Origin of the sequence: Paenarthrobacter sp. YJN-5, assembly GCF_015040095.1 — a bacterium.
In the GTDB taxonomy this organism is placed as follows: Bacteria; Actinomycetota; Actinomycetes; order Actinomycetales; family Micrococcaceae; genus Arthrobacter; species Arthrobacter ureafaciens.
In genome coordinates this window covers 4,284,647-4,509,674 of the sequence record NZ_CP053544.1, presented here as the reverse complement: position 1 = coordinate 4,509,674, position 225,028 = coordinate 4,284,647, and the positions used below count along the sequence as shown (strand labels likewise).

218 protein-coding genes, 2 tRNA genes, 6 rRNA genes and 1 pseudogene (2 of these 227 cut by a window edge) are annotated in these 225,028 nt (G+C 63.5%); 126 read left to right on the top strand and 101 right to left on the bottom strand.

The features are described from left to right. On the top strand, positions 1-572 hold the 3' portion of the coding sequence (locus HMI59_RS20950; RefSeq protein ID WP_031216759.1) for a rhomboid family intramembrane serine protease. 283 nt of this gene lie to the left of the window's left edge; only the last 572 of its 855 coding nucleotides appear in the window; its start codon lies beyond the left edge, outside the window; the stop codon is at positions 570-572. 81 nt (positions 573-653) lie between these two features. Here HMI59_RS20950 and HMI59_RS20945 read toward each other — a convergent pair whose 3' ends face one another. From HMI59_RS20945 to HMI59_RS20915, 7 genes are all read right to left on the bottom strand, one after another. Beyond that, positions 654-1,286: a GyrI-like domain-containing protein gene (locus HMI59_RS20945; protein WP_021473180.1), complete on the bottom strand. Its 633-nt coding sequence runs from the start codon at positions 1,284-1,286 to the stop codon at positions 654-656. 742 nt (positions 1,287-2,028) lie between these two features. Then, positions 2,029-2,631 (bottom strand): DNA-3-methyladenine glycosylase I, encoded by a 603-nt coding sequence (locus HMI59_RS20940; protein ID WP_021473181.1) that lies wholly within the window; start codon positions 2,629-2,631, stop codon positions 2,029-2,031. Between the two features lie 72 nt (positions 2,632-2,703). Next, entirely contained in the window at positions 2,704-3,420 is a 717-nt protein-coding gene (locus HMI59_RS20935; protein ID WP_021473182.1) for an alpha-ketoglutarate-dependent dioxygenase AlkB, read from the bottom strand. Continuing rightward, positions 3,417-4,043: a methylated-DNA--[protein]-cysteine S-methyltransferase gene (locus HMI59_RS20930; protein WP_193592412.1), complete on the bottom strand. Its 627-nt coding sequence runs from the start codon at positions 4,041-4,043 to the stop codon at positions 3,417-3,419. Before HMI59_RS20930 ends, HMI59_RS20935 begins: the two co-directional genes overlap by 4 nt. Then, a complete protein-coding gene (locus HMI59_RS20925) occupies positions 4,040-4,579 on the bottom strand; it encodes an RNA polymerase sigma factor (RefSeq protein ID WP_021473184.1) in 540 nt (179 codons plus the stop codon). The genes HMI59_RS20930 and HMI59_RS20925 overlap by 4 nt, the downstream gene beginning before the upstream one ends. Beyond that, entirely contained in the window at positions 4,579-5,088 is a 510-nt protein-coding gene (locus HMI59_RS20920) for a methylated-DNA--[protein]-cysteine S-methyltransferase (RefSeq protein WP_193592411.1), read from the bottom strand. Before HMI59_RS20920 ends, HMI59_RS20925 begins: the two co-directional genes overlap by 1 nt. A gap of 54 nt (positions 5,089-5,142) precedes the next feature. Further along, on the bottom strand, positions 5,143-5,397 hold the full coding sequence (locus HMI59_RS20915; RefSeq protein WP_021473186.1) for a cell division protein CrgA: 255 nt from the start codon (positions 5,395-5,397) through the stop codon (positions 5,143-5,145). Between the two features lie 263 nt (positions 5,398-5,660). On the opposite strand from HMI59_RS20915, the gene HMI59_RS20910 reads away from it, so the two are divergent. From HMI59_RS20910 to HMI59_RS20900, 3 genes are read left to right on the top strand one after another with little or no spacing between them, the layout of a single operon-like run. Next, positions 5,661-6,380 (top strand): class E sortase, encoded by a 720-nt coding sequence (locus HMI59_RS20910; protein WP_193593852.1) that lies wholly within the window; start codon positions 5,661-5,663, stop codon positions 6,378-6,380. Between the two features lie 3 nt (positions 6,381-6,383). Further along, positions 6,384-6,554: a hypothetical protein gene (locus tag HMI59_RS20905; protein ID WP_021473188.1), complete on the top strand. Its 171-nt coding sequence runs from the start codon at positions 6,384-6,386 to the stop codon at positions 6,552-6,554. Beyond that, a complete protein-coding gene (locus HMI59_RS20900) occupies positions 6,551-7,192 on the top strand; it encodes an aminodeoxychorismate/anthranilate synthase component II (RefSeq protein ID WP_021473189.1) in 642 nt (213 codons plus the stop codon). Before HMI59_RS20905 ends, HMI59_RS20900 begins: the two co-directional genes overlap by 4 nt. 102 nt (positions 7,193-7,294) lie before the next feature. Here HMI59_RS20900 and pknB read toward each other — a convergent pair whose 3' ends face one another. Genes pknB through HMI59_RS20865 form a run of 7 tightly spaced genes read right to left on the bottom strand, consistent with a single transcriptional unit; the run spans position 7,295 to position 16,912 of the window. Continuing rightward, on the bottom strand, positions 7,295-9,226 hold the full coding sequence (pknB, locus tag HMI59_RS20895) for a Stk1 family PASTA domain-containing Ser/Thr kinase (protein ID WP_193592410.1): 1,932 nt from the start codon (positions 9,224-9,226) through the stop codon (positions 7,295-7,297). A 10-nt stretch (positions 9,227-9,236) separates the two neighbouring features. Next, a complete protein-coding gene (locus HMI59_RS20890; RefSeq protein WP_193592409.1) occupies positions 9,237-11,084 on the bottom strand; it encodes a protein kinase in 1,848 nt (615 codons plus the stop codon). After that, positions 11,081-12,538: a penicillin-binding transpeptidase domain-containing protein gene (locus HMI59_RS20885; RefSeq protein WP_193592408.1), complete on the bottom strand. Its 1,458-nt coding sequence runs from the start codon at positions 12,536-12,538 to the stop codon at positions 11,081-11,083. The genes HMI59_RS20890 and HMI59_RS20885 overlap by 4 nt, the downstream gene beginning before the upstream one ends. Next, positions 12,535-13,965 (bottom strand): FtsW/RodA/SpoVE family cell cycle protein, encoded by a 1,431-nt coding sequence (locus HMI59_RS20880; RefSeq protein WP_193592407.1) that lies wholly within the window; start codon positions 13,963-13,965, stop codon positions 12,535-12,537. Before HMI59_RS20880 ends, HMI59_RS20885 begins: the two co-directional genes overlap by 4 nt. After that, on the bottom strand, positions 13,962-15,686 hold the full coding sequence (locus HMI59_RS20875) for a PP2C family serine/threonine-protein phosphatase (RefSeq protein WP_193592406.1): 1,725 nt from the start codon (positions 15,684-15,686) through the stop codon (positions 13,962-13,964). The genes HMI59_RS20880 and HMI59_RS20875 overlap by 4 nt, the downstream gene beginning before the upstream one ends. A gap of 3 nt (positions 15,687-15,689) precedes the next feature. Continuing rightward, positions 15,690-16,169: an FHA domain-containing protein gene (locus HMI59_RS20870; RefSeq protein WP_193593851.1), complete on the bottom strand. Its 480-nt coding sequence runs from the start codon at positions 16,167-16,169 to the stop codon at positions 15,690-15,692. Between the two features lie 5 nt (positions 16,170-16,174). Continuing rightward, positions 16,175-16,912, bottom strand: a complete 738-nt coding sequence (locus tag HMI59_RS20865; RefSeq protein WP_193592405.1) for a DUF3662 and FHA domain-containing protein — start codon at positions 16,910-16,912, stop codon at positions 16,175-16,177. Positions 16,913-17,296: 384 nt separating this feature from the next. Here HMI59_RS20865 and HMI59_RS20860 point away from each other — a divergent pair. Beyond that, positions 17,297-17,379: transfer RNA gene (locus tag HMI59_RS20860), tRNA-Leu, on the top strand. A gap of 154 nt (positions 17,380-17,533) precedes the next feature. Here HMI59_RS20860 and HMI59_RS20855 read toward each other — a convergent pair. From HMI59_RS20855 to HMI59_RS20830, 6 genes are all read right to left on the bottom strand, one after another. Further along, complete coding sequence (locus HMI59_RS20855; RefSeq protein WP_193592404.1) at positions 17,534-18,232, bottom strand: FadR/GntR family transcriptional regulator; 699 nt, start codon at positions 18,230-18,232, stop codon at positions 17,534-17,536. Positions 18,233-18,242: 10 nt separating this feature from the next. Continuing rightward, positions 18,243-19,370 carry a mandelate racemase/muconate lactonizing enzyme family protein gene (locus tag HMI59_RS20850; protein WP_193592403.1) on the bottom strand — a complete coding sequence of 376 codons (1,128 nt, stop codon included), beginning with the start codon at positions 19,368-19,370 and terminating at the stop codon, positions 18,243-18,245. Between the two features lie 23 nt (positions 19,371-19,393). After that, complete coding sequence (locus tag HMI59_RS20845; RefSeq protein ID WP_193592402.1) at positions 19,394-20,323, bottom strand: class C sortase; 930 nt, start codon at positions 20,321-20,323, stop codon at positions 19,394-19,396. A 98-nt stretch (positions 20,324-20,421) separates the two neighbouring features. Further along, positions 20,422-21,903 carry a SpaH/EbpB family LPXTG-anchored major pilin gene (locus HMI59_RS20840; RefSeq protein ID WP_193592401.1) on the bottom strand — a complete coding sequence of 494 codons (1,482 nt, stop codon included), beginning with the start codon at positions 21,901-21,903 and terminating at the stop codon, positions 20,422-20,424. Positions 21,904-21,995: 92 nt separating this feature from the next. After that, the gene (locus tag HMI59_RS20835; protein ID WP_227471476.1) at positions 21,996-24,425 is read right to left on the bottom strand and encodes a GEVED domain-containing protein; all 2,430 of its coding nucleotides are present in this window, start codon (positions 24,423-24,425) and stop codon (positions 21,996-21,998) included. 449 nt (positions 24,426-24,874) lie between these two features. Then, positions 24,875-25,606 (bottom strand): TetR/AcrR family transcriptional regulator, encoded by a 732-nt coding sequence (locus tag HMI59_RS20830; RefSeq protein ID WP_193592400.1) that lies wholly within the window; start codon positions 25,604-25,606, stop codon positions 24,875-24,877. A 109-nt stretch (positions 25,607-25,715) separates the two neighbouring features. On the opposite strand from HMI59_RS20830, the gene HMI59_RS20825 reads away from it, so the two are divergent. Continuing rightward, positions 25,716-27,089, top strand: a complete 1,374-nt coding sequence (locus tag HMI59_RS20825) for an NAD(P)/FAD-dependent oxidoreductase (RefSeq protein WP_193592399.1) — start codon at positions 25,716-25,718, stop codon at positions 27,087-27,089. On the opposite strand, the gene HMI59_RS20820 is transcribed toward HMI59_RS20825, so the two are convergent. Further along, on the bottom strand, positions 27,086-27,646 hold the full coding sequence (locus HMI59_RS20820; RefSeq protein ID WP_193592398.1) for a hypothetical protein: 561 nt from the start codon (positions 27,644-27,646) through the stop codon (positions 27,086-27,088). The two genes, HMI59_RS20825 and HMI59_RS20820, sit on opposite strands and share 4 nt — an antisense overlap. Before the next feature lie 137 nt (positions 27,647-27,783). On the opposite strand from HMI59_RS20820, the gene HMI59_RS20815 reads away from it, so the two are divergent. Further along, the gene (locus tag HMI59_RS20815) at positions 27,784-28,164 is read left to right on the top strand and encodes a VOC family protein (RefSeq protein WP_031216767.1); all 381 of its coding nucleotides are present in this window, start codon (positions 27,784-27,786) and stop codon (positions 28,162-28,164) included. A gap of 47 nt (positions 28,165-28,211) precedes the next feature. Here HMI59_RS20815 and HMI59_RS20810 read toward each other — a convergent pair whose 3' ends face one another. Continuing rightward, positions 28,212-28,658 carry a DUF5997 family protein gene (locus HMI59_RS20810; RefSeq protein ID WP_062094416.1) on the bottom strand — a complete coding sequence of 149 codons (447 nt, stop codon included), beginning with the start codon at positions 28,656-28,658 and terminating at the stop codon, positions 28,212-28,214. Positions 28,659-28,691: 33 nt separating this feature from the next. On the opposite strand from HMI59_RS20810, the gene HMI59_RS20805 reads away from it, so the two are divergent. Next, positions 28,692-29,411, top strand: coding sequence for a LysR family transcriptional regulator substrate-binding protein (locus HMI59_RS20805; RefSeq protein WP_370583553.1), 720 nt, complete (start codon positions 28,692-28,694; stop codon positions 29,409-29,411). A gap of 1 nt (position 29,412) precedes the next feature. Here the strand turns inward: HMI59_RS20805 and HMI59_RS20800 are convergent, their stop codons facing one another. Further along, entirely contained in the window at positions 29,413-30,111 is a 699-nt protein-coding gene (locus HMI59_RS20800; protein WP_193592397.1) for a GntR family transcriptional regulator, read from the bottom strand. A gap of 108 nt (positions 30,112-30,219) precedes the next feature. On the opposite strand from HMI59_RS20800, the gene HMI59_RS20795 reads away from it, so the two are divergent. Genes HMI59_RS20795 through HMI59_RS20780 form a run of 4 tightly spaced genes read left to right on the top strand, consistent with a single transcriptional unit; the run spans position 30,220 to position 35,785 of the window. After that, a complete protein-coding gene (locus HMI59_RS20795; RefSeq protein WP_082694602.1) occupies positions 30,220-30,978 on the top strand; it encodes a LamB/YcsF family protein in 759 nt (252 codons plus the stop codon). 36 nt (positions 30,979-31,014) lie between these two features. After that, complete coding sequence (locus HMI59_RS20790) at positions 31,015-32,352, top strand: MFS transporter (protein ID WP_193592396.1); 1,338 nt, start codon at positions 31,015-31,017, stop codon at positions 32,350-32,352. Positions 32,353-32,370: 18 nt separating this feature from the next. After that, positions 32,371-34,020 carry a 5-oxoprolinase/urea amidolyase family protein gene (locus tag HMI59_RS20785; RefSeq protein WP_193593848.1) on the top strand — a complete coding sequence of 550 codons (1,650 nt, stop codon included), beginning with the start codon at positions 32,371-32,373 and terminating at the stop codon, positions 34,018-34,020. Between the two features lie 7 nt (positions 34,021-34,027). Continuing rightward, complete coding sequence (locus HMI59_RS20780; protein ID WP_193592395.1) at positions 34,028-35,785, top strand: biotin carboxylase N-terminal domain-containing protein; 1,758 nt, start codon at positions 34,028-34,030, stop codon at positions 35,783-35,785. Between the two features lie 18 nt (positions 35,786-35,803). Here HMI59_RS20780 and HMI59_RS20775 read toward each other — a convergent pair whose 3' ends face one another. The 3 genes from HMI59_RS20775 to HMI59_RS20765 form a co-directional block, all read right to left on the bottom strand. Continuing rightward, a complete protein-coding gene (locus HMI59_RS20775; RefSeq protein WP_193592394.1) occupies positions 35,804-37,057 on the bottom strand; it encodes a D-arabinono-1,4-lactone oxidase in 1,254 nt (417 codons plus the stop codon). 173 nt (positions 37,058-37,230) lie between these two features. Further along, a complete protein-coding gene (locus HMI59_RS20770; RefSeq protein ID WP_193592393.1) occupies positions 37,231-38,727 on the bottom strand; it encodes a SulP family inorganic anion transporter in 1,497 nt (498 codons plus the stop codon). A gap of 6 nt (positions 38,728-38,733) precedes the next feature. After that, positions 38,734-39,840 carry a GTP pyrophosphokinase family protein gene (locus HMI59_RS20765; protein ID WP_193592392.1) on the bottom strand — a complete coding sequence of 369 codons (1,107 nt, stop codon included), beginning with the start codon at positions 39,838-39,840 and terminating at the stop codon, positions 38,734-38,736. A 111-nt stretch (positions 39,841-39,951) separates the two neighbouring features. Here HMI59_RS20765 and HMI59_RS20760 point away from each other — a divergent pair, with 111 nt between their 5' ends. Further along, positions 39,952-40,773, top strand: coding sequence for an alpha/beta hydrolase (locus HMI59_RS20760; RefSeq protein WP_179013056.1), 822 nt, complete (start codon positions 39,952-39,954; stop codon positions 40,771-40,773). A 39-nt stretch (positions 40,774-40,812) separates the two neighbouring features. Next, complete coding sequence (locus HMI59_RS20755; RefSeq protein WP_193592391.1) at positions 40,813-41,742, top strand: carbohydrate kinase; 930 nt, start codon at positions 40,813-40,815, stop codon at positions 41,740-41,742. A 3-nt stretch (positions 41,743-41,745) separates the two neighbouring features. Here HMI59_RS20755 and HMI59_RS20750 read toward each other — a convergent pair whose 3' ends face one another. After that, entirely contained in the window at positions 41,746-42,801 is a 1,056-nt protein-coding gene (locus HMI59_RS20750) for a glutathione S-transferase family protein (RefSeq protein ID WP_193592390.1), read from the bottom strand. Positions 42,802-42,879: 78 nt separating this feature from the next. Between HMI59_RS20750 and HMI59_RS20745 the strand changes: the two genes are divergently transcribed. Next, complete coding sequence (locus HMI59_RS20745; RefSeq protein WP_166184980.1) at positions 42,880-43,689, top strand: HAD family hydrolase; 810 nt, start codon at positions 42,880-42,882, stop codon at positions 43,687-43,689. A 4-nt stretch (positions 43,690-43,693) separates the two neighbouring features. Here the strand turns inward: HMI59_RS20745 and HMI59_RS20740 are convergent, their stop codons facing one another. Further along, on the bottom strand, positions 43,694-44,545 hold the full coding sequence (locus HMI59_RS20740) for an SDR family oxidoreductase (RefSeq protein WP_193592389.1): 852 nt from the start codon (positions 44,543-44,545) through the stop codon (positions 43,694-43,696). Between the two features lie 58 nt (positions 44,546-44,603). On the opposite strand from HMI59_RS20740, the gene HMI59_RS20735 reads away from it, so the two are divergent. Next, the gene (locus tag HMI59_RS20735; RefSeq protein WP_193592388.1) at positions 44,604-45,383 is read left to right on the top strand and encodes a glycerophosphodiester phosphodiesterase family protein; all 780 of its coding nucleotides are present in this window, start codon (positions 44,604-44,606) and stop codon (positions 45,381-45,383) included. Between the two features lie 25 nt (positions 45,384-45,408). Here the strand turns inward: HMI59_RS20735 and HMI59_RS20730 are convergent, their stop codons facing one another. Then, a complete protein-coding gene (locus HMI59_RS20730; RefSeq protein ID WP_193592387.1) occupies positions 45,409-47,247 on the bottom strand; it encodes a glycoside hydrolase family 2 protein in 1,839 nt (612 codons plus the stop codon). 151 nt (positions 47,248-47,398) lie between these two features. On the opposite strand from HMI59_RS20730, the gene HMI59_RS20725 reads away from it, so the two are divergent. Further along, positions 47,399-48,361, top strand: coding sequence for a D-2-hydroxyacid dehydrogenase family protein (locus HMI59_RS20725; RefSeq protein WP_227471475.1), 963 nt, complete (start codon positions 47,399-47,401; stop codon positions 48,359-48,361). Positions 48,362-48,580: 219 nt separating this feature from the next. Next, positions 48,581-49,723, top strand: coding sequence for a glycerate kinase (locus HMI59_RS20720; protein ID WP_193592385.1), 1,143 nt, complete (start codon positions 48,581-48,583; stop codon positions 49,721-49,723). Positions 49,724-49,726: 3 nt separating this feature from the next. On the opposite strand, the gene HMI59_RS20715 is transcribed toward HMI59_RS20720, so the two are convergent. Both HMI59_RS20715 and HMI59_RS20710 read right to left on the bottom strand, forming a co-directional pair. Further along, positions 49,727-49,963, bottom strand: a complete 237-nt coding sequence (locus tag HMI59_RS20715; RefSeq protein ID WP_069696621.1) for a DUF2630 family protein — start codon at positions 49,961-49,963, stop codon at positions 49,727-49,729. A 39-nt stretch (positions 49,964-50,002) separates the two neighbouring features. Continuing rightward, a complete protein-coding gene (locus HMI59_RS20710; RefSeq protein WP_193592384.1) occupies positions 50,003-50,746 on the bottom strand; it encodes an MBL fold metallo-hydrolase in 744 nt (247 codons plus the stop codon). Between the two features lie 214 nt (positions 50,747-50,960). Between HMI59_RS20710 and HMI59_RS26000 the strand changes: the two genes are divergently transcribed. Both HMI59_RS26000 and HMI59_RS20705 read left to right on the top strand, forming a co-directional pair. Next, positions 50,961-51,095 carry a hypothetical protein gene (locus HMI59_RS26000; RefSeq protein ID WP_021473227.1) on the top strand — a complete coding sequence of 45 codons (135 nt, stop codon included), beginning with the start codon at positions 50,961-50,963 and terminating at the stop codon, positions 51,093-51,095. Positions 51,096-51,508: 413 nt separating this feature from the next. After that, positions 51,509-51,808: a hypothetical protein gene (locus HMI59_RS20705; RefSeq protein ID WP_193592383.1), complete on the top strand. Its 300-nt coding sequence runs from the start codon at positions 51,509-51,511 to the stop codon at positions 51,806-51,808. 106 nt (positions 51,809-51,914) lie between these two features. On the opposite strand, the gene HMI59_RS20700 is transcribed toward HMI59_RS20705, so the two are convergent. Beyond that, positions 51,915-52,466 (bottom strand): dihydrofolate reductase family protein, encoded by a 552-nt coding sequence (locus tag HMI59_RS20700; protein ID WP_193593847.1) that lies wholly within the window; start codon positions 52,464-52,466, stop codon positions 51,915-51,917. 114 nt (positions 52,467-52,580) lie between these two features. Here HMI59_RS20700 and HMI59_RS20695 point away from each other — a divergent pair, with 114 nt between their 5' ends. Further along, positions 52,581-52,769: an antitoxin MazE family protein gene (locus tag HMI59_RS20695; protein ID WP_255527631.1), complete on the top strand. Its 189-nt coding sequence runs from the start codon at positions 52,581-52,583 to the stop codon at positions 52,767-52,769. After that, a complete protein-coding gene (locus tag HMI59_RS20690) occupies positions 52,766-53,086 on the top strand; it encodes a type II toxin-antitoxin system PemK/MazF family toxin (RefSeq protein ID WP_193592381.1) in 321 nt (106 codons plus the stop codon). The genes HMI59_RS20695 and HMI59_RS20690 overlap by 4 nt, the downstream gene beginning before the upstream one ends. Positions 53,087-53,128: 42 nt before the next feature. Here the strand turns inward: HMI59_RS20690 and HMI59_RS20685 are convergent, their stop codons facing one another. Then, complete coding sequence (locus HMI59_RS20685; protein WP_193592380.1) at positions 53,129-53,455, bottom strand: hypothetical protein; 327 nt, start codon at positions 53,453-53,455, stop codon at positions 53,129-53,131. A gap of 194 nt (positions 53,456-53,649) precedes the next feature. Continuing rightward, on the bottom strand, positions 53,650-54,216 hold the full coding sequence (locus HMI59_RS20680; protein ID WP_021473230.1) for a type 1 glutamine amidotransferase domain-containing protein: 567 nt from the start codon (positions 54,214-54,216) through the stop codon (positions 53,650-53,652). Between the two features lie 225 nt (positions 54,217-54,441). Here HMI59_RS20680 and HMI59_RS20675 point away from each other — a divergent pair, with 225 nt between their 5' ends. Continuing rightward, the gene (locus tag HMI59_RS20675; RefSeq protein WP_193592379.1) at positions 54,442-54,933 is read left to right on the top strand and encodes a DUF2975 domain-containing protein; all 492 of its coding nucleotides are present in this window, start codon (positions 54,442-54,444) and stop codon (positions 54,931-54,933) included. After that, positions 54,933-55,154 (top strand): helix-turn-helix transcriptional regulator, encoded by a 222-nt coding sequence (locus HMI59_RS20670; RefSeq protein ID WP_021473232.1) that lies wholly within the window; start codon positions 54,933-54,935, stop codon positions 55,152-55,154. Before HMI59_RS20675 ends, HMI59_RS20670 begins: the two co-directional genes overlap by 1 nt. A gap of 51 nt (positions 55,155-55,205) precedes the next feature. On the opposite strand, the gene HMI59_RS20665 is transcribed toward HMI59_RS20670, so the two are convergent. After that, a complete protein-coding gene (locus HMI59_RS20665; protein WP_193592378.1) occupies positions 55,206-56,561 on the bottom strand; it encodes a uracil-xanthine permease family protein in 1,356 nt (451 codons plus the stop codon). Between the two features lie 257 nt (positions 56,562-56,818). On the opposite strand from HMI59_RS20665, the gene HMI59_RS20660 reads away from it, so the two are divergent. Next, positions 56,819-57,424, top strand: coding sequence for a malonic semialdehyde reductase (locus HMI59_RS20660; protein WP_193592377.1), 606 nt, complete (start codon positions 56,819-56,821; stop codon positions 57,422-57,424). Positions 57,425-57,615: 191 nt separating this feature from the next. Here HMI59_RS20660 and pgm read toward each other — a convergent pair whose 3' ends face one another. After that, a complete protein-coding gene (gene pgm, locus HMI59_RS20655; protein ID WP_193592376.1) occupies positions 57,616-59,277 on the bottom strand; it encodes a phosphoglucomutase (alpha-D-glucose-1,6-bisphosphate-dependent) in 1,662 nt (553 codons plus the stop codon). A gap of 166 nt (positions 59,278-59,443) precedes the next feature. Between pgm and HMI59_RS20650 the strand changes: the two genes are divergently transcribed. After that, the gene (locus HMI59_RS20650) at positions 59,444-60,070 is read left to right on the top strand and encodes a DUF4190 domain-containing protein (protein ID WP_193592375.1); all 627 of its coding nucleotides are present in this window, start codon (positions 59,444-59,446) and stop codon (positions 60,068-60,070) included. Between the two features lie 80 nt (positions 60,071-60,150). Here the strand turns inward: HMI59_RS20650 and HMI59_RS20645 are convergent, their stop codons facing one another. The 3 genes from HMI59_RS20645 to HMI59_RS20635 are packed head-to-tail and all read right to left on the bottom strand — an operon-like array spanning position 60,151 to position 63,874. Beyond that, on the bottom strand, positions 60,151-61,650 hold the full coding sequence (locus HMI59_RS20645; RefSeq protein ID WP_021474197.1) for a peptide MFS transporter: 1,500 nt from the start codon (positions 61,648-61,650) through the stop codon (positions 60,151-60,153). A gap of 54 nt (positions 61,651-61,704) precedes the next feature. Continuing rightward, complete coding sequence (locus HMI59_RS20640) at positions 61,705-63,138, bottom strand: amidase (protein ID WP_193592374.1); 1,434 nt, start codon at positions 63,136-63,138, stop codon at positions 61,705-61,707. Next, positions 63,131-63,874, bottom strand: coding sequence for a peptidase E (locus HMI59_RS20635; RefSeq protein WP_193592373.1), 744 nt, complete (start codon positions 63,872-63,874; stop codon positions 63,131-63,133). Before HMI59_RS20635 ends, HMI59_RS20640 begins: the two co-directional genes overlap by 8 nt. A 194-nt stretch (positions 63,875-64,068) precedes the next feature. On the opposite strand from HMI59_RS20635, the gene HMI59_RS20630 reads away from it, so the two are divergent. The 3 genes from HMI59_RS20630 to HMI59_RS20620 all read left to right on the top strand — a co-directional run bounded on the left by HMI59_RS20630 (position 64,069) and on the right by HMI59_RS20620 (position 65,717). After that, positions 64,069-64,395: a rhodanese-like domain-containing protein gene (locus HMI59_RS20630; protein WP_062094484.1), complete on the top strand. Its 327-nt coding sequence runs from the start codon at positions 64,069-64,071 to the stop codon at positions 64,393-64,395. Between the two features lie 26 nt (positions 64,396-64,421). After that, positions 64,422-65,354: a prephenate dehydratase gene (gene pheA, locus HMI59_RS20625; protein ID WP_021474201.1), complete on the top strand. Its 933-nt coding sequence runs from the start codon at positions 64,422-64,424 to the stop codon at positions 65,352-65,354. Positions 65,355-65,486: 132 nt separating this feature from the next. Next, positions 65,487-65,717: a hypothetical protein gene (locus tag HMI59_RS20620; RefSeq protein WP_062094487.1), complete on the top strand. Its 231-nt coding sequence runs from the start codon at positions 65,487-65,489 to the stop codon at positions 65,715-65,717. Here the strand turns inward: HMI59_RS20620 and HMI59_RS20615 are convergent. Continuing rightward, entirely contained in the window at positions 65,714-66,772 is a 1,059-nt protein-coding gene (locus HMI59_RS20615; RefSeq protein ID WP_193592372.1) for a diacylglycerol kinase family protein, read from the bottom strand. The genes HMI59_RS20620 and HMI59_RS20615 overlap by 4 nt on opposite strands. Before the next feature lie 55 nt (positions 66,773-66,827). On the opposite strand from HMI59_RS20615, the gene serS reads away from it, so the two are divergent. From serS to HMI59_RS20595, 4 genes are all read left to right on the top strand, one after another. Beyond that, entirely contained in the window at positions 66,828-68,108 is a 1,281-nt protein-coding gene (serS, locus tag HMI59_RS20610; protein ID WP_021474204.1) for a serine--tRNA ligase, read from the top strand. A 99-nt stretch (positions 68,109-68,207) separates the two neighbouring features. Continuing rightward, entirely contained in the window at positions 68,208-69,053 is an 846-nt protein-coding gene (locus tag HMI59_RS20605) for an HAD family hydrolase (RefSeq protein ID WP_166184678.1), read from the top strand. Positions 69,054-69,102: 49 nt separating this feature from the next. Then, on the top strand, positions 69,103-69,942 hold the full coding sequence (locus HMI59_RS20600; RefSeq protein WP_193592371.1) for an AraC family transcriptional regulator: 840 nt from the start codon (positions 69,103-69,105) through the stop codon (positions 69,940-69,942). Positions 69,943-70,052: 110 nt separating this feature from the next. Further along, positions 70,053-70,448, top strand: a complete 396-nt coding sequence (locus HMI59_RS20595) for a DUF1761 domain-containing protein (RefSeq protein ID WP_166184684.1) — start codon at positions 70,053-70,055, stop codon at positions 70,446-70,448. Positions 70,449-70,469: 21 nt separating this feature from the next. On the opposite strand, the gene HMI59_RS20590 is transcribed toward HMI59_RS20595, so the two are convergent. Then, entirely contained in the window at positions 70,470-71,210 is a 741-nt protein-coding gene (locus tag HMI59_RS20590) for a GAF and ANTAR domain-containing protein (protein WP_069696634.1), read from the bottom strand. Positions 71,211-71,375: 165 nt separating this feature from the next. Between HMI59_RS20590 and HMI59_RS20585 the strand changes: the two genes are divergently transcribed. Continuing rightward, a complete protein-coding gene (locus HMI59_RS20585) occupies positions 71,376-72,146 on the top strand; it encodes a sigma-70 family RNA polymerase sigma factor (protein WP_062094501.1) in 771 nt (256 codons plus the stop codon). Between the two features lie 107 nt (positions 72,147-72,253). Here HMI59_RS20585 and HMI59_RS20580 read toward each other — a convergent pair whose 3' ends face one another. Beyond that, positions 72,254-73,204, bottom strand: a complete 951-nt coding sequence (locus HMI59_RS20580) for a glycosyltransferase family 9 protein (protein ID WP_193592370.1) — start codon at positions 73,202-73,204, stop codon at positions 72,254-72,256. A gap of 87 nt (positions 73,205-73,291) precedes the next feature. Here HMI59_RS20580 and HMI59_RS20575 point away from each other — a divergent pair, with 87 nt between their 5' ends. The 7 genes from HMI59_RS20575 (at position 73,292) to HMI59_RS20545 (ending at position 80,177) form a co-directional block, all read left to right on the top strand. Then, on the top strand, positions 73,292-73,891 hold the full coding sequence (locus HMI59_RS20575) for an HAD-IIIA family hydrolase (RefSeq protein WP_069696637.1): 600 nt from the start codon (positions 73,292-73,294) through the stop codon (positions 73,889-73,891). Beyond that, positions 73,888-74,973, top strand: a complete 1,086-nt coding sequence (locus tag HMI59_RS20570; protein WP_193592369.1) for a glycosyltransferase family 9 protein — start codon at positions 73,888-73,890, stop codon at positions 74,971-74,973. Before HMI59_RS20575 ends, HMI59_RS20570 begins: the two co-directional genes overlap by 4 nt. Continuing rightward, positions 74,970-76,034, top strand: a complete 1,065-nt coding sequence (locus HMI59_RS20565) for a glycosyltransferase (protein WP_193592368.1) — start codon at positions 74,970-74,972, stop codon at positions 76,032-76,034. The genes HMI59_RS20570 and HMI59_RS20565 overlap by 4 nt, the downstream gene beginning before the upstream one ends. Then, positions 76,031-77,299 (top strand): glycosyltransferase, encoded by a 1,269-nt coding sequence (locus HMI59_RS20560; RefSeq protein ID WP_193592367.1) that lies wholly within the window; start codon positions 76,031-76,033, stop codon positions 77,297-77,299. The genes HMI59_RS20565 and HMI59_RS20560 overlap by 4 nt, the downstream gene beginning before the upstream one ends. A gap of 68 nt (positions 77,300-77,367) precedes the next feature. Continuing rightward, positions 77,368-77,994, top strand: a complete 627-nt coding sequence (locus HMI59_RS20555; RefSeq protein ID WP_193593846.1) for an SIS domain-containing protein — start codon at positions 77,368-77,370, stop codon at positions 77,992-77,994. Further along, positions 77,991-79,448 carry a D-glycero-beta-D-manno-heptose 1-phosphate adenylyltransferase gene (gene rfaE2 / locus HMI59_RS20550; protein WP_193592366.1) on the top strand — a complete coding sequence of 486 codons (1,458 nt, stop codon included), beginning with the start codon at positions 77,991-77,993 and terminating at the stop codon, positions 79,446-79,448. Before HMI59_RS20555 ends, rfaE2 (HMI59_RS20550) begins: the two co-directional genes overlap by 4 nt. 33 nt (positions 79,449-79,481) lie before the next feature. Continuing rightward, positions 79,482-80,177 (top strand): SDR family oxidoreductase, encoded by a 696-nt coding sequence (locus HMI59_RS20545; RefSeq protein WP_166184706.1) that lies wholly within the window; start codon positions 79,482-79,484, stop codon positions 80,175-80,177. Here the strand turns inward: HMI59_RS20545 and HMI59_RS20540 are convergent. Next, complete coding sequence (locus HMI59_RS20540) at positions 80,146-81,297, bottom strand: glycosyltransferase family 9 protein (RefSeq protein WP_227471474.1); 1,152 nt, start codon at positions 81,295-81,297, stop codon at positions 80,146-80,148. The genes HMI59_RS20545 and HMI59_RS20540 overlap by 32 nt on opposite strands. A gap of 167 nt (positions 81,298-81,464) precedes the next feature. On the opposite strand from HMI59_RS20540, the gene rfaE2 (HMI59_RS20535) reads away from it, so the two are divergent. Continuing rightward, entirely contained in the window at positions 81,465-83,003 is a 1,539-nt protein-coding gene (gene rfaE2 / locus HMI59_RS20535; RefSeq protein ID WP_193592365.1) for a D-glycero-beta-D-manno-heptose 1-phosphate adenylyltransferase, read from the top strand. Between the two features lie 14 nt (positions 83,004-83,017). Next, a complete protein-coding gene (locus HMI59_RS20530; RefSeq protein WP_021474220.1) occupies positions 83,018-84,052 on the top strand; it encodes an NAD-dependent epimerase/dehydratase family protein in 1,035 nt (344 codons plus the stop codon). A gap of 74 nt (positions 84,053-84,126) precedes the next feature. On the opposite strand, the gene HMI59_RS20525 is transcribed toward HMI59_RS20530, so the two are convergent. Beyond that, positions 84,127-85,206, bottom strand: coding sequence for an aromatic acid exporter family protein (locus tag HMI59_RS20525; protein ID WP_227471473.1), 1,080 nt, complete (start codon positions 85,204-85,206; stop codon positions 84,127-84,129). A gap of 176 nt (positions 85,207-85,382) precedes the next feature. Here HMI59_RS20525 and HMI59_RS20520 point away from each other — a divergent pair, with 176 nt between their 5' ends. Genes HMI59_RS20520 through HMI59_RS20510 form a run of 3 tightly spaced genes read left to right on the top strand, consistent with a single transcriptional unit; the run spans position 85,383 to position 87,465 of the window. After that, complete coding sequence (locus HMI59_RS20520) at positions 85,383-86,465, top strand: hypothetical protein (protein WP_227471472.1); 1,083 nt, start codon at positions 85,383-85,385, stop codon at positions 86,463-86,465. Beyond that, positions 86,462-86,893: a phage holin family protein gene (locus tag HMI59_RS20515; protein WP_021474223.1), complete on the top strand. Its 432-nt coding sequence runs from the start codon at positions 86,462-86,464 to the stop codon at positions 86,891-86,893. The genes HMI59_RS20520 and HMI59_RS20515 overlap by 4 nt, the downstream gene beginning before the upstream one ends. Continuing rightward, positions 86,890-87,465 (top strand): DUF3618 domain-containing protein, encoded by a 576-nt coding sequence (locus HMI59_RS20510; protein WP_062094523.1) that lies wholly within the window; start codon positions 86,890-86,892, stop codon positions 87,463-87,465. Before HMI59_RS20515 ends, HMI59_RS20510 begins: the two co-directional genes overlap by 4 nt. A gap of 87 nt (positions 87,466-87,552) precedes the next feature. Here HMI59_RS20510 and HMI59_RS20505 read toward each other — a convergent pair whose 3' ends face one another. The 5 genes from HMI59_RS20505 to HMI59_RS20485 all read right to left on the bottom strand — a co-directional run bounded on the left by HMI59_RS20505 (position 87,553) and on the right by HMI59_RS20485 (position 91,323). Then, complete coding sequence (locus HMI59_RS20505) at positions 87,553-88,152, bottom strand: MarR family transcriptional regulator (RefSeq protein ID WP_021474225.1); 600 nt, start codon at positions 88,150-88,152, stop codon at positions 87,553-87,555. Positions 88,153-88,261: 109 nt separating this feature from the next. After that, the gene (locus tag HMI59_RS20500; RefSeq protein WP_021474226.1) at positions 88,262-88,843 is read right to left on the bottom strand and encodes an RDD family protein; all 582 of its coding nucleotides are present in this window, start codon (positions 88,841-88,843) and stop codon (positions 88,262-88,264) included. Further along, positions 88,840-89,610, bottom strand: a complete 771-nt coding sequence (locus HMI59_RS20495; protein ID WP_021474227.1) for a hypothetical protein — start codon at positions 89,608-89,610, stop codon at positions 88,840-88,842. The genes HMI59_RS20500 and HMI59_RS20495 overlap by 4 nt, the downstream gene beginning before the upstream one ends. Beyond that, a complete protein-coding gene (locus tag HMI59_RS20490) occupies positions 89,607-90,587 on the bottom strand; it encodes a hypothetical protein (protein WP_021474228.1) in 981 nt (326 codons plus the stop codon). Before HMI59_RS20490 ends, HMI59_RS20495 begins: the two co-directional genes overlap by 4 nt. A 247-nt stretch (positions 90,588-90,834) precedes the next feature. Continuing rightward, complete coding sequence (locus tag HMI59_RS20485; protein WP_021474229.1) at positions 90,835-91,323, bottom strand: inorganic diphosphatase; 489 nt, start codon at positions 91,321-91,323, stop codon at positions 90,835-90,837. Positions 91,324-91,535: 212 nt separating this feature from the next. On the opposite strand from HMI59_RS20485, the gene dacB reads away from it, so the two are divergent. From dacB to hpt, 4 genes are all read left to right on the top strand, one after another. Beyond that, complete coding sequence (dacB, locus tag HMI59_RS20480; protein WP_193592364.1) at positions 91,536-92,981, top strand: D-alanyl-D-alanine carboxypeptidase/D-alanyl-D-alanine-endopeptidase; 1,446 nt, start codon at positions 91,536-91,538, stop codon at positions 92,979-92,981. A gap of 96 nt (positions 92,982-93,077) precedes the next feature. Beyond that, on the top strand, positions 93,078-94,199 hold the full coding sequence (locus HMI59_RS20475) for a zinc-dependent metalloprotease (RefSeq protein WP_193592363.1): 1,122 nt from the start codon (positions 93,078-93,080) through the stop codon (positions 94,197-94,199). An 80-nt stretch (positions 94,200-94,279) separates the two neighbouring features. Beyond that, complete coding sequence (gene tilS / locus HMI59_RS20470; protein ID WP_031217123.1) at positions 94,280-95,338, top strand: tRNA lysidine(34) synthetase TilS; 1,059 nt, start codon at positions 94,280-94,282, stop codon at positions 95,336-95,338. A 29-nt stretch (positions 95,339-95,367) separates the two neighbouring features. After that, positions 95,368-95,919 carry a hypoxanthine phosphoribosyltransferase gene (gene hpt, locus HMI59_RS20465; RefSeq protein WP_021474233.1) on the top strand — a complete coding sequence of 184 codons (552 nt, stop codon included), beginning with the start codon at positions 95,368-95,370 and terminating at the stop codon, positions 95,917-95,919. Positions 95,920-96,104: 185 nt separating this feature from the next. Here the strand turns inward: hpt and HMI59_RS25810 are convergent, their stop codons facing one another. Beyond that, complete coding sequence (locus HMI59_RS25810) at positions 96,105-96,245, bottom strand: hypothetical protein (protein WP_227471471.1); 141 nt, start codon at positions 96,243-96,245, stop codon at positions 96,105-96,107. 1,305 nt (positions 96,246-97,550) lie between these two features. On the opposite strand from HMI59_RS25810, the gene ftsH reads away from it, so the two are divergent. From ftsH to rrf (HMI59_RS20390), 14 genes are all read left to right on the top strand, one after another. Further along, on the top strand, positions 97,551-99,620 hold the full coding sequence (ftsH, locus tag HMI59_RS20455; protein ID WP_021474235.1) for an ATP-dependent zinc metalloprotease FtsH: 2,070 nt from the start codon (positions 97,551-97,553) through the stop codon (positions 99,618-99,620). A 10-nt stretch (positions 99,621-99,630) separates the two neighbouring features. Further along, positions 99,631-100,263: a GTP cyclohydrolase I FolE gene (gene folE / locus HMI59_RS20450; protein WP_031217124.1), complete on the top strand. Its 633-nt coding sequence runs from the start codon at positions 99,631-99,633 to the stop codon at positions 100,261-100,263. Between the two features lie 7 nt (positions 100,264-100,270). Beyond that, positions 100,271-101,176: a dihydropteroate synthase gene (gene folP, locus HMI59_RS20445; protein ID WP_021474237.1), complete on the top strand. Its 906-nt coding sequence runs from the start codon at positions 100,271-100,273 to the stop codon at positions 101,174-101,176. Between the two features lie 11 nt (positions 101,177-101,187). Then, complete coding sequence (gene folB / locus HMI59_RS20440) at positions 101,188-101,547, top strand: dihydroneopterin aldolase (RefSeq protein WP_166184729.1); 360 nt, start codon at positions 101,188-101,190, stop codon at positions 101,545-101,547. After that, a complete protein-coding gene (folK, locus tag HMI59_RS20435) occupies positions 101,544-102,083 on the top strand; it encodes a 2-amino-4-hydroxy-6-hydroxymethyldihydropteridine diphosphokinase (protein ID WP_166184732.1) in 540 nt (179 codons plus the stop codon). The genes folB and folK overlap by 4 nt, the downstream gene beginning before the upstream one ends. A gap of 3 nt (positions 102,084-102,086) precedes the next feature. Further along, the gene (locus HMI59_RS20430) at positions 102,087-102,611 is read left to right on the top strand and encodes a DUF3180 domain-containing protein (protein ID WP_193592362.1); all 525 of its coding nucleotides are present in this window, start codon (positions 102,087-102,089) and stop codon (positions 102,609-102,611) included. After that, complete coding sequence (locus HMI59_RS20425; protein ID WP_021474241.1) at positions 102,592-103,104, top strand: PH domain-containing protein; 513 nt, start codon at positions 102,592-102,594, stop codon at positions 103,102-103,104. Before HMI59_RS20430 ends, HMI59_RS20425 begins: the two co-directional genes overlap by 20 nt. After that, complete coding sequence (locus tag HMI59_RS20420; protein WP_227471470.1) at positions 103,101-104,642, top strand: PH domain-containing protein; 1,542 nt, start codon at positions 103,101-103,103, stop codon at positions 104,640-104,642. The genes HMI59_RS20425 and HMI59_RS20420 overlap by 4 nt, the downstream gene beginning before the upstream one ends. After that, positions 104,635-105,561 carry a Rossmann-like and DUF2520 domain-containing protein gene (locus tag HMI59_RS20415; RefSeq protein ID WP_193592361.1) on the top strand — a complete coding sequence of 309 codons (927 nt, stop codon included), beginning with the start codon at positions 104,635-104,637 and terminating at the stop codon, positions 105,559-105,561. The genes HMI59_RS20420 and HMI59_RS20415 overlap by 8 nt, the downstream gene beginning before the upstream one ends. A 5-nt stretch (positions 105,562-105,566) precedes the next feature. Beyond that, the gene (panC, locus tag HMI59_RS20410) at positions 105,567-106,469 is read left to right on the top strand and encodes a pantoate--beta-alanine ligase (protein WP_166184741.1); all 903 of its coding nucleotides are present in this window, start codon (positions 105,567-105,569) and stop codon (positions 106,467-106,469) included. Positions 106,470-106,571: 102 nt separating this feature from the next. Further along, positions 106,572-108,050, top strand: coding sequence for a DHA2 family efflux MFS transporter permease subunit (locus tag HMI59_RS20405; RefSeq protein ID WP_166184744.1), 1,479 nt, complete (start codon positions 106,572-106,574; stop codon positions 108,048-108,050). An 818-nt stretch (positions 108,051-108,868) separates the two neighbouring features. Further along, positions 108,869-110,397: ribosomal RNA gene (locus tag HMI59_RS20400) — 16S ribosomal RNA — on the top strand. Between the two features lie 555 nt (positions 110,398-110,952). Then, positions 110,953-114,114 (top strand): 23S ribosomal RNA (locus tag HMI59_RS20395). A 148-nt stretch (positions 114,115-114,262) separates the two neighbouring features. Next, positions 114,263-114,379 (top strand): 5S ribosomal RNA (rrf, locus tag HMI59_RS20390). Together the 16S, 23S and 5S rRNA genes form the textbook arrangement of a ribosomal RNA operon. Before the next feature lie 129 nt (positions 114,380-114,508). On the opposite strand, the gene HMI59_RS20385 is transcribed toward rrf (HMI59_RS20390), so the two are convergent. The 3 genes from HMI59_RS20385 to HMI59_RS20375 form a co-directional block, all read right to left on the bottom strand. Continuing rightward, entirely contained in the window at positions 114,509-114,742 is a 234-nt protein-coding gene (locus HMI59_RS20385) for a carboxymuconolactone decarboxylase family protein (protein WP_227471652.1), read from the bottom strand. Between the two features lie 27 nt (positions 114,743-114,769). Then, positions 114,770-115,627, bottom strand: coding sequence for an aldo/keto reductase (locus HMI59_RS20380; RefSeq protein ID WP_193592360.1), 858 nt, complete (start codon positions 115,625-115,627; stop codon positions 114,770-114,772). A 187-nt stretch (positions 115,628-115,814) separates the two neighbouring features. Further along, positions 115,815-116,096, bottom strand: a complete 282-nt coding sequence (locus HMI59_RS20375) for a hypothetical protein (RefSeq protein ID WP_193592359.1) — start codon at positions 116,094-116,096, stop codon at positions 115,815-115,817. 131 nt (positions 116,097-116,227) lie between these two features. Here HMI59_RS20375 and HMI59_RS26120 point away from each other — a divergent pair, with 131 nt between their 5' ends. The 5 genes from HMI59_RS26120 to rrf (HMI59_RS20355) all read left to right on the top strand — a co-directional run bounded on the left by HMI59_RS26120 (position 116,228) and on the right by rrf (HMI59_RS20355) (position 123,035). After that, positions 116,228-116,692 carry a helix-turn-helix domain-containing protein gene (locus tag HMI59_RS26120; RefSeq protein WP_370583550.1) on the top strand — a complete coding sequence of 155 codons (465 nt, stop codon included), beginning with the start codon at positions 116,228-116,230 and terminating at the stop codon, positions 116,690-116,692. Continuing rightward, a complete protein-coding gene (locus HMI59_RS26115) occupies positions 116,689-117,120 on the top strand; it encodes a hypothetical protein (RefSeq protein ID WP_370583549.1) in 432 nt (143 codons plus the stop codon). Before HMI59_RS26120 ends, HMI59_RS26115 begins: the two co-directional genes overlap by 4 nt. A 404-nt stretch (positions 117,121-117,524) precedes the next feature. Continuing rightward, positions 117,525-119,053: ribosomal RNA gene (locus tag HMI59_RS20365) — 16S ribosomal RNA — on the top strand. 555 nt (positions 119,054-119,608) lie between these two features. Beyond that, a 23S ribosomal RNA gene (locus HMI59_RS20360) occupies positions 119,609-122,770 on the top strand. 148 nt (positions 122,771-122,918) lie between these two features. Next, a 5S ribosomal RNA gene (rrf, locus tag HMI59_RS20355) occupies positions 122,919-123,035 on the top strand. A gap of 120 nt (positions 123,036-123,155) precedes the next feature. Here rrf (HMI59_RS20355) and HMI59_RS20350 read toward each other — a convergent pair. Genes HMI59_RS20350 through HMI59_RS20340 form a run of 3 tightly spaced genes read right to left on the bottom strand, consistent with a single transcriptional unit; the run spans position 123,156 to position 125,803 of the window. Beyond that, complete coding sequence (locus HMI59_RS20350) at positions 123,156-123,989, bottom strand: alpha/beta fold hydrolase (RefSeq protein WP_021471364.1); 834 nt, start codon at positions 123,987-123,989, stop codon at positions 123,156-123,158. Between the two features lie 58 nt (positions 123,990-124,047). Beyond that, on the bottom strand, positions 124,048-124,902 hold the full coding sequence (locus HMI59_RS20345) for an alpha/beta fold hydrolase (RefSeq protein ID WP_021471363.1): 855 nt from the start codon (positions 124,900-124,902) through the stop codon (positions 124,048-124,050). Between the two features lie 10 nt (positions 124,903-124,912). Further along, positions 124,913-125,803, bottom strand: a complete 891-nt coding sequence (locus HMI59_RS20340) for an alpha/beta fold hydrolase (RefSeq protein ID WP_021471362.1) — start codon at positions 125,801-125,803, stop codon at positions 124,913-124,915. 56 nt (positions 125,804-125,859) lie between these two features. Between HMI59_RS20340 and lysS the strand changes: the two genes are divergently transcribed. The 15 genes from lysS (at position 125,860) to HMI59_RS20265 (ending at position 140,132) form a co-directional block, all read left to right on the top strand. Further along, on the top strand, positions 125,860-127,389 hold the full coding sequence (lysS, locus tag HMI59_RS20335) for a lysine--tRNA ligase (protein WP_193592358.1): 1,530 nt from the start codon (positions 125,860-125,862) through the stop codon (positions 127,387-127,389). A gap of 2 nt (positions 127,390-127,391) precedes the next feature. After that, positions 127,392-127,565, top strand: a complete 174-nt coding sequence (locus HMI59_RS20330) for a hypothetical protein (RefSeq protein WP_021471360.1) — start codon at positions 127,392-127,394, stop codon at positions 127,563-127,565. 127 nt (positions 127,566-127,692) lie between these two features. Then, entirely contained in the window at positions 127,693-128,019 is a 327-nt protein-coding gene (locus HMI59_RS20325; protein ID WP_021471359.1) for an Lsr2 family protein, read from the top strand. Between the two features lie 175 nt (positions 128,020-128,194). Continuing rightward, entirely contained in the window at positions 128,195-130,687 is a 2,493-nt protein-coding gene (locus HMI59_RS20320; RefSeq protein WP_021471358.1) for an ATP-dependent Clp protease ATP-binding subunit, read from the top strand. A gap of 116 nt (positions 130,688-130,803) precedes the next feature. Then, on the top strand, positions 130,804-132,018 hold the full coding sequence (locus HMI59_RS20315; RefSeq protein ID WP_193592357.1) for a glycosyltransferase: 1,215 nt from the start codon (positions 130,804-130,806) through the stop codon (positions 132,016-132,018). A 65-nt stretch (positions 132,019-132,083) separates the two neighbouring features. Beyond that, positions 132,084-134,186, top strand: coding sequence for an alpha/beta fold hydrolase (locus tag HMI59_RS20310; protein WP_193592356.1), 2,103 nt, complete (start codon positions 132,084-132,086; stop codon positions 134,184-134,186). 252 nt (positions 134,187-134,438) lie between these two features. Then, on the top strand, positions 134,439-134,948 hold the full coding sequence (locus HMI59_RS20305) for an amino-acid N-acetyltransferase (protein ID WP_021471355.1): 510 nt from the start codon (positions 134,439-134,441) through the stop codon (positions 134,946-134,948). 206 nt (positions 134,949-135,154) lie between these two features. Further along, positions 135,155-136,543, top strand: a complete 1,389-nt coding sequence (locus HMI59_RS20300; RefSeq protein ID WP_227471469.1) for an FAD-binding oxidoreductase — start codon at positions 135,155-135,157, stop codon at positions 136,541-136,543. 9 nt (positions 136,544-136,552) lie between these two features. Continuing rightward, a complete protein-coding gene (locus tag HMI59_RS20295) occupies positions 136,553-136,738 on the top strand; it encodes a hypothetical protein (RefSeq protein ID WP_021471353.1) in 186 nt (61 codons plus the stop codon). A gap of 86 nt (positions 136,739-136,824) precedes the next feature. Next, a complete protein-coding gene (dhaK, locus tag HMI59_RS20290; protein WP_021471352.1) occupies positions 136,825-137,826 on the top strand; it encodes a dihydroxyacetone kinase subunit DhaK in 1,002 nt (333 codons plus the stop codon). A 3-nt stretch (positions 137,827-137,829) separates the two neighbouring features. Beyond that, positions 137,830-138,483, top strand: a complete 654-nt coding sequence (gene dhaL / locus HMI59_RS20285) for a dihydroxyacetone kinase subunit DhaL (RefSeq protein ID WP_166184758.1) — start codon at positions 137,830-137,832, stop codon at positions 138,481-138,483. Beyond that, positions 138,480-139,154: a dihydroxyacetone kinase phosphoryl donor subunit DhaM gene (gene dhaM, locus HMI59_RS20280; RefSeq protein ID WP_166184761.1), complete on the top strand. Its 675-nt coding sequence runs from the start codon at positions 138,480-138,482 to the stop codon at positions 139,152-139,154. Before dhaL ends, dhaM begins: the two co-directional genes overlap by 4 nt. A gap of 89 nt (positions 139,155-139,243) precedes the next feature. Continuing rightward, positions 139,244-139,420: a CsbD family protein gene (locus tag HMI59_RS20275; RefSeq protein ID WP_021471349.1), complete on the top strand. Its 177-nt coding sequence runs from the start codon at positions 139,244-139,246 to the stop codon at positions 139,418-139,420. An 84-nt stretch (positions 139,421-139,504) separates the two neighbouring features. Next, positions 139,505-139,765 (top strand): DUF4235 domain-containing protein, encoded by a 261-nt coding sequence (locus tag HMI59_RS20270; RefSeq protein ID WP_166184763.1) that lies wholly within the window; start codon positions 139,505-139,507, stop codon positions 139,763-139,765. Between the two features lie 4 nt (positions 139,766-139,769). Then, a complete protein-coding gene (locus tag HMI59_RS20265) occupies positions 139,770-140,132 on the top strand; it encodes a VOC family protein (RefSeq protein WP_193593842.1) in 363 nt (120 codons plus the stop codon). 6 nt (positions 140,133-140,138) lie between these two features. On the opposite strand, the gene HMI59_RS20260 is transcribed toward HMI59_RS20265, so the two are convergent. Next, positions 140,139-140,936: an SDR family oxidoreductase gene (locus HMI59_RS20260; RefSeq protein ID WP_193592355.1), complete on the bottom strand. Its 798-nt coding sequence runs from the start codon at positions 140,934-140,936 to the stop codon at positions 140,139-140,141. 87 nt (positions 140,937-141,023) lie between these two features. Then, positions 141,024-142,832 carry an amino acid transporter gene (locus tag HMI59_RS20255; RefSeq protein ID WP_227471651.1) on the bottom strand — a complete coding sequence of 603 codons (1,809 nt, stop codon included), beginning with the start codon at positions 142,830-142,832 and terminating at the stop codon, positions 141,024-141,026. A gap of 268 nt (positions 142,833-143,100) precedes the next feature. On the opposite strand from HMI59_RS20255, the gene HMI59_RS20250 reads away from it, so the two are divergent. Beyond that, positions 143,101-144,351 (top strand): IS256 family transposase, encoded by a 1,251-nt coding sequence (locus HMI59_RS20250; RefSeq protein ID WP_193591830.1) that lies wholly within the window; start codon positions 143,101-143,103, stop codon positions 144,349-144,351. Between the two features lie 299 nt (positions 144,352-144,650). Here the strand turns inward: HMI59_RS20250 and HMI59_RS20245 are convergent, their stop codons facing one another. The 5 genes from HMI59_RS20245 to HMI59_RS20225 form a co-directional block, all read right to left on the bottom strand. Continuing rightward, positions 144,651-145,331 carry a response regulator gene (locus HMI59_RS20245; RefSeq protein WP_021471344.1) on the bottom strand — a complete coding sequence of 227 codons (681 nt, stop codon included), beginning with the start codon at positions 145,329-145,331 and terminating at the stop codon, positions 144,651-144,653. After that, the gene (locus HMI59_RS20240) at positions 145,328-147,916 is read right to left on the bottom strand and encodes a DUF4118 domain-containing protein (protein WP_193592353.1); all 2,589 of its coding nucleotides are present in this window, start codon (positions 147,914-147,916) and stop codon (positions 145,328-145,330) included. Before HMI59_RS20240 ends, HMI59_RS20245 begins: the two co-directional genes overlap by 4 nt. 86 nt (positions 147,917-148,002) lie before the next feature. Further along, positions 148,003-148,494, bottom strand: coding sequence for a hypothetical protein (locus tag HMI59_RS20235; protein WP_166184777.1), 492 nt, complete (start codon positions 148,492-148,494; stop codon positions 148,003-148,005). Positions 148,495-148,589: 95 nt separating this feature from the next. Then, the gene (locus tag HMI59_RS20230) at positions 148,590-149,072 is read right to left on the bottom strand and encodes a hypothetical protein (RefSeq protein ID WP_166184780.1); all 483 of its coding nucleotides are present in this window, start codon (positions 149,070-149,072) and stop codon (positions 148,590-148,592) included. Positions 149,073-149,104: 32 nt separating this feature from the next. Beyond that, a complete protein-coding gene (locus tag HMI59_RS20225) occupies positions 149,105-150,055 on the bottom strand; it encodes an A/G-specific adenine glycosylase (RefSeq protein ID WP_193592352.1) in 951 nt (316 codons plus the stop codon). A gap of 127 nt (positions 150,056-150,182) precedes the next feature. Between HMI59_RS20225 and HMI59_RS20220 the strand changes: the two genes are divergently transcribed. Beyond that, positions 150,183-150,851, top strand: a complete 669-nt coding sequence (locus tag HMI59_RS20220) for a hypothetical protein (protein WP_193592351.1) — start codon at positions 150,183-150,185, stop codon at positions 150,849-150,851. Positions 150,852-150,867: 16 nt separating this feature from the next. Here HMI59_RS20220 and disA read toward each other — a convergent pair whose 3' ends face one another. Then, positions 150,868-151,944 carry a DNA integrity scanning diadenylate cyclase DisA gene (gene disA, locus HMI59_RS20215; protein WP_021471338.1) on the bottom strand — a complete coding sequence of 359 codons (1,077 nt, stop codon included), beginning with the start codon at positions 151,942-151,944 and terminating at the stop codon, positions 150,868-150,870. A gap of 247 nt (positions 151,945-152,191) precedes the next feature. Further along, positions 152,192-153,613: a TrkH family potassium uptake protein gene (locus HMI59_RS20210; protein WP_193592350.1), complete on the bottom strand. Its 1,422-nt coding sequence runs from the start codon at positions 153,611-153,613 to the stop codon at positions 152,192-152,194. Positions 153,614-153,957: 344 nt separating this feature from the next. Here HMI59_RS20210 and nhaA point away from each other — a divergent pair, with 344 nt between their 5' ends. From nhaA to HMI59_RS20195, 3 genes are all read left to right on the top strand, one after another. After that, positions 153,958-155,334 carry a Na+/H+ antiporter NhaA gene (gene nhaA, locus HMI59_RS20205; RefSeq protein WP_166184788.1) on the top strand — a complete coding sequence of 459 codons (1,377 nt, stop codon included), beginning with the start codon at positions 153,958-153,960 and terminating at the stop codon, positions 155,332-155,334. A 163-nt stretch (positions 155,335-155,497) separates the two neighbouring features. After that, positions 155,498-156,421 carry an ABC transporter ATP-binding protein gene (locus tag HMI59_RS20200; protein WP_166184791.1) on the top strand — a complete coding sequence of 308 codons (924 nt, stop codon included), beginning with the start codon at positions 155,498-155,500 and terminating at the stop codon, positions 156,419-156,421. Beyond that, positions 156,421-158,043: an ABC transporter permease gene (locus HMI59_RS20195; protein ID WP_166184794.1), complete on the top strand. Its 1,623-nt coding sequence runs from the start codon at positions 156,421-156,423 to the stop codon at positions 158,041-158,043. The genes HMI59_RS20200 and HMI59_RS20195 overlap by 1 nt, the downstream gene beginning before the upstream one ends. An 89-nt stretch (positions 158,044-158,132) precedes the next feature. On the opposite strand, the gene radA is transcribed toward HMI59_RS20195, so the two are convergent. The 7 genes from radA to HMI59_RS20160 all read right to left on the bottom strand — a co-directional run bounded on the left by radA (position 158,133) and on the right by HMI59_RS20160 (position 163,410). Continuing rightward, entirely contained in the window at positions 158,133-159,506 is a 1,374-nt protein-coding gene (gene radA, locus HMI59_RS20190) for a DNA repair protein RadA (protein WP_193592349.1), read from the bottom strand. Between the two features lie 94 nt (positions 159,507-159,600). Then, the gene (locus HMI59_RS20185; RefSeq protein WP_193592348.1) at positions 159,601-159,882 is read right to left on the bottom strand and encodes a hypothetical protein; all 282 of its coding nucleotides are present in this window, start codon (positions 159,880-159,882) and stop codon (positions 159,601-159,603) included. 29 nt (positions 159,883-159,911) lie between these two features. Beyond that, positions 159,912-161,210: a Y-family DNA polymerase gene (locus tag HMI59_RS20180; RefSeq protein ID WP_193592347.1), complete on the bottom strand. Its 1,299-nt coding sequence runs from the start codon at positions 161,208-161,210 to the stop codon at positions 159,912-159,914. Continuing rightward, positions 161,203-161,634, bottom strand: coding sequence for a LexA family transcriptional regulator (locus HMI59_RS20175; protein ID WP_031216180.1), 432 nt, complete (start codon positions 161,632-161,634; stop codon positions 161,203-161,205). Before HMI59_RS20175 ends, HMI59_RS20180 begins: the two co-directional genes overlap by 8 nt. Positions 161,635-161,762: 128 nt before the next feature. Next, complete coding sequence (locus HMI59_RS20170) at positions 161,763-162,248, bottom strand: GNAT family N-acetyltransferase (RefSeq protein WP_193593841.1); 486 nt, start codon at positions 162,246-162,248, stop codon at positions 161,763-161,765. A 23-nt stretch (positions 162,249-162,271) separates the two neighbouring features. After that, positions 162,272-162,625: a helix-turn-helix transcriptional regulator gene (locus HMI59_RS20165; RefSeq protein WP_193592346.1), complete on the bottom strand. Its 354-nt coding sequence runs from the start codon at positions 162,623-162,625 to the stop codon at positions 162,272-162,274. Between the two features lie 47 nt (positions 162,626-162,672). Beyond that, positions 162,673-163,410, bottom strand: a complete 738-nt coding sequence (locus HMI59_RS20160) for an MIP/aquaporin family protein (RefSeq protein ID WP_193592345.1) — start codon at positions 163,408-163,410, stop codon at positions 162,673-162,675. A gap of 45 nt (positions 163,411-163,455) precedes the next feature. Between HMI59_RS20160 and HMI59_RS20155 the strand changes: the two genes are divergently transcribed. The 4 genes from HMI59_RS20155 (at position 163,456) to HMI59_RS20140 (ending at position 167,237) form a co-directional block, all read left to right on the top strand. Then, positions 163,456-164,130: an ArsR family transcriptional regulator gene (locus HMI59_RS20155; RefSeq protein WP_193592344.1), complete on the top strand. Its 675-nt coding sequence runs from the start codon at positions 163,456-163,458 to the stop codon at positions 164,128-164,130. Positions 164,131-164,311: 181 nt separating this feature from the next. After that, on the top strand, positions 164,312-164,734 hold the full coding sequence (locus HMI59_RS20150; protein WP_193592343.1) for an arsenate reductase ArsC: 423 nt from the start codon (positions 164,312-164,314) through the stop codon (positions 164,732-164,734). Between the two features lie 36 nt (positions 164,735-164,770). After that, a complete protein-coding gene (gene trxB, locus HMI59_RS20145) occupies positions 164,771-165,748 on the top strand; it encodes a thioredoxin-disulfide reductase (protein WP_193592342.1) in 978 nt (325 codons plus the stop codon). A 97-nt stretch (positions 165,749-165,845) separates the two neighbouring features. Further along, the gene (locus tag HMI59_RS20140; protein WP_193592341.1) at positions 165,846-167,237 is read left to right on the top strand and encodes an NAD(P)-binding domain-containing protein; all 1,392 of its coding nucleotides are present in this window, start codon (positions 165,846-165,848) and stop codon (positions 167,235-167,237) included. 306 nt (positions 167,238-167,543) lie between these two features. Here the strand turns inward: HMI59_RS20140 and HMI59_RS20135 are convergent, their stop codons facing one another. Continuing rightward, a complete protein-coding gene (locus tag HMI59_RS20135) occupies positions 167,544-168,251 on the bottom strand; it encodes a phosphatase PAP2 family protein (protein ID WP_193592340.1) in 708 nt (235 codons plus the stop codon). A 60-nt stretch (positions 168,252-168,311) separates the two neighbouring features. Then, positions 168,312-169,439, bottom strand: a complete 1,128-nt coding sequence (locus HMI59_RS20130; RefSeq protein ID WP_193592339.1) for an aromatic acid exporter family protein — start codon at positions 169,437-169,439, stop codon at positions 168,312-168,314. 217 nt (positions 169,440-169,656) lie between these two features. Between HMI59_RS20130 and pstS the strand changes: the two genes are divergently transcribed. The 4 genes from pstS to pstB all read left to right on the top strand — a co-directional run bounded on the left by pstS (position 169,657) and on the right by pstB (position 173,792). Then, positions 169,657-170,778 (top strand): phosphate ABC transporter substrate-binding protein PstS, encoded by a 1,122-nt coding sequence (gene pstS, locus HMI59_RS20125; RefSeq protein ID WP_193592338.1) that lies wholly within the window; start codon positions 169,657-169,659, stop codon positions 170,776-170,778. Between the two features lie 137 nt (positions 170,779-170,915). Further along, positions 170,916-171,848: a phosphate ABC transporter permease subunit PstC gene (gene pstC / locus HMI59_RS20120; protein ID WP_166184849.1), complete on the top strand. Its 933-nt coding sequence runs from the start codon at positions 170,916-170,918 to the stop codon at positions 171,846-171,848. Then, a complete protein-coding gene (gene pstA, locus HMI59_RS20115) occupies positions 171,849-172,952 on the top strand; it encodes a phosphate ABC transporter permease PstA (RefSeq protein WP_166184852.1) in 1,104 nt (367 codons plus the stop codon). A gap of 60 nt (positions 172,953-173,012) precedes the next feature. Continuing rightward, a complete protein-coding gene (pstB, locus tag HMI59_RS20110; RefSeq protein WP_021471317.1) occupies positions 173,013-173,792 on the top strand; it encodes a phosphate ABC transporter ATP-binding protein PstB in 780 nt (259 codons plus the stop codon). Positions 173,793-173,922: 130 nt separating this feature from the next. Here pstB and HMI59_RS20105 read toward each other — a convergent pair whose 3' ends face one another. The 3 genes from HMI59_RS20105 to HMI59_RS20095 form a co-directional block, all read right to left on the bottom strand. Then, positions 173,923-175,161, bottom strand: coding sequence for an IS110 family transposase (locus tag HMI59_RS20105; RefSeq protein ID WP_193593840.1), 1,239 nt, complete (start codon positions 175,159-175,161; stop codon positions 173,923-173,925). Positions 175,162-175,511: 350 nt separating this feature from the next. Next, the gene (locus HMI59_RS20100) at positions 175,512-176,534 is read right to left on the bottom strand and encodes an inorganic phosphate transporter (protein ID WP_193592337.1); all 1,023 of its coding nucleotides are present in this window, start codon (positions 176,532-176,534) and stop codon (positions 175,512-175,514) included. A 1-nt stretch (position 176,535) separates the two neighbouring features. After that, entirely contained in the window at positions 176,536-177,153 is a 618-nt protein-coding gene (locus HMI59_RS20095) for a DUF47 domain-containing protein (RefSeq protein WP_193592336.1), read from the bottom strand. A 196-nt stretch (positions 177,154-177,349) separates the two neighbouring features. On the opposite strand from HMI59_RS20095, the gene HMI59_RS20090 reads away from it, so the two are divergent. Further along, complete coding sequence (locus HMI59_RS20090; RefSeq protein WP_193592335.1) at positions 177,350-178,081, top strand: hypothetical protein; 732 nt, start codon at positions 177,350-177,352, stop codon at positions 178,079-178,081. A gap of 202 nt (positions 178,082-178,283) precedes the next feature. On the opposite strand, the gene HMI59_RS20085 is transcribed toward HMI59_RS20090, so the two are convergent. Next, positions 178,284-178,943 carry a hypothetical protein gene (locus HMI59_RS20085; RefSeq protein WP_021471313.1) on the bottom strand — a complete coding sequence of 220 codons (660 nt, stop codon included), beginning with the start codon at positions 178,941-178,943 and terminating at the stop codon, positions 178,284-178,286. A gap of 237 nt (positions 178,944-179,180) precedes the next feature. Between HMI59_RS20085 and HMI59_RS20080 the strand changes: the two genes are divergently transcribed. After that, positions 179,181-179,253: transfer RNA gene (locus HMI59_RS20080), tRNA-Lys, on the top strand. A 64-nt stretch (positions 179,254-179,317) separates the two neighbouring features. Here HMI59_RS20080 and HMI59_RS20075 read toward each other — a convergent pair. The 4 genes from HMI59_RS20075 to HMI59_RS20060 all read right to left on the bottom strand — a co-directional run bounded on the left by HMI59_RS20075 (position 179,318) and on the right by HMI59_RS20060 (position 182,420). Beyond that, positions 179,318-179,686 (bottom strand): hypothetical protein, encoded by a 369-nt coding sequence (locus HMI59_RS20075; RefSeq protein WP_193592334.1) that lies wholly within the window; start codon positions 179,684-179,686, stop codon positions 179,318-179,320. Between the two features lie 101 nt (positions 179,687-179,787). Beyond that, on the bottom strand, positions 179,788-180,126 hold the full coding sequence (locus HMI59_RS20070; RefSeq protein ID WP_227471468.1) for a hypothetical protein: 339 nt from the start codon (positions 180,124-180,126) through the stop codon (positions 179,788-179,790). A gap of 135 nt (positions 180,127-180,261) precedes the next feature. Beyond that, positions 180,262-181,224: a D-glycerate dehydrogenase gene (locus tag HMI59_RS20065; protein WP_021471310.1), complete on the bottom strand. Its 963-nt coding sequence runs from the start codon at positions 181,222-181,224 to the stop codon at positions 180,262-180,264. Then, the gene (locus HMI59_RS20060; RefSeq protein WP_193592333.1) at positions 181,221-182,420 is read right to left on the bottom strand and encodes a pyridoxal phosphate-dependent aminotransferase; all 1,200 of its coding nucleotides are present in this window, start codon (positions 182,418-182,420) and stop codon (positions 181,221-181,223) included. Before HMI59_RS20060 ends, HMI59_RS20065 begins: the two co-directional genes overlap by 4 nt. Positions 182,421-182,660: 240 nt before the next feature. Between HMI59_RS20060 and HMI59_RS20055 the strand changes: the two genes are divergently transcribed. From HMI59_RS20055 to HMI59_RS19995, 13 genes are all read left to right on the top strand, one after another. Then, the gene (locus HMI59_RS20055) at positions 182,661-182,963 is read left to right on the top strand and encodes an urease subunit gamma (protein WP_193592332.1); all 303 of its coding nucleotides are present in this window, start codon (positions 182,661-182,663) and stop codon (positions 182,961-182,963) included. Positions 182,964-182,972: 9 nt separating this feature from the next. After that, positions 182,973-183,326, top strand: coding sequence for an urease subunit beta (locus tag HMI59_RS20050; protein ID WP_193592331.1), 354 nt, complete (start codon positions 182,973-182,975; stop codon positions 183,324-183,326). Continuing rightward, entirely contained in the window at positions 183,323-185,053 is a 1,731-nt protein-coding gene (ureC, locus tag HMI59_RS20045) for an urease subunit alpha (RefSeq protein WP_166184868.1), read from the top strand. The genes HMI59_RS20050 and ureC overlap by 4 nt, the downstream gene beginning before the upstream one ends. Before the next feature lie 7 nt (positions 185,054-185,060). After that, positions 185,061-185,537 carry an urease accessory protein UreE gene (ureE, locus tag HMI59_RS20040; protein WP_193592330.1) on the top strand — a complete coding sequence of 159 codons (477 nt, stop codon included), beginning with the start codon at positions 185,061-185,063 and terminating at the stop codon, positions 185,535-185,537. Beyond that, entirely contained in the window at positions 185,518-186,198 is a 681-nt protein-coding gene (locus tag HMI59_RS20035; protein ID WP_193592329.1) for an urease accessory protein UreF, read from the top strand. The genes ureE and HMI59_RS20035 overlap by 20 nt, the downstream gene beginning before the upstream one ends. Before the next feature lie 14 nt (positions 186,199-186,212). After that, positions 186,213-186,830, top strand: a complete 618-nt coding sequence (gene ureG, locus HMI59_RS20030; RefSeq protein ID WP_193592328.1) for an urease accessory protein UreG — start codon at positions 186,213-186,215, stop codon at positions 186,828-186,830. After that, the gene (locus tag HMI59_RS20025) at positions 186,827-187,705 is read left to right on the top strand and encodes an urease accessory protein UreD (RefSeq protein ID WP_370583546.1); all 879 of its coding nucleotides are present in this window, start codon (positions 186,827-186,829) and stop codon (positions 187,703-187,705) included. Before ureG ends, HMI59_RS20025 begins: the two co-directional genes overlap by 4 nt. Next, positions 187,705-188,757, top strand: a complete 1,053-nt coding sequence (locus HMI59_RS20020) for a HoxN/HupN/NixA family nickel/cobalt transporter (RefSeq protein ID WP_193592327.1) — start codon at positions 187,705-187,707, stop codon at positions 188,755-188,757. Before HMI59_RS20025 ends, HMI59_RS20020 begins: the two co-directional genes overlap by 1 nt. A gap of 118 nt (positions 188,758-188,875) precedes the next feature. After that, complete coding sequence (locus HMI59_RS20015) at positions 188,876-189,847, top strand: hypothetical protein (RefSeq protein WP_193592326.1); 972 nt, start codon at positions 188,876-188,878, stop codon at positions 189,845-189,847. Positions 189,848-190,000: 153 nt separating this feature from the next. Further along, the gene (locus HMI59_RS20010) at positions 190,001-190,504 is read left to right on the top strand and encodes an RNA polymerase sigma factor (protein ID WP_193592325.1); all 504 of its coding nucleotides are present in this window, start codon (positions 190,001-190,003) and stop codon (positions 190,502-190,504) included. Positions 190,505-190,506: 2 nt separating this feature from the next. Next, positions 190,507-191,352, top strand: coding sequence for a hypothetical protein (locus HMI59_RS20005; RefSeq protein ID WP_193592324.1), 846 nt, complete (start codon positions 190,507-190,509; stop codon positions 191,350-191,352). A 151-nt stretch (positions 191,353-191,503) separates the two neighbouring features. Continuing rightward, the gene (locus HMI59_RS20000) at positions 191,504-191,692 is read left to right on the top strand and encodes a hypothetical protein (protein ID WP_082694541.1); all 189 of its coding nucleotides are present in this window, start codon (positions 191,504-191,506) and stop codon (positions 191,690-191,692) included. Continuing rightward, complete coding sequence (locus HMI59_RS19995; protein ID WP_193592323.1) at positions 191,689-191,919, top strand: hypothetical protein; 231 nt, start codon at positions 191,689-191,691, stop codon at positions 191,917-191,919. Before HMI59_RS20000 ends, HMI59_RS19995 begins: the two co-directional genes overlap by 4 nt. Before the next feature lie 72 nt (positions 191,920-191,991). Here the strand turns inward: HMI59_RS19995 and HMI59_RS19990 are convergent, their stop codons facing one another. The 5 genes from HMI59_RS19990 to HMI59_RS19970 are packed head-to-tail and all read right to left on the bottom strand — an operon-like array spanning position 191,992 to position 196,804. After that, complete coding sequence (locus HMI59_RS19990) at positions 191,992-193,017, bottom strand: beta-propeller fold lactonase family protein (RefSeq protein WP_193593838.1); 1,026 nt, start codon at positions 193,015-193,017, stop codon at positions 191,992-191,994. A gap of 23 nt (positions 193,018-193,040) precedes the next feature. Next, positions 193,041-193,871 carry an aldo/keto reductase gene (locus tag HMI59_RS19985; protein ID WP_193592322.1) on the bottom strand — a complete coding sequence of 277 codons (831 nt, stop codon included), beginning with the start codon at positions 193,869-193,871 and terminating at the stop codon, positions 193,041-193,043. A gap of 49 nt (positions 193,872-193,920) precedes the next feature. Beyond that, positions 193,921-194,991, bottom strand: coding sequence for an SDR family oxidoreductase (locus tag HMI59_RS19980; RefSeq protein WP_370583592.1), 1,071 nt, complete (start codon positions 194,989-194,991; stop codon positions 193,921-193,923). After that, on the bottom strand, positions 194,985-195,956 hold the full coding sequence (locus tag HMI59_RS19975) for an aldo/keto reductase (protein ID WP_021471294.1): 972 nt from the start codon (positions 195,954-195,956) through the stop codon (positions 194,985-194,987). The genes HMI59_RS19980 and HMI59_RS19975 overlap by 7 nt, the downstream gene beginning before the upstream one ends. Before the next feature lie 26 nt (positions 195,957-195,982). Continuing rightward, positions 195,983-196,804 (bottom strand): aldo/keto reductase, encoded by an 822-nt coding sequence (locus HMI59_RS19970; RefSeq protein ID WP_179015183.1) that lies wholly within the window; start codon positions 196,802-196,804, stop codon positions 195,983-195,985. Positions 196,805-196,989: 185 nt separating this feature from the next. On the opposite strand from HMI59_RS19970, the gene HMI59_RS19965 reads away from it, so the two are divergent. After that, positions 196,990-197,871 carry a helix-turn-helix transcriptional regulator gene (locus HMI59_RS19965; RefSeq protein WP_193592321.1) on the top strand — a complete coding sequence of 294 codons (882 nt, stop codon included), beginning with the start codon at positions 196,990-196,992 and terminating at the stop codon, positions 197,869-197,871. A 67-nt stretch (positions 197,872-197,938) separates the two neighbouring features. Here HMI59_RS19965 and HMI59_RS19960 read toward each other — a convergent pair whose 3' ends face one another. Beyond that, a complete protein-coding gene (locus tag HMI59_RS19960; RefSeq protein ID WP_031216171.1) occupies positions 197,939-198,148 on the bottom strand; it encodes a dodecin in 210 nt (69 codons plus the stop codon). Between the two features lie 94 nt (positions 198,149-198,242). Further along, entirely contained in the window at positions 198,243-199,049 is an 807-nt protein-coding gene (locus HMI59_RS19955; RefSeq protein ID WP_193592320.1) for an SDR family oxidoreductase, read from the bottom strand. A gap of 154 nt (positions 199,050-199,203) precedes the next feature. On the opposite strand from HMI59_RS19955, the gene HMI59_RS19950 reads away from it, so the two are divergent. Continuing rightward, on the top strand, positions 199,204-199,635 hold the full coding sequence (locus HMI59_RS19950; RefSeq protein WP_166184897.1) for a universal stress protein: 432 nt from the start codon (positions 199,204-199,206) through the stop codon (positions 199,633-199,635). A gap of 68 nt (positions 199,636-199,703) precedes the next feature. On the opposite strand, the gene HMI59_RS19945 is transcribed toward HMI59_RS19950, so the two are convergent. The 8 genes and pseudogenes from HMI59_RS19945 to HMI59_RS19920 all read right to left on the bottom strand — a co-directional run bounded on the left by HMI59_RS19945 (position 199,704) and on the right by HMI59_RS19920 (position 206,278). Further along, positions 199,704-200,495: a cyclase family protein gene (locus tag HMI59_RS19945; protein ID WP_193592319.1), complete on the bottom strand. Its 792-nt coding sequence runs from the start codon at positions 200,493-200,495 to the stop codon at positions 199,704-199,706. Positions 200,496-200,502: 7 nt separating this feature from the next. Continuing rightward, positions 200,503-200,991 carry an NAD(P)/FAD-dependent oxidoreductase gene (locus tag HMI59_RS25805; RefSeq protein WP_227471467.1) on the bottom strand — a complete coding sequence of 163 codons (489 nt, stop codon included), beginning with the start codon at positions 200,989-200,991 and terminating at the stop codon, positions 200,503-200,505. Continuing rightward, on the bottom strand, positions 200,895-202,106 hold the full coding sequence (locus tag HMI59_RS19940) for an NAD(P)/FAD-dependent oxidoreductase (protein ID WP_227471466.1): 1,212 nt from the start codon (positions 202,104-202,106) through the stop codon (positions 200,895-200,897). Before HMI59_RS19940 ends, HMI59_RS25805 begins: the two co-directional genes overlap by 97 nt. A 13-nt stretch (positions 202,107-202,119) precedes the next feature. Then, complete coding sequence (locus tag HMI59_RS25995) at positions 202,120-202,224, bottom strand: hypothetical protein (RefSeq protein ID WP_255527629.1); 105 nt, start codon at positions 202,222-202,224, stop codon at positions 202,120-202,122. Positions 202,225-202,339: 115 nt separating this feature from the next. Then, a pseudogene (locus tag HMI59_RS19935) lies at positions 202,340-203,671 on the bottom strand (styrene monooxygenase/indole monooxygenase family protein); the annotation flags it as partial. 219 nt (positions 203,672-203,890) lie between these two features. Beyond that, a complete protein-coding gene (locus HMI59_RS19930) occupies positions 203,891-205,129 on the bottom strand; it encodes a styrene monooxygenase/indole monooxygenase family protein (protein WP_193592318.1) in 1,239 nt (412 codons plus the stop codon). A gap of 59 nt (positions 205,130-205,188) precedes the next feature. Next, positions 205,189-205,977 carry an SDR family oxidoreductase gene (locus HMI59_RS19925; protein WP_193592317.1) on the bottom strand — a complete coding sequence of 263 codons (789 nt, stop codon included), beginning with the start codon at positions 205,975-205,977 and terminating at the stop codon, positions 205,189-205,191. A gap of 145 nt (positions 205,978-206,122) precedes the next feature. After that, entirely contained in the window at positions 206,123-206,278 is a 156-nt protein-coding gene (locus HMI59_RS19920; protein ID WP_166184913.1) for a hypothetical protein, read from the bottom strand. Between the two features lie 161 nt (positions 206,279-206,439). Between HMI59_RS19920 and HMI59_RS19915 the strand changes: the two genes are divergently transcribed. Then, positions 206,440-207,411, top strand: coding sequence for an AraC family transcriptional regulator (locus HMI59_RS19915; RefSeq protein WP_227471465.1), 972 nt, complete (start codon positions 206,440-206,442; stop codon positions 207,409-207,411). 73 nt (positions 207,412-207,484) lie between these two features. Here HMI59_RS19915 and HMI59_RS19910 read toward each other — a convergent pair whose 3' ends face one another. After that, positions 207,485-208,186, bottom strand: coding sequence for a FadR/GntR family transcriptional regulator (locus tag HMI59_RS19910; RefSeq protein WP_166184919.1), 702 nt, complete (start codon positions 208,184-208,186; stop codon positions 207,485-207,487). A gap of 70 nt (positions 208,187-208,256) precedes the next feature. Further along, complete coding sequence (locus tag HMI59_RS19905) at positions 208,257-209,060, bottom strand: alpha/beta fold hydrolase (protein WP_193592315.1); 804 nt, start codon at positions 209,058-209,060, stop codon at positions 208,257-208,259. Positions 209,061-209,180: 120 nt separating this feature from the next. Between HMI59_RS19905 and HMI59_RS19900 the strand changes: the two genes are divergently transcribed. The 6 genes from HMI59_RS19900 (at position 209,181) to HMI59_RS19875 (ending at position 216,273) form a co-directional block, all read left to right on the top strand. Next, positions 209,181-210,695, top strand: coding sequence for a four-carbon acid sugar kinase family protein (locus HMI59_RS19900; protein WP_254455351.1), 1,515 nt, complete (start codon positions 209,181-209,183; stop codon positions 210,693-210,695). 23 nt (positions 210,696-210,718) lie between these two features. Further along, positions 210,719-211,618, top strand: a complete 900-nt coding sequence (locus tag HMI59_RS19895) for an NAD(P)-dependent oxidoreductase (protein WP_021471278.1) — start codon at positions 210,719-210,721, stop codon at positions 211,616-211,618. A gap of 141 nt (positions 211,619-211,759) precedes the next feature. After that, complete coding sequence (locus HMI59_RS19890; protein WP_193592313.1) at positions 211,760-213,229, top strand: GntP family transporter; 1,470 nt, start codon at positions 211,760-211,762, stop codon at positions 213,227-213,229. Beyond that, entirely contained in the window at positions 213,229-214,104 is an 876-nt protein-coding gene (locus tag HMI59_RS19885; protein WP_193592312.1) for a class II fructose-bisphosphate aldolase, read from the top strand. Before HMI59_RS19890 ends, HMI59_RS19885 begins: the two co-directional genes overlap by 1 nt. Before the next feature lie 165 nt (positions 214,105-214,269). Further along, complete coding sequence (locus HMI59_RS19880; RefSeq protein WP_193592311.1) at positions 214,270-215,700, top strand: IS1380 family transposase; 1,431 nt, start codon at positions 214,270-214,272, stop codon at positions 215,698-215,700. Between the two features lie 180 nt (positions 215,701-215,880). After that, positions 215,881-216,273, top strand: a complete 393-nt coding sequence (locus HMI59_RS19875) for a DUF1304 domain-containing protein (RefSeq protein WP_193592310.1) — start codon at positions 215,881-215,883, stop codon at positions 216,271-216,273. 15 nt (positions 216,274-216,288) lie between these two features. Here HMI59_RS19875 and HMI59_RS19870 read toward each other — a convergent pair whose 3' ends face one another. Further along, positions 216,289-216,708 carry a VOC family protein gene (locus HMI59_RS19870; protein WP_031216166.1) on the bottom strand — a complete coding sequence of 140 codons (420 nt, stop codon included), beginning with the start codon at positions 216,706-216,708 and terminating at the stop codon, positions 216,289-216,291. Positions 216,709-216,871: 163 nt separating this feature from the next. Between HMI59_RS19870 and HMI59_RS19865 the strand changes: the two genes are divergently transcribed. Together HMI59_RS19865 and HMI59_RS19860 are read left to right on the top strand one after the other, a co-directional pair. Further along, the gene (locus tag HMI59_RS19865) at positions 216,872-218,212 is read left to right on the top strand and encodes an acyltransferase (protein ID WP_193592309.1); all 1,341 of its coding nucleotides are present in this window, start codon (positions 216,872-216,874) and stop codon (positions 218,210-218,212) included. Further along, positions 218,209-218,565, top strand: a complete 357-nt coding sequence (locus tag HMI59_RS19860) for a GNAT family N-acetyltransferase (protein WP_021471272.1) — start codon at positions 218,209-218,211, stop codon at positions 218,563-218,565. Before HMI59_RS19865 ends, HMI59_RS19860 begins: the two co-directional genes overlap by 4 nt. Positions 218,566-218,568: 3 nt before the next feature. Here the strand turns inward: HMI59_RS19860 and HMI59_RS19855 are convergent, their stop codons facing one another. Then, a complete protein-coding gene (locus HMI59_RS19855; RefSeq protein WP_193592308.1) occupies positions 218,569-219,171 on the bottom strand; it encodes a hypothetical protein in 603 nt (200 codons plus the stop codon). A gap of 139 nt (positions 219,172-219,310) precedes the next feature. Here HMI59_RS19855 and HMI59_RS19850 point away from each other — a divergent pair, with 139 nt between their 5' ends. The 3 genes from HMI59_RS19850 to HMI59_RS19840 form a co-directional block, all read left to right on the top strand. Further along, positions 219,311-220,924 (top strand): sigma-70 family RNA polymerase sigma factor, encoded by a 1,614-nt coding sequence (locus HMI59_RS19850; RefSeq protein WP_227471464.1) that lies wholly within the window; start codon positions 219,311-219,313, stop codon positions 220,922-220,924. A 307-nt stretch (positions 220,925-221,231) separates the two neighbouring features. Continuing rightward, a complete protein-coding gene (locus tag HMI59_RS19845; RefSeq protein ID WP_227471463.1) occupies positions 221,232-224,846 on the top strand; it encodes a DUF11 domain-containing protein in 3,615 nt (1,204 codons plus the stop codon). Then, positions 224,843-225,028 carry the 5' end (the start) of a hypothetical protein gene (locus tag HMI59_RS19840; protein WP_193592305.1) on the top strand. The gene runs 234 nt beyond the window's last position, so 186 of the gene's 420 nt are visible here — the first part of the coding sequence; its start codon is at positions 224,843-224,845; the stop codon falls past the right edge of the window. Before HMI59_RS19845 ends, HMI59_RS19840 begins: the two co-directional genes overlap by 4 nt.

The following is a 225,028-nucleotide window of genomic DNA, read 5'->3' as shown; positions in this document are numbered from 1 at the left end:
GGCTGCTGCCCGGCGAGGCTGTCTACCAGCAGTTCGCTTTTGCCAACGTTTTTGCAGACCGTGAGCCATGGAGGATGCTGACGGCTGCGTTCCTCCACTCCCAAAGTTTCCTTCTCCACATCGTCTTGAACATGTACACCTTGTGGATCTTCGGACAAGCCCTTGAGCCGCTGCTCGGGCGGGTCCGGTTCCTGGCCGTTTATTTGCTGTCCGCCGTGGGCGGTTCCATTGGATTCCTGCTCCTCACCCCGGACCGCCCCGTCATAGGCGTGGTGGGTGCCTCGGGGGCGATCTTCGGTCTCTTCGGGGCAATGTTGGTGGTCCAAAGGCACCGCGGTGGGGAAACCCGCCAGCTGTGGGTCTTGATAGCCATCAATGGAGCAATCGGTTTCTTCGTCCAGGGCATTGCCTGGCAGGCGCACCTCGGCGGATTGATCACGGGCGGCCTTGCGGCCGCTGCCATCGCATATGCCCCCCGCGGCAAGAACCAAGGGCTGCTCCAAGCGGGAGGCTTGGTCCTGGTGGGGGCACTGCTGGCAATCGTCACCTGGTTCCGCGTTTCTTCAGGCTAGCTGCTGTGCCGCCCAATTAGGTCGCATTTGTGCACGTTTTGAGGGGGCAAAACGCGCACAAATGCGACCCAGTTGGGAGGGTTAGTTCCGGGCTACGGGCTGCCGCAGGATTGTCTTGAGCTTCTCCGGAGCAGTCCGCCGCGCGTCGGACAAATAAATCTCGTGATGTTTCCCTGTGGGCCGAAGACGGTGCGAAGGGATGAAGTCCTTGTGCATCTCTTCCAGAACCGGGCCCTCTGCGTCGTATGGGCCTGTGTGCAGGGTCTGGACGCATAGTCCCTCATTCAACGAGGCCAGCCGCAGCGACTCCAATGCCGGCGCTCCACCCTTGCTCCGTACGGCCTCCACTGCAGCGTCTACGTGCCCCGGGGTGATCCAGTCAGGCGTCATGATCATCATGGTCCAGTCCCAACGGGACTTATCCCGTTCCGTGGTGAAGCTGGCCATGTCCTCAGACCACCACAGACCTTCCAGCGGCATCACGCCGTAGTCCCGGCCGAGTTCCTGCTTGCTGAAGAACTTCAGCTTGTACGCGACCGGATACAGCGTTTCCAAGGCATCCCTGTAAGCCTGGGCGGTGTTGGGATCGCCGTGGCCGTCGATCATGAGGAATTGCAGCTCCGGTACCTTGACCAGTGCGAACGTTCCTGCCGTGGCCTTGTAGCTTGTGATCTCCTTCTTGAAGTCGACCTTGGTGTTGGACTGTGCGCCCACCGCTCCTCCTCGATGCAGGTCATCCCCCGCTCCGGCATTATCCACAGATGTTATCCACACTGTGAGTAACTTACATACGTGTAGTTAGCACCGCGAAGGCCAGCCGGCGGGTGAAATAGGGCAGATATCCCCCGTTTGGCATGTGTTGATCCACATCTGTGGATAACTTTGTCCCCTGCGGGAGGCTATTTGTGGACAAGAGAAGCCCTGAGGGCAGAGGTGTGGAAAAAGCTGTTAATCCGCCTGTTAATAAGCGCCTATCAACAGAGTTATCAACACTGTTAATAACTTACAGTCGTGTAGTTTCGGAGCTCCTGCGGGCTCTGAGGCCTGCCATGACAAGGGTTTCCGCCGCTATACCCACAACTTTTCCCCATCTGTGGATAACTTGTGAGCGGCTCGTTGTTGTTAAGTGGGTAACTCTGTTAGGACGTCTTCCAGGGGATTGTTCGAACGTCGGCGAACACGCACAAGCTCGGGTGGATGAACTTTGCCCGAATGAACCTGCAATATCCACAGCCTCGTACACAGTGGGTAAAACCCGGTTGCTACTGCCGGGTAGCCCGGAGAACGCACCAGTCCGGGGCTTTTTGCGCCAGTTCCGTGGATGTCCACAGAAGTTATCCACGGCTGTGGATAAAGTTACGCACTTCTGTGGAAGGTAAGGACGCTGCCGGGCACCCGCTGGGCCTTGGCGTAGTTCGTCAAAGCCCGCGGAGCTAGTTCGAAGCCTGCGGAGCGCTCAGTTCCAGACGCCCGAGGAGCCGCGTCGATGGCTGTCCACCAAGTGGGTGTCGATGATTCCCACAGCTTCCATGAGGGCGTACATGGTGGTGGGGCCAACGAAAGCGAAGCCCTTCTTCCGGAGCGCTTTGGACAGCGCTATGGACTCGGGCGACGTCGTGGGAATGTCCGCGAGGGTTTTGGGAGCGGGCGTCTTGTCGGGCTGAAATGACCAGACAAAGTCAACCAGCCCACCTTCCTCACGGAGGGCAATGGTGGCTTTGGCGTTGGTGATCGTTGCACGTATCTTGAGGCGGTTCCGCACGATGCCCGCATTCAGCATCAACCGCTCCACATCAGCCTCGGTAAAGGTGGCCACGCTCTCCGGATGGAAATCAAGGAAGGCTTCCCTGAACGCTTCCCTCTTCCGAAGGATGGTGGCCCAGGACAGCCCGGCTTGGAAACCTTCCAGACTGATGCGTTCATATAGCCCCTGCTCGTCCCGGACAGGCATTCCCCATTCATGGTCGTAGTAAGCCTGCATCAGGGGATCCGAAGCCGCCCACGCAGGCCGTGCCAGGCCGTCCCCGCCAATGACCGTGCCGTTCTCCGCGGGATTCATTCGTAGCTCCTTTTGGCTAAGTGTGGAAAACCCGGCATCGGATTTCCCCGTTGGGGATATTGTGCCCGCGGGCTACGACATCCCGGTGACGCGCATGGTGATGTTGATGCGGCCGTGGGAAAGACCGCAATCCGAGGGTGCCGTGCCGGGGTGGACCTTGGGGATGCCGTGGTAGGCAAATCGCGATGGCCCGCCGAACACAAACAGGTCGCCCGACCGCAACTGCACGTCCTCGTAGGGTTTGGTACGGGTCCGGGTGTTTCCGAACCGAAATACGCAGGAGTCGCCAATGCTGATGGACACCACAGGCTCACTGGACCGTTCGTCCTTGTCCTGATGCATCCCCATGGCCGCGCCATCGCCGTAGAAGTTCACCAGTGCAGCGTCCGGTGCGTAGCCCTCGGCCAGGCCGCACAGGGAGGCGTCCTGGACCAACTCCGGCGCATATGCCTCTGAGACTGCCTTCTTGCCCAACCGAACCATCCAGTCGGGGAAATCGAGGACAGGGCGGCCATTGACGTCGGTTGCTTCCCGCGTGTACTTGTACGGCTGCCAGTGCCAGCCCAGGCATACGGTCTTGACGGACATCTGGTGGCCGCCCGGCAACGTGGCCGCACGCAGTGGCACCGGACCCTGTGTCCACTCCCCAAACCGGGCCACGATCCAGCGCTGTTGCTCATCGGTGAGCCAACCGGGAACGTGCACTGCGCCGGGTGCGACCAGACGCGGGCCGGAGTGGTTCCCCTGCGGCTGGACGAGCTCGACCGGGAACAGGGCGTCCTCGGTCATGCCGCGGCCTCCAAGGTCAGGAGAGTTCGTTTCGCTTCCGTGCCGCCGAGATACCCTCCGTAGGTTCCATCGGTCCGGACCACCCGGTGACATGGCACGATAACCGGCAGAGGATTGGTGGCGCAGGCTGTGCCCACCGCCCGGACTGCGTTGGGACTGCCCGCTGCCCTGGCCACCTGCGAGTAGCTCTCCGTGGTTCCATAGGCAATGTGCGGTAGATGATGGAGGACGTCCAGGCGGAAGCCGCGCGAGAGGCTGAAATCCAACGGGAGGTTGAACGTCCGGCGCTGGCCGCTGAAGTATTCATCGAGTTGGCGGGCGGCCTCGTCCAGCAAGCCGGGAGCCTCAAGGATGCGTGGGCTGACGGTGTTGGAAAGCTGTTGAAGTACCAACGCGTGGTCTTCGAGTTGGAAAGCTACCCGGAGCATGCCCCGTGCGGTAGCGGCCAAGAGGAGCCTTCCGACCGGTGACTCCACCACCCGGTAGACGATATCCAGGGAGTGGTCTTCCCACGCCGCACGGGCCAAGCGGGCACGAAGGGCCACCAGTGAAGCTTCCAGCCCGGAGTCCAAGGGCTTCAACATGGTGCCCACATCGCCGGGTTCCTGTGCCACGGAGGTCATCCGGGTACTCCTCTCAAAGCAGTCGGCAATAGAACGGTGGGTGAAGGCCGGCCGAGGGCAGTCCGAAGAGCTTTGATGCCGTCCGCTGCGGCCCGGCGGGCAGCGTCCGGAGTTACGCCCACAAGGGACGCAACGTCCTTGTAAGGAAGCCCGACAAGATAGTGGTAAGCGATCGCCTGACGTTGCTTTGGCGGCAGTTGACCGACGGCGTCCAGTAGTTCCGCCTGCCCCTCACCCGGCACACCCAGGATCGAGGGCACCTCGGGCGTTTGCTGTACCGGCACCGGCCTCCGAATCGACGCACGCAGGATGTCGATGCATTTCCGGTGGGCAATGGTCACAAGCCAGGCCTCGGTGTTAGCATCTGCCGGAAGGTCTCCATAGGCCTTCAGCGCAGACAGGAAAGTCTCGGACCAAGCATCCTCGCCGTCGTGAATGCCAACTATGGCCCGGCACACTCGCAGGACCGTGGCGCCGTGTTCCTGGACCACGGTTTCGAACGGTTTCTTTGGGGATGCCGGGGGAATTGGCCCCATCAGAAGAGCTTGCTCTCTTTGACAGCCGCAGGTTCTTCCAATTCCAAAAGGAATCTCTTATTGTCCAAGCCGCCCGCGTAACCAGTGAGACGGCCCGTGCTTCCCACCACGCGGTGGCACGGAACAATGATGCTGAGCGGATTGCGTCCCACTGCGGAGCCCACCGCCTGGGCAAGGTGGGGATCGCCGAGTTCGGTTGCCAGTTGCCCGTAGGTGACCGTGTCCCCGTAGGGGATCAACTGCAGGCGATGCCAGACTTTTTCCTGGAGCTGGTTTCCCCGCACTTTGAAGGGCACCTCGAAGTGTGTTCGGTTCCCGTCCAAGTACTCGGCCAATTCGGCTTCCGCCCGTGAGAAAACGGGATCCCCGCCAGCGGCCAATGAGCCGAAGTAATCCGCAGGCGGCAGGTGCCAATGGCCCTCGTAGAAAATGCCCGTGAGGAACTGCCCGCTGGCAGTCAGCGTCAACTGCCCCAGCGGGGAATCCATGGTGGTGTGCCTGGTGCTCATACCCTGTAGACGTTCACGGGCAGGAAAACGTGAGGTGGGACTTTCCCGGCGGCGTCAGGACCGCCAGCGCGTGGTCATCAGGAAGCCCACGATTGCGATGCCGAAACCGGCCACGATGTTCCACGAAGCCCAGTCCCGTACCGGGAACTGACCTTCGGTGATGTAGAACGTGATGATCCACAGCAGGCCGAGGATCATCAGGCCGAACATCACCGGCTTGAACCACACGGGGTTCGGCTTGTACTGCTGCGCTGCGGAAGTCTGCTGCTCCTGACGGGCAGGCCGCTTGCGGGGCTTGGACTCGGGCACGGATCCTCCTTGGCTGATGCAACTAAACCCGTAACGGCATGCCTTGGTATCCTGCAGGAAGGAAAATTCCAGCGGTCAACGGCCACGCGGCATTCCGGGGTGGTACTAGCTGTCAAGTCTAGCCGCAACCAAGGGGCCGCCCGCGCCGCCCGCGCCCCCTGAAACGAGGAGATCCCGTGGCGCACCAGCAGTCGTCAACCACTGCTGTAGCGCCCCCTGCCCAGGACCTGCGAAAGAGACCACCGCGCCGGAAGACCGGACCGATGGACGTTATCCGCAAGATCATCCAAATTCTGGGCGAGCTCCTGATCACCGCAGGAATCGTACTGCTTCTCTTCGTTGCCTGGGAGCTGTGGTGGACCAACGTCGAGGCAGACGCCAAGCAGTCGGAGGCGGTAAAGAGCTTCGCGCAGGAACTCTCCGGTCCTGTGGAGCCGGCGCCCGCCCCTGCTGACTACGGCCCTCCGGTGGTTTCAGCAGCCCCGGGGTACGGTCAAACAATCGGCATCATGTACATCCCGCGCTTCGGTCCGGGTTACACGCGCCCCATCATCGAGGGAACCGGTTCCGATGTGTTGGACACGCTGGGCCTGGGCCACTACGGAAGCACCAGCATGCCCGGCGCTGTGGGGAACTTTGCGGTGGCAGGCCACCGCCAGACTCACGGAGCCGTCCTGGACAGCATCCACACCCTGGTGCCCGGGGACAAGGTCTACGTCCAGACCAAGGACGGCTACTACACCTACGTGTTCCGCAATAACCAGATCGTCCTCCCGAGCCAAACCGACGTGCTGCTGCCCGTGCCCACCCAGCCGGAGGCCACTCCCACGGAAAGCTTCCTGACCATGACCAGCTGCAATCCTCGCTTCGGGTCTCAGGAACGGATCATTGCCTACTCCATCCTGGACAGTTGGCAGCCTTCCTCAGCCGGCCCGCCGTCGGAAATCGCCGCCCAAGTAGCCCAGGCCCAAGGAAAGGGGTAACCGGTGTACGCATGGATATTCCGCAATCTTCCGGGCCCCTTGTGGGTCCGGATCCTGACATCAGTGGTACTCGTGGCGGTAGCCGTGATCCTGATGATCGAGTTCCTGTTCCCCTGGGTTTCCCAGTTCACCACCTTGACCGACTCAACGATTGGTTCAGTGCAGCAGCCATGAGCACAGCAAAAATCCTGGTCGTGGATAACTACGACAGCTTCGTTTACACCCTTGTTGGATACCTTCAGGAGCTCGGGGCCGAGACAACGGTCGTCCGGAATGACGACGTAACCCTTGCCGAAGCGAAGGAGCTCGCCGCAGCGCGCGACGGCGTCCTGATCTCACCGGGCCCGGGCACGCCGGCGGAAGCCGGCGTCTGCATCGACCTCATCAAGTGGTGCGGCGAGAATGGCAAGCCCATGTTCGGCGTGTGCCTCGGCCATCAGGCACTTGCGGAAGCATACGGCGGAGTCGTCACGCACGCCCCGGAGCTCATGCACGGCAAGACGTCACCGGTCCGGCACGACGGCAAGAGCGTCTTCGCGGGCCTGCCCTCCCCCGTCACCGCAACGCGCTACCATTCGCTTGCCGCGGTGCGTGACTCCATTCCCGACGTCCTGGAGATCACTGCCGAGACCACCAACGGTGTAGTGATGGGCCTGCAGCACAAGACGGCACCTTTGTGCGGAGTCCAGTTCCACCCGGAATCCGTGCTCACCGAGGGCGGCTACCAGATGCTCGGCAACTGGCTCGAGTCCCTGGGAATGCACGGCGCAGCTGAACGCGCGGCCAAACTGAGCCCGCTGATCCAGCACTAGGAAAGCCGGCACTGACTGTCGCGGGCCGGCAGCCGGAAGCGTGCGTCAAAGCGACGAAGGAGCAGCACGCGGAGGCTGGCGGGCGCGGCCGTCAGGGCGCCCCTAGTCCTTCTTGGTGGGCGTCGGCTTCGGCTTGTCCGTTTCCGTGGGTTTGGGGGTTGGTCTCGGCTCCGGGGCGGGCGCCTTGGCCAGCGTTACCGTGATGGTCTTCCCCTGCTCCACTTCGGTGTTGGCGGCATCGCTCTGGGCCGTTACCTTGCCCGGTTCAACCTGTGTATTCTCCTGTTCGACGACGGCCATCAGCAGGCCGTTTTCCTTCAGGAGAGCCTCCGCCTCGGCTTGGGTGAGGCCTGCGAGCTGGGGCATCAGGACGCGTCCGGAAGACACCTGCAGCTCAACGTTGGAGCCCGCTGCAATGGGTGCGCCCGGGGCCGGTCCCGTGGTGATCACCAGGCCGAAGGGCACCGTGGGGCTGTGCGTCCGGACGGTGGAAATGGCGCCGGTAATGCCCAGGCGCTTCAGGTAGTCGCGGGCATCGGATTCCGTCCGCCCGGCTATGTCCTTGGGGATGGTGACCGAGCTGGGACCGCTGGAGATGTTGAGCACCACTTCGGCGTTCTGTTCCAGCATTGCTCCCGCATCCGGGGACGTGCCTATGGCCATGTCTTTCGCCACGGTGTCGCTCGCTACCCGCGTGGTCTTGGGAACCAGCTTGGCACCATAGAGCTCTTGGAGAGCCTGTGATTCGGACATATTGGCCACCGCAGGTACGGCAACTTTGGCGGGTGCCGGCGGCGCCGCGTTCACCACGCTGTAGATCCAGAACCCGGCCCCGGCGAGGACCAGGATGGTGAAGATTGCCAGGGTTGCCGCCCAAGCACGACGGCGGGACTTCTGCCGCGCTGTACGCTCGCGTTCCGGCGGGAGGCCGAGCGGAAGGTCGTCATCCGCCTGCCTGAGGGCATAGCCCTGTGGCTCCGCGTAGTCGGCGTGCTCGGGATCGTCATTGATCTGGTCGACGTTGAGGAATCCGACGGCGGTGGCGCTGAGCAGCTGTGTGGAGGGATTGTCGTCGTCCACGAGGTCGTTGGGGTCCGTGGGCGCCTCGCTGGCCGGAACGGCAGGTACAGGGACGCCGTTGCTGGCCGCCCTCAACGCACGGCGGAACGCAGCGGCGTCCTGGAACCGGTCGTCGCGGTTTTTCTGCAGGGCCTTGGCCAGGACGGAGTCCAATGCCTCGGACACCTCGGGGTTGTGGATGCTGGCCTTGTCCGGGGTTTCCCGAACATGCTGGTACGCGACGGAGACGGGACTGTCACCAACGAACGGCGGCCTGCCGGTCAACAATTCGTAGAGCAGGCAGCCGGCCGAGTAGAGGTCGCTCCGCGCATCGACTGTTTCGCCGCGGGCCTGCTCCGGGGAAAGGTACTGGGCGGTGCCCACAACGGCCTGGGTTTGGGTCATGGTCGCGGAAGAATCAGCCATTGCCCTGGCGATGCCGAAGTCCATGACCTTGACCTCGCCCGTATCGGCGCAGACCATCACGTTGGCAGGCTTGATGTCGCGGTGGACGATCCCCGCCCTGTGGCTGTATTCCAAGGCCGACAGGACTCCCAAGGTGTAGCCGATGGAGCCCTCGACTGTCAGTTCCTTGGCCTTGATCATGTCCCGCAGGGTGCGTCCTGCCACGAATTCCATGACGATGTAGGGAACACGCACGTCCTCGCCGGGCCCGCCCGGGATGGAGTATTCGCCTGTATCGAAGATGGCCACAATGGAGGCGTGGTTCAGGGCAGCTACTGCCTGGGCTTCGCGCTTGAACCGGGCCTGGAACTGGGGGTCCCGGGCGAGGTCGGCGCGCAGTACCTTCACCGCTATGGTCCGTCCCAGCAGGGTGTCCGTCCCGCGGTAGACATCAGCCATCCCGCCACGACCGATCAGCTCACCCAGCTCATAGCGGCCGTTGAGGATGCGTTGCTCAGACACAGGTGTGCCCTCCTCCCGGTGTGCAGGACCCTGCCGTGACGATGTCATAACTGACTACTTAGTTGCTCGGGCGGCCGCTGGGGCTGCCGCTGGAGGTTGACGGACTGGTGGGCACAACGGACCGGGAGAGGAAGTACGTGACGGTGGAGCCTTCCTCAACTTCGGTTCCGACGGCAGGTGATGACCTGACGAAGGTGTTCGGTGCCTGGCCGACGGCACCGTTGACGGGATCTCCCGGAATCCAGCGGAGGCCGGCGCCTTCGAGGGTGGCCCGCACCTGCGCCTCACTGGCACCCGGAGCGATGTTCGGAACCTGGACGGTGGCGGGCTTCTCGGGTCCCTTGGAGTACTTGACGGTGATGGTGGTGCCGGGGTCGACAGGACCGCTCGGGTTCACCTCAACAACAATCCCGACGGCGGCGGTGTCGTCGAAGACCTCCTGGCCGTTGACGCCAAGGCCGAGGCCCCGAAGAGCCGCGCTGGCCGTTTCAAACGGCTGGCCCAGGTACTCTTCCGGAATGACATTGACCTTCTGGGGTGTGGTCTGGGTCGGCGAGGGCGCCTGGGAGGTTTGCGTGGGTGTGGGCGTCGCCGAAGTTGACGACGGCGTCGACGTCCGGCTGGGGCTGGACGATGTGGATTCACTCGGCGAAGGGCTCGGTGAGAAGAACCCGGACTGCGAAATCAGGAATCCAACCAAGGCGAAGAGAACCAGCAGGATCAAAGCCACCAGGGGCCAGGTCCAAGGACTGCGCTTCTTGCGGTCGGGCTCAGCGTCGTCGTAATTGTCGTCGTCGCTGTAGACCACTTCTTCGTCGTTGAGCTGACGCTCGGCCTCCAACGCGTTGGCGCGGGCCAACGGGTTGTCCGATGAAGCCGCGGAAGCAGCCGCGGCGCCTGCAGCGGCCCCGGCGGCAGCTGCGCCGACCACCGGAAGTGCGGAAGTCGCCGTCGTCGATTGCTCTTTTCCGAAAGGTGAGGCAACGACGCCGGTGGGTGCCGTGGCGGTGTTGACCGGTGCGGTGATGGGACCGGTTGAGTCCTCGAAGAGGAGCATGCCGGGCACCGCGGCGTGGGCGGTGGCGATGTCTCCGTTACGGATCGCTTCCGCGGCCTCGGCCAGTTTGATGGCGTTGGCGGGACGGTTCTTGGGGTCCTTGGCCAGCATGGACATCAAGAGTGCGCGCACAGGCGTCGGCAGCGTCTCCGGAAGCGGCGGTGGAGCGTCGTTGACCTGTGCAAGGGCGATCGCAATCTGGGATTCGCCGGAGAACGGACGGTGCCCGGTGAGGCACTCGTAACCGATGACGCCCAGGGAGTAAATATCCGAGGAACCCGTGGCGGTCTGCCCGGTGGCCTGCTCCGGAGCCAGATACTGGGCGGTGCCCATGACCTGTCCGGTCTGCGTCAGCGGCACTTGGTCGGCCAAGCGTGCGATGCCGAAGTCCGTGACCTTGACCCGGTTGTCCGGGGTGATCAGGAGGTTGCCCGGCTTGATGTCGCGGTGCACCAGGCCTTGTGCGTGTGCCACCGCCAGGGCGCGTGCCGTCTGGGAAATGATGGAGAGCGTCATGTCCGGAGACAGCACCTGCTCGCGCTCCAGGATGGCGCTCAGCGGGTGGCCGGGGACGAGTTCCATGACCAGGTAGGCCGAACCGGCCTCCTCGCCGTAATCGAAGACGTTGGCGATACCGATGTGGTTGAGGAGTGCGGTGTGCCGTGCTTCAGCGCGGAAGCGCTGGAGGAACCCGGGGTCGCCCGTGTATTCCTCCTTGAGCACCTTAATGGCAACGATCCGGCCCAGAATCTGGTCCTTGGCCTTCCAGACCTCGCCCATGCCGCCAATCGCAATGCGACTGGTCAGCTGGAACCTGCCGCCGAGTGTGATTCCCGAAGTAGGCCTCACTTATTCAACACCGCCTCAAAAATCTTCTTTGCGTTCGGACTGGTTAGCTTTGAGCCGCTGAGCACATCCACACCTTCCATGACGATGGTGACGGCCACTTGCGGGTCGTTCGCCGGGGCAAACCCGGTGAACCATGAATTGTTCAGGCCTGAATCACCGAGTTCGGCGGTGCCGGTCTTGCCGGCCACCTTGACTCCCGGGACGGACGCGCCGTTGGCGATGCCGTTGTCCACGGCGCTGGTCATCCATTCGGTGATCTGGCTGGCGATGGGTTCAGTGGTGCTCTTGCGGAGGGTTTCGGGCTTGGTTTCACTGATGACGCGAAGGTCCGGCGCCCTGACGGTCTTCACCAGGCTGGGCTTCATCTGCGTTCCGCCGTTGGCGATGGCGGCAGTCATGAGGTTGATCTGCAACGGCGTAGCCTTCACGTCGCGCTGTCCCACCGAGGACTGGGCAAGCTGTGCCTGGTCGAGGTCCTTGGGGAAGACGCTCTGGGCCATCTGGAGCTTGAGCTGATCGCCGAAGTTGTCACCAAATCCGAACTTCTCAGCCTGCTCCCTGATGGCGTCCTGGCCGAGGTCCAGGGCGATGCTGGCAAAAGGCGTGTTGCAGGACTGCTCAAGGGCGAAAGAGAACGACGCCGTCTCCCGGACGTTGCAGTTACCGCCGGCATAGTTGGGGAGGCTTGCGCTGGACCCCGGGAGCGGAAGGCTGGCCGGATTCGGCAGTTCGCTGTCCTTGTTGTACTTGCCCGAGTTCAGCGCTGCTGCGGTGTCGACGAGCTTGAAGACCGATCCCGGCGACAGCAGGTTGCCCGTGGGGCCGCTGACGTTCTGGTTCAGGTTGATGCCGGGAATCTGGTTCAGCTCGGTGTAGTTGGCCTGGGCCGCCTTGGTGTCATGGGTGGCGATCAGGTTGGGATCGTAGGACGGCTTGGACACCATGGCCAGGATCGCTCCGGTCCTGGGGTTCGTCACCACAATGGAACCGCGCTGGCCGTCAGGAATCAGGTCATAGGCGAGCTTTTGGATTTCCGGATCAAGGGTCAACTCAACGGACGCGCCCTTGGGCTCGTTGCCAAGGAACATTTGGCTGACGCGGTCCAGGAAGAGCTGGTCCGAGTTGCCGGCCAGGGTGTCGCCCATCGACTGTTCCAGGCCGGTGGAGCCAAATCCCTTGGAGAAGTAACCGGTGATACCGGCATAGAGTTCCGGCTCCGTGTACTTCCGCTGGAAGGCACAGGATTCCGTCCCTGTCACCGACTCGGCAATGGGCTTCCCGTCCACGATGATGGCGCCGCGGTCGTTGCAGAAGGACGCCAGGATGGCCCGCTGGTTCCAAGGGTTGGCGTTGAGCTCGTCAGCGCCGATGACCTGCACGTAGCTGATGGCACCGAAGATCAGCGCGAACATGGCGACGGCAGCCATCCATGAACTCCTAATAGCCTGGTTCATTGCTGCTTCACCGCCTCTGTTGGTGCGCTGGGTGTCTGTCCGGTGGCCGGCCTGCGTGCGGCCGGAGTGCTGCTGGTTGCTGGAGGTTTAGTGACCATAGGGGTGGTATCCACAGGGCCACGTGCCGTGTTGGAGATCATCAGCAGCAGGCCGACAATGATCCAGTTCGCCAGCAGCGATGAGCCGCCGGCGGCAAGGAACGGCGTGGTGAGACCCGTGAGCGGAATGAGTCGGGTAACGCCGCCGATCACCACGAAGCACTGCAGGGCGATGGCGAACGACAGCCCGCAGGCCAGCAGTTTTCCAAAGGCATCCCTGGTGCCGAGGGCAGCGCGGAAACCGCGCGTGAACAGCAGGAGATAAAGCATCACCACGGCAAACAGGCCGATGAGTCCCAGTTCTTCGCCAATCAGCGCAACGATCATGTCGCTGTTGGCAAAAGGAACCAGGTCCGGCCTGCCTTGGCCGAGGCCGGTGCCCACCAGGCCGCCGTCGGCCATGCCGAACAGGCCCTGCACGATCTGCCCGCTGCCGCCTGGAGAACGTCCGAAGACTTCCGGGGTGAAGGCATTGATCCAGCTGTCGATGCGGAAAGCTACGTGGGAGAAGATCCGCGAGGCGATGAAACCGCCGCCGAGTATGAGGGTGACACCAATGACCACCCATGAGATCCGGCTCGTGGCCACGTAGATCATCACGATGAACAAGCCGAAGAAGAGGATGGAGGAGCCAAGGTCGCGCTGGAAGACCAGGACGCCGATGCTGACCAGCCACGCGGTGATCATGGGGCCAAGATCCTTGAAACGCGGGAACTGCATGGGGCCGATCTTCCGGCCGGCCAACAGGATGAGGTCGCGGTTGGAGGATAGATACCCTGCAAAGAATATGGCGAGCGTGATCTTTGCGATTTCGCCCGGCTGGAAGGTCATGGGCCCTACCCGGATCCACACCCTTGCACCAAGGATTTCTCCGGCGGAGATGCCGGGAATCAGGGGAAGGAGCAGCAGGAACGCGCTCACTGCCAATGAAATGTAGGTGAAGCGACGCAGGATCCGGTGGTCTTTGAGGAACCAGATCACCGCGATAGCAACCGCCATGGCGATCAGGGTCCACCGGAGTTGGTTGTTTCCCGTGTCGTCGCCGGGGGCATCCATGCGGTGGATGAGGGCCAGGCCCAACCCGTTGAGTGCAACGACAATCGGAAGTATTACTGGGTCGGCATATTTAGCCCGGAGCCTCAGGACCACGTGGAAGGCGAAGGCAGCTACAGCCAGGAGACTCGACTGGAACCAGAAGTCGTTGTCCAGGCCCGACTCGGAGTTGATGCTGACCAGGGCGCTGGCGCCGATACCCACCGCCAAAGCCAGGACGATGAGAACCAGCTCAACGTTCCGGCGAGGCTTGGGGGTGATGTCTGTTTGGCTCATTTTGCCGCCTCACATGGAGTCGGGACGGGCGAGGGCGTTGGGGTGGCAATCGCTGCCGTGCTGGGGACAGGGACGCTTGCAGTTGGCGAAGGCGTGGCCGTGGCAGAAGGAGAAGGACTGGGGCAGTTGGCGGAGGCGCTGCCGAAGTTCTTCAGGTTCTCCACGATGCGCTGGGCATCGTCCAGATCGCCCGCAGGTACGGTTTGGCGCACGCTCTGCTGGCCGTACTCGGGCAGCGAGTCAACGCGCAGGTCCGTGACGGATTCAAGGCGGGAGAGCTGGATGGGTCCCAAACGTTGGGAAATGCCATTGAAGATGGCTACGCGCTGATCGAACTCGCCCACGTAGTAACGGGTCTGGGTCCAGGCGTATCCCAGCCAGAGACCCACCACAACGCCCAGGACCACCACCGCAGCGACGGCCGGCATGAGCCAGCGGAAGCGGCGACGGGGCGGTTCCGGCAGTTCCAGACGGTCCTGCTCCGCTTTGTGGGTCAGGACAGTTGCTGCCCGGCGGGCTACCGTACGGCCCGCGACAGTTGGAATGGAGCCGGTCTCGGCCGCAGTAGCAGCGGCGCCCACGAGCAGGTGCGGGCGGCTGGCCAGTTCCTCCCGAAGGACCTCGGCCGAGAGGTGCTCGCCGAGATTGGGGTCGGTGGTGGCAGGAGGTTCCTTGGAGTCTTCCGTGGCTTCCGCGGTTTCCGCAGCATCGGGCTTTGTTGACGGGCTGGTCCGGTCAGGCTGCTCTTCTGCCGACCCCGGAGTCCCCGAACTGAAGGAGGACCCGGCACCGGCGGCCTTCGCGACGGAAAGCTCTTTCTCCTGCTTCTTGGAAGCCGCGGACTCCTCGGCGTCCTCCGCCGATTTGCTGGCGGTAACGGCGTCCGGTTCGTCCCGCGGGGTGGCCCCGGCGGCCGGAACGATGTCCACGGCGGCCGTTGCGACGTCGTCGTCCGTTTCTTCCGCGATCTCGAGCATCACCACGGTGACGTTGTCCGGTGCGCCGGCCTCGAGAGTGAGGTCAACAAGGGTTTCCACGCATTCGCGGAGGTCCTTGATCTCCCGGACCATCCGCTCAACGACGTGGCCGGCCACGTAGTTCAGGCCGTCGGAGCAGAGCAGCCAGCGCTCACCGGGCTCGACGTCGAGGACATCAAGATCCAGTTCGGGGCTGGCATCGACGTCACCGAGAACGCGCATGAGCACGTTCTTGTGCGGGTGGGTTTCCGCTTCTTCCGGCCGCAGCCTGCCTTCGTCAATGAGGCGCTGAACGAACGTGTGGTCGATGCTGATTTGCTCGAACTTCTTGTTGCGGAGCCGGTAGGCGCGGGAGTCGCCGATGTGCGCAAAGTGCAGCTTGCGTCCCTCGAGGAGGAGCGCAGTGACCGTCGTGCCCATGCCTGACAGTTTGGGATTCTGGTGCACCAGCTCGGACAACAGCGAGTTGGCGGTCTGGATCTCGTCCGCGAGGACGGTATCGGCGCCGTCCGGGTAATCGTCGTGGTCCAGGTGGATCATGTCCAGCACCGTGGACGCAGAGGCGACGTCGCCTCCCGCGTGACCGCCCATGCCATCGGCAACCACGGCAAGATGACGCCCCACGTAGGCGGAGTCGTCATTCTTGGAGCGGATCCGTCCGACGTCGGAACGTGCGGCGTAACGCATGATGAGGGGGCGCTCCGCCGGTGTTTCGTTGCCTTCGGTGGTCTCGGTAGAGGCCATGGACTACGGCCTCAATTCAATGACCGTCTTGCCGATTCGCACGGGGACGCCAAGCTCCACCGGCAATGCGCGGGTGAGCTGCTGATCGGCCAGGTATGTGCCATTGGTGGAGCCGAGGTCCTCAATGAACCAGCGGCTGCCCTGCGGGAACAAGCGCGCGTGGCGGCCTGAGGCGTAATCGTCTTCGAGGACCAGGGTGGCTTCCTGGGCGCGGCCAAGCAGGATGGGGCTGGCAGCGAGCGGGACTGTGGTGCCCTTCAACGGGCCCTCGGTGACTACGAGGTTGCGGGCGTGCTGGATCGCCGGCGGCGGTGAAGCTGCCAGTTCGGGGTGCTTACGGACCTCGCGGGCTGTAGGAGCGCCGGTCACGGCTTTGCGGCCGATCTGGAAGTCCCGCCGCATGGTGGACACAATGCTGAAGATCAGGATCCAGAGCAGCAGGAGGAAACCGAAGCGAAGAGCCGTGATTGTCAGTTCGCTGATGTCGTTCACGCGTTGCCACCCGGGTTCTGGGGGAGAAGGCGGAAAATAATCTTGGTACGTCCCATCGTGATGGTTGAGCCGTCAGTGAGTTCCACGCTGCCGTCCACTTTGTGCCCGTTGACATAGCTGCCGTTGGTGGACCCAAGGTCGACGGCCCAAGTGGTGCCGTTCTGGGTGCGGACCTCAAGGTGCTTCCGGGAAACACCGGTGTCGTCCACCAGGATGTCCGCTTCAGAAGAGCGGCCCAGTACTACGGACTGGGCGTTGAGGGAATAACGCTGGCCACCGATGTCCAGCACAGGCTGGAGGCGGGTTGGCTGACGCACGGGAGCGGCGGGGACATTCGGCCGGGGAGCCTGCTGGGCACCTCCGGATTTTTCTGTCCTTGAGGCGATTTCAAAATGGCCGGAACGTTCTTCTTCATTGCGGCGGAAGGAGATCCTTACCGGCCCCTGAAGCGTGTAGCCCTGGCTGCGAACGTGTTGGATGACTACATCGCACAGCTCTTCGGCAAGGGGAGTGCCCCACTCCTGCGCCCGGGCGAAGTCGTCATTGCTGAGGAGGACATCGAAGACGTTGGGGGCGAGTGTCCTGCCGGCGGCAATGGTGATGGACTGGTTGTCCAGCTCCCGCCGCAATTTGCTGGCAATTTCCACCGGCTCAACACGCGCCCGCGATCCCGTGGAGAAGACGTTGCGGACAGCCTTTTCAATGCCCCGCTCGACTTTGTCCAGCAAGCCCATGGTCCTTCTCCTTTCCTGATCGCGGCACCCGTTGTGCCTGGTTTGCAGACTGTAGACGCACACAGCAAAGTGAGCGCCAAACGGCCCTTCTCTTTCCCGATACTACTTGGAGTGACTGGGAATGGCCTTAATCCACAACGCCGTGCGGCCCGGAAAAGTTCACTCCTTGCCTGTGCTGGCGGCGGAGGAAGGGATCTGATTTTCCTCTCTGTAAAAGCCGCTGAAGCCCGTGTTCGGTGGCTGAACGCGGGGTGCTGATCATCCTTCCGGGCTGCCCGCGATGGCCGATTGGTGTTTTTCCCACGGTGTCCGTTATGCTTGATCTCGCTGCTTTTGAAGGAAGCGAAGCCGGAATGCCGGTGAGCTTGTGGAAAAAGAAGTTGCGCGCGAGTGGCGGAACGGCAGACGCGCTGGCTTCAGGTGCCAGTATCCGAAAGGGTGTGGGGGTTCAAATCCCCCCTCGCGCACGCAATCAGAAAGAGCCCCGGTCTTTGGACCGGGGCTCTTTTGTTGTGCGCCCACCTTCGTTGTCCACGCACCCAACTGGGTAGCAGTTAAGCGCGTTTAGGGCGGTCTAAACGCGCTTAACTGCGACCCAGTTGGGTGGGGTGGGGCGGGAGGTTAGCCGCGCGCCGAAGTCCTGAGCCGGCGTCGTGAGTTGCTCAGGTGCATGCGCATGGCTGCCGCGGCAGCGGCCGGGTCCGACTCTGCGATGGCTGCGTAGATGGAGGCGTGCTCGTGCACCACGTGGGCGAAGTGTTCGGGGGAGTCAGGTTCGTCGCTTGAGACCAGGCGGGGGCGCGGCATGGTGATCATGGTCTGCCCCAGCGCGTCGATGCAGTCCATGTAAAAGGGATTGCCGGACGCCGCCGCGACCGCACGGTGGAACTCGTAGTCGGCCTTCATGGCGTGGGCCGGATGGCCGGAACCGGCAGTGAACTGCTCGAGGGCCCCGTGTACGGCCTTGAGTTGGCGGTCCGTGCGGTGTTGCGCAGCGAGGGCGGCGGCTTCAGTTTCGACGCCGATGCGGAAGTCGAGCATCTGGAGGCGGTCTTCGAGGCTGGACACGGCACGGGCGCCCGGGGCTTGGGCAGGTCCGTCGGAAGGCGGGGTCAGCGCGAAGCTGCCCCGCCCCCGTTCGGTTTCCACAAGTCCCTCGGCCTGCAATCGCGTCAAGGCCGAGCGGACGACGGTCCTGCTCACCCCGAATTCGCTGATGAGCGTATTTTCGCTGGGAAGCTTCTCACCTGGCTGGATGACGCCGTCGACGATGCGGTTGCGAAGGTCGGCGGCGAGGTCCGCGGTCAGGTTCCGGCTCATGGCTTCAAGATTACGCGCCGAACTCCACGGACTCGGTGGTCCAGGCACGCGCCTGCCCGCTGAGTGTCACGCCCAGGCCGGGGCGATCCGGGACGATCATGCGGCCGTCCTTCGTCTCCAGCCGTTCCTCGAAGAGCGGATCGAGCCAGTCGAAGTGCTCCACCCACGGCTCGGTGGGATAGGCGGCTGCGAGGTGGAGGTGGATTTCCATTGCGAAGTGCGGCGCCAGGCCCAGGCCGCGCTCATCCGCGAGGGTTGCCAGGCGCAGGAACTGCGTGATGCCGCCGACGCGCGGTGCGTCCGGTTGGATGATGTCGCAGCCGTTGGCGTTGATGAGGCCCTTGTGTTCGGCCACCGAGGCAAGCATTTCGCCGGTGGCGATGGGCGTGTCCAGGACCTGCGCAAGGTGGGCGTGGCCCTCGAAGTCGTACGCGTCCAGGGGTTCTTCGATCCAGATGAGGTTGAATTCCTCCAGTTGGCGGCCCATGCGCAGGGCGGTGGCCCTGTCCCACTGTTGGTTGGCATCCACCATGAGTGGAACGTCCCAGCCGACGTGTTCGCGGACGCCGGCCACCCTGCGGAGGTCTTCCTTGGAGTTGGGCAGGCCGACCTTGATCTTGATGCCGCCGATGCCTTCCTCGATGGACTGGGTGGCACGAGCTTTGACCTCCTCCAACGTGGCGTTCAGGAAGCCGCCTGATGTGTTGTAGGTCCTGACGGAATCGCGGTAGGAGCCGAGGAGCTTGGCCAAGGGGAGCCCGGCACGTTTGGCTTTGAGGTCGTACAGTGCAATGTCGACGGCGGCAAGCGCTTGGGTGGCGACGCCGGAACGGCCCACCGATGCGCCGGCCCAGAGGAGCTTGGCGTAGATTTTGCCGATGTCGTTCGGGTCCTCGCCGATCAGGCCCTGGGCAACTTCCTTGGCATGGGCGTACTGCGCGGGGCCGCCGGCCCGCTTCGAATAGCTGAAGCCAAGGCCACTATGGCCCTGTTCCGTGGTGATTTCGGCGAAGAGGAAGACCACCTCGGTCATGGGCTTTTGCCGGCCTGTGAAGACCTTGGCGTCACTGATGGGCACCGCGAGGGGTAGCCGTGCAGTGGATAGTTTGACGTGGCGGACAAGGTCGACGGGGCTCATGGGGTCTCCTAAGTGACAAGTTGCTACTTAGGATACAAGTCGCCTACTTGTGTTACAAGAGTGCGACGACGTTTGGCTGCTTCCCGGGGTTTGGTCGCCACCACAGCGCCAACGGACGTCAGAACCAACAACACCGCCCACCAAGGGAAACCAGGATCGATCGACTGGCTTGGCAGGGCTGTTCCGCCTGCAGCTGACGGTCCGTCGACGCGCTCACCACGCACTAGGAGCCTGTGGCTGTTGACTCCCGTGGGAGTGCAGGTCACCAAAGTCACGTAGTCCTTGCCATCGACCTTTCGGAGGTCGTCGGTCTTCTCCGGCAACACTGTGAGGATTTGGTCCACTTTGTAATACAAGGTTTCGCCCAGGACGCTGAGGGTGAAGGTATCGCCCACGGCCACCCTATCCAGGTCATCGAAGAGCTTGGCGCTGACAAAACCTGAATGCGCCGTGATCACGCTGTGGCTGCCGGTACCCCCTACAGGCAGGCTGGAACCTACAAGGTGGCCTGCTCCCTTGGCAAGGGTGGCTTCGTCCGTGTCATGGAAGATGGGGAGGTCAGTGTGGATGGACGGAATGCTGATACGCGCCATCATGCCGCCCGGACCCACGTCGAGCAGCTTGCGGTACGTCTCCGAATCTGCGCTCACGGGCGACCGTCCGCCGTCTTCGTTCAAGGTGTAGGGGTCACGCAGCGGGCCCGAGGGAAGCTCCGCATTGAACTTGCGTGCTTCCTTCAACAGACTCTCCTGGGCGCCGGGTGAAAGGCTCTCGACCGTCTCCACATAACCACTGATTTCCGTTGCGTGGATACGGTCTGAAAACCACGCTGCCGCGGTGGGGTACAGGAGCACGCCGACGCCGATGATGGCGAACAACACCACCAGGACCCGCTGCCAGCTCCAGCGTTGGCGGCCGTGTTGGTGCGGGGGAGACGATTCGGGCTGGGTCATGTTTCTCCTGGGATGTACTGATGACAGCAAAGTGGGGAAGGACGGCGCTGGCCGTTCTTCCCCACTTTGTTCTGGATGGAGACGGGCTCCTGGGACTGCTAGTTGTTGCTTGCCTTGCGGGAGCGGGCGAACAACAGGACAGCACCGCCAAGGATCAGGGCGCCGGCAATGTAGAGGACGCTCGTTCCGGGGCCACCGGTGAACGGCAACTCAAAGCCCGAGTTGGACGGGACGTTCTTGACCTGCAGGTCAATTCCCACGGGCGTCGTGGTGGCATTGATCAGGAAGGAGATCGGTTCTGCGAGCAACTCGTACCCGGCAGGTGCCTGGGTTTCAACCAGGTAGTAGGTACGGAAGTCGGCATCGCCCGGTGCAACGGCAACGCCATTGGCCCAATCGGAGTAACGCAGACCGGATACGGTCAGCGTTCCATCGGCAGCAACGGTGAACTCGGTCTCGCCGTTCAGGCTGATCGGGTTGGTGCCGGCCTCGGCGTCCGCCTGGTTGGTGTAGATGGAGAAGGAGGCTCCAGCCAGGGCTGCGCCGTTCTGATCAACCTTCTCAAGGGTGATGTCACCCCACTTGGTGACAACCGGAGGCGTGACGATCGGGCCGCCGGGCTGGCCCGGGGCGATGGTGAAGCTGGCAGCGTTCGGGTAAACCAAAGCCTCGTTCTCGATCTCACCAATGGTGTTGACCGTGGTGCCAACAACCATCTTCACGCGGCTGTCCGTGTGGGCCTCCAGCACGGCCAGACCGGCCGGGGTGAATTCAACGGAGACGGTGTTGGACGCGGCATCGAAGGTCACCGTGTAGTCGACACCTTCGGTGAGGACCGTGCCGTCAACCAGGCTGAGCGTGGTGCTGACGTACGTCAGCTTGTCGTCGAGCTGGTCAACGATCTTGTAACCGTCGATGACTTCCTCATTGGGGATGTCGCCGGTGATGGTGAAGTCGATCTGGTCGCCCAGTTTGACGTCGGAGGCATCGGTGACGGTCTTTTCTGCCCCGCTGACCGAGTTCTTCGGGTAAACGTGGACGTCATAGAGCCAGTTGTCCTGGTTGTCCGGGTCCGTCAACGGAATGGACACCAGGAACGGTGCCGACGGCGTCACACCGGCGGGGTAGTTGGTCTCAGTGACGAGGTACAGGCCCACGGGCAGGTTTGCGAAAGCCGCAGTACCCTGGCCGTCGGTGGTCTGTACCTGACCCGCGCCGAGGCTGTAGCCGGCACCGGTGATGGACCCTTCGGGATCCGAGGGGGAGAACACGCTGCTCAGGTTATGTGCGGCGTCCCATCCGGCGTTGGAGGCGAGGTCGAGGGTGTTGACCTGCTGGACCGTGAATTCAATGCCGCTCAGCGGCGTCAGGCCCGTGGTATCCACGGAGGTGCCGTTGTTCGGCAGGCCCGTGGGAGTGGTGGGGCGTTCAAACTTGTGGACAGTGATGGAACCGGTCTGGTCAGGGTCTACCACTGGGGCGGCGGTGGCCGGCGCGACGGAGAAGGTCATTGCCAGCACCGCCCCGGTAAGCGTTGCGGCGGCGGTCTTCAATAACCGCCGGGAGCTTGGGTTACTCACTCTTTTTCCTCTTTCTGTTTATTGATGGTGCAGATGCTCGGAAGTGAACATTCAGGGCCGGGCGACCCAAGGGAACGGACCGCCCGGTGGTCTTAGGTGATGGGTTGCTGCTTGCGCTTGCCCCGGAGGCCCGGGGATGCCAGGACGACGGCAAACAGGAGGAGCGCTGAACCGGCCACGGTGAAGGGCCACCAGCCGATTCCGCCCGATTCCGGGAGCTTCAGCGCGGGAACGTCCTTGACCGTGAGCAGGAAGATGCCGTCTCCATTGGCATCGCTGGCCGCGACAACGCCACCACCGCTGCCTTGGCCAAGAGTCACGGAGCCGCCGGCGGCAATGGTGAATTGCACGGGTTCCGCGAGCAGGTTGAAGCCGACCGGGGCTGCGGTTTCTTCCAGCCAGTACACGCCCGGCTGGATGCCTTCGAGCTGGAATTGTCCGGTCTGGCCTGCGATTGCCGCGACCGTGTAGGACGTGTTGACCGCTCCGGGAGCTCCGCTGGCATCGTCGTGGATGGCCCAGCTGGACCCATCCATGGGAACCCAGGTGGACGCGGATGATTCGCCGATCTTCTCGATCAGGATCTTGGCCGGCGTCCGGTGGGTCGTGGTGCAGTCGGCTGTGGGCGTTCCCGATCCGGTGGCGCACTGCTGGGGCGGTATCGCACCGCTGCCGGTGACCGTGTTGACCAGCGTGGAGTTCCACGCATCCTCGTTGACCGTGACGCTGTATTGCAGGGTGGCGGTCTGCCCGGCGGGAAGCGTGAAGGGTGCAGTGGTGAGCGTGGTGGACGGTGAGGCCGGGTCAGCCACAGGAGTCGGAGCGCCAGGCCCAATGGTCAGGAGCGCCGAGCCGTTCACGAAGGTGGCCTTATTGAGGACTCCGGAGAGGTTGTCCGTGAGCACAATTCCGCTGATTTGACCCACCACGCTCGTTGCGGTGACGGTGTAGGTGATGGTGTCGCCCGGGTTCACGAACTGCCCGACGGCGGTCCCGCTGCCGTTGACGGTGGCCGTCTTCTTGATGGTCCAAGCGGGATCGGCGGGGACTTCGGCATCATCGTTGTCCGTCACCGGATTGCCGAGGGGCGGGTTGCCGGTCACCGTGGCGGTGTTCGTCAGCAGGCCGCTGGTGACATCCATGGCACTGATGACGTACGTGGCCGTGGCGGTCACGGTTTGGCCCGGGAGCAATATGCCAGGGAGACCTGGCCAGGTGTAGGAGAGGGCGCTCATGTTGCCGGTGCCTGAGAACTGGGTCTCGTTGATGACCACTCCGGTCAGCGTGACGTTTCCCGTGTTCTGGGCGGTGAAGGAGTAGGTGGCTGTTTCGCCTGCAACCATGGTGGTCTTGTCGACTGACTTCACCAGCGAAATGGATGGGGCGGGCACGATTGCCGGGGAGATGGTGAAGGTATAGTCCTCAACTTCGCCGGAATCGGAAGCCCCGATGGGGACCTGCGTTTGGGTGCTGTTGTACCCCACACGGAAGCGCGCGTAAGTATCTCCGGCCGTTACGCCTGAGAGCCCCGTCCAGTTGAGCGTTGCCTGCGTTGCCCCCGCTGCGAAGGTTGCGCAGGCCCGCTCGGCAGGGGTGTCAAAGCGGCCGTTTTTGTTGAAGTCGATCCATCCGCAGACCGTGCCTGCTTTGCTGGCGCCGCTGATGGCAACCGTGGTGGAGTAAGTGCTTGTTCCGGCCGCGAACGGTGCAAGGGTCACGCCGTCGTCGTTTTGGTCCAGGGCCGCCGAAGCGCTGGCGTTGGGTGAGGACGTGCCGTTGGCCACCATTGCGTTGTCCTCGGTGACGTTCGGTCCCAGTGCGACGTCGGAAAGGATGGCGCGCGCTGCGTTGTTTTGGTCGTAGGAGGCCGGTGCGTCGCCGAAGTCCTGCGGCACTGTCATGGCAACGACGTAGTTGTCGCGGTTGTGCAGCGGCTTCGAGATGTCGTTCTCGGTGTAGCCCGGCAGGGTTGCGCTCACAGGAACGAAGACACCGGTGACGTTGAAAGTCACGCTGGTCACGATGCCGTTGATGCGGACGGAACCACATCCCGCCGTAGCCTGCGCAGCCACCGGAGTCGGCGTGCCGCCCTGTACGCCGGAAGTACAGGAGACTCCCGAGTTGTGGTTGATGTTGGTGATCGAGTTTCCCGAGACGGCGAGGTTGCCGCCGGAAAGCTTGGTGAGGCTCAGGCCGGGAGTAGCAAGGTTGAGGATCGCGTGATACTGCGACTGCGCGTCAATAGTGTTGTTGCCGTTTTCATCCCAAAAGACATTGCCGCCCAGCCCGGCGATATTGAGCACGGGGTTCCGCACGGGCTGGTTGAAGGACATGGTGAGAGATCCCAGACCGCTGCAGGTTCCGGACGCCGGGCAGTTGTTGGTGAGCTCGGTGACGATTTCCACACCGGGCGTATTGTTCGCCATCCCCTGTTGGTAGTCGGAGGCAACGTAGCCGCGGCTGTCCATACTGGCCCCACCGACCACCCCGGTCAGCCCGCCAATGGTATAGGTGGTGGTCAAATTGGATCCGGGCATGGTCAAAACAGCCTGCCCGGGAGAAACGGCGGCGCTGTTTTGGGCTACTTGATAAGCCTGGGCAGGGGTCACGGCGCCTGGGATCGCACTGGCAAGCATCCCCAAGAGGACCACCAATGTGGCGATAAAGGCTCTCGCCTTCTTTGATGTTGACTTAAACAACGTCTTCCCTTCAGCGTCTTTCCGGAATTGGCGCGGCCGCTCGATGTGGACGCAGGCCAGGGGCCATGAGGCTGTCCGATGCGATCGGACCGGATATCGCTGTTAAAGGCGGCTGAGAGGGCGAATTGTGTTGTCGAAACGAATGTGACCTTAGTCACGAGTATTCACAGACAGCAGGGGCGCAGCCCGAGCCTGCGGGGAGGCCATGCATTCAGGCTCCGGGGCGCGACAATATGGCCGCGCTCATGAGGGCGGCTTTTGAAGGGGTCCGGCTATTGCCGCAGGGCTCCAAGTCCGGCTATGAGTGCCTCCAGCCCGAGGCTGAAGGCGACGTTCGTGGGCATTGCGTGGCCCTCGGCGGCAAGCCGGTCCACTGCGGCGGTGAAGTTGGGTACCCGATCCGCCAGGCTGCCCGCGTCGAAGATGTCCTCCGGCGCATTGACGTCGTAGGCCGCCCCGAATACAAAGGCCTCCAAGGCGACGATCGCAGAGATGATCCGCTCCTCGGGGAACCCGGCATCGCGGAATCCTGCCGTGACGGCCTCATACATGGCCAGCGTTTTGGGGGCGTTGGCAACGGGCAGGACGGCGATGACCGGGATGAGGGGCGTGTGCTTGGAAAAGACGTCCCGGTACGACCATGCCCATTTGCGGACGGCGACGTCCCAGGGTTCGGTGCCAAACGCCGATACATCCACCATGGCAGCCAGGTGATCCTCGAGAAGCAGCAGTACGTCGTCCTTGGAGGAAACGTGGTTATAGAGGGCGGACGGCGCTACGCCCAGCGATTTGGCGAGGGCCGCCATGGTGAGTCCGTCGTAGCCCTTGGCGCTGATCAACTCGAGTGCCGCCGTCGTGATGCCGTTCTGGTCCAAAACCCGCGCTACGGGGCGGCCGGCGCGTCGCCGGGATTTACCGGCGGGAGCGGCGCCGACAGTTGAAGGCGCGGCGTCGGGGGTGGGTGCGGGCATCGGAAGCCTTTCTGCTGCCATTGTCCCCAGCATTATTCCATTGCAGCTCTTCCCAGCAGATGAAGCCGGCGCTACTATGGGTATAAATGAATGACATTCATTTATTGGCCAGCCACCACCCGGCGGCCACGGAAAGGACATCATGCAGAATCTTGATCGCGACGTTGTGATCGTCGGTGCCGGTCCGTCAGGGTTGACGGCCGCGCGTGAACTGAAGAAGGCAGGACTTAGCGTTGCGGTACTCGAAGCCCGCGACCGCGTAGGTGGCCGCACATGGACCGATACGGTCGACGGAGCCATGCTGGAAATCGGCGGCCAGTGGGTTTCCCCGGACCAGACCGCACTCATGGCACTGCTCGAAGAGCTCGGTCTGGAGATGTACCCGCGCTACCGTGACGGAGAATCCGTCTACATCGGAGCGGACGGCAAGCGCGTCCAGTACACCGGCGACACCTTCCCGGTCAGCGAGACCACCAAAGCCGAGATGGACAAGCTGGTGGGGATTCTGGACGAACTCGCCGCGGAAATCGGTCCGACCGAACCCTGGGCCCATCCGAAGGCCCGTGAGCTGGACACCATCTCCTTCCACCACTGGCTCCGCCGGAACTCCCACGATGAGGAAGCCTGCAACAACATCGGCCTCTTCATTGCCGGCGGCATGCTCACCAAGCCCGCACATGCTTTCTCCGCCCTGCAGGCGGTGCTCATGGCCGCATCCGCCGGATCCTTCACCCACCTGACGGATGAGGACTTCATCCTGGACAAGCGGGTAGTCGGCGGCATGCAGCAGGTTTCCCTGTTGCAGGCGGCGGAACTGGGCGCCGACGTCGTTCTTAACAGCCCGGTGCGCACCATCAATTGGGAAGAAAACCGCGTGACGGTCGAATCGGATCGGGCAACCGTCAACGCGCGCTACGTGATCATGGCCGTACCGCCGAACCTGTACTCCCGGGTTTCGTTCAACCCGCCGCTGCCGCGCCGCCAGCACCAGATGCACCAGCACCAGTCGCTGGGCCTGGTCATTAAGGTGCACGCTGTGTACAAGACGCCGTTCTGGCGCGAAGACGGATTGTCGGGGACCTGCTTCAGCGCCGGTGCCCTGGTCCAGGAGGTTTACGACAACACCAACCACGGCGACACCCGCGGCACCTTGGTGGGCTTTGTCTCCGACGAAAAGGCCGACGCAGTCTTCGAACTCAGCGCTGAAGACCGGAAGAAAGCCATCCTGGAGTCGATCGCCGGGTTCCTGGGAGAGAAGGCCCTGGCCCCCGAGGTCTACTACGAGTCCGACTGGGGGTCGGAAGAATGGACCCGTGGGGCGTACGCCTCCAGCTACGATCTGGGCGGCCTGCACCGCTACGGCAAGGACCAGCACGCCAACGTGGGCCCGATCTACTGGTCTTCATCCGACCTCGCGGCCGAGGGCTACCAGCACGTGGACGGCGCCGTGCGCATGGGCCAGGCAACCGCCGCGCGCATCGTGGAAGCGGACAAACTGGCGTCTGTTCTGACCTAACCGGCGCTGGGGGTGCCCGCCGTGCCGGCGGGTACCCCTGCCGCGCGTTCAGCGGCGGCAAGGGCCTGGGCAAGGCGTTCGACGGCGGCACGGTAGTCGGTTCCGGCCGTCACCTTGCAGTGCTCGGCCTCCCGCATGGCTTGAGTAAGCGCGGCGGTTTCGGGCACCCGAACGTCGGACATTGCCGGGAAGTCAATGGCGAAAGCAGGGTCCAACTCGTAGGTGCGCCACTTGGTGAGGAGGGCCTGGTGCCAGGTGGCATCATCTGCGAAACCCGTACGACGGCGGGGCTCGGCAGCGCGGATACGCTCGACTTTGCGGATGGCCGCCAACGTGGCCGCCACCGTCGCGGCCGTGAGGGCAAGCATCACCAATCCGGCCGGTGCCCACTGCACGGCCGGAACCACAATCGCCGGCACCACCACAACGAGCCCGGCGAAGGCATCCCAAAAGATGGTGTCCGGCTCCGGCCCGCGGCCACGGGTCAGTTTTCGTTGCAGGACAATTGTGGTCGCCACGGTTGCAAGGACCAAAGCCAAGCCCCACATGACCATCATCGGAGCACCTCCCGGACGCAAAAGGCTGTGTTTTCAGTATGCGGTGCGTCGCGGAATTTGGGTACGGGTGCGGGGGCAATGACCCGAGTCCCGGGGCCGCCGTTCCTAGTGTCAGACCTGGCGCGTAGCCTTGGCCCATGAGACTGAAAATGTGCAGCATCCACGTCAAAGATCCCGCCACCGCCCACGCGTTCTACACCGGGACACTCGGTTTCGACACCCTCATGGCGATGCCCGAATACAACCTGTTCATCATCAAGAACCCCGGCGCTGATGACACCGCAACGGGCCTCCTGCTGGAACCCAGCGACAACCCGATCGGTGCCAACTACATGAATGCCGTGTACGACGCCGGGATGCCGGCTGTGGTGCTGGGCGTGCCCGACGTCCGGGCCGAGTACGAGCGTCTGTTGGCCGCCGGCGTGGTGTTCAAGGGCGAGCCCGCCGAGGATCCATCCGGTATCAGTGCAGTGTTCGACGACGGCTGCGGGAACTTCGTGCAGCTGCACCAGGACTAGTTGCACAGCAATGGCCGGGACGCTGGAGTCCCGGCCATTGCTTGGTGCTACGAGTTGCGCTTGGTTCCCTTGGGAGCTTCGCGTTTGGCGGCGGCATTCTCCCGGGCTTCCTTGGTGGCCGCTTTCTTTCGCTTCTCTTCCTTGACGCGCAGCGTTTCGGCGCGCACGGCGGCGTGCGTTGCACGCTCGACTACCAGCCACTGAGGCGGGGACTGGAGCAGCTCGGCGATTTCCGCCGTCGTCAGCGGTTCGGTGATGCCGCCGCGGGTGAGGCCGCTAATGGAGACGTTGAGTTTCTGCGCAACAACCGGCCGCGGGTGCGGTCCGTTGCGGCGCAGTTCGGCAAGCCACTCGGGCGGGTTGGCCTGGAGTTCGGCGTAAGCCTCGCGGGTGACGGGCGAGTCCTGGAACTCCTGGGGTGCAGCGGGCAGGTAGATGCCGAGTTTCTTGGCAGCTGTTGCCGGCTTCATGGTCTGGGAGTTCTTGGGAGTCATGCTTCAAGGGTATCTGGCCGGTACTGTGAGTGTGTGCCAGCCCCTGAAGAAGAGTCCCCCGAAACCAAAGAGCTCCGCTTCGCCTATGTGGCGGGAGTGACACCGGGCAAGTGGATCCGGCGGTGGGAAGAGCGGATGCCGCACGTCCCGCTGCACTCGTTCATGTCCGACGACGAAACCCAGCTTTCGGTGCTGCGTGACGGTTCAGCGGATCTGAGTTTTGTTCGCCTGCCCGTGGATCGGGAAGGCCTGAACCTCATTCCCCTGTATGAGGAGCAGCAAGCGGTAGTGGCGCCGAAAGGCCACGAGATCTCGGTGTTCGAGGAGGTCGCGCTGGAGGACCTTTCAGAGGAGAACCTCCTCGACGTCGCTGAAATGGGCGGGCCGGAGATGGCCCTCCAGGTGGTGGCGTCGGGGGCCGGTTTGGTGATCCTTCCCATGCCCGTGGCCAGGCACCTGAACAACAAGCAAACGGTGAGTCGCCGGCTCTCCGGAGCTCCGGGGACGCAGATCGGTCTCGCCTGGCTTGCGGGTACTGACAGTGAAGAGGTCGAGGAGTTCATTGGCATCGTGAGGGGCCGGACGGCGCAAAGCTCGCGGCAGCCGTCGGCGCAGAAGGAAAAGCCCAAGAAAGCTCCCAAGCCCGATCGACGCGGGTCTTCGGCCGGGAAGAAACCGGGCGTTGCGCAGCGCTACGCACCCAATCCGGATAAGGGCCGGGGCAGGGGTTCACGCAAGAAGGGGAAGCGCTGATCTACTGGCCGTGGACGGATGCCTGCTGCTGTTCCGAGCGGTTGAGGTAGGCAAGCAGGAGATCGCCGGCTTTTTCCAGCTCGCCGTGCTCCAGGGCTGAACAGATTTTCTCGTTTTCCTCGAGCCAGTCGCTGTAGAAATTCGCGTCGACTGTTGCCTTGTGGAAGTACAGCCGCATCTCAGCGAGCACCTGCTTCATGATCGCGTTCAGGCGGGCGCTTTCGGCCAGGGCCACGATCGCTCCGTGGAAATGCTGGTTGGCGCTCCCCAGGCCGTCGTTGTCATTCGCAGCTGCCGCGCGCTTTCCCTCTTCGACGGCCGCCCTGACGGCAGCTATGCGCTCGGGTGAACCGCCCGCGCGGATCGAGCTGACTTCGATCGCGCGGCGGACTGTGTAAACGTCATGGATGTCGCCGGGCTCCAGCGTCGCCACATAAACGCCACGGTTGGGCTGCCGGATGAGCAGGCGTTCACTGGCCAGTTCGGCGAAGGCCTCCCGGACCGTGTTGCGGGAGACGCCGAGGTCTTCGGCAACGGTTGCCTCGGTCAGTTTCGCTCCCGGAACCAGGAAGCCCTCGGCCAATTGGTAGCGGAGTTCCTCGGCCACGCGCTCCGCGACGGACGGTACCCGCATCCGGACCCGTGCGCGGGCACTGTCCAGGCCGGGGTGCTCATTCGTTTGCTGCTCTGCTCCGGCCATAGACCAAAATTACATGATTGCCGAAAATTAGGATCGCTGGATTGTTGAACAATCCGGCGATCTGGTGCATTCTTGATGTAACGCACATCACGAGGCAGGGATCACAGCATGGCAATCATTGACCTGAACAGCGACGTCGGAGAAGCCTTCGGACGCTGGACGCTTGGTGACGATGAAGCCATCTTCCGGTCCGTCTCCAGTGCCAACGTTGCGTGTGGATTCCACGCCGGTGACCCCGGCGTCATTCGCGCCACGTGCGAGAAGGCGGTGGAGGCCGGCGTCGTCATCGGCGCCCACGTGGGCTACCGCGACCTTGCAGGTTTCGGCCGCCGTTTCCTGGACATCGACCCCAAGGAACTCGCGGACGACGTCGTGTACCAGATTGGTGCGCTGCAGGCGCTGGCCGCTGTCTCAGGCGGTCGCGTTGAATACGTGAAGCCGCACGGCGGGCTTTACAACACGATCGTGAAGCACACAGCGCAGGCCCGCGCCGTAGTGGAGGCCGTCAAGTCGGTGGACCCCAACCTGCCGATACTCGGCCTGCCGGGATCAGAGGTCCTGCGCCTGGCCGAGGAAGCCGGACTGCGCGCCGTCTCTGAAGCTTTCGCCGACCGCGCTTACAACCCGGACGGCACGCTGGTTTCCCGCTCGCAACCCGGCGCCGTGCTGCATGATCCCGTAGAGGTGGCCGAACACGTCCTGCGTATGGCCACCGAACAATCCGTACGGACCATTGATGGTTCCGTCCTCACCATCCGCGCAGAGAGCATCTGCGTCCATGGAGACTCACCGGGGGCCGTTGCCATGGCCACTGAAGTGAAGTCCGCACTGATCGACGCCGGTGTCAGCATCGGCTCGTTCCTCTAGCCATCAGGCCCCCCTTCATCCCCTCCGGAGGAAACCATGACCAGCACCAACAAGGCAGCCAAGGCCGTGACAAGGAAGCCACCGGCCGGCGCCCTTAAGGCGTACGTCGCCAGCCTCACCGGCACGTCGCTCGAGTACTACGACTTTGCGATCTACTCGGTAGCGTCGGCACTCGTGTTCCCCAAGATCTTCTTCCCGGCAGGGGATGAGTTCGTTGCACTGCTCCTGTCCTTCTCGGCCTTTGCAGTGGGCTACCTGGCACGCCCCATCGGCGGCGTCGTCTTCGGGCGCCTGGGGGACAAGATCGGGCGTAAATACGTCCTGGTCTTCACCCTGGTGCTGATCGGCATCGCGACTGTCCTGATCGGCGCACTGCCGGATTACTCCGTGATCGGCGTGGCCGCACCGACTATTCTGGTGCTCCTCCGCCTGGCCCAAGGCATCGGCGTCGGTGGTGAGTGGGGCGGCGCCGTGCTGCTTTCCAGCGAGTTCGGTGACCCGAACAAGCGCGGATTCTGGTCCTCCGCCGCCCAGATCGGTCCGCCGGCCGGTAACCTCCTGGCCAACGGCGTGCTTGCCGTCCTGGCCGCAACGTTGAGCAACGAGGCATTCCTGTCCTGGGGCTGGCGCGTAGCCTTCCTGGCGTCGGCGCTTCTGGTGGCCTTCGGCCTGATTATCCGCCTCAAGCTGGAAGAAACCCCGGTCTTCAAGGCAATCCAGGCCCACGGTGAGCGTCCCAAGGCTCCCATCAAGGAAGTCTTCACCACCGAGCCCAAGGCCTTGGTCTCCGCAGCGCTTTCCCGCGTATGCCCGGACGTTCTGTATGCGCTCTTCACCGTCTTCGTGGCTGTTTACGCAACCAAAGAGCTGGGCATGACCACCGGCAACGTCCTCGCCGCCATTCTCATCGGTTCTGCGTTCCAGTTGTTCCTCATCCCGCTTGCCGGGGCAGTGACCGACCGCATCAACCGTCGATTGGTCTACGGCGTGACGGCCGCAGCTACCGCCGTTTTCATTCCGCTTTTCTTCCTGATGATCCAAGGCAAGTCGGTAGTGATGCTGACCATCGGCGTCGTGATCGGCCTGGCACTCCACGCCTTCATGTACGGTCCGCAGGCCGCCTTCATCACCGAACAGTTCCCCGCCCGCCTGCGCTATGCCGGCAGCTCCCTGGCCTACACGCTGGCCGGGGTCGTCGGTGGAGCCGTCGCACCTCTCATTTTCACGGCACTGTACGGAGCAGCGTCCGGCGGCTGGTGGCTGATTGCCGGTTACCTCCTGCTGACAGCCATCGTCACGATCGTCGGCATGCTCCTGGGCCGTGATCCCAAGCCTGAAGAGGAAGCCCGCCTCCTGGAGGGTTCGCACGCCTAATCGGCTGCGAAGCACATGATGGATACCGTGATGGAAACCGTAACCAGCAAGAAGGTCCGCTCCGTGAGGCCGGTAGGCACGCGCGCAGTGCTCGCGGAGTTGGACGGCCTTGCCGAGGTACTGGCCTTGCAGGACCTGCTCAACAGGAAGCCGCTTCCCGGCCAAGTGGACGTGCTGGCAGCTGCGGAAACGGTCATGGTGGTTGGCGAGTCAGCCTCCGCGACACGGGCCATCGGCGCCCGGCTCCTGCAGCTTGAACTGACAGCTCCGGACGTCACCGACTCCGGTTTGGTGGTGATCGAGACGGTGTACGACGGCGAGGACCTGGCTGACGTCGCGGAACTCACCGGCCTGAGCGTGGACGGTGTGGTGGCTGCGCACACGGGCCAGACCTGGACGGTCGCCTTCGCCGGGTTCGCCCCTGGATTCGGCTACATGGTGGGCGAGAACAATGCCCTGACGGTTCCCCGACGGGCCACCCCCCGGACGGCTGTTCCGGCCGGATCAGTGGCCCTCGGCGGGGAGTACTCCGCCGTCTACCCCCGCCGTTCCCCGGGCGGGTGGCAACTGATCGGCCGCACGGGAGCCCGCATGTGGGATCTGGAACGGCCCAAGCCCGCCTTGGTGCGCCCGGGCGACCGTGTGCAGTACCGGGCTGTCCGGGAAGTTGTCACTGCCTCGGCCCATGAGCCGGAATCCGATTCGGAGCACCACACTGAATCCGGTCTGCGCATTGTCAGCCCGGGAGTCCAAAGCCTCATCGAGGACCTGGGGCGCAGAGGCCATGGCCCTTTGGGAGTTTCGGCTGCGGGAGCCCTGGACCGCGCTTCCATCCGTCGCGCCAATCGCCTGGTAGGCAACGCGTCGACGGCAGCCGCCATTGAGTCAGTGGGCGGTGGACTTTCCATCGAGGCCATCGGCGATCAGGTGATTGCCGTGACCGGTGCGCCGACGGCGCTCACCGTCCAGTCGCCGTCGTGGGTTGACTCAGTGAATCACGACGGCGGTCCACAGCCAGGCGCGACGCGGACCGTCGGCATGGCCGCACCGTTCGCACTGCTCGATGGTGAAGTCCTCAGCCTTGGAGTGCCCGAATCCGGATTCCGGAACTACGTGGCGATCCGTGGCGGCATAGATGTTCCGGCGGTCCTGGGCAGCCGCTCTGCTGACACGATGTCCGGAATCGGGCCGGCGCCGTTGACGGTCGGCAAGGAACTGCGGGCCGGCAGTGACACTGTTTCCACCGCGGTGGGCAGTCCCGAGCTCCAGCCTGACTTTCCAGGTGCGGAGACCGTGACCGTGCTGGATGTGGTGCCTGGACCCCGCGCGGATTGGTTCGACCAGTCGGCCCTGGACTCGCTGGCAAGCCAGGATTGGGTGGTCACGCCGCAGTCCAACCGTGTGGGAATGCGCTTGGACGGGCAGCCCCTGGTGCGAACCCGCGACGGCGAACTCCCCAGCGAAGGGACCATGGCCGGAGCGCTCCAAATACCTCCCGCAGGCCTGCCAGTGCTGTTCCTCGCGGATCATCCCATTACGGGCGGCTACCCGGTGATCGGCGTAGTGCGCGACGAGCACCTTGACCGCGCCGCCCAAGTCCCGGTCGGCGGGAAAATCCGTTTCCGGCTGGTCCCGGATTCACCAGACTTCCAAACCCCGGAGAAGTGAGTTTTTAATGCGTAAGGTCCTGATTGCCAACCGCGGCGAAATCGCCGTCCGCGTGGCCCGAGCCTGTGACGATGCAGGCATCTCTTCCGTCGCCGTCTATGCGGACATTGACGCCGACGCGATGCACGTCGCCCTTGCTGATGAGGCATACAGCTTGGGTGGGAACAGCCCGGCCGACACATACCTCAACATCGGCAAACTGCTGGATGTGGCCGCAAAGTCGGGAGCGGACGCCGTCCATCCCGGCTACGGCTTCCTGTCCGAGAATGCCGACTTCGCGCAGGCGGTCATCGATGCGGGACTTGAATGGGTGGGACCCTCGCCGGAGTCCATCCGCCAGCTTGGCAACAAGATCACGGCCCGGGAGATCGCCGTCCGGGCCGGTGCGCCCTTGGTTGCGGGAAGCGACGGCCCGGTGGCTTCAGCTGCCGAGGCCCGTGCCTTTGCCGAAGCACATGGCCTGCCTATAGCCATCAAGGCTGCTTTTGGTGGTGGCGGTCGCGGACTCAAGGTGGTCCGTGAGCTGGCCGAGGTCGAGGAAGCGTTCGACTCTGCCGTCCGTGAAGCCGTGGTGGCGTTCGGTCGCGGCGAATGCTTTGTGGAGCAGTATCTCGACCGGCCGCGGCACGTGGAGGCGCAGATCATCGCCGACAAGCACGGGAACGTGGTTGTGGCGGGAACCCGGGATTGTTCGTTGCAGCGCCGGCACCAGAAGCTGGTTGAAGAGGCACCCGCTCCATTCCTGAGCGGAGAACAGCGGCACCAGATCTACGAGGCCTCAAAGGCGATCGTCCGTGAGGCCGGGTATTACGGCGCCGGAACCGTGGAGTTCCTGGTGTCCGCAGGAGGCGCTGTGGCCTTCCTCGAAGTAAACACCCGGCTGCAAGTGGAGCACCCTGTCACCGAGGAGACCGCCGGTGTGGACCTTGTCCAGGAACAGTTCCGTATTGCCTCAGGCTTGCCGCTAAGCATCACTGAGGACCCTTCCGCCCGCAGCCATTCCTTCGAGTTCCGCATCAACGCCGAAGACGTGGGCCGGGGATTCCTCCCGTCGCCGGGTACCGTCGCGTCCCTTGAAGTACCGGCCGGGCCGGGGATCCGGTGGGACTCGGGGGTGCGCGCAGGGTCAGTTGTGGCTCCGCAGTTCGATTCCCTCCTCGCCAAGTTGATCGTCACGGGTGCTGACCGCCAGCAAGCCCTTCGCCGGGCTCGCAGTGCCCTCGCCGAACTGAAGATCGTGGGTCTCCCTACCGTTGTGCCGTTCCACCGGGCAGTCCTTGAAGCCGAAGACTTTGTGGCAGCGGATGCCCTGCGCGTCCACACCCGTTGGATTGAGACCGACTTCGCGGACCGGATTCCCAACGATCCGGATTACTCCGTGGCTGCCTTCAACGGTGAGCGTCGGACCATCACCGTGGATGTTGACGGAAAGCGACTCGCTGTGGGCCTCCCGGCAGACCTTCTTGACGGTTGGGCCCGTTCCGGACAGGGTCTGCCTCCGGTATCGGGACTGGCCGATACGCCGGGTTCTGCCACCGGGGAAGCACCCGCCGGGTCTGCACTGGTAGCTGCGATGTCCGGCACAGTGGTCAAGTGGCTCGCCGAACCCGGTGACGAAGTAGCTGAGGGCGATCCCCTGGTGGTGCTGGAAGCCATGAAGATGGAGACCCAGGTCCCCGCACACCGGGGAGGGACACTCACCGAAGTCCTCTCGGCTCCGGGTGGAGTAGTCGCCACGGGTGCGGTCCTGGCTCACATCGAGTAGCTTGTTCCCGCGGTTGTGCTACTTGCCTGCGGGAGCGGCCACGCCCAGCACGCTGTCCAAGAGGCCATTCCGGAACTTGCCCTGAGGGTCATTGGCCTCCACCAGGGCACGGAAGTCCTCGAACCTCGGGTACAGCGCAGCGAAGTCGTAAAGCGACGGCGTGAAGAGCTTGCCCCAGTGCGGGCGGGAACCGAACGGCTGCAAGCTGCGTTCGAGCTCGGGAAGGAAAGCTTCAACTTCGGTCTGGAGCGGCTTCCACGTGAAGTGCAGGGCAACGCTTTGCTGTTGGTAGAAGGGGCTGAGCCAGAACTCGTCGGCAGCAATGGTACGGATTTCGGAAACAAAGAGGAGCGGAGCAAGCTTGTCCGCCAGGGCACGAACGGCCTGGAGGGCCGCAGGGGCATCCGTCAACGGGAGGATGAACTCGCTTTGCAGTTCTTCACCGTTGCTTGGCGTGAACTCGTGGCGGAAGTGGGGCAAGCGGTCCAGCCATTTGCCGGGCTCGTCCAGCTGGATAGTGCAGTTCTCCGCGGACATTCCCGGCAGCGGATGAAGCGCGGCCGGGGCAGCTGTGGTGCCAAAAAGATCAGGCAGCGCAGCTTCGGTGCCCAGCGCCTTCAGCCAAACCTGCGGGATCGAGTCTCCGGTGTAGTCGGTGAAGAAGCTGACGCTGTAGGCGCTTGATGCGATGGTTTCGAAATCCGTCAGCGCCCGGTCCCAAGGCAGCCCCGTGAGCACGCGCTGCCGCATCCCGAAGCTCGGGCGGACTGCCAACTCAAGGCCCGTGACAATTCCCATCGCCCCCAGCCCGACTACTGTTGCAGCGAATTCAGGGTCATCCCGGGTGAGCGTCACCAGTTCGCCGGAAGCTCGGACCACGTCCAAACTCACCACCGCTTCAGCCAAGGACGGGTTTTGGACGCCGCTGCCGTGCGTGCCGGTCTGGATAGCTCCGGCTACTGAGATGTGGGGCAGGGAGGCAAGGTTGTGGATGGCATAGCCCTGCTCTTCAATCGTCCGGCACAGGGCGCCGTAGCTGATGCCGCCGCTCACCTTGACCGTCTTCCGGTCCTCGGAAAGCGTGATCTCCTGGGGGAGTGCGTCCAGCAGAATGTGCGTGCCACTGGTATCGGCCACCGTGTTGAACGAATGCCGGGAACCAAGTGCCTTGACGCGCGAGGCATTGGCCACGAGCTCTTGGACCTCGCTAACCGAAGAGGGGCGGTGCACGGCTGCGGACGAGTACTGGAGGTTTCCGGCCCAGTTCTTCATGGTTTGATCTTCCTCTGCTTTGGCGAACTCACTCCGTCGATTGTTTGCGCTCACAAAGACGCCGTCAAGGGGAGTCCATTCCGGTGGGACGGCCCCTTGCCTCCCAAGTGGGTCGCATTTGTGCGCGTTTACAGGGGTCAGAACGCGCACAGCTGCGACTTAGTTGGGCGGGATTAGCCGTTGAGCTTCCCGGCCAGACGCTCGCGCATCCGGATGCTCGCTTCGTTGAGGCCGATGAACTCCACCTCGCGACCATGGTTCCGGTATTTTTCGGTGACGGAATCCAGCACGGCAATGGTGGACGCGTCCCACAAATGCGAGTTACGCAGATCGATCACCACGCGATCTATGCCTTCTGCGGAATCTTTTGCGTAATCGAACTGGGTGTACAGGTCACTGGATGAGGCGAAGAAGAGTTCACCGTCCACTGTGTAGGTCGCAACAGTCTGGCCGTTGAGCTCCAGTTCCGTCCGCTCCACCGTGGCGAAGTGGGCCACCCGCCGGGCGAACAGCACCATGGCGGTCAAAACGCCGACGCCGACACCCACTGCCAGGTTATGGGTGGCCACAACGGCAGCAACAGTGAGGAGCATGACGGCGGTCTCAGACTTGGGCAGGCGCCTCAAGGTGGATGGGCGGATGGAGTGCCAGTCGAAGGTGATGAGCGAAACGAAGATCATCACTGCCACGAGCGCCGCCATGGGAATCATCCCCACGACGTCGCCAAGGACCACCACCAGGACCAGCAGGAAGACGCCGGCCAGGAACGTGGACAGCCGTGTCCTGGCGCCGGATCCCTTCACGTTGATCATGGTCTGCCCAATGACGGCACAACCACCCAGGCCGCCCAGGAAGCCCGTTACGATGTTCGCTGCTCCCTGCCCCCAGGAGACCCGGGTCTTGTTGGACCGCGTATCAGTGATGTCATCAACCAACTTGGCCGTCATGAGCGACTCAAGCAGGCCGACCAGCGCCATGGACAAGGAGAACGGCGCGATGATTTGGAAGGTCTCCATGGTCAAGGGCACGTTGGGCAGGAAGAACCCAGGCAGGCTGTCCGGCAACTCTCCCTTGTCGCTGACGGTGGGAACATCGATGTGCCCGAGGGCCGTAACCAGCGTGATGAGGACGATTGCCACCAAGGGCGCGGGCACTGCTGTTGTCAGGCGTGGCAGGCCGAACACGATCACCAACCCGACGGCAACGATCGGATAGACCATCCACGGCACCCCGAAGAGTTCGGGCATCTGGGACATGAATACCAGGATGGCCAAGGCATTGACGAAGCCGATCATCACGGACCGCGGGATGAACCGCATGAGCCGCGTGACGCCCAAGGCAGCGAGGATGATCTGGAAGACTCCCGCCAGGATGATGGTGGCAATCAGGTAGTCGAGGCCGTGTTCCTTCATGACCGGTGCAATGACCAGCGCAACGGCGCCGGTTGCCGCCGAGATCATGGCCGGGCGTCCGCCGACGATTGCCGTGACCACACCCATGGTGAAGGACGCGAACAAGCCTATTCGGGGGTCCACCCCGGCGATCACCGAGAACGCAATTGCCTCCGGAATGAGCGCCAATGCCACGACCAAGCCGGCCAAGGATTCGGTCAGGAGGCGGCGGGGCGAGCGGAAAGTCGCCCGCAGGGACATGAGTTGCTCCGGAGTCATGGGTCCTTAAAGTGCAGTCTGGCGGTAGCGCTCAATCTGCTTAAGACGCCGCAGGAGGCTGTCGCGCCGCGGGTGCGGAACGACGTCGGGCGCCTCAGCGGTGAGATCAATGTGTTCGGTCCCGTACTGCCACAGCAGAAGGTCGTCCAAGAGGCGGTCCGGGCCGGGGGAGTAACGGTGGTCCAAGGCCTTGCGGACCTCGGTAATCCGGTTGGCGCTGAGCAGCCCGGCGAGTTCCACGGTCTTGGTGAGTCCGTGGGCTGCAAGGAGTTCGGCGGCCCATCCCCAGTCGTCATCTACTTTACGGTCTACGTGCGGCAGCAGGGTACGCCAGACGTCACGTACACGGTTGGGAGTGAGCGGTGAGGCACCCTCGCCTTCGAGGTCCCAGTAGCCACGAACTTCCTCATACCGCTCGTGGAGATCGGCGAACGCGGTCTCCACGGTTTCCAGCATGGCGGCCGTGGCGGTGAATTGACGGTCGAAGTGCGGGGTCCAGGCCCGGGGGTCCTCCGCCTTGAAGCGGATGTCGTGTTCGATCTCGCTCCACGCGTGGGCGAACACCGTGCGGATCTGGCATTCGAAGAAGTAGCTGCCGTTGGCGGGCAGATCCGGATTGAAGACCTGCTGGTACTCCTTCACGGTCTCGTTCTGGATGGTCCGCAAAATGAGGTGCCTGCTGGAATAGCCGTACGTTCCGGACTCGATGGAGCCGATGTCCTTTTCCCGGTCCCCACGGCAATCGAAGAGCTGGCGCTGGCGCTTGATGATGTTGGCTACCGCGGCGTTCTCTGCGGGCAGTTTTGTGATGACCCGGATGCCGACCATGTCATTCAGCGTCCGGAACGGGTCCGGGAACTTGAGCACGCGAGGGCCACCCGGCTCCAGGGGTTCCTCCGTCCGGGAGATCTTCTCGCGGAACGAATCGACGGTCTTGGTGCGGCCGGTAACGAACAACGGCGTCACCTCGGCGTCGTTGAGCAAGTCCCGAAGGGTCAGCAAAACGTCACGGGTAACACGCTTAAGTGCAGGGCGCACCCGCTCGTAAAGTTGGACGTTGGCCTCCACCGCTTTGCGCTGATCGAGGTCCAAGCTGTCCCAGTTGCTTGCCATGGTTCCAGCTTACGGTGCGGCCCTGACAGCGAAACCGGACGCCCCGCCGTCGAACTGCTGCTAGCCAAACCGGCGGCCGCTCGCGATAGGCTCGATACAAAGGAGGGCGCAATGTTGCGGCACAAGTACAGCTACGGCGAACACCCCAGTCAGTGGGGCGAACTCTTCATACCTGAACCACACAACGGAAACCACCGGGGCCCGGCGGCCGTGGCGGGAGGTGTCGCCGTCGTGATCCACGGCGGCTATTGGCGCTCCCAGTACGGCGCAGAGCTGGGTGAACCCCTTGCCCGCGACCTCGCGGCCCATGGCATTACCGCCTGGAACCTTGAATACCGGAGGGCTGGAAACGGCGGCGGCTGGCCGCATACCTTCGAAGACATCCTTGCCGGCATCGACTATCTGGCACAGATCGCCGGCAACCATGACCTCCAGCTCGGCAAGGTGGTGGCACTGGGCCACTCCGCCGGCGGGCACCTTGCGGTATGGGCCGCCGGCCGTGGCCGGTTGTCCTCCATCGGAACGCCCGACGCCGATCGGCAGCTGGAGCGCGGACCGGAAGAAGAAGCCGTGCACCTGACCGGCGTCGTGAGCCAGTCCGGTCTCCTGAACCTTGCAGCGGCCGAACGCCTGAACCTCAGCAACGGCGCGGTCTGCAACCTGATGGGCGGAGATTCGGCAAGATACCCCAAACGGCATAAATACGCCGACCCCATGACGTCCCTCCCGATCGACGTTCCTGTGTATGCCGTTCACGCCATGAATGATGAGGATGTTCCGGCGAGCCAGTCCGAGGCCTACGTCGCAGCAAGCAACGCATCCGGCGGCTCGGCACAACTCCTGAGGGTTCCGGGGGACCACTTCGACCTCATCGACCCGAAGGCCGTGGCCTACAAGAAGTGCCGCGAACTGGTTCAGCGCCTGCTCTCCTGACCGCTGGTTCAGCCCAACGTCCTCTGGCAGAGTTGTCCCATGCTGACTGTTATTGGCGAGGCCCTTGTTGACGTCGTCCAGCGTTCCAGCGGGATAGAAGCCCACGTTGGCGGCAGCCCGCTCAACGTTGCCGTGGGCCTGGCGCGGCTGGACCATCCCGTCCAATTCCTGGGCCGGTACGGAAAGGACGCTTACGGGGATTCCGTGGGCGCCCACCTGCGGTCCAGTTCAGTCATGGTTCCGCTTCCGCCCGACGACAAGCCCACCAGCGTGGCCACCGCCCTGGTGGACGACGACGGCGCCGCCACCTACACGTTCGATCTCGCCTGGGACGTCCCCGGACTCATCGGGCGGCTGCCCCTCATGCTGCAAGGTGCCACTCTGCTGCACACGGGGTCCATCGCCGCTTTCCTGGAACCCGGGGCCGCGGAAGTGCTCGCCGCCGTCGAGTTCGCCCACCCACGATGCACCGTCAGCTTCGACCCCAATTGCCGCCCCAGCATCATCACTGACAGGGAATATGCCCGCAAGCAGGCCGAACGCTTCGTGAGCCTCGCGGACGTGGTCAAGGCATCGGACGAAGACCTTGAATGGCTCTACCCGGGCGAAGATGTCCTGGACTCGGCCCGTCGCTGGATGGCATTGGGCGGCCATGAGGGGCCCGCCATGGTGGTGGTGACGCGCGGAGCACGGGGCCCTTGGGGGATCACGCGTGCAGGCGAAACCCAGGTTCCGGCACCGCTGGTAGATGTGGTGGACACGGTGGGTGCCGGTGACTCGTTCATGGCCGGTCTCTTGTCAGCCATCGTGGACCGCGGGCTGGACGGCGCCCAGAACCGCGATGAACTCCGCGCCATGCCGGCCGAAGCCCTCGCCGCCATCATGGACCACGCAGCGAGGGCTGCGGCCGTCACCGTTTCACGCGCCGGAGCCAATCCGCCGTCGAGGGCTGAACTGAACCACGCCTAGAACTCAGGCGGCGCCGTGTCCTTCAGCGACTTCTTCTCCCGCCTTGACCGGTCCCGGGGGTGTGCCGTCACCGAAGGGACGCCCGCCGAGGGACTCCCGGCCGTGCGGAGTCAACCATCCGGACAAGTCCGGCCCCGCCGGGACGATCTGCGTCGGGTTGATGTCCTCGTGGACGATGTAATAGTGCTGCTTGATCTGCACGAAGTCGATGGTGTCCCCGAACCCGGGCGTCTGGAACAGGTCCCGTGCGTAGGCCCACAATGCCGGCATCTCGGTGAGCTTGTTCCGGTTGCACTTGAAGTGGCCGTGGTAGACAGCGTCGAACCTTGCCAGGGTGGTGAAGAGGCGGACGTCGGCCTCCGTGATGGTGTCTCCCACAAGGAAGCGCTGTTGGGAAAGGCGTTGTTCCAACCAGTCCATCGCCGTCCATAGCCGCTGGTAGGCGGCTTCATATGCTTCCTGGGACCCCGCGAAACCACAGCGGTAGACGCCGTTGTTGATTTCGGTAAAGACCCGCTTGTTGACCTCGTCGATTTCCTGCCGCAAGTGCTCGGGGTACAGCTTGGGAGCTCCGGGGCGGTGGAATTCCGTCCACTCGGTGGAGAAGTCCAGGGTGATCTGCGGAAAGTTGTTGGTGACTACGGCGCCGCTGGGAATGTCCACAAGCGCGGGGACCGTGATGCCCCGCGGGTAGTCCGGGAAACGACGGAAGAAAGCTTCCTGCAAACGTTCGATTCCCAGCACCGGGTCCTTGCCGTCGGGGTCGAGATCAAACGTCCAGGAACGGGCGTCATGAGTCGGGCCGGGCTGGCCGAGGCTGATGGCATCCTCAAGGCCCAGGAGCCTGCGCACTATGACTGTGCGGTTGGCCCACGGGCACGCCCTGGCAGCGATGAGGCGGTACCGGCCGGCTTCCACGGGCCAGCCGGGTTCGCCGTTTGGTCCCTGCGTGCCGTCCCGGGTGATGCGGTCCTCAATGTAGTTGGTGTCCCGGTTGAACTCGCCGCCGGTGACGTATGCGCCTTTTGTGCTGTACTCCTGGGTCGTTTTCTCACTCATGGACCCACACTATGTTGTGCTTCTCTCCGCAGGCGAGGGCCGGGGGAAACGCCGGGGCTACCCACGTAGACTGGCATGATGCGGCTCGTAGCAAGTGATATTGACGGCACCATCCTCGGTCACGACGGAAAAATCAGCGCCAGGACCATCAGGGCCTTCCAGGCCTGCCGCGACGCCGGGGTGGAACTCGTCTTTGTTACCGGCCGCCCGCCGCGCTGGCTGTACCCGCTCGAGGAGCAGCTCGGCCACAGCGGAATCGTCATTTGTTCCAACGGTGCCGTTGTCTGGGACCCTGCTGCAGGGAAGCCCATCTCGTCGACGGCGCTGGACATCACGGCTGTCTTTGAAGCGCGGCGAATCATCAAGTCGATCAGGCCTGACGCTTTGTTCGGGGCGGAGACCCTCCACGGCTTCCACCTTGAACCCGGCTTTATCGAAAACGAAACCAGCGAGCTGCTCGGGGAATTCACTCCCGCCCCCTTGGACCGGACACTGACGGCCGCTGACGCAGTGGTGAAGTTCCTGGCCATCACCCGGGACGGCACCCCGGACGAGTTCCTCGCGGAAGTGGGACCCGCCGTCGCGCACCTGGTGGCTACTACGCACTCTGCGCCCCGGACCGCTTTGCTGGAGATGTCCGTGCCAGGCATCAACAAAGCCGTGACGCTCGCAAAGTATGCCGAATCGCTGGGCATTGAAGCGGCTGACGTCGTGGCCTTCGGTGATATGCCCAACGACATCGAGATGCTGCGTTGGGCCGGCCACGGCTATGCCATGGCCAGCGGACACCCGGAGGCGATCCTCGCTGCCGGCCGGCAGGCTCCGCATTTCGACGACGACGGTGTGGCCCAGATCCTCGAAGCGAAGCTGGCCGGGGAGAAGGTCTAAGCCCTCAAGGGTGCCGCACGCCCTCACCGGCGAGGATTGCCCGGTAGCCCTCCTTGTAGCTCGGGTAGGTGAAGGTAAAGCCGGTGGACCGGAGCCGCTGGTTCGAACAGCGTTTGTCTCCTGGGCCGCCGTCGGACGCAGGCCCTGCCGGAGGTTCCGGAAGCTGCAATTCGTTGGCGAGGAAGCGCAAAACGTCGCCCAGTTCAGACGATTCGTTGTCCACGCCCACGTAGACCGCATCCGGTTCCTGTTCCATGGTGGCCAAATGGACGATCATGGCAGCGGCGTCGTCGCGGTGGATGCGGTTGGTGTGCTTGGGCTGGGACGGGATGACGGCCTTGCCGGAGCGGACCTGGTCAATGAGCCGGGTCCTTCCAGGTCCATAGATCCCTCCAAGCCGCAGGACCACAGCTTGGGATTCGCCGGCGCGGGCAAAGAGCAACTCCTCCGCCTCCAGGAGAATCTTTCCGCTGAAACGGGTGGGTTCGGTGGGGGTCGATTCGTCCACCACGGCTCCACCTGCGTCCGGGTAGACGGCCGTCGAGGAGATGAACAAGATGCGCCGGGGCGGAACAGCCTGGCGGTCCACGGCATCCAGGACGTGTGCCAGCCCGTCCACGTATGCGGCCCGGTAGGCCTCCTCGGTGGAAGCGTCAGCGGCCAGCGCGATCACTACGGTGCCGGCATCTTCCGGAAGTGCCGGAACCTCTTGCGACAAGTCGGCGCGGACGCCACGTATTTCCCGGGGTAGCTTCTCCGGGGAACGCCGAAGACCGATCACTTCATGTCCCGCCGCCGCGAATCGCAGGCCCGCTTCAGTTCCGAGGTCGCCGCAACCGGCAATCAACACAGTCATCCCAATAGTCTGCCAGCCGCCACCGCGGGCGGCCCGATTCCTCAGTTACGCTACCCGTGTGACGCTGCCCTACTTTCTTCGCAAGGACGGTTCTTTTGGTCCTCTGGCATTGGCCCATCGAGGGTTCTCCCTGGATGGGTTGGAGAACTCGATGGCAGCCTTCCACGCAGCTGTTGAGCTGGGGACCGTCCACGTTGAGACCGATGTCCACACGACCGCGGACCGGCTTTTGGTGGTTTTCCATGACGCCTCTTTGGACCGGGTGACGAATGCTGCAGGGCGGATCGCCGAGCTGACCGGTGACGAGGTTACCCAAGCCTGCATCGGCGGCGTCGAACCTGTACCGACTTTCGACCAGCTCGTCACAGCCCTTCCCGGCGCGAAACTGAATCTGGACGTCAAGGACTGGAACTCGGTGGGTCCCATGGCGGAAGCCATCGAACGGCACGGCATCCACAGCCAGGTCCTCGTCACCAGCTTCTCGGACCGCCGCAGACGGGCCGTCCTGAAGCGCTTGGACAAACGGGTTGCGTCCTCGGCGGGCTCTACCCTCACCGCCCTTTTTGTCTTCCTGGGCCCAATACTTCCGGCCGCGTTGGCGCGTAAGCTGCTTGCCGACGTCGACGTCTTCCAAGTGCCCGTCCGTTACGGCCGCTTTCGCGTAGTAAGCGAAGGCTTCATTCGCCGCGCACATCGCATCGACCGCCTCGTCCACGTATGGACCATCAACGAGCGGGCGGAGATGGAGCGGCTGTTGGACCTGGGTGTGGACGGAATTGTGTCCGACCGGCTGGACCTGCTCAAACAAGTGCTGATTGAGCGGGACGACTGGGTATGAGGACCTTGGCCACCCGTTAGTCGAGTCAGAGATCCTGTTCGCTCTCGATGGCCGCAGGGCGCAGCTGTGCTGCCCGGATGCGCTCAAGGTCGAACTTGGGGCCGCGATCGAACGTGAAGATACCGTTCTTCTCCTGGAAGACGTCCGTCAACTGCGTGTAGCAGTACCCGAACATATCCGCGTTCTCCAGGAGGACGCGGCACAGGCCTTCGAACCGTTCATAGAATTCCTCTTCGCTGGCCACGCGCTGACCGTAACCCCAGGAACTTGCCACATCATTGCCGGCTTCAGCGGCCTGCCTGGCCTCTTCCTCGTTCCACCAGATACCCCCGAACTCGGAGACGAAGTAGGGCTGTCCGGAGTAGGGGACCGAGTAATCCCCTCCGTCGGGGGTGCGGTTGAGGAAAGGCTTGCCGGTGGCGAGGCCCTCCTGCTGGAGGCGGAACTTGTCCGGATCCTGCTCGTAGGAGTGGGAATCGTAGATGTCCGTCTCCCGGATCCGGTGGGAGTAGCCCGAGGCATCGATTACCGGGCGCGTGGGATCGGCCAGCTTGGTGGCTAGGAACATGGCCTGCGTGACGTCGTCCAGCACGGTGATGCGGTCATGGAGGAGTTGGTGTGTTTCATTGAGCGGGCACCAGCCGATGATGGACGGATGGTTGAAGTCGCGCTGCAACACCTCCAACCACTGGGCAACGAAGCTCGCTGTGGGCTTCTGGTTGTGGCCGACCGTTCCTCCGCCGGACACGCCCCAGTCCCCGAACTCGCCCCAGACGAGGTAGCCCAAGCGATCCGCGTGGTAGAGGAAACGCTCCTCGAAGACCTTCTGGTGGAGCCGGGCACCGTTGAAACCTGCGGCCATGGAGAGTTCGATGTCCTTGACCAGCGCTGCATCGTCCGGCGACGTCATGAGTGAGTCGGGCCAGTAGCCCTGGTCCAGAACAAGCCGCTGGAATACGGGCTTGCCGTTGATGCGTACCACTTTGCCGTCCAGCGCCACGGACCTGACAGCGGCGTAGCTGGCCACGTGGTCCACCGGCGAACCAGTGGCGTCCTCGATGGCCACCTCAAGGTCATATAGGAAGGGATCCTCGGGTGACCACGGCCGAAGTTCATCCTGCGGTATGCCGAGCCGGAGCGATGGCGATAGGTCCAGGTCCGCCCGCACCGAGGCTTCCGCTACGGTGGTGCCGGCGTTCCTGAGGATGGCCTTGATGGTGTGGCCTGCGCGGTTCTGCGAGAGGGGAACCTCTAGAGCCAGACTGGAATCGGCAAGGTTGGGAGTAATCCGGAGGTGCTTGATGTGGACCTCGGGAACCGCTTCAAGCCACACCGTCTGCCAGATCCCCGTGGTGCGCGTGTACTGGCAGTGGGTGTTGTTGTACCAGGTGGCTTGCTTGCCGCGTGCCTGCATCTCATGCCGGGAGTCCCTGGCCCGCACCACCAGCACTGCGTCCTCGCCGGGTTCGGCCAATCCGCTGAGATCTGCCGTGAAGGGGGTGAAGCCGCCGCGATGCCGGGCCACCTCCACTCCGTTGACCCATACCGTGGCATCGTGATCCACGGCGCCGAAATGGAGCAGGACCTTCTTCCCGGCCCATTCCCCGGGAACGGTGATGGTGCGCCGGTACCAGACGGCCTCCATGAAGTCCACGTGCTCTACGCCGGACAGGGCCGACTCGGGAGCGAAGGGAACCAGGATCTCCCCGGTGAGCTCCCGTGTGGTGAGGCCGCGCTCCCATCCTGAGTCGCCGGCGTCGATCTCGAATCCCCACGTGCCGTTGAGGTTCAACCAGGTGTCCCGGACCAGTTGCGGCCGCGGGTGCTCAGGTTTGGGAAGGGCGTGGTTGCTGGCGACTGTCAAGGCAGCTCCTTAGAAGGCAGGCTCGTTTTTACAACGTTAGAATCTTTCGCGTCCGGATGCGAGGCTTTGGGCGGCTATGTGGATTATCCGCGAGGAAAGTCGTGGCATGAGAGTCTGGTTAATACAGTCCAGCCGCCGCAAGGAGATTGACGTGACCCAGTACCGCTTGGCCATCCTTGACGACTACCAGCAGGTCTCCAGCGATTACGCGCCGTGGGATTCACTGCTCGACGACGGCGTGAAGGTCACGGTCTTCAGCGCACCTTTCGTGTCGGAGGAGCAGGCGGTGGCGGCATTGGCGCCGTTCGACATCATCGTTGCCATGCGCGAACGCACCCGATTCCCGCGTCATGTCCTCGAAGAGCTGGGCAACCTGCAACTCCTGGTCACCACGGGGATGGCCAACGCGGCGATCGACATGGATGCCGCATCTGAGCGTGGCATCGTGGTGTGCGGTACGGCCGGGTCCCCGGCAGCAGCTCCGGAGATGACCTGGTCCCTCTTGTTGGCATTCGCCCGCAACCTCGTGGCGGAGGAGAACTCGCTCCGGGCAGGCGGGTGGCAGTCCGCCGTCGGGTTTGAACTCGAAGGAAAGACGCTCGGAATTGTTGGCCTCGGCAAGATCGGCTCCCGGATCGCGCGGTACGCGCAGGCGTTCGGCATGGACGTCCTGGCCTGGAGCCAGAACCTCACGTCTGAAGCCGCGAAGGCTGCCGGTGCCCGAAAGGTCACTAAGGAGGAGCTGTTCCGCGAGTCCGACGTCGTCACGCTCCACCTGCGGCTATCGGAGCGTACCAGGGGGATTGTGGGAGCCAACGAGTTGCGCCTCCTTGGTCCCGAAGGTTTGCTGGTCAACACCGCCCGCGGACCTTTGGTGGACGAGGCTGCGCTGATCCGGGCGCTGGAGGAGGGGTGGATCCGCGGGGCTGCGTTGGATGTTTTCGACGATGAGCCGCTCCCCGCAGGGCACGCGCTGCTGCATTCCCCACGGACGGTCCTCTCGCCACACATCGGCTATGTGACGCACGAAAGCTACCGCCAGTTCTACGGCGGAGCGTTCGAGGACGTCAAGGGCTGGCTGGCGGACACCCCTGTCAGGGTGTTGAACGGCTGAGCCCGGGCGCTGTGGCGCACCCGTTAGCGCTGATCGCACCCGTTACGACGCGACGGCGCACCCCTTCGCGCTGACCGCGCCCGTTGCTACGGTAGCGGTTGGCGGAAAAGGATGCGACCCCCTCGCCGCCAACTAACCCGGCGCCGAAACACGTCTCATTATGCGACTCATTACGCGATCGGCAAGCGCTTTCCCGCAAAGGACTGGCAAGATAGACCCATGCGTATCCTCATCGCCCCTGACAAGTTCAAGGGATCACTGACCGCCGCCGAAGCCGCGTCAGCCATGGCAGAAGGTGCCCTCCGCGTCTACCCGGACGCCGTCACTACCCAATTCCCCGTAGCCGATGGCGGCGAAGGCACCCTCGACGCCGCCATTGCCGCTGGTTACGAAGAGCGGAACAACGCCGTTGTTGGCCCGATCCTCAAGCCCGTCGGCGCCTCGTGGGCCATTCAGAAGAACTCCTTCGGTGGAGCGACAGCGGTCATCGAGACTGCCCAGGCCTCCGGCCTCGCACACATGGAACCCACCCCGGAGAACTCCCTGCGCGCCCATAGCTACGGTTGCGGCCAGCTCATCGCCGCCGCCCTCGACGCCGGTGCCACCGAGATAGTGCTGGGCTTGGGCGGCTCGGCAATGTCCGACGGCGGCAGCGGAGCCTTGCGTGCCTTGGGGCTCAAGCCCGTGGACTCGGCAGGTAACGTAGTGCCGCTTGGCGGAGGTTCCTTGGCCGACGTCGTCGCCTTGGACGTATCCGGGCTCGACCCGAGGCTGTCCAGCGTCAAGTTCCGGATCGCCGTCGACGTCCAAAACCCGCTGTACGGCACCGAAGGCGCCGCCCATGTTTTCGGCCCCCAGAAGGGTGCCGACGAAGAGGCTGTCGAAAAGCTCGACGCCGGACTCCGCAACTGGGCATCGCTCCTGCGGGAATCCACGGGCCGCGACGTGAACGTTCCGGGTGCCGGGGCGGCAGGTGGCTTCCCGGCGTCGTTCCTTGCCTTCACCGATTCCGCGCTGGAAGGCGGATTCGCCCTCGTGGCGGGCCTGACGGGCTTGGCGAAGCACTTGGCTGAGGCCGATCTGGTGATCACCGGCGAAGGGTCCATGGACGAGCAATCGCTCACGGGTAAGGCCCCGATTGCGCTGGCCGACGCTGCCAGCGTGCACGGCATCCCGGTGGTGGCTGTTGCCGGCCGCATCACGGTCACGCCCGAGGACTTGGCAAAACACGGAATCGTGGCTGCCGCCCAGCTGCTGGACGTAGCCCAGCGCAAGGACGGACTTCCCGATGTTGCGGATGCGGTGGCCAACGCCGGAAAGTACGTTGCGTGGGCCACGAGCCAGGTGCTTGAGGGCGCTTAGGAGCTACTGGCGGTAGCCCTCCACTTCGCTGATGGGGCGGGCTTCGGCTTCGTCCGGGTCCTCACCGGCATCCCGCTTCGCGCGGCGCTGGCGCAGGAGGTCCCAGCATTGGTCCAGCTGGGCCTCTACCTGGGCAAGCCGTGCCCGGTTGTCATCGCCGTCGTCCACTGCTTCGTCGCGAAGTCGGTGTTCTTCTTCCACCAGCGACTGAATGCGTTCCAGAATGTCTTGGTTCTCCATGACTGTCTCCTCTGTTGCTTGCTTTTCTTCGGTTAGCGCTCAGGCGGGGCCGTTGGCGCGGGCTATGGACACTGCTGCTTCCACTCCGCCAGTCCACGGTTCGCCATGGCCCGGTAGTACGAGCTCGGCCTTGGTGGCGGCCAGCTGTTTGAGTGACGCCAGGTTCAACGCGCTGTCCGCGGTCGCCGCTCCTGCCACAATGCGGGGTCCCTTGTTTTGGGTATAAGGGTCCAGGGTGACCAGCGCATCTCCGCTGAATAGGATGCCGCGCTCCCTCAGGAACAGGGCGCAGTGTCCGCTGGTGTGCCCGGGTGAGAACACGATCTCCGGGCTGCCAGGAACCGGAAGTGCGCCAGTACCCGGAAAATGCCGAACATCATCGATGCCCGGAACCTTCAAGGCGCCGGCCCTGGCCATGCTTGCCATTACCGGCAGGCCCCTCGGGTGCGTCAGTGAAAAGACAAAGCGTGAGCGTTCGTGGCGGTAGCGGTAGGGGTGTTTGGCGATGAAGGCGTCCTCTGCGTGCACCCAAACGGGAATCTTGAGTTCCAGATGCAGCCGTTTGGCAAGGCCAAGGTGGTCGAAGTGCGCGTGAGTCAATACCAGCGCGCGGATATCTTGGAGCGAGAAGCCCTGCCCTTGCAGCGCACGTTCCAACGGCGTCCACATTGCCGGCAGGCCGGAATCCACCAGGGTGAGTCCTTCCCAGCCCTCAACAACGTAGAAGTTGACGTAGGCATCCGAGAAGCGGTGCACGCCGTCGGCGACCTCGGTCATGGTCATGATGGTCCTCCTGGGGGCTCCGCACGAACGGCGGGTCATCCCACCATAAGCATCCTTAGTATTTGGGGGCAAGGGTGTGCCTGGGGGTAGGCGCTTGGATGGTGGGCGCGGCGATTTTTTGTGCGCAGGAATTTCCTGCGAAAAAAGCGGGCTGGATAAAAAAATAAAAGTAGGTATGGTGAAGTTACTGCGAGTTTGAAAGGAGTAATTATCCATGGCCAGAAAAACGCCTGGCGGCGGTGCTGCCAAGAAGGCTGGAAAGACCATCCTGGAAAAGCGCGCCGAAAAAAGGGCAAAGGCTGAGAGCAGCGGCAACATCTTCACCAAGCCGCGCAAGAACCAGCGCTAGCAAGAGCTGGCCCCGTCCGGACTCCTAGCCGCGACGGGGCCCTCCTTGCGGCTCACTGCAAATGCAGAATTTCTAATGTGGTTAGTAGAAGCTGCTTGCATATTTCAGGCGAGCGGCTTAAAGCGCCGCACTAAAAACTTCGAGGATCCGTCCTCTTGAAGTGCGCGCCGGCGTATTTTGAGTTCCAGTGAATTTCTTGGTCCCTTTCGGCGCCGATCCTCGATATCCGACGACGGCGGGCCCTGGGTAGTCTGCTTCCAGTCGTGCGGCGCATTGGCTTACGAGCCCACCGCCCCCGCGGGTGTGTAAAGCGGCCGGCTCTTAACACCGGGGGTTTCATGCGCTAGGTTTATCCAACCTGCGTCGGGCTGGCTGGGGAGCGCACGCCACGTCTAACGAAGCGAGGTAATGCAATGCGAATCAGAATTCTCTCTGCTGCACTGTGCGTCGGTGCGCTGACGGCGCTGTCGGCCACACCGGCTTTTGCCGCCGGGAAAGTGGAACAGGGTCCGCAGAACTCGAACTCCATTTGTTCGTTTTCGGGACTGAATGATGACCCGGATGCGGCATACCCGGAGGGTGGTCGGGTCCAGTCATATGGTCAAGGCGTCAGGCAGGGGCTCAAGGATGAGCTGGCGGCAATGGGCGAGTCACCCGCGCTGCTATGTAACGCCAAGAACCTTCCTTGGCAGACGGTGACCGGTAGCCACTAGACAATCGAAACGGCGCGTCCTGGCCGCGTTCCGGCAGGGCGCGCTGCTTTCTGTGGTCGCGCGCGCCGGTGAGCCAAGGCGCAGTGCGGGGGCCGGCGTCGGGCTTTTAGTCCTTGCGCAGACTGTAAGTGGTGATGACGTTGCCCTTTGAGGTGGCGTACTGGTCCTTGAGTAGCAGCCGATTGAGGGGGTCGCCCTCCTCGAAGAGGCGGCGGCCGCTCCCGGCAATCACGGGGTGGGTCATGAGGGTCAATTCGTCCAGGACGCCGGCGAAGAATAGCTGCCGGACCAGGGAGATGCTCCCGCAGACTGCGATTTCCCCGCCGTCACGGGACTTGAGTTCCGTGACGAAATCCTCGACGTCGCCGTCGATCAGGCGCGAGTTCTGCCATTCCAGCGGCTCGGTTAACGTCCGCGATGCGACGTACTTCTCGACGGGGTTGATGAAGTTCGCGAAGTCGTCATCCTGTGACGCGTTGGGCCAGTACTGGGCCCATTCCTGGTAGCTCACCCGCCCCAACACCACGGTGTCTACTGTGGTGATCATCTTGCCAAGACCCTGACCGAGCTCCGCATCGAAGCTGTCGAACTGAAACTTGAAAGGGTCCTGAACCACGCCGTCCACGGAGTGGAAGAGCCCGGCGGTGACTTTGCGCATGAATGCCTCCAGATCGAACGTCAGGCCCACTGTAGTTATTGTCGGTCAGCGAAGGAAGTCTATTGCCTATTCGCTGTTACATGTAACGTTAACCGCATGAGTGTAAGAGAGCGAGTGAGTGAGCATCGCCGGCGCATGCGTGAGGCGGGCTTCCGGTCCATACAGGTCTGGGTTCCCGATACGCGTGCCAAGAACTTCGCTGCGGAGGCACATCGGCAGTCGGCTATGGCGGCGGACGCTGCCACGCACTCCGACGACCAAGAGTGGATCGAGGCCGTGTCCGTTTCCTGGGATGACGAGTGAGGGGTGACATCTGGACTGTTGCGGGAGGTGTTTTTGCCTCGAAGCCACGTCCCGCCCTGGTTATTCAGGATGATCGCTTCGACGCCAACGACTCTCTGACTGTCCTGCCGTTGACGTCGACACTTGTGGACATTCCATTATTGAGAATCCCTGTCCAGCCCTCTGAACTTTCAGGCCTTGTGCGCGAGAGTCACATTATGATCGACAAGCTGACCACCGTCCGCCGCGCCAGCGTGCAGACGCGCGTTGGGCGTCTTGCGCCAGTTCAGATGGTGGAGGTTGAAAGGGCGCTGCTGGTCTTCCTTGGCATTGCTTAGCAAGGGCTGAGTGGAAGGTGTCTGGCAATCCGCGCCTTCCCGCTAGGCGGCGGCAGTCGTCAGTCGCGGTGTGCGGGAGGGGAGTGCTGTTACGTTGCTCTTCTCCGGGCTGAGCAAAACGGGAATCTCGCAAAGGCCCGCGTAAAGCTGTAGTTCGTCCAGTGCATCGGCATCAACTGTGGCTTCCGAAAGATCCATCCGAACGTCCAGGCCGCTGCCCAGGCTCTTGGTGCGCTGAACCACGGGGTAGAGGCCCTGAAGGCTGGTGAGGGTAACGCGACCGGTCGCTGCGATCTGGATCTGTTCGCCGTCAACGTCGACGCGAACAACTACGGAGAGCTTCTCGCTGGTCAATGTGTTGCCTTTCATTGGGTAGCTGCCACGCTGCAGCCTCCCCAGCCTAAGCATCGGATGTGATCTACGCAACATTACGACGAGAAGCTGGTCCTGCATTTGCTGTTTGATGCGGTGGTGCGGTGCGTGGGGGAGGCAAGTGCCGCCGTCGTAAGTCTTGTGAACTACGACGGCGGCACTTGCCGTGTGTGGGTCGTGCGCGGGTAGCGCTACGCTGTCTGGCCAGCGTGCTGGCCCTCGGAGATTTCCTCGACGAGCTTGCTGTTGAAGGCCGGGAGGTCGTCAGGGTTGCGGCTGGTGACCAGGCCCTGATCGACGACGACTTCCTCGTCGCTCCAGTTGGCGCCGGCGTTGCGGAGATCCGTCTGGAGCGTGTGGTACGACGTGACGTTGCGTCCCTTGATGACGCCGGCTTCAATGAGGATCCACGGGCCGTGGCAAATTGATGCCACCGGCTTGTGCTGCTCGAAGAAAGCGCGGGTGAAGTTCTGCGCGTCCTTGTCGACGCGGAGGTGGTCGGCGTTCACCACGCCGCCCGGGAGGACCAAGGCGTCAAAGTCTGATGCGTCGGCGTCTGCTACGGCGAGGTCGACATCGAAGGTGTCACCCTTATCCACGCCGTTGAAGCCTTGGAGCTTGCCCTTTTCGAGGGCGACGAGGGTGGGTTCGCCTCCGGCGTCCTTAACGGCCTGCCATGGGCTGGTGAGCTCCACCTGCTCCACGCCGTCCGTCAACAGGAAGGCGACCTTCTTGCCTGCAATGTTGTGTTCTGACATTCTTCCTCCTCCTGTTTGCTGCTAGGTCTCGAACGCTTGTGGCGTCCGAAACCCCGGCTGGCACAAGGTGCTGCCGTTGCTCTGAGAGTTGTTTGCCTGACCTGATCCAGCCTAGGAAAACCGAAAGTAATAAGCAAGCTGACTATTAAGTTCTGTGGCACGGCCGCTTACCTTGCCTATCGTTTAACGATAACCTTTGATTGTTGTTCGATAGGAAGGGTGGCAGTGGGAAAGCTGGCAGTATTGGCGCTCCGGTTGGTGATCGGCGTTGTGTTGGCGGGGTCGCTGTTTGTTCAGGTGTGGATGGTTCCATTGCTTTCAACGGACCTGGAGCAGGCCGGCGCGCCGGAGGCAGCACGGATAGCCTTCCTGGTGATCGTTGTCCTGGGCATCCTGTGCGTGCAGGTAGTGGCCGTATGTGTTTGGAGGCTACTGACAATGGTGCGCCGCGGCACGGTCTTCTCGAACGGGGCCTTCAAATTCGTGGACATCATCTTTTGGGCTGTTTCAGCAGCGGCGGTGTTGGTGTTTTCCATCGCCGCCCTGCTGGCTCCGGGTGACGTAGCCCCGGGGGTCGTGTTGTTGATCTGCGGTGCAGCGCTCATGGTTGGCGGTGTCGCCTTGGTGATTCTGGTGCTGCGGACCCTGCTGGCCCAGGCTGTAGCGCGAGAGGTTGAGGCTGCCGGTCTCCGCGCCGAACTCGACGAGGTGATCTGATGCCGATCGTCGTGGACATTGACGTGATGCTGGCCAAGCGGAAGATGCCTGCCGGCGTCTTGGCGGAACGGGTTGGAATCACTCCTGCCAACCTTGCCGTGTTGAAGAACGGGCGTGCGAAGGCTGTACGGTTCACCACCCTCGAAGCACTGTGCGAGGTGCTGGAGTGCCAGCCGGGGGACTTGTTGCGATGGGAGGCTGAGGTCCCGGCCAACCGCTGACGTTGTGGGGAGATCCACGCCGCATCCGCGTCAGGAGCTGGTCCCAGCCTCCTACTTCCCCTTCTTCCCGCTGCGCTTCGCTGCGGCGTTCATCGCCGACTTCACTGCCGGCGGCAGCCCCTCAGTCTCGGTTTCGGGTTCGGCCACGGTCCCGCGCCAACGGGCCAGGCCCTTCATGCCGTGGTAGATCACCAGGGCAGCAGCAGAGCCAAGGGCAATGCCCGTGAACTTCAGTTCGCCGATGGTCCATGTGTAGTCCGCGATACCGATGATCAAGGCCACTGCAGTCGTGGTGAGGTTGATCGGGTTGGAGAAGTTGACCTTGTTCTGGACCCAGATCTTCACGCCGAGGATGCCGATCATGCCGTACAGCATGGTGGCGGCACCGCCCAGGACGCCCGGGGGCACGGTTGCGATCAGTTCACCGAACTTCGGTGAGAAGCTCAGCAGGATCGCAAAGATACCAGCCACCCAGTAGGCCGCCGTCGAATAGACCTTGGTAGCGGCCATAACGCCGATGTTTTCCGCGTACGTCGTGGTGCCGGAGCCGCCGCCGAATCCGGCAAGTACCGTCGCGGCGCCGTCGGCCATCAACGCGCGCCCGGAGACGCCGTCGAGGTTTTGCCCCGTCATCGCAGCTACGGATTTCACGTGCCCGACGTTCTCAGCCACCAGCACAAGGACGACGGGTACGAACAGACCCACCACGCCGAGGTGGAACTCGGGCGTCTGGAACGTCGGGAGGCCGATCCACGCGGCGGCGTCCATCTTTTCGTAGCTGACTTCGCCGCGCATCATCGCCACGAGGTACCCCACCACGACGCCCACCAGAATGCTAAGCCGGCCCAGGATCCCGCGGAACAGCACGCTGACCAGGATGATCGTCACCAAGGTGATCAGCGCCGTCACCGGGGCGAGGTCGAAGTTGTTCTTGGCCGCAGGCGCGAGGTTCAAGCCGATCAGCGCCACGATTGCACCGGTGACGATCGGCGGCATCAGCCGGTTGATCCATTCGGCACCGAATTTCTGCACCACGGCGCCAATAAGCGCCAGTACGACGCCGGCAAGCACCACGCCGCCCAAGGCGCCGGCAACGCCGTACTGCTGCTGGGACGCCATGATGGGTGCGATGAATGCGAAGCTCGACCCCAGATAGCTGGGCACCCGACCCTTGGTGATCACGAGGAACAACAGTGTGCCGACGCCGGAGAAGAACAGCGTGGTGGCCGGGGGCATGCCGGTGATGATCGGTACGAGGAAGGTTGCGCCGAACATCGCTACGACGTGCTGCATGCCGATGCCGATGGTCAGGGGCCACGCGAGCCGCTCGTCGGGGGACACCACGTGGCCTGGCCGAATGGTCTTGCCGTCGCCGTGGAGCTTCCATTTGATGCCGAGCATGCTCATGGCAGGCCTTCCTCAGAAGAATGTTTTGGGTTCGGTGCAACATTACCGCCGTTGCGTGGCTTGCCCTAGGCGCCGTATCTGCGGTTGGGGCCGGAAAGTCGTCCTGTCCCGCTACGGCACGACACGCGGCGTCGCCAACTGTGCCCAACGTCACGGGCCGTCATGGGAAGAGGACAGCCGAGGCCCCCGTTGCAACCATGGAAAGCAGAAGCGTCCGGGCCGCACCGCAAGGCAAGGACACAGCGAAAGGTTCATCCATGACGATTGCCTACGAAGAAGCAGTCATTGACGCCGCAGCAGTCGATGCCATTTTTGCCGAAGCCCGTACCGCCAATACCTTCTCCGGTGAGGTCACGGACGAGCAGGCCCGCGCCATCTACGAGCTCACCAAATATGGTCCTACTGCCTTCAACTCCCAGCCGCTCCGCGTGACCTACGTCCGCTCGGACGAGGCCCGCGCCAAGTTGGTGGACCACCTTTCCCGCGGCAACCAGGCCAAGACCGCGTCCGCTCCGCTGGTGGCCATTCTGTCTTACGACACCGATTGGCACGGTCAGTGGGATAAGTTCCTCCCCGCCTACGGCGCGCCCAAGGCAATGTACGACGGCGACGCCGAACTCGCCGCCGCCACCGGCAACAACAATGCACACCTGCAGGCCTGCTACTTCATCCTGGCTGTCCGCTCGCTCGGTTTCGCCGCCGGCCCGATGACCGGTGCGGACTTCAGTGCCATCGACGCCGAATTCTTCCCCGCCGGCGACCAGAAGAGCTTCCTGATCGTGAACATCGGCCAGCCCGGACCGGACGCCTGGGGCGAAGCGAAGCCGAAGTTCGCCTACGATGAGGTTGTCCGCACGGTCTAGTCTGATCCCGTTAAACGCCGATGCTCCTGCACGCGAAAGTGCAGGAGCATCGGCGTTTAAGGGCCGGGATGTGAGAGAGCGATGGGGGAAAGCCGCCGGGATGTGAGAGAGCGATGGGGGAAAGCCGCCGGGATGTGATAGAGGAACCGGACTTGAGGATCGCTCTTTCACATCCCGCCCACCTACCGTCGCTAGGCGATGACTGCGTCCACCAGGGCCTTGGCTTCTTCCTGGACCTGCTTCAGATGGTCGGCGCCCTTGAAGGACTCGGCGTAGATCTTGTACACGTCCTCGGTGCCGGACGGGCGGGCTGCGAACCAGGCGTTCTCCGTGACCACCTTCAGGCCGCCGATGGACGCACCGTTGCCGGGGGCTTCCGTGAGCTTGGCGGTGATCTCCTCGCCGGCCAGTGTGGTGGCGGTGACGTCGGCCGCGGAGAGCTTGCCGAGCTTGGACTTCTGCTCTCGGGTGGCAGCGGCATCGATACGGGTGTAGACGGGGGCGCCGAACTGGTCGGTCAGTCCCTTGTACAGCTGGGAGGGTGAAGAGCCGGTTACCGCAGTGATCTCCGAGGCCAGCAGTGCCAGCAGGATGCCGTCCTTGTCCGTGGTCCATACGCTGCCGTCGCGCTTGTTGAAGGAAGCGCCTGCCGATTCCTCGCCGCCGAACGCACCTTCACCGGACAGGAGGCCGGGCACAAACCACTTGAAGCCCACCGGAACCTCCACCAGCTTGCGGCCAAGCCCGGCAGCAACCCGGTCGATGATCGAGGAAGAGACCAGGGTCTTCCCAACCACGGAGGACGGGTTCCAGCCGCTGCGGTTCCGGTACAGGTAATCGATGGCGACGGCCAGGTAGTGGTTCGGGTTCATCAGGCCACCGTCCGGAGTAACGATGCCGTGGCGGTCGGCGTCGGCGTCGTTACCGGTTGCGACGTCGTACGCGGCCTTGCCATCAGCGCCAAGGGACATCCGCTGGATCAGTGAAGCCATGGCGGACGGCGACGAGCAGTCCATGCGGATTTTCTCGTCCCAGTCGAGGGTCATGAAAGCCCACTGCGGATCAACGGTGGGGTTCACTACCGTCAGGTTCAGCTGGTGGCGCTCGCCGATCTCGCCCCAGTAGTCCACGGAGGCTCCGCCCATGGGGTCCGCGCCGATCCGGACACCTGCGTTGCGGATGGCGTCCAGGTCCAGCACGGAAGGGAGATCATCAACGTAGCTGCTGAGGAAGTCGAACTTGCCCGTGGTGTCAGCAGCCAGGGCATCGTTCAGGGGGATGCGCTTGACCCCCCGAAGGCCGTTTTCCAGGAGTTGGTTGGCACGTTCGGCAATCCAGCCGGTGGCATCGGTGTCGGCAGGGCCGCCGTGCGGCGGGTTGTATTTGAATCCGCCGTCGGCGGGCGGGTTGTGGCTGGGGGTGACTACGATGCCGTCTGCCTGGGGTGTGCCCGGCGCAGCTTCGCGGTTGTACTTAAGGATTGCGTGGCTCAATGCGGGCGTTGGCGTGTAGCCGTGGCGGGCATCAACCAAGACGGTGACGCCGTTGGCAGCCAGCACCTCCAGCGCAGAGTTCTGCGCGGGCTCGCTCAGGGCGTGGGTGTCGCGGCCAATGAACAACGGCCCGGTGATGCCCTGGCGGCCCCGGTATTCAACGATCGCCTGCGTGATGGCAAGAATGTGGGCTTCGTTGAAGGAAGCCTTCAGGCTGGAACCACGGTGGCCCGACGTTCCGAATGCCACACGCTGTGATGGGTCGCCCGGATCCGGGGTGACGTCGAAGTACGCGTCCAGCAGGGCAGTAATGTCAACAAGATCCTGGGGAAGGGCAACTGTGCCCGCTCGGCTAGCCATTGGACCAGCATGCCAGACCCCCGCCCGCCCGTGGGGGAAATGTCCGTGATGCGGGCGCTGTGACTCCGAATGGCGGACAAGCGCCCATGCCACGCAACAGCCTCCTTATGCGCTGCACCCCACGGCGGTAGTGTGGGATTCAAAGACCATTCACAGGGGGAAACCTATGTCAGAGCAACCAAACAAGGGCAACGAAGACAAGCCCGCAGGCTACGAACCGCCGCAATACGTGCCGCCCGCAGAATTCACGTCGCCCGGTCAGAGCGGCAGCCAGACCGGTGGCCAGAGCGGTTCCGTACCGCCACCGCCGTCGTACGATTTTTCATCCCAGGGCGCCACGCAACCGCTCCCGCCGTACGACCAAAGCGCCTACACCCAGAACGCGCAGGGCCAGAACGACTTCCAGTCCAGCTACACGCCGGGGGACTACAGCCAGCAGCCGCCGTCACCGTACGGCCAGCAGAGCCAGCCGCCGAGCCCGTACCAGCAGCCATATGGCCAGCCGAGCCCGTACGGACAGCCCGCGTACTACGCCATGCCGTCCCAGCCCAAGGGCCTGAGCATTGCGAGCATGTGCTGCGGCATCGCGATCTTTGTGGGCTTCGGGTTCTTCATCCTGCCCCAGATCGCGGCCGTCATCCTGGGCCACCTCGCCCTGAACCGCGAGCCCGCAGGCCGCGGCATGGCAATCGCCGGCCTGGTGATGGGCTACATCGGCATCGCGCTGACCATCATCTTCGCCATCTTCTTCTTCGCAGCGATCGGCGCCTCAACCAGCAGCTACCGCTACTAAAAGCGAACGACGGGGGCCCTCGCCCCGGGTGAAAAAATCCACCGGAGGCGAGGGCCGCCGTCGTCGTTTAAGGACTGGGTTTACCGCACGCCTGCCATCAGCTTCTTGATCGCGGGAGTCGCGGCGGCGAGGGCCACCGCGAGCACCACGGCCACGCCGCCGATGCCCAGGAAGTACGGGAGCTCATCCTCGGGGTTGTAGAGCCCCGCGAGGATGCCGGCCAAGGTGGTGCCGAGTGAAACCGACAGGAAGAACAAGGCCACCATCTGCGTGTGGAAAGCCTTGGGCGCGAGCTTGGTGCTCACGGACAGGCCGATGGGGGAGAGGAACAGTTCCGCGAGGGTGAAGAGGAACAGAATCCCGACCAGGGCCAGCAAGGGGGTCTTGCCTTCGCCTGCCAACGGAATGAACGCAAGGAACGCGAGGCCCATGATGAGCAGGCCGGCGGAGAACTTCAGCGGCGAACTGGGCTGCTTGGAGCCAAGCTTGGTCCACAGGGCGGCCATGACACCGGCGAAGATGATGATGAACACCGGGTTGATGGACTGGACCCAGGCGGCGGGCATTTCCCAGCCGAAGAGGTTCCGGTCCAGCTTTTCCTCGGAGTACACGGCGATGAAAGTGAACTGCTGCTGGAACAGTGCCCAGAAACCCGCAGAAGCGATGAAGAGCGGGATGAAAGCGAGGACGCGCTTACGCTCCACGCCGGACACCAGCGGGCTGCGGAAGATCAGGAAGAGGTAGATCACCGCGGCGCCGATGGCTGCGTAAGCCATGCTGCTGGCCAGGTTGTTGGCGTTGACGATGCCCGTAGCAAGCAGCACGCCGATGACGATCAGGATGCCCAGGAAAATCAGGCCGTACTTGGTCCGGTCCGATGCCGGGAGCGGGTTGGGGACGCGGTGCGCCTCCTCCGGAAGCCGCTTGCGGCCGAGGGCGTAGATCACCAGGCCGATGGCCATGCCGACTGCCGCAGCGCCGAAGCCGAAGTGGAAACCGCGGCTCTCCTGCAACCACCCGGTCACCAGGGGGCCGATGAGGCCGCCGATGTTGATGCCCATGTAGAAGATGGAGAAGCCGGCATCGCGCCGCTCGTCCTTCTCGCCGTACAGGGTGCCCACCAAGGCAGTGGCATTCGCCTTCAGGCCTCCGGAGCCGATGCCCACAAGCACCAAACCGGCGATCAGGCCCGGGATTCCGGGAATCAGCGCCAGTGCGATGTGGCCGGTCATGATCATGATGGCGGAGCCGAACAGGACCTTCTCGGAACCGAAGACTCGGTCTGCGAGCCAGGCGCCAAGGATGGTGGACAGGTAGACGCCGCCGCCGTAGGCACCCACGAGGCCTGCAGCGAGGCCCTTGTCGATGGAAAGCCCGCCCTGATCGGCAGTGAAGTACATGTAGTAAAGCAGGATGCCCTGCATGCCGTAGAAGGAGAATCGCTCCCACATTTCCACGGAGAAAAGGCTGGCCAACATCTTTGGGTGGCCGAAGAATGACGTATCGCCCGGAGTTTTGGCGGGCGGAGCCGTGGTTTGAGGTGTGCTCATTTCTTCAATGCTGGCACTGACTGCGGGCATTGTCACATCGGGCAATACCCATGGCAACCGCATTCCATATGTTAGACACCTGGCTTAAACGGCCTCCAAAGCCGCCGCGAGCTGGAGGAGTTGCAGTTCAGACCCCATGCGGCCGATCAGTTGGATTCCCATCGGCAATCCGCCTTCCGTGGTGTGTACGGGGATGCTGATGGCAGGCAGCCCGCTCACGTTCACCATGGAACTCCACGGCGCGTACTCGCACTGCCGCTTGTAGTCCTCTTCGGCATCGCCGGTCCACTCGCTCGGCCACTGCCCGCTGCTGTGGCCACCGCCGGTGAACCAACGGATGGGACGGGGCGTCTGCGCAAGGGTCGGCATGAGAATGAGGTCCCACTGCGAATACTGCGCAACGGTGTCGTGCTCGAACCCGCGCAGGAATCGAAGGGCCTCATTGACCTTCGCTGCACTCCGCTGTTGGGCCCGACGCCGGAAAGTGCGGGTCAACGGGGTCAGCAGGGCTTCCCGCCGGGGTGCTATCCGGGCACTCCCGACGCCGGCGGTCCAGGCAGCGGTAAAGGCTTCCGGATAGCGATTGTCGTAACGGACGTCGGCCTCGTGGACGCTGTGGCCGGCCTTTTCCAGCAGGCTCCGTCCCAGTTCCAAGGCATCCATCGCTTCCGGTTCGATGTGAAACGGATAGATGCGCGACCACGGACTGTCCAACGACATCCCGATGCGCAGCGGCTCCGGCGCCCGGTCAACGTTGGCGAGGTAGCCGCCGTCGGGCCTGTCCTGCTCCGGAACCAACGCGTCCAGCAGCAACGCGGCATCCGCCGCAGTGCGCGCCAGCGGCCCGGCAACCACCAACTTCGCCGCATCCCCGGCGCTCGCCCCCGACGGCACAAGGCCGCGGCCGGGCTTCAAACCGACCAAGCCGCAGGCGCCCGCCGGGATGCGGATGGAACCGCCGCCGTCCGTCCCGGGAGCAAACGGCACCATGCCCGCCGCCACCGCAGCAGCGCTTCCGCCCGAGGACCCTCCGGAACTGCGCGCCAGGGAATGCGGATTGCGCGACGGCGGCGCAACGCGGTTCTCGCTGTAGGCGGTGAGCCCGAACTCCGGCACTTGGGTCTTGCCCAACGAAATCACGCCTTGGGCCTTCAGCGTTGCCGCGAGTGCTCCATCCTCCGGGGCGGGTTTGTGCTCCAGGGCCGCGCTTCCGTGGGTTGTGGGCACGCCCGCCACATCGGTCAGGTCCTTGAAGGCCACAGGCATTCCGTGGAGCAGGGGGAGGTCTTCCCGCCTGCCGCGGGCATACCTGTGGTCCGCGGCCCGCGCGTCCTCAAGTGCCTGGTCGGCAGTCACGGTGATGAAGGCGCCCAAATGCTTGTTGTGCGCCTCGATGACGGACAGGAAATGCTCCGTGGACTCAACCGCCGAGAGCTCGCCGCCAGCCAGCGCGTCCCGAAGCCCGACGGCGGTCAGGGCGGCGATGGAGTCGGTGGAAGTGCTGGTGGAATCAGCCAAGGAAGCGTGACTCCAGTCGTTCCTCCACTGCGATCGCGTCAACGCTCTCGCCGGCGCCCGCGGTGACCCGGAAGCCCGCCTTGTTCTTGACGGAGGAGACCACCTCCGTCAGTTCGGTGCCGTGATAAACCAGCCCAACGCCGTCGTCCGTACAGTGCGTCTCGCCGAGCGTTCCGTTGGCCACCAGCTTGTGGACCAAGGGCCGGCGGCGCAGCTCCGAATCGAAGTGCACGCCGTTGTGGAAGGGGAGGAAGCCGAGCGAGTTGGTCACCGGTTTGAGTTCCGGACCAAAGGAATCGGTCACCCCTCCCTTGAACCAGCAGATGGACCCGGCCGATACGCCCGCCAGGACCACTCCGTACTCCCAGGCTTTCCGGAGGTGCCCGTCCAGCCCGTGCGCCCGCCACACAGCGAGGAGGTTCACTACGGAACCCCCGTTGACCCACACCACGTCCTGTTCAAGAAGGTGGGCTTCCGGGTCCTCGACGTTGGGCATGGTGAACAGGTTCAGGTGGCTGAAATCGAAACCCGCAATGCGCGCGGCCTGGTCCATCTCGGCGGCCCACCATCGTTGATCGCCGGAAGCGGTCCCGATGTGCGTTACGCGCGGTGCCCGGCCGGTGACACCCGCTAGTTCCACCGCGTAGTGCATCACGGAGTCGAACTCGATCCGGGTGCGGCTTCCGGGCTTGTATCCGCCCGAGGTTGCAAGGATGGTGGGCTGGCCTGCAGCCATGGCGCTTCTCCTTACCGGTGTGTGGTCCGGTTACTGTGTGGTCCGGTTTGCTTTGGCACCCAGTCTTCGCGGCGGGACCGCAGCATGCAAGCAATGTCCACGGGCGGGTCAGCCGCCGGACCTCCGCAGACCATGGCTGTCGACTCCGGGGACTAGGCTTGATGGAGACTCCTGAACCGATGGAAGGGACCGCTATGAGCGACTTCGAAACTGTAACTGTGGGGGATATCCCTGAGGGTGCCAGCATCCTCGACGTTCGCGAAGACTACGAGTGGGTAGCCGGCCATGCCGAGGGCGCGCGCCACATCCCCATGGATCAGTTGCCGGCCCGTCTGGACGAGCTGGACCCCGACGATGACCTGTTCGTCATTTGCCGTACGGGCGGGCGCTCATTCCGCGCTGTGCAGTGGCTGGTTGGTCAGGGCTATTCCGCCGTGAATGTTGCCGGCGGCATGGACATGTGGCTGGAGGCAGGGAAGCCGATGGTTTCGGACAACGGCCTCAAACCCGTCGTCCTGTAGTCACATACCTCATAAGGAATATATAGATGTCCGCAGTCCCCACGTTCACGTTCCTCGGGCCCGAGGGCACCTTCACCGAGGCTGCCCTGATGCAGGTACCCGGTGCTGCCGATGCAACCCGGATTCCGTGCACCAACGTGAACACGGCACTGGACCGCGTCCGCGCCGGCGCCGCGGACGCCGCCATGGTGCCCATCGAGAACTCCGTGGAAGGCGGCGTCACGGCCACCCTCGATGCCATCGCCACCGGCACGGAACTCCGCATTATTCGCGAGGCGCTGGTTCCCATCGTCTTCGTGATCGTGGCGAGGCCCGGCGTCGAAATTTCGGACATCAAGCGCATTTCAACGCACGGGCACGCGTGGGCGCAGTGCCGCTTGTGGGTCGAGGCGAATATTCCGAACGCGGACTACGTTCCGGGCTCGTCCACAGCCGCGGCCGCCATGGGCCTGCTGGAGGACAATGCCCATTACGACGCCGCCATCTGCGCGCCGTTGGTGGCGGCGGAACAACCGGGCTTGAACGTACTGGCCAGCAACATCGGCGACAACCCGGACGCCGTCACCCGCTTCATTCTGGTAAGCAGGCCCGGGCCCTTGCCGGAACGGACCGGCGCGGACAAGACCACGGTGGTGGTTCCGCTTCCGGAGGACCATCCCGGCGCCCTGATGGACATCCTGGACCAGTTCGCTTCGCGGGGCGTGAACCTGAGCCGCATCGAGTCGCGACCCACCGGCCAATACCTTGGCCAGTACTTTTTCAGCATCGACGCCGACGGTCATATCTCAGATGCGAGGGTGGCGGATGCCCTCGCCGGACTCCACCGGATCAGCCCCGCCACCCGCTTCCTGGGTTCCTATGCCCGCGCCGACAAGCAGGCCGCGGTGGTGGCTCCGCACACTTCGGATGCCTCTTTTGCCGCAGCCCATGCGTGGGTTGAGGCCATCCTGAAGGGCTGACTCAGCTTCCCCGCGACCAGGACAATCAGGAAAATTGATTGACGTTTCAAGCCCCTTTCGCCGGAACCTAAGTGTGCGTATGCTTGCCTGATCCATAGACGATGGACAAATGCCCAAACGAAGGGAGCGGTCATGACTGCACACCGCGACGATCAGGACGGCCAGGGCATGATTGTGAATCCGAAGCCCTCCGGAGACAACAAAGACGACTGGGACGGTGACGATGCCGACCGTGCCGATCGCCTTCGCTTTGAAGAAGAACAAGCGATGATCCGCGAACAGGCAGAGGCCCATGCCGCGGCCAAGGCTGCCATGGAAGAGGCGGAAGACAATGCCGCCCAACCAGACAAGGGCGCTGTCTAAGCGACTGCCTTGGGCACCCGGACCAGCAGCGACCCCGGTTCCACCTGCACGGTGACCTTGGTCGCTACGCCCATGGGGTCGCCGTCGATCTGGGTTGCCATCGGTTCCTGACTCCGGATGGTGACCTTCCGCGAGCGGTAGAAGTTCATGACCGGCAGGTTCCGTTTGTGCTTGAACAGCACCTTGGCGTACATGGCGACCCAGCCAACGGCGCTCCGGGGGCTCATCACAACGATGTCCAGCATGCCGTCGTCAAGCATTGCCTGCGGGATGAAGTCGATGCCGCCGGGGATCAGCCCGCAGTTCGCGAACAGGACACTCCGGATCTTGCGGGACTGTTCAAGTTCGTCATCCATGGTGATCGATACGCGTTTCCGACGGCCGGGCAAGTGCCGCACTCCGGCTTCCGTGTAGGCGAGCCAGCCCACGGATTTCTTGAGGTCTTCCTTGGTGTCGCCCACCACCTCGGCATCGAGTCCCATGCCGGCGATCACCAGGAACGTGTGCCTCGATGCTTCTCCGGTGATGCTGTTCTGGATGCCCATGGTGGCGGTGTCGATGTAGCGCTGGTGGCCGAACAGGGCCACCTGGATGCAATCGGCAATGTCATAGACGTCCAACTCGATGTTCCGGGCCAGCAGGTTGCCCGTGCCCAGCGGAATCAGGCCCATGGCTACGCGCTGGTGCGTCAGTGACTCGGCAACCGCGCGGACGGTACCGTCGCCGCCGCAGGCAAGAACGACGTCGGCTCCGGACTGCAGCGCTTGGCGCGACTGGCCGTAGCCCGGGTCCTCGGGGGTCGTCTCGTAAAATGTTGGTGCATCCCAGCCCGCCAAGTCGCAGGCTTCGGTGATCGCCGCGCGGGTCTCGGCGGACTTGTTCTTGACCGGGTTGAGGACCACGGCCACCTTTTGGTAGCCAGGGTCCGGCTTGTGCGGATCGGCCGCGACGGCGCTCCGTATATGCCTGGCTTTAAGTCGGCGCACGCCCCACCAACTGGAGACGGCAAACACCACGCATCCAGCCAGAATCACCCACAGGATCCAGTCGCTCATTGTGCTCCAACCCTATCGTCATGGGGGCACACGTCCGATTCGATACTCTTGTGTGGTGATCGACGTAAAAGACCTCAGCGAAAACCCGGACAAGTTCCGTGCCAGCCAGCGCGCCCGTGGCGCCGATGAGTCCGTTGTGGACGCGATCATCTCCGCAGACTCCGACCGCCGCGCAGCGCTGATCCGCTACGAAACCCTCCGTGCTGAGCAGAATGCCTTCGGCAAGAAGGTGGCGCAGGCCAAGGGCGAGGAGAAGCAGGCACTGCTGGCAGAGGTCAAGGAACTCGCGAATTCGGTGAAGGCCGCTTCCGCCGAGGCTGACGCCGCGCAGGCCAAGCAGGAGGAGCTCCTCCGCATCATCCCGAACCTTGTTGTTGACGGTGTGCCCGAGGGCGGCGAAGACGACTACGTGGTGGTCAAGACCGTCGGCTCGCCGCGGGAGTTCCCGGACTTCGAGCCCAAGGACCACCTGGAGATCGGCGAGCTGATCGGCGCGATCGACATGGAGCGCGGCGCCAAGGTTTCCGGTGCCCGGTTCTACTTCCTTAAGGGTGTTGGAGCCCGCCTGGAGATGGCGCTCCTGCAGATGGCCATGGACCAGGCTATTGAGGCTGGTTTCGTCCCCATGATCACCCCTACTTTGGTGCGTCCGGAAACCATGCAGGGCACCGGTTTCGATGTAAAGCACGACGCCGAGATCTACCGACTTGCCGAAGACGACCTTTACCTTGTGGGCACCTCGGAGGTGGCCCTCGCCGGCTACCACGCAGACGAGATCCTGGATCTCTCCGCCGGCCCCATCCGTTACGCCGGCCAGAGTTCCTGCTACCGCCGCGAGGCGGGTTCGCACGGTAAGGACACCCGCGGCATTATCCGCGTGCACCAGTTCAACAAGGTGGAGATGTTCATCTACACCACGGTTGAGGAAGCAGCGGCCGAGCATGAGCGCCTGCTCGCCTGGGAAGAGGAGATGCTGGCCAAGTGCGAGCTTCCCTACCGCGTGATCGACACCGCTGCCGGAGACCTGGGCATGTCCGCGGCCCGCAAGTTTGACTGCGAAGCCTGGGTCCCCACGCAAAACGCGTACCGTGAGCTCACGTCCACGTCCAACTGCACCACGTTCCAGGCCCGCCGCCTCAACATCCGCGAACGCGTGGTCAACGAGGAAGGCGTTGCCAAGGGCACCCGTGCCGTGGCCACCTTGAACGGCACGCTGGCCACCACGCGCTGGATCGTTGCGCTCCTTGAGCACCACCAGAATGCGGACGGTTCCGTGAATGTTCCCAAGGCGCTGCAGAAGTACCTTGGCGGCCTCGAGGTCTTGCCGGTTCTGTAGCCCAAGTAGCTTGCATTAGTGGTTGTTCTGAGCTCTCAGAGCAACCACTATTGGCAGTCAGTTGGAAAAGAGTTCATCTGAGTCTGTTCTACTGGAACCATGACTATTTTGACTGATACTGCAGTTGCTGGCATCGATGACCAGCCCGATCCCAAGAACAAACTCATGATTGCCCTGGATGTTGACGGCACCCTCGTGGACCATGACGGCCATATGTCCCCGGCGGTCAGGGAAGCCGCCCAAGGTGTCGTAGCCAAGGGCCATGACGTCATCATCGCTACCGGCCGCTCGCTGAATGCCGCGTTGCCCATTGTTGAGCTGATCGGTTTGGAGCGCGGCTATGTGGTGTGCTGCAACGGTGGCGTCACCTTGCGGCTCGACCCGTCGTTGGAGGACGGCTACGAGATCGTCCACAAAGCCACGTTCGATCCCGCTCCCGCACTGGAAGCACTCCGCGAGCGGCTGCCCGGCGCCAAGTACGCACTGGAGGACGAAGCCGGCAACTTCCTGTCCACCGAGCGTTTCCACGATGTCAGTTTCGGGGTCGAATCGATCCCCGTCGACTTCCGGACGTTGCTGGATTCCACCGCAGTGCGCGTCGTGGTCTTCAGCACTGAGAACACCTCGGAGGAGTTCAACACTGCAATCGGGCACATCGGCTTGTCCGGCGTGACGTACTCGGTGGGATGGACGGCGTGGCTGGACATCGCCGCCGAAGGTGTGACGAAGGCCAGCGCTTTGGAAGCCTTGCGCCTTCAACTCGACATCGATCAGGAGAACACGCTGGCGATCGGTGATGGCCGCAACGACATCGAAATGCTCACGTGGGCGGGCCGGGGCGTAGCCATGGGCCAAGCCCCCGACGAGGTGCTCGCCGTGGCGGACGAGGTCACCGAGTCAGTGCTCGACGACGGCGCCGCGCTGGTGTTGCGCAGCGTGCTGTAGCTGCCGCCCGGCATCTGCGACGGGCGCCCGGCGCTTCTAGACTGGCTGCGTGGAGTATGCAGAAATTCCTGCCCCGGCGGCGTTGCGTCCCTTCGTGGAAGGCTTTTGGTTCCTGCGGGCCGAGCCGAAGGCCAGGTATGAGAAGATCCTGCCCGGCCCGTCGGCGCACCTGATCCTGAACTTGTCAGAGCCTTACCGGCTGATCAGGCCACGGGAGGCAACCGGTATGGATCGGGCGTCGGCGGAGGTTGCCGTCGGGTTTTACGCCGGTGTGCAGTCCAGTTACCTGATCAGCGAGAATCCGGAGCGCCTGCACAACGTGGGGGTGCGCCTGGCGCCCTTTGCCCTCGCGGCATTCACATCTCAGCTGCCGTCTGAGTTTCAGGGCAATGTGGTGGATGCGCAGTACGTGTTCCCGGGTTTCGCGGACCTTCGGAGCCAGTTGCTCGATGCGGAGCCGGAGCAGGCCTTCGATGCCTTGGAATCGTTCCTGCTGGGGCATCTGAGTGCTGGCTACGAGGCCGATCCCAGGACCATGGAAGCCGTGGAAACCCTTGCGGAGGAGGACGTAGAGGTCGGAATTCTGGCCGGCCGGTTGGGCATCAGCTCCTCGACCCTGGAGCGGATCATGATGAGGGATTGCGGTTTGCGGGCCAAGGTGTATTCCGATGTGTGCCGTTTCTTCAGGTTCGTCAACCAAGCGGCCCTCATGCCGGCGGGTTCGGCGCCCGGCCGTGAACTCCTGGGCCTGGCGGACTATTACGACCAGCCGCACCTGATCCGTGCGTTCCGACGGTTCAGCGGTTTTACACCCACCGAATACCTGCGCGTGATCCAGACGCACGGTCCCGAGTACGCCACGTTCGTGCCCGTGGAGGAACTCGCCTGAACGAACCGCAGTCCGGCCAACTCTCGGCAGCAGGTTGCGGGTTTTTTACAAGACCGCCCCACGTCCCGCCGCCTACCCTCTCCTCAGGGAATCACCAGGAAGGGAAGGCCGTGGAAATCCATATCAATTGGCTCGCAGTGCTGTTGGCAGCGTTGGCCACGTTCGTCGTAGGCGGGCTGTGGTACTCCGTGCTCTTCGCCAAGCCCTGGCAAAAGGCAGCAGGCGTGAGTGACCAGCAGCTGAAGTCCGGAACGGCGAGGGTCTTTGCCGGGTCCTTCGTACTTGCCGCGATCATGGCCGTGTTCCTGGCCGCGTTCATCGGCCGTGGCGGCTTTGTTTTCGGCATCGTGGCCGGGCTGGCCGCAGGCATTGGTTGGGTGGCAACGGCTTTGGGCGTCAACTACTTGTTCGAACGCCGCAGCCCGGTGCTTTTCGCGATCAACGCCAGCTACAACGTGGTGACGTTCGCAGTGATGGGAGCCATCGTGGGAGCCCTGCAGGCCTGAGTCGTCTTCGCGTGTGGGGGCCTACTTGAAGTGGGTCTCCACGTTTCCGCCGCCCGCGGCCTTGACGATCGCCTCGGCAACCTCCCGCAGCTTGACGTTCCGGTTGCTGGAGGCCCTCTTGATGAGCTCCACGGCTTCGGCCTGGGTGCAACGGTTCTGAGCGATGATGATGCCGGTGGCTACGTCGATGACGGTGCGTGAAGCCATGGCGGCGCGCAGGTTGGCCGCAGTCTGGCTGTGTTGGGCAATCATGACGGCCAGGCTCAGCCCCTTCGCAGCCTGCTGCACGTAGTCCGTGGCCCGCTGCACCGTCGCTTGGTCGAATCCGGCTGTACGTTCGGAGTAGAGGTTCATGCTGGCTTTGGCGCTGTCGTCCGGAAGCGGAATCGGCAGGGCAAGGATCGAGCGTATGCCTTGAGCCAGGGCCACCTCTTTGTAATCGGGCCACGTGTCGTCGGCCGCAAGGTCAGGGACGTGTACTTGGACGCCTTTCCTGGCTGACAGCAGGCACGGACCCTCGGCGAACTGGTACTGGAGTTCGTCAAGCAGGAGGGCGCGTTCTCCGCTGCTGGCGACCGTCGCAGCGGTGCGGTGGCGGAGCAGGGTGACCCCACAAAAGACGTCGGCATCGGCAGTGCTGAACATCGCAGCGGAATGCCGGGTCAGCTCGGTGAGGAATGCCTCGACGTCAGGATTATCCAGGAGCAGGTCCTGGATTTCGCCGGCCACTAGGTGGGGCGCGGCTTGTTGTTGGTCTTCCATTGGGACCTCCGAACCTTGGACAGAAGCTCTTCTTTGAGGGTAGCTCCGAAGTTCCACCGAAGCTAATAATAAGGATGCTTCTCTTTTTATGATAAGTATGCTTCTCTTTTTAAGAGTCTTGCAGCGGGCTCATCCCCCAATAAGCAGGTCTAAGGATTGAAGCCGATGCGGCAAGCTCGACCCTTCCAGAACCCCTATCACGCGAATGCGCCGGAAAGCAGCCTCCGGCAAAGTTTTCAGGACGGCTTGGTCCTGGACCATTTGAACCTGGCGAAGTCCATTGCCGCCCGGTACTCAGCCCACACCCATGATCTGGACGACGTCCGTCAGGTCGCGTTCATGGGCCTCATCAAGGCCGCCCGTGGCTACGACGAGGCCAAGGGCGTCAGCTTCCCGGCCTACGCAGCCCCCACCATTGCCGGTGAGGTGAAGAGGTACCTGCGGGACCATTGCTGGGTGGTGCGTCCCCCGCGTCCTATCCAGGACATGCGGCGCCAGGTCCTCGCCCGGACAGAAGAAATGACCCAGGCCCTGCAACGCACGCCTTCCCCGGAAGAGGTCGCAGAGGACCTCAGCCTGGAGCCGTGCCAAGTACGTGAAGCCCTGATGGCGGGAACCAGCAAGCGCCCCGATTCCCTGGACGCTCCGGCCGTGGCCGGCGGCGACGGCCTCCAAGGGTCCCTCTCCAGTGCCGGCTGCCCCACGGACAAACTGGAAGACGTCCTCGCCCTGCGGAACGCCATCAGAACCCTCAGCCCCGAGGACCGCCATCTTCTGTACCGGCGTTACTACCGCGAGGAAACCCAGTCGACCATCGCCGAGGCCCTCGGAATGTCGCAAATGCAGGTATCGCGGAGGTTGTCCAAGATCCTGGTGACGTTGCAGGCGCAGTTGTTCGAGGGCCAGGCCGAACTACGGGACGGCACAGCACTCTAGGTAACACTGCCCTCCAAGGAACACTGCTCTCTAATCCGCCGGGGGTACCAGAGAGCGCCCGCAGGGCGGTGGCCAATGCCGCCGCCCCGGGCCACGCCGGCGCCAACTCAGCAGCGGAGTCCGTCCACTGCATCCAGCACGTCGCGCACCGTGACTGCCAGGAGTGCGGGGTCGGGATCAGCGGCGAAGACGTCGCCGCGGCGGAGTTCGACGGCGGTGAGGACCACGTGCGGCCCGGGCGGCGGTCCCCATTCCTCAGCGGGCGCAGGACCGAACAGGACAACTGACGGGCGTTCGTAGGCGGATGCCAGGTGCGCGGCACCCGTGTCGGCGGAAACAATCAGCCGCGCCTCGGCGATTGTCGCGGCGAACTCGGCGAGCCCTTGGCGTCCGGCGAGCACACCGGCGTCGAGGTTTGCTCCTTGGCGCCTGGCCAAAGCGGCCGTCTCTTCCGCCCGTTCGCGCTCGGACGTGCCACCGGTGAAGACGATGTCGTGTCCCGCCTTGGTGAGTTCCACGGCCACTTCCGCGAACCGCTCCACCGGCCACAACCTGCTCCCGTACGCGGCTCCGACATGAATGACGGTTGCACCGGGGCGGGGGGAAGCCGCCCGGGGCTTGTTGAGCCGGTAATCCAGGGGATCGGCGTCGATGCCGTGCCACGTGAGCAGCCTGGTCCAGCGCTCGCGTTCGGGAAGTCCCGTGGTCCATTCGGGTCCGTCCATGCCGGGAGACCGGTGCGCCACAACCCGCTTGGCCTGCAGTTCCTCGATGCGCTGCCGGCTCTCGGCTCCGTTGCCGTGGAGGTTCACGGCAACGTCCACCACGCCCGGGGCGATGGTCAGTGGGTCGTCCAGCCCGGGGGTGGGCAGGTGGTCGATGCCACCTACAAGCTCCAGAGCCTCCGCCACCCACGTGGGTGCGGCGTAGAGGATGCGGTGTTCCGGAAACGCCCGGCGCAGGCCGCGCAAGGCAGGAACCGCAACCAGCAGGTCCCCCAGTTTCAGTGCGCGCAGGGCGAGCAGCACCGGTTGTCCATCGGTTTCAACATTGTTCAAGGTGGCCTCCCGCTTAGGAGTCTAGCGGCAGGAAACTTCTCCTCTTCGCGCTGTTTAGGGCAAGGAGAACTGGGGAACTTTGCCGGTATGGGAGGAACCGGAACGTTGAAGGCGGTCCTGTTTGACCGCGATGGAACGCTCGTCGTAGACGTGCCATATAACGGCGACCCGCGACTGGTGCGGCCCATGGAGAGTGCCCGTTCGGCAGTTGCGAGGGTGCGCGAGGCCGGACTGGCCACAGGTGTGGTCAGCAACCAGTCGGGAGTTGCCCGGGGGCTGATAACGCCGGCCCAGGTGGAAGCCGTGAACCAGCGCGTTGATGAGCTGCTGGGGCCGTTCGACGTGTGGGAATTCTGTCCGCACGGAACGGAGGATGGCTGTCCATGCCGCAAGCCCGCGCCGGGCCTCATCCACAGGGCCTGCGAGGCGTTGGGCGTTGAACCGTCGGAGGTGGCCGTGATAGGTGACATCGGGGCGGACCTTGGGGCCGCAAAGGCTGCTGGTGCAAGGGCTGTCCTGGTCCCCACGCCGGTGACCCGCGAGGAAGAAATCGTTGCGGCGGACCTGGTGGCGAACGATCTGTGGCACGCTGTGGAGCTGCTGCTGGCAGTGCCCGAAGATGCGGCTCTTTCCGCCGGGCCGGCAGTCCGGACCGGCGGCAACCCTACCCAAGGTGCACCTGCATGAGCCGCGTCCTGGTAGCCCGCTTGGACAGCATGGGCGACGTCCTCGTTTCAGGGCCGGCAATACGTGCCGTGGCCAACGGCAGCAGGCCCGACGGCAGCCGGCCCAACGACGTCGTACTGCTGTGCGGTCCGGAAGGGACCGGTGCGGCGAAGATGCTTCCCGGCGTCACTGAAGTCCACACCTGGCAGTGTCCTTGGATCGTCAATCCGGCCCCGCCCGTTACCGAAGACTCCACCCGCGGCTTGGTGGACTTTGTCCGCAGTTCCCGGATTGAGGAGGCCGTGATCCTGACGTCCTTCCACCAATCCCCGCTGCCCCTGGCAATGCTGTTGCGCCTGGCCGGGGTAAAGAGGATTACGGGCGCCTCCACCGACTACGCGGGTTCGTTGCTGGATGTCCGGCTCAGGCCGGGCGAGGATTTCCCCGAGGACCAGCCGGAAGCAGTGCGTGCCCTTGGTATCGCCCATGCGGGAGGCTTTGTCCTTCCGCAGGGCGACGACGGCAAACTGCGCGTGAACACCGCTGCAGATGACGAATTCGCCAACAAGCTCGCTGACGAGGGCCCCTACATTGTGGTGCATCCCGGCGCAGCAGCCCCCGCCCGGGAATGGCCCGCGCTGCACCACGCCGCCACCGTGGAACTGCTGGAGGCCTATGGGCACCGCGTCGTAGTGACCGGAGGGCCTTCCGAGGCTTCGCTCACCGCAACGGTTGCCGGTCCTTCCGCGCAGAACCTTGGCGGCAAGACCAACCTCCGCACGCTGGCAGCGGTTCTTGAGCGGGCCGCCGTCGTCATCACTGCCAATACGGGACCCGCGCATCTGGCCGCAGCGGTGGGCGCGCCGGTGGTTTGCCTGTTCGCCCCCGTGGTCCCTGCCATCCGTTGGGCGCCGTACGGGGTGCCGCTGGAACTTCTGGGTGACCAGGAAGCGGCGTGCAAGAACACCCGTGCCCGGAACTGTCCCGTTCCCGGCCATCCCTGCCTGAGTTCAGTCACGCCCGAACAGGTCCTCGAAGCCGTGGAACGCCTGCTGGGTGGCGTGGCTTCCCTGGCTACCCGACGAAAGGTGTGGAAACCATGAGAATCCTGGTGTGGCACGTCCACGGAGGATGGATGGAGGCATTCGTCCGCGGACGCCATGAATACCTGCTTCCGGTAGAAACCGACGGCGGCCCCTGGGGCTTGGGGCGCGGTGGCCGCGACTGGCCGGACAACGCCGTGGAAGTGGACCTGGCCACACTGGACCCGGACAGCGTGGACGCAGTAGTCCTGCAACGGCCCGAGGAGATCGCCGCAGTGGCCCGTTCCTTGGGGCGGAAGCCCGGCGTGGATCTGCCTGCCGTCTACCTCGAGCACAATACGCCCAAGGGAGACGTGCCGTTCACTGTGCACCCGATGGCCGACCAGCGCACTATCCCCGTAGTGCACGTGACCCACTTCAACCAGCTCTTCTGGGACACCGGTTCGGCCGCCACGGTAGTGATCGAACACGGCATCCCGGATCCCGGCCGCCTCTATACCGGTGAGCGGGAAGAAATGGGCATCGTGGTCAACGAGCCGGTGCGGCGCGGGCGTGTCACCGGCACCGACCTCCTGCCAGGCTTCGCCGGAGTGGGTCCGCTGCGGGTCTTCGGGATGGGAACCGAGCATTTGCCCGGAGCCCTGAACCTGAAGGGGCTGGGTCTTGGCGAGGAACGGCTGAGGATTGCCGGGGACGTTCCGGCATCGCAGCTCCACGCCGAGCTGGCCCGTTGCCGCCTCTACCTGCATCCGCTCCGTTGGACGTCGCTGGGCCTTGCACTGCTGGAAGCGATGCACTTGGGCATGCCCGTGCTGGCGCTCGGGACCACGGAAGCCTACCGCGCAGTTCCCCGCGGCGCAGGGCTCGTCTCTACCGACGTCGATGAACTCCAGAGATTCGCCCGCCGGTTGCTCAATGACCCGGACGACGCTTACGCCATGGGCCTCCGGGCCCGCGAAGCTGCCTTGGAACGCTACGGGCTGGACGCATTCCTCCGCGCTTGGGATGAGCTCCTCGGGGACTTGAGAACACGGGGGAGCGCCGCACCAACCGCAACAGCGGCCGGTGGGGCGCCCCGATCGGCACCGCCAAGCCATGATGCAGAGAGGACACACCCATGAAGATCTCCATGGTTTCCGAACACGCCAGTCCGCTGGCGGCTTTGGGAGGAGTGGACGCCGGGGGACAGAACGTCCACGTCGCCGCACTTTCCTCAAGCCTGGCCAAACGTGGCCACCAAGTCACTGTGTACACACGCCGTGACGATCCGGAGTTGCCTGCAAAGGTGCAGGTGGCACCGGGACTCACCGTGGTCCACGTGGACGCCGGTCCCGCCCGGCACATCCCCAAGGACGAACTCCTGCCGTTCATGGGTGCCTTGGCGGACGGTATCTGCGAGGACTGGGCCGGCGATCTTCCGGACGTCGTTCACGCGCACTTCTGGATGTCCGGCTTGGCCGCGATCCAGGCATCCCGGCGGGCCGGCGCGGCCGATCCCGTCCCCGTGGTGCAGACCTTCCATGCCCTGGGCTCCGTCAAGCGGCGCCATCAGGGCAGCGCGGACACCAGCCCTGCCGCACGCGCGTGGCTGGAACCCTGGGTTGGCCGGACGGCCGACTGGGTCATCGCCACGTGCCCGGACGAGGTCTTTGAACTGAAGGCCCTCGGCATCAGCAAATCCAAGGTCTCAATCGCTCCTTGCGGCGTGGACCTCACACTCTTTGACGGCACGGCCGAACCCGAACCGAAGCCGCGCACCCACCGGATCCTCAGCGTCGGGCGGCTGGTTCCCCGCAAGGGAGTCGACCTCATCATCCAGGCCCTGCCGCATCTGGAACAGGCAGGCTTCGACGACGTCGAACTCCTCGTCGTCGGCGGTTCCGGCGATGCCCTGACCCTCGAGGAAGACCCCGAAGCCCAGAGGCTCCGGGCGCTCACCAAGGAACTGGGTGTAGAAGACAAGGTCACCATGCGCGGCCAGGTGCCCCGCGACGCAATGCCGGGCATCCTCCGCAGTGCTGACGCGGTCATCTGCACCCCTTGGTACGAGCCCTTCGGCATTGTGCCGTTGGAAGCGATGGCAAGCGGCGTGCCCGTGGTGGCCGCCGCCGTCGGGGGTTTGCGCGAAACAGTGGTTGACCACAAGACCGGCCTGCAGGTCCCGCCGCGGGACCCGGAGGCAATCGCCGACGCCGTTGGGCAGCTCCTGGGGGACCCCGCCCTGCGTGCCGACATGGGCAAGGCCGGCCTGCGCCGTGCCCGCTCGCGCTACTCGTGGGACCGCATTGCCGCCGACACCGAAAAAGCGTACCGATCCGTCCTCGCCGCCGGGCTTTCCCGCCAGGCCGGGGAAGCTCTTGAACCCCTGGAAGGAACGGCACTGTGACCATCAACAGCCACACCACGAACACCACCGTCAAGAGTCCGGCGAAACTCAAGTCAGTCCCGGACACCATCCCCGCGGGGTGGACCGGCTCCGGCGCCACGGACACCGAGGTCACCAAGCATCTGGACAACGTTCTTCCGGCCCTCGAATCGCTGCGCTCGCAGGCAGGCCGGCTCTCCGGATGGGGTACCGAGCTTGCCAACCGCTTGCTGGCCGGCCAAAGGTTGCTTGCAGCCGGCAACGGCGGATCCGCCGCTGAAGCCCAGCACCTGACCGCCGAACTCGTGGGTCGCTTCGACTCGGAGCGGGCTCCGTTCTCAGCCATCTCCCTGCATGCAGAATCCTCGGCAGTCACGGCGCTGGCCAACGATTACGGGTACGACGAAGTCTTCGCCAGGCAGGTCAGGGCGCACGGTCGTGCCGGCGACGTCCTGATCCTCCTGTCCACCAGCGGACGCAGCCCCAACCTCCTCAAGGCGGTCCGGGCAGCCAATGAACGCGGGATTGCAACGTGGGCCCTCACGGGACCGGGCCCCAACCCGCTGTCCACCGCGTGCGACGAGGCCGTTACGGTGGAAGCCATTGCGGCCAACGCGCAGGAGGGCCATTTGATCGCCGTCCACGCGGTCTGCAGGGCCTTCGACGCGGAGGTTGCCCGGCGGACCGGAACCTCGGGCAGGGGAGTCCAGCCATGAAAGTGACCGTGGTGGGCGATCTCCTCCTGGACGTCGACATCAACGGAACGGCCACCCGGCTGAGCCCGGACGCGCCGGTTCCCGTGGTTGACGTAGGAGGCGTCCGGCGTCGGGCAGGCGGTGCCGGGCTGGTAGCCACCCTCCTCATGCGCGACGGCCATGACGTCACTTTGGTCACCGCTGTGTCCGACGACGACGGGGCCGCCCACCTCAGGCGCGCACTGTCCGGCATGGAGCTGCTCACCGGAGCCCCGCTTGCCCCTACCCCCACCAAGACGCGGGTCCGGATCGGTTCGCATCCCGTAGTCCGGTTCGATGAAGGCTGTGCCCCTGCGCCAACTCCGGACTGTACCGGGGACATGCGGGCGGCCATCGACTCGGCAGAGGTGATCGTGGTGGCTGACTATGGCAGGGGGATCACCTTCAACGAGGACATCCGCGACGCCCTCACCACGGCGGCGCGCCGGATTCCCGTGGTGTGGGATCCGCATCCTTCCGGTTCGCAGCCCGTTTCCGGAGTGTCGGTGGTAACCCCCAACCTTGCCGAAGCGAGGGCCCTCGCGAAAGCGGCCGGGCTGGAACCGGTGGTGGATCCCGGCGCCGGAACTGCCCAAGCCGGGACCCGACTGCTGGAACACTGGAACAGCCGCGCCGTCCTGGTGACCAAGGGCGAAGCAGGGGCGGTCCTGGTCGAAGCGACGGGACCTGCTACCGAAATTCCCGCGCCCAGGACCAGCGTTGATGATCCCTGTGGCGCGGGGGACCGCTTGGCAGGGAGCCTGGCTGCCTACCTCGGCCTTGGCGTCGCATTGCGCGAAGCTGCCAGCCGGGCCGTCGCCGACGCATCAGCGTTCCTCGCCGAGGGTGGGGCCGCGTCGCTCGCGGTGGACGCCGGTGCGGCTCAACCCGGCCCCGCCGCGGCTGGACCCGACGCCGCGGCGGCTGGACGGCACGCAAGTGCCGGAGCCGTCGTCGAACTTTTCGGCAACCAGCCAAGCCGTCCCGACGGCGTCCAACTCGCCGCAGAAGTGCGGGCGCAGGGCGGCACCGTCATCGCAACGGGAGGCTGCTTCGATCTTCTGCACGCGGGGCACGCGCGGACGCTCGCCGCTGCCCGCGCCATGGGGGATTGCCTGATCGTGTGCCTCAATTCGGACCAGTCCGTCCGCCGCCTTAAGGGCCCGCACCGGCCGATCGTCAGCATGGAAGACCGGGCAGAGCTGCTGCTCGCGCTCTCATGCGTGGACGCCGTGGTGGTCTTCGACGAGGACACGCCGGAGGACTGCCTCGAGTTCATCCGGCCCGATATCTGGGTCAAGGGCGGCGACTACCAACCCGGTGAACTGCCGGAAGCCCGGCTGCTGGCCACGTGGGGAGGGCAATGCGTCACCGTGCCTTTCCACCCGGCCAGATCGACCAGCGGCCTGGTGGAAGCGCTCGCCAAGGTCGGCTGAACCTGTACAGAACCGCCTAACGAAAGGAACCGCATGAACACGCAAACACCTGGCCGCGTCATCGTTACCGGAGGCGGCTCCGGCCTGGGGGCCGCGATCGTGGAAGCGATCAGCAACGCCGGCGGCACGCCGGTCGTCTTCGACCGGGACGTCAGCAACGTCTCCGGCGTGAAGGCCCTGGAAGTGGACGTCTCCAACCGGGAAGCCGTGGAAGCCGCGGTGAAGGAAACCGCGGAAAGCCTCGGCGGCCTGGACGGCGTCGTAACCGCTGCCGGCATTGACCGCTGCGGAAAGCTGGGGGACGTAGCTGCCGAAGAATGGGAAAAGGTCATCGGAGTGAATCTCCTGGGCACCGTTTCCACGGTCCGGGCCGCTCTGCCGTACCTGAAGGAATCCAAGGGCCGGGCCATCACCATCGCCTCCACCCTGGGCTTGCGTGCCCTCCCGGATGCGACCGCCTATTGCGCCTCCAAGTTCGGCGTGATCGGCTTCAGCCGCGCGCTCGCGGCCGAAACCGGCGGGGTCATCGGCGTCACCACCATCATTCCCGGTGGCATGAAGACCCACTTCTTCGACGACCGCGACGAGCAGTACAAGCCGCAGGACGACTCAAAGCTCAACGATCCCGCGAATGTGGCTCAGGCTGTGGTGTTCGCGCTCTCGCAACCGTTCGGCTGCGAGGTCCGCGAACTTCTCATTACCCCCGCAGAAGAAGGCTCGTGGCCGTAAGGTCCCGCACGTCCTGAACAACGTCGGCCACGGCGATGCCTTCAATGAGGGTGTCGTCGTGGCCGCAGTGCGGAGCGGTCCAACCAACCTGGGTGACGTCTGCGCCGCAGCGGGGGCACTTGGTCACCCACGACATGTGGATCCGATGCAGGCTCCGGCCCCGAGCCCCCGCATTGAAGGCGTTGCCCACCCAGAAAATGCCCACGGTGGGAGTTCCCAAGGCCTGGGCCAGATGCCGGGGCCCACTGTCGCTCGCGAGCATCACCGTCGCCTCGTCCAACAGGGCTGCCAACTGCCCGAGGTCCAGTTCGCCGGCCACCGAACGCACCGCCTCACGGTCCCGTTCCGGAATCTTTGACTGCGCGAGCCCGACGACTTCCTGGGCCAGTGCCTTCTCCGATTCGTCGCCGACCACCAATACCTGGACACCTTCGGCTGCGAGGCTCGCGGCCGCGTCAGCAAAGTACGACGCCGGCCAGCGCCTTCTGGGATCGGTGGCACCGGGGTGGATGACCACCAGGGAGGAACGGGCCTGGTCCTTCAACCCCGCTACGTCCTGCCGGCACTCCGGTTTTGGCCGCACCAGGGGCGCAATGATGGTGGGCGCGCCCGCAAGTCCTACCGTCTCAAGCCAGCGGTCAGGCTCGTTCTGGTAGTAGATGTAGTCCAGGTTCCGCTCCAGCCGTTCGGCATCCGGAGTCCGCGTCCCCACGGTGTGCCTCGCCCCCAGCTTCAGCAGGAACGGGTTGGAGAAGCGGCCGCCGCCGTGCATCTGGACAGCCAGATCGAACTTCCGGCCTTGCATGTCCTGGAGGAACCGTTCAAGCGCTTCCGGATCTTCGTCGACGTCGCGGACGCCCTTTGCAAACGGAAGGATCTCGACGTCGTCCACGGGGCCTTCCGTTGCGGCCACCAACGCCGCATGGATGGGCGTTCCCAGCAGGGTCACGCGGGCTTCCGGGTAGGCGCGCCTAAGGGCAAACAACGCCGGGTAGGTATAGATGAGGTCGCCCAGCCCGCCGCCGCGCAATACGGCGATCCGCTGCACATCCTGGAACTTCGCGAGTACGGGGCCAACACCTGATTCGAGCGAGATGGCAGAAGCCGGAGAAGTGTCCATGTGGTACATCCCTTCGAGAGGAAATCGGGGGTCCCGCAGCGCTTGCCGGCTCTTGCGGCACCGGCCGCGGACCCGGTGCGGAAAACTGCTGTGCAGGTGTGTGAAGGGCGGGCCGTTGGGTACCTGAGGGAGAGCAGGAACTTGCCGCCTCAACCGGAAGGTACCCCATGGCACGCCTCTCCAATCAAGAAGGTCTGGCCGAATGGTTGCCAGGCCGCCTGGCCGAAGAAGAACCCGTTATCACCGTCATAGGCGACGCCATCCTGGATGGTTGGTGGGACGGGCTGATTGAGCGTTTTTGCCGGGAAGCACCCGCTCCCGTGGTGCAGGTAAAGCGCCGTGACTACGCTCCAGGCGGCGCAGCGAACACGGCCATGAACCTGGCTGCCTTGGGTGCCCGAGTTCGATTTGTTTCCATGGTCGGCGAGGACACAGCCGGCCGGCAGCTCCGGCAACGGCTCGCGGCTGCCGGGATCGATGTGGACGGCGTGCTGTCGCACCCGGGCATGACCACCACCACCAAGAACCGCGTCAGCAGCGGCGGACAGGTCATGCTTCGGCTGGACGATGAATCGGCGTCAGTACCTGAGGACGGATTGCTGGAGCTGGCGGCCCTCATTCCAGGAGCATTGGCGGGTTCGGACGCGGTGATCCTCTGTGACTACGGCGCAGGCGCACTGGTTGGTCCGGTCCGCGAAGCGCTGCAGCGGGAACTGGGTCCCGGATCACCGGGAAGGCAGAAACCCGCAGGGAGCGGCAGTCCTTTGGTGGTGGTGGATGCCCACCACCCCGAACAGTGGGCGGAGCTGGCACCGGACCTGGCCACCCCGAACGCCCAGGAAACTGCCCTGCTGCTCGGCATTGAGCTGCCCGGTGGTGCTGCGCGGTGCCCCTTCGTGGAGGCCCACGCTGCCCAGCTCATGGCCGCCTCCGGTGCGGCCGCCGTCGTCGTAACCCTGGACCGGGACGGCACGCTGACCGTGCGCCAAGGCAGCGACGGCGAGGTGGCCACCCACCGGACCTGGGCGCGGCCGGAAGCGGAGAAGCAGGCCTCCGGCGCCGGCGATACCTTCGTTGCGGCGCTGAGCCTGGCGCGCGCAGCCGGGCTGCCCCTGACCACCAGCGTTGACCTTGCTCAAGCAGCCGCCGACGTCGTGGTCCACCGGCCCGGCACATCCGTGTGCAGCACCGAAGAACTGGCCCACCATCTCCGGGAGTTCGCGGACACCGCGCTGACCGCAACCGAATTGGCCAAGCAGGTGGAGGCGCACCGGCAGGAAGGGCGGCGGATCGTTCTCACCAACGGTTGCTTCGATGTCCTGCACCGTGGCCACACCCGCTACCTCAACCAAGCCAAGCAACTCGGTGACGTGCTGGTGGTGGCCCTCAACAGCGACTCCTCGGTCCGGCAACTGAAAGGACCGGACCGTCCCGTCAACCACGAGGCCGACCGTGCCGCCGTCATCGCTGCGCTGAGTTGCGTGGACCACGTCACCGTGTTCGACACCCCCACGCCCATCCCGCTCATCGAACTCCTCAAGCCGGACGTCTACGCCAAAGGCGGCGACTACACGCCGGAAATGCTTGCCGAAACAGCTGCTGTGGAAAGCTACGGAGGCACGGTGACTATTCTGGACTACGTACCGGAACACTCCACCACGGCCGTCCTGCAACGCATCCGCTCCACAGGCGAAACCACCAGCTGAGGGAAGAAGAGTCCATGCGCATCGTCATCACCGGGGCTACGGGAAACGCGGGCACCGCCCTGCTGAAGCGGCTCCAGAAGGCCCGGTCCGAGGAGGGAGCCGACCTCCAATTGGTGGGCATTGCCCGGCGGAAACCGGATCTGGACGCCGCGCCTTACCAGGGCGTCGAATGGCATAGCCTGGACATCGGACACCACAGGGATCGTGAGGCCTTGGACAAGGTCATGGCCGGGGCGGATGCCGTGGTGCACTTGGCGTGGGCTATCCAACCGAACCACAACCGCAAGCTTCTGCGTCGCACCAACGTTGCGGGCACGGCCCACGTCCTCGGGGCTGCCCGCAGGGCAGGGGTGGGGCACGTCGTCTGCGCTTCCTCCGTGGGAGCGTACTCGGCAGCGCCGAAGGACCAGAGAACCAAGGAAAACTGGCCTGCCGGCGGAATCAAGGGCTCGCACTACAGCGTGGACAAGGCCGCGCAGGAACGGCTCCTGAACAACTTCGCCAAGGCAAACCCGGAGGTGGTTGTTGCGCGGCTGCGGCCCGGGCTGATCTTCACCTCGGAAGCCGGCAGCGAAATCGGACGCTATTTCCTGGGCAGGGTCCTCCCGCGACTGATTCCCCGCCGGCCCTGGCTCCCCGTCCTTCCGGTCCCCAAGGACCTGATCTTCCAGGCCGTGCACGCAGATGATGTGGCCGACGCTTATTGGCGGGTCCTCAGGGAACGTGCCGAAGGAGCCTTCAACATCGCCGCCGAACCCGTGCTGGATCCCAATGCGCTCGCATGGATCCTCCATGCCCGGCGCCACCTGCCCATCCCGGTGTCGTTGCTGCGCGCCGTCGTCAGCGCTACATGGCGGCTGCGGATGCAGGTGACGGACCCCGGCTGGGTGGACATGGCTGCGGGCGCGCCGATCATGGACACAAGCCGGGCGCGGACCCTTCTGGGGTGGATGCCCCACAAATCGTCGCTGGAGGCATTGACCGAGATCGTCGACGGACTGGGCGAGGGGAAAGGCCGGAAAGCTTCACCGCCGCTGACACCCCGTTAACCCGTATTGCTGCAGGTGGCATTCGGGTGCTATTTGTTCGGGTGCTGCTTGGTCGGGAGCGACTTGTTCGGGCGCTAGTCGGATGACAGCACGGTGACCATGCGCCGGAGGCTCATGGCCACGGACGCTGCCGCATTCACAGATGCCTGACCCGCTGCTGCCTCGTTGATGGCATCGCCCAGCGCGGCCACGCAGTCCCGCGCTTCGGCCAAAGCGGGTTCGAGTTCGGGCTCTTCGTCGCTGCGCCACCGGTCGATCACGTCGGCTACTGATTCGAGGGCTTCGGAGAGGTTGCTGAGGACGCTGTCCGGGATGACGGTCCCGGCGCCTTCCTCCCAGATCACGCTTTGCAGCACGTCGGTGATGTCCTGCACGTGGAAGGTCAGCCTCTCCACGGTCCGCAAGCCGGCGAGGTCCTGGGGGAGGCGGGTGGCACGACGGCGGGACCTGGGATTCGCTTTCGCGCTCAGTTCCGCTTGGTACACGGCAGTCCGCACTCCCGCTGCAGTTGTGTCCAGCAGGTCGCTGCGGCTGGCCCAGGCCTCATGGTTTGGCGGCCACGATTCCTGCATCGCCTGTGCCATGTCCCTCAGTTGGCGGGACAGTGCGTTCCGGTGCCCTTCCAAGGCAGGGTCTACCTGTTCCAGGTGCAACGGCGGGATGATCAGCCAGTTCACTGTCAATCCCACCGCTACGCCCAGGGCCATCTGGAGGACGTATCCGAAGGAGAAATTCTCCGCGTTGGAATCACCCAGTAACAGCACAAAGAGCGCGGCCATGGGAATCCACTCGGAAGCCGTGCCCAGCCGGGGGAGGCCGCCAATGAGCACGCCGAGGCCGATCACCAGTGCCACGGAGAAACTGGAGGGGTCGGCGAAGGTGGTCACCGCAAACGCCATGCCGATGCCCAGGGACAATCCCAGCAGACTCTGGAACCCGTGCTTGGCGGAGTCGGCCACCGTTGGGTGCATGCTCACCAAGGCACCCAGCGGCGCGTAGTAAGGGTAGGCGGCAGCCGGTCCGGGCATGAAGGGGGCCAAGTACCATGCCAGTCCTGCAGCGAGGGCGGTTTTGGCGGCAAACAGCAATCTGTGGCGGGTAAAAGTCCTTCGGAGCGCGGAGATCAGCCGTCGCCTGTTGGGGATAAGGCGCATCTTCCCAAGATTCGCAGGTCTTGCATGGTGTGTCGAACCGGCGCTAAAGGGAAGCAAATGTTTTTTGATTCGTGCGATTGAATCCCCGGACAGCGGGTACACACCCCATTGATAGTAACGATACTTACTATCCCGGCTGCTGTCCGCAGCCTGCCAACTGTGGAAAGAGAGCGACAATGACTGAGAGCCAATCGCCGCAGGACGGAAGCTTCGCGGCGCCTCGAAACGGGGTCCCCGCCGGGACCGAACCTTACTCCGGAAGCTACCTGGACTCGCCAGTTGAAACCGAGGCCGACACCGCCACCACCAGCACGGCCGGATACCAAGGCGGCGCGTCGGGATCCGGCTCCCACTCGGGGTCCGGCACTGTTGATGCTGCCAAGCAGGAAGCTGCAGGGGTGGCCAGCACAGCCAAGGACGCCGCCGGTGGCGTGGTTGATACCGCCAAGGGCGAGGCCGCGAACGTGGCCCAGGAAGTCAAACTCAATGCCCGCCAACTGCTGACGCAGACCAAGGGCGAGTTGACCGATCAAGCCGCTACGCAGCAGCAGCGCGTCGCCGAAGGGCTGCGGTCCATCTCCGATGAACTGTCCACCATGGCAGGTGCGTTGAACAACGGCGGCGTGGCCGCGGACCTCGTCCAGCAAGCCGCCGACCGTTCATCATCGGTTGCCCAGTGGCTGGAGAACCGCGATCCCGGATCCTTGCTGAACGAAGTCAAGAGCTTCGCCCGCCGTCGGCCGGGTGCCTTCCTCCTGCTCGCAGCAGGAGCCGGTGTCCTCGCCGGCCGTCTGGGACGCGGCATGGCAGACAACGCCTCCGTTGACAACACCGGGGCCACTGCCACTTCCGCACCCAGGGCCGAGTACTACCCGAGCTCCGGCGGCGCAGTGCCGCCACCCGCCGTCGACCTCCCGGGTCCGGATGCCACCACGGCAAGCTACGGCACCACGCCCACCACCGGCTACGGCACTGCCGCCGGCGTCACGGCTGCCGGCGGAGCTGCAGGAGCAGCCGGCTACGGCGCCGGTACGTCCGGTCTCGAGCCAGGTGCCGAAGGGTACAGCGCCGAGGGGTATAGCGCTGACGGCTACGCAGCTGGCAGTTACGAAGGCGGCGGTTACGACGCCGGAACTACCGGTGGGCTGGAGGGCTCCACGGCCGCCTACCCGGAAACGGATGGTGGCACCAAGGCGCAGGGTGACCCGCTGGCCGGACCCCTGGATCCCGATGACCCCTCCTATGGAGGTTCCCGATGACCAGTCCCGCTGACCTTCCTCCCACGGAAGCCCACCTCAAAGCGGAAACCGTACCCCTCGGGGAATTGCTGGGCGACCTGACGCGCGACGTCTCCACGTTGATGCGCCAGGAAGTCGAACTCGCCAAGGCCGAACTCAAGGAGTCGGCCACCAAGGCAGGGAAGGGCGCCGGCATGCTGGCCGGAGCCGCATGGGCCGGGCACCTCGCCGTCGTGTTCCTTTCCCTCGCCTTGTGGTGGGCCCTGGGCCAGCTTGTTGGCCTGGGATGGTCGGCCGTGATCGTTGCCGTTATTTGGGGCATCGTCGCGGCAGTGCTGGCCAGCATCGGCCGGAAGGAACTGAAGACCATCAACGGCATGCCGCGTACCGCTGAGACAGTCAAGGAAATACCTCCAACCTTCAAACCGAACACTGAGGAGACACGATGACGCAGAATCCCGACGCCCTGCGCGCCGACATCGAACAAACCCGCAGGCGGCTCAGCACCAACGTTGACGCCGTGGCGGACAAGGTCACTCCCTCGCACATCGTCAACAGGCGTGTGGACCGGATCAAGACGGCCGTGTTCGGCGCCCGCGACGATGTCCAGGATGCTGCGGGCAATGCCGCGCACCAGGCTCACGACGCCGTTTCCGGTGTGGTTTCCGATATCGGTGACGCGCCGCAGGCCATCACGCGGAAAGCCCAGGGCAGCCCTGTGGCAGCCGGCTTGATCGCCTTCGGTGCGGGTCTCCTCGTTTCGGCTCTGTTCCCGCCGTCGGAGAAGGAGAAGGAAGCCGCCCAGGCTGTGAAGGAAGCCGCGCAGCCCTTGACCGACGAGCTGAGCCACGCCGCCCAGGAAGTCGCCGAACACCTCAAGGAACCGGCTACCGAGGCTGTGCAGAACGTCAAGGAAACCGCCGCCGAGGCTGCCGGTCACGTCAGGGACGAAGGCCAGGCTGCGGCCGCCGATGTCCAGGACCGTGCCACTACCGCGAAGGACAACCTGGGCAACCAGTAACTGCCCGCCTCACCCAACTGAGTCGCAGCTCCGCGCGTTTAGAACGTCCATAACGCGCGGAGCTGCGACTCAGTTTGGGTTTAAACCTCAGCGCACCTCGAGAATCAGCTGCAGCAGCCGGGCCGCGGCCGGGCGGGCAGCGTGCTCCTCGGCCCACTGCGCCCGCGCCACGGCCCTGCTCACGGCCTGCGTGCTGATGCCCAGTTCCTGAGCCACAGCCTTCTGTTGCCCCCGAACGCCCGGCGTCAACAGGTCCAGCACCCGCCACTCCGCCACGCTGCGTTCCTGCACTATATGTCCGAGCAGCCGGAGCACAGCCTCGGCTTCGGCGGCTTGGTCCGCATACGGTCCGTCGACCGCTACCGGCACGCGCTCTTTTCCATACCGGAGGCGTTCAACAGCCCGCCGGGCGTACACCAGGCCGTGGCCGGAGGCATCCTTCACCAGGTTCGGCAGGGGTTCATTGATGGGTCCAACGCCGATTCCCACGTACCACTGCCCGCTGCGCAGGGCTATCAGGGCCGATTCAACGGCTTGGTGGCTTGAGTCGACGATGCCTTGCACTTCATCCTCAACCGAACGGTCAAAGTCGATGCGCGCCGGTATGTGCCGCAGGTCCTTCAGGAGCTTCGGCACCAGATCGCCGTCGCGTCGACTGTCGCGTTGGTTGATGGTCAGCGTGAACATAGTGGATCACATGCTACCGGCTGGTAGCTGCTCCGCAAGGCTGCGGATTCAGTGTTACCTGGTCCGGTGCGGTTTGGCTGAAAAGCACGACGGCGGGCGGACGTTCCGGTTATTGCCCGGCTTGGTTGGCTGGTGCCGCTTTTGGATCAGCAATCGGCTGCTGTCCCTGCGCCAGGCCCGAGCGGCGGTCGATTGCCACGAATTTCGGATCCCAGGTGTCGCCGGAACCGCCGCTCAGCGCAGAGGCGATCATCATGAACAGGTAGAACGGGAAGAAGGACCAGCAGACCGCGCGCCAACCGCCCAACCAGGCTCCCGCCGTCGTGCCGTTCTTGATGCGCACCGAACGCATACCCGCTGCGGCGTCGCCGACGCTGCCCGCCGTTCCCCAGATCATGCCGTACACGAACAGCCCGACGAACCACAGCACGACGTAGAGCGCGAGCCAGAAACCGTCGTTGAAGGCAAGCAGTGAGCCGCTGTTCATCATGGCATTCCTGGCGACCGCCACCATCACGGCGATGACGCAGTAGCCCGCCACGAACACCAACGCGTCCAGCACCCGGCCCCAGAAATGGGCGGTACCGGAGGCTTTGACGTACAAGGCGCCGGACTCGGTGTGGCGGCGGACCTGCCGGCCGTTGGCCGCGTCCACGAGTCCGGTGGCGGTCTGCGACGTCGAATTGCTCATGCGGCGAGGCCGCCCAGGATGCCGGCCAGGCCGGCCGCCGACGTTTCCTTGATTTGGAGCGAGACTGCGTCGCCCTCCACCTGTGGAGTCAGGACGTGGACACCGGACGGACCCGTGTACACGGTGATGGTGGGGAAGTCGTTGGACTCGGTATTGAAGGCCACAATGTTGCTGGCTGCCTCGGTGTCAGCGAGTGCGGTTGCAGCGTACTCCTCGAACTTTGCCTCCGTGTAGACGGTGGCTTCGGTGTCCTGCCGGGCAGCGTTCTTGGGGTCCACGAACTCCGCGAGGCGGGGGACCAGCTGATCACGGGTGACAACCGTGAAGCCGTGCAGCCCGCCCTCGTCCACTTCCTCGATGAGGACGCCGTCGTCGTGCACGTAGCCATACAGCCAGCGCTTTCCGGTGGAAACGGTGCGCTCCACGGAGACCACGCTGTTACCGCTGCGGCGCAGGGTGAGGGCGCCGGTGATTTCTTCAGTGGCGTGCAGGCGCGAGGGTTCGGTCTCGCCTTCGAAGACCACCGGGTACACCAGTTCCTTGGCCAGCAGCCCGCGCAAGGCCACCGCGCACATGAGATCCTTGCTGGCGTCCTGCGAGCTCAGCCAAGGGAGCGCCACGATCTGCTCGTGCTGCACCCCGTCGAGGGCCACTACTTCCTCGTCCGTCAGCGTGGGCAGGGCAGCCCCCTCCGAGGTGGCCGAGGCAAGGACTTTCGCTGCCGCTTCGATGTCCCTGGCGGTCCATTTCATGGTGGTGCTTGTCATCCGAATATCCCTCCAACAAACTTTCCGACTGACTTGGCGGCATCACTAACCCCGTCTGCCACCTTACTGCCTACATCCTTGGCGAAATTGCCCACTTCCCTGGCGCCGTCGGCAAGGTAGCTGCCCGGATTGCGGGCGAAATTGGTGATGGAGGACCAGTTGTCGGCCACCAGGTTGCCCAGTGCCCAGGCCCCGGCAACGATGCCCGCCCCGATCACGATCGGGGCGCCCACCGGTCCCAGCAAGGCCGCACCACCGGCGGTCATCAGCATGACGCTGCCGACGCCGCCCACTACGGAGAGACCGCCGGCAACACGGTCGCCTGTGCCGCGCCAGCCGTTGTGCTCGGGACTGATCATGTCGCTGATGCCGCCAACAATATTGAGCGGGGCCGCGAGGGCGCCTGCCACCCGGAGGCCCTTCGAGAGGCGGCTGGCATCCTGGAACGCCTGGCTGAACGGGATGTTGGCTTTGAGGTCCGTGATGACATCGGTGACCTTTTCGCCGTTGCGCAGTGCGGTCAACGCGTCCTTGATGACGCTGCCGCCGGCACGCCAGTTGGTGAGCACCTCGCGGGTCTTGACCCATTCGGCGTGGCCGAGGTTTCCGTATTTGTAGGCAGTCCAGAGCTGGGCCGCGAGGTCCTTGACGCCCATCCCGGTGCCGTAGACGTCACTGAGGACACCCACGGAACTCCGGGATCCGTCGTTGTTGCTGGCGAATTCCTGCTGGTTGGCGTTCTTCTTCAGCAGGCTCGCGTTGTCCCGGAGCATGGTGGCGGCCTTGACCAGGCTCTGCCGGTGCTGGCTGTTCCAGTCGTTCTTGAACATGGTGGCGTCACGGCCCTGCCAGGCCGTGGCCGAGTTGATGGCGTTGGACAGCTGGGCGCTTTGCATGGTGATCGTGTCCGCCGCTTTACCCATCACGCCGGCCAGACTGCGAAGCTGCGCAATGTCGGCGCCATAGAACCCGGCCATGTGGAACCCCTTTTTTGTTGCATGAGTCGATGAGAGTCTCGTCCCACCCTAGGCGGGGCGGGCCAACGCTGCGATGGGGAGCGGTGCCCATCGCGGCAGCGCTTAAAGGGCAGCGCTTAAAGTACGACGGCGGGTGGTGGGGTTCCCTTCAGAACCGCACCACCCGCCGTCGCAACCCAACTGAGTCGCAGCAGTGCGCGTTTAGAAGCCTCAAAACGCGCACAGCTGCGACCTACATGGGGAAGGACTAGTGGCCTTCTGCTGCGAAACGCTTGATGGAAGCCTCGAGCTCGGCTTCGGCGGCGGCACGGTCGCCCCAACCCTCGGCCTTGACCCACTTGCCCGGCTCGAGGTCCTTGTAGCGGGTGAAGAAGTGCTCGATTTCCTTGATCAGGAACTCGTTGACGTCGCTGACTTCCTGGATGTGGTCGAAGCGTGCGTCCGCGGGAACGCAGAGAACCTTGGCGTCTCCGCCGCCGTCGTCCGTCATGTTGAAGACGCCGATCGGGCGGGATTCAACGATGACGCCCGGGTGGAGGTCGAAGTCCTGCAGGAGCACCAGTGCGTCCAGCGGGTCGCCGTCTTCGCCCAGCGTGTTCTCGAAGAAGCCGTAGTGCGTGGGGTACTGCATGGAGGTGAACAGCACGCGGTCCAGGCGGACACGGCCGGTTTCGTGGTCGACTTCGTACTTGACGCGCGATCCCTTGGGGATCTCGATGGTCACGTCGTGCTTCATGGAATGCTCCTTGACGGGTGTGGGTGGGGCTGGCTTCGCCTGTAACGGAGACCGCCGAAAACCGGCAGCCCCCAGGCAGTCTGCTCAGTCCAGGGCTGGCGGCAGGCAAAAGTACAGCCGACGCCGCCGACTACTATTGAGGATATAGGGAGACGCCCGGGTTTCTTGAACCGGCGGGGGACATTTCAAGACTGACAGGACCAAGCAACTGCATGAAGGGCGTTGAAAACGGGGCTGCCCGCAGGGGACTGTCCGCGGCGTGGGGGCGCCTTAAATGGCCCATGCTGTTGGCCGTCGTCCTGTTGTGTGCCGCAGTGCTGATCGGGTCCGGACTCGCGCCCGGGCTTTGGAATGCGCCCAAACCGCCGCCCCCTGTTCCCGCGTGGCAACAGCAACCCACCAGCCTGGCCACCACAAAAGCCGTTCTCCCCTTGGACAAGGACGCCCCCAAACCCGTCAAGGCTGAGCTCACACGTCTCCTGGAGGCCACGCTGAAGCCCGACGGCGAGGGATCCATGACGGGCGTAGTGCTCGATGCCGCCACCGGCGAGGTCCTTTTTGACCGGCAGGCGGACGCCAACCGTATCCCGGCTTCGAACATGAAGTTGTTGACCGCCGTCGCTGCTTTGAAAGCCTTGGGCCCGGACATCCGACTGACCACCCGCGTAGTGGGTGCCGACGATCCCGCCACCGTGGTGCTCACCGGTGGCGGGGATGTCCTGCTGGGTGCCGGCGAATCTGATCCCTCCGCCGTCATGGGACGGGCGGGGCTGGCGTCGCTGGCCGCGGATACCGCCTCGGCCTTGGCAGCGTCCAAGGTGACGGGACCCGTGACCGTGAAGGTGGACGACTCCCTGTTTACCGGCCCCGCCTTGAACCCCGCATGGAGCCTGGGCGACGTCGCCGCGGGTGAAACGGCGCCCCTCTATCCGCTGGCGCTCAACTCCGGACGGTATTCGCCCACCGTCACCACCGGGCCGCGGCCGCAGGACTCCGCCGCCACCACAGCCCAGGCGTTCGCCGAGCAGCTGGCGGCTGCGGGCGTCAAGGTGGCGCCCGGCGTCGAACGCGGAAAAGGGGTTCCCGGAAAGGTGCTGGCCAGCGCGGAATCAGCCACGGTCAGCGAGCAGGTGGATCTGATGCTGGAAGTCTCGGACAACTTCCTCGCCGAAGCGTTGGGCCGACTGACTGCCGCCGCCTCCCGGCAGGAACCAACGTACGACGGCGCCACCGCGGCCGTGCGGCAACGGCTGGGGGAGTTGGGAATCACCACGGATTCGATGGAGTTGGCCGATGTGTCCGGCCTTGCCTTGGAGAACAAGGTCAGCGCACGGCAGTTTGCCGAGGTGGTCAGGGCCATCACCAGCGGTTCCGAGCTTTCGTTGCGGGCGGCCCTTGATGGCTTTCCCGTTGCGGGGCTGACGGGCACGCTGGATGACAGGTACATCGACGCGGGCACGGCCGAAGGGGCCGGGCTGGTCAGGGCCAAGACCGGCACCCTCAATACGGTGATCGCCCTCAGCGGCTATGTTGTGGACGCCGACGGCCGGCTCTTGGTCTTCTCCTTCATTGGCAACGGGCTGGAGCCGGGCGCTGCAGGGAACAAGGTGGCTATGGACCGTTCGGCGTCGGTGTTGGCTTCGTGCGGTTGCCGCTGAGGGGTTTGCTCTTGATGGCGTTTGGCGGAGGCTTGAAGCTCCGCGTGGAGCGAACTTAAGCGCTGGCTGTCAGCCAGGTGTGGTGTGATGGACCCTATGGTGACTTCCGCCCGTGATTCGTCAGCAGGGACACCTTCCCTGATCAATTGGGACCTGGCTGCCTCCACGGCCGCCCGGCTGGCCCCTCCAGGCCCGGCGCTCAGTGCCGGGGAGATCGGCAAAGCCGTGGAGAATCTTCGGTTCAACGCCGATGTCTCGGTGCCGCACGTCCATGACATCACGGGCCTCGACGCCGCGCGGGACCTCCGCGACTCCCATGTTTTGGTGGTGGACCGGGCGTCCTGGTCGAAGGCGAACACCCAGAGTTTCTCCGTCATGCTGCAGCCGGCCCTGCAGAAGATGCTGGAACACCGGCACGGGTCGTCCATGAGCCCCGCGGCGGCCAACGCCAGCGGCGCCATCACGGGCAGCCAACTTGGTGCCATCCTCGCCTTCCTGTCCAGCAAGGTCCTTGGCCAGTACGATCCCTTTGCCGCCATGGCGCCCGGTTCCAACGTGCCGCCGGGTGGACGCCTCCTTCTTGTGGCGCCGAACATCATCTCCGTGGAACGCGAACTGAATGTCCACCCTGACGACTTCCGCCTGTGGGTCTGCCTGCATGAGCAGACACACCGCGTGCAGTTCGCCGCGGCGCCGTGGCTGCGCCATCACATGCTGGAGGAGATCGAGAAGCTCAGCACGCACCTGCTGGGGAACATGGATTCCTTGGTGGAACGGGCCAGTGCAGTGGCCAAGTCACTCAAGGACCGCACGGCTTCGGGCAACGTTCCGGGCCGCGGTGCCATCCTGGACCTGCTCCAGGACCCCGAGGAAAAAGCCGCGATCTCGCACATCACGGCCGTCATGAGCCTGCTCGAGGGCCACGCGAACGTGGTCATGGATGCGGTCGATTCCAGCATCGTTCCGTCCGTGAAGACCATTCGCCAGCGGTTCAACGATCGCGGCAAGGACCGCGGGATCATTGAGAAGTTCATCCGCAACATCCTTGGCCTCGATGCCAAGATGCGCCAGTACACCGACGGCGCCAAGTTCGTCCGCGGCGTGGTGGAAGTGGCCGGAATGGACGGCTTCAACAAGGTCTGGGATCACGCCGGGAACCTGCCCACGGAAGAAGAAATCCATGACTCCAAGCTTTGGCTTGAGCGGATGGGGCTTTGAGTTCACCTGCTGTCCTGCCGGGTAAAGGACGACGCCGGCCCGGCCGTTTGGCTCCGGTCGTCGGCAAAGCGCGCAGGTTGTTGCAGGACGCCTTGGCCGACGCCGGATATCCGTCGCGGATACTCGTGGCCTGCAGTGGTGGGCCGGACTCCATGGCGTTGGCCGCTGTAGCCGCATACTTTGCCCGCCGCGGCCACGTTGATGGGCACCCGGTGTCCGTGGCCGGCGTCGTTGTTGACCACCAACTGCAACCTGGGTCTGCGGAGGTTGCCGCGAAGGCGGCGGCGGCATTGCGCGAACTGGGTCTTTCTTCCGTTGAAGTGCGGACTGTGGAGGTGGCGTCCACCGGCTTCGGGCCGGAAGCGGCGGCCCGCGACGCCCGGCATGCTGCGCTCAACGCTGCAGCAGATGACCTTGGAAGCGAATCGATCCTGCTGGGCCATACCCTGGACGACCAGGCCGAACAGGTGCTCCTCGGGCTCGCCCGTGGTTCCGGCACGCGGTCGTTGGCCGGGATGCGCCCGGCGCGCGGCCGTTTGCTGCGCCCCTTCCTGGGCCTTCGACGGGCCGAGACCCTGGAAATCTGCGCGGTCGAGGAACTCGAACCCTGGCATGATCCCACCAACGCCGATCCGTCGTTCGCCAGGTCCCGGACCCGTGTGGAAGTAATGCCGGTTCTTGAGGAGAAACTGGGACCCGGCGTCGCCGAATCCCTGGCCCGTACCGCGGCGATCCTGCAGCAGGACGCCGATTTCCTTGAGGACCTTGCCAATGAGACGTATCTCTCGCTTGTGCAAAAAACTTCCGACGGTGCCTGGCTGCCTGAGGATGCCGTCCGGGACCTGCCTCCCGCGCTCCGGTTCCGCGTTATCGCGAAGGCGGCCGCCGACGTCGGAGGCCAACAACCCGGCTACGGGCGCCTTCAAGCCGCGGAAGCGCTGCTCCGCAGGAAGGGTTCGGCGGGGCCCGTTGAACTTCCCGGCCACGTGAGCGTTTACCGGCTTTCCCTCAGCGATCTGGAGCAGGAACGGGCCACTTCCGGTGCTGCTACCGGTGCCGGAACCCCCGACGGCGTTCCCCGGGAAGCCACGCGCTGTGGGAAGCTAGTATTCCGGCATCACAAATCGTCCCAACAGTAGCCGCACCGAGCATTTAACAGGAGCCATTGGTGGATTCAAACGACGTCCAGGCAGATCTCAAGCACGTTCTTTACACCAAAGAGCAGATCCAATCCCGCATCGCTGAGCTGGCGGCCCAGATCGACAAGGATTACGAGGGTCGCGACATCCTGATGGTCGGGGTCCTCAAGGGTGCCGTCATGGTGATGGCCGACCTCGCCCGCGCCCTGCACAGCCACGTCAGCATGGACTGGATGGCAGTGTCTTCCTATGGTTCGGGTACCCAGTCTTCCGGTGTTGTCCGTATCCTCAAGGACCTCGACACCGACCTCATGGGCAAGGACGTCCTGATTGTCGAGGACATCATCGACTCCGGCCTGACCCTTTCCTGGTTGAAGTCCAACCTTGAATCCCGCGGCACGGCCAGCGTCGAGATCTGCACGGCGTTCCGCAAGCCGGCCGCCGCCAAGGTGGAGATCGATGTCAAGTACGTCGGGTACGACATCCCTAACGAATTCGTGGTCGGCTACGGCCTCGATTACGCCGAGAAGTACCGCAACCTGGACTTCGTGGGCACGCTGGCTCCGCACGTTTACGAGTAAGCCGCTTCCCGCTTCCCGCTTCCGGTCACCGCTTCCGGTTACCGCCGCGCCCCTTTCCGCGGCACGCACCCGTTTCCGCGGCACGCACCCGTTTCCGCGGGCGTGCTTTCACCGCCGCACCCTTTCCCGCACGACGCACCCGTAACACCGGGCGCATGCCGCGCGAAGGGCTGCGTTGTGTGTGCTTAAGGGGTGCGGCTGGACCGCAATCCGCCGTCGGTGAGGATGTTGGCGAATGCCCTCGGGTTCATCATCTCTCCCCAATCCCAGCGGATGACGGTCAAACCGAGTGCACGCAATGCGTTTTCGCGGGCCTTTTCATCCATGACTACCTGCTGGATCGTCTTGCGCCGCGCAGTTCGCTCCGCAAGTACTTCCCTTGGCCATCAAATTCTCCAATCAAATCCAACTCGGGCCACCAGAAGTCGGTCCGCGCGGTCTTCCCATTCTTCAAAGTGAAGGTGGCCTGAAGCCGGGGCACCGGAAAACCCTGGAGAATCATGTTTGCCCGACTGATGGACTCACCGGGGGACTCTGAGTCGGCGGCCGAGAACTCGATGATCTTCGAAGCACGTCGCTGCCGGGATGTGGTTGCAATGTTCGACACCGCGTCCTCAAGGGCTTCGAGTTGGAGTGCCGGACCCCAAGGGCTTTCCTTGTCCCAGTCCGCAGCGTCAGCCGGGGATGGAGCAGTCAGCCCGGACCAAGGATATTGACCCGCCCGAACTGATAGATCCCGGCGGCTGGAGTCGACCACGGCCAAGGCCTCACCAAAATTGAGTTTGCCGGCTAGTTCAATTGTTGTGCGGGCCTTATCGGTGACCTGGAATCCGCCGAGTTGGCAGACACCCTGATCGAGGGACCCCAGTGTCCGGTGGACTCAGTTCTTGGATCGTCCCCACGCGAGGATCATCGGTAAGCGTCTGTAGTTGCCGTGGAACCCCAACTACACCCAGTCCCCACAGAAGTCCTGCCGTTTTCATAGTGAACACCGGAGATTTGAGGGTGGTGTGGACCAAAGCCGCGGCCAACACCCCGTGCCGTTGGCGTTCGTTAAGGGCGGACCAGATCCCTGCCGGAACATAGGCTCCTCTGCGCACACGCATGAGCTCACCCCGCTGCTCCCGCTTGGCAAGAAGACGCGGGTCTTGCCCGATCCGGGTGGCGTCAGAGCTGAAGATCAGTTTTGAGGAAGGCATGCGATTAACGGTGCTGGCCGGTCCGGGCCTATAGACAGGCCTGATGACCTGTATGTGGACAATTCACTCGATCCGGGTCGCCAAATGCGTATCGCCCGAAACCGGAGTCCGTACTAAATCAAGGGAACGCCGCAGCCGCTTCCGCCCCCCGCACCCTTTCGGCGTGGTCATCGCATCCGCTTCCACCTCGCGCACCCGCAACACCGGGGGCATTTGGCGGGAACGGGTGCGGTGGCCCGGGAACGATGAAGCCGGCCGCGGCTCCAACTGCGGAAACCCGGGGCGCGGCTGTACGCCCAGAGGGAACTTTTGCGCTTTCCAGTGCGTGAATTACGGGGAACGGTGTATAGCTAGAAACTGAAGCAGCACCATTGCGCGCAGAGGTTGCGCGTTGCAGCACTACCAGGAGGGACGGGGCACAACCCCGATCAGATGAAAGCTAAGAATTTCTTCAAGGGCCCGGGCATCTGGATTGTTGTCGTCGTTGGCTTGCTCCTGGTGGCATTCGCAACTTTGGCTCCCGGCGGCTCTACGAGGATTGACACCAAGGACGGTCTTGAACTCCTCGCCCAAGGCGGCAAGGTGGAGCAGGCCAAGATCTTCGACGCCGAGAACCGCGTCGACCTGGTGCTCAAGGACAACCTGAACATCGACGGCCAGGACAAGGGCAAGAACGTCCAGTTCTTCTACGTCACGGACCGTGGTCCGGACGTCGTCAAGGCTGTCACCAACGCCAACCCGGACAAGGGCTTCACGGACCAGCCCGTCGAGAACAATTGGTTCTCCGGCCTGTTCTCCCTCCTTATCCCGGTGCTGTTGCTGGGTGTCCTGTTCTGGTTCCTGCTTTCCCGCATGCAGGGCGGCGGATCCAAGGTGATGCAGTTCGGCAAGTCCAAGGCCAAGCTGGTCAACAAGGACATGCCGCAGGTGACGTTTGCCGACGTTGCCGGTGCCGACGAGGCCGTGGAAGAACTCCAGGAAATCAAGGAGTTCCTCCAAGAGCCCGCCAAGTTCCAGGCCGTTGGCGCCAAGATCCCCAAGGGTGTGCTGCTGTACGGCCCTCCGGGTACCGGTAAGACCTTGCTGGCCCGTGCTGTCGCCGGCGAGGCAGGCGTTCCGTTCTTCTCCATCTCGGGTTCGGACTTCGTCGAGATGTTCGTGGGCGTCGGCGCGTCCCGTGTCCGCGACCTTTTCGAGCAGGCGAAGGCCAGCTCGCCGGCCATCATCTTCGTGGATGAGATCGACGCCGTTGGACGTCACCGTGGTGCCGGCATCGGCGGCGGCAATGACGAACGCGAGCAGACTTTGAACCAGTTGCTGGTTGAAATGGACGGCTTCGACGTGAAGACGAACGTCATCCTAATTGCAGCCACAAACCGCCCGGACGTGCTGGACCCCGCGCTGCTGCGCCCGGGCCGCTTTGACCGCCAGATCACAGTCGAAGCCCCGGACCTCGTGGGCCGTGAGCAGATCCTGAATGTGCACGCCAAGGGCAAGCCCATGGCCCAGGGCATCGACCTGAGGGCCGTTGCAAAGAAAACCCCGGGCTACACCGGCGCAGACCTCGCCAACGTCCTCAACGAGGCCGCCCTGCTGACGGCCCGTTCCAACGCCAACCTTATTGATGACCGCGCACTTGATGAGGCAATCGACCGTGTCATGGCCGGTCCGCAGAAGCGCAGCCGCGTCATGAAGGAACTTGAGCGCAAGATCACCGCTTATCACGAAGGTGGCCACGCGTTGGTGGCTGCTGCCCTGCGGAACTCGGCTCCGGTCACGAAGATCACCATCCTTCCGCGCGGCCGTGCCCTTGGCTACACCATGGTGGTCCCCGATGACGACAAGTACTCGGTGACCCGTAACGAACTGCTGGACCAGATGGCCTATGCGATGGGTGGCCGCGTGGCAGAAGAGATCGTGTTCCATGATCCGTCCACCGGCGCTTCCAACGACATCGAGAAGGCAACGTCCACGGCCCGCAAGATGGTCACCCAGTACGGCATGAGCGAGCGTGTTGGTGCCGTGAAGCTGGGCCAGGGCGGCGGCGAGCCTTTCCTTGGCCGCGATGCCGCTCAGGAACGTAACTTTTCTGACCAGATTGCCTATGTGGTGGACGAGGAAGTGCGCCGCCTCATCGACCAGGCGCACGACGAGGCTTACGCCATCCTGACTGAAAACCGCGACATCCTGGACCGTCTCGCCCTCGAATTGCTTGAGCGTGAAACTCTGAACCAGGCAGAGATTGCCGACATCTTCCGTGACGTGCGCAAGCGCGATTTCCGCGAGATCTGGCTGTCCAAGGAGTCCCGTCCCGTCCAGACCATCCCGCCGGTGGAAACCCGCGCCGAGCGGGCCGAGCGGGAGGCCCAGGAGGAAGCGAAGAAGGCCCGCCTGGATGAGCCGCTGGACACCGTTGCTCCGCACGCCCAGGGTGTCAGCAGCCAGGAAACCTTCCATGCACCGGGACCCGACGGCGGCAACGACTCTCCGCTTCACGGCTAAGCTTTCTGACGTGACTCATTTCGACGACGAAGATCTCGCCGCCGCCCACGGCCCAGCCGGCGACTCCAAGGGTAGCCACAAAGTGGACCGCCCCCGCATTGAAGCAGCGGTTCGCGAGATCCTGCTTGCCATTGGCGAAGACCCCGATCGCGGTGGCCTCAAGGACACGCCGAAGCGCGTGGCCAAGGCCTACGCCGAGGTCTTCGCGGGCCTTCACCATGACCCCGTGGATGTCCTGTCCACAACGTTCGATCTCGACCATGAAGAGCTTGTCCTCGTCAAGGACATCCCCTTCTACTCGACGTGCGAACACCACCTCGTTCCGTTCCATGGCGTGGCCCACGTCGGTTACATTCCGTCCCATGACGGTAAGGTGACCGGCCTCAGCAAGCTCGCCCGGCTCGTAGATATATACGCCCGCCGCCCGCAGGTGCAGGAGCGCCTCACCACGCAGATCGTTGAGGCGCTGGTAGAGCACCTCAACCCGCGCGGGGCGATCGTCGTCGTCGAATGTGAACACATGTGCATGTCCATGCGCGGCATTCGCAAGCCCGGCGCAAAGACCGTCACCAGTGCGGTGCGCGGTCAGCTCCATGACCCGGCCACCCGCGCCGAGGCCATGAGCCTCATACTCGGAAGGTAAGCAATATATGGATTCCCTCGCAGCAGCACCCGGAACCGGCCCGGCCACAAGCCCGTTGCCGATTCTCCGCAAGCCGCGGCCGGCGGCCAGGTTCGCGGATCTCCCGACGGACCGGACCTTGGTCATGGGAATTCTGAATGTCACCCCGGATTCGTTCAGCGACGGCGGCAAGCACCCCACGGCCGATTCCGCGATCGCCCTGGGCCTCCGGATGTTCTACGCCGGGGCTGACATCATCGACGTCGGCGGGGAGTCGACGCGTTCAGGCGCCGAACCCGTGGACCCGGCGGAGGAGCAGCGCCGCGTCATTCCCGTGGTGGAAGCACTGGTCAAGGCCGGTGCCCTGGTCAGCATTGACACGATGCACACGTCCACGGCCGCTGCCGCCGTCGAAGCCGGGGCGGCGATCATCAATGACGTTTCCGGCCTCACCATCGAAGAGGGCATGCCCGAGCTGGTCGCCCGTACCAAGGTTCCATACATCCTCACGCACCGCCGCGGCGACGCCCGCACCATGGACAGCCTCACGGACTACAACGACGTGACGGAAGACGTCATTGCCGAACTGAAGGGTGTCCGGGACAAGCTGTACGCGGCTGGAGTGTCGCCGGAGCAGGTGATCGTGGATCCGGGCATCGGCTTCTCCAAGAACGAGGCCCAGAACTGGGAGCTCCTGAAGAACGTGGACAGGCTGTTCGAGCTGGGCCACAAAGTCATGGTGGCTGCTTCCCGCAAGCGCTTCCTCGGTTCGCTGCTGACAGTCGCCGGTAAGGCCGCAGCCCCGCAGGAGCGGGACGCCGCAACAGCCGCCATCACTGCCTTGAGTGCCGCCAAGGGCGCTTGGGCAGTGCGGGTGCACGACGTCGGACCAAGCCTTGATGCGGTCAAGGTCGCCGCGCGCATCGCGCGCTGATCGGAGACGCTGTGGACAGGATCACGCTGACCGGTGTCACCGCCGTCGGCCACCATGGAGTGTTCGACTTCGAACGCCGTGAGGGCCAGCCATTCGTGGTGGATGCGGTGCTTTACACGGACTTCACCAAGGCCGCCGATACGGACGATCTGCAGTTCACAGCGCATTACGGCGAGGTGGCCGGGCTCATCACCAAGCACATCGAGGGTGAGCCTTTGAACCTGATTGAGGGCCTTGCCGTACGGATCGCGGAGGACATCCTGGCCAACTACGGTGTGTCCGCCGTCGACGTGACGGTTCATAAGCCCAAGGCGCCCATTGAGGTGCCGTTCGGGGACGTCGCCGTCAGCGTGCATCGGGAGCGGACATGACCGCCGGCTACACCAAGGTAATCCTGGCGCTGGGCAGCAACCTGGGGGAGCGCAACGACACCCTCACCACCGCCGTCGCGGATCTGGTGGACCCTCCGGAGGTGCGCTTGCTTGGCGTCTCCCCGGTTGTCCAGACCAAGCCTGTTGGCGGCCCTGAAGGGCAGCCCGATTTCCTCAACATGGTCATGGCGGTCGAGACCACGCTTTCTCCCTTGGAGTTGCTGGAACACTGCCACCAGGTGGAGCAGAAACATCACAGGACACGGGAAGTCCGCTGGGGTCCCCGGACTTTGGACGTGGACATCATTGCCTACGGAGACCTGATCAGTGACGACCCCGTCCTCACGCTGCCCCATCCCCGGGCTGCGGAGCGCGCCTTCGTCCTCTACCCGTGGTCTTTGCTGGATCCGAACGCCAAACTGAACGGTCGCAGCGTTGCCGAACTGGCCGCCGTCGCGCATGACATGCCGGACATCCGCGGTTTTGACGGCTTCGGCGATACTGCCGGCGTTCCCGCCAAGGGGGCTGTTGAGTAGCCTATGAAAGCCATGCGCCCGTTGATCCTGGTGGTCATCGCCGTCGCCGCCGCCCTGGTGGGCTGGCTGGCAACGTCGGCGACCAACCGCTTCAGCATGCCTACGCCGGTGTTGCCGGAGTCCGCGCTGGTAACCATGGGCGTGATTGCGTTGCTGACGCTGGTCATGGGTATTCGCGTGCTGCGGTGGAGGAACGGCAAGAAGAAGGCCATGCTGGACCCCATCATGGCCGCGCGGACCCTCATCCTTGCCCAGGCCTGTGCTTATGCAGGCACGCTTTTGCTGGGCTGGCATGCCGGAATCGCCTTGGACCTGCTGCGGATCGGAACCCTGCGGACGGGCGAGGGCGTTCTCTGGAACGCCTTGCTGATGGGCGGCGGCGGCGTGGTGATGGTCGTCGTCGGGCTCGTGGTGGAGAGGTTCTGCCGCATACCGCCCGAGGATCTTGAAGGTGGAGCGCCCGGCGGGCAGGAAAAGCGCCGGGGCGAGGCCAAGGGGGAGGGCGAGTATGCCTACCGAGCCGATTGATCCTCCCGGTATTGAGTGGTTGCGGGTCTCGCCGAAGTACGTGACCGTCCGATTGGTGGAGTGGGCGCTGGGGAACGTCATCATGATCGGCCTTCTGAGCTTGCCGCTGGTCTTTGTGCAGCTGGGTTGGTGGCGATGGCCTCCGGTCTGGCTTGCCATCGCGGTTCCGGCGGCGATGCTGGTTCTGGCTCTGTGGCGCTTGGTGCTGATTCCGCGCCAGGTCAGGGCCATCGGCTACGCCGAGCGGGATGACGACCTCCTCATCCGCCGGGGCATCTTCTTCCAGCGCACCATGGTTGTCCCGTACGGCCGGATGCAATATGTGGATGTTGCGGTAGGTCCGGTGGAGCGGAGCCTCGGACTCTGCACCCTGAAACTCCACACGGCGTCGCCGGGAACCAACGCGTACCTGCCTGGACTGCCAGCCGCCGAGGGCGCGCGGCTGCGGGAGCAACTCTCTGCCCGTGGAGAAGCCAGGCTGGCCGGGCTGTGAGCCCGGACGTGGCCCTTCCCGGCAAAGCCGTCGACGGCGACTGGCGGCGGGTCCATCCTGCCTCACCGTTCGTACGTGGCTGGGTTGCGTTGGCGGCCGTCCTCTACTTCTTCGGAAGGGACGCCTTCGAGCGTGTGCTGCAGGGCCGGGACATTGTGGACCCCCTCAACGGCAGGGTGCTGTGGTTGTTGGCCGGCGGTGGCATCGTCCTCCTGCTGGCTGTGGGCGGGTTCATTCTGAGTTGGTACTTCACCCGCTACCAGGTTGCCGAAGGGTATGTTCGCGTCAATACCGGCTTCCTTTTCAAGCAGCAACGCCAGGCACGGTTGGACCGCGTCCAGGCGATCGACATTGTGCAGCCGCTGCTGGCCCGCATATTTGGCCTCGCTGAACTCAAGTTCGAGGTGGCCGACGCCGGGGAGTCGGCAGTCCGGCTGGCTTACCTTCCGCTCGCCCAGGCCAAGCAACTGCGGGCGGCCATCCTGGCGCGCGCCGCGGGCGTCGTAACCGGCCCGGAAACCGTGGAGGAAATACCCGAAGCACCTGAGCAACATGTGTTGTCGGTTCCCCCGGGGAGGCTCATTGGAGCCCTGCTGTTCAGTGAGCAGACCGTCGGCATCATCCTCGCAGCAGCAGCGTCGATCACAGTGTCCGTCCTGACGGAGAACAGCACCATTTTCCTCGCCCTGATCCCTGCCATCGTGGGTATCGCGGCCACGTATTGGAGTTCCTTCAACAAGGGTTACAACTTCACGGCCGCCATCTCTCAGGACGGCATCCGGCTCCGGTACGGACTCCTCGACACCCAGGCGCAGACCGTGCCACCGGGGCGGATCCAGGCCCTGAAGATCACCCAGCCGCCGTTGTGGCGCCTTTTCGGGTGGTATCGCATGCACGTCAACGTTGCCGGTTATGGCGGAACCCCGGGTAACGAGAACGCGGCCCGGACCACGCTCCTTCCTGTTGGCATGAAGGCCGACGTCATGATGATGCTCTCGCTGGTTCTCCCGGACCCCGGCGTCGATGACCCCCAACGTGTTTTCACGGCCGGCTTGGAAGGCCTTTCACCACTTTCGGGCAGTGCTGACGGCTTTGTCACCACACCCCGGCGGGCCCGCCTGCTGGCACCCCTCGGTTGGCGCCGCAACGGATACCTGGCCACCCGAACAGCGCTCCTGCTCCGCTCCGGACGCTGGTGGCGTGCATTGGTCCTGGTACCGCACCAACGCACGCAGTCGATGGCCCTGCAGCAGGGGCCGCTGGCGCGATGGTTCGGCGTCACTGATCTTGTCCTCCACACCACGGCCGGCCCGGTCGCCCCGCGGCTGTACCAAGCGGGGGTCCGGGAAGCAGTGGAACTGTTCGACGAACAAGCCGCACGTGCCCGCGAGGCCAGGAAACGCCAGACCAGCGAGCAATGGCTGGCCGAGTTGGCCTTGCAGCGCGGACCTGCCACGCCGCCGCCAGTGCCCACTCTGGAAGAACATCCGGAATCTACTCCCACTACCGCAAACCAGGAGGACCGCCATCATGGCTAGGCCAGGACGACTCGGCGTCGGGATCATCGGCGCCGGCAAGGTGGGTGCCGTCCTGGGCGCCGCTTTGCGCGCTGCCGAGCACGCCGTCGTCGGGGTTTCCGCTGTGTCGGAGGCGAGCCGGGAGCGGGCCGAAACCCTGCTGCCGGGCGTCCCGGTCCTCGAGATCCAGGACATCGTGGAGCGGGCGGAACTCGTCGTGCTGGCTGTTCCGGACGACGCGCTCGGCGAGTTGGTGGAGGGCCTGGCGAAGCTGGGAGCCTGGCAACCGGGCCAACTGGTGGCGCACACCTCCGGCCGGTACGGCGTCGGGATCCTCCAGCCAGTGCGCGCTGCAGGTGCGATTCCGCTGGCACTGCATCCGGCCATGACGTTCACCGGCATGAGCCTGGACCTGACACGGCTCTTGGACTGCACCTTCGGCGTTACCGCCGATGCGGCCATGCTCCCGATCGCGCAGGCCCTGGTGGTGGAGATGGGCGCCGAGCCTGTTGCCATTGCGGAGGCGGACCGCACCATTTACCACGCGGCGTTGGCGCATGCGTCGAACCACATGGTCACCTTGGTGGCGCAGGCATCGCAGCTCCTGCGGGAGATCGGCGTCGAATTGCCCGAATCCATGCTCGGTCCGCTGCTTCGGGCGACCCTTGAGAACGCGCTGGCGTCAGGGGAGTCCGCCCTGACCGGGCCGGTGGCCCGTGGGGACGTGGGCACCGTTTCGGCGCACGCGCAGGCGCTGAAGGAGTACGACGCCGGTGCCGGCGGCGACGTCCTCGAGGCCTACCAGGCGATGGCCAAGGCCACTGCACGCCGTGCCGGAAACCGTGGACTCCTGCGGCAGGAACAACTGAACGACATCAACGAGGCGCTGGACAGCGGGTCCCAACCGCACAACGGGCTTTCGTCTTCGGAAGGAAACTGAACACCATGGCTATCAAGCTCGTCGCCACTGTGGCTGAACTCCGCAAAGAGAGCGCGCGTCTCCTGGCGGAGAAGGGAGGCAGCTCGCAAGGTCTGGTGCCCACCATGGGGGCGCTGCATTCGGGCCACGCGTCCTTGGCGAGGACCGCTGTTGCCGAAAACGACGTGGTGGTGGCCACTATCTTCGTCAATCCCCTGCAGTTTGGCGACGCCGTAGACCTTGACCGCTACCCGCGGACGCTCGAGGCGGACATGGCGCTGCTGGATGCAGAAGGCGTGGACCTCGTCTTCGCGCCGGACGTGGACGAGGTCTACCCCGGCGGGCAGCCGCTGGTGCGGGTGACCTCGGGGCCACTGGGCGAAAAGTGGGAGGGCGCCTCACGTCCAGGCCACTTTGACGGCGCCCTGACGGTGGTCGCCAAGTTGCTGCATTACGGCCTGCCCGGCGGCCCGGCAGCAGACGGTACGACGGCGGCCTACCGCGCCTACTTCGGGCAAAAGGACGCGCAGCAGTTGGCTTTGGTGAAGCGGATGGTGGCCGACCTCAACTTCCCCGTGGAGGTTGTGCCCGTTCCGATAGTCCGCAGCGAAGATGGCCTCGCCCTGTCCAGCCGCAATCGTTTCCTCTCGGACCAGGAACGCGAAGCTGCGCTCGTCCTGTCCAGGGCCCTGCGCCTCATCGAGTCCCGCGCCAACGCGCACCAACCGCTGGACCTGGATTCCGCCGTCGCGCTTGTTGACTCCCAGCCGCTGGTGGAACTGGACTACTTCGATGTGGTCGATCCCACCACACTCGAACCGCTGGCGGAGAACTGCAAAGAGACGCCGTTCCGCGGCGAAGGGCTTGCCATCATCGCGGCGAAGGTAGGCCCCGTGCGCCTGATCGACAACATCCCGCTGGACTCCTGAGGCATTAATTTTCCGCTGACGGGAATGCTGGAGGAGTTTAGACTGTTGCTGTCTTCACCGGCAACGATCGCCGGAATCCACATTCCAACCTGAGGGATCCTCATGTCTACCGACGTCACGCCCGGCGCCTCCGGCGAATCTGTTTCCGGCGCTCTCGCTTCCAAGGAGCCGGTGAGCCCGCAGGCGCCGGTGTCCGGCAAGATGTCCCGCGAGTCGGTCACCGTCATTGTCACTTTGCTGGTTGCCACCTTCGTGGTGATCCTCAACGAGACCATCATGAACGTTGCCCTGCAACGGCTCATGATCGACCTCAACGTCAATGCACCCACCGTTCAGTGGCTGGCCACCGGCTTCATGCTGACAATGGCCGTGGTGATCCCGACCACCGGATTCATCCTGCAGAAGTTGAGCACCCGCGCTTCCTTCATGCTCGCGATGGGCCTGTTCAGCGGCGGGACGCTTTTGGCCGCGCTGGCTCCCGGGTTCACCGTGCTGTTGCTGGCGCGCATTGTCCAGGCCGGCGGTACGGCCATCATGCTGCCGCTGCTGATGACCACCATCCTCACGCTCGTACCGATGTGCCGTCGAGGTGCCGTGATGGGCAACGTCAGCATCGCCATCTCGGTGGCCCCGGCCATGGGGCCCACGGTTTCCGGCATCATCCTTGACCACTTCTCGTGGCGCTTCATGTTCGTGTTCGTGTTGCCTGTCGCGTTGGCTGCCCTCGCGATCGGCGCCAAGTTCCTCACCAACGTGGGCGAGCGGGGCAAGACCACCCTGGATGTTGCATCGGTGATCCTGACAGTGCCTGCCTTCGGTGGCCTGGTTTACGGCCTGAGCCAGATCGGTGGCGCCGAGGCGGGAATCGTCCCTGTGATCGCGTTGGTTGTGGGCGTCCTCGCCCTGGCACTGTTCGTGTTCCGCCAACTGCGGCTCCAGCGCTCCGATTCACCGCTGTTGGACCTCCGTGCCTTCAACTTCCGGATGTTCACTGTGTCCACCCTGCTCATGGTCGTGGCGATGATGGCACTGTTCGGCGGCGTGATCCTGCTGCCGCTCTACCTGCAAAACACCCTGCACCTGGAACCGATGCAAACCGGTTTGGCCCTGCTTCCGGGCGGTCTGGCCATGGGCTTGCTGGGCCCCGTCATCGGCCGGATCTTCGACAAAGTCGGCCCGCTGCCGCTCACGCTGTCCGGCTCCATCCTGATGGTCCTGACACTGTGGCAGTTCTCCCGACTGGACGAGGCCAGTGCGCTCGGTTGGGTCATCGCATTGCATGTGCTGCTCAGCCTTGGCCTCGCGCTGCTCTTCACCCCGGCGTTCACAACGGGCCTGAACCCGCTGCCGCCGCACCTGTACTCCCACGGTTCGGCCATCATGAGCACGGCGCAGCAGGTATCAGGCGCTGCGGGAACCGCGCTGCTGGTGTCCGTCTTTGCCGTGGTGTCGGCATCGTCCGGACTGGTTGCCGGTATGCAGTCGGCATTCCTGGTAGCCACCGTCATCGCCCTGGCCGCAGTTGTGCTGGGTGCCATGATGCGGCGGACCGAAGGCTCAGCACCCCACGGAGGCCACTGACCAACCCCCGGACCCGCTATCAAGTCCCGCGACTATCAAGTCCCACGAACCATCACGTCCCGCGAAGGCCGGCAGCCGACAAGGTTGCCGGCCTTCCGCATGCCCCTCCCGTTCCTCTATCACTTCCCGCCCCCTTTCCGGCGTTGCTCTATCACATCCCGTCGGTTTCCCGGGGTTGCTCTATCACGTCCCGTTGGTTTCCCGGGGTTGCTCTGCCACTTCCCGCCCCCTTCCGGGGTTGCTCTATCATCTCCCGCCGACTCTTGCCGGCATGCGAAAGTTTGGAATTCCTGCTGCGGCTCCCACGTGCACTTCCCGGTTTTTCCAATTGCGGTCCAAGGCGCATTGATTTCACAATTCGAGGGACTTTCTCGTGTGACGGGCTTCACGGCTCTTGAATTTGTTTCGGGGGTTGGGGGTGTGTAAAGTTATTCGAGTTGCCGCCGCTGATGCGGGTTTGACGGTGACTTTCTCCCTTTCAAATGGCCGGTTTCCGGTGGTGCTTTGGTGCGCTGTTGGTGCTGGTGGGGGGGTTCCGGGCTGGTTTGCTTTGTGTGGCTGGTTCGGGTAACTTTGAAAAGTTGCTCCGGAGCGATCTGCTGGCCTTTGGTTGGTGGTGGTGCCGGTAAGTGTCTGTTGTTTGAGAACTCAATAGTGTGCCAAGTTTGTTGATACCGATTGTTTTTTGATTGGTTGAATTTTTTGCCGGGCCATTGCGCACCCCCGTGTGTGGTGGTTTGGTTTTCAGCTGGTTTCAGATTTGCAGCTGCTTTTGCCGTGATTTCCGGTGGGGGTGGTTGTGTTTCGTTTTTTGTTTTTGAACGGAGAGTTTGATCCTGGCTCAGGATGAACGCTGGCGGCGTGCTTAACACATGCAAGTCGAACGATGATCCGGTGCTTGCGCCGGGGATTAGTGGCGAACGGGTGAGTAACACGTGAGTAACCTGCCCTTGACTCTGGGATAAGCCTGGGAAACTGGGTCTAATACCGGATATGACTCCTCATCGCATGGTGGGGGGTGGAAAGCTTTTTGTGGTTTTGGATGGACTCGCGGCCTATCAGCTTGTTGGTGGGGTAATGGCCTACCAAGGCGACGACGGGTAGCCGGCCTGAGAGGGTGACCGGCCACACTGGGACTGAGACACGGCCCAGACTCCTACGGGAGGCAGCAGTGGGGAATATTGCACAATGGGCGAAAGCCTGATGCAGCGACGCCGCGTGAGGGATGACGGCCTTCGGGTTGTAAACCTCTTTCAGTAGGGAAGAAGCCCTCTTTGGGGGTGACGGTACTTGCAGAAGAAGCGCCGGCTAACTACGTGCCAGCAGCCGCGGTAATACGTAGGGCGCAAGCGTTATCCGGAATTATTGGGCGTAAAGAGCTCGTAGGCGGTTTGTCGCGTCTGCTGTGAAAGACCGGGGCTCAACTCCGGTTCTGCAGTGGGTACGGGCAGACTAGAGTGCAGTAGGGGAGACTGGAATTCCTGGTGTAGCGGTGAAATGCGCAGATATCAGGAGGAACACCGATGGCGAAGGCAGGTCTCTGGGCTGTAACTGACGCTGAGGAGCGAAAGCATGGGGAGCGAACAGGATTAGATACCCTGGTAGTCCATGCCGTAAACGTTGGGCACTAGGTGTGGGGGACATTCCACGTTTTCCGCGCCGTAGCTAACGCATTAAGTGCCCCGCCTGGGGAGTACGGCCGCAAGGCTAAAACTCAAAGGAATTGACGGGGGCCCGCACAAGCGGCGGAGCATGCGGATTAATTCGATGCAACGCGAAGAACCTTACCAAGGCTTGACATGGACCGGAAAGACCTGGAAACAGGTGCCCCGCTTGCGGCCGGTTTACAGGTGGTGCATGGTTGTCGTCAGCTCGTGTCGTGAGATGTTGGGTTAAGTCCCGCAACGAGCGCAACCCTCGTTCTATGTTGCCAGCGGTTCGGCCGGGGACTCATAGGAGACTGCCGGGGTCAACTCGGAGGAAGGTGGGGACGACGTCAAATCATCATGCCCCTTATGTCTTGGGCTTCACGCATGCTACAATGGCCGGTACAAAGGGTTGCGATACTGTGAGGTGGAGCTAATCCCAAAAAGCCGGTCTCAGTTCGGATTGGGGTCTGCAACTCGACCCCATGAAGTCGGAGTCGCTAGTAATCGCAGATCAGCAACGCTGCGGTGAATACGTTCCCGGGCCTTGTACACACCGCCCGTCAAGTCACGAAAGTTGGTAACACCCGAAGCCGGTGGCCTAACCCTTGTGGGGGGAGCCGTCGAAGGTGGGACCGGCGATTGGGACTAAGTCGTAACAAGGTAGCCGTACCGGAAGGTGCGGCTGGATCACCTCCTTTCTAAGGAGCTGCTAACGGCGTCCGGGTCTGCCTGCATGGGCGGGTTCCGGGGTTGTCAGTGTTGCCCATTGCGCAGGCGTCTGTTCTGCGGTGGGTGCTCATGGGTGGAATATCAGCAAATCAAGTTTTTGGCATGGCCTGTTGGTGGTGGTGTCCTGGCGTGAGTACGGCAGCCCCTTTTCGCACTTTTGTGTGGGGGGGTGTTGGGAAAGCGGTCCGGGGTGTTCGTTGCCGGGTTGTGTTTGGCGCACTGTTGGGTCCTGAGGCAACAGGGCCTTTTTGCAGCAATGCAGGGAATCCTGGTGTTTCTTGTTGTTCCTGCGGCCGGCACCCCCCTCGTGTTTGTGTGGGGTGGGTGTGGTTGACGGGGTTGTTGTTTGAGAACTACATAGTGGACGCGAGCATCTGGACACATGGTCCTGCACTCTTTTTGGGGGTGTGGGTTGTGTGTTCTAGCAATTTCTTTGATGAATGAACCTGGCCCTTTTGTGGTCGTGGTTCTCTCGAATTGATTGAGTGCATCAGCCGCGGCCCGTTGGGGTTGTGGTTTTGTGTGGTCAAGTTTTTAAGGGCGCACGGTGGATGCCTTGGCATTAGGAGCCGAAGAAGGACGTAGGAATCTGCGATAAGCCTGGGGGAGTTGATAACCGAGCGGTGATCCCAGGATGTCCGAATGGGGAAACCCCGCACAACGCTGTGAGGTGATTGTGTGACCCGTGCCTGAATTCATAGGGTGCGTGGGGGGAACGCGGGGAAGTGAAACATCTCAGTACCCGCAGGAAGAGAAAACAAGAGTGATTCCGTTAGTAGTGGCGAGCGAACGCGGATGAGGCTAAACCGTTCCATGTGTGATAGCCGGCGGGCGTTGCGTGGGCGGGGTTGTGGGACTTTCCGTGCTGGTTCTGCCGGACCGGTGGGGTGTGGGTGTGCGTATAGGTGAACGGTCTTGAAAGGCCGGCCAGAGAGGGTGTGAGTCCCGTAACCGTAATGTGTGGCACCGCCTTTGGAGAGGATCCCAAGTAGCACGGGGCCCGAGAAATCCCGTGTGAATCTGTCAGGACCACCTGATAAGCCTAAATACTTCCTAATGACCGATAGCGGACCAGTACCGTGAGGGAAAGGTGAAAAGTACCCCGGGAGGGGAGTGAAACAGTACCTGAAACCGTGTGCTTACAATCCGTCAGAGCATCTGCAGCCCTTCGGGGTTGTATGGGTGTGATGGCGTGCCTTTTGAAGAATGAGCCTGCGAGTTAGTGTTACGTCGCGAGGTTAACCCGTGTGGGGAAGCCGTAGCGAAAGCGAGTCTGAACAGGGCGTGTTCAGTGGCGTGATCTAGACCCGAAGCGGAGTGATCTACCCATGGCCAGGTTGAAGCGACGGTAAGACGTCGTGGAGGACCGAACCCACTTCAGTTGAAAATGGAGGGGATGAGCTGTGGGTAGGGGTGAAAGGCCAATCAAACTCCGTGATAGCTGGTTCTCCCCGAAATGCATTTAGGTGCAGCGTTGCGTGTTTCTTGCCGGAGGTAGAGCTACTGGATGGCCGATGGGCCCTACAAGGTTACTGACGTCAGCCAAACTCCGAATGCCGGTAAGTCAGAGCGCAGCAGTGAGACTGTGGGGGATAAGCTTCATAGTCGAGAGGGAAACAGCCCAGACCACCAACTAAGGCCCCTAAGCGTGTGCTAAGTGGGAAAGGATGTGGAGTTGCTTAGACAACCAGGAGGTTGGCTTAGAAGCAGCCATCCTTGAAAGAGTGCGTAATAGCTCACTGGTCAAGTGATTCCGCGCCGACAATGTAGCGGGGCTCAAGTACACCGCCGAAGTTGTGGCATTCACGCATTACCCTAGCCTTCGTGGTTCAGGGGTGTGGATGGGTAGGGGAGCGTCGTGTGGGCGGTGAAGTCGCGGTGTAAACCAGCGGTGGAGCCTACACGAGTGAGAATGCAGGCATGAGTAGCGAAAGACGGGTGAGAAACCCGTCCGCCGAATGATCAAGGGTTCCAGGGTCAAGCTAATCTGCCCTGGGTAAGTCGGGACCTAAGGCGAGGCCGACAGGCGTAGTCGATGGACAACGGGTTGATATTCCCGTACCGGCGAAAAACCGCCCATGTTGAACGGGGGATACTAACCACCGCCGGTCTTTCTTGTTGCGCCACTTGTGGTGTGATGGTTGGGCTGGTGCTGGGACCTGATCCCGGGAGGCAAGCGTATTAACAGGTGTGACGCAGGAAGGTAGCCGGGCCGGGCGATGGTAGCCCCGGTCCAAGGATGTAGGGTCAGGGATAGGCAAATCCGTTCCTGTGTGTTTCGAGCACGATCCTGAGATCTGATGGGACCCCCGCATGGGGGGATCCGGTGATCCTATGCTGCCTAGAAAAGCATCGACGCGAGGTTTTAGCCGCCCGTACCCCAAACCGACACAGGTGATCAGGTAGAGAATACCAAGGCGATCGAGAGAATTATGGTTAAGGAACTCGGCAAAATGCCCCCGTAACTTCGGGAGAAGGGGGGCCTGCCCCGTGAAACGACCTTGCGTTGTGGAGCGGGTGTGGGCCGCAGAGACCAGGGGGAAGCGACTGTTTACTAAAAACACAGGTCCGTGCGAAGTCGCAAGACGATGTATACGGACTGACTCCTGCCCGGTGCTGGAAGGTTAAGAGGACCGGTTAGCCCCTTTGCGGGCGAAGCTGGGAATTTAAGCCCCAGTAAACGGCGGTGGTAACTATAACCATCCTAAGGTAGCGAAATTCCTTGTCGGGTAAGTTCCGACCTGCACGAATGGAGTAACGACTTCCCCGCTGTCTCAACCATAAACTCGGCGAAATTGCAGTACGAGTAAAGATGCTCGTTACGCGCAGCAGGACGGAAAGACCCCGAGACCTTTACTATAGTTTGGTATTGGTGTTCGGAGTGGCTTGTGTAGGATAGGTGGGAGACGTTGAAACCCGGACGCCAGTTCGGGTGGAGTCATCGTTGAAATACCACTCTGGTCACTTTGGACATCTAACTTCGGCCCGTGATCCGGGTCAGGGACAGTGCCTGATGGGTAGTTTAACTGGGGCGGTTGCCTCCTAAAAAGTAACGGAGGCGCCCAAAGGTTCCCTCAGCCTGGTTGGCAATCAGGTGTCGAGTGTAAGTGCACAAGGGAGCTTGACTGTGAGAGAGACATCTCAAGCAGGGACGAAAGTCGGGACTAGTGATCCGGCGGTACATTGTGGAATGGCCGTCGCTCAACGGATAAAAGGTACCTCGGGGATAACAGGCTGATCTTGCCCAAGAGTCCATATCGACGGCATGGTTTGGCACCTCGATGTCGGCTCGTCGCATCCTGGGGCTGGAGTAGGTCCCAAGGGTTGGGCTGTTCGCCCATTAAAGCGGTACGCGAGCTGGGTTTAGAACGTCGTGAGACAGTTCGGTCCCTATCCGCTGCGCGCGCAGGAAATTTGAGAAGGGCTGTCCTTAGTACGAGAGGACCGGGACGGACGAACCTCTGGTGTGTCAGTTGTACTGCCAAGTGCACCGCTGATTAGCTACGTTCGGATGGGATAACCGCTGAAAGCATCTAAGCGGGAAGCTCGCTTCAAGATGAGATTTCCAAACACATTATGTGTGAGAGGCCCCCAGCCAGACCACTGGGTTGATAGGTCGGATGTGGAAGCGAGGACTAAAGACTCGTGAAGCTGACCGGTACTAATAGGCCAACAACTTACACCACACACAACACACTGCACGCGTCCACTATGTGGTTCCCAACCAACAACCCGGGAACACCAACACAACAACACAACAACACAACTAAACAAGCACCACAGTTGTAACCACACACACTTCCCACCCCCACACAGGGGGACGGGTAACAAGGTTACGGCGGTCATAGCGTGGGGGAAACGCCCGGTCCCATTCCGAACCCGGAAGCTAAGACCCACAGCGCCGATGGTACTGCACCCGGGAGGGTGTGGGAGAGTAGGACACCGCCGGACAACCATTAGGTCGAGACCCCCCAACCCACACGGGTCGGGGGGTCTCCCACATTAACCACCACAACACCACGAAAGCCCCGCCAACAGACGGGGCTTTCATCGTTTAACCACCCCCGGGCCACCCTCCAGTCAGGGGCCTGCGAAAACTTCCCTGGCAACCGTGATTGCCGACATGGCTTTTGGCCATCCGGCGTAAAAAGCCAGGTGGACGATCGCTTCTTTGAGTTCAGCCTCGGTCAAGCCGTTGGCTCGTGCGCGGGCGAGGTGTCCGCGGCGCTGGTCAGTGCTGCTGTTGGTGACCAAGCTGGCCACCGTCACGAGGCTGCGATCGCGGGGGGAGAGTTCTTCCCGTTCCCGGGGCAGGCGCAGAGGCTGTGGTTCCTGCGGTGCTCAGCTGTAGCGGCGGTTGCCAAGCCAGCTGACCATGGCGGGGTCGCGGTGGTCGAAGAAGAGGCTGGCGCCGGTGTCCAGTGTCGCGATTTGATTCATCTGCTCTTCGGTGAGGGTGAAGTCGAAGACGTCAAGGTTCTGGGCCATGCGCTCGGGCCGGACTGACTTGGGGATCACGACGACGTCGCGCTGGATGAGCCAACGGAGCACGACCTGGGCGACGGTCTTGTCCTGTTCGTCGGCGATGGCGCTAAGGACCGGGTCGGTAAACAGGTTGTTCCTGCCTTCGGCGAACGGCCCCCAGGATTCGATCTGCATGCCGCGTTCGCGCATGAGTTCCTGGTCGGAGGCACGCTGATGGAACGGGTGGGTTTCGATCTGGTTCACGGCCGGGACGATCTCGTCGTGGTCGATGAGGTCCACAAGCCGGTCCGGGTGGAAATTTGAGACGCCGATGGCCCGGGTAAGGCCTTCCCTGTTCAGGTCCTGCATGGCGCGCCATTCGCTGTAATAGTCACCGAGCGGTTGGTGGATCAGGTAGAGGTCGAGGTAGTCCAGTCCGAGCCGGTTCAGTGAGTTCTGGAAGGACTCCTTGGTGTCGTTGTAGACGTTGCCGATCGGGGCGTGCTGGATCCAGAGCTTGGTGGTGATGAACAGTTCCTCGCGGTTGATGCCACTGGCTTTGATCGCGGCGCCGACGGCTTCTTCGTTGCCGTAGGACGCGGCGGTGTCGAGGTGCCGGTAGCCGGTGGCGAGGGCTGCTTCGACGGCGGCGTGGGTTTCTTCTTCGGGGATCTGGAAGACACCGAAGCCCAGGATCGGCATTTCGACGCCGTTGTTGAGGGTGACGTTTTTCATGGTTTTCCTTAGCGTTGTTCTGCTGTGGGTTGTGTGTGGGTTTTGGAGTGTGCGGCCTGGTAGTCCTGGTCACTGACGGGTTCGAGCCACGTTGCCGTGTGGCCGTCGTCGTGTTCGACCAGGGCCAGGTGGCACATCAGGGAGTCCGAAGTCGCGCCGTGCCAGTGTTCTTCTCCGGGAGGGGCTTTCAGCTGAGTGCAGTGGGTTCAGGTATACGTTGCCGGTGAACTTTTCGGCCGGTCCTTGGACCGTGGGTCCCGGAACTGCCAGGCGCATGCCGGCTCCTTTCGTTGCGGTTGGGTGTGGTTAGGTGGTTGTGTGCCGCTGGCGTTTGGAATGCCAGGGACGCGACGACGAGGATGATCAGGACGACGGCGGCCATGATCAGCTGGCCGTCGGCGATCATGGCTCCGTTCCCGTACTTGGCCATGAGACGGGCCCCGGGGCTGCTGGCGGTAGACACGGACATGGGGTCCTTTCGAAATTCGGGAAACGGTCAAATGCCAGAAAACCAGCCCCCTCATTCGCGCGGGAGTGTCTGTTGTGCGGTGCACTGGCAGTTCCTGTTAGACCATCACGCCCCGCCGTAGCCTGGAAGCCATGGACACCACCAACGACGTCCGCGAGTTCCTCATTAGCCGCAGGTCCCGCATCACCCCGACCCAGGCAGGGCTTCCCGACTACGGAGGAACCCGAAGGGTGACCGGGCTCAAACGCGAGGAAGTCGCCATGCTCACCGGCGTCAGTACCGAGTACTACGCCCGGCTCGAACGCGGCAACCTCCGGGGAGTGTCGGACTCCGTTCTTGACTCCCTCGCCCGGGCACTACAGCTCGACGAGGCAGAACGCGCCCACCTGTTCGATCTGGCCAAGGCCGCCGCGCCAGCCCGCGCGTCCGGACCACGGCGGGCACAGGCGCAGGTTCGCCCCAGCATCGAAAGAGTCCTCGCCGGCATGACCGGGACACCGGCTTACGTCCGGAACGCCCGCACCGACGTGCTCGCTGCCAACAACCTATGCTTCGCCCTCTACACCGGGACCTCAGCCCCGGGATGCTTCCTGTGAACCTTGCACGGTTCATGTTCCTGGACCCGCGGTCCAAGGACTTCTTTGTGGACTGGGATACTCTCGCCGACGACTTTGCGTCGGCCATGCGCGCCGAATCTGGCAGGAACCCCCGGGACCGCGCGCTCAACAGCCTTATCGGTGACCTGGCCGCAGGCAGCACTGAATTCTCCACCCGGTGGGCGCGCCATAATGTCCGCTTTCACCGGACCGCCAGCAAGACCATGCGCAACCCGCTCGTCGGAGAGATTGAACTTACCGGAGACGCGCTGGAACTCCCTGGCGAAGGGCTGACACTGATCGCCTACTCAGCCGAGCCGGGCAGCCACGCCCAGGACCAACTCGACTTCCTCGCCAGCTGGGCTGCCGGCAACGGGAACATCGCTGCGCGCCATCCCGCAGAGCCAAATGGCCGCGACAGCCCGTAGCAGCAGGGGGTGATTTCAGCCCGCGGGTGGCTGTTTGGGGGTGGATTTGCGTTGGGGGTTGGGGGCGTGTATTGTTTTCTGAGTCGCCGGGAGCGAAACGGAAAGCCGGAAGGTGTGTACGGTTTGGGCAGGCGGCCAAAAATAACTCTTCTTTTCCAATGGCCCTGGTTGGGTTGCGCTGCTGTGTGTGGTGTGGCTTTGGGTGATGTTTTGGAGGGTCTGTTGTTTGAGAACTCAATAGTGTGCCAAGTTTGTTGATACCGATTGTTTTTTGATTGGTTGAATTTTTTGCCGGGCCATTGCGCACCCCCGTGTGTGGTGGTTTGGTTTTCAGCTGGTTTCAGATTTGCAGCTGCTTTTGCCGTGATTTCCGGTGGGGGTGGTTGTGTTTCGTTTTTTGTTTTTGAACGGAGAGTTTGATCCTGGCTCAGGATGAACGCTGGCGGCGTGCTTAACACATGCAAGTCGAACGATGATCCGGTGCTTGCGCCGGGGATTAGTGGCGAACGGGTGAGTAACACGTGAGTAACCTGCCCTTGACTCTGGGATAAGCCTGGGAAACTGGGTCTAATACCGGATATGACTCCTCATCGCATGGTGGGGGGTGGAAAGCTTTTTGTGGTTTTGGATGGACTCGCGGCCTATCAGCTTGTTGGTGGGGTAATGGCCTACCAAGGCGACGACGGGTAGCCGGCCTGAGAGGGTGACCGGCCACACTGGGACTGAGACACGGCCCAGACTCCTACGGGAGGCAGCAGTGGGGAATATTGCACAATGGGCGAAAGCCTGATGCAGCGACGCCGCGTGAGGGATGACGGCCTTCGGGTTGTAAACCTCTTTCAGTAGGGAAGAAGCCCTCTTTGGGGGTGACGGTACTTGCAGAAGAAGCGCCGGCTAACTACGTGCCAGCAGCCGCGGTAATACGTAGGGCGCAAGCGTTATCCGGAATTATTGGGCGTAAAGAGCTCGTAGGCGGTTTGTCGCGTCTGCTGTGAAAGACCGGGGCTCAACTCCGGTTCTGCAGTGGGTACGGGCAGACTAGAGTGCAGTAGGGGAGACTGGAATTCCTGGTGTAGCGGTGAAATGCGCAGATATCAGGAGGAACACCGATGGCGAAGGCAGGTCTCTGGGCTGTAACTGACGCTGAGGAGCGAAAGCATGGGGAGCGAACAGGATTAGATACCCTGGTAGTCCATGCCGTAAACGTTGGGCACTAGGTGTGGGGGACATTCCACGTTTTCCGCGCCGTAGCTAACGCATTAAGTGCCCCGCCTGGGGAGTACGGCCGCAAGGCTAAAACTCAAAGGAATTGACGGGGGCCCGCACAAGCGGCGGAGCATGCGGATTAATTCGATGCAACGCGAAGAACCTTACCAAGGCTTGACATGGACCGGAAAGACCTGGAAACAGGTGCCCCGCTTGCGGCCGGTTTACAGGTGGTGCATGGTTGTCGTCAGCTCGTGTCGTGAGATGTTGGGTTAAGTCCCGCAACGAGCGCAACCCTCGTTCTATGTTGCCAGCGGTTCGGCCGGGGACTCATAGGAGACTGCCGGGGTCAACTCGGAGGAAGGTGGGGACGACGTCAAATCATCATGCCCCTTATGTCTTGGGCTTCACGCATGCTACAATGGCCGGTACAAAGGGTTGCGATACTGTGAGGTGGAGCTAATCCCAAAAAGCCGGTCTCAGTTCGGATTGGGGTCTGCAACTCGACCCCATGAAGTCGGAGTCGCTAGTAATCGCAGATCAGCAACGCTGCGGTGAATACGTTCCCGGGCCTTGTACACACCGCCCGTCAAGTCACGAAAGTTGGTAACACCCGAAGCCGGTGGCCTAACCCTTGTGGGGGGAGCCGTCGAAGGTGGGACCGGCGATTGGGACTAAGTCGTAACAAGGTAGCCGTACCGGAAGGTGCGGCTGGATCACCTCCTTTCTAAGGAGCTGCTAACGGCGTCCGGGTCTGCCTGCATGGGCGGGTTCCGGGGTTGTCAGTGTTGCCCATTGCGCAGGCGTCTGTTCTGCGGTGGGTGCTCATGGGTGGAATATCAGCAAATCAAGTTTTTGGCATGGCCTGTTGGTGGTGGTGTCCTGGCGTGAGTACGGCAGCCCCTTTTCGCACTTTTGTGTGGGGGGGTGTTGGGAAAGCGGTCCGGGGTGTTCGTTGCCGGGTTGTGTTTGGCGCACTGTTGGGTCCTGAGGCAACAGGGCCTTTTTGCAGCAATGCAGGGAATCCTGGTGTTTCTTGTTGTTCCTGCGGCCGGCACCCCCCTCGTGTTTGTGTGGGGTGGGTGTGGTTGACGGGGTTGTTGTTTGAGAACTACATAGTGGACGCGAGCATCTGGACACATGGTCCTGCACTCTTTTTGGGGGTGTGGGTTGTGTGTTCTAGCAATTTCTTTGATGAATGAACCTGGCCCTTTTGTGGTCGTGGTTCTCTCGAATTGATTGAGTGCATCAGCCGCGGCCCGTTGGGGTTGTGGTTTTGTGTGGTCAAGTTTTTAAGGGCGCACGGTGGATGCCTTGGCATTAGGAGCCGAAGAAGGACGTAGGAATCTGCGATAAGCCTGGGGGAGTTGATAACCGAGCGGTGATCCCAGGATGTCCGAATGGGGAAACCCCGCACAACGCTGTGAGGTGATTGTGTGACCCGTGCCTGAATTCATAGGGTGCGTGGGGGGAACGCGGGGAAGTGAAACATCTCAGTACCCGCAGGAAGAGAAAACAAGAGTGATTCCGTTAGTAGTGGCGAGCGAACGCGGATGAGGCTAAACCGTTCCATGTGTGATAGCCGGCGGGCGTTGCGTGGGCGGGGTTGTGGGACTTTCCGTGCTGGTTCTGCCGGACCGGTGGGGTGTGGGTGTGCGTATAGGTGAACGGTCTTGAAAGGCCGGCCAGAGAGGGTGTGAGTCCCGTAACCGTAATGTGTGGCACCGCCTTTGGAGAGGATCCCAAGTAGCACGGGGCCCGAGAAATCCCGTGTGAATCTGTCAGGACCACCTGATAAGCCTAAATACTTCCTAATGACCGATAGCGGACCAGTACCGTGAGGGAAAGGTGAAAAGTACCCCGGGAGGGGAGTGAAACAGTACCTGAAACCGTGTGCTTACAATCCGTCAGAGCATCTGCAGCCCTTCGGGGTTGTATGGGTGTGATGGCGTGCCTTTTGAAGAATGAGCCTGCGAGTTAGTGTTACGTCGCGAGGTTAACCCGTGTGGGGAAGCCGTAGCGAAAGCGAGTCTGAACAGGGCGTGTTCAGTGGCGTGATCTAGACCCGAAGCGGAGTGATCTACCCATGGCCAGGTTGAAGCGACGGTAAGACGTCGTGGAGGACCGAACCCACTTCAGTTGAAAATGGAGGGGATGAGCTGTGGGTAGGGGTGAAAGGCCAATCAAACTCCGTGATAGCTGGTTCTCCCCGAAATGCATTTAGGTGCAGCGTTGCGTGTTTCTTGCCGGAGGTAGAGCTACTGGATGGCCGATGGGCCCTACAAGGTTACTGACGTCAGCCAAACTCCGAATGCCGGTAAGTCAGAGCGCAGCAGTGAGACTGTGGGGGATAAGCTTCATAGTCGAGAGGGAAACAGCCCAGACCACCAACTAAGGCCCCTAAGCGTGTGCTAAGTGGGAAAGGATGTGGAGTTGCTTAGACAACCAGGAGGTTGGCTTAGAAGCAGCCATCCTTGAAAGAGTGCGTAATAGCTCACTGGTCAAGTGATTCCGCGCCGACAATGTAGCGGGGCTCAAGTACACCGCCGAAGTTGTGGCATTCACGCATTACCCTAGCCTTCGTGGTTCAGGGGTGTGGATGGGTAGGGGAGCGTCGTGTGGGCGGTGAAGTCGCGGTGTAAACCAGCGGTGGAGCCTACACGAGTGAGAATGCAGGCATGAGTAGCGAAAGACGGGTGAGAAACCCGTCCGCCGAATGATCAAGGGTTCCAGGGTCAAGCTAATCTGCCCTGGGTAAGTCGGGACCTAAGGCGAGGCCGACAGGCGTAGTCGATGGACAACGGGTTGATATTCCCGTACCGGCGAAAAACCGCCCATGTTGAACGGGGGATACTAACCACCGCCGGTCTTTCTTGTTGCGCCACTTGTGGTGTGATGGTTGGGCTGGTGCTGGGACCTGATCCCGGGAGGCAAGCGTATTAACAGGTGTGACGCAGGAAGGTAGCCGGGCCGGGCGATGGTAGCCCCGGTCCAAGGATGTAGGGTCAGGGATAGGCAAATCCGTTCCTGTGTGTTTCGAGCACGATCCTGAGATCTGATGGGACCCCCGCATGGGGGGATCCGGTGATCCTATGCTGCCTAGAAAAGCATCGACGCGAGGTTTTAGCCGCCCGTACCCCAAACCGACACAGGTGATCAGGTAGAGAATACCAAGGCGATCGAGAGAATTATGGTTAAGGAACTCGGCAAAATGCCCCCGTAACTTCGGGAGAAGGGGGGCCTGCCCCGTGAAACGACCTTGCGTTGTGGAGCGGGTGTGGGCCGCAGAGACCAGGGGGAAGCGACTGTTTACTAAAAACACAGGTCCGTGCGAAGTCGCAAGACGATGTATACGGACTGACTCCTGCCCGGTGCTGGAAGGTTAAGAGGACCGGTTAGCCCCTTTGCGGGCGAAGCTGGGAATTTAAGCCCCAGTAAACGGCGGTGGTAACTATAACCATCCTAAGGTAGCGAAATTCCTTGTCGGGTAAGTTCCGACCTGCACGAATGGAGTAACGACTTCCCCGCTGTCTCAACCATAAACTCGGCGAAATTGCAGTACGAGTAAAGATGCTCGTTACGCGCAGCAGGACGGAAAGACCCCGAGACCTTTACTATAGTTTGGTATTGGTGTTCGGAGTGGCTTGTGTAGGATAGGTGGGAGACGTTGAAACCCGGACGCCAGTTCGGGTGGAGTCATCGTTGAAATACCACTCTGGTCACTTTGGACATCTAACTTCGGCCCGTGATCCGGGTCAGGGACAGTGCCTGATGGGTAGTTTAACTGGGGCGGTTGCCTCCTAAAAAGTAACGGAGGCGCCCAAAGGTTCCCTCAGCCTGGTTGGCAATCAGGTGTCGAGTGTAAGTGCACAAGGGAGCTTGACTGTGAGAGAGACATCTCAAGCAGGGACGAAAGTCGGGACTAGTGATCCGGCGGTACATTGTGGAATGGCCGTCGCTCAACGGATAAAAGGTACCTCGGGGATAACAGGCTGATCTTGCCCAAGAGTCCATATCGACGGCATGGTTTGGCACCTCGATGTCGGCTCGTCGCATCCTGGGGCTGGAGTAGGTCCCAAGGGTTGGGCTGTTCGCCCATTAAAGCGGTACGCGAGCTGGGTTTAGAACGTCGTGAGACAGTTCGGTCCCTATCCGCTGCGCGCGCAGGAAATTTGAGAAGGGCTGTCCTTAGTACGAGAGGACCGGGACGGACGAACCTCTGGTGTGTCAGTTGTACTGCCAAGTGCACCGCTGATTAGCTACGTTCGGATGGGATAACCGCTGAAAGCATCTAAGCGGGAAGCTCGCTTCAAGATGAGATTTCCAAACACATTATGTGTGAGAGGCCCCCAGCCAGACCACTGGGTTGATAGGTCGGATGTGGAAGCGAGGACTAAAGACTCGTGAAGCTGACCGGTACTAATAGGCCAACAACTTACACCACACACAACACACTGCACGCGTCCACTATGTGGTTCCCAACCAACAACCCGGGAACACCAACACAACAACACAACAACACAACTAAACAAGCACCACAGTTGTAACCACACACACTTCCCACCCCCACACAGGGGGACGGGTAACAAGGTTACGGCGGTCATAGCGTGGGGGAAACGCCCGGTCCCATTCCGAACCCGGAAGCTAAGACCCACAGCGCCGATGGTACTGCACCCGGGAGGGTGTGGGAGAGTAGGACACCGCCGGACAACCATTAGGTCGAGACCCCCCAACCCACACGGGTCGGGGGGTCTCCCACATTAACCACCACAACACCACGAAAGCCCCGCCAACAGACGGGGCTTTCATCGTTTAACCACCCAGACGGGCTACCCCGCGAAGAACTCCGACAACTCCGTGATCAGCTTGTCCGGAGCCCTGTTCGGACCGTCATGGCCGAACCCCGGGAGGATGGTGTAACTGGAGCCGGACAGGACGTCGTGGATCTGGCCACAGGCCACCCCGAAGTAGGCCGGGCTCTTCTCGCCCACCACAATGAGCGTCTCCAGCGGTAACTCCAGGAACGGCTCAGCCGGCATGTCCGCAGCGATCACTGCTTTGATCTCGCGTACGCCGCACGTCATCAACTCCCGCATCTGCTTACCCAGTGGAGTGCCGGCCGTCAGCTTGGTGGCCAGTGTCAGCATGGACAGCGGCATGCGCGAGAAAGCGCCGCCGGTCTCAACTCCCTTGATCAATACGGCAAGGCCGCGGTCATAGTCGCCGGCCGCCGTCGCGCGTTCATACTCCGGTGTCCAGTCCGCCTTGACGCTGTGGTTGACGGAAACTGCGGGGTCGTAGACGGCCAATCGCTCCACGGGTAGGGTCCGAGCGGCGTGCAACGCCACTGCGCCGCCGAAGGAGTGGCCGAACACATCGGTGCTGGAGGTGTGCTTCATGACGGCATCCAGGTCCCGGATGTCCGCCTCGAGGGTGTAATCCTCCGGCTGCGGAGATGAGTCGCCGCGCCCCCGGCGGTTGAACGTATGAACGGGACGGCCGAGGGATTCGCTCAGCTTCTGCGCGAACCGGGTGTAGTCCGAGGCCGTCACCATGGAGGCGGGCACGACGACGACGCCGGACCCTTTCGCCGTCAGGTCACCGCCCGTGGTGAAGAGTTCGAGGTGTCCGCCGTCAGGTGTGGTGATAATCTCGCGCGTCATGAACCGAGCCTAGCTGAGGCACCTGAACACGAACACTGTGTCCACCGACCGCTGAAACCTACTTCTTGAAGTACTCGGAGATATCGCTGACCAGTTCCTTGACGGCCGCGGGGACCGAACCATGGAAGCCTTTGGGCGAGACCTCAAGCGTGCTGCCCGGGACCGCCCTGTTAAGCCGGGAGGCAGCCACCTTGTAGAACTGCGGACTCTTTTTGCCCACCATGAAATGCGTCGTGGGCGGAAGTACGGAGAAGTCCCGGGGCGTGGCGTCGGCTTCGAAGGCAGCCTTGAGTTCTCCTACTCCCGAGGGCAGGAGATCCCGGAACAGTTTGTTGACCTTGGTCCTGGAGACCACTGCCATGAGTCCTGCGAGGATGGGCTCGGGAACGCGGGAGAGCGCGGTTCCGGGATTCATTCCCCGCTTCATGCGGGCCATGGCGCGGCTGACGTCGCCTTTATTCACGGCATCCGCAAAGCCGTCCAGCCAGTCTGTGTCCATGCTTCCGTCGATGTTCACGGCAGCGTCATAGACCGCGAGCTTGGCTGGCTCATTGCGCGTACCGGCAAAGGCTTGTGCAGCGTTGAGGGCGACCGCCCCGCCAAGGCTGTGGCCAAGGATGTTCCGGGCGTCGGTGGCGTCCATGATGGTCCGGACGTCGGCGATCTCCGTGGCCATGGAGTAATTGTGCGGCTGGTCTGTGGATTTGCCCCGGCCCCGGCGGTCATAGACGTCCACGGCCCAGCCCTCGCCGAGTCCCTTCGCCAAGGCCACGGAGAACGGGCGGTAAATCAAAGCTGTCAGGAATGCCCCGCCGATCAGGATCACGCGCCGTTCCCCGGGCGCGTCCACCGTCCCGTGGCTGTATAAGGCGAGTTTGCCGCCGTCGTGCGTTCTGACTTCCTGTTCCCTCACCCGGATTATCCTAGGCGCCTACGGGCGCGGGCACGTGACCTCCGGAGAGGAACCGTGCCACCCGGGAGGCCAGCCGCCGGCCCGGACGCAGCGGACCTTCGTGGAATTGCAGGGGGACGATCGCGAAGTCGATAGCGGGAACGGCGTTGGCGAGGGTTCTCCCGGTTTCGGCGAAGTACGAGGGACTCCACCCTCCACTCAACATCAGTGTCGGTGTCTGCAGTGACCGGAAATCGTCGAGTGAAAGGTCCGCTGCCAGGACCGCGCGCATCTCGGTCACCGCGGTGGGCAGAAGCGACCGCATCTCGAACCCCAGCCGGGTCTGGGCGGAGATGATACTGAGCGTTCGCAATGCGCTCATGGGCAGGTAGGAAATGGGGCCTGCGGTGCCCAGGCCCTGGACCAGATGGGCCCAGGCTTGGTCCAGCTGCCCTGCCGTGACGGCTTCTTCCAGTTCCGGACGCCACCGGCCGTGGAGGTTGCCGGACAGGGACACCGCGGCGTCGTAGGTCACCAGGCGGTTTATCTTCGACTTCAGCACCGCGTTCAGGGCAACGAAGCCGCCATAACTGTGAGCTACCACGTCAGTGGAACCGCTCTTGTCCATCACTGCACCGAGATCGGCTACCTCAGTCTCCACTGAGTAGTCCGGTGGCTGCGGTGCGGATCTCCCGCGGCCGCGACGGTTGTAGCAATGAACGGGGCGGCCCAGCATGCGGCTCAGGTTCAGCGCGAACGGCCAGTACAGGGAGTCGGTCACCAGGGTGCCATGGATCATGACGACGCCGGACGGTTCAGCGGGTGCCTGCGACCCCGGAATGGCGGCATTCGACACGGGTCGGAAGGTGTGCACCTCAAGCTGCCCACCGCCGTCGTTCGTTTCAACAGTCCATGTCTCCACAGCCCGAGTCTATGTCCGGAAGTAGTGGCCCGTAATCAGCGGTAAACTTAAGGACTGTGACTTCCGCAAACACCCCCGCCCTGAACACCTCCGCAGAGCCTGCCGATGCCAGCGAACAGATGCGCATCCGTATGGAGAAGCGCGCCAAGCTGATTGAGCGTGGTTCGGAGGCCTACCCCGTGGGCGTTGATCGGACTCATTCCCTTGCCGAAATCCGTGAAAAGTACGCCCACCTCGAGGCGGACGACACCACCGGCGACGTCGTCGGTGTGACCGGACGCGTCGTGTTCATCCGCAACACCGGCAAGCTGTGCTTCGCAACCCTCCAGGAAGGCGGCGTGGACGGCAAGGCCGTACGCCTGCAGGCGATGCTGAGCCTGGCGAACGTCGGCGAGGAAGCCCTGGCCGAGTGGAAGGCCTTGGTGGATCTGGGCGACCACGTTTTCATCAAGGGCGAAGTGATCTCTTCCCGCCGTGGCGAGCTGTCCGTCATGGCAGAGTCCTGGTCCATGGCGTCCAAGGCCCTCCGGCCCCTCCCCGTGCTCCACGCGGGACTCAACGAGGAGACCCGGGTCCGTCAGCGCTACGTGGACCTCATGGTCCGCGACGAAGCCCGTGAAATGGTCTACACGCGCGCTGCAATTACCCGCTCCATCAGGGACACCCTGGATCGCCGCGGTTATGTGGAAGTCGAAACCCCCATGCTGCAATTGGTGCATGGCGGCGCAACGGCCCGCCCCTTCGAAACCCACATGAATGCCTTTGACCAGAAGATGACGCTGCGCATTGCCACCGAGCTCTTCCTGAAGCGCGCTGTGGTGGGCGGCATTGACCGCGTTTATGACATGGGCAGGGTTTTCCGCAACGAAGGCGTGGATTCCACGCACAGCCCGGAATTCACCACCCTGGAATGCTACGAAGCCTGGGCGGACCAATTCGTCATGGCCGAGCGCATGAAGGAAATCATCCTGAATGTGGCTGACGTCGTGGGGACGCGCACCATTCAGACGGAAGCCGGCGAGATCAACCTCGACGGCGAATGGTCCTGGCTTGCGGTGTACCCGGGGCTTTCCGAAGCAGTGGGTGTCGAAATTACCCCGGACACCACGGTGGAGGAATTGCGGGACATTGCTGCCAAGCACGACGTCAAGGTGGACCCCAAGTGGGATGCCGAGAAGCTCGCGGTGGAATTGTTCGGGGAAATCGTCGAACCGACCCTGTTGAACCCGACGTTCGTTTATGATTACCCGCCGTCGGCGCAGCCCCTTGCCCGTCCGCACCGTGAGGACGGCCGGTTGATCGAGGCCTGGGACCTCATTATCGGCGGCATGGAGCGCGGTACGGCGTTCTCCGAGCTGATTGACCCGGTGATCCAGCGTGAGCGGCTCATGGAGCAGTCCCGGCGTTCAGCGGCCGGCGACGACGAAGCCATGCAGTTGGATGAGGACTTCCTCCGCGCCCTGGAATACGGCGCTCCGCCGATGGGCGGCATTGGCCTGGGCATCGACCGCCTTGTGATGATGTTTACCGGCGTGGGCATCCGCGAGACCATCCTGTTCCCGTTGCTGAAGCCTGAGGGGCACTGATCATGGAGTACATTGCCGTCCTGGCGCCCTCTGTTGTCGTTGGTTTGATCTTCTGGTTTGCCATGAAGTCCATATTCAATGCGGACAAATCCGAGCGTGAGGCTGAAGCCCGGGCGCAGGCGGAAGCAAATCTGCGTAATTCGGGTCCTGATGCCGAAGGCAACGCGGCTAAATAGCCTCTGAATTGGCCGGCATTGGGGTTTTATCCACATATGCCTTTGACGCGCATGCTCGCTGTGAACGATAATCAGAAATACAACATGGGGATTTCTGATTATCAACCCTCCAAAAGAGAGGCTACTCATGGCACAAAAAGTAAAAATCATCCTGGTCGATGACTTGGATGAAGGGGCAGCTGATGAAACTGTCCGTTTTGGCCTGGATGGCGTGAGCTACGAGATGGATTTGTCCTCGGCCAACGCTGCTTCCCTGCGTCAAGCCTTGGAGCCTTACGTCGCCAAAGCCCGGAAGACCTCTTCCGGACGCGCAACGAGGGGCCGCGCAGCTACCACCCGCAACCAGGATTCCGCGCAGATCCGCCAGTGGGCCCGTGACAACGGTTACACGGTAAACAGCCGTGGACGTATTCAAGCTGAAATTCAGGAAGCGTACCAGAAGGCGAATTCCTGATTCGTCGCCTCAAAGCCCCGGCCGAGTGCCGGGGCTTTGGTCTTTAACGCGGACGTTCAAGAACCCGCTTCCCGGGCGGGAGCGGGGGTCCATGTTTCCCCTGTGGCGAACACGCTCCAAAAGTCCCGCTTCGGCACGTAGCATCAAAGTACGTCGTAGCTAGGAGTGTGGCGAAATGTTTGAGAGATTTACGGACCGTGCCCGTCGCGTGGTCGTCCTTGCCCAAGAAGAGGCACGGATGCTCAATCACAACTACATCGGTACTGAACACATCCTCTTGGGTTTGATCCATGAGGGTGAAGGTGTTGCCGCCAAGGCGCTTGAGTCCTTGAGCATTTCGCTCGACGGCGTCCGGGAACAGGTGCAGGAGATCATCGGCCAGGGCCAGCAGGCTCCGTCCGGTCACATCCCCTTCACCCCGCGTGCAAAGAAGGTGCTGGAGCTTTCCCTTCGCGAGGCCCTTCAGCTCGGACACAACTACATCGGCACGGAGCACATCCTCCTCGGCCTCATCCGTGAGGGCGAAGGCGTGGCAGCTCAGGTGCTGGTGAAGCTCGGTGCCGACCTCAACCGTGTGCGCCAGCAGGTTATCCAGCTGCTCTCCGGCTACCAGGGCAAGGAAACCGCAGGCGCGGGATCCGGCCAGGGCCAGCAGGAAGGCACCCCTGCCGGTTCCGTGGTCCTGGACCAGTTCGGCCGCAACCTGACGCAGGCTGCCCGCGAAAACAAGCTCGATCCCGTGATCGGCCGCGAGCAGGAGATGGAACGCGTCATGCAGGTCCTCTCCCGCCGCACCAAGAACAACCCGGTCCTGATCGGTGAGCCCGGCGTCGGCAAGACCGCCGTCGTCGAGGGCCTTGCCCAGGCGATCGTCCGCGGGGACGTTCCGGAGACCATCAAGGACAAGCAGCTCTACACGCTGGACCTTGGTTCCCTGGTTGCAGGTTCCCGCTACCGTGGTGACTTCGAAGAGCGCCTGAAGAAGGTCCTCAAGGAAATCCGCACCCGTGGGGACATCATCCTGTTCATCGATGAGATCCACACTTTGGTTGGTGCGGGTGCTGCAGAGGGCGCCATTGACGCCGCGTCCATCCTCAAGCCGATGCTGGCCCGTGGCGAACTCCAGACCATTGGTGCCACCACGCTTGACGAATACCGCAAGCACATCGAGAAGGATGCTGCGCTGGAGCGCCGCTTCCAGCCCATCCAGGTCAAGGAACCTTCGGTTGCGCACGCGATCGAGATCCTGAAGGGCCTGCGGGACCGTTACGAGGCACACCACCGCGTGACGATTACCGACGGCGCCCTCGCCTCCGCAGCGCAGCTGGCCGAACGCTACATCTCGGACCGCTTCCTGCCGGACAAGGCGATCGACCTCATCGACGAAGCCGGCGCCCGCCTGCGCATCCGCCGCATGACCGCTCCGCCGGAGCTCAAGGCCATGGACGAGCGCATCGCCGACGTGAAGCTGGAGAAGGAATCGGCTATTGACGCCCAGGACTTCGAAGGTGCCGCTTCGCTGCGCGACAAGGAGCAGAAGCTCATTGCCGAGCGCGCAGAGAAGGAGCGCAACTGGAAGTCCGGCGGCATGGACGACATCTCCGAGGTTGACGAGGACCTGATCGCAGAAGTCCTCGCGAACTCCACGGGCATCCCGGTCTTCAAGCTCACCGAGGAAGAGTCCTCGCGCCTGCTGAAGATGGAAGACGAGCTGCACAAGCGGGTCGTCGGCCAGGACGAGGCCATCAAGGCCCTGTCGCAGGCCATCCGCCGTACCCGTGCAGGCTTGAAGGACCCCAAGCGTCCGGGTGGTTCGTTCATCTTCGCCGGCCCCACCGGCGTCGGAAAGACCGAACTCGCCAAGGCACTTGCGGAGTTCCTGTTCGGTGAAGAGGACGCCCTCATCACGCTGGATATGTCCGAGTACTCCGAGAAGCACACGGTTTCGCGCCTCTTCGGTGCCCCTCCGGGCTACGTCGGGTACGAAGAAGGCGGCCAGCTGACCGAGAAGGTCCGCCGTCGTCCGTTCTCCGTGGTGCTGTTCGACGAGGTTGAGAAGGCGCACGCCGATCTCTTCAACTCGCTCCTGCAGATCCTCGAAGACGGCCGCCTGACCGACTCCCAGGGCCGCGTGGTGGACTTCAAGAACACCGTGATTATCATGACCACCAACCTGGGTACCCGCGATATCTCCAAGAGCGTCGCAACCGGCTTCCAGTCCGGCACGGACACCCAGACCGGCTACAACCGGATGCGTGCCCGGGTCACGGAAGAGCTGAAGCAGCACTTCCGTCCCGAGTTCCTCAACCGTGTTGATGACGTCGTGGTGTTCCCGCAGCTGACGCAGGACGAGATCATCGAGATCGTGGACCTGTTCGTCACCCGCCTGGAGCGTCGACTCAAGGACAAGGACATGGGCATCGAGCTCACCAAGGCCGCCAAGGTCCTGCTCGCTACCCGTGGTTACGACCCCGCAATGGGTGCCCGGCCGCTGCGCCGCACCATCCAGCGCGAGATCGAGGACCAGCTGTCCGAGAAGATCCTGTTCGGCGATATCCACACCGGCGACATCGTTGTGGTGGACGTCGAGGGTGAAGGTGACGACGCCAAGTTCACGTTCGAAGGCAACGCCAAGCCGCGGATTCCGGAGATCGCTCCGTCCGCATAAAGGTGGAAGCGCCATAAAGCAGAGTGCCCCGCACATTCTCCTAGGAGTGTGCGGGGCACTTGCTTGTTTGGGATCCGGAATTGAACGGGCCCGGGTAACAGGCAGCAGGAGGGTTGATGCGGATATTGATGGTGGCCCCGGGAACGCGGGGAGACGTGGCTCCCATGGCGGGACTGGGCAGCAAGCTGCAGGAGCACGGGTTTGAGGTTGCCGTGGCCGGCAATCCTGCCTACGAATCGGTGGTGGCGTCGGCAGGATGCGAGTACAGGGAACTCCCTGGCAGCCTGACCCGGATTATCCAACGCGGTGCGGCGGGAGCGGAGCCGGCCGCCAGCGGGGTGCTTGAATCCTGGCGTGGGTTGCGCACGTACATGGACCAGGCGGCCACGGGAACTTTGGCTGCGGCGGAACGTGGAGCGGACCTCATCATGGCCAACTCCGTGGCGCCCTACGCTTATGACGTCGGCGAAGCGCTGGGCATTCCGGTCATCGGTGCCCACCTGCAGCCCGTTGAGCCAAGTGCTGCGTATCCGCCGGTGATGTTGGGCTCCGCGCGCAACCTCGGACGGCTGGGCAACAAGCTGATTGGTGAACGGGTGGCTGGCGGGCCCGCGCCGTACGACGCCCCGAGCGCACGCATACGCCGGGAGTTGGGGCTTCCGAAACTGTCGCGCCAGGCTGCTGACCGACGTCGGCGGCGCACCAAGGCGACCATCCTCCATGGCATCAGCCCCACGGTCCTGCCGCGCCCGGCGGATTGGCACGACGGCCTGACGATGGGCGGCTACTGGTGGCCGCCGGCAAGGCCGGAGTGGAAGCCGGACTCCTGGTTGGTGGATTTCCTGGCAGCCGGACCGCGTCCTGTCTACGTGGGATTTGGCAGCGGCGCGCAGCTGGACGCAGACCTGGCGCTGGAAGCCGTCAGGCTTGCCGGAGTGCGCGCCGTCTTGCAGGGCGGGGGCGTGCAGGAGCCTGATGCCATCAGCGTCGAGGATGTGCCGCATGAGTGGCTCTTTCCCCGGATGGCGGCCGTTGTGCACCACGCCGGATCAGGTACGACGGCGGCTGGCCTCCGCGCCGGGGTCCCGACCGTCTGCGTGCCGGTCTTCACGGACCAGCCCTTGTGGGCCTCCCGGGTGGCCGCCCTTGGTGCAGGCCCTGGGCCCATCCCTTTCAAGCAACTGACAGCGGGGCGCCTCGCAGCGGCAATCAAAGCCGCGGTCAGCACGCCGTCGTACGCTGAGCGGGCGCGGGTCCTGGCCGCCAGCATCGCCGCGGAAGACGGCGTGGCGCCGGTGCTGGATGCACTCCGGAGAGTCCAAAGTATGTGAAAGTAATGTTTCACTCTTAGTGAACTACCCTGTGATGCGCGGCACATTCCCTGTTGAATCAGAGCATGGACTCGACTGACTCTCACAACCCGGGCACGCAACCGGAGACGCCTTTCCACGATCTGGAGCACTATCTTTCAGTTCCCCGCGTGGGCGGACTCACCCTCAGCCCCGACGGCAAGCGGCTGGTTACCACCGTTGCCACCCTCAATGGCAAGGGAACCGAATACGTCACGGCTCTGTGGGAGCTGGACCCTGCCGGGGAGAAGCAGGCCAGGCGCATCACCAGGAGTGCCAAGGGAGAGGCGGGCGCCGCCTTCGCAGCCAACGGAGACCTCTACTTCACGTCCGCACGCCCCGACCCGGAGACCCCCGATGAGGACCCTGTCAGCGCCCTGTGGTTGCTGCCGGCGGACGGGGGAGAGGCCCGGGTGGTGCACTCGCGGGCAGGTGGAGTCAATGCAGTCCTCACCGCCAAGGACGCCGATGCGACGTTCGTGGTGGCGGAGGTCCTGGCCGGTTCCACCGACGAAGAGAATGACAAGGAGCGGCGGAAAGCCCGCAAGGACAACAAAGTTTCGGCGATCCTGCACAGCAGCTACCCCGTCCGATACTGGGACGCGGATCTGGGCCCGTCGCAACCGCGCATCTTCGCTGTGGAACCCGGCGAACAGGACGAACCCGGAAAACCTTCCACCGTGGACGCCCAACCGCCGGTCGAACTGCGGAACCTGACCCCCGGCGTCGGAGCTTCGCTCCGGGAAGCACAAACCGTGGTGAGCCCCGACGGGAAGACCATCTACACGGGCCTCACCAAGGCGCTCGCCAGGGCCGACAGCCGCGAGGTGCTCGCCGCCGTCGACGTCGCCACCGGAGCCGTGAAGGTACTGCTGGACCGCGAAGGCATGAGCTACTTCCCCGGGCCGGTCAGCCCGGACAACCGCACCCTGGTTGTGCAGAGCGAAAGCGACACCACGCCCACCCGGGCCCCGCAGGTCAAACTGCACCTGCTGGACGTTTCAGGCGGCGAAACCACGGAGCTGATCCCGCTTGCCCACGACTGGGACCGCTGGGCGCACCCGGTCGCCTGGCTTCCGGACGGCAGCGCGGTCCTGGTGACAGCGGACGACGACGGCGCGTCGCCGGTTTTCCGAATCAACGTCGCTGACGGTGCGGTGACGCGCCTGACGAAGGACGCAGCGGCCTACACGGACGTAGTGGCCTCGCCGGACGGGGTGAGCGTCTTTGCGCTCCGGAGTTCCTATGACTTCCCGGCCGAAGCAGTCCGGATCGATGGTGCCACCGGCGATGTGGTCCGCCTGCCTGCCCCGGCGGAACGTCCCGTGCATCCCGGCCGCCTGGAGCGGGTGGCAACAACCACTGCCGACGGTTCGCGGGTGTCGGCGTATCTTGCGTTGCCGGATCACGCCTCCGGTAATCAGCCCGCACCCCTTCTGCTCTGGATCCACGGCGGTCCGCTCAATTCCTGGAACGCATGGACATGGCGCTGGAACCCGTGGCTGCTGGTGGCCAAGGGGTACGCCGTGCTGCTTCCGGATCCGGCGTTGTCCACCGGCTACGGGCAGGACTTCATCCAGCGCGGATGGGGTGAATGGGGCAAACGGCCGTTCGAGGACCTCATGGCCATCACCGATGCCGTGGTGGCACGGCCGGACATCGATGAAACGCGGACCGCGGCAATGGGTGGCTCGTTCGGTGGATACATGGCGAACTGGGTGGCGGGGAAGACGGATCGGTTCAAAGCGATCGTTACCCACGCAAGCCTCTGGGCACTGGACCAATTCGGCCCTACCACCGACGCAGCCCAGTACTGGCTCAAGGAAATGACGGCGGAGATGGCGATGGAGAATTCGCCGCACCTCAACGTGGGAAACATCAAGACGCCCATGTTGGTGATCCACGGGGACAAGGATTACAGGGTGCCGATCGGGGAAGGGCTGCGGCTTTGGTACGAGCTGCTCTCCTCCTCGCAGCTTCCGGCCGACGGGAATGGCCAGAGCCCGCACCGCTTCCTGTACTTCCCGGACGAGAACCACTGGGTACTCCAACCCCGCCATACGAAGATCTGGTACGAGGTGGTTGAGTACTTCCTGGCCAAGCAGGTGCTGGGCTTGGACGTGGAGCTGCCGGAGGAGCTCGGGCTGTAAGGAGCTGCCGGCACTCAGCCCTGCGACATGCGGCGAATACCGGCAGCGTAGGCGTCCAGGACCTCAAGAATGCCGGGGTGCTGCCTCATGAGTAGGCTGATTTACCAACGCTTAGGGTCATAAGTGTTGGTTGATCAGGATCTAACCAACACTTAGCCGCATAAGTGTTGGTTGGGTCGTGCCTGAGTTACGGATGACAGCCGATGACGGGCGGCGGAAACAAGCACCTGTGCGGCTGGCTAGGATGGGGGAGTGGATTCCGCCTTCAGCATTCGCCCTGCCCGCACCAGCGACGTCGCGGCGATCAAGGGGCTCGTGGCTCCATTGGCCGAGGAGAGGATCCTGATCTCCAAGGAAACCGTGGCGTATTACGAAAGCCTCCAGGAGTTCCAGATCGCCGAGTCGGACGATGGCGAAGTTATTGGTTGCGGCGCCCTGCACGTCATGTGGGAAGACCTTGCCGAAATCCGCACTCTCGCGGCCGCCGACTCCTGGCGGGGCAAAGGCGTGGGCCACGTCCTGGTGGAAAGCCTCGTGGAAAAGGCGCGGACCCTCGGCGTCAGCCGCGTATTCTGCCTGACGTTCGAGGTGGACTTCTTCGTCCGCCATGGATTCGAAGTCATGGCCGACCAGTCCGCCGTGGATCCCGAGGTGTATTCGGAACTGCTGCGCTCGCATGACGAAGGCGTGGCGGAGTTCCTTGATCTTGCCCGGGTAAAACCCAATACCTTGGGCAACACCCGTATGATCAAACACCTCTAGCCCCACCTCCAACAATTCCCGGACAGGCGCCGGAATTATGGGTGATTTAAAGTATCTTCTCTTATCTAAATTTGATGGATAAACTGATTCAGGCTTGCTGGGGAGCTTCCGCCACATCGGTTCATCGAGAGAAGATCATGCAGTCCCACGCGTCCTTTCTAGGCATTTCAAGCGTTTCAGAACTCAAACTCAGCGTGCGCGGTCCAGTGTTCACGCCTACCGATCCAGGGTTCGCTGAAGAAGTAGCGGCCTTCAACCTTTCAACACAGCACCAGCCGGATGTTGCGTTCGGCGCCCTCGACGCCGAGGACGTTGCAACCGCGGTGAAATGGGCAGCGGAGCAGGGCATGCCCGTTGCCGTGCAGTCCACCGGCCACGGTGCCTCCAACGCAATTCAGGGCGGCTTGCTGATCAGCACCCGCCGGATGTTGGAACTGAGCATAGATCCCGTCGAAAGGACCGCCCGCGTTGGTGCGGGCGTCCGATGGAAGGCGGTGGTTGACCACGCTGCAACCTTCGGCCTGATGGGTCTGTGCGGGTCCACCACGGACGTGGGCGTGGTGGGCTACACGCTTGGCGGCGGCCTGCCAATCATGGGCCGCAAGTACGGCTTCGCCTCCGACCACGTCATCGCCTTCGAACTCGTCACGGCCGACGGCACCCAACGGCGCGTGTCCAAGGACGAGAACCAGGAGCTGTTCTTCCTCCTCAGGGGAGGAAAGGGCAACTTGGGGATCGTCACGGCAATCGAGTTCCACCTGTTTCCCAGCGAAGACATCTTTGCCGGCGGCATCTATTTTGACGGCCAGCATGCTGCGACCGTCCTCGATCAGTTCAGCCGGTGGGTGGACACCCTCCCAACGGAAGCATCGGCGTCGTTGGCTTTCCTGCGGCTGCCGGACATGGACATCATCCCGGAACCACTCCGCGGGAAGTTCGTGGTGCACCTCCGTTATGCGTACCAAGGTGATGCCGCAGTGGCCACCCAACTTCTGGAGCCCATGCGCCAGTGCGCCCCCTTCATGATGGATGCCACGGGTCCGCTTGAGTCAACGCAGTTCGATTCAATCCACCAGGACCCGGACCAACCGGTTCCGGCCCGTGAGCGGGGTTTCCTGCTGGACCGGCTGGATGACCACGCCAAGGAGGCCATCCTGCGGCACTTCGGTCCCGGCGTCGAAAGTCCCGTTCTCATGGCGGAGCTTCGCCTCCTCGGCGGTGCCCTGGCGGTTTCCGCTGACGGTGAAGACAGCGTCAGCGGCCGCGACGCGGCATTCAGTTTCTTCATGGCAGGGATGGCCGTCCCGCCCCTGGCGGAGCTGCTTCCGCAGGTGTACGACGCCGTCCAGGAGGATCTGCGCGAGGCCTCCAGCGGTTCGACTTTCGTGAACCTGCATGGGCACTTCGTGGATGCCGAGGACCGCGAGCGGGCCTGGGCGCCAAGCATTCGGGAGCGCCTGAAGAGGGCCAAAGCGGAAGTCGACCCGAACAACATGTTCAGCTTTGGGCATGTCGTAGGGCTGCCGGTCATCGATCAGACCGTACTGCTCGAGGACGTTGTCACGACCGGCGGCGACGCCGTGCCGGGCAACTAGGAACACGCCGTGCAAGACCGAGTAACGTTCCCGGACTTCTCCGCGTTCCAGATTGAGATCCCTTACGGTTCCTGGCTCCACGAGTCGGGGTGGTCCGGAGGGCACCCGTCCCACGAGATCTCCTCCGACTTCTGGCCCGACGTGCAGGCCAGCCATGATCGGGAGCCCTCCGACGTTGCCAAACAAGGCGGCTAAGAGGACCCCTTGGAGGCCTACCATGGCCGTGGCTGCCGGTAGTAGGGTCAGAGCACCAGACCACTGCAGGCTCAGGAGCATCGACCATGAAAAAGCTCATCAATGATCCACGTGCGGTGGTGGACGAATCCGTCGAGGGTTTCGGTATGGCGCATGCCGACCTCGTGGACGTCCACCCCGACCCCAAATTCGTCGTCCGCAAGGGTGCGCCGGTGAAGGGAAAGGTCGCCTTGGTATCGGGCGGGGGCAGCGGCCACGAACCGCTGCATGCAGGCTTCGTTGGACTCGGCATGTTGGACGCCGCAGTGCCGGGAGCCGTGTTCACCTCACCCACACCTGACCAGATCATCCCGGCGACCACCGCGGTGGACTCCGGTGCCGGCGTCGTACACATCGTGAAGAACTACACCGGTGACGTCCTGAACTTCGAAACCGCAGCGGAAATGGCCCAGGCCGAAGGCGTGGCCGTCCGCTCGGTGCTCGTGAACGATGACGTTGCCGTGGAGGACTCGCTGTACACGGCCGGTCGGCGCGGCGTCGGCGGAACGGTCCTCGTGGAGAAGATCGCGGGGGCCGCCGCCGAACGGGGCGACGACCTTGATGCCGTAGCCGCCATCGCCGAGCGCGTGGTGGCGAACGTCCGGACCATGGGCGTCGCACTCTCCGGTTGCACGGTCCCGCACGCGGGCACGCCGAGCTTCGAACTCGCTGATGACGAGATTGAGATCGGAATCGGCATCCACGGCGAACCCGGCCGGCACAAGATTGCCATGGAACCCGCGGATGCCATCACCGACCGGCTGCTGGAACCTGTGCTGGAGGATCTTTCCATCGCCTCCGGGGACAAGGTCCTGCTGTTCGTCAACGGCATGGGCGGCACGCCCCTGAGTGAGCTGTACATCGTCTACCGCCGGGCGGCGCAGGTGCTCGCCGAACGGGGCGCCACTGTGGAGCGTTCGTTGGTGGGCAATTACGTGACCTCCCTGGAGATGCAGGGTTGCTCCGTGTCGGTGCTTCGCCTGGACGATGAACTGACCACCCTTTGGGACGCTCCCGTCCATACTGCGGCCCTCCGTTGGGGAGTGTGAGACGTGGGGTTGGGTGTTGATTGGGCCGTGAAGTGGCTGAATCTCTCAGCTGAGGCCATGGCCGAACATCGTGTGGAACTGATTGAACTTGACCGGGCAATCGGGGACGCGGACCACGGCGAAAATATGGACCGCGGCTTCCAGGCAGTCCTGCAGAAACTCAACGAGTCACCACCGGAAACGGCCGGGGCGGCGTTGAAGGCTGCGGCCATGGCGCTGATGTCCAAGGTGGGCGGTGCCGCAGGGCCGCTTTACGGGACTGCCTACCTTCGTGCCGCCACCTCGCTGGGGGATGCGGCCGAGCTCGACGCCGGAGCAGTGGCGTCCGCCTTGGCGGCTGCCCGTGACGGAGTGGTGGCGCGCGGAAAGGCCGAATTGGGTGACAAGACCATGGTGGACGCCTGGTCTCCGGCCGTGGAAGCAGCCCAAAAGGCTGCGGATAACGGCGAGGACGCGTTGTCCGCCCTGCAGGCGGCTGCAGAGGCTGCGGAAACAGGTGCCGTGGCAACCGACCCGCTCGTCGCCCGCAAAGGCCGGGCCAGCTACCTGGGTGAACGCAGCGCAGGACACCGGGACCCGGGGGCTGCGTCCACGGCGCTTTTGCTCCGGGCGGCTGCGACGGCGGCGGACGGCGCATCCGGCGGTACCGGCGGATGACGGTTGGGATCGTGGTCGTCTCGCACAGCAGCAAGATCGCTGAGGGTGCGGTTGAGCTGGCCACCCAGATGGCGTCCGACGTCGGACTCGTCGCCGCCGGGGGAACTGACGACGGGCGGATCGGCACCAGCTTCGAGAAGGTGCTGGCCGCCGTCGAGCAGTCCCTTGCCGAAGCCGCAGGCGACGGCGTGGTGGTGCTGACGGATCTGGGTTCGGCGGTGATGACCGCGGAGTCGGTGAAGGAGTTTGCCAGCGAACCGGACGCGGTGCACCTGGCTGACGCGCCACTTGTCGAGGGGCTCGTTGCCGCGGCCGTCGCTGCCCAGGGCGGTGCCGGCGTCGAGGAGGTGCGGAAGGCCGCTGAAGCGGCCGGAGGTGCCGTCGCTTCGCCGGAGGCAGGGGGAGTGCAGGAACCGGACGTAACGGCCGATTTTGAGCTCATCAATCCGCTGGGAATGCATGCCCGGCCTGCCGCGAAGATCGCCGGAGGACTTTCCGGGATGGACGCAGAGGTGACCATCAACGGCGCAGATGGAGCGTCGATCATGGAACTCATGACCCTGGCTGCAGGGCAGGGCGCCACGCTCCACGTGGAGGCGCGCGGCGAGGACGCGCAGAAGGCCGTTGACTACGTCCGGGGCTTGGTGGCGGACGGATTCGGCGAACTCTAATTCGCGACATTTTGCGCGAAGAGATTGATAAGTATCCTGATTAGTGATGTTGTAGTAGTACAGGTTCACTACAAGAAAGAGGTGCAAGCATGGGTGCCGATGACAAGATGGAGAACGCTGGCGACAAGATCGCAGGCAAGGCAAAAGAAGCCGCCGGTAAGCTGACCGACAACGAGCGCCTCGAAGCCGAAGGCAAGGGCGATCAGGTCAAGAGCGACCTCAAGGGCGCCGGCGAGAAGGTAAAAGACGCCTTCAAGAAGGACTAATTTTCACATCGTCAGGGCCGCTGTGTCACAGCGGCCCTGACGTGTTTCTACGCATTGACGATCTTTGAACCCGAGGGAGATTCCGTGAACTTTCTGGTTAAACTTTTCGGCCTGGTGATCAGCCTCGGAGCCGGTGCGCTTGCGAACAAAACCCTTGAGGGACTCTGGGAAAAGAAAACGGGCAGGCCTGCTCCCAAGGACGGAACCGACCTGGACGATGCCCTTCCGGGCGTTCTTGTTTTTGCCGTCGTCTCCGCCGCAGTAGGAGCCGTGGTCCACGTCCTTACCCAGCGAGGCACCAAGAGCGCCATTGAGCGCATGAAGAAAACCGCAGATGAGGTCTAGCGAAATGGCTATAGCGAAGCACCCCAGTGTTGTTATCGATTGCCCGGACGCGCGCGCCCTGGCCAACTTCTATGGCGAGCTGCTGGGTTGGGAAGTGTCCAACGAAGAGGGCGACTGGATGGACATCCGTCCCGCCGACGGCAGTAACTGTATTTCCTTCCAGCAAGTAGACGTTTATCAGGCACCGGTGTGGCCCGGCCAGACCATTCCCCAGCAGATGCACTTCGATGTGCTGGTGGAGGATCTCGACGAGGCTGAAAAAGCCGTCCTGGCGCTGGGAGCCAGCAAGGCCGACCACCAACCCGGCGAGACGTTCCGGGTGTTCCTCGATCCGGCCGGGCACCCGTTCTGCCTCTGCCTCTCCTAGCCGGAATTAGTCTTTTGCCGAACCGGGTTCGCTGAGCCGGCGGCCAAAGGCGGCGCCGGCGGCGTCGGGCAGGATGTTGGACCCCAAGCCCATGGTGCGGGACTTGACGGAGCCTCCCAGGACCGTTCCCTCACCCTTCATGAGGGCCCTGAAACCTTGCTCCGCCACCTGCGCCGCATCGTCCTTTTCTTCGCTTCCGACTTTGGTGTCCAAAAGGCCTGCCTTCTCGAAGAACGGCGTCTCCGTTGGCCCCGGCAGCAGCGTAGTGACACTGACGCCTGTGTCCTTCAGTTCATTGCGCAGCGCCTGTCCGAAGGATTGAACGAACGACTTGGAAGCCCCGTAGATCGCTTGGAAGGGCGCGGGTGTGCGGGCAATGATCGACGACGTGAACAGGATTCGGCCGCTGCTGCGGGCTGCCATGTCCCTGGCCACCCACTTCGCGATGCTGACGGTGGCGGCGACATTCAGGTCGATGATCCTCAGCTCCTGGGCGAGGTCCGTCTCGATGAAGGGCCCGCCGACGCCGATGCCGGCGTTGATGGCAGCGGCTTCGAGGGGTTTGCCGAACGCGCTGACCGCCGTCTGCAGGGTTCCGGAACCGGACCTCTCGGCCAGGTCGATCTGAAGCGGAGTCGGTGTTCCGCCCAAGCCGGCCAGGCTTTCGGCCGCGCTGCGGATGTCCTCTCCGTCGGCCACCATGATGGTGTCGAAGCCGTTGCTGAGGAACTGCTTCGCAAGCTCATAGCCGATGCCGGAGGAAGCTCCTGTGACCAAGGCCAGGGGATTGTCGCTGGTTTCCATGATTCTAAGGGTACTTAGTATTGGGTGGAATGGCACGGTGGACCCAGCCCTTTTTTGGAGCGGCGGAGGCTCTCTTTCGGTTCCCGTTCAGCCGACGTGGACCCACGGGCGCTTGGTGACATCGGGAACTGCTTCGCGAAGGACTTCCCGGGTAACGGGTGCAATTTCGCCCTCGCCGAGGACCAGGAACCTGAAGAGGTTCGTCAAGGGATTGCCTTCGGTCCAGCGGAAGTAGATGTGCGGCATGAGCCCGGTAGCGTCCCTTATGTGGAGAAGGACGGAGGCGATGGTGTTCGGGACCACCGGACCATGGACTTCAAGGATCTTGTAGCCGTGGCGTGTGACGCCGCGAACGTAGAGTTCTGTTTCGAAATCGGATGAATCGTCCACGATCACTTCGAGGAACAAGGGATCGTGAGCCAGGGGAAGGTGGCTCACCTCGATGGCCGAAGCGAGCTTATCCCGGTAGGCCGCAGCAGAAACACGCAGCGGCTCGTGGGCGATGAGGGCGATGGGGCCTTCCCAGGTGGTGGACATGAACTCCAGTGCCTGCTCGTCGAGGTGAACCCGGGTGGCATGAAGTTCAAAGGAACGCCGGACGCGGGAGAGCAGGGAAATCACCACGATGCCTAGGATGAAGATTGCCGCGATCCTGATGCCCTCCGGGCGCTCAATGACATTGGTGATGGTGGTGTAGATGAAAACAGCGGCGATGGCACCAAAGCCCACGGTTCGTTTGGGTTGTTGCTTCCGACGGGCCGACAGCGTGACGGCGACGGCGGCGGAGGTCATGAGGACCAGGACGCCGGTGGCGTAGGCACCGCCCTGGGCGTCGACGTCGGCGTCGAAGATGACCGTGATGAAGAACGCCACGAACGTGAAAACGAGCACCAACGGTCGGACGGCCTTGGCCCAGTCCGGGGCCATGCCGTACCGGGGAAGGTACCTCGGTACCAGGTTCAGCAGACCGGCCATGGCGGAGGCGCCGGCGAACCACAGGATTGCGATGGTGCTGATGTCGTAGACGCTGCCGAACCCGGTCCCCAGGTACTCGTGGGCGAGGTAGGCCATCGCGCGGCCGTTCGCCTCTCCGCCTGCTTGGAATTCGTGCTCCGGGATGAGGACCACGGTGATGAAGCTGGTGGTGAGGAGAAAGCCGCTCATGATCAGCGCGGCAGTGGTGAGCATGCGCCGGGTTCCCCTGATGCGGCCTGCCGGGTTGGCCTCGGAGTCCTTGGCATCGCCGCGGACCTGGGGCATCACCGCAACGCCGGTTTCGAATCCGGACAGGCCCAGGGCCAGTTTCGGGAAAACAACCAACGCGACCGCCACGGCCATGAGCGGGTTCCCATGGGAGGTCACCAAGGTGTTCCACCAACCGTTGACGGCCAGCGGATGCGTGAAGACCTGGGCCAGGGTCACGGCCACCACCACGGCATTGAGTGCAAGATACAAGGCAACCAGAACGACGGCGACTCCGATTGCTTCCCTGAATCCCCGCAGGAAGACAGCGCCCAGGAGTGCCAGCAGGAACAGGGTGATCAGCACGTTCTGCCCGTGCAACCAGCCGGGAACAACAGGATTCTCAATCAGGTGCGCAGTGGCGTCGGCAGCGGAAAGCGTCATGGTGATCATGAAGTCTGTTGCGGCGAAGCCAAGCAGGACCAGGACCAGTAGCTTGCCGCGCCAGCGGGGCAGCAAACGTTCGAGCATGGCGATGGACCCTTCGCCCCGGTGGCTTTCACCGGCCACGCGCCGGTAGACCGGCAGGGCACCGAGAAGTGTCACGGCGACCAGCACCAAGGTAGCCAGCGGCGAGATGACGCCGGCGGCGAGGGCAGCGATGGCCGGCTGGTAGCCCAGGGTAGAGAAGTAGTCCACACCCGTCAGGCACATGACCTGCCACCACGCATGCTTCCTGGTATGGGCATCGCCCACAGCACCCGGGCCCTGGTGCAGGCCTTTACTGTCCTGCAGCCCGAACAGCAGCCAGTTCTTCAGGGCCTCCCCGCCTCTTGGGCGGAGTGCAGACGGATCTGCCGGGGGCCTGCTCAAGTAGTGCCCCGTAGAGTGGTGTAACGATCCCGGCCAGTAAACGTCAGCGTGGCCACCGGGATCTTCCTTCGAGGAAACTCTCACATCCCACTCGAAAGGCGTCACACCGATGACCACTCCCTCTATTGTCGACCCTGCCACCGTCCTCACCAACGCGCTGGGCGACGCATCACCGGATCTGATGCGCACCCTGCTGCAAACCATGATCAACACCCTCCTCTCAGCCGAAGCAGATGCGATCTGCGGCGCCGAGTACGGGAAGCCCTCTGCTGACCGAGTGAATTCCCGCAACGGATACCGCACCCGTGAACTCGATACGCGTGTCGGAACCATAGACGTCGCGATCCCGAAGCTCCGCTCCGGCACGTACTTCCCCGAGTGGCTCCTCGAACGTCGCAAACGCTCAGAAGCGGCGATGATCACCGTCGTCGCTGACGCCTACCTCGCTGGCGTCTCAACGAGGCGGATGGACAAACTCGTGAAGACCCTTGGCATCCATTCCCTGTCGAAGTCGCAGGTCTCCCGAATGGCCGCCGATATGGACGAGCATGTGCGTGAGTTTCGCACGAGGCCGTTAGGTGAGGCCGGCCCGTTCACGTTCGTCGCGTGCGACGCACTCACGATGAAAGTGCGTGAGGGCGGGCGGGTGATCAACACCATGGTGCTCGTCGCGACCGGGGTGAACGCTGACGGGCATCGGGAAGTCCTGGGCATGCAAGTGGCGACCGCGGAGACCACGATGGCGTGGAACGGGTTCTTCGCAGACCTTGTCGCGCGCGGCCTCACCGGGGTGAAACTCATCACCTCTGACGCGCACGCTGGCCTCGTTGAAGCGATGCGCGCGAACTTCCCTGGGACGTCGTGGCAACGGTGTCGCACGCACTACGCTGCGAACCTGATGTCAGTGACCCCGAAGAGCATGTGGCCGGCGGTGAAAGCGATGCTGCATTCCGTGTACGACCAACCCGACCAGAAAAGTGTTGAGGCCCAATTCGACCGGCTCCTGGACTACGTCGAGGACAAACTCCCCGAAGTGCACGACCACCTCGATGCTGCCCGGGCTGACATTCTCGCGTTCACCACGTTCCCGAAAGATGTGTGGCAGCAGATCTGGTCGAATAACCCGAACGAGCGCCTGAACCGTGAGATCCGCCGCAGGACCGATGTGGTGGGGATCTTCCCGAACCGGGCCGCGATCACCCGCCTCGTCGGGGCCGTTCTTGCGGAGCAGTCTGACGAATGGGCCGAGGGTCGTCGTTACCTCGGTCTTGACGTTCTCGCGAGGTGCCGCCTCACGCTCGTGGGTACCGACACTATCGGCCAGCACCATGAGCTCCCCGAGCTCGGGGCCGCAGCATGAGCGCCCCCACTCCTGGGCTGTACTCCGACACCGTGAGTGAGCTCGTCGCGAGCATCTGCAATCACAACGAAAACTAGCCCCCACATCCTTGAAGGATCACGAAACGGTTACACCACTCCACGGGACTTGACCCCTGCTCAACGTGGTCATGGATTCCTTTCCGCGCTGCAAGACGTCGGCACCGCGTTCAGTGCGAAGCTAACACCGGCCATGAACGGCGGATCGGGAAAGGAGTTTTTCTTGATAAATCTTTTACGCCCGCCACTGCGGAACATTCGCGGGCCCGCGCGCGGCCGGTTTCAAGGCTCGAAGCGGTACCCCATCCCGGCCTCGGTGAGCAGATGTTTGGGCCGGGCAGGGTCGCTTTCGAGCTTCCGGCGCAGCTGCCCCATGTAGACGCGCAGGTAATGGGTCTCGTCGGCATAACCCGGCCCCCACACTTTTGCCAGCATCTGCTGTTGGGTGATGAGCTTGCCGGGGTTCCGCACCAGCAGTTCAAGGATCGCCCACTCCCGGGGCGTTAAACGGACCGCTGCTCCGTTCCGCAGCACCTTGCGGTTGGCCAGGTCGACCTCAAAATCCCCGACGTCGACCGTCGGGCCGTGTGCCCCGACGTCGGGGGCCAAACGGCGCCCGGCGACGCGGAGCCGCGCCAGAAGCTCATCGAGTCCGAACGGCTTGGTGACGTAGTCGTCGGCACCGGCATCCAGCGCCCGCACCTTGTCGACGGACCCGTGGCGGGCTGAAAGGACAATGATCGGCGTGATGCTGGTGCGGCGGATCCTGGCGATGACGTCCACGCCGTTGATGTCCGGCAGCCCGAGATCCAGGACGATGACATCGGGCGCGCTGGTTTCGGCGTGGTTCAAAGCTGACAGTCCGTCCAACGCCGTCAACACCCGGTAGCCCTCGGCCTGCAGGTTGATTTGCAGGGCCCGAAGGAGCTGCGGTTCGTCATCCACCACCAGAACGGTCCTCACGATGCGCTCCCTACGGCCCTCTTGGACGGGCCGGTGCTGCCCGGGCCGGTGCTGCCCGGACCTGTGGAGAGCGGCAACCGGATCACCATCGTCAGGCCGCCACCCGGCGTCGGTTGGGCAATCAGCTCACCGCCCATCGCTTCGGTGAAGCCCTTCGCCACAGCCAACCCCAAACCTATGCCCGAGCCTTCCGGGGCATCATCGAGCCGTTGAAAAGGCTGGAACATCGCCACCACGCCGCCCTCCGCGACGCCTTGGCCGTGATCGACAATCCGGAGCTCGCCGCAGGGTCGGCCATTCACCATGGCAACCCCGGCTGCGCCGGACGCGCCAACAATGACGACGTCGGACCCGGGTGCATATTTCAGCGCGTTCTCAACGATGTTGGCAATGACCCGTTCAAGCATGCCGATGTCCGCCTCGATCACCGGCATGTTGGGGGCGAGCTCTACCCGGATCCCTCGCGAAGGCAGGCCCCGCAAGGCGTCCTCAATGGCATCGCGCCACGTCACCGGGGCGGACAACGGAGTGGCCGAACCGCTGGATATGCGTGACATGTCCAGCAGTCTGGCGATCAGTGAGTCGAGCCGGTCGGCATAGGAATCGATGGTGTCCAGCATCTCTGTCTCCAAGGCTTCGGGCAGCCGCCCTTTTTGCCGCTGCAAGGCCGTGACGGCCAGTTTGATGCCGGCCAGGGGAGTCCGCAGGTCGTGGCTGACGGCCCGAAGGATGGACGTGCGGATGCTGTTGCCCTCAGCCAGTTTCCTGGTGCTTCTGAGCCTGTTGTGAAGAAGCTCCCGCTGGCGCAGCAGGAGAAGATGGGCGCCGTGGGCGGACAGGAGCCGCCGATCGCCCGCCGTTAAGGTCCGGCCGGACAGCACCAGCGCAGTATGGGGATCAGCCAGCTCGACGGCGTCAGTACCTGGCGTTGCTGCGTCCGGTGAGGGTGGCCTGCTTCCGGAAAAGGCCTGCAGCTGCCAGGGCCGGTCGTTCGCGTCGGATGGCCTGGTGAAAAGGCCTGCAGATTGCACCTGGAAGGTCTCCCGGGTCTTGCCGAGGAAAGCTTCCACGGAATCGTCCGATATCAAGGCGTCCCTGGCCAGGCCGGCCAAGGTCCCGGCCTCGGCTTGGGCCCGGGCGGCTTCACGGGTCCTTCGCGTGGAAATGTCCACGAGCAGTGACACCGATACTGCTGCGCAGAGGAATACCAGCAACGCAAAGAAGTTCTGGGGATTGCTGATGCCCAGCGTCCCTACCGGCTCCGTCTCGAAGTAATTCAACAGCAACGAATCCAGAAGGGCTGCCAGCACTGCCGGCCACATGCCACCAACGAACGCTACGGTCACAACCCCGGTCAGGTGGATGAGTACGTGCGTGGCGAGGTTCAGATCGGGGACAACTGCCAACACAGCGGTACTCAGGGCCGGCAGGAGGAACGCCAGGATGAATCCCGCGATTGTCCTGGTCCGCCCCAAGGAGCCGGACGGGAGCTGCGGGAGGGTCCAGGCCCCGGGCGGACGGGAGACCATGTGAACGTCGATATCTCCCGATCCGCTCACGACCCTGTAGCCCACGTTGCCGCCCAACACCCGGGTGGCAAGCCGGCGGTGCGGTACGCCCACCACGATCTGCGTAGCATTCACGCTCCGGGCAAACTCCAGTAAGGACTTTGCAACGTCCTTTCCGACAAGCGTGTGATAGCTGCCGCCCAACTCCTCAACCAGCCGGCGCTGCTCAACCAACAAGCGGGAATCCGCCGTCGGGTTCTCTCCGGGGCGGGCTACATGGACAGCCAGCAAGTCCCCGCCATTGATCCGGGACAGGATACGGAAAGCCCGCCGGATCAACGCCTCGTCGTCCGGGCCGTCGCCTAGCGCTACCACAACGCGCTCGCGGGCAGGCCACGTCGCAGTGATGCCTTCATTGGCCCGGTATTCAGCCAATCCCTCGTCCACCCTGTCCGCCAGCCAGATCAAGGCGATCTCGCGAAGAGCAGTGAGGTTGCCAAGCCGGAATTCATTGGCAAGGGCAGCGTCCACCATGTCCTGCGGGTAGATGTTCCCGGCCAACAGCCGTTCCTGGAGTAGCTCCGGCGCAATATCAACGAGTTCAATGTGGTCCGCGCGGCGCACAATGTCATCCGGAATGGTTTCCGGTGGCGGTTGTCCCGTTATTGAGGAGACGACGTCGCTCAGCGAAGCCAAGTGCTGGATACTGGCGGTCGACAGCACATCAACCCCGGACGCGAGCAGCAGTTCGATGTCCTGCCACCTATGCGCGAACCGGCTCCCCGGGGAGTTGGAATGGGCGATGTCGTCCACAACCACAATGTCCGGATGCCGTCTTATCACTGCGTCCACGTCCCAGTCCGGATCCGGGCCACCGGAAAGGCCGCCTTGGCGGTGCCCTATGGCCTCGAGACCCGGGACGAGGCCCTGGATGTCCTTCCTCCCGTGATCGTCGATGATGCCGACAACAACATCCCGGCCCAGCGCCGCAAGCTGACGGGCTTCCTGGAGCATGGCGAAAGTCTTACCCACACCAGGCGCCGAGCCCAGAAAAACGCGAAGAGTACCTCTTGCCACACTCACAGTCTTGCACCATCAAACGCTGCCGGCGTAGGACGCTGGAGTCCTCGGGTCAAGAAACCCCGGTGTTCGGGGGGCGGGCCCTATCCGTCCAGAGGTCGACAGCCCTCGGCCAGCACTTCCGCCGGCTTGCCGGCAGGCCTGTGGAAGGAATCCAAATACAGTCTGTAGGAGACAACGCTGGCGCTCGCGGGCCCGGCTGAGCACTCGCACCTGTAAACGAAACGCATCCAGGCATGACCGACCAGCGCCCGCACCCAGGCTTCGCACTCGTCCGCCGGGATCTCCGCGTGCAGCCCGGTTTCCTCGTGGTGGGCGGCCAGGGAAAGCGTGACGCACGTCCCGGACGGCGCTGGTCCAAGGGCGAACCAGCCAAGCTCCACAACTTCTGCAACCAGCGTCAGTTTGATGGTGGCGTCCTCCATGGAAGGGACTGGTCCCAGTCGGTGGAGGCGGCGACCGGAGCGGTGGTCACTGGGCGATGTGAGATCTGCCAGGAGACTCTTCAGCTCCGGCCCATGGGCGTGCTGTATGCGGGCGGCCAATTCCGTTGCGGAGGCAACGCGCGTATCCATGGCTTTTTCCATACTGCGCACGACGCCTCCCAACCGTTACCTACACGCAGGAGCGAGACTACCCGGCGGGGAATTAATTAGCCAGAGCCATGCCACTATTCCTGCAGTAGTCCCGTTTCATCCAGGACGAGGCTGGCCGTCACGACTCTCTGGCACTGCTCACCGAAGGGGAATCCACCCTTGGGGGTGAAGGTCAGCGTCCGTGACGGAAGAGCAGTTCCTGCCGGCGCGGTGCCGCTCACCGTCGCGTCCAGGGGGGATTCAGCCAACGCCGGCAACTCGAGGAATCCACGCATGGTCCCGTCGGGGGAGGACTTCGCGGAGCACACGCCCTCCGGCGTGCAGCCCTGATCGACGGACACGGAACCGGGGTACAGCGCCACGTCGCCTTCCGTGCACACCCCGTCCTGGCAGGCTTTGAGGTGGAGCGTGCCCACTGAAGCCGAGTACCCGGCCGTCACCGCCACTGATACTCCGGCAACTTGCCCCATGGCAGGGCAGGCAACAGGGCCTTCCCAGCAGCCGTGCAGCAATCCCACGGTTCCCGCCAGCGTCAACGCCAATGTCATCCTGCCCATGGCTTCAGGGTAGGCGCGCACCCCGGCGAGGACTAGGCCGGAAGCCGCAAACCGCCGTCGTGCATTTCTGCCAGACCGTCCTTCAACAGCCCGTCCAGGGCGCGCTCAAGTTGTTCGGGGGCTGAATTGAGCCGGTGCAGCGCGGCCAGCGGGACTCCGATGCCGCTGGGCGCGAACCCGAGATCCGCAGGCGCCTGCTCGAACATCTCGCGCGGAACGGGACCCGCGGCTTCGCGGAGGACGGCCATCACGGCACCGCGGACCTGCCGGTCGGTGCCGTGCCACGCCTGGCCCTTGGGGGTGTACGACGGCGGCGGCTCACCGGCCGCGAGCCACGCGCAGCTGGCGCGGACCGGGCAGTCCACGCACTTGGGATTGCGGGCCGTGCAAACCATCGCGCCAAGCTCCATGGCGGACGCGTTCCAGCGGACGGACAGCCCACGGTCCTCGGGTAGCAGCGCCTCCGCGAGGCGCATTTCCGCCGCCGTCAGGGCCGGTGCCGGGAGGGCCTGCCCGGAGATGAGGCGGGCATGCACCCGCCGGATGTTGGTGTCCACCACAGTTTCCCGTCGACCGAAAGCAAAAGCCGCGACGGCGGCTGCGGTGTAGGAGCCCACGCCGGGCAAGCCCAGCAGTTCCGCGTAGTTGTCCGGCACCTCACCTTTGTGCTGGTCCCGGATGGCGACGGCGGCGGCGTGCAGTCGGAGGGCCCGGCGCGGGTAGCCGAGGCGGCCCCAGTGGCGGACGGCGTCGCCCGAGGGCTGACTGGCGAGGTCCACGGGAGTTGGCCAGCGCTCCATCCAGTCGCGCCAGACAGGGAGCACACGGACCACCGGGGTTTGTTGGAGCATGACTTCGCTGACCAGGATTCCCCACGGGCTGCAGTCAGGCTCACGCCAGGGTAGGTCACGGGCATTGGCGTCAAACCACTGGTCCAAAGCCTCATGGAGCAGCGACAGATGGCCGGTATTTTTCGGTGTCATGCTGCCCTCTACTGTAGTTGACCAGAGGCCTCCCGCTTGGCGGCCGGGGCACCATGGCGGACGTCACATTGCCCGCAGGCGGCGTGGTGGTGAGGTCCCTTGAGGGTCAGCCGCCTAGCCTAGAAATATGGCCACCCAGGGTAAGCAGCAGTCGTCAGCGCGCTCTTCTGCGCCGACGCAAAAGCGGCGCCCAAGCCCGGCCGTGTACCGGCGTCGGCGCCTTGTTGTCCTCATCGGCCTGCTGGTGGTGATCGCCTTGCTCGTTGCTGGTATTTCAGCCATCACCCGTGCGCTTGCCAGCGGTTCCGAGCCCGAGGCTGTGGCTACACCCTTCCAAACCACGCCGCCGTCCCCGGCTGCTGCTCCGTCCGGCGCGACCGCCACGCCTACTGCCTCCCCAACGCCCGTTTGCGACTTCAACGGCATGACGGTGGCGGCAAAAACCGACAAGCCGGCATACGGGCCGGAGGAAATGCCGTTGCTCACCATGACCATCACCAACGGCGGATCCGCGCCCTGCGAGGTGAACGTGGGCACTTCCCAAATGGAGTACCTGGTGATGAGTGGATCGGACCGCATCTTCTCCTCCAAGGACTGCCAGACAGGCGGCGTGGACCTCATCAAGACCATCCAGCCGGGCAAGAGCGAAACCGCGAACTTCCCATGGCAACGCAACCGGACACTGGAAGGCTGCGGTGCGATCAACGCCAAGCCGGGCGGGGGCGGTGCGTACTACACGTTCGAGGCGCGGCTGGGAAACAAGACCAGCCCGAAGGCCGTGTTCCAGCTGAACTAGGCCCGTCTCCGGTTGTTTAGAGGAACCTGTCCAGAAGGCTTGCCTCTGCCATGCGGCTCAAGCCTTCACGGACGGTCCGGGCGCGCTGGTCTCCGATGCCGTCCACGGTCATGAGGTCCTCAATGGTTGCCGCCATGAGGTTCTGGAGGCCTCCGAAGTAATCCACCAGCCTGTCGGCCACGGCCTTGGGAACGGACTTCAAACCGGACAGAAGCCTGTAGCCGCGCGGCTGGACCACGGCATCCAGCTGCTCAACCCCACCGGCGAAGCCGATGATGTGGGCGATCTTGCTGAGGTCGATGAGTTCGGTGGGGCCGAGGTTCAGAAGCGCTTGAACAGAGGCCTCAATGTCTTCGGGCGTCGCGTCCGGATCGGCATAATCGCGGATAATGACGTCGATTCCAGGACCCCGGCCCATGGTGAGTTCTTCCACCTGGAGGGACAGAAGGCGGCCGTCCTCGCCCAGTTCCAACACGTACTGGGCGATTTCCTCGGAGATCCGGCGGACCATTTCCTGGCGCTGCAGCGTCACCGCAACATCCCTGACCGTGACCAAGGCTTCAATTTCCAGGGCCGAAAGCGAGCTGGTGACCTGGTCCAGGCGGGCGCTGTAGCGTTCCAGCGTAGCGAGGGCCTGGTTGGCGCGGGCCAGAACCTTTTCCGAACCCTCCAGAACGTGGCGCAAACCGTTCACGTAGAGGGCGATGATCTGCATTGACTGGCTGACCGAAATGACCGGAACGCCGGTCTGGATGGCCACGCGCTCGGCCGTGCGGTGCCTTGTGCCTGATTCCTGGGTCTCGATACTGGAATCAGGAACCAGCTGGACAGCGGCCTTGATGATGTTGCTGGCGTCCTTGTCACAGACGATTGCGCCGTCCATCTTGGCGAGCTCACGGAGGCGGGTGGGAGAGAACTCGATGCCGATCTCAAACCCGCCCGAGCAGATCGAATCGATGGTGCGGTCCGAGCCCAGTACGATCAACGCGCCGGTACGGCCACGGAGGATGCGTTCCAAACCGTCACGCAGGGGAGTTCCGGGTGCGACTCTGGCCAGAGTCGCCTTGAGCGATTCTTCCGGGCTCCGGGCCATAGGGTTTCCCTTCGAAGGTGCAAGCCACGGCTCACAGACAAGCTGAATCCGGCATCCGGCGGCATGGAACAAAAATGCCCTGATGACGGCTAGCACCATGATATGGCTTCCGGACACCCTTAACCGCACCAGCAAGCCCCAAAGTGGGCCATTTCGTTATGTTTGGGATGGCTCCGAAAGTGGATGGCCGGCGTTGTTTGGGGGGTGCACTTCCTGCCCAAGAGTCTGGACATCGGCTGATGCCACGTCAGCCGATGATCGGTCTTTCTTCGGGGAGTTGATAGAGACGGGGCCGGTTGGAGAGTGCGAGGGCGGAGGCAACTGTGATGGTCCCGATGCGTCCGGCGAACATGAGTGTGATGAGGACCCATTGGGCGTCCGCGGGCAGGTCGTAGGTGATTCCGGTGCTGACGCCGACGGTGGCGAATGCCGAGATCGCTTCGAAAAGGACCCGGTCCAGGCTGTGGTCGGTGAAGATGAGCAGGAGCAGGGTACCTGTGATGACGGAGCCGACGCCGAGCAGTGCCACCGATAAGGCCTGGCGTTGCGCCGATGAGCTGATGGAGCGGTGGGCGATGGTGACGTGCTCGCGTCCGCGGATTTCGTTCCAGATGGCGAAGGCCAGGAGAAGGAAAGTGGTGACTTTGATGCCGCCGGCGGTTCCGGCGCTGCCGCCGCCGATGAACATCAGGATGTTAGTGACCATGAGTGTTTCGGGTGATGCGACGCCGTAGTCGATGGTGTTGAACCCGGCGGTGCGCGGGAACACAGTTCCGGCGAACACGGCGAGTAGCTTTCCTCCAGTGGGCAACTGGCCGATGGTCTGGTCGCGGTTCCATTCAAAGGTGCCGAAGAGTACTGCACCGAGTATGAGTAGGCCGATGGTGCCGTAGATGGTCAGGCGTAGGTGCACGGACCAGGCTTTGGGTCGGAACCCGTCCTTGTAGAGCGCGATAAGCACCGGGAACCCGAGTCCGCCTGTGATCACAGCGAGGCAGATGGGGACGATGATCCAAGGATCTGAGGCAAATCCCATGAGGTTGTCGCTGTAGAGGGCGAAGCCGGCGTTGTTGAAGGCGGAGATTGCGTGGAAAACCCCATGCCAAAGGGCAGTGCCGGCGTCTGCGTCGTAGGCGAGCCAGAACCTGCCGGCCAGGACCAGTGCGGTGACCGCTTCGACGGTCAGCATAATCCGTGCCACACGGAAGAGGACGGAGCGGACATCACCGAAGTTCAGGGTGTGCGTTTCTGTCTGGGCTACCAGTTGTCCCCTGAGGCCGATTGTCTTGCGGACCAGCAGTGAGAGCAGAGTCGCCAGAGTCATGATCCCGAACCCGCCAACCTGAATTAGTCCCAGGATCACGACATGCCCGAAGGGAGTCCAGTAGCTGGGGGTGTCAACGGTGATCAGGCCCGTGACGCACACCGCCGACACTGAAGTAAACAAGGCCGGGAGCCCGGCGTCATCACCTGTTGCTGTCCTGGATATGGGAAGAGTGAGCAGCCCTGTCCCGAGAAGGATGACGGCGAGGAAGGCCAGGGGAACGGACCGGACCGGGTGAAGAGTAGCGCGGGCCAGCTTACCGCTGTGCCGTCCTGCTTCCTTCCACCACTCATCCGTGCTTATGCCAGCGGCTCCTGGTTTCGGTGTTACCTTACGCAACCTCATGTCGCTTCAGCTGACGTGCCGCGTAGACACCGGGGACTGTCCGGCGGGAGAAAGCCTATGGTCGTGCAAGGTGTCGTGTGCGTGCATTCGGGCGTCGCCTCGTTGTCGTTCCGCTCTGGGCCTGAGCAGCGTAGCACCGGGCTTGGCGGCATCCGGGGGAAAGGTCCTCAGCCTTTACGAATCCTTAACGCCTTGGGTAGGGAAGGCCAAAGGATGGCGGCACGGAACGTGCTAAGCGCACTGGCAGCCGTGAACCCGGCAACTGTGTCCCGTAGACTTGAATCCAGGTGAGCCGGGAAGTCTGGTCGGCATGGTTACTTGTCGTCTTGCTTTAGGAGCATCCCATGCCTTTGCCACCTGCCGGTGCCCGGCCCTCAATCCTTGGTCGTGGCAGTTATTCGGAATCGTTGCGTATCGGTGCGATCCTCCGGAAAGAGACCGTCGGCGGCGCACTGTTGGTCGTTGCCACCGTGATCGCGTTGGTGTGGGCAAATTCGCCGGCGTCGGAGAGTTACTTTGCACTGCGCGACTTCAAGATCGGGTACGAACCGTGGCATCTTGAGTTGAGCCTGGGCGCCTGGGCGGCCGATGGGTTGCTGGCGATCTTCTTCTTCTTGGTCGGTCTTGAGCTTAAGCGCGAGTTTGTTGCCGGCGACCTGCGGGAGTTCAGTAAGTCCGTCGTCCCGATCACTGCGGCGGTCGGCGGCGTGGTGGTACCGGCTCTTATCTATGCCCTCGTCAACGCAGCCAGCCCGGAAACGCTGCGTGGATGGGCGATCCCAACGGCAACAGACATCGCCTTTGCGGTCGCCGTCTTGGCGATCATCGGCTCCCACCTTCCCGGCGCTTTGCGGATATTCCTGCTGACCTTGGCCGTGGTCGATGACCTGATCGCCATCACCATCATCGCTGTCTTTTACTCCACCGACATCCAACCGGCCCCGTTGTTTATGGCACTCATACCACTTGGGGTCTACGCGTTCCTGGCGCAGAAGTACCGTCGATTCTTCGGCACCAGAGCTGCCGCTGCGTGGCTGATCCTGTTGCCTCTGGGCGTTGTGACTTGGGCGCTTGTCCATGCCTCGGGAATCCACGCCACAGTCGCTGGTGTTTTGCTGGGCTTGGCCGTACCGGTCATCCGCTCCAAAGCAAGCGGCGGCCCAACCGCCGGTCCGGGGTTATCCGAGATCTTCGAACACCGCTTCCGGCCCATCTCCGCCGGTATCGCTGTGCCGGTCTTCGCTTTCTTCTCCGCAGGGGTGGCCCTGGGAGGATGGGACGGACTGGCATCGGCCATGACTGACCCGGTCGCTGCGGGCATCATAATCGCCTTGGTGGTCGGAAAGCCCGTCGGGATCCTGACGACTACATGGCTCCTGACCAAAGCCACCCGGGCCGCACTGGACAAGTCACTGGCGTGGATCGATGTGCTGGGCGTGTCGATGCTGGCCGGGATTGGGTTCACTGTCTCCTTACTGGTTGCAGAGCTAAGCTTCGGGCAGGGCAATCCCCATGATGACCACGCGAAAGTTGCGATCCTTGCCGCATCCCTCGTGGCAGCGCTGCTCGCTGCGGCAGTGCTCAGCACCAGAAACCGCCACTACCGCCTGGCTGAAGCCGAAGAAACAGCTGACGCCAACAATGACGGCATCCCCGACGTCTACCAGCAAGACAAACCACAGAACAACGCTGGTGGCGCCGCTAACCAGCCAAAACCGTGACCTTTGTAGTGCCTGGGCCGGCTCTTCCGCGCGTTGTACGGCGATTGTAGTATGTCGCTTGGAGAGCCGGGAAGCCTGGTCGGCCCACACGCGTGACGGCGTGCGGCTCGCTGCGGCTACCGCCGGGGCGTGATCACTGCGACCCAAAGGAACGTGTCCGGCCATGCGCACAGATCCCTCTTCTGTCATCCAGATTTCCCGCCTCGTCAAGAACTTCGGCAGTACCGTTGCGCTTTCAGGGCTGGAGCTGTCCGTCCGTGCCGGCGAGGTTCACGGCTTCCTCGGTCCCAACGGGGCGGGAAAATCGACGACCCTTCGCATCCTCCTCGGGTTGATCCGACCCACTTCCGGGTCGGTGCATGTTTTCGGGACTGACCCATGGGTTGATCCGGTAGCAGTGCACCGGGACATCGCCTACGTCCCGGGAGATGTGACACTCTGGCCTAACCTGACCGGCGGGGAAGTGATAGACCTGCTCGGCGGGCTCCGCGGCGGAGTCGATGAGGCCCTGCGCCGGGAGCTCATCGATGAGTTTGAGTTTGATCCTTCGAAGAAGGCACGAACTTACTCAAAGGGAAACCGACAGAAGGCGGCCCTGATCGCAGCGTTTTCCCGCCCGGCCAGGCTGTATCTTCTGGACGAACCCAGTTCAGGGCTGGACCCCGTCATGGACGCTGCGTTCCGGCGGCATATCCGCCGGGTCAAAGCGGATGGGGCTACGGTCCTGCTATCGAGCCATGTTTTGGCCGAAGTAGAACAGCTCTGTGACCGAGTCACGATCATCCGGTCCGGGGCTGCGGTCGAAACCGGAACCCTCACGGAATTGCGGCACCTGACCCGCACCAGGTTCCAAGTCACCACGACCGCAGACCCGCACTCGCTTGCTGCGTGGCCGGGTATTCGAGACTTGCATGTTGACGGATCGACCATTGTTTTCGACGCCGACACTGCGGATCTGCACTCTGTCCTGGATGCCTTGGCGTCAGCCGGAATCACCGCGATCACGGCCGCGCCTCCGTCTTTGGAGGAGTTGTTCCTGCGCCACTACGGCGACCAAATCGCGGGCAAGGAAAGTGAGGCACGGTGATGAGTGCTGTCGGCACACTGGCCCTGCTTCAAGCACGCAGGGACCGTTGGGAACTAGCTGTTTGGATCGGAGGCATCGCAGGGCTGGGATTCGCGGCAGCGACCGCTATCTCCACGCAGTTCGGGGCGGACAATGAACGCGCTGCCCTGATCACGGTTGCGGCTGCCAGCCCGGCTTTCCTGTTCCTGCGCGGACTGCCGGACGGCATCAGCACCGGGGCGGTCACCTTTTTTCAGGGCTATTCCTTTATGGCGGTCCTCGCGGGGCTGATGAGCACGTTCCTGGTCATCCGCCACACCCGCGATGACGAAGACCAAGGCCGTGCAGAGTTCATCGGTTCCACCCCAGTGCCTCGCCCGGCGCCCCTGTACGCAGCCCTGCTACTGGGATTATCAGCCAACGCCATGCTGGCTCTTACTGTCGGGTTGGGATTCATTGCGGCAGGTCTTCCTGTTCGCGGTTCCCTGCTGGCGGGAGCAGCTGTCGGAGGAGTGGGACTGCTTTTCGCAGCAGCTGCTGCGGGGGTCGCGCAGATCATGCCCTCGGCCCGAAGCGCTAACGGTACGGCAGCGGCATTAGTCGGGGTGGCATATCTGATGCGTGGTGCGGGGGACGCCCTTGGCACCCCGGATCAGTCCATGTTGCGCGTTGTCCCAGGGTGGCCCTCGCTGTTCTCACCCATCGGCTGGGGCCAACGTATCCGTCCTTACACGGATACAGACCTGTCTCCCTTGCTAGTTCTCACTGGCTCCGCACTGGTTTTGGCGGCAGTTGCCGTGACACTCAGAAAAGGCAGGGACCTGGGGGACAGCTACCTCCACGCACGAGATAACGGTCCCGAACGCGCAGGGCCGGGCATAAGGTCCGTGATGGGCCTTGCATGGCGGCTCCAGCGGGGAACACTGGTTGGGTGGTGCTTCACGGCGGCCGTGCTGGGTCTGGTGGCCGGAGCGCTGGGGCCGGTGATCAGGGACGCCCTCGTAGGAAACCCCTCAATCGCCGAGCTGATATCCCGGCTAGTCCCCGTCAAAGCCAACATGATCGACCTGTTCACCACCGCCATGCTTGGCCTTGGTGGTGTGATGGCAGCTGCCGCCGGTATCCAGGCCGTGCTCCGGCTTCGGGTTGAAGAAGTCGAAGGGCGGGCCGAACTGCTGCTGTCAGTGCCCACACCACGCATCCGCTGGCTTACAGGCACCTTGGCCGTCGCAGCGCTCTCCACCGCCGCCATTCCTGTCATCACCGGGGCTGTGGCTGCCACAGTGCTTGCGGTCTCACAAGCAGGCGGGAGCAGCCCGGACATAGTGGTGGCCGCGTCCCTGGCGCACGTCCCTGCAGCACTGGTGTTCCCAGCGCTCACCGCGCTCGTGTTCGCCTTCACGCCCCGCTTATCCAGCCCCGTCGGGTGGGCGGCACTGGGGGTCGCGCTCGTCCTCGCACAGTTCGGCGAACTTCTCGGCTTGCCCGCCTGGCTCCGGGACCTTAGCCCGTTCAGGCATTCCTCGGCCATGCCGGTCGAAACTTTCAACCTTCAGGGCGCCCTGCTTATGTCCGGTATGGCCCTCATAGTGGCTGCGCTCGCGGGCCGCGCTATCTACCGCAGAGACCTCACCGTCCCATAAGAGGCTTTGTTGTTCGCAGGGCAGATCGTCCACGGACGATCTGCCCTGCGGCGCGCTCAAGGCCGTACCGCGCAGCTCGATAGCACAGCTTAGGTGATCAGCAGTTCCAGCGCCTCCGCAAGATGCCCAACCTCACGCACGGAGAAGCCTTCGGGGATGACCCCGGCTCCCGCGGGACTGGCCGGAACGATCGCGTGCGTGAAGCCGAGCCGATGGGCTTCCTGGATCCGCTGGTTGATGCCGGGCACAGGACGGACTTCACCTGCCAGCCCCACTTCGCCAAACGCGATCAGGCGCTGCGGAAGGGCCTTGCGGGACTTGGCAGATGCGACGGCGAGGGCCACCGCCAGGTCCGTTGCGGGTTCGCTCAGTTTCACCCCGCCGACGGTCGCCACATAGGAATCGTCCTTGTGCAGCATGCATCCCGCCCGCTGCTGGAGCACGGCCAGCAGCATGGCAACACGGGAACTCTCCAAGCCGCTGGTGGCCCGCCGCGGTTGGGCGTTGGCGCTGTCCGCCAAGAGTGACTGCACCTCTGCAAGGAGCGGGCGCCGCCCCTCCATGGTGACCGTGATGCAGGTACCCGAGACGGGTTCGCGGGTCCGCGAAACGAACAGTCCGCTCGGATCAGCCAGCCCCTCGATTCCGGCCTCGTTCAGGTCGAAGCAGCCGACGTCGTCCGTGGCGCCGTAGCGGTTCTTGACGGCGCGAAGCAAGCGAAGACGTGAGTGGCGCTCGCCTTCGAACTGGCACACAACATCCACCAGGTGTTCAAGGAGCCGCGGCCCGGCAATGGTTCCGTCCTTGGTGACGTGGCCAACCAGGAGAGTGGTCATGTTGCGGCGTTTGGCAGCGGCGATGATTGAAGCCGCGACTTCGCGCACTTGGGAAACACCGCCAGCGCTGCCTTCGAGGTCGGCACTGCTCAACGTCTGAACCGAGTCCACGATGAGGAGTTTGGGTTCCAGCTTTTCCACCTGGCCGAGCGCCTGGCCCAGATCCGTCTCTGCCGACAGGTAAAGGGTGTGCGCCACCGCATCGATCCGCTCGGCCCTCAACTTCACCTGTGCAGCGGACTCTTCACCCGTGATGTAGAGGACGTCCTGCCCTGTGCGGGCAAACTTCGCGGCGACGTCCAGCAGGAGTGTGGACTTCCCGACGCCGGGTTCCCCGGCGAGCAGGATGACGGCGCCGGGGACCAGTCCTCCTCCCAGCACGCGGTCGAGTTCGTCCACGCCTGTGGGCAGGAACGCTGCGGTTGTCCCGTCTACCTCAGCGATCCGGCGGGCCGGCTCCAGCACTGTAGCGGCCGCCGTCGTACGCGCAACCGTGGCGCCGTACTCCTCGACGGTTCCCCAGGCCTGGCACTCGCCGCACCGACCCACCCATTTGATGGCCGTCCAGCCGCATTCGGCGCATTTGTAAGCGGGTGTCTTGGAAGCACGGGACGTCTTGGAAGCCATGCGTTCAAGGTTAGCCGGGGGGACTGACAGGATAAGGCAGCGATCTGTTCCCGGGGCTGTTTCCGGGACAGGGGCGGGGCACGGTCATCGGGTGTTAGCTAATTGATTCGAGCCGCCACGCGGCGTCCAGCGGCTCCCGGCGAAGTGTGAAAGTCCGCAGTTCCGCCCCTGCCGTGGGGAGTTTGGCTTGGACTTGCCAGTGTTCCCGCGGGGTGTCACCTGCGGCGTCTTGCGTAAACCAGTGGTCGGCGTGGATGTCCGGGTCCACCATCCAGATCCCTCCGTCATGGCGGATGGCCATCGGGGTGCCGCCGGGGCTGAACCGGACGGCGACCTCCTGGAGTGCGCAGTTCGGGTGTTCGGGTGCCAGGGTCATGAGGGGCTTCTTTCTACTTGTCAGCCGGGTCAGGCGGCTTTGACGAGGGGGAGTTCGTCCCAGTGGGTGGTGTATCTGGGGGAGAGCATGTCGCGTTTCATGGTCCAGTCGGGTCCGCCGCGGATGCCTGCGTGCCCGAGGCCGATTGTTCCGCGTCCATAGCGTTTGGAGACGTCCTCCAGCAGGGTCCCGATGCCGCGTTCTTCGTGGGGATTTTGGAACAGTTCCAGCGGCTTCTGGTTCCCGGTGGGACGCAGGTCGGTGACCATGATTCCCGCCCGCACGTACTTCACGCCTTCGTGGATTTGGGGGAGCAGTGCATGGGCGGCCCTGGTGAGCAGCACGGGGTCGGCGGTTGGTGCGGGCAGGGTCAGGCAGACCGACGGGAAGGATTTCTCATTGGGGTTGAAGTGGGACGTAGCGGCGAACGCGGTCAGGACCTTGGCCTGCAGATCGTGTTTGGCCAGGCGGGCAGAGGCCATCTGGGCGTAGACGCTCATGACCTGCCGCAACCCTGCCGCCGCGGTGATCGGCGTGGAGAAGGAACGGGAGAAGATCAGTTGGTCCCTGCCGACGCGTTCCTCTTCCATGGGGATGCATGGTGTGCCTTGCAGTTCCAGGACGGTGCGCATCATGACGATGGAAAATTTGTCCCGGATCGCCACGGGGTTCGCCCGGGCCAGATCCAGAATCGAAAAAATGCCCATCGCGTTCAGGCGCTTGGTGAGCCGGGTGGCCACTCCCCAAATTTCGATCACGGAAAGCCGCCCCATCAGGGCCTCGCGCTGTTCCGCGGGTACTGATTCCCACCTGCATACGCCACGGAAGGCCGGATTGTGCTTGGCCCATTTGTTGCACAGCTTGGCCAAGGTTTTGGTGGGGGCTATGCCGACGCAGACGGGCACGCCGACGTGTCGCCGGCAGGCCGTACGAATAGTCCGGCCCAGCTCCAGCAGTTGCTCCGGTTCGCCTTTGACGCCCAGAAATGCTTCGTCGATTGAGTAGACCTCCAACCAGGCCGAGTAGCGGCCCAGCAATTCCATGACCCGGGCGGAGATGTCGCCGTAGAGTTCGTAGTTGCTGGAGAGGGCCATCAGACCCCATTCCTTGGCGCGGGGCCGGAGTTTGAACCACGGCTCGCCGAGGCCGATTCCCAGCTTCTTGGCTTCGGGGGAGCGGGTGACTGCGCAGCCGTCATTGTTGGAGAGCACTATTACCGGTTTGCCTTCCAGGGAAGGGTTGAAGGCGCGCTCGGCCGACGCGTAGAAGCAGTTAACGTCCACGTGCGCGATTTCCTGCATCCGGCGCATCAGTGCTGGCTTAGACATGGTGCAGGCACCTAGTGGCCACGCCCCAGATGGTGAGTTCCGACAGCGCCGGAACCACGATGTCCGGAAAGCGGGGATTGTCTGCCTGCAGAATCACGGCCGTGGGGGTGATCCGGAGCCGCTTGATGGTCAATTCACCGTCAAGCACCGCGATCACCACGGAGCCGTCCTTCGGTTCCAAGGCGCGGTTGACGATCAGTTCGTCCCCGTCACTGATCCCTGCCTGCTCCATCGACTGCCCGGTGACGCGGACGATGAATGTGCTGGTCACATCTTTGATCAGGTGCTCGTTGAGGTCGATCCGGCCCTCAAAGTAGTCCTGCGCCGGCGAGGGATAACCGGCGGCCACCGCGACCGGCGCCACCAGGATCCTCACCAGAGACAGTCCCGCATCTATCACGCGGGGGCCAACTATCACGCCCACAACACACCTTTTATTCGAATTTATGTTCGAATTTAACTGTACTGCAGGCGGCCGACAAAATAGCTTCTTAATCGAACGCATCCGAGGCGACTCTTCGCCGTGGCCCGGCCGCCAGTGCTACGAGGCCATCAGATCAGTGCGGAACGCCGTTCGATGAGGAGTGTGTCGCGCCATTGCCCGGCGAGTGGACCGTGCGGCATGCGGGCGATGCGATTGCGGCGTCCGACTACTGTGAAGCCGCGGGCCTGGTGGAATTTGAGGCTGGGTTCGTTTTCGGGGAAGACGCTGGATTGAATAGTCCAGATCCCTGCGCTCTCGGTGGAGGCGATCAGTGCCTGGAGCAGGGCGGCGCCGATGCCCTGACCGTGGGCGTCCGTGCTGACGTAGATGGAGTGTTCGACCACTCCGGCGTATGCGGTCCGGGAAGACACCGGTGTGACGGCTGCCCAGCCCACGGCGGCCCGGCCGGGTAGGCCGGCGACGTGGCGGTGGCCGGGGAGCCGCGTGGTGTTGAACGCCTCCCAGTCGGGGGCGGTGGATTCGAACGTGGCGTGGCCGCCGTCGATCCCTTCCTGGTAGATCCTTCGCACCGCGGGCCAGTCCCCGGGCTGCATTGCCCTGATCGGCGCTGCGGGGCTCACAGCGTGGCGAGCGTCGCGGCGACCTCATCGAGGGCGCCGGGGACGAGGGAGAAGTAAGCCCACGTGCCGCGCTTCTCCCGGTGCAGCAGCCCGGCCTCTACCAGTACTTTGAGGTGGTGGGACACGGTCGGTTGGCTCAGTTCCAGCGGTCCGGGGAGGTCGCATACGCACGCTTCGCCGGTGGATGAGGCCTTGACGATGGAGAGCAGCCGGAGCCGGTTCGGGTCGGCCAGGGCTTTGAAGACCAGGGCCCGTTGCTTGGCGTCCTCCGCATCGAGGGCAGCAGCGTCGGGGGCGCAGCAGCCACCGTCGGCGGTAGTAGCCGGTTCGAGGGTCAGCGGAGAAGTCATCTCCCCATTATGCCTGAATATTGACAAGCATCAATATCAAGTTGCGGTTAGGCCGCCTCTTTGGCGGGGTGCGGAACGACGACGTCGCCCGCGGCACTTCCTGCTGCGGGGAACAGGGCCAGTAGTAGGCCCAGGCCCAGTGCGGCACCAGTGATCTGGGCGAGAATGAAGCCGGGAACGGAGACCGGGACGATGCCTGCGAAGGTATCGGTGAAAATCCGGCCGATGGTCACGGCGGGGTTCGCGAACGAGGTCGAGGATGTGAACCAGTATGCGGCCCCTATGTATGCCCCGACCGCCGGGGCGGCCAGCAGTCCGCGGTTTGTGCGGGCCAAGGAGAAGATAAGAAGGATGAGCCCGGCGGTGGCGACGGCTTCGGCAACCAGGTGCCCCGGCGTGGTGCGGTCCTTGGATGAGATCGAGGTCCCGAGGTCGAACATCACGTTGGCCAGGATGCTGCCGCCGATCGCGCCTGCGACCTGCGCCACTGCGTAGGTGCCGAGTTCGGTCAGGTTCAGTCCGGTGCCATGGCGCCGGCCCAGGAACCAGTCCGCCGCGGAAACGACCGGGTTGAAGTGCGCCCCGCTGACGGGGCCGAACACCAGGATCAGCACCGTGAGCCCCAGCACCGTGGCGGTGCTGTTTTCCAGCAACTGCAGGCCGACGTCGTTCGGGGACAACTGCTGCGCGGCGATCCCGGACCCGACCACGACGGCGACAAGCAGGCAGGTGCCGATCAGTTCGGCCAAGGCGCGGCGCCATAAGGGCGGCTGCTGTGAAGTCATGCCACAAGCTTGACCCGAAAAATTATCTCAGTCAAAATTGAACCAATGGAAACTGAGCGAAACACCTTTGACGTTCGGCTTGCGAAGCACGCGGCCCTGGCCGACGCTGCCCGGCTGCGGATCGTGGATCTGCTCACCTTGGGTGACTACTCGCCCAGCGAACTGCAGGCCGAGCTTCACATCCCCTCCAACCTGCTCTCCCACCACCTGCGCACCCTCGAGGTTGCAGGCCTGGTAGGGCGGCACCGCTCCGAAGCAGACAAGCGCCGCAGCTACCTCAGCCTCACCCCTGGCTCCCTGGATGGCCTCACTCCCGGTGTCGGGCATGCCGTGCGCCGGGTGTTGTTCGTGTGCACCCACAACAGTGCCCGCTCCCAACTGGCTACTGCCCTCTGGCGGCAGGCCAGCGATATCCCGGCCGCTTCCGCGGGCACTCGCCCCGCCGAACGCATCGCACCCGGGGCTGTTGAGATCGCGGCCAGGCACGGGCTGGACCTCGGTCGCCGCGCTCCGCAGCATCTGGATGACGTCGCCGACGGGCGCGACTTCATCATCACCGTCTGCGACAGTGCCCACGAAGAGCTCGCCGCCCCGCCAAGCAATATTCACTGGTCCGTTCCGGACCCCGTCCGGTCCGGCACCCCCGCCGCTTTCGAGCACGCCTACCAGGACATCACCCGCCGAATCAGCGACCTCGCCCCACGCTTGCACGCCGCCTGAACACCCACGCCAACTCCCCAAACGCCGGGGCCAAACCTCGCCTCATCTAAATATTGACAATCATCAATGTTTTGGGAAATACTCCCTACATCGACGAACATCAATATCTGGAGGGTGTGGGTTGCGGCCCCGAATAGCCAAGCCGAACAGCTCACCCAACCCAAACCCAGGAGAACTCCTTATGAGCACCGAAACCGTCAAGAAGCCGTCCGTTCTGTTCGTCTGCGTCCACAACGCCGGCCGGTCCCAGATGGCCGCAGCGTTCCTGACCACTCTGGCGCACGGCGCGATCGAGGTCCGCTCCGCCGGTTCCCAGCCTGCGGACAAGGTCAACCCCGCTGCCGTTGAGGCCATGGCCGAACTCGGCATCGACATGTCCGCCGAGATCCCTAAGGTCCTGACCACCGAGGCCGTGCAGGCCTCGGACGTTGTGATCACGATGGGCTGCGGGGACGAATGCCCGTACTTCCCCGGCAAGCGCTACGAGGACTGGGTCCTGGAAGACCCGGCAGGGCAGGGGGTGGAGGCGGTCCGTCCGATCCGGGACGAGATCAAGAGCCGCATCGAGAATCTGATCGCTTCCCTGATCCCAGCCGCCAAGTAACCCGGCCCTTTTAGTCTCTCTTTTAGGAGCAGTTTCGTGAGCACCGAACAACTGATCATCATCGGCTCCGGCCCTGCCGGGTACACCGCGGCCATTTACGCGGCCCGCGCCGGCCTCAAGCCTTTGGTCCTGGCCGGGTCCGTCACCGCCGGCGGGGCGCTGATGAACACCACTGAGGTGGAGAACTTCCCGGGCTTCCCAGACGGGATCCAAGGCCCCGAACTGATGGACGGTCTGCAGGAACAGGCTGAGAAGTTTGGTGCGCAGGTGGTGTTCGACGACGTCACCGAAGTTGATCTCACCGGTCACCTTAAGCGCGTGGTCACGGGCGCCGGCGAGACGCATGAGGCCCCGGCTGTCATCCTCGCAACTGGCTCGGCTTATAAGGAACTCGGCCTGGCCGAAGAGAAGAAACTGTCCGGTCACGGGGTGTCCTGGTGCGCCACCTGCGATGGGTTCTTCTTTAAGGACCAGGACATCATCGTCGTCGGGGGCGGGGACTCGGCCATGGAAGAAGCGACCTTCCTGACCCGCTTCGCCAAGTCCGTCACCGTCGTGGTCCGCAAGGACGAACTCCGGGCCTCCCGGATTATGGCCCAACGCGCCAAGGACAACCCCAAGATCAGTTTCGCCTTCAATTCCGCCATCACCGCCATCCACGGCGACACCAAGGTCACTGCTGTCACCTTGACTGACACCCGCACCGGAGCGACCCGGGAACAGGACACGACCGGGATCTTCGTCGCGATCGGGCACCTGCCCCGCACCGAACTGGTCACCGGACAGGTCGAGCTGGACGACGAGGGCTACATCAAGGTTGACTCACCCACAACGCTCACCAACCTCTCCGGTGTTTTCGCCTGCGGGGACGCCGTGGACCACCGCTACCGGCAGGCCATCACCGCTGCCGGCACAGGATGCGCGGCAGCATTGGACGCCGAACGCTACCTCGCCGCGCTGGAGGACGCAGACAGCATCGCCACCGCCCTGGTCGAAGAACCCACCCACGCCTAAGCGCACGATCAGGGGAGGGGGTGAACTGGATGCCCCGCCGGACCGGCAGGCACCCCGTAACCACCGCACCAACGGACACAGAGAACAGAGGACAGTCATGGATACAGCCACCAGTGCCCTTCCCGTCGCCGTGATCGGCGCCGGCCCGGTAGGGCTCGCCGCCGCGGCGCACCTGCTCGAACAGGGCCTGGACCCGGTCATCTTCGAATCGGGCCCCACCGCGGGCGCGGCGATCGAGCACTGGCGGCACATCCGGCTGTTCTCCCCCTGGCGGTTCAACACCGACGCCGCAGCCGTGCGGCTGCTCGAACCAGCCGGTTGGGAACACCCGCGACCCACCGCGCTGCCCTATGGCGGCGAACTCATAGACAACTACCTCACCCCGCTGGCCGCCACAGAACCGATCGCATCTCGCCTCCACACCAACGCGCGGGTCATTGCTGTCACCCGGCAGGGCCTGGACAAAACCCACAGCAAGAACCGGGACACCACCGCATTCACCGTCCGCGTCGACTACGGCAACGGGGAGATCCGGGACCACACCGTAGCCGCGGTCATCGACGCCTCAGGGACCTGGTCCACGCGCAACCCGCTGGGCACGTCCGGCCTGCCCGCCATCGGCGAAGAACAAGCCGGCACGCGGATCTCCTCGCCCCTGCCCGACGTCACCGGCCGGGACCGCGAAGCATTCGCCGGCCGCCGTGTGCTGGTTGTCGGTGCCGGCCACTCGGCGGCGAATACCCTGATTAACCTGGCCGACCTGGCCAAAACAGAGCCCGCCACCCGGATCCTCTGGGCCGTCCGCGGCGCGAGCGCTGAGAAGGTTTACGGTGGCGGTGACGCCGACGGGCTCCCGGCCCGCGGCCAGCTCGGCTCCCGGCTGCGCCGCCTTGTCGAGGCCGGAGCCATCGAACTGCATACCGGGTACGGGATCAGTACCATCAAAACCCTCAACACGGGAGTCACGGTTGAAGCCGTGGACGGCCGCACCCTCGAGGCCGACGTCATCGTCCCGTGCACCGGGTTCCGGCCCGATCTGGATGTCCTGCGTGAACTGCGCCTGGACCTGGACCCGGCCGTTGAAGCACCCACCGAGCTCGGCCCCCTCATCGACCCGGAATTCCACTCCTGCGGGACCGTCCCACCCCACGGCGCGAAGCTTCTCGCCCACCCGGAAAAGGACTTCTACATTGTCGGGATGAAGTCGTACGGCCGGGCCCCGACGTTCCTGCTTGCCACCGGCTACGAGCAGGTCCGCTCCGTCGCGGCCGCCCTTGCCGGAGACCACGAAGCCGCCGATACCGTCCATCTGGATCTGCCTGAAACCGGTGTTTGTTCCAGTGACACCGGCACCAGCTGCGACACCCCCGCCAACACGACCAAAGAGCAAGAGTCCCCAAGTGGTTGCTGCTCGGCACCGGAGCCGGCGTTCGTCGGGTTCCCGACCGGGCTGGCCCACGGGCGCTCGGGCCAGAACCAGCCCAATTAACGAGATGAAGTGACGGCCAGCCGGCCTTGAAGCCGGCGGCGGCTGGGGGGAGAGTCTCGGTCTCAGAAGACTCTGTCGCCGCCGGCTTCGTCATGGGCCGGACCGCCCTGCGGCGGCCGGAGCACCGGTTGTGGAGACCACCGATGCGGTGTTGCGAAGTGGAATTCCGGCGATGCTTGGGGCTTGTCCGGCCTTCCAAGAAACAGTTAACCGTCCGGCGGAACCGGGTACACCAGTAGTCGGTACTCGTTAAATCGGTGCCTCAAAGGGGCCCACTACTTGGTCCTACTCGTCGGCCGCAAAAACCTACCCGCCCCGCCCGTTCCTCGCGGCGTCCACGAACACCGCCAGGCCCAAGACACCAAGTGCAACTCCCAGTGAAGCCACAACATCGGTGAGCCAGTGATATCCCAGGTAGAGCCGGCTGTAGGCGACCAGCAGCGTCAGGACAGCGGCTGCGCCATACGCCAGGACCGCCGTCGTACGCGTTCCGGAACGGGAGCACAGCAGGTAGGCGAGGACGAACGCCAGTACCGAGGCGCCGAGGGTGTGGCCGGAGGGGAAGGACAGGGCGTCGTCGGGCCCAAGCAGGAAATCCGTGGAAGGCGGCCGGGAACGGGTCACTTCCAGTTTGACCACGGTGGCAAGCACCACTGAGACAACCATGGCGCCCAGCAGCACGGCAGGACGCCACAGCTCCCGTTTCCATACAGCCCAGACCACGGCAATCACTCCCGCGGCGATCGACGTGACCGTTGGCGACGTCAGTCCGGATACCGCCGCGAGGAAGCCGTTGATCAAGGGACTGCGCGAATCCACGACCAGCGTGTGGACTGTTCCGTCAAGGGTCGCAAGCCCGCTGGAGGACAGGACAGCGGCAAACATCAACCAGAAAATGGCATCTCCGGCCACGAACAGGGCACCGGCCCAAAGGAACAGCACACGCTGGCGCGGCCGCAAGGGAGGGCCGGGCCGGAATCGCGCCGGGGAACGCATTGATGACGCAGGGAGCATCGCTCCATTATCCACAGCGGACTTGGGCCTTCGCTGGGAGCGGGCGCGCAAGGCCCAAAGTCAGAGCCGCGGCAAAACCGAGCGCGCCTCTTCCGGATCCAGGCCGCTGGCTTCAAGCAGGTCCACCAGGAGCGGCCTGAACAGCATCACCACGGCCTCCCCCTCCAACCGCTGCACGTCGAGCATTTTCGGGTGCACGCGCGAGGCCACCATGGTCAGCTCGGTGCGGGCACGCCGCATGTGGGCCCGTCGGGCGCCGTCGTTCTGCTCCGCCAAACCGAGGGTCAACTCATCGATTGCCGCGGCGGTCTCCTGCAGGACTTCGGCGATGTTGTCGATAGCCTCATCGGAGAGCGCCGCGTGGTTGATCGCGCTGGTCAGCCTGCGGGCAAACACCCGGCTGTTACGCAGCGCGAGGTCAATGTACTCCAGGGAATGCTCCAGCCCCGCCAGTTCATCCCTGTGCCGTCGATGCGCGGGAGCGAGCGTTGCCACCTCGCCGGATGCCCGCAGCGTCTGCCGCATACGATCCACCAGCCCCTGGCAGTTGCGGCCGCGGATCAGCGCATGCCACGCGGCGGTGGAGTCACTGTCGATCATCGCCTTCGCGCAGTCGCGCAGGATTTCCGCGAGCTCGTCCAGGATCTTCCGGATGTCCTTCCGTGGCTCCCTGCGTGGGTCCTTCGGCATGAGGACGGTCACCAGGAGCGCGAACACTCCGCCCACCACTGCGTCCAGGCTGCGCGTGAACGGCCCGCCGGCCGGCGCCGGCAGCAGCACCACCAAGAGCGACTGCAGGCCCAGCTGGGTGGTGAAGATGGTGCCGCTGTCCAGGAACCTGGCCAGCAGGATGGAGAAAAGAAGTACGACGGCGGCCTGCCAGATTCCGGCGCCCAGCCAGTGGAGCAGGAGGTCGCCTACAACGATGCCGAGCGTGCAGCCCAAACCCACCTCGATCACGCGACGCAGGCGTGGATCGCGGGAGAACCCCAGCGCAATCAAGGATGACGTTGCGGCGAACAGGGGGCCTTGGTGGCCGAGGACGTATTCGGCAAACGCGTAAGCACCCACCGCGCACACAGTCATCTGGATGGCGGGCACCAGTGAGTTCCGGCTCCGTACCAGGCCGGTCCTCAGCCGGGTACGCACAAACCTCTTGCTTGCGGAGAGTCCCTTCGTGGCGGCCATGCCTTCCAGTCTATTTGCGGAAACGTGCCACCAACCTCAAGGTGGCACGCGCCACATAACCCAATGGTCCGCCGTCGTTCACTTTCCGTTCACTTTCCGCCACAGGTCCCGTTACCTGCGCTCCATACCTTCAGTTAAGGCACAAAAGGTCCACAGATCACCCGCGCCGAAATCTCCGTTCGGCAGCATCTGAAATCCCTGGAAGGGGCACATACAAGTGAAGGCAACTCACTTCGGCCGTACTGCGGCCATCGCGGTCATCGCAGCTGGCGCACTCGCGCTCACCGCTTGTGGTTCCGACAACGCAACCGGCACCTCCGCCGGCACGCAGTCCGCCGCATCCGGTACCAAGGTCACCGGCACCCTCACGGGCATCGGCGCCTCCTCCACCGGCGCTGCAATGGACGCCTGGAAGGCCGGTTTCTCCACTGCCAACCAGGGCGCCACCGTTCAGTACTCCCCGGATGGTTCCGGTGCAGGCCGCAAGGCCATCGTCGACGGTTCGGCCCAGTTCGCCGGTTCCGACGCCTACCTGAAGGATGAGGAGCTGGAGGCCTCCAAGGCCAAGTGCGGTCCCGACGGCGCAATCAACATCCCGGTGTACATCTCCCCGATCGCTGTTGCTTTCAACGTTCCGGGCGTCACCGAACTGAAGCTTGACGCCACCACCGTAGCCAAAATCTTCCGCGGCGAGATCACCAACTGGAACGATCCCGCTATTGCCGCCCTCAACGAAGGCGTCAGCCTGCCGGACCTCAAGGTCACCCCGGTCAACCGCTCTGACGACTCCGGCACCACCTCCAACTTCACCGACTACCTCGCAACTGCTGCTCCCGAGGTTTGGACGGATAAGGCTGCAGGCGTTTGGCCCGCATCCCTGAAGGGCGAGAACGCCAAGGGCACCTCCGGCGTCGTCAAGACCGTCACGGACACCCCCGGTGCCGTGACCTACGCTGATGACTCCGCCGTTTCCGGCAAGCTGGGCACCGCCTCCATCAAGGTTGGCGAAGAGTTCGTCAAGATCTCCGCTGAGGCCGCTGCCAAGGCTGTTGAAGCCGGCAAGCCCGTTGACGGCCGCGCCACCAACGACGTTGCCATCAAGCTGGACCGCAAGACCACGGTTTCCGGCGCTTACCCGGTAGTGCTCGTCTCCTACCACGTTGTGTGCACCACGTACGAAACCAAGGACGTGGCTGACCTGGTCAAGGCCTTCGAAAGCTACGTCGTCTCCGACGAGGGCCAGAAGACCGCAGCTGACGCCGCCAAGTCCGCACCGCTTTCCAAGGCGCTGCAGGACAAGGCCAAGGCCGCCATCGACACCATCAAGGCCAAGGCCTAAGGTTTCCCGGCGGGCTTGCCCGGACCGGCTGAACACTGAAGTTCCCTGTCCCGGATGCCGGTGGCCAGAAGCCACCGTTCCGGGGCAGGGAACTTAGCCATGCAAGACCAGTTCACTCCAGACTTAAGGATCGTGAAGTGACCACCAACTCCCTGACAACCTCCCAAGGCGCAGGACGCGCCGGGGACAAGGTTTTCTCCGGGGCCGCCTTGGCCGCAGGGTGCCTGATTCTCGCGGTTCTCTTCGGAGTCGCGCTGTTCCTGGTAGTCCAGGCCATCCCGGCACTCGTCGCCCCTCCGGAGGACATCCAAGGCGGACACGGCTTCTTTGCCTACATCGCCCCGATCGTGGTGGGTACGCTCATTGCCGCCGTGATCGCCCTCGTCATCGCCACGCCAGTGGCAATCGGCGTCGCGCTGTTCATCTCGCACTACGCTCCCCGCCGGCTTGCCGCAGGCCTGGGCTACGTGGTTGACCTCCTGGCCGCCATCCCGTCCGTTGTTTACGGTGCCTGGGGTGCAGCGTTCCTCGCCAAGGAAATCTCCCCGGCCTACGACTGGCTCGCCAACAACCTGGGCTGGATTCCGATCTTCCAGGGACCGGCCTCCGCCACCGGCAAGACCATCCTCACCGCAGGCATCGTCCTGTCCGTCATGGTCCTTCCCATCATCACGTCCCTGTCCCGCGAAATCTTCCTGCAGACCCCCAAGCTGCACGAGGAAGCCGCGCTGGCACTGGGAGCGACCCGCTGGGAAATGATCCGCATGGCCGTCTTCCCGTTCGGCCGCCCGGGCATCATCAGCGCGATCATGCTGGGCCTGGGCCGGGCGCTCGGCGAGACCATGGCCGTCGCGCTGGTGCTCTCCTCCGGCGCCCTGACTGCGAGCCTGATCCAGTCCGGCAACCAGACCATCGCCGCCGAAATCGCCCTGAACTTCCCGGAAGCAAGCGGCCTCAAGGTCAACACGCTGATCGCCGCAGGCCTGGTGCTGTTCGTCATCACCCTTGGCGTGAACATGATCGCCCGTTGGATCATCACCAAGCACAAAGAATTCTCGGGAGCCAACTAAATGACCGCCACAGTAGTCCGTAAGCGCTCCGCGCTCACCAAGGGCCAACTGCCGAAGTTCGCGCCCTACGTTGTCCTGGCCGTCGCGCTGATCGTTGGCGCGGCCATCCTGGCCTTGATCGGCTTCAACGCCTTCGGCTGGGGGCTTGTCTCCGCGATCCTCTTCACCGTCGGCCTGGTGGCGTGGAGCGGTGCCGTTGAAGGTGCCCGCAAAGCCAAGGACAAGCTGGCCACCTGCCTGGTGGTCGGGGCCTTCCTGGTGGCGCTCCTGCCCCTTGTTTCCGTGATTTGGACCGTCCTGGTTAACGGCATCCCCGGGCTTGTCACGCCGGGCTTCCTGAACACGTCAATGAACGGGGTCACCGGCGTCTACGACAACAAGGCAGTCGAGGAAGGCGGCGCGGTCTTCGGCGGTATCTACCATGCACTGCTGGGCACCGTACAGATCACGCTCCTGGCCACTGTCATTTCCGTGCCCGTCGGGCTCCTCACCGCCATCTACCTGGTGGAGTACGGTGCCGACCGTCCATTGGCCAAGGCGATCACCTTCTTCGTGGACGTCATGACCGGCATCCCGTCCATCGTGGCGGGCCTGTTTGCGGCTGCCTTCTTCTTCGCAGTCGTGGGCCCCGGCACCAAGACTGGTGCGGTGGCCGCCGTCGCGCTTTCAGTTCTGATGATTCCTGTGGTTGTCCGCTCCAGCGAGGAAATGCTCAAGATTGTCCCGAACGAGCTTCGCGAGGCTTCCTACGCGCTCGGCGTCCGGAAATGGCGCACCATCCTGAAGGTTGTTATTCCGACGGCGATCTCCGGCATTGCTTCCGGCGTCACCTTGGCAATCGCCCGCGTCATCGGCGAAACCGCGCCGATCCTGGTGACGGCCGGTTTCGCTACCAGCATCAACAACAACGTGTTCGGCGGCTGGATGGCCTCCCTGCCCACGTTCATTTACACGCAGATCCTGAACCCGACGTCGCCGTCCAACCCCGGCCCCTCGGACCAGCGTGCGTGGGGCGCGGCCCTGGTGCTGATCATCCTGGTGATGCTCCTGAACCTCGGAGCGCGCCTGATCGCCCGTCTCTTCGCTCCGAAAACAGGCCGCTGACCGGGCCCACGGCCCGTCCCGCCCCAAAACTTCCAGACCCCCAAGGAACAAAGGAACACCATGTCCAAGCGCATCGACGTCAAAGACTTGAATGTCTACTACGGCAACTTCCTGGCTGTTGAGGACGTCAACATCAACATCGAAGCCAAGTCCGTCACGGCCTTCATTGGCCCGTCCGGCTGCGGCAAATCCACCTTCCTCCGCACCCTGAACCGCATGCACGAGGTCCTTCCCGGCGCCCGTGTTGAGGGTGAGGTCCTGCTCGACGGCGATAACCTCTATGGCCCCGGCGTGGACCCCGTGACCGTGCGCACGCAGGTTGGCATGGTCTTCCAGCGCCCCAACCCGTTCCCCACCATGTCCATCCGTGACAACGTGCTGGCGGGCGTGAAGCTGAACAACAAGAAGATCTCCAAGGGCGCAGCCGACGCACTCGTGGAGAAGTCCCTGGTGGGCGCCAACCTGTGGAACGAGGTCAAGGACCGCCTGGACAAGCCCGGTTCCGGCCTTTCCGGCGGCCAGCAGCAGCGTCTCTGCATTGCCCGTGCCATTGCGGTGGAGCCACAGGTGATCCTGATGGATGAGCCTTGCTCTGCGCTGGACCCGATCTCCACCCTCGCCGTGGAGGACCTCATCAACGAGCTCAAGGACCAGTACACCGTGGTGATCGTGACCCACAACATGCAGCAGGCCGCCCGCGTTTCGGACAAGACGGCGTTCTTCAACATTGCCGGTACGGGCAAGCCGGGCAAGCTCATCGAGTTCGCGGACACCACCACCATCTTCAACAACCCGTCCCAGAAGGCCACCGAGGACTACGTGTCCGGCCGCTTCGGATAAGGGTTGTCCAGGCTCCGGTTTCCGTAGGGGACCGGCGGATCACGACGGCGGCCGTCGCCTTGGGGGTACGGCCGCCGTCGTCTTTTCCGTACCCGCCCCCGCACCCAACTAATACGAAAGTAGGGGTGGGTTAGGCTGCGGTGACCGGGGTGATCGTGACGTCGTAGCCGAGGTTGTTGAGTTGTTTGATGGCTTTGTTTTTCGCTCGGGTTGGGCTGATCCGGTTGTAGTGATCGGCGCCGGGGTCGTTGTAGATTTCGCCGTTCCGGAGCATGTGCCAGGCTGCGTTCAGGATCGAATGTTCGACAGCGACAAGGGCTTTGTTGCGTCCGGCGCGGGCTGTGATGCGCCGGTATTTCGCGGCGAGGTAGGTGTTCTTTGATCGTGTGGCGGACATGGCCGCGGTGCCGAGGGCTGCTTTGAGGTACTTGTTGCCGGGCAGGATGTGCGCTGATTTGATGTGGCCTGCGGATTCGTTCGCTCCGGGACACACACCTGCCCAGGATGCGAGCCGGGCCGGTGTGTCAAACACGGTCATGTTCGCGCCGGTTTCGGCGATGATCACTTCGGCGACTCGTTGGGAGACTCCGGGGATGGTGGCCAGGGCTTCCCTGGCGTCACGAAAGGGTTTCATCGCCTCCTCAATGTGTTGGGTGAGGGCCTCGATGGTACGGGTGTGGGCATCGATCTGGTCCAGATGCAGTCTGGCCATGAACGCGTGGTGGGGCCGGAACCGGCCGGTGAGCGCGTCAACCAGTGCCGGGATTTTCGAGCGCAGTGTTCCGCGGGCCATGCCGGCAAGGACTTCGGGGTTACGTTCGCCACGGATCAGGGCTTCGAGCATGTCTCGTGAGGAGACCCCGGTCAGATCCGAGACGACCGAGGAGAGTTTGATCCCGGAGCCTTCGAGGAACTTTTCCAACCTTTGGATTTCCCGGACCCGGTCCCGGGCAGCGATGGCCCTGGCCCGGGTAAGGTCCCTAAGGTCACGGATGGGCTCGGGAGGCACGAACGAGGCACGCAGCAGCCCGTAAGCGCCCATCCGGGCCAGCCAGGCGGCGTCCTTGACATCGGTTTTGTGGCCCGGGAGGTTCTTGGCGGATTTCGCGTTGACCAGCATCACCGGGACGGTCTCCTCGAGCAGGTAGTAGAACGGTTTCCAGTAATCGCTGGTCGCCTCCATCACCACCGTGTCCACACGGGCTTGCTCGAGGTACTCTCGCAGTTCCAGGACCTGTCCGGTGGTCGCAGCCCACGTCGTGACCTTGGATGTGTAGGTCCCGGGCCGGGCACCCGGAACCCGCACGCACAGCTTCGCGTCGCGCTTGGAAATATCCAGGCCAGCGGCACGCTCGTGAACGACATCCAGATCCTTTTCAATCTCCATGATGCTTCCTCCCAACCTCTCGTATGGCTGTTTCGCATCTACCGTGGGGAGGACTGGAAAATAATCAGGAATCTAACACCCGTGCTCGAAGCAACAATCCATGGCTCCCATGGAAATCCTCCACGCCACGCTAGGTCACGGACTCCGGGTACCAAGTTGGGTCGGCGTTCACCGCGGCAGACACTCCCATGATCATCCCCTCACCACTGAGTTGCCAGAGCCCACGGCGAGCAGGACGCACACTTTCCCCACTCCATGGGGCGCCGACGGCGCGGAACCGCTAGGTCGCAGTAGTGCGCGTTTTGACCGCTCTAAACGCGCGGAACTGCGACCTACTTGGACAGGGTCGCGAGGGGGGACAGCGCCAGTTCCAGGACGAAAGCGACGGCGGCCGTCACCACCGGCGTGAGCACCCAGAACAGGAGAATCCTCCGGACCAGCCGGCGGTTGGTCACATGGAACCGTTGATTGGTGCCCGCGCCCAGCGCCGAAGCCGTCAACGTGTGGGTGGTGGAGAGCGGAAACTGCAGGCCGATCGCGCCCACGAACAGCATCACCGACGTCAGCGTCTGGGCAACGAAGCCGCGTAACGGATCGATCCGGATCATTCTGTACCCGAGGTTGTGCGAAATACGCCAGCCCCCAAAAAGCGTGCCCCCGGTCAACATGACGGCGGTGAGCAGGAGGATCCAGAAAGGTACGCTTCCCCCGGATTCCAGTCCGGCCGCCACCAGCGCCAGGAGGAGCACCGCCGTCGTGCGTTGGCCGTCCTGCAGGCCGTGCCCGAACGCAACCGCCGCCGAGGACACTGCCTGGGCCCGGCGGAAACGCCGGTTGATGACGTCCGGCTGGGCATACCGCGCAGCCCACGTGACGGGCCAGACCAGCAAGTACGCGGCGACGAAAGCCACCACCGGGGAGACCACCAAAGGCAGGACCACCTGGGTCAGCAGGACCGAATCCACGCCGTCCACAAAGTTTCCGCCCACCAGGACGCTCGCGCCACCCGCCCCGATCAGCCCGCCCATGAGGGAGTTGGTGGAGGAAAGCGGTATGCCCCGCCACCACGAGTACACGCCCCACAGGATCGCCGCAGACAGTGCGGAGGCAAGCATGGTCAGCCCGCCCGTCCCGGAGGGCAGCGTGATCCACGATTGCGTGAAGGCAAGCACGAAGCCGCCGCTCAGCATCGCACCAACAAAGTTGAAGATGACCGCCAGCAGCACGGCAACAGAGGGCGTCAGGGCGCGGGTCCGCGTGGACAGTGCGACGGCGTTGGAGACATCGCGGAAACCGTTGAGGAACGCGAATCCCGCGGCCAACCCCACCACCAGGACCAGGACGGCAGTGGTCACGTCAGGATTCCTTGACGATGATGCTGCCTACCTGGGTGGCAATCCTGCGCATGTCCTTGGTGACCTCCACCAATTGGTTGGCGATGTCCCTGTTCCGGGCGTACTGGGCGGACTTCATGTCCTGCAGCATCTCCGCCACCCATATGCGGTGCGTCCGCTCCGCGCGTTTGGCGAGCCGCAGTATCTCGATCCAGTAGTCCTCGAGCTCGTCGAGGTCCTCAAGCTTGCGCATGGCATCGACGGTGAGCTCGGCTTGGCGGCTGATGATCTCCAGTTGGTCCGCCGCGCGCTTTGGCAAGCGGTCCAGTTTGTACAGGGCCACCAGTTCGCCTGCCGCATCCAGCTTTTCCATGGCCTCGTTCAGGAACCGGGACAGGGTATACATGTCTTCGCGGGGGAGCGGATTGACGAAGCTCGTGCGCATGTGTGTCAGGAGGGCAAAGTGCAGGTCCAGGGACTTCGACTCGTGCTCGTGCAGTTCCTCGCTGAGCCGTTCATGTTCGCTGGCCGGAGCGCCGAGGATTGCGGACAGCGTCCCGGTGGCAGCCACGATCACGCCGGCCATCTGCGCGAGCAGGGCAAGTCCGGCGGGCTCTTGGGGAAAAAGACGCAGCTTCATGACGCTTCCGGTTCGGGGCGGATGGGGAGTGGGCTGCTCGACGTGATGCTGCCCTTTCCGTCACAACTTTACCGGCAGCGGCAGGCCGGTCGACGGCAGGACGGGGCGAACGTGGGAAGTTCTCCCCATGGAAAGCCCACTTACTTTTATGAAAGGCTGAGGGCGCCATTCAATAAATCAACTCAATGGGGGAATTGTGCGTATCAACAATGTAGTGAAGTTCACCGGTGTTGCGCTCGCCGGCCTGCTCGCGCTGACTGCCTGCGGTTCCAACGAAAGCACGACGGCGGCCGGTTCCGAGTCGTCGCCGTCCTCCTCTGCGTCGGCTTCTTCGTCAGCCTCGCCGTCGTCGTCCTCCTCGGCATCCGAATCCGGGAACGCCGGCACCTCCTCCGGCGCTTACAAAGCTGCCTCCTGGGCCCTGCCCATCACTGATGCCGGCCAGAAGCTGGGCAGCATCAAGGGCGAGAGCTTCAACGTGGACATCTTCCAGGTGGCTACCGACGTTGCCAGCAAGGACAGCATGTTCGTGGACAAGGAAACCAAGGAGAACCTGCTCAAGAAGGGCGATCCCGTGGTGTATCTGAACTACGTGGTGACCAACACTTCGTCCGCTGAGATTCCGCTGAGCCACTCCTTGGTCTCGCCGAGCGCAAAGTACACGGACTGGAAGTACCTCGGCGGCATGCCCTCCGATTCCAGCAGCGACCAGTTCGAAAAGCACGGGCTCACCAGCCGCGGAACCAAGCTCAAGGAAGAGGCTCCCTTCAAGCTGGGCCCGGGTGAGTCTTTCAACATCGCCGAAAACTTCGCCTACACCGCAGGCAAGGAAGCGGAAGTGAAGGCAACGCTGACGCCGCAGGGTGCCGACGGCAAGCTCGACCACGACAAGAAGGAACAGGCCGAAACGACCATCACCCTGAAGTAGGGCATAAAAATGGTGCCGAACCGGATACGCCTCTCGGCGGTAGGCCGCTCGAAGCGGCTATAAGTTGAAGCCCGGGGGTTTCGCGGTTCGACACCAGTTTCAGTGTTCTACGTCGTGGAAGCTAAGTCAACATTGACAGTTAAGGCCGGAAGTGGGTAACTTCCGGCCTTTCTGTTGCCTGCGTTTGGGTGGGTGCGGAGGGTTAGTCCAACTCGCCCAGGCGCCACGCGTTCGCGGCATGCTCAAGGTCTTCGGCGGTTTTCACCAGCTGGTGCGAGTTCCGCGTGAGCTTGCTGGCGTGGCCCTCGTTGGCGTGTTCGGCGCCGTCGGCGAGTGTCGCCTGGCCGAGTGCCACAACCCGGCAGAAGGCCGCCGAACGTTCCAGCGCGACGTCGAAATCGCCGTCGAAAGCTCCTGAGAGGATGGCGTCCGCCATGGTCTTCATCTCGTCGGCGCCCGGTGGCTCAGCGGCTCCTGCCACCACATTGGAGACCTGTGCGGTGTCGCGGCCTGCACGGAAGTAGACGGAGATCCGCTCCGGGTTCTGGATGGTGGCTGCGCGGAGTGCGTAGAGCCGCCACAGTGCGCCGGGAAGCGAGCGGGCAGGGCTCTCGGCCCACATCTCGGCGATGGCGTCCAGGCCTTGTTCGTCAGCGAGCTTCACCAAGCGACGGGTGACCGTGGGATCATCGCTGTCCCTGCCGCGCCGGACCAGTGCCTGGGCCGCCAGGTGGGCAGCCTCGGAGACCCTGGCCGGGTCCGCGCCGCCCGCAAACGGCTCAAAGTCGATGGGGGCGAAGGGCTTCGGCTTATGGTGCCGGTTCGCTCCGCCGTACGCACGTGATCCTGGCTGTTCGCTCATGTGTTCACCGTACTCCTGTGCCCTGACGGGGTCGAGTAACGGTTCTCCCGGCCGGAACGCCTTCAGACGGTGTGCCGTCACGACCCACTTTGCCGCCGTCGGCCGCCGACACGCCGCTGTGGCTGCGCTCCGCCGTCGTTAGCTGCCCAAAGGGGGTCGTAGCCGCACGCGGGTTACTGCGTTCTACTGCCCCGCAAACAGTGAGGTACAGTATTCATGGCTGTTTCTACAGCTGGAGGGCCTTTAGCTCAGTTGGTAGAGCATCGGACTTTTAATCCGTGGGTCGTGGGTTCGAGCCCCACAGGGCCCACTCTTTTAGCGAAGAGTGGAAAACCCCCGGAACCATACGGTTCCGGGGGTTTCTTTGTGGCCCATCAGGCGATGGCTTGGGAGCCGTCCTGGAAGATCGGATACAGCGAAAGCGGCGTAACCGTTGCGACGGCGGCAGGTTCCGCAGCCGGCGCAGGTGCGGGAGGCAGCCCGTCGCGGATGATGTCCAGCGATTCCACGTCCAGGAGCCGCCGGTTGCCGCCGTCGTCCTGGAGCCAGAACAACCCGGTTCCGGAAATCGTCTTGACCACGGTTCCGCGATGGTAGAGCCGGCCGTTGTGCCAGGCCTCGATGTGTTCGCCCTCGGTCAGCGGATGCGGTTCCTCATCGCTGCCCGGCAGCGTGCCGAAGGCCTGGGCCAAACTGGCTTGAGTCTTCAAAGCTTGGAACAGGTCTGTATGTGCGATGCCCATGGTCGCTCCCCTCAGCTGGCTTCTTTGGCTATGAAGCCAGCCTCCCGCATCCATGTTGCAGGCTCATTGCGGGGTGATGTTCTGCGTGTGAAGATGCGGGGTCAGGGGAGAACCGGAGTCGTAGCCGGCGGGTCAAAATCGATGGCAAAGGGAGCGCGAAGCGCGAAGGGGCCATCCGATAGTTCGTTGGCGGCCGCCGCAAGGACGTCCCGCTGGAAGGTCGGCACGGACAACAAGCCCTTCACGTAGGCTTCGACTTCCACTACCCCCAGCATCCCGCCGATGCTTACGTAGTGGAGCCATAACGACTCAGTACTGATGTGTCCTGCTGTCAGTACTTCTTGGAGCCCCCGACTCTGCTCTGGTTCGTTGCGGTCGAAGCCCATGTCCTGTGGCCTTTGCTTAGCCGGCTGCCCGAGGATCGCTAGACTCCCGAGCATTTCTACCAGACTATCCCTTGTGCCCTCCAAGACCTATAGTTACCGGCTCCAAGACCTATAGTTACCGCTGCGGATATGCCAACGACGGCGGACGCGTGCCGGTGGGGCGCGCGTCGACCGTCGTGGGTGGCGGAGTTAGCCGTTGATGGGTGTTGGTGGTTGTTCGCCGCCCAGGACGGCGAGGGTGTTGGTGGCGGCGAGGACTGCCATGGCGGTGCGGGTTTCGACGGTTGCGGAGCCGAGGTGCGGGACGAGGGCTACGTTTTCCAACTCGAGGAGCCAGGGGTGGACCTTGGGTTCTTGTTCGAAGACGTCCAGTCCGGCGCCGGCGATCTGGTTTTCGCGCAGGGCCAGGGCGAGGGCGGCTTCGTCGATGATGGGTCCGCGGGCGGTGTTGACCAGGTAGGCGGTGTCCTTCATGGCAGCGAGTTGTTCGGCGCCGATCAGGTGATGGGTGTTCGGCCCGTAGGGGCAGTGGAGGGAAACGACGTCGGACACGGCCAGGAGCTCGTCGAGTTCCACGCGGCGGGCGCCGAGTTCATCGGCGATCGCGGGGTCGATTTCGCTGCGGGATTGGTAGACGATCTCCATGCCGAAGGCCTTGGCGCGACGTGCGGTGGCGATACCGATGCCGCCCATGCCGACGATGCCGAGGGTTTTGCCTTGCAGGCTGGATCCGAGGAGGAAGAACATGCCCCATTTCCAGGGCTGTCCGGCGCGGATGAGCCGTTCGCCCTCGCCGAGCCTGCGGGTGGCCATGAGGATGAGCCCGAACGCGATGTCGGCGGTGGCTTCGGTGAGCACGCCGGGGGTGTTCGTGGCGATGATCCCGCGTTCTGTGCAGGCCGGGACGTCGATGTTGTCGTAGCCTACGGCGACGTTGGAGACGACCTTCAGTTGGGGCCCGGCGGCGTCGAGCAGTTCAGCATCGACGCGTTCGGTGAGGAGGCTGACGATCGCGTCGGCTCCGGCCACGCGGCGGAGGAGTTCCTCGCGGCTGATGGACCCTTCGCTTTCCCAGGCGATGACGTCGTGGTTGGCGCGGAGGTTTTCGAGGGCGGTTTCGGGGATGCGTCCCGTGACGACGACGCGGCTCATGCGTTCTCGATCCATTCACGCAGCCGGCCCAGGCCTTCTTCGATGGCGGGGGTTTCGATGCCGGAGTAGGCCAGGCGGATGTATTGGCGGTCTTCGCCGGGCAGGCGCCGGCCGAAGTGTTCACGGGTGCAGAAGGACACGCCGGTTTTGTAGAGGGCGTCGGAGGCGAAGTCGCCGACGGCGGTGTACCCGAGTTTCTGCATGGCCTCGGTGACATCCGGGAACAGGTAGAACGTGGATTGCGGAACAGCCACGCTCATGCCGGGGATGCTGTTGACGATCCCGCAGGCAGCATCGCGGCGGCCCTTGAGAATGTCCAGCATGTTCTGGACCGGTTCCTGCGGGCCGCGGAGCGCTTCGATGCCGGCCCACTGCACGTAGTGGGTGGTGCAGGATTCATCGTTGGTGTTCAGGGTGGACAGAACCTGCGCGATGTCGCGCGGGGCCACGGCACAGCCCAGGCGTGAACCGGTCATGGCGAACTTCTTGGAGAACGTGTACAGGATCACTGTGCGCTCGGCCATGCCCGGGATGGAGGTAATCGAGGAAGAGACGCCTTCGTACCGGGTTTCGAAGTAGGCCTCGTCGGAGAGGACCCACAGGTCGTGCTCGATCGCGATCTGTGCGATTGCTTCGCGCTCGGCCGCAGTGGACTCGGCGGAAATGGGGTTCTGCAGGTCGTTGTAGATGATCGCGGTGGTGTTCGGGGTGATTGAGGCCCGGACCTGGTCCAGGTCGATCGCGAAACCATTGGACGTGGGCACGTAGCGGTAAGGCACGGCGGTGCCGCCAAGGTATTCGATCTGGGATTCGTAGATCGGGAAACCGGGGTTGGGGTAGAGGACTTCCTCGCCCGGGTTCATCACGGCCTGGAGGAACTTGGTGATCACGGGCTTGCCGCCGGTCATGACCACCACGTTTTCGGGAGAGAATTCGATGCTGCGGCGGGATCCGATGTCTTCGGCCAACGCTTCGCGCAGCTGGGGTATGCCGGGGCCGGGGCAGTAGCCGGTGTATCCATCGGCAATGGCCTTGTTCATCGCCTCAATAATGTGCGGGGCGGTGGGGATGTTGATGTCGCCAAGGTGGAAGGGGTAAACGAGGTTGCCCTTCGCCTTCCAAGCGGCGGCTGCCTGCGCAACGCTGAAAGCAGTTTCAGTGCCCAGGCGCTCAAGCCGGCGTGCGAGTTTCTGCATGTGCTGGTAACTCCTCATCGAGCTGATCAAAGCGGTAGCTTGAAGTACGCAACTAATATATTAGAGATGTATTAGCCTGTCTACGGTTTTCGGGAACCGAGGCCGTTGTCCGGGAGCTGGGCCCCCGACGCCGCTGAGCATCCGACCCCCGCCTGAGACATTCTGGAAATACAGCTGAAACCTCCGCTCCCTAGGCTGGCAATCAACCCGTCCGGATGATGCCGAAGGCAGAGGAAACCCATGCATCTTTTACCGCGTGAGCAGGAGAAGTTCATGATCGTGATCGCCGCCGATCTCGCCCGGCGCAGGCAGGCCCGGGGGCTGAAGCTGAACTATCCGGAGGCAATCGCCATCATCAGCTACGAACTGGTCGAGGGTGCCCGCGATGGCAGGACCGTGGCAGAACTCATGAGCTACGGAACCACCCTGCTCGGCCGCGAAGACGTGATGGAAGGCGTGCCGGAGATGATCCACGACGTCCAGGTGGAGGCCACGTTTCCCGACGGAACCAAGCTCGTCACCGTCCACAACCCCATCCGCTAGGAGGCTGCCATGATTCCCGGAGAGTACCGGCTTCAGGAGGGTGTGGTCGCGTGCAACAGCGGACGCGAGTCGATCGCCGTCGACGTCGTGAACCGCGGCGACCGCCCGGTCCAGGTTGGTTCGCACTATCACTTCGCCGAAGCCAACAGCGCCCTTGAGTTCGATCGGGAGGCAGCCTACGGCCGTCGCCTCGACATCCCGGCGGGCACCGCCGCGCGGTTCGAGCCGGGGGACCGGAAGACGGTCCGGTTGATCCTCCTTGCAGGCACGCGGCAGGTCTTCGGACTCAGCAACGCCGTGAATGGAAGGCTCGACGGCGGCGCGCCGGCACCGGCCGACGTCACCGGGGAGGCTGCCCAGTGAGCTTCGAGATTCCTCGCCGGCAATACGCAGAGTTGTACGGCCCCACCACCGGCGACGCGATCCGCTTGGCCGACACGGAGCTGTTCCTGGAAATCGAGAAAGACTTCACGGCCTACGGCGAAGAAGTGGTCTTCGGCGGCGGCAAGGTGATCCGCGACGGCATGGGCCAAAACGGGCAGTTGACCCGCTCGGAAGACATTCCGGACACCGTCATCACCAACGTGGTCGTTGTGGACTACAGCGGCATCTACAAAGCTGATGTGGCCCTTAAAGACGGCCACATCTTCAGAATCGGCAAGGCCGGTAATCCGCAGATCACCGACGGCGTGGACATAGTTATTGGATCAAGCACGGAGATCATCGCCGGGGAGCGGAAGATCCTCACTGCGGGAGGCATCGACACCCATATCCACTTCATCTCTCCGGAACAGGTGCCCGCAGCACTCTGCAACGGCATCACTACTATGGTGGGCGGTGGAACGGGTCCGGCCGAGGGCACCAAGGCGACCACCGTTACGCCCGGGGCATGGCACATCTCACGCATGCTCCAAGCGGCTGAAGGCCTCCCCGTCAACATCGGCCTGTTCGGCAAGGGCCACGCATCCGCCGTCGAGCCACTCGCGGAGCAGATCCGCGCCGGTGCCGTCGGACTGAAAGTCCATGAAGACTGGGGCTCAACCACCTCCTCGATTGACATGTCCCTGCGCGTCGCCGACGAATTCGACGTCCAGGTTGCCATTCACACCGACACGCTCAATGAGTGCGGCTTTGTGGAAGACACCATCCGGGCGATCAATGGCCGGGTCATCCACACCTTCCACACCGAAGGCGCCGGCGGCGGGCATGCGCCGGACATCATCAAGATCGCCGGGATGCCGAACGTGCTTCCAGCCTCCACCAACCCGACTCTTCCGTACACGCGGAACACGGTGGAAGAGCACCTGGACATGCTGATGGTGTGCCATCACCTCAACCCTGACATTCCGGAAGATGTGGCGTTCGCGGACTCCCGCATCCGTGCTGAAACCATCGCCGCAGAGGATGTCCTGCACGATCTTGGCATCTTCTCCATCACCTCGTCCGATTCCCAAGCCATGGGACGCGTCGGCGAAGTGGTGACCCGTACATGGCAAGTAGCCGATGCCATGAAGAGGCAGCGTGGCGTGCTGCGGGATCCGTCCGGAGCCGCCCACGGATCCCCGGACAGCGATAACTTCCGGATCAAAAGGTACGTTGCCAAATACACCATCAACCCGGCCATCGCACAGGGCATGGCGGACGTGGTCGGCTCGGTGGAGACCGGTAAGTTTGCCGACCTGGTGTTGTGGGATCCGGCCTTCTTCGGGGTAAAGCCCGAACTGGTGATCAAGGGAGGCCAGATTGCCTATGCGCTCATGGGCGACTCCAATGCTTCCATCCCCACGCCCCAGCCGCGCACCATGCGGCCCATGTTCGCGGCCCATGGAAAAGCGCTTTGGCAGACGTCCATTACGTTCCTGTCCAAAGCCGCGATCCAAGCCGGTGTTCCGGAAGAACTGGGACTCGAGCGGATCATCAAACCCGTATCCGGCATCCGCACGCTGAGCAAAGCGGACCTGAAATTCAACGGCGAAACTCCGGACATCGCCGTCGACCCCGAAACCTATACCGTCACCGTTGACGGCCAGGAAATCACCTCCGAACCCTCCGACGTGCTGCCCATGGCCCAGCGGTACTTCCTCTTCTAGGACTCACATGATCATTGAAGAAATCCTTGGCAACCTCCACGAGCTGCCCCGGGACGCTTATGTGGGCCGCCACATAGAGCGGGTGGTCCTCCCCGGCCCGTTGCTGGTGAAACGCATCCAACGCGTCACCACCGACCACGGCAAGGAGCTGGGAATCCGGCTCCCCTCCGGCTCCGGCCACCTTCGCGACGGCGACATCCTCGCTGCTGACGACGCCAACCTGATTGTCGTCTCCGTGCTTCCCACCGACGTCCTGGTGATCGCCCCCGGTACCATCCATGAAATGGGCGTCGTGGCGCATTCCCTCGGCAACAGGCACCTGCAGGCGCAGTTCTTCGATGCCGCCTCTGAATACCAGGCCGACGTCATGGTGTGCCAGTATGACCACACGGTGGAGGACTACCTCAAGCACGTGGGCGTGCCCTATCAGAGGCAGGAACGGGTGATGCCGGTGCCATTCCGCCATGCCGAACACACGCACTGACTACCAGCTGGCCCTCCAGCAACTCACGGATTCCGCCTTGCCTACAGGGGCGTTCGCACACTCCCTGGGTTTTGAGGGGTACATCGAACGCGGGATAGTGCGCGATCACCATACCTTCAGCATCTGGCTCCATGCCTTCCTGGCCCAGCAGCTCACCTACTCCGACGGGCTCGCCATCCGGTTCCTGTACGAGGGCGCCGGCCTTGAGGACTTGGACGCCAGGCTCTCCGCCTGCCTCCTGGCCCGGGAAGTCCGGGAGGCTTCGCTGAAGATGGGTGGCCGGCTATTGGATATCGGGGCGGAAGTGTTTCCGTCCGCCGAACTTTCCGGGTACCGCAACCAGGTGCGGGAGGGAACAGCGGCGGGGCATCAACCCCTGGCATTCGCCGTCGTCGCGCGTTCACTGGGGGTTCCCCTTCCGGAAGCGCTCGCCGCCTACTTCTTCGCCGCCATCACCTCCCTGACGCAAAACGCCGTCCGCGCGGTTCCGCTCGGCCAGAACGCCGGGCAGCGCGTCCTCCGAAACGCGCACGACGCCGCTGCTGCCGCCGTCCAGGATGTAGCACGGCTGTGCTGGGACGACTTTGGGGCGGTTGCCCCGGGCCTGGAAATTTCACAAATGCGGCACGAGCGGCAGCGTGCCCGCATGTTCATGAGCTAAACCAAGGAGGACACATGACAGAGCCCATGATCATCGGCGTCGGCGGACCCGTCGGAGCAGGAAAGACCCAGCTCGTGGAACGCATCACCCGCCACATGAGCGGTGACATCTCCATGGCCGCCATCACCAACGACATATACACCATCGAAGACGCCAAGATCCTGGCGGCAAACGGCGTCCTGCCTGAAGACCGCATCATCGGCGTCGAAACCGGAGGATGCCCGCACACCGCCATCCGCGAAGACACCTCCATGAACACAGCCGCCATCAAGGAACTCAAAGCCCGGCATCCTGACCTGCAGGTGATCTTCGTGGAATCCGGCGGTGACAACCTCTCCGCCACGTTCAGCCCGGAACTCGTGGACTTCTCCATCTACATCATCGACGTGGCCCAAGGCGAGAAGATCCCCAGGAAAGCCGGCCAAGGCATGATCAAGTCCGACCTCTTTGTCATCAACAAGACGGATTTGGCGCCGCACGTCGGGGCGGACCTGGCTGTCATGGAGCGGGATTCGAAGGAGTTCCGCGGGAACAAGCCCTTCTGCTTCACCAACCTCAAAACCGACCAAGGGCTTGAAGAAGTCCTTGGCTGGATCAAGCGGGACGTCCTGATGCTCGACTTGGCGTCGTGAGCAGCGCCAGCAGCGGCGTGGCGGCTTCCCCGGATCGCCCCGTGCGGGGGCGGTTGGAGCTTGGCATCACTATGAGGGCCGGCAGGTCCGTTGCCGGGCATCAATTCCATGAGGGCGCATTGAGGGTGTTGCGGCCGCACTATCTTGATGGAACCGGGCAGGTTTGCTATGTCATGGTCAATCCCGGCGGGGCCTATTTGGGCGCTGATCTGTTCGTCATCGACGTGGAGGTCGGGGACGGGGCTGCGTTGTTGGTGACCACGCAATCGGCCACCAAGATTTACCGGACACCGCGTTCCTTTGCAGAGCAGCGCATGACCATACGGCTGGGGGAGGGCGCCAGGTTGGAGATGGTTCCCGACCAGCTCATCGCCTACAGGGAGGCCCGCTACAGGCAGGTTTCGCGCGCCAGTCTCCACCCGTCGTCGAGCCTTGTCATGGCGGAAGTCATCACTCCCGGGTGGTCGCCGGACGGAGCGTCCTTCACGTTCCGGGAGCTGGGGCTTCGGAACGAGATCCACGTGGAGACGGACGGCGGCCCCCAGCTCCTGGTCCTTGACAACCTCGTGATCCGGCCGCCATTGGACGATGTGACAGGCGTGGGCTTCATGGAGGGATTCAGCCATGTGGGCTCCCTCGTGGTGGTGGACCCGCGCGTGGACCAAGCGCTCACGGATGAGTTGGACCGAATTGCCCGTGACTACAGTGCGCATTCGGGTGTTTCATTGACCCAGAGCGTGGGCGGGACATGCGGGCTTGTCCTGCGTTCGCTGTCGAACAGCACCGGGGAACTCAACGGTCTGCTCAACGCCTGTATCGGATTCCTCAGGGGACGCTGGTATGGGCAAGAACCGTTGAATCTAAGGAAGTACTGATGACGACCCTCGCCGGGTTTGCCGCCCTGTACCGGGACCGTGAAACGCTGTCCCTCCGCACCCGGCTCTTTTTCACCTTCGGCGCGGTGGGCGCCTTGCATCTTGCCGCCGTCGTACTTCTGCTGGTGGGCACCACCGGCGGCGCCGAAGCTCTGGCACTTGGCCTGGTGGTCACGGCGTACGTTGCCGGCGTCAAACACAGCTACGACTGGGACCACATTGCTGCGATCGACAACTCCACGCGGAAGTTCGTTGCGCAATGCAAAGACCCGGTGAGCGTCGGATTCGCCTTTAGCCTGGGGCACAGTTCGGTGGTGGTATTGGCCGGGATGCTGGTGGTCCTGGGCGTTACGGTGATCGGACAGTTCATGGAGGGTGGCACCGCAGGGAACAAGATCCTTGGATTGATCGGAAGCGGCGTTGCTGGGCTGTTCCTGTTGATCATGGGGTTGTTCAACGGCTCGGCGTTCATCCGTGCAGCGCAGTTGTACAGGGAGGTCCAAGCAGGCGGCGAGGTCCAAGCCGAGGATCTGGAGACGAAAGGCTTCGTTGCGAGGCTGCTCGCCAAGCCGCTCGCCAGAGTGGAAAGACCGCGGAACATCTACGTCATTGGCTTCCTCTTCGGCCTGGGGTTCGACACCGCCACGACCATCGGGCTCCTGGTCATCACCACCACAGCCTCGCTGGCCGGAGTCTCACCCCTTGCACTCATGGCGCTTCCCCTCGCGTTCACTGCAGCCATGACCCTCTGCGACTCAGCCAACGGCGTGGTCATGATGAAGATGTACGTGTCGGCCATTCACGATCCCCAACGGAAGCTCGGGTTCAACGCCGTTATTACCGGCATTTCCGCGGTCTCGGCGCTGTTTATCTCCGTCATCACGTTGGGTGGGTTCCTGAACGAGGCGTTTGAGCTGGAAGACCCCCTGACATCGTGGCTCGGTGGGATAGACCTCGGTGACGCCGGACTGATCCTGGTTGGGCTCTTCGTGGTGGCGTGGGCTGTGACCGCATTGCATGGCCGGTTTGCGCGTTCTGCTCCGCCGCAATAGGCCCGCACGCGTCCCTGCGAACAAATTCTTGAGGGTGTTGTAATTTCTTGCCCCTTCCCGGAAACAACATGTACGAGCAGCAGATCTGCTCACTCTGCCCCGGGGGAAGGAACCCAGAATGAAGCACCACCGCTCCGAAATTGCCAAGTTCGTGACGCTCGCATCGCTTGCCCTGTCACTCACGCTCACCGGATGTTCGTCCGCTGAACCGGAGGCCGCCGGGAACACTGAAACCACGGGTTCGGCGTCGGAAGAGCGTGCCGTGGAGCCAACGGCATCGGTGCCCTCGGATGACGCAGTAGCGGCGATCACCCCGGCCGGCAATGAGGATCAGGACGCAGGACCCGTGGTTGCTCCGGTCGCTGTGGTTCCGGCGACGGCGCCCGCCGTCGTACCCGTTGCGCCGGCGCCAGTCGCGCCGGCACCCGCCGTGGTGCCGCGCGTCGTCGTGCCCGTTGCGCCGGCGCCAGTCGCGCCGGCACCAGTTGCGCCGGCACCCGCCGTGGTGCCGCCCGTCGTCGCGGAACCCGCAGCGCCGTCGACCCCGGACGCCTCGCAGAGCAGCACCTTTACCTTTCCCGACGGGCACATCTCATTCGACGTTCCGGCCGGCTGGAGTGTGAAGGTTGAGCAGGATTCCTACAACGAACTTGCCAACCTCCCCGGCGGCAAGGAGAACGCCCTCGTAGCAAAGATCTACAACGCGATCGGATACGAAGTGGCGAGCATCAGCAGTGGAGGCACGGGTGGCCTCGTGGGCGGCCCCGTCAACCGGACCATCATCGACTCCCAGGAACTGACGTCCTTCGATAGCCGCGACGGCGCCTCTTACTTCGCCTTCGTCAGGGACGAGTACCCTTTCCCAGAGTCGCCGGTCCGTTACTACATGGGCGTAGTGGCCGGCTTCTTCATGACTGAGGGCCCTGACAGCACCTCGGTCAACAGCTTCCTGATCATGGATAACGGAGCCGCGACCGCCGTTGCCCACGTGGACGTCTTCGTGTCGCCGGAAAACGCCCGGGAGTGGATGGAGACGGAGCAGTACACCAATCTCCGTTCAATGCTGACAAGCCTGCGGTACGCGGCCTAAGCACTGCGGCTGGAGCATAGGTACCCGGCAATCTCATTGGGGGAGGTTGCCGGTACCGATGCTTAAAGAATGTGGCCGGTTATGTAAGAACCCGGGGCCACCGGGAAACTGAGTTCTTGAAACGTCAATTGCTAGCCCGGGGGATAAGAAAAGATGTTGGCCACCAAAGAGCGGGAACTGATTGCTCTTCACGCTGAACATTTCGGCCGCGTCTACCACTACATCGCTTACCGGATCAATGATCGTGAGCGGGCTGAGGAACTTGCCAACGATGTGTTCCGGATCGTGTGGGAAAAGCAGCCGGACGAACCCCCGGGTATCGGCTGGTTGATCGCCACCGCAAGGAACGTCCTCGGCAACGAATACAAGGGCCGGCGTCGCCGTGAACAGCTCATGCAGCGCCTTGCAGAGGATGCCCGGGCACAGGGAAGCGAAAGTGACGGCGACCCGCAGGGCCACGTCGCGGACATTCTTTCGCGGCTGAAGGACAAGGACAGGGAAATCCTCATGCTCGCGTACTGGGACGATCTGACCACGGCTGAACTGGCCGAGAGCCTGGGATGCTCCCCATCGGCTGCTGCCGTCAGGCTTCACAGGGCGCGCAAGGCCTTCGCCAAAGCCGCACCGTCACAGCTCATGACAGAACGGGAAGTCTAACCATGGACCGCATCGAACAACTCATGAAAAATGCCAAACCGCAGGTACCCGGGCCGGGAACGGCTCCCGGCGTCCTGCCGGGCCGTTCGGAAGTGTTTTCCTCGGACCCGAATGTGGTTTCCCTGGTGCAGCGCAAGCCCCGGCGGACCGCCTGGGCAGCAACCGCCGGCGTGACCCTCGCGGCTGCGGCCGTGGTGGGGGCGATTGTGGTGGCCGGAAACCTTGCGCCCCAGTCCGCGCCAGCGCCGGCAACCACCAGCACGGCAACGTCTGCACCCTCCCCGACGCCAACGTTTACCGGTAGCCAATCGGCGACTGCCAGTCCCACTGCACCCGCGACGCCGGTGCCGCCACCGACCGCGACCACGCAACCGGCTGCGCCGGCAACAACCGTGCCGGCCACCACCGCGCCGCCGGCCGTTCCTGTGCAGCCCACAATTCCCGCCGGCCCCGCCGCTGGATCCTGCACTCCGGCCAACATCGATGTGCAGCGCAATGGCCAGGTCCGGTCCATCCCCGCCAGCGAGCAGCCGTACTACACGGTGCTGGGGTGTGCGGAGGGTTGGCTCGCTTACGCCGTTTCCGACGACGGTCTCCGGGCTATGGGCTTGGACGGCGGCAACGCCTGGTACAGGATTGCAAGACTGCAAGCCAATGGGCGGTTCCTGGATCCATCCGGCGTGGTGTGGTCCAGCGTCTACACGTGGGAATTCCACGCCGCAGCGCTCAAGAACAACCCCGACAACAAGTTCGCCACAGTCCAGGAAGCCATGGACGACGAGTTTGCCAGCAAGGGCATTCCCGTACGCTTGCGGCCCCAACTGGTGGGCAACGGACCGGCACTGTAACCATCAGGGCCGGAACCTGCTGGACAACTGCATGCCACTGTGCGGAAACCTTGTGCATTTGCCTATAACGGAGGGCTCCAGAGTTTCATAGGGTAGAGGAGATCTGCTTCACATAGGCAGAGCCAGACCTACCCAAGGACGAGTTTCAACGATGAAGAGCATCGCCCTCCTGCGCGAACGAGCCACCCGCGTCATGCCTACCGGTTCCCACTGCCCGGCTTCTGGTTTGTGGAGCCCGGACTCCGATCCGGAAACGGTGCACGTCTTTACTGAGGGCCACGTCCTCCCGGCCCACAACGGCGTACCCACTGTGTGGCGTCGTCGCGCGGCAGCATCATGACGGCGAGCCTTCTCAACCGGCCTGACGGCTACCGGCACGTTCCGGCATCGGAGTGGACCGGTCTCCAGTCCGGCGACCGCGTGTGGATCTACGACGTTGCGTGGGGTGTGGGTACCGGGCGCGTGGACGATGTTTCCCAGCACCAGGAACTCCTGTGGGTGATCCTCGAGCCGGGCGGCCGAAGGCTCATCTGCGGCACGGACGACGTCGAAGTCTGGGCTGCCTAGAACCAACACCGAGATGGCATTTGGTGCCAATGATTGAGCGGAGCATTGGCATCTAATGTCATCTCGGCGTCTTTAAGAGGCAGGCACCAACACGCTCGGCGAGCCGGTTTCCACGCGACTGACAGGGCCGTCGGGCAGGCCGGTGGCGGGGTCCAGTTTGTAGCTCACGACGTCGTTGGACCCCTCGTGCGCTACCAGCAGCCAGCCGTCGCGAACCAAGTGGTGACGTGGCCAGTCGCCACCGGTGGAAACGTCCGCCAGGGGTTCGAGGCTGGTTCCTTCGGCGCTCACCTTCAGGATGCACATCCGGTTGGACCCGCGAACCCCCACATAGGCGAAGCGCCCGTCCGGTGAGAGCGCGATTTCAGCCGCGGCATCGCCGTCGAACGGCTTGTTCACGCTCACGGGAACCATGGCCGTGAGCTCGAAGACGCCTTGCGGTTCGGACCGGATGGCCGCAACCTCAAGGGAGTATTCCGTGTCCACGAACACTGTCCCGCTGGAGTGCCGGACCATGTGCCGGGGCCCGCTGCCTTTGGGGAGGACCACTTGGTGATCCGCCTGCAGGCCGCTGCCGGGCTGGTAGGTCCAGACGCGAACCAAGTCGTTCCCCAGGTCCGCCGTCAGGATCCGGCCGTCGGGGAGCATCAGGCTGGAATGCGCACGGCTTGGCCGCGGCTGGTCGGTGGGTCCGTTGTGGTGAGGGTCGACGGCGGCTTCCGCGCTGAAGCGCGAGGTGATGGCGCCGTCGTCGTCCAGTTCAAAGAGAATGACCTGCCCGTCGCCCCAACAGGTGACGATGATGAAGCGGCCCTGCGGGTCTGCTGCCACGTGGCACGTGGCCTCACCCGTGGGCCAGGCTTCGCCGAAGGGTTCCAGCTCGGCCACTCTGGTGCGGCGGTAGGCCTGCACCGTGCCTGCCTCCTCGGCTACCGCATAAAGGATGGGCAGGGTGGGGTGCGGTGCCAGGAATGAGGGCGAATCGGCGGAGACGGCCAGGCCGAGGGAGGTGAGGTTTCCCTGCCCGTCGATGGATATGGCGCCGATGCCTTCGCCCTTGGCGTTGCGGTCTGCTGTGTAGGATCCGGTCCAGATCATTGATTCCACGCTCAGTTCCTCCCCTAGTGTCCTTGGACGTCGGAATCGACTCCGGCGTCAGGCCCGGCGTCGAGGGTTTGCAGGCGGTCCAGGTCCTCTTTGTCCAGTTCGAAATCGAAGACGTCGAGGTTCTCCTGCATGCGCTTCGGGTTGGCCGTCTTGGGGATGGCAACCAGGCCTTGTTGGACGTGCCAGCGAAGTACCACCTGGCCGGGGGTCTTTCCGTGCTTTTCGGCGAGACTGGCCAAGATAGGGGCGTTCAGGAGATCGCTTCGTGCGCCGAGCGGGCTGTAGGACTCGGTGACGATCCCGTTCCTTTCATTGAAGGCACGGGCGGCGGTCCGAGGGATGGCCGGGCTGATCTGGATCTGGTTGACGGCGGGAACCACGTCCGTTTCCGCAAAGAGCCGGTCCAGGTGGGCGGGCTTGAAGTTGGAAACTCCAATGGAACGGACCTTGCCCGATGCCTGCAGTTCTTCGAACGTCTTCCAGGTGGAAACGAACTCATCGCGCCGGGGGAGCGGCCAGTGGATGAGCAGCAGGTCCACGTACTCAAGGCCAAGACGCTTCAAGGAGCCGTCCAGGCCGGCGACGGCCTTGCCGGAGCCTTGGAACTCGCCGTCGAGCTTGGTGGTGATGAACAGTTCGCTGCGGTCCACCCCGCTGTTCCGGATTCCTTCGCCCACCCCGGCCTCGTTGCCGTACTTCACCGCGGTGTCGATGTGCCGGTAGCCGAGCGACACGGCTTCCTCAACGGCCTTCGCAACCTGGGTGTCATCCAGCGGCCACGTGCCCAGGCCCAGTTGCGGGATTTTGTATCCGTCATTGAGTTCTATGAGCGGGGCTGACGCCATGGGCACGATCTCCTTTTGCTGAAACGAAAAAGACAGGTTCCTTGCTTTTCTACGCCGGGGACGTGGTGCTTGGCAACAGTGTCCGCCGGGACCAGTCGAACAGCTGGTCACTCAACTCCATGTAGTCCTCCTTCACCACCTGCAGTTCAGGATGCCTGTCGTGCCACTCCACGATTTCCCGGGCACCATCGGCAAAAGGAATAGTGGCAGTGAAATCCGGTACAAGGGCTTTGATCTTTGAGTTGTCGAAGACCACCGAGTGGGAACGATCGCCCAGCAGGTTGGGACCCAGTTCCGCGCTGTGGGCCGCGATGGTCTCCGAGGACACGTGGAACAACTCCGGCTCCGCAACACCCGCGGCCCTGGCGAAAAGCCCATAGATCTGGTTCCACGGCAGGAACTCATCCGAGGTGATGGTGTAGCTCTCGCCGATGGCCTGCGGACGCCCGAGGAGCCCGACGAATGCCTTGGCAAAATCGCGGCTGTGCGTCAGCGTCCATAGCGACGTTCCATCGCCGTGGACCAGCACAGGCAGTCCTGCACGCATCCGGTGGATGTCCGTCCAACCACCCACCATCGCGATCTTGGTGCGATCGTACGTATGGGACGGGCGCACCACCGTCACGGGGAAATCCTGTTCACGGTACGCATCCCAGAGGAGTTCCTCGCAGGCGATCTTGTCCCGCGAGTACTGCCAGAACGGATTCTTCAGGGGCGTGGATTCCCTGATGGGCAGGGTGGTAGGCGGCTTTTGGTACGCCGACGCTGAACTGATGAACACATACTGGCCCGTGCGTCCACGGAACAACTCCATTGCAGTCCGGGCCTGGTCCGGAGTGTAGGAGATAAAGTCCGCGACGGCGTCGAACTCCCTGCCGCCAAGTACCTCACGCACCGCTGCCGGTTCCCGGATGTCCGCATGCAACACTTCGGCGCCGTTCGGGACCGGCCGCCCGGCTGACCGTCCCCGATTAAGGATGGTCAGCCGGTGGCCCAGCGCCACGGCGCGTTCAGCCGCCGAGGTGCTGATGACACCGGTCCCGCCGATGAACAGGATGTTCCGCTGCGAGACGGTGTCCGCTGCTTTTCCAAGGATGCCTGTGTGAAGGTCGCTCACCAGGCGTAATCCTCGGGAGCGGGGCGATGGCCTGGGAATATGTCGTCCAGCCGCTTGAGGGCGTCATCACTGAGTGTGACGTCCAGGGCGCGGATGGCGGAGTCCAGCTGTTCCTGGGTTCGGGGACCCACAATCGGTGCCGTCACCGCGGGCTGGTGCAGCAGCCAGGCAAGAGCCACGTCGCCGGGCGCATGGCCCAGTTCGTCAGCAAAGTCCTCGTACTGGCGGATCTGGTCTTCATGCTGGCGCAGGGTCTCCAAGGCGCGTCCTTCGGTGCGCCGGACGCCTTCTTCTTCCTTTTTGAGCACGCCTCCCAGCAGGCCGCCCTGCAGGGGAGACCACGGGATCAGGCCCAGGCCGTACTGCTGCGCTGCCGGAATCACTTCGAGTTCCAGCTCGCGGCGGAACAGGTTGTAGATGGACTGCTCGCTCACCAAGCCCGTGTAGTTCCGCCGGTGTGCTGCTTCCTGGGCCTGGGCGATGTGCCACCCGGCAAAATTGCTGCTGCCCGAGTAAAGGATCTTGCCCTGTTGGACGGCCACCTCGATGGCCTGCCAGATCTCGTCCCACGGAGTGTCCCGGTCGATGTGGTGGAACTGGTAGATGTCGATGTAATCCGTCTGCAGCCGCTTCAAGCTGGCGTCCAGGGCGCGCCGGATGTTCAGGGCGGACAACTTGGACTCATTCGGGCGGTCCGTCATGGTGCCGTAGAGCTTGGTGGCGATCACCGTGCGTTCCCGGCGCTCGCCGCCCTTGGCGAACCAGCGGCCGATGATTTCCTCGGTCCAGCCGCGATGTTCCGTGCCGCCGTAGACGTTGGCGGTATCGAAGAAATTGATCCCGGAATCCAGCGCGGAGTCCATGATCGAATGGGACGTCTCTTCCTCGGTCTTAGGGCCGAAGTTCATGGTGCCCAGGCAGAGGCGGGAGACTTTCAGGCCGGAGCGGCCAAGATGCGTGTACTGCATGCTGTTGTCCTTTGTTAGTGCCGGGCTTACATCTGGGTGAAGGAGGCGACGGCGGGATCGGAACCGATGCGCGCGCCCGCCTCAAGGGCGGTGATGGCCGCAAGTTCGGACTCGGTAAGGCTCAGGTCCGCGGCACCGAAGTTCTCGCGCATGCGGCTGGAGTCCGCGGACTTGGGGATCACGATGGTTCCCTGGGCCAGATGCCAGGCGAGGATCACCTGGGCGGGAGTGGTTCCGTGTGCCGCGGCGACGAGCGCCACCTGCTCGGCGTTGAGGTCCTTGCCCTGGCCGAGCGGGCTGTAAGCCTCGACGGCGATGGTGAGGTCGCGGCATTTGGCGGCCAGGTCGGCCTGTTGGTAGGTGGGGTGCAGTTCGATCTGGTTGACGGCCGGTACTACCTCGGACTCGCGCAGGAGGGTGTCCACGTGGTCGGCGAGGAAGTTGGAGATACCGATCGCGCGGATCTGCTTGTCATGGTAGAGCTTCTCCATTTCCTTCCAGGCCTTGGTGTACAGCCCCTGGGACGGGACGGGCCAATGGATCAGGTAGAGGTCCAGGAAGTCCAGGCCCAACGCGTCGCGGCTGCGTTGGAAAGCGTCGTAAGCTTCGCCCTGCTCGCCGTTGCGCAGCTTGGTGGTGATGAAGAGCTCGTCCCGGGAAAGTCCGGAAGCTGCAATTGCGGCGCCAACGCCGGCTTCATTGCGGTAGGCCGCGGCGGTGTCGATATGGCGGTAACCGGCCTCGAGGGCGTCTTCCACTACCTTCTGGGTCTCTTCCGGAGGCACTTGGAAGACGCCGAATCCAAGCTGCGGAATGGTGACGCCGTTGTTCAATGTCAACTCTGGCATGAGGGTCTCCTTCGAAAGTGGTGTGCGTTGTGGGATCTCCGGAAAACGTTTTCGGAGGCTCTGCTTTGAGCCTATTCACTTTTGGCCACCGCGTCAGCAGAAGTGCGTGATCCTGTTTTTCCTAGGTCTGCCAGTCCTACCCAAAGAGGTGGTGGTGCCGGCTGTTGCACCGGCAGAATGGATGGATGGGTCAAAGCGCTGAGTTCGGAAAGTTCCTCAAGGTCATGCGTGCGCGCCTTTCCCCGGAAGACGCCGGCACGCTCGGTTCAACCGGCTCCCGCAGGGTCCCGGGGCTTCGCCGGGAGGAAGTGGCCAGGCTGTCCGGAGTAAGCACCGACTACTACACCCGCCTGGAGCAGGGGCGGAACATCCATCCGTCCAAGGCGGTGCTGGACTCCGTGGCGAGGGCCCTCCGCCTGGATGCGGGGGAGCGGGCCCACATGATGGACCTTCTTGCGCACTGCGCCAACTCGGCCGCGGGGCCCGGGCCGGTTCAGAAAGTGCGTCCGGCCGTGCGGCAGTTGCTGGACGCAGTGGGCGACGTGCCGGCGATGGTCCTTGGACGCAGGACTGACGTCTTGGCCGCCAACCGCATGGCCAACCTGCTGTTTACCGACTTCACCTCCTTGCCCGCCGCGGAAAGGAACCTGACCCGTTGGCTCATCCTGGATGCCAGCGCGGGAACGCTGTTCCGGGACTGGAAGACCGTTGCCGCCGAGGCCGTTGGAGCGCTGCGCATGGATGTGGGCCGCCACCCGAACGATCCCCAAACCAACCAGCTGGTAGGTGAACTCGCCGTTCACAGCGAGCAATTCCGCCAATGGTGGGCCGGGCACAGGGTAGCTTCGCGTTCCGCCGGAACAGTCCGCTTGCACCATGCCGTGGTGGGCGACCTTGAACTGAACTTCGAAACCCTGAGTCTCCCGGACGACGCCGACCAGCACCTTCGGGTCTATTCCGCCAAGGCCGGTTCGCCGTCGTCGGACGCTTTGACGCTGCTGAGCAGCTTCGGTGAGCCGGGCACGGTTACTCAGATTCCAGAACCCGCCCGCCGAGATGACAGTTAATGCCAATGTTCGCGGTGATTATTGGCATTAACTGTCAGTTCGGCGAGCGGTTGGCCGTGGCTGGCGCCTAGCGCTCCAGGCGGAAGCCAAGCTTGATGGTGACCTGCCAGTCGGCAACCGCACCATCCTCGAGGTGGCCGCGGATTTCCTTGACCTCGAACCAATCAAGGTTGCGCAAGGTCTGCGACGCTGTGCCGATGGCGTTCTTGATGGCGTCGTCGACGCCCTCGGTGGAAGTTCCTACAATCTCGGAAACGCTGTATGTGTGGTCAGCCATGGTGCTCCTCATCATCGTGTTACGAATCCTGGAAATCGGGCCTGCGCGCAGGCCGTCCATGCAGACTAGCCCACGGAAGTTCGTGCGGCCAGAGCTAGTTTTCGCGCCAATCGTTGCTGGTGATGTGCGAACCCGCTTGTGGTCCCATTTGCAGCATCCCGCCGTCCACGGGCCAGGAGGCGCCGTTGACGTAGCTGGATTCGGGGGACGCCAGGAAGGCTACGACGGCGGCAATCTCGCGTGCGTCGCCGGGGCGGCCCACGGGTACTCCGGGACGTTCTTCCTGGTGCGGGTCCTCGTCCGTTTGGCCCGTCATGGGGGTGGCGATCTCACCGGGTGCCACGTTGTTGGCCGTGATGCCGTACTGCGCCAGCTCCAGCGCCATGGTCTTGATGAGGCCACCCAGCCCGTGCTTTGAAGCGTCGTACGCTGATGCGCCTACCCGCGGCTGGAACTCGTGCACGATGGTGATCGCGATGATGCGCCCGCCGCGGCCTGCGTCCACCATGCGCTTGGCTGCCGCCTGCATGGCTACGAAAGCACCGTTGAGATTGGTGTCCAACGTCTGCATCCACGTCTCAAAGTCCAGCTCCAGGAACTTGGTTCCGTCTCCGGTTCCTGAGTTGTTGACGAACACATCCACGCCGCCAAGTTCGTCGGCGAGCCGATCGATCGTTGCCGCCGTCTCCTGGATCCTGGTGGTATCCAGCTGCTGCACTACTGCCTTGCGGCCCAGGCCCCTGACTTCTTCGGCGGTCTCCTGGGCGCCCTGCTCATCCGAGTGCCACGTAATTCCCACGTCCATGCCTGCTTTGGCCAGCGCGACCGCCGTGGCGCGGCCAATGCCGGAATCCGAACCCGTGACGATCGCCGTCGTCGGGTTGAAAGCTTGCTGTGCCATGATCCTGCCTTTCGGTTGTGATCGAGCCGATACCGTATCCCTACCCGTTGGGACACGGCCGTAAACAAGGAGCAGCGGCAACTGCTGATCGCGTGTAAATTTCTTTGAAGTACCACCGGACCACCACCCATGAATCCATCAATGAGGAGAACTCATGTCAGAAGTGATCGTCGTCGGCGTTGACGCCAGCGAAACGGCCAAGCGGGCAGCCGTGGCGGCAGCCAAGATGGCCAAAGCACTCGGCGCCGAACTGCACGTCATCAGCGGCTTTTCTGATGACCGGATCGAAGAGTTCGGCAGTGGCAGCGACCGCATTACGGTCTCCTCGGCGGACTCCGCCGAGTACGTTGCGCGCAAGGTGGCCGAGGAACTGGACATCCCGGACAACAGCGTGAAGTACTACGCTGCCCGCGGTACGCCGGCCAACGCCCTGATCAACTACGCCGAGTCCCACAAGGCATCCCTGATCGTTGTGGGCAACAAGCGCATGAAGGGCCTTGGCCGCGTGCTGGGCAGCATCGCCAACAGCGTGGCCCACGGTGCCCCGTGCGATGTCTACATCGTGAACACGGAAGTGGACGCCTAAGACCCAAGTAGCTGGCAGCAGGGGTTGTTCTGAGAGCTCAGAACAACCCCTGCTGCCAGTCAGATGGGCTACCGCTCTTCCACGGGACCACTTTCCACCAGCGCGTAGACGCGGCTGGGGCTGCCCGTGCCGCCGACGATCGGCAGGGGAGCTACCACCAGGGTGGCACCCGTAACCGGCAGCCGGTCCACGTTCCGGAGCGAGGTCACGCCGTACTTGTCCGCACCCAGGAGGAAGGAGTGGACGGGGAACATCGGATCCAGGGAGCCCGCCTGGCCGGCGTCGATCCCCACGGTTTCAACGCCGAAGCCGCTGATGGAAGCGTTGCTGGCAAGCCATTTGGCACCTGCCGCAGAGACCCCGGGAGTGTGCGGGCCGGCGTCGTCCGCGTTCACGAAGGCCGCAGCATCGGCGCCCCGGGCTGCCCAACCGGTCCGGAAGATCACCCAGCAGTTCTCCGGGAACGGGCCATGCTCTTCCTGCCACTGCTCAAAATGTTCCGGTTCCAGGAGGAAGTCCGGGTCTGCTGAGGCTTCCGCAGTCTTGTCGAGCACCACCAGCGGACCCACGAGGCGGTGCGGTTCGATCTTGTCCACGGACTTGCCGTCCTTGCCCGTGATCCAGTGGACCGGAGCATCCAAGTGCGTTCCGGCGTGCTCGCCCACCGTGACGTCGTTCCACGCCCACGCCGGGCCGGCGTCGTCGAAGTTGCTGACCGGCGAGACCGATAATCCAACCGTGTTCGCAAAAGGCTGCGGCAGGTTCAGGATGGGGGTTTCGGGGCTGAGCGGGGTAGTGAGGTCGATGATTTTCACCGAGCCGTTGGAAAGGGCTGCAGTGAGCCCGGCCAGAACAGACATTGTTCTCCTATCGCTGGTTTCGCTTGAATGGGTTGGATTTCCTGGTTGTCAGACGCTGTGCCACGAGGTGGCCTGAACCGCCGGAGAGGCCAGGGCCGGGGTGGGTGGAAGCCCCGATGTGCCAAAGTCCCCTGACGGTCGTATGGTGGCCGGCGGCTTGGGGAAACGGCCGCCAGAGCAGGTTCTGGAAGAGCTCGGCCGAGCCGCCGTACGGGTCACCGCTAACAGCGTTCGGGTTGCTTGCAGCGAGGTCCGGAGGGGCGATGATGTCCGAGGCCAGAACGGTAGCCCGCGTTCCCGGCGCGAACTGCTCAAGCCGCTCAAGGACACGGTGCAGGTAGGCCTGCTTCAACTTCTCCGACCAACCCCCGGCCACAGACAGCTCACCCGCAGCGTCCCCTACCGGCTCGAACGGAACCTCCTGGAGCTGCAGCCACAGCGTCGCTTTGCCTTCGGGTGCCCTGGAGGGATCCAGGACGCACTGCTGTCCCACCACGATGGTTGGTTCCGCCGGCAAGAGCCCCGCCTCAGCCTGGGCGCACGCGATGCCCGTGCTGTCCGATCCGTTGCTGATATGGACCAGCGGAACCTCGTTGAGGCGGGGATCCAACCATCGGACAGGCTTGTCCAGGCAAGGTGGACCTGCATGGCGCCGCGGCCGTTCTGGTACCTGCGGGCGGCGTCGGCCAGGTGTGCCGGGGCATCAGGCAGCAAGCGGGTGTAGAGGGCCTGGGGCGAAACGTTGGCCAGCACGGTGTCCGCTTGGACGATCCCCTGGGAGGTGCGGACCCCGGTCACCGAGCCGGACACCGAAAGGATTTCTTGGGCTTCGGTGCCGAGCATGATCCGCGCACCGTTGTCCCGGAGCAGTGATTCAAAGGCTGCAACAAAGCGTGCGGCTCCGCCCTTGACCACCGGCAAGCCGAAGGTGTGCATGCTCATGGCCATCACGGGCAGCATCACGCCTCCTGTTGCCTGGTCCGGGCCGAGGCCTGCGTGCAGGAGCCAGGGAGACCATAGCTGGTCCGTTTCCCAACCATCGAAGCGGCTGCGGAGGTAGTTGCGGCCGCTCATCACGGCGTCCCTGAGAAAGGCCTCGTTGGCCTTCACCTTGCCGGTCCGCACAGCGCCAAAGCCCAGCCGTGCCAGCTCTTTGAGGGAACGCAATTCCGCCCCGAACGCCCCGAAGACGGTCCCGGCCTGACGGCCCAGGTCATCGAGCATGGTGACGTAGGCCTGCTGATCCGCCGGGTGCTTGAAGGCCTTCGCCGTCTCCGCAGGATCCCGGTGGGCAAGGGCCACCCTGTGCTCGCCGGTCACAGGGTCCGCAGCCACCGACGCGGTGACGGCGCCGTCTGTATTGCAGTACTGCAGGCCCCTCTTGTGCAGTTCACTGCCCAGCACGGCGTACGCGCCGCCGGAAACAAAGAGTGGATGCCACGACGAAAACGAATCGTGGATAAACCCCGGCAGCGTCCGTTCGCCTGAGTGAATGAAGCCTCCTAGCCGGTCGGACTGCTCGATCAGGCAGACCTGTTGTCCGGCGAGGGCAAGCTCCGCAGCGGCAACCAAGGAGTTGATACCGGAGCCGATGACGGCAACGTTGTTCATGGATGATGCCCTCTCAGAAGTCGGGGTGGCTGGCTGTCGCGTGGTACTTGCCGCTATGGAACACAAGGGGAGAACCACCGTCGTTGCTGTACTTCTCCACTTCGCCAACGTAGATCACATGGTCGCCGGCGTCGTGGCGCGACACTGTGCGGCACTGTGCGGCACTGGAAGGTAGCTACCGCGCCGTCCAACAGGGGCACCCCGGCAATGCCTTCGGTGGTTTCGGCACCTTGGAACTTGTCCGAGGCCGGCGTAGCGAACTGGCGGGACAGCACATGCTGATCGCTGGCCAGGACGTTGATGGCGAAGTGCGTCGATTCCTCGAAATCCGTCAGGCTCGGGGCCCGCTTGCTGGGGCACCACAGGACCAAGGGCGGTTCCATGGACACGGAGGTGAAGGAGTTCGCCGTCATGCCCACCTTCCGGCCGTCCGGGGAAACGGTGGTGACCACCGTGACGCCGGTTGCGTATTGGCCCAATGCGCTGCGGAAATCACGCACATCGAAGACGGCGGAGTCCTCTTCCTTGCGCGCCTGCATGAAGTCCGCAGCCGCCGTCGGGTCGAACCACCATGGATAGGAAGTCCGCGGATCGTCGAACCCGGCCACGATGCTTGCGGCCAGGGCCGGATGCTCGGCGGCTTCGCGCAGGAGGGTGGCCTGATGGTCCCGACGCGGCTTGAGCAGGTCATTCGTCCACGCCACCGACCACTGGCCCCACCCGCGCCAGAACTCGTCGAACGTGCGCTCCATCCATTCCCCGTCGAACGGTTGCCGGCCACGGCGCACGATCGCATCGAGGTAGTACTTGGCTGCCAGCGTCGCGTTGTTTGACCCCTGGCCGGTCAGCGGATCGTTCAGGACCACGGCGTCGCCGAGCCCGAAGACCAGGCTGCCGTTCGCCAGTTCCCCTACCGCGGACCGCACCGTCGGAGTGATGCGTCCCAGGAGCGTGGCGCCGTCGTCGGTCAGAGCGGCGCCTTCGAAAGCGGCGGCCTCGTGCGGGAAATGGTCCCGGAGCAGCTGCAGCGAACGCTCCAGCTGGTCTTCGGGACTTACGACGCCGGACCAACAGTCCATGGGGCCGCCCACCACTCCCTCGAACACCATCATGCGGCAGGGGCCGGACGCGGTGAGTCCCGGGAAAGTGAAAAACTCACCCACACCCGGCGCCATGGACATCCGGATGGCGGCAGCCCCGCCGTCGTCCGTTCCGGAAGCGGTGACGTAATTGAGCGCCAGCACCCGCTGGGGACGGTCAAACGGCGACTTGGCCTTGTCCCGCGGGAACACCTGCCCGATTTCGCCCTTTCCCGTACTGACGATCACCAACTCGTAGTCCCGGGCCAGTTCTTCCAGAAGGCGGGGAGTGACTTTCTCGATCCGGAAGTCGCCGCCATTCGCGACGAACCGTTCGATCCAGTGCGCGCTCTTGAGCCGCTGGTCAACGGACCTTGCCGGGCCGTCCAAGGGGGCTTCCCACTCAATCGGTTCCTGACCCTCAACGCGCAGGTGGATGGAACCAATGGCGGGGGCAGCTCCCGAGTCGGGAAACGCGGTCCCCATTTGTGCTTCGGCGTCCAAGGCGGGTGCGAACATGCACTGGCTGGACATGACTTTCCCTGACCTGATTTGGGCTGCCGAGCGGTCCGAGAACAGCGTGACGGCGTAGCCCTCCCGTTGCAGGCCCAAGGCCAGCTGGGCGCCGGATTCGCCGGCTCCGATGATTGCGATTGTGCGCATGGTAAATCCTTATTAGCAGGGGCGTGCTATGAAAATCCGGGGTCAGGAAACCTTGGCACCCAGGGCTGCGAGGTAGTCCTCGGCTTTGTCCGGGTACATGAACCACTCCTGGAATTCCGGCGGGTGGTTGAAGCCGTTGGCAAAGCGGTGCGCGATTTCCGGAACCTGGTTTGCCGCGCCCAGCAACTCAAGGACGTGCGGCGGGGGAGGAGCCAGCAGGGCATTGGTCCAGTGTGCAACGTGTCGGGCGTAATCCCAATAGCGTTCGAACGTGGCCTGCATGAATGCCGGGTCATAGCGGCGGTCGCCGTGCTCAATGATGCTCTGCAGGTACGACGCCGCGCACTTGCTGGCGTTGTTGGAACCCTGGCCGGTGATGGGATCGTTCAAAACCACGACGTCGGCAAGGCCAAGTACCTGCCTGCCGCTGGGGAGCGCGGCAATCGGGTGGCGGACGGTGGGGGCGACGCGGCCCTGCAGGATGCCGTTGGGGTCGGTCAGATGGACGTCAGTAGCCCGTTCGGCTTCCCATGGAAGGAAGGTCTCAAGGATGTTCTTGGACGTTTCCAGGTGCTCGTCCGGAGTAAGGCCCTCCCACACGTCCATGGGACCGCCCGGGACGCCTTCGAAGACCATGATTTCGCAGGTGCCGGTGGTGGTCAGTGCTGGAAAAACGAAGTACTCGCCCACGCCCGGGATGAGGTTGAAGGAGACCGCTGAGTACTCTTCGCGGGGCTTCAAGCCGGTGACGTAGGTGAGGGCCAGAGCGCGCTGGGGCGTGTCATAGGTGCTGCGTTCAGCGTCCCGGCTGAAGAGTTGGGCGATCTCGCCCTTGCCCGCGGCCACGATCACCAGGTCCGAGTTCAGTGCATAGCGTTCCAGCTCATCAACGCCTGCATCCTCGAACACCAGCTCGCCGCCGCGTTTGATGAACTCCTCCATGAACCTGGGGAACTTGACGCGTTGGTCGATGGACTGGGCGTGGTTGTCCAGCCTCGAGGCCCAGCTGATGGCTTTCTCACCCGGAAGTTCGGGGTGCGGGACGGTGAACGAGATCCCGTCAACGGTGGGTGCGTCGGGCCAGAAATCAAGTCCCAACGCGCGCTCGTGCTCCAGGGCGTTGTGGAAGATGCACTGGCTGGACGCGACTTTTCCGTCCCGGATCTCTTCCGGCGTCCGGTTGGAGATGGTGGTTACCTGGTAGCCGGCGTCCAGCAGGCCGATGCCCAGCTGAAGGCCGGACTGGCCTGCGCCGACGATCGTAATGTGGCGTTGCGTCATGGTTCTTGCCCTTCTATGGTGGGGACGTTTTCGAAGCGGTCGGGTGGATTCTTTGGCTTTTAGTTGGCGGCCAGGAGGGGGATGGTCTCTTCGGCGCGTTCCGGGCCCAGTGCCGAATAGCCGCCATCCACGGCCCAGTCTGCGCCGGTCACGAAACTGGCCTGGTCACTCGCCAGGAAGGCGACGACGTCACCCACTTCGCGTGGCCGGCCCACTCTTTTGAGGGCGTGGAAAGGGGCGGCAACAGCGTCCGTCTTGTCGAGGTTCCCGTTGCTGAGGGAATCCATGATGTTGCTCCATACCCAGCCGGGGCTCACCGAATTGACCCGGATGTTGTCCGGGGCGAAGTCCACTGCCATGCTGCGGGTGACCTGGACCAACGCAGCTTTGCTTGCGGGGTAGAGCCAGCGGCCGGTCTGGGCAACGGAACTGGAAATGGAGGTGAAGTTGATGATCACGCCGTGTCCGGACTTTGCCAGATGCGGTCTGGCCGCGTTGGCGGCCATTACTGCGCTGACCACGTTGACGTTGAGGGCCTCGAGCCAGTCCGCCCGGCCGGAGCCTGCGCCTTCGTCCTTGTAGGTGCAGGCCAGGTTCACCAGGATGTCCAGGCCGCCGTGGCGGGCCACTGTCTCCTCGATCAACTCGTTGAGGGCGGAGTCGTCCGTGATATCCGTGTGGGAGTAGTGGATCCCTTCCCCGAGCGCTTTGGTGACCGTACCGCCGTCGGGGTCAATGTCGGATACCACCACAGTGGCTCCTGCATCGCGCAACGCAGTGACAACGCCTTGGCCCACTTTGGTTGCTCCGCCCGTGACCACTGCGGTCCTGCCTTCGAGTCCTGACATGGCCAAACCCTCTCCTTTGTGGATTCTGCTGATGAGCGAATGTGGCGTGCTTCATATTCGCTGTGAAGTGACTCTAGGTAGCCGCCCGCCTCCCGGAATATCCACTTGGCGCGGACGTCATCCGGAATGCGCAACTGAGGCGGAATCAATCGCCGGGGTACTGTTCGTCGTCTTCCTCGAGCCACCCAACCCAAGGAGCGGACGTCACCGTTGCCTCCGGCGTGCGCAGCTGCTTTTCCCAGGCCTCAAAGTGCCGCTCCCACTCATGGCGGCGGTCGTGAACCAGCTTGATGTTCTTCACGGAGTTTTCACCTCCTTCAACGCTGTTGCAGAAATATGACGTACGTCATACTTGGTCTAAGAGCGACTTTAGGCAGCTGCTCAGGTTCGGAATATCCGCCAGGCGTAAGGATCATCCGGAAAGCGAAATGCCGTACCCAGACCCTAGGTAGGTGCCATGTGGTGAGGATCCTTCCCCGCGACGTCTTGCGTGGGCGGCCGACGACTGCCACCAGGGATGTTGACGAAGCGCACGCGAAAATTGCCGAGCTGTTCTGCGGCCATGAACTTGCGCCCCGTGCCAGCAAGGCTGCCGTGGACATGAAGCTGCGCTCGCTGCACCGCGGGGATGTAGGGATCGAGTTCCTGGATTACGGGGCCGATGTGCGGATCGAGCCGGAGGGCCTGCAGGATTTCCATCTGGTTCAGATCCCATTGGCGGGCCACGCCTCCATGCAGGTGGGGTCAGCCAGTGTTGAATCAACCCCGCGTATGGCTTCCGTCCCGCCTGTTGACCGCCCCTTCAGCATGTCGTGGGATGCGGGCAGCCCGCACCTGATTGTGTATGTTCGCCGGACTGCGCTTGAACGGGTGGCCACATCACTCAACGGTGGCCTGGAACCCAAAGGCGGGCTCGGCTACGGCATGGACCTCACACCCGCAGCCGGCAGGGCGTTCCTGAGGTCCGTCGTCGAACTTCACGATGACCTGATCAGCAAGCCGCAAGCGGCCACGCCTGCGTTCGTGCAGGGATTGCTGGCGGACAGCATGATGTCGCGGCTGCTGATGGCCATGGAAGCTCCGGAGCCCGGGATGCGGGATGTGGAAACGGAGAGTCGCTTGGTCATGGAATGCCGCGAGCTGTTGGAGCGGCATGCCTTCGAGGAACTCACAGTGCCGGACATCGCGGAGTGCCTTGGTGTATCGGTGCGCACGCTGCAGACGGCGCTCCGGGCGGAATGCGGTGCTACGCCGTCGGAGTTGTTGCGGTCGATCCGTCTGGACCGCGCCCGCGAGATGCTCTTGGAGGCCGATCCGAGGGAGCAAACGGTGACCGCAGTGGCCGAACTGTGCGGGTTTACCCACCAGGGACGGTTCTCGGCGCTGTACCTGCAGACATTCGGTGAATTGCCGTCGGAGAGCCTGCGCCGCTGACCCAACTGACTGGCATTAGGGGTTGCTCTGAGCCCTCAGAACAACCCCTAATGCCAGTCAGATCGGGGAGGCGCTAGGCCTCCAGCACGTACGTCTTCAGATCGTCCAGGGTCTGCTGCATGTGCTCATCCATGGCCAGCCGGGCGTCGTTGGCGTTGCGGGACTCCAGAGCCGTGGTGATGCTGCGGTGGTGCTTGATGGCGTGTTCCTGGATCTCGGGAACCGCTGAAGTCTGCGTGCGGCGGGCCTCGAGCACGCGATGCAACGGCTCGAACAGTACGGCTACGAACACGTTGCCGGAGGCGTGCAGAATGACGTCGTGGAACGCGAGGTCGGCCTCGACGAACGCTGCAACATCGTTGATCTCATGGGCGGACTGCATCTGCTCCACGTGATCCTTGAGGACCGCGAGGTCCTCGTCTGAAATGCGGCCGGCGGCGAGCTCACAGGCGCCGGTCTCCAGCATGCGCCGAAGTTCGATGAGCTGGATGGCGGCCGCCGCATCCTTGGTACCTTCGGACGCCGCGCGCAGCACGGCCTCGAGCGAAGTCCACTGATTCAGGGGGTTCACGAACGTTCCCCGGCCGCGCTCAACACTCAGGATCTTCTGGGCTTCAAGGGTTTTCATGGCTTCGCGGACCGTCATGCGGCTCACCTCGTGGCGCGCACTGAGCTCCAGCTCGCCCGGGACTACAGTGCCGGGCGGAAACTCGCCGGCGACGATCCTGTCCAGCAGCTCATCAGCAACGACGCCGACCAGCGACTTGCGTGCCATGGGTCCCCCTTTCCTTGCTTCCGATCTCCCATCCCGCGGTTCCCCCTGGGCAGGATGGTTGTCAGACATCTTACGCTGGCAGTGGCCGGGTTGTTTTCCAAAACTCCATCAGCGTCACAGCGCATGCCTCCGGCTGTTCCCAGTGGACGCTGTGCCCCGCGTTCTCCACCGCTTTGAGCTGCCTGCCTGGAGCAGCCGCTGCAAAGTCAGCCATCTGGTCGATGGAACGCACGCGGTCGCCCACTCCGGCGATGACCAGCAGGGGTGCCTGGACGCGCCCGGGTATTGAAGGCCCGACGCCGGTCGTGGCCGCCAATGCGCTCGGGGCAAGAACCCGGAAGGGCAGGCCAAAGCCTTTGCTGAGCTTCTCTTCATCCTCCGCAGGGAGATCCCCGTACCAAGCCCTCATGCACTTCCCGACGAACCCTGCATCGAAGTGTCCTTGCTCCACCTGCGCCTGGATCAGGTTGCGGAAGCCGGCGTTGGGCGGCGCCGGCACCATTCCCACGAGCGTCAGCGTAGCTACCAGGTCCGGCCGGGTTGCGGCCAACGTCAGGGCGACACTGCCTCCCATGGAATGACCCACCAGGTGAACGGGGCCCGAAGCCAAGGACCCGATTGTGGCTCCAACCGATGCTGCAGCCGTCTCCAGCGTCCACTCAAAGTCCTGCGGAAGTTCCTGGCCGGCGTGGTAACCGGGGAGGTCCAGGATCCACACGGTCTGACCGCGCTTCACAAGCTTCGAGGCCAAGGGCTCCCAGTAAGCCGATCCGGATGCCCAGCCATGGATCAGGACTGCAGGGGGCTGGTTGTTCGGGGCTTCGGAGGGCTCGCGAACGTCAACAAAGCAGGGCGGGACCTCAATGTCAGCCATGGTCCATAGCCTAGCCAGCGTGATCGCCTTGCGCGGTAAGGAGCGCTGTGTCACACTGGCATTGAAATGTTAGATGTCTGACATCTTACATTCACATCATTGCCGCTTAGATTTCCCACAATGGAGTGTTCCGTGATCCCTGAAGCCGAAGTCCTGGCCGCCTTCCCGGCGGAAGTTCAGATCCCTGCGCAGCTGGTGGCCGACGCCGTTGCAGCGTCCTCGGCGAACAGCCCCCGCATCCTGGTTGTCCTGGACGACGACCCCACGGGTACCCAGTCCGTTGCCGACCTCGCGGTGCTGACCCGCTGGGACGTGGAAGATTTCACGTGGGCCTTCGATCACATCCGCAGGAACCAGACCAAGCCCGCCGTCTACGTCCTGACGAATACCCGCAGCCTGGACCCGGCCGAGGCGGCGGCGCGTAACGAGGAAATCGTCCGCAACGCCCTCGCCGCAGCTGCCGGCGACGTGACGCTCGGCTTCGTGAGCCGCAGCGACTCCACCCTTCGCGGCCACTACCCGCTGGAGCCTGACGTCATCGCCGCAACCGTGGCTGCAGAAACGGGCGGCGCCACGGACGGCGTCGTGATCGTTCCGGCCTTCCCCGACGCCGGCCGCGTCACCATCGGCGGCGTGCACTACATGCGCGGCTCCGGGGACGACGCCGGCGCACTCACCCCGGTTGCTGAGACCGAGTTCGCCAAGGACGCCACGTTCGGGTTCTCGAACTCCCGGATGGCCAAGTATGTGGAGGAGAAGTCACAGGGACGCTTCCCCGCGGAGGACGTGATTGTCCTGGACCTGAACATCATCCGCGCCGGTGCCTCGGCACAGGATCCCGCCATCTCAGCCAAGGCGATCGCCGACGCCATCGAGCCGGCTACCGACTCCACCCCGATTGTGGCGGACATCGTCACCGAGAATGACTTCCGTGCGCTGGCCCTCGGCCTGGAAGAAGCGGAACGCCGCGGCAAGAAGCTCCTTTACCGCGTTGGCCCGCCGTTCGTCCGTGGCCGCATCGGCCAGGAGATCCGCGAGGCCCTCACTGGAGATGAGGCGTACGCCGGCAACACACCCTCCACCGCCGGGGGCCTGATTGTGGTCGGCTCACACGTTGGCGTGACCACCCGCCAACTCAACGTCCTCACCAGCGAACACAGCAGCGCCCGCATCATTGAGATCGATGTGGAAAAACTCGTTGCCGAAACCAAAACAGCAACGGAAGCTGACGAGTACATCGCAACAGTGGTCAGCGACGTCGTCGATGCCCTCCGGGAAGGCGACGTCATAGTCCACACCAGCCGCCTGCTCATCAAGACCGACGATCCCGCAGCGAGCCTGAAGATCGCCCGCACAGTTTCTGCCGCCGTCGTATCGGTCGTGAACCGGACCCTGAAGACCTTCCCGCCGCGCTTCGTCATTGCAAAGGGCGGTATCACCTCCTCCGACGTTGCAGCGCACGGCCTGGAAATCCGCCACGCGATTGTCCGGGGGCCGATGCTTCCCGGAATCGTCTCCCTCTGGGAACCCGTGGACGGCCCCGCGAAGGGCATCCCGTACATCGTCTTCGCCGGCAACGTGGGCGACGACCAGTCACTGGCCCACGTCACCCGCAAACTCAGCAGCACTTTCTAGAAACACCTTCAACGGAGAACATCATGACCAGCAACTACACCGTTACCGTCCTCGGCCTGGGCGCCATGGGCCTGCCGATGGCAACCCGCCTTGCATCCGAGCTGACCGTCCACGGCTTCGACATCGCCGAAGCCCGCCTGGATCTCGCCGCCGCGGCAGGCATCAAGACCTTCAGCACTGCCCGCGAAGCCTCCGAAGGCGCGGACGCCCTGCTCTTGGCGGTCCGCAACGGCGAGCAGCTGAACGACGTCCTGTTCGGTGAGAACGGCGTGGCTCCCGTCCTGAAGCCGGGCGCCGTCGTGATCCTCGGCAGCACCGTGGGCACCGAGGCCATTCCGGCAACGGTGGCCAAGCTTGCCGAATACGGTGTGTCCCTTGTTGACGCCCCGCTGTCCGGTGGCCCGAAGCGCGCCGGGGAAGGCGACCTCCTGATCGTCGTCGGCGCTGAGCCCGAGGCGCTCGGGAAGGCCCGTCCTGCCCTTGAGCTCCTTGCCTCCACCCTCAGCATCGTTGGCGACAAGCCCGGTGACGGCCAGGCCCTCAAGACCGTCAACCAGCTCCTGTGCGGCGTCCATATTGCCGCTGCTGCCGAGGCCATGGCCCTCGCCGACGCGCTTGGCCTTGACCAGGCCAAGACCCTCGCCGCGCTCGAAGCCGGCGCTGCAGGATCCTTCATGCTCTCCAACCGCGGCCCGCGCATCCTGGAGGCCTACACTGAAGAAGGCGCCGAAGTCCTCAGCCGCCTGGACATCTTCGTCAAGGACATGGGAATCGTCGGCAAGGCCACCCGCGCCGCCGGCCTGGCTGCTCCCGTCGCAGCCGCCGCCGAACAGCTCTACCTCCTCGGCCAGGCCCAGGGCCTCGCCGCTGCCGACGACTCCGCCGTCATCAAGGTTGTGGCACCCGCCAAGCGCACCGCCTAAGCGGAGCCGCAACCCCGCCAGCGTCCGCATGGGCGCTTCAGCACCTCAGTAAAACCCGCGACGACGGCGGTCCCCCCTCCGTCGTCGTCGCCACCTTTCGCCGGTCCCCGGACCGGTATGTCATAGGAGACATTTCCCCCAATGAACCCCCTCATTAACTCCTTGATGGTTCGCGCGGCCGACGCGCCCGCTATCAAACCCGCAGTGGAGCTGGGTACTCCGCTGCTGCTGACCATCGCCGCTGCAGGCATCGCACTGCTGCTGGTGCTGATCATCCGCTTCAAGATCCAGGCATTCGTCGCACTCCTGGCCGTCAGCATCCTTGTAGGCGTCGCGGCGCAGATCCCGCTGAAGGACATCTTCACGGTGGTGACCACGGGTGTGGGCAGCACCATGGGCAAGGTTGCGCTGCTGATCGCCCTCGGTGCCATCCTCGGCCGCATGATCGAGGTCTCCGGCGGCGTGCAGTCGCTGGCCACGCACTTCACGGAGAAGCTTGGCGCCAAGCGGGTAGCCATCGCGCTGACCGCGGTCGGCTTCCTTGTTGCCATTCCCGTGTTCTTCGAAGTGGGCGTCATCGTCCTCGTCCCGATCGTCTACGCCTTCGCCAAGATCGCGAACGTGCACCCGATCAAGTTCGGCCTGCCCATGGCCGGCATCATGCTGTCCATCCATGTGGCCGTCCCGCCGCACCCGGGCATCGTTGCCGGCGCCGGCGTCTTCGGCGCCGACATCGGACTCATCACGCTTATTTCGCTCATCATCTGCGTCCCGCTCGGCTTCCTGTCCTACTGGGTTGCCAGCATCATGAACCGCAAGGAGTACGAGCTGCTCCCCGGCGTCAAAGCCCAGGTGGAAGAGTTCGGCTCGGCTGAAACCCTGGTTCACGTAGGCCACGACGGTCCCGGCGCCCGCGCCATCGCTCCTCCGCGTCCCGGCCTCATCATGTTCCTGATCGCCGCTCCCATCGTCCAGATCCTCCTTGGCACCGTCGGCACGCTGACCATCCCCAAGGACAACTACTGGTACGGAGTGGCGTCGTTCATCGGCAACCCGTTCTTCGCTCTTCTGGTTGCCGTTGCTTTGTCCTTCTTCCTGCTGGCAGTCCGCCGCCATTGGTCCCTGAAGGAAACAGGAGAGATCTTCGAAGGCGCACTTCCTCCCATCGCATCCATCCTCATGGTTGTTGCAGCCGGTGGCGTGTTTGGCGAAGTCCTCCGCACGTCCGGCATCGGTGCCGCGCTGTCCCACACCCTGGACAGCCTTGGCCTGCCGGTGATCGTGCTCGGCTTCATCATCTCCCTCGCCCTCCGCGCCGCGCAGGGCTCGGCAACCGTCGCCATCGTCACGACGACGGGCCTGCTCACCTCCGCGGTCATGGAAGGCGGCTACTCGCCGGCCCAGATCGCCGTGATCGTGATCGCCATCGGGTTCGGTTCGCTCGGCTTGTCCCACGTTACGGATGCTGGCTTCTGGACCGTGGTCCGCTACTACGGCCTCACCGTGTCCGACGGACTCAAGACCTGGACCGTCCTCACCACCATCCTGGGCTTGGCCGGTTTCGCCCTGACGTACGTGGCGTGGATCCTCGTGGGCGGGCTGGGCCACTGATGCGTGCCCAACTCGACCAAGTGGTCAACTCTGCCCTGGCCGCCGGATCCGCTGTTCCCGCTTTCACGTGCTACGACTTCACCACCGCCATGGCCGTCGTTTCGGCGGCCGAGGAAGCACGGTCAGGCGTGATCCTGCTGGTAGCCCCGAAAACCGCGGCAACGCCCAACGGGCTGCGGCTCATTACAGCCTTGCGGGGCCTGGCGGACAATGCCGGTGTTCCGGTCTCCGTGCAGTTGGACCACGCCTCCGACCTGCAGGTCATCCGTGACTCCGTGAATGCCGGTGCGGACGCCGTCCTGGCCGATGGTTCGTCCCTGGCCTACGAGGACAACATCGCCCTGGTTCGCGAAGTCCGTGCCATGCTCGACGCCGACGGCCATGCCGACGTCGTCATCGAAGCGGAGCTGGGCGGCTTGGCAGGGGACGAGGACCGGGCGTTCGGCGCCTCGGGTGAAGCCCCCGACGCCGGTCCTTCCGTTGCGGGTTTGACGGATCCGGAGCAGGTGAGCGACTTCGTCGGGCGAACCGGCGCGCAGTTGCTGGCAGTTGCGGTGGGTAACGTGCACGGAAAGTACACGGGCGAGCCCAACATCCGCTGGGACGTCCTGCAGGACGTCGCCGCCCGGACCGATGTTCCGTTGGTGCTCCATGGCGCGTCCGGCATTCCAGCCAGTGAGCTCTCCAAAGCGTCCTCCATGCAGGTGGGCAAGGTGAACTTCAACACCGAGCTCCGCACCGGGATCCTCGCCACGCTCGAGGCTGAGACCGCGGCGCATCGTGCGGACGGCGAGAACCTGCAAGGCTTGCTGGCGCGTTGGAACGGCTCGGCATGGTCGTTCGCCGGTGCCACGCTGGCGATGCTGAACGCCTGACGGCAAGCGCACCAACGGTCCTCAAACGGAGACGTGGAGAGGCTAGCCCGGGGTTTTCATGGCGGGTTTGCCGGGCTGGCGTGTTAATCAGGGAAAGGGTGCTCTGAGCTGGGAAAATAGTGGTTGTCGAGACCGTTATTTGCCGAGCGAGGGAGCACCCTTTCGATGCAAAAGTCTACCTTCGTTTTCCCGTCCCTGCCGGTCAGTTTCACCGGCCAGTCGCTGATCTCCCACGCCGGGGTTTCGGTGCTCACGGGCTTCATGGACGCCCTTGGTTTCGGCAGGCTGTGCGAGGACAGACTTGGCCAGTTCGTTCCCTCCGGCGCCCGGCATCGCCCGGGCAAACTGCTCGGTTCCCTGGCAGCGATGCTCGCCGCCGGAGGAGAACACGCCTCGGATCTGGACATCCTGCGTTCCTCGCCCGGGATCTTCGGGCAGGTGCCCTCGAACGCGACCGTGTCACGGTTCTTCGAGCGCACCGTGACCAACCCGGAACTGTTCGGCTACGGGTTCGAGACCCTCACCAGGGAACTGCGCACCCGGGCCTGGAACGCCGCCGGGGCAAGGAATCCGGCCTTGTCCGCGACGGCCGCGGACCCACTCATCATCGACATCGACGCGACCCTGGTGACCTCACATTCCGATAAGGAAAACGTCGCCGGCACCTACAAAGGCGGCTACGGCTTCGCCCCTTTCATCGCCACCGTCGATTACGGCACCGGCAACGGATCCGGGGAAATCCTCGCCGCGCTCCTGCGCCCGGGCAACGCCGGAGCCAACAGCGCCGAGGACCACATCCGGACCTTCCACACCGCTGTTGCCCAACTGCCGGAGAGCTTCTTTACCCAGTCCGGGGCCCTGGCCGGGGAGAAGGTGCTGGTCCGCACCGACAGTGCCGGGGCCTCACGAAAGTTCCTCTGGCACCTGCACAGCCTCGGGGTGCAGTTCTCCACCAGCTACACCCTCCCGTTCGGCAAGGCCCACATGGTCGACTGGATCAGCGACAAGCAGTACTGGCAGCCGGCCCTGGACCAGCACGGGGCCGACCGCACCGATGCGTGGGTCATCAACGCCACCGAGATCATCCCGCTCACCGATTACCCGCCGGGCACCAACCTCTACCTGCGGGCAGAGCCGCTGCACCCCGGAGCACAGCCGACCCTGCTCGATGCCGACGGGCACCGGATCACCGCGCTGTTGACCAACTCCCCGCGCTGGCACGGCCCGTTCCTGGACGCCAGGCACCGCGCCCGGGGCCGGTGTGAGAACCGGATCAAAACCCTGAAAAGCACCGGACTTGGCAAGCTCCCGTTCTTCGATTTCGCCGCGAACCAGGCCTGGGCGAACATCGCCGCCCTGGCTTTCAACGCGGTCTCCTGGCTCCAGCTCGCCGCGCTCCCGGACGGCCATCACGCCAAGACCTGGGACATCAAACGCTGGCGCTACCGGCTCTTCGCGACCGCCGGGAAAATCATCACCCGCGCCCGCCGCAACCAGCTGCTCCTGCCCGAATCAGCGCCGGAGAAAGACCTTCTGAAACTGCTCCTGGAGAACACCAGCCACCTTAGACAAGTTCAGCCTGCCGCCTCAGGCTGAGCAGGCACTGACCCACCCCGACAACCAGCCCCATCACCGGAAGTGGAACCGGCGCCGAACCAGGCGAACCAACAGGCCACACCCGACTGCCCGAAAACAGAAAACAACCGCAGATCAACAGCCGGCACCAACCCGCAAACATCCCAGCCCCTCATGAAAAATCGAGGCTAGGATCAACTCATGATTCTGGCCTCCCTGATTTTTGCCCTGGTGGCAGCGTTGTTGCACGTCTACATCTTCACCATGGAGTCCATCACCTGGACCAAGCCGGCCACTTGGAAACGCTTCAGCCTCACGTCGCAGGCGGACGCCGAAACCACCAAACCGCTCGCGTACAACCAGGGCTTCTACAACCTCTTCCTCGCAGTCGGGGCTTTGGCAGGCATTGTTGCCATCTGGGCCGGGGCTCCGCAGGTTGGCTGGACCCTCGTGTTCAGCTCGTGCGGTTCCATGCTGCTGGCGGCCCTGGTTCTCGCGGCCAGCGGGCGGAAGTACCTCCGCGCCGCGGTGCTTCAAGGCACAACCCCGCTGCTCGCCGTCGTGCTGGGGATTATGGCCCTCCTGCTGCCGTAGAGAAGTCCTTGCCGGCTAGGACGCGGGCGGACCATCCTGGGCTGCGGCTTGGTCCATCCAAAAGACTTCCCAGTGGTGGCCGTCGAGGTCCCGGAATGCGCGGCTGTACATGAACCCGAGGTCCTGGGCGTCGTAGGTTTCCGTACCGCCCGCTTCCAATGCTTTGGTGGCAAGCGCATCCACAGCTTCACGGCTGTCGGCCGAGAGCGCGACGATGGCTGCCGTCGAGTTGTGAGTGTCGGCGATGGGTTGCTTGGTGAACTGGGAGAACTTGTCGTGCGTCAGGAGCATGGTGTAAATCGTGTCGCTGAAAACCACGCAGGCTGCGGTTTCATCCGTGAAGTTCGGGTTGATGGTGTATCCGAGTGCGGTGTAGAAGGCCTTGGACGCCTCGAGGTCGCTGACAGGCAGGTTCACAAAAATGGAAGTTGTCATGGCTTTGATCCTGCCGGTTGCAGGTGGCCCCGTCCAGACTTGGTCCACGTTTTGTGGACAAGGATCATGAGCCGTCCCTCCACAACGGCGCCAAACGCTGGTCCCACCCCGCCGCTCGGGCGGACAATGGTGTAGCACCAGAGCGTGCATCCTAGGGAGAGCCATGGAAACGGCAAGGCAGAGTCAACCGGCGCAGCGCGACCCGGCAATCGACCTTGTGCGCTTTGTCTGCCTGCTCCTGGTGGTGGTGGCCCATTGCATGATGGTCAGCCCGGTACTGCACCAGGACGGAACAGTCACCACTGAGAACACCCTCATGGAGCAAGCATGGTTTACGCCGGTGGTGTGGCTCCTGATGATTGTTCCGCTGTTCTTCGTCCTGGGCGGCGTCACCGGACTGCAGTCATGGCGGCGCTTGAAAGCGCGGGGCGGCACAGGCTTCGACTTCGCACAGCTCCGGCTCCTGCGGTTGGTCCGGCCAGCCATGGCTTTGCTCGCCCTGATGTGGGCGGGGCTGTGGGCGGCACTGCTGCTGGGCGTCCATCCGCAAGTGATCCAGCTGATGACTACAGGCGCCGCAATGCCGCTCTGGTTCCTTGCGGCGTTCCTGACCGCGCAGCTCAGCATCCCCCTGCTGGCCCGTCTCCATGACCGGCACCCGCTGGCGACCTTCGGGGCGCTCGTTGCCCTGATCATCGCCGTCGATTCCTTGAGGGGCGCCATTCCCTTGCTGGCCTTCACCAACCTGATTTTTGTCTGGTGCGCGGTGCAACAACTGGGCTTCTTCATGGTGGACGGCTATTTTGAGCATCGCAGCCGTCCGTGGTTGCTCGGGATGGCGGTCTTCAGCAACCTCCTGCTCGGGCTTGCCACCGGGGTGGGCCTCTATCCAGGCAATATGGTGGTGAACATCAACCCGCCCAACCTGTGCCTGCTGCTCCTGGGCGTATCCCAGGCGGCAACGCTTCAGCTGCTCCGGCCCGGTGTGCGCTGGCTCGGCTCCGTGCGCTGGGTGCAGCGGGTCATTGCTGTTGCCGGTCGCCGTTCCATGACGGTCTACCTGTGGCATCTTCCCCTCCTTGTGGGCATGTCCGCGCTCCTGTTGCTGACCGACTTTCCAAAGCCTTCAGCCGGCACTGCCGAATGGTGGTGGGCGCGGATCCCCGTCTTCTGCGCGGTCGTGGGCCTCTTGCTACCCACCGTCGCGCTTCTTGGACGCCTTGAGGACCGTCCGACGGCGGCCAGTCACGCCCGGGGCCCCTCCAGGATCGCAGTGGTAACTGCCGCCGTCGTCGTTTTTGTTCCCGTCGCTGACGCCGCGTTCAACGGCCTGACGCTGGCGCTGCTGGGTGGCGGAGCTGCCTGCTTCGCGCTCGCGGTCCTGCTGCTTGGCAGGGTCCCGACGCCGGTGCTGCCGCCGGCTCCGGTGGAAGCTTCCGGCGAGCGGAACCACCAACTCTCCGCATTGCCAGAGCAGGGTTTACGTGCCAATCTCGAATCATGACCGAGCAAACCGACTCCTTGGCAGACTCGTTCCGCGCTGGCGTGACCACAGTGCGCAACGACCAATTCCACCGCTACGAGCTGCGTGTCGACGGTGAACTGGCGGTGATTGCCCAGTTCATCAACCGGCCCGGTCACATCGATTTCACGCACACGGAGACCAAGCCCCAGTTCAAGGGCCAAGGGCTGGCCAAGGTTTTGGCGCACTTTGCGCTGGACGACGTGGTGGCATCCGGAAAGCGCATCATTCCCCACTGCCCGTATATCGCTGCCTACCTGCAGAAGCACGAGGGTTACGAGCTGGACGTCGACTGGCCGGCGGAGAAGCCGGTGGGGGAACCGGACAACGAGTAGGCCCTAACCCAACCGCCCGGGACGTCGGCGGGGCTTGAGGGAAGAACCGCGGCTGGAAGGGCGATAGGCCACCTCCGGGCGCGCTGGACCGGACATCCATCCCGTAGGCGCTCCGTTGAGCGAAACGATGGCGTCGTGTTCGTCGGCGATAATTTCGCCGCGGCATGTAGCTTGCACCTGCATCGCACTGATCAGGCTGCCTCCGTGGAGGTGGTCCGCATCAGTGACCCTGTACGAGAAAGTCCTCATCATGGTCTGGCCCGGCTCCAGGCTTGGTACCTCCAGCTCCTCGGATCCGGGGTTGGAGGTGTAGTTGAGAGAGTCCATGCCCTCGTTGGTGAAGGATCGCGGAATGAGGCGCACTTGCCTTAGGTGGCTGCGTGATTCGTTGGTGACCCATGCGGTGAAGATGACCGTATCGCCCGGGACGGCGTGCGCCCTGTTCGCCCTGTAAAGGAGCGCCACCCGGCCTGCATGCTTCTTGCGGATCAAGGCTCCGGAACGCCGTCCGGGCAGGCCTCTCGCAACCTTTTCCGGCCGTCCCGGCGTGCCTTGATTCAGGGCGCGGACGAGCTTCAGCGTGTGGCGGTTACCGCGGAGGTCCATTGATCCTCGATCCACTTGGGGGCGTGATATTCCCCTTAGTGGGCCTTGGGGGCGAATCGTGACGCAGATGACGCGATCGCTTTATCCGGTTACGCATCTTGTTTCAAGTGGCCCGCAATCTGATGTAACACTATTGTTTGTGGATCAAGTATCGGAGGTCGGGGGTGACGGTGGTGCCCCGACCTTGGCGTTGGATGATTACACCGACCCCCAGGCGATCGCCCTGGTGCGGGAAGGCAGCCAGGAAGCCTTCGACGTCCTGTACCGACGCCACTTGAACGCAGCCCTCTATGTCGCGCGGACGCAGGCTGACAATTTCAGCGATGCGGACGACGTCGTGGCAGAGGCCTTCGCTTCCATTTACCAGTCGTTGACTGAAGGCAAAGGCCCCAAAGAGTACTTCCGCTCCTATCTGCTCACCGTCGTTCGGCGCACAGCCCACGACCGGAACCGTAAGTCGCGCCGGGTGCCGGTTGCGGGCGACAACGGCGTTCTGGACTCCGTCGTTATAGATGAAGACCGCATCATCAACGAATTCGAGTCAGCCGTCATGGCCAAGGCGTTCAGGTCATTGCCCGAGCGCTGGCAGGCAGTCCTGTGGCACGTTGACATTGAAGGCTTGAAACCGGCGGCTGCGGCTCCTTTCATCGGGTTGAGCCCGAACGGCGTGTCGTCCCTTGCCCTCAGGGCGCGGGAGGGCCTGCGGCAGGCGTACCTTCAGTTCCACATCGGCGGATCACCCGACGACGGGTGCGCAGAGTTCTCCAGCCAGTTGGGGAAGTATGCGCGGAACGCCCTGAAGCGTACTACCCGCGAAAAGGTGGACGCGCACTTGGCCGGCTGTGCCAAATGCACCGCCTTGCTCGTGGAACTCAACGACATTCAAAGCGGCATGCGCACGCTCCTGTTCCCGCTGCTCACGGGTGTTGCCTTCACTCCCGGCGTCGTGGCGGCCTACTTGTCGGGGACAGCACCCCTTCCCGGAGGGACGTCTGTAGCAGCGGCTTCCAGTGATGCCCGGAGATCCGGGAGCCCGGGAAAGATCACCGCCGCGGTGGTGGCGGGAGCCCTCGCTCTTGCCGGGCTGGCTGCTGCGCTGGTCCCCACCGGTTCCGAGACGACGGCCGCGCCGGACTCCGCTACAGAAGCACCGCCTGCGGTCGTCGATCCTTCCGCAACGCCTTCCGGCCGCGCCGAACCGCCGGCTGCCATCCCGACGTCGGACCCTCCTGCGGCGGTCCCCACGGAACCCGCGGCGTCCCCGGCCCCGCGACCCGCCGTCGTCGTGGTCCCGATTGCGCCCGCTGCTCCAAGGGCGGCATCGGTTGTGGACTCACCGGTTGTTCTTTCGACGTCGAGGCCCGCACCATCGAACGCGGCCTCCGTCCCGGCTGCCCGAACCGTTGACGCGACTTTCACCGCGGTTCGCGGTTCCAATCCCACGGAAAGGGAATTGAACCTCGTTTTCTCGCTGACGGGCAACGGGCCTGCGGAATCCGCCGAGGCAATCTTCAGCCTGCCGGACCAAGCCACGTTTGTTGCCGGCAAGACCACCAGCCCCGCAGGGTGGACATGTTCCAGCGCGGCGGAAAACAGCCGGCAGGTCCGGTGCGCAACTCCTGCTCTTGATCCTCACGGCCTGGATTTCAAACTTGTGGTCGCCATGCCGGTAGCCGTGGACCGGGGCACCCTGCATTACCAGTTCGGCGGCCAGGGCATCGTCACCAAGACATTCAGCAACGCCTTTCATTAGCCAGTCCCTTCGCGAATACGGCCGCCAGACATGCCATCACCTCGTGGGTTGGCTGAATTAACCAAAAAAACTTCGAAATTCGCGACACGAAAGCTGTCTCGCCCCCACAGATAAGTGGTGAGCCGACTGTCGGTCTCTACTGCTGAAGTATGCCGCAGCTTTCGGCGACACGAGTCTCCCGAAACCGGCGCTTGCCAGGTGGCGTGCAACCACCGCAATGCCGGAGCCGTGAAGTCCGCTCCGACCCAGCGGAGAGGACTTCTCATGGCCGGGAGAAGTAAGCGAGCCCATGAGACATTCCTTACCCATGAAGCTGCTGGCGAGTGTGCTCGCCACAGCTGTCTTTTCGATGGGGCTGGGTGGTGCATTAGCGTCATCGGCCTTGGCAACAACCCCGGGGGCGCCGGGTGTCGCCCAATCCGGCACCGTTGTCTTCAACGAGGACTTCGAAAATGGGACGGATGACACCGCGCTTGGAGCCCAGTCCTATTCCGCTTCCGGATCAACCGCCTACACCGGGGCCTCAGGACAGACGTACACGGGGTCGCCTCAATGGATCAACGGGATTCGATGCAACGGCGTCATCCTGAGCCATGACAACACCACCACACCCGCCTGGGCCGTCTCCGGAAGCGCCGGTACAGCCACGAACAACCGTTGTGCCGATTCCAGCGGTGTTCGCAGCTACCAGTTCCTGCGCATGCTGGCCCTGGCCATGGGCCAGGAATTCACACCCGGCTCGCCCTCGACTAACCATGTAGACAGCTCATACACCGAGTGCCGGTCCACCAGCACATCGGGTGGCACGTGCGATACCCTCCCCACAGGTCCCACCGACGGTCTCATGTTCAAAACAGCGGCGCCTATCGCAGTGACTCCCGGTCACTACTACACGTTCGGTGTGGATACGGCGTACATGAACTGTGGCTTGCCGGCGGGGGACCCCTCCTATCAATTCGCACGGAGCGACGAACTTGGAAACGTGACACTAATCGGCGCTCCCCTCAACGGCTGCCAATCGACAACGGATCCCAATGTCACCTCATCCGAGCAAGAAGTAACCAGCAACGTCGGCGGCGTCTTCGGCACTGTGACCAAGTCGGTCCGCATCAATTCCATGACCTCCGACGTTGCCTTCCAGGCAACCACCGAGTCGCTGGGCCTGGAGATGTGGAACACGAATGGAACCACCGACGGCAACGACGGCGCCTTTGACAACGTGCGCTTGGTTGATGTCACGCCGCAGTTGGACAAGTCCTTTACCCCGGGCCTGATCGGTCCGGGCGGGACGTCCACCCTCACCCTGACAGTCACCAACACCGATGAACTCAACGCCAAGAGCGACTGGACCATCACGGACACGCTCCCTGCTGGAGTTGTCATGGCCGATGTGCCGAACCTCGGCGGAACCTGCGTTCAGGCGTCGGGAACCGACCCGTTCCTGACGACGGCCAATCCCGGCGGGAACGTCATAACGGTGACCGGAGGAGATCTGGCCTCCCGAATGGTGTCCTGCACTATCACCGTGGATGTTACCGCCGCGGCCGAAGGCACGTACGTCAACGGTCCTGCCAACATCGCGACCAACCTGAACCCGCCGGCGGACGCCAGTCTGGTGGTCCGCGCTCCCCGCTTGGCACTGAGCAAAGCACTGGGCGCTGACCGAACGGCAGCCGCCGACCAGTTCGCGGTTGAAATCCGTGAGGACTCCGCCACGGGACCGGTGGTCAATAACACGGCTAACTCAACCACCACCGGCTCGGGCGCTGCCGTCTCGGCCGGTACCGGGGTTACGGGTCAGTATGTGGCCAACGCCGGTAGTACGTACTATCTCACCGAGTCGGGCCCCAACCTGTCGGGATACGCCAAGGCCATTAGTTGCACGGATGCCAACGGTTTGCAGACAGGCCTGCCTCACCGGGCAGCCTTCGGTGGCTCGTTGGAGTTGGTTCCGGTGGCCGGCGCGGATATCAGTTGTGTGCTGACCAACACAGCCGTTCAGGCCCCTCAGCTGACGTTTACCAAGATGGCCAACGCGTCCGGGATACAGTCCCCGTCGCAGGTTGGTGACGTGATTACCTACACGTTCACGGCCGAGAACAACGGTAACGTCGCGCTATCGGGGGTAGTCATTGACGACCCCCTGGCGGGCCTTTCGCCGTTGGTTTACACCTGGCCCGGATCTCCTGGAACGTTGCTTCCGGGCGAGACTGTCACGGCGACGGCAACGTATGCGATCACACAGGCCGACGTCGACGCCGGTCATGTTGCCAACTCAGCGGTAGCAACTGGTAATCCTCCTACCGGGCCTCCGTTGATGACGCCGCCGTCGAGTACGGATACTCCGTTGACCAAGGCTCCGGCGTTGCAGTTCAGCAAGATGGCGGATACTTCGGCGATCCACAACCCGGCCGTTGTTGGTGACGTCATCACGTACACGTTCACCGCAAGGAACACGGGCAACGTGAAGCTGACTAACGTGTCGATCGACGATCCCCTGGCTGGCCTTTCACCGTTGGTTTACAGCTGGCCGGGAACTCCCGATGTGCTGTTGCCGGGCGAGTCGGTCACGGCGAAGGCCACGTACGCGATCACTCAGGCCGATATCAGCGCCGGTCACGTGGTCAACTCGGCGACGGTCACAGGCGCTCCGCCCACAGGTCCTGCCGTGACGCCGCCTCCGGGAACGACGGACACTCCGTTGACCCCGGCGCCGGGGTTGCACTTCACGAAGACGGCTGATTCGAGCAGCGTTCATGATCCGGCCAAGGTCGGTGACGTCATCACGTACTCGTTTGCGGCGAAGAACACCGGAAACGTGAAGCTGACGGATGTGACGATCGATGATCCGCTGGCTGGGTTGTCCCCGTTGGTTTTCAGCTGGCCGGGCAACTCCGGTGAGCTGTTGCCGGGCGAGTCGGTCACGGCGAAGGCTACGTACGCGATCACCCAAGCGGACATCGACGCTGGCCACGTGGTCAACTCGGCCACGATCACTGGTACTCCGCCCACGGGTCCTCCGGTGGCGCCTCCTCCGGGAGCAACGGATACCCCGTTGACCTCTGCCCCGGCGATGGAATTCAGCAAGACAGCCACGGCCGCGGCATCTGATGGACCGTCCCGCGTGGGCGACCACATCGTCTACCGGTTCACGGCCAAAAACAACGGCAACGTGAAGCTGACCAAAGTGTCGATCGATGACCAGATGGAAGGATTGTCGGCTCTGACCTACGTCTGGCCGGGCACCCCGGGGGAGTTGCTCCCGGGCGAGTCGGTCACGGCAGAGGCAACGTACGCGGTCACGCAGGGGGATATCGACGCCGGTCACGTCGCCAACCTGGCGACCACCACGGGAACGCCACCTACGGGTCCCGTAGTTACACCGCCACCTGCCGGCACCGACACTCCGTTGTCCCCGGACGCGGGTTTTGCGTTCTTCAAGACCGCTGACGGTTCCGCCATCGGAGATCCTGCGAAGGTCGGTGACATTATCACCTTCAACTTCACGGCGAAGAACACCGGCAACGTTGTCCTGACGGACGTCGCCATCCGGGACGCGATGCCAGGTTTGTCCGCGCTGGATCACCGCTGGCCTGGAACTCCCGGCGTGCTGAACCCGGGTGAGACGGTCACTGCCAAGGCGACTTATGCGATCACCCAGGCGGACATTAATGCCGGCCAAGTGTTCAATACGGCCACGGCGTTGGCAGGGTCGACAACGGGAAGTCTGGTGTCAACGCCGCCGGCAAACGTTGTGATCAACTTCCCGACGACGGAGGCGATGGGTCCGGACCGGGCTGAAGAACCGCTGGCCTTCACAGGTGTTGTCCTCACCGTGCTGCCCATCAGTGTTCTGATAGTTGGCGCTGGCTTGGTCCTGTTCCTTGTGGGACGCCGTAAGAAGCAGGCAGCGCGTCCATGAAGAAGTCTGTCGCGTGCATGACAGCGCTACTCATGTCAGCAGTGCTTGCCGGCTGTTCGTCGTCTGGAAGCGGCGGCCAGTCGCCGTCGAACACTACAACGCAGGCGGCCACTACTGGTGAGGCAAAGCCGGCGAACCCGGGCACCGGGATCATCGAAGCCGCCACGATGACTTCCTGTGAT

Coding starts and splice junctions, on each gene's coding strand:
- HMI59_RS20475 (WP_193592363.1), top strand. CDS start 93,078: ATGGTGACTTCCGCCCGTGATTCGTCAGCAGGGACACCTTCCCTGATC.
- HMI59_RS20380 (WP_193592360.1), bottom strand. CDS start 115,627: ATGAAAAACGTCACCCTCAACAACGGCGTCGAAATGCCGATCCTGGGC.
- HMI59_RS19975 (WP_021471294.1), bottom strand. CDS start 195,956: ATGCAGTACACGCATCTTGGCCGCTCCGGCCTGAAAGTCTCCCGCCTC.
- HMI59_RS20585 (WP_062094501.1), top strand. CDS start 71,376: ATGCGGCAAGCTCGACCCTTCCAGAACCCCTATCACGCGAATGCGCCG.
- HMI59_RS20900 (WP_021473189.1), top strand. CDS start 6,551: ATGAGCACAGCAAAAATCCTGGTCGTGGATAACTACGACAGCTTCGTT.
- HMI59_RS20330 (WP_021471360.1), top strand. CDS start 127,392: ATGGAGTACATTGCCGTCCTGGCGCCCTCTGTTGTCGTTGGTTTGATC.
- HMI59_RS20940 (WP_021473181.1), bottom strand. CDS start 2,631: ATGAATCCCGCGGAGAACGGCACGGTCATTGGCGGGGACGGCCTGGCA.
- HMI59_RS20275 (WP_021471349.1), top strand. CDS start 139,244: ATGGGTGCCGATGACAAGATGGAGAACGCTGGCGACAAGATCGCAGGC.
- HMI59_RS20195 (WP_166184794.1), top strand. CDS start 156,421: ATGAGTGCTGTCGGCACACTGGCCCTGCTTCAAGCACGCAGGGACCGT.
- HMI59_RS20500 (WP_021474226.1), bottom strand. CDS start 88,843: ATGAGCAATTCGACGTCGCAGACCGCCACCGGACTCGTGGACGCGGCC.
- disA (WP_021471338.1), bottom strand. CDS start 151,944: ATGGCCCGGAGCCCGGAAGAATCGCTCAAGGCGACTCTGGCCAGAGTC.
- HMI59_RS20765 (WP_193592392.1), bottom strand. CDS start 39,840: ATGGCAAGCAACTGGGACAGCTTGGACCTCGATCAGCGCAAAGCGGTG.
- HMI59_RS19865 (WP_193592309.1), top strand. CDS start 216,872: ATGGAAACGGCAAGGCAGAGTCAACCGGCGCAGCGCGACCCGGCAATC.
- HMI59_RS20740 (WP_193592389.1), bottom strand. CDS start 44,545: ATGACTGTGTTGATTGCCGGTTGCGGCGACCTCGGAACTGAAGCGGGC.
- HMI59_RS20310 (WP_193592356.1), top strand. CDS start 132,084: ATGGACTCGACTGACTCTCACAACCCGGGCACGCAACCGGAGACGCCT.
- dhaK (WP_021471352.1), top strand. CDS start 136,825: ATGAAAAAGCTCATCAATGATCCACGTGCGGTGGTGGACGAATCCGTC.
- HMI59_RS20560 (WP_193592367.1), top strand. CDS start 76,031: ATGAAGATCTCCATGGTTTCCGAACACGCCAGTCCGCTGGCGGCTTTG.
- HMI59_RS20920 (WP_193592411.1), bottom strand. CDS start 5,088: ATGAGCACCAGGCACACCACCATGGATTCCCCGCTGGGGCAGTTGACG.
- HMI59_RS20200 (WP_166184791.1), top strand. CDS start 155,498: ATGCGCACAGATCCCTCTTCTGTCATCCAGATTTCCCGCCTCGTCAAG.
- HMI59_RS20230 (WP_166184780.1), bottom strand. CDS start 149,072: ATGGGCAGGATGACATTGGCGTTGACGCTGGCGGGAACCGTGGGATTG.
- HMI59_RS20720 (WP_193592385.1), top strand. CDS start 48,581: ATGCGTATCCTCATCGCCCCTGACAAGTTCAAGGGATCACTGACCGCC.
- HMI59_RS19950 (WP_166184897.1), top strand. CDS start 199,204: ATGTCAGAAGTGATCGTCGTCGGCGTTGACGCCAGCGAAACGGCCAAG.
- HMI59_RS19885 (WP_193592312.1), top strand. CDS start 213,229: ATGCGTGCCCAACTCGACCAAGTGGTCAACTCTGCCCTGGCCGCCGGA.
- HMI59_RS20405 (WP_166184744.1), top strand. CDS start 106,572: ATGTCTACCGACGTCACGCCCGGCGCCTCCGGCGAATCTGTTTCCGGC.
- HMI59_RS20635 (WP_193592373.1), bottom strand. CDS start 63,874: ATGGCTGCAGGCCAGCCCACCATCCTTGCAACCTCGGGCGGATACAAG.
- HMI59_RS26120 (WP_370583550.1), top strand. CDS start 116,228: ATGGACACCACCAACGACGTCCGCGAGTTCCTCATTAGCCGCAGGTCC.
- HMI59_RS20590 (WP_069696634.1), bottom strand. CDS start 71,210: ATGGAAGACCAACAACAAGCCGCGCCCCACCTAGTGGCCGGCGAAATC.
- HMI59_RS20075 (WP_193592334.1), bottom strand. CDS start 179,686: ATGGGCATCGCACATACAGACCTGTTCCAAGCTTTGAAGACTCAAGCC.
- HMI59_RS19890 (WP_193592313.1), top strand. CDS start 211,760: ATGAACCCCCTCATTAACTCCTTGATGGTTCGCGCGGCCGACGCGCCC.
- HMI59_RS20780 (WP_193592395.1), top strand. CDS start 34,028: ATGCGTAAGGTCCTGATTGCCAACCGCGGCGAAATCGCCGTCCGCGTG.
- HMI59_RS19900 (WP_254455351.1), top strand. CDS start 209,181: ATGGAGTGTTCCGTGATCCCTGAAGCCGAAGTCCTGGCCGCCTTCCCG.
- HMI59_RS20710 (WP_193592384.1), bottom strand. CDS start 50,746: ATGACCATGACCGAGGTCGCCGACGGCGTGCACCGCTTCTCGGATGCC.
- HMI59_RS20325 (WP_021471359.1), top strand. CDS start 127,693: ATGGCACAAAAAGTAAAAATCATCCTGGTCGATGACTTGGATGAAGGG.
- HMI59_RS20155 (WP_193592344.1), top strand. CDS start 163,456: ATGGAAACTGAGCGAAACACCTTTGACGTTCGGCTTGCGAAGCACGCG.
- HMI59_RS20055 (WP_193592332.1), top strand. CDS start 182,661: ATGCATCTTTTACCGCGTGAGCAGGAGAAGTTCATGATCGTGATCGCC.
- HMI59_RS19990 (WP_193593838.1), bottom strand. CDS start 193,017: ATGATCTGGACCGGATCCTACACAGCAGACCGCAACGCCAAGGGCGAA.
- HMI59_RS20875 (WP_193592406.1), bottom strand. CDS start 15,686: ATGGCCTCTACCGAGACCACCGAAGGCAACGAAACACCGGCGGAGCGC.
- pgm (WP_193592376.1), bottom strand. CDS start 59,277: ATGGCTAGCCGAGCGGGCACAGTTGCCCTTCCCCAGGATCTTGTTGAC.
- HMI59_RS20070 (WP_227471468.1), bottom strand. CDS start 180,126: ATGCTCGGGAGTCTAGCGATCCTCGGGCAGCCGGCTAAGCAAAGGCCA.
- HMI59_RS20180 (WP_193592347.1), bottom strand. CDS start 161,210: ATGTCTAAGCCAGCACTGATGCGCCGGATGCAGGAAATCGCGCACGTG.
- HMI59_RS20375 (WP_193592359.1), bottom strand. CDS start 116,096: ATGTCCGTGTCTACCGCCAGCAGCCCCGGGGCCCGTCTCATGGCCAAG.
- HMI59_RS20910 (WP_193593852.1), top strand. CDS start 5,661: ATGGACGTTATCCGCAAGATCATCCAAATTCTGGGCGAGCTCCTGATC.
- ureE (WP_193592330.1), top strand. CDS start 185,061: ATGATCATTGAAGAAATCCTTGGCAACCTCCACGAGCTGCCCCGGGAC.
- dacB (WP_193592364.1), top strand. CDS start 91,536: ATGAAGGGCGTTGAAAACGGGGCTGCCCGCAGGGGACTGTCCGCGGCG.
- HMI59_RS20660 (WP_193592377.1), top strand. CDS start 56,819: ATGACGATTGCCTACGAAGAAGCAGTCATTGACGCCGCAGCAGTCGAT.
- HMI59_RS20795 (WP_082694602.1), top strand. CDS start 30,220: ATGGCAATCATTGACCTGAACAGCGACGTCGGAGAAGCCTTCGGACGC.
- HMI59_RS20035 (WP_193592329.1), top strand. CDS start 185,518: ATGCCGAACACACGCACTGACTACCAGCTGGCCCTCCAGCAACTCACG.
- HMI59_RS19855 (WP_193592308.1), bottom strand. CDS start 219,171: ATGGACCTCCGCGGTAACCGCCACACGCTGAAGCTCGTCCGCGCCCTG.
- HMI59_RS20670 (WP_021473232.1), top strand. CDS start 54,933: ATGCCGATCGTCGTGGACATTGACGTGATGCTGGCCAAGCGGAAGATG.
- HMI59_RS20235 (WP_166184777.1), bottom strand. CDS start 148,494: ATGGATACGCGCGTTGCCTCCGCAACGGAATTGGCCGCCCGCATACAG.
- HMI59_RS19945 (WP_193592319.1), bottom strand. CDS start 200,495: ATGTCTGTTCTGGCCGGGCTCACTGCAGCCCTTTCCAACGGCTCGGTG.
- HMI59_RS20630 (WP_062094484.1), top strand. CDS start 64,069: ATGAGCGACTTCGAAACTGTAACTGTGGGGGATATCCCTGAGGGTGCC.
- HMI59_RS20800 (WP_193592397.1), bottom strand. CDS start 30,111: ATGGCCGGAGCAGAGCAGCAAACGAATGAGCACCCCGGCCTGGACAGT.
- HMI59_RS20790 (WP_193592396.1), top strand. CDS start 31,015: ATGACCAGCACCAACAAGGCAGCCAAGGCCGTGACAAGGAAGCCACCG.
- HMI59_RS20130 (WP_193592339.1), bottom strand. CDS start 169,439: ATGGCCGCCACGAAGGGACTCTCCGCAAGCAAGAGGTTTGTGCGTACC.
- HMI59_RS20785 (WP_193593848.1), top strand. CDS start 32,371: ATGGATACCGTGATGGAAACCGTAACCAGCAAGAAGGTCCGCTCCGTG.
- pknB (WP_193592410.1), bottom strand. CDS start 9,226: ATGACATCGTCACGGCAGGGTCCTGCACACCGGGAGGAGGGCACACCT.
- HMI59_RS20085 (WP_021471313.1), bottom strand. CDS start 178,943: ATGAGCGAACAGCCAGGATCACGTGCGTACGGCGGAGCGAACCGGCAC.
- HMI59_RS20050 (WP_193592331.1), top strand. CDS start 182,973: ATGATTCCCGGAGAGTACCGGCTTCAGGAGGGTGTGGTCGCGTGCAAC.
- HMI59_RS19905 (WP_193592315.1), bottom strand. CDS start 209,060: ATGGCTGACATTGAGGTCCCGCCCTGCTTTGTTGACGTTCGCGAGCCC.
- HMI59_RS20620 (WP_062094487.1), top strand. CDS start 65,487: ATGACTGCACACCGCGACGATCAGGACGGCCAGGGCATGATTGTGAAT.
- pstB (WP_021471317.1), top strand. CDS start 173,013: ATGTCCAAGCGCATCGACGTCAAAGACTTGAATGTCTACTACGGCAAC.
- HMI59_RS20770 (WP_193592393.1), bottom strand. CDS start 38,727: ATGACTCCGGAGCAACTCATGTCCCTGCGGGCGACTTTCCGCTCGCCC.
- HMI59_RS20705 (WP_193592383.1), top strand. CDS start 51,509: ATGCGAATCAGAATTCTCTCTGCTGCACTGTGCGTCGGTGCGCTGACG.
- HMI59_RS20430 (WP_193592362.1), top strand. CDS start 102,087: ATGAAAGCCATGCGCCCGTTGATCCTGGTGGTCATCGCCGTCGCCGCC.
- HMI59_RS19875 (WP_193592310.1), top strand. CDS start 215,881: ATGATTCTGGCCTCCCTGATTTTTGCCCTGGTGGCAGCGTTGTTGCAC.
- HMI59_RS20885 (WP_193592408.1), bottom strand. CDS start 12,538: ATGAACCAGGCTATTAGGAGTTCATGGATGGCTGCCGTCGCCATGTTC.
- HMI59_RS20760 (WP_179013056.1), top strand. CDS start 39,952: ATGTTGCGGCACAAGTACAGCTACGGCGAACACCCCAGTCAGTGGGGC.
- HMI59_RS20505 (WP_021474225.1), bottom strand. CDS start 88,152: ATGTTCACGCTGACCATCAACCAACGCGACAGTCGACGCGACGGCGAT.
- HMI59_RS20825 (WP_193592399.1), top strand. CDS start 25,716: ATGCAGAATCTTGATCGCGACGTTGTGATCGTCGGTGCCGGTCCGTCA.
- HMI59_RS20615 (WP_193592372.1), bottom strand. CDS start 66,772: ATGAGCGACTGGATCCTGTGGGTGATTCTGGCTGGATGCGTGGTGTTT.
- HMI59_RS20315 (WP_193592357.1), top strand. CDS start 130,804: ATGCGGATATTGATGGTGGCCCCGGGAACGCGGGGAGACGTGGCTCCC.
- HMI59_RS20755 (WP_193592391.1), top strand. CDS start 40,813: ATGCTGACTGTTATTGGCGAGGCCCTTGTTGACGTCGTCCAGCGTTCC.
- ureG (WP_193592328.1), top strand. CDS start 186,213: ATGACAGAGCCCATGATCATCGGCGTCGGCGGACCCGTCGGAGCAGGA.
- HMI59_RS19910 (WP_166184919.1), bottom strand. CDS start 208,186: ATGGCACGCAAGTCGCTGGTCGGCGTCGTTGCTGATGAGCTGCTGGAC.
- HMI59_RS20320 (WP_021471358.1), top strand. CDS start 128,195: ATGTTTGAGAGATTTACGGACCGTGCCCGTCGCGTGGTCGTCCTTGCC.
- HMI59_RS20775 (WP_193592394.1), bottom strand. CDS start 37,057: ATGAAGAACTGGGCCGGAAACCTCCAGTACTCGTCCGCAGCCGTGCAC.
- HMI59_RS20095 (WP_193592336.1), bottom strand. CDS start 177,153: ATGAAGCTGCGTCTTTTTCCCCAAGAGCCCGCCGGACTTGCCCTGCTC.
- HMI59_RS20820 (WP_193592398.1), bottom strand. CDS start 27,646: ATGATGGTCATGTGGGGCTTGGCTTTGGTCCTTGCAACCGTGGCGACC.
- HMI59_RS20605 (WP_166184678.1), top strand. CDS start 68,208: ATGACTATTTTGACTGATACTGCAGTTGCTGGCATCGATGACCAGCCC.
- HMI59_RS19995 (WP_193592323.1), top strand. CDS start 191,689: ATGACGGCGAGCCTTCTCAACCGGCCTGACGGCTACCGGCACGTTCCG.
- HMI59_RS20065 (WP_021471310.1), bottom strand. CDS start 181,224: ATGAGCCGCGTCGTCGTCACGGGACGCATCCCCGAAACCGCCCTCGAA.
- HMI59_RS20260 (WP_193592355.1), bottom strand. CDS start 140,936: ATGGAAACCAGCGACAATCCCCTGGCCTTGGTCACAGGAGCTTCCTCC.
- HMI59_RS20925 (WP_021473184.1), bottom strand. CDS start 4,579: ATGGGGCCAATTCCCCCGGCATCCCCAAAGAAACCGTTCGAAACCGTG.
- HMI59_RS20225 (WP_193592352.1), bottom strand. CDS start 150,055: ATGACACCGAAAAATACCGGCCATCTGTCGCTGCTCCATGAGGCTTTG.
- panC (WP_166184741.1), top strand. CDS start 105,567: ATGGCTATCAAGCTCGTCGCCACTGTGGCTGAACTCCGCAAAGAGAGC.
- HMI59_RS20880 (WP_193592407.1), bottom strand. CDS start 13,965: ATGAGCCAAACAGACATCACCCCCAAGCCTCGCCGGAACGTTGAGCTG.
- HMI59_RS19880 (WP_193592311.1), top strand. CDS start 214,270: ATGCAAAAGTCTACCTTCGTTTTCCCGTCCCTGCCGGTCAGTTTCACC.
- rfaE2 (WP_193592366.1), top strand. CDS start 77,991: ATGAAAGTGACCGTGGTGGGCGATCTCCTCCTGGACGTCGACATCAAC.
- folK (WP_166184732.1), top strand. CDS start 101,544: ATGACCGCCGGCTACACCAAGGTAATCCTGGCGCTGGGCAGCAACCTG.
- dhaM (WP_166184761.1), top strand. CDS start 138,480: ATGACGGTTGGGATCGTGGTCGTCTCGCACAGCAGCAAGATCGCTGAG.
- HMI59_RS19925 (WP_193592317.1), bottom strand. CDS start 205,977: ATGTCAGGACTCGAAGGCAGGACCGCAGTGGTCACGGGCGGAGCAACC.
- HMI59_RS20140 (WP_193592341.1), top strand. CDS start 165,846: ATGGATACAGCCACCAGTGCCCTTCCCGTCGCCGTGATCGGCGCCGGC.
- HMI59_RS20165 (WP_193592346.1), bottom strand. CDS start 162,625: ATGACTTCTCCGCTGACCCTCGAACCGGCTACTACCGCCGACGGTGGC.
- HMI59_RS20855 (WP_193592404.1), bottom strand. CDS start 18,232: ATGAGCCGGAACCTGACCGCGGACCTCGCCGCCGACCTTCGCAACCGC.
- HMI59_RS20010 (WP_193592325.1), top strand. CDS start 190,001: ATGTTGGCCACCAAAGAGCGGGAACTGATTGCTCTTCACGCTGAACAT.
- HMI59_RS20745 (WP_166184980.1), top strand. CDS start 42,880: ATGCGGCTCGTAGCAAGTGATATTGACGGCACCATCCTCGGTCACGAC.
- HMI59_RS20170 (WP_193593841.1), bottom strand. CDS start 162,248: ATGCAGCCCGGGGACTGGCCCGCGGTGCGAAGGATCTACCAGGAAGGG.
- ftsH (WP_021474235.1), top strand. CDS start 97,551: ATGAAAGCTAAGAATTTCTTCAAGGGCCCGGGCATCTGGATTGTTGTC.
- HMI59_RS20810 (WP_062094416.1), bottom strand. CDS start 28,658: ATGACTCCCAAGAACTCCCAGACCATGAAGCCGGCAACAGCTGCCAAG.
- folP (WP_021474237.1), top strand. CDS start 100,271: ATGGATTCCCTCGCAGCAGCACCCGGAACCGGCCCGGCCACAAGCCCG.
- HMI59_RS20490 (WP_021474228.1), bottom strand. CDS start 90,587: ATGGCCGGGTTCTATGGCGCCGACATTGCGCAGCTTCGCAGTCTGGCC.
- pstA (WP_166184852.1), top strand. CDS start 171,849: ATGACCGCCACAGTAGTCCGTAAGCGCTCCGCGCTCACCAAGGGCCAA.
- HMI59_RS20865 (WP_193592405.1), bottom strand. CDS start 16,912: ATGGGCTTGCTGGACAAAGTCGAGCGGGGCATTGAAAAGGCTGTCCGC.
- HMI59_RS19955 (WP_193592320.1), bottom strand. CDS start 199,049: ATGGCACAGCAAGCTTTCAACCCGACGACGGCGATCGTCACGGGTTCG.
- HMI59_RS20005 (WP_193592324.1), top strand. CDS start 190,507: ATGGACCGCATCGAACAACTCATGAAAAATGCCAAACCGCAGGTACCC.
- HMI59_RS20220 (WP_193592351.1), top strand. CDS start 150,183: ATGGCCACCCAGGGTAAGCAGCAGTCGTCAGCGCGCTCTTCTGCGCCG.
- rfaE2 (WP_193592365.1), top strand. CDS start 81,465: ATGGCACGCCTCTCCAATCAAGAAGGTCTGGCCGAATGGTTGCCAGGC.
- HMI59_RS20545 (WP_166184706.1), top strand. CDS start 79,482: ATGAACACGCAAACACCTGGCCGCGTCATCGTTACCGGAGGCGGCTCC.
- HMI59_RS20185 (WP_193592348.1), bottom strand. CDS start 159,882: ATGACCCTGGCACCCGAACACCCGAACTGCGCACTCCAGGAGGTCGCC.
- HMI59_RS20815 (WP_031216767.1), top strand. CDS start 27,784: ATGAGACTGAAAATGTGCAGCATCCACGTCAAAGATCCCGCCACCGCC.
- HMI59_RS20685 (WP_193592380.1), bottom strand. CDS start 53,455: ATGAAAGGCAACACATTGACCAGCGAGAAGCTCTCCGTAGTTGTTCGC.
- HMI59_RS20485 (WP_021474229.1), bottom strand. CDS start 91,323: ATGAAGCACGACGTGACCATCGAGATCCCCAAGGGATCGCGCGTCAAG.
- HMI59_RS26000 (WP_021473227.1), top strand. CDS start 50,961: ATGGCCAGAAAAACGCCTGGCGGCGGTGCTGCCAAGAAGGCTGGAAAG.
- HMI59_RS19860 (WP_021471272.1), top strand. CDS start 218,209: ATGACCGAGCAAACCGACTCCTTGGCAGACTCGTTCCGCGCTGGCGTG.
- HMI59_RS20265 (WP_193593842.1), top strand. CDS start 139,770: ATGGCTATAGCGAAGCACCCCAGTGTTGTTATCGATTGCCCGGACGCG.
- HMI59_RS20525 (WP_227471473.1), bottom strand. CDS start 85,206: ATGCGCCTTATCCCCAACAGGCGACGGCTGATCTCCGCGCTCCGAAGG.
- HMI59_RS20250 (WP_193591830.1), top strand. CDS start 143,101: ATGACCACTCCCTCTATTGTCGACCCTGCCACCGTCCTCACCAACGCG.
- HMI59_RS25810 (WP_227471471.1), bottom strand. CDS start 96,245: ATGGATGAAAAGGCCCGCGAAAACGCATTGCGTGCACTCGGTTTGACC.
- radA (WP_193592349.1), bottom strand. CDS start 159,506: ATGGCTTCCAAGACGTCCCGTGCTTCCAAGACACCCGCTTACAAATGC.
- HMI59_RS19930 (WP_193592318.1), bottom strand. CDS start 205,129: ATGACGCAACGCCACATTACGATCGTCGGCGCAGGCCAGTCCGGCCTT.
- HMI59_RS20495 (WP_021474227.1), bottom strand. CDS start 89,610: ATGACAAGCACCACCATGAAATGGACCGCCAGGGACATCGAAGCGGCA.
- HMI59_RS19895 (WP_021471278.1), top strand. CDS start 210,719: ATGACCAGCAACTACACCGTTACCGTCCTCGGCCTGGGCGCCATGGGC.
- HMI59_RS20570 (WP_193592369.1), top strand. CDS start 73,888: ATGAGCCGCGTCCTGGTAGCCCGCTTGGACAGCATGGGCGACGTCCTC.
- HMI59_RS20015 (WP_193592326.1), top strand. CDS start 188,876: ATGAAGCACCACCGCTCCGAAATTGCCAAGTTCGTGACGCTCGCATCG.
- HMI59_RS19965 (WP_193592321.1), top strand. CDS start 196,990: ATGGGTCAAAGCGCTGAGTTCGGAAAGTTCCTCAAGGTCATGCGTGCG.
- HMI59_RS20150 (WP_193592343.1), top strand. CDS start 164,312: ATGAGCACCGAAACCGTCAAGAAGCCGTCCGTTCTGTTCGTCTGCGTC.
- HMI59_RS20850 (WP_193592403.1), bottom strand. CDS start 19,370: ATGAGCCCCGTCGACCTTGTCCGCCACGTCAAACTATCCACTGCACGG.
- HMI59_RS20700 (WP_193593847.1), bottom strand. CDS start 52,466: ATGCGCAAAGTCACCGCCGGGCTCTTCCACTCCGTGGACGGCGTGGTT.
- HMI59_RS19870 (WP_031216166.1), bottom strand. CDS start 216,708: ATGACAACTTCCATTTTTGTGAACCTGCCTGTCAGCGACCTCGAGGCG.
- HMI59_RS20210 (WP_193592350.1), bottom strand. CDS start 153,613: ATGAGGTTGCGTAAGGTAACACCGAAACCAGGAGCCGCTGGCATAAGC.
- HMI59_RS20530 (WP_021474220.1), top strand. CDS start 83,018: ATGCGCATCGTCATCACCGGGGCTACGGGAAACGCGGGCACCGCCCTG.
- nhaA (WP_166184788.1), top strand. CDS start 153,958: ATGCCTTTGCCACCTGCCGGTGCCCGGCCCTCAATCCTTGGTCGTGGC.
- HMI59_RS20415 (WP_193592361.1), top strand. CDS start 104,635: ATGGCTAGGCCAGGACGACTCGGCGTCGGGATCATCGGCGCCGGCAAG.
- HMI59_RS19940 (WP_227471466.1), bottom strand. CDS start 202,106: ATGAACAACGTTGCCGTCATCGGCTCCGGTATCAACTCCTTGGTTGCC.
- HMI59_RS20830 (WP_193592400.1), bottom strand. CDS start 25,606: ATGCTGGGGACAATGGCAGCAGAAAGGCTTCCGATGCCCGCACCCACC.
- HMI59_RS20845 (WP_193592402.1), bottom strand. CDS start 20,323: ATGACCCAGCCCGAATCGTCTCCCCCGCACCAACACGGCCGCCAACGC.
- HMI59_RS20350 (WP_021471364.1), bottom strand. CDS start 123,989: ATGACGCGCGAGATTATCACCACACCTGACGGCGGACACCTCGAACTC.
- HMI59_RS20930 (WP_193592412.1), bottom strand. CDS start 4,043: ATGACCTCCGTGGCACAGGAACCCGGCGATGTGGGCACCATGTTGAAG.
- HMI59_RS20935 (WP_021473182.1), bottom strand. CDS start 3,420: ATGACCGAGGACGCCCTGTTCCCGGTCGAGCTCGTCCAGCCGCAGGGG.
- HMI59_RS20000 (WP_082694541.1), top strand. CDS start 191,504: ATGAAGAGCATCGCCCTCCTGCGCGAACGAGCCACCCGCGTCATGCCT.
- pheA (WP_021474201.1), top strand. CDS start 64,422: ATGTCCGCAGTCCCCACGTTCACGTTCCTCGGGCCCGAGGGCACCTTC.
- HMI59_RS20565 (WP_193592368.1), top strand. CDS start 74,970: ATGAGAATCCTGGTGTGGCACGTCCACGGAGGATGGATGGAGGCATTC.
- HMI59_RS20020 (WP_193592327.1), top strand. CDS start 187,705: ATGACGACCCTCGCCGGGTTTGCCGCCCTGTACCGGGACCGTGAAACG.
- HMI59_RS20060 (WP_193592333.1), bottom strand. CDS start 182,420: ATGCAGAAACTCGCACGCCGGCTTGAGCGCCTGGGCACTGAAACTGCT.
- HMI59_RS20540 (WP_227471474.1), bottom strand. CDS start 81,297: ATGGACACTTCTCCGGCTTCTGCCATCTCGCTCGAATCAGGTGTTGGC.
- HMI59_RS19970 (WP_179015183.1), bottom strand. CDS start 196,804: ATGCCAGAGTTGACATTGAACAACGGCGTCACCATTCCGCAGCTTGGA.
- HMI59_RS20575 (WP_069696637.1), top strand. CDS start 73,292: ATGGGAGGAACCGGAACGTTGAAGGCGGTCCTGTTTGACCGCGATGGA.
- HMI59_RS20715 (WP_069696621.1), bottom strand. CDS start 49,963: ATGGAGAACCAAGACATTCTGGAACGCATTCAGTCGCTGGTGGAAGAA.
- HMI59_RS20255 (WP_227471651.1), bottom strand. CDS start 142,832: ATGTGCCTGACGGGTGTGGACTACTTCTCTACCCTGGGCTACCAGCCG.
- HMI59_RS20515 (WP_021474223.1), top strand. CDS start 86,462: ATGACCAGTCCCGCTGACCTTCCTCCCACGGAAGCCCACCTCAAAGCG.
- HMI59_RS20135 (WP_193592340.1), bottom strand. CDS start 168,251: ATGCTCCCTGCGTCATCAATGCGTTCCCCGGCGCGATTCCGGCCCGGC.
- HMI59_RS20680 (WP_021473230.1), bottom strand. CDS start 54,216: ATGTCAGAACACAACATTGCAGGCAAGAAGGTCGCCTTCCTGTTGACG.
- HMI59_RS20665 (WP_193592378.1), bottom strand. CDS start 56,561: ATGAGCATGCTCGGCATCAAATGGAAGCTCCACGGCGACGGCAAGACC.
- HMI59_RS20160 (WP_193592345.1), bottom strand. CDS start 163,410: ATGACTTCACAGCAGCCGCCCTTATGGCGCCGCGCCTTGGCCGAACTG.
- HMI59_RS20510 (WP_062094523.1), top strand. CDS start 86,890: ATGACGCAGAATCCCGACGCCCTGCGCGCCGACATCGAACAAACCCGC.
- HMI59_RS20645 (WP_021474197.1), bottom strand. CDS start 61,650: ATGCCCGCAGTCAGTGCCAGCATTGAAGAAATGAGCACACCTCAAACC.
- HMI59_RS20425 (WP_021474241.1), top strand. CDS start 102,592: ATGCCTACCGAGCCGATTGATCCTCCCGGTATTGAGTGGTTGCGGGTC.
- HMI59_RS19845 (WP_227471463.1), top strand. CDS start 221,232: ATGAAGCTGCTGGCGAGTGTGCTCGCCACAGCTGTCTTTTCGATGGGG.
- HMI59_RS20650 (WP_193592375.1), top strand. CDS start 59,444: ATGTCAGAGCAACCAAACAAGGGCAACGAAGACAAGCCCGCAGGCTAC.
- HMI59_RS19985 (WP_193592322.1), bottom strand. CDS start 193,871: ATGGCGTCAGCCCCGCTCATAGAACTCAATGACGGATACAAAATCCCG.
- HMI59_RS19960 (WP_031216171.1), bottom strand. CDS start 198,148: ATGGCTGACCACACATACAGCGTTTCCGAGATTGTAGGAACTTCCACC.
- HMI59_RS20750 (WP_193592390.1), bottom strand. CDS start 42,801: ATGAGTGAGAAAACGACCCAGGAGTACAGCACAAAAGGCGCATACGTC.
- HMI59_RS20520 (WP_227471472.1), top strand. CDS start 85,383: ATGACTGAGAGCCAATCGCCGCAGGACGGAAGCTTCGCGGCGCCTCGA.